This window comes from Paenibacillus sp. V4I3 (genome assembly GCF_030817215.1).
Taxonomy (GTDB): domain Bacteria; phylum Bacillota; class Bacilli; order Paenibacillales; family NBRC-103111; genus Paenibacillus_E.
Map to the genome: position 1 here is coordinate 2,326,124 of NZ_JAUSZA010000001.1, position 230,686 is coordinate 2,556,809.

Genomic DNA, 230,686 nt, shown 5'->3' on the forward strand with positions numbered 1-230,686 from the left:
TCATTGAAGAGAACGATCTTATTGTCATTTCCGATGAAATATATGCGGAGCTGACTTATGGTCAGAAGCACGTGAGCTTCGCTGCTATTCCAGGAATGAAAGACCGGACAATCTTAGTTAGCGGTTTCTCCAAAGCTTTTGCTATGACAGGCTGGCGGATGGGATATGCCTGCGGTCACCAGGAGCTGATTTCGGCGATGACCAAAATTCATCAATATACCGTGATGTGCGCACCAGTCATGGGTCAAGTTGCTGCTCACGAAGCGTTGACGAATGGTTTGGAAGAGAAAGATCGGATGATCGAGTCCTATAATCAGCGCAGACGTCTGATTGTAAAAGGGTTCCGAGATATTGGTCTTGAATGTCATGAGCCGCAAGGCGCTTTCTATGCATTTCCAAGTATTGTCGCTACAGGATTAACGTCAGAAGAGTTTGCGCAGCGACTATTATTTGAGTCAAAGGTTGCTGCCGTGCCTGGAGATGTGTTTGGTTTAGGTGGAGAAGGCTTTTTACGTTGTTCATATGCCTATAGTGTTTCTCAACTAAATGAAGCATTAGAGAGAATTGGAAATTTCATGAGAAAATTGTAATGTATAACGTAAATAAATATGTTCATTATTGATGAAAACTGGTATTCTTGTAGTAAGGAGGGATGAGCATGGCTTTTTTGGAATATCAACTATCAACCTATCAAAAACATTTTCAAATTCGTGAACAAGATTTCGGACAACGTTGGTTGACCAAGCGTGCGAAGAAGCAAAACTCCCTTACCTTACTAGAAGAAGAGATTCATTCTCTGCGACGCAGGTTAGAACAGATGGTTTTTGATGGGGAAGAAATGACATCTGATTCCGTCGTCGAATTAAGCACAATCCTAGACCAAAAAATAAATGAATATATGCATAATGGGAAAAAAAGTCGGTGAAAACCGACTTTTCTCGCGACTATCGATGGATTCAGATAACAAACGGAGGTACGCTCACAACATGAAAGTGAAATGGCTGTTGGTTATGATGGTGGGGCTTATGGTGATGCTTACGGGTTGCGGCGGGCCGAAGCCGGATGTATCTATATTTATAATGGGCTCTAATGGTTTTCCAAGTGAAGCGGGGGACAAGCTGGAGGCTTCTTTGAAATCCAAGGTGGGCGAGGTTCCTACAGTCAAAATCAATACATCACCTATATTCTCGATGGAAAAAATGATTGTAGAGCTGGCAGCAGGAGGCAACGGCATCTTCATTCTTGCCGAAGATCAATTCAAATCACTAAGTAATCAAGCGGGATTCGTTTCTTTGGATGATACCATCAAACCGGAAGACTATCCGGATGGCGTTATTCAAATAGCAGAAGAGGGCAAACCTGCTGAAAAGCATCTATATGGTATTCCTCTTACAGGAAACAAATGGATGAAAGAGCAAGGTTTTGAAGGAAAAGGCTTGGTGGCTTTTATTCCTCAAAATGCTCCGAAGTTGAATGAGTCGAAGCAAGTGCTCAAAGTAATTGCACAAAAGTAACAAGAAGTCTATAATCGACAAATAGATTGATAGTAAAATATGCAGCCATAGGTGCTGGTAAGCTCATTACGAAGAGATTGCCACTTAAAAGGGAAGCCGGTTAAAGTCCGGCGCGGTCCCGCCACTGTAATCCAGGCATGAGTTGCCAGGAGAGCCAGGATACCTGCCCATGGTGCCGTTTACGACATCCTTCGAGGAAAAGGATCGCGTTAAATCAGGAAGCAACCTTAGGGGTTGCTGAGCGCCGCGATTTATCGTCCCCTTTGTTCCTTCGAGAACAAAGGGGCTTTTTTGTTAGGGTCAATCGAAATAAATTGTTTAGAGAGAGGGTTTGCCAGATGAAAAGGAATTCAGTAAAAAAAGCATTTATTCTTACAGTAGCGCTAGTAACAGCATTTAGTCTCGCAGCTTGCGGCAAAAAGGAAACGGAAATTTCTAATCCGTCTAAGCTTGGCGGGGAGGGGACGAAAGCTCCTGCTGCAACGACGGCAGCACCATCAACAGCAGCCAAAAAGACGGTCTATCCATTGAAAATAAAGGATGCTACGGGCAAGGAGTTTACCTTTGATAAAGCGCCTGAGCGTATTGCATCTGTGTCTCCGGCGGAGACTGAAGCCCTTTTTGCAATTGGGCTGGAGGCTAATATTGTTGGCGTATCTGATTTTGATGATTATCCAGAAGCGGCGAAAACGAAGCCGAAGCTTGGCAGCATAACGAAACCTAACCAAGAAGCGGTGATCGCATCTAACGCAAATATTGTGTTTACTGGGGTTTCTATGAAATCCGATACGGTAGAAAAGCTGCGTGCTTTGAATATCAATGTGTTTAAAGTGGAGCCCAAAACGGTGGATGATGCCATTGCGAATATTCAAACATACGGAATTATTACGGATCATCAGGAGCAAGCGGAAAAAGTGGTTGCTAAGATGAAAGCGGACCGTCAAAAGGTTGTTAATGCAGTGAAAGACGTGAAGCAAGAGAACAAGAAAAAGGTATACATTGAATTTGCCCCGGGATGGACAGTTGGCAGCGGTGAATTTATGGATGAGCTTATCAAGCTATGTGGCGGGATTAACGTTGCAGGAGACGGAAAAGGCTGGTATCAAATCAGTGAAGAGAAAATTATTCAACAAAACCCAGGTGTGATTCTGTTCGCCAATGGCGTAGTTGATAGTAAGAGCAAGAAACCGCTAGAGGAAATTATCCGCACACGAAGCGGTTGGGATGCCATTGATGCCGTGAAAAATAAGCAGGTGATTGGCCTCGACCAGGACATGCTCAGTCGTCCGGGTCCAAGAATGACCGATGGGCTGCTTGAAATGGCGAAAGGCATTTATCCCGAACTGGTGAAATAAAATGAAAAGAAAATTAATGCTATGGGGAGGAGTAGGGGTCATACTCCTTCTTCTTTCTATTGTGGCGAGCTTGTCGCTGGGTACCGCTAATCTTCCGGTTCTGCAAATTGCCAGTATTCTCGCCAAGCATCTTCCTTGGCTGGGAGATCACATCGATGCCACCTGGCCGCAGTCGTCGGAACAAATTATCAATAAAGTGCGATTTCCCCGTGTATTACTCGGGATTCTTGTAGGGGCCTCACTTTCAATTGCAGGGGCAGCTTTTCAAGGTGTGCTGCGCAATCCACTTGCGGATCCTTATGCACTCGGTGTATCCTCGGGGGCTTCTGTAGGAGCCGCATTTTTAATCTATTTTGGGCTGCAAGTGGCGTGGTTTGGACAATGGTCGATTCCTATTGTTGCCTTCGTAACGGGACTTTTTTCTTTATTTCTGGTTCTTAAGCTTGCTCAGATCGAAGGGAAGCTGAAGATGGAGACGCTTATTTTATCAGGCGTGGTCATGCAGGCATTTCTAGGGGCAATCGTATCATTCATGGTGTCTATTTCCAATCAAGTCATTAATGAAATTATTTTCTGGCTAATGGGCAGCTTGGCAATGCGAGGTTGGTCGTATACATATATCATTTCACCCTATTTATTTATCGGTTTTGTCGTGCTGCTTAGCTATGCAAGGTCGTTAAATTTACTGGCTCTGGGTGAGCGGCAGGCGTCACATCTCGGTGTTAGTGTAGAGCGTACGAAGCTGATTGTACTTATTGTGGCTACATTCCTTACTGCCGCTGCGGTATCCGTTGCTGGTGTAATCGGCTTTGTCGGGCTCATCGTGCCACATTTAGTTCGATTATTGGTAGGGCCGGATTATCGCTTGATTATTCCATTGTCCGCAATTGGCGGCGGCATTTATGTCCTCTGGGCAGATACACTTGCCCGCACCCTGCTGAGTCCAACCGAAATTCCACTCGGAGTCATCACGGCATTTTTGGGCGCGCCATTTTTTGCTTATTTGCTCCATAAGGATAAGAAAACGTTAAGAGGTTGATCAAGATGATTAAAGTGGAGCACCTTTCCCAAAGCTTTAGGGAACAACAAGTGCTGGAGAACATCAGCTTTGAGATCAAGCAGGGTGAATTTTTTGGCATTATTGGGCCAAACGGCAGCGGTAAGTCGACGTTACTCCGTCTAATATCAGGGATTGATCCTGTTAAAAACGGAAGTGTTGAACTCGATGGCCGGTTAGTATCCGCTTATTCACGGAAAGAACTGGCTAGATGGCTTGCTGTCCTTCAGCAGGATGCGCTGCCTCCAGTAGGCTTTACGGTCCGTGAAGTGGTGGAGATGGGCCGATATCCTTTTCAGAATTGGCTCGGTGAGGAGTCGGCTGATGCGGAAGGTTTAATTGAGGGTATTGTCCGAAAGCTGCACTTGGAACCGCTGATTGATCGAACAATCGAGCGCCTCAGCGGCGGTGAACGGCAGCGTGTCGCGCTTGCTAAAGTGATGGCGCAGCAGCCACGGCTGCTTATGCTGGATGAACCAACAACGTTCCTGGATATCGGATATCAAGTACAGATGATGGACTACATCAAGGAATGGCAGTGCGAATCCGAGTTGACGGTTGTAGCTGTCCTGCATGACTTGAATTTGGCTGCACAGTACTGCACGCGATTAATGGTTGTACATAATGGCGAGCTAGCAGCGATAGGAACACCTGATGAAATCATTACCAGCGGATTAATCAGCGAAGTGTATGGAACTGAACCGATTGTCCTGCAGCACCCCGTTAACGATGCGCCGCAAATTTTATTACAGCCAGGAAAATAGTTCAGCTATAGGAGGACACAGTCATGGATAAGTTGCAAGCGATTATAGATAGCATTAAGCCTGTTCATCAAGATGTGGTGAACCAAGCGAATGAGCATTTGAATCAATTGACGAAACCGCAGGGAAGCCTAGGGAAACTGGAAGATATTGCGCGTCAGGTTGCCGGAATTACGGGCGAAGTGATGCCGGTTTTTGATAAAAAAGCGGTCATCGTAATGGCCGGGGATCACGGCGTATGTGAGGAAGGGATTAGTGCATATCCGGCGGAAGTAACGCCTCAAATGGTGCTTAATTTCCTATATGGCGGGGCTGCTGTCAACGTTCTTGCCAGACATGCCGGCGCTGAAGTTGTCTGTGTCGATATGGGGGTTAATGCTGACCTGGAGCATCCTAATCTCGTTTCTCGCAAAGTAAGAAAAGGGACACGTAATATGGCGCGTGAAGCGGCATTAACGTTGGATGAGACTGTGCAGGCAATACAAGCTGGTGTAGAAGTTGTAGATGAGTTGGTGGAAAAGGGCTATCGACTCTTTGCTATGGGAGAGATGGGGATTGGCAATACAACGGCCAGCGCAGCGATTCTGTGCGCATTGACGGGCTTGGATGCCTGCATTGCTGTTGGCCGGGGAACGGGCATTGATGATGACAAATGGCGGCATAAAGTGTCGGTTGTGAATAAGGCTTTGGCTGTTAATGGGCTTGTTGTGGGTGAGGTGAACAGATCAAGCGCTGAGTACGCGCTCGATGTGTTGATGAAGGTCGGCGGATTGGAGATCGCCGGACTTGTTGGCGTGATTCTCGGCGCAGCGAAGAATCGTTGTCCGGTGGTCGTCGACGGCTTCATCTCGTCGGCCGCTGCGCTTGTGGCGAGCCGATTAGCACCGCTAAGCGCGTCCTACATGCTCGCCTCGCACTTATCGCAGGAGCAGGGACATGCGAAGCTGCTCGAAGCGGTTGGCCTCGCAGCGATGCTGCAGATGGATATGCGCCTGGGCGAAGGAACGGGCGCGGTGCTTGCCTTTCACTTGATCGATGCCGCAGGCAAAATCATGAAGGAAATGGCGACATTCGAAAGCGCAGGCGTGTCGCGGGGTTAGCCGTTTAGGGGCATGCCGATAAAAGGCAAGCTTACGCAGTAAGCATCGATAAGGAGGCGAAGACGCCATGGCGGTTTTGGTTACGGGCGGCGCGCGCAGCGGCAAGAGTTCCTTCGCGGAGAAGCTCGCCATGCATGGCAGCGAACGAGGGATTTATATCGCGACTTCCCACATCTATGATGAGGAAATGAAGGAGCGGGTTGAGCTGCATCAGCAGATGAGGCTTGCCTCGGGGTATCCATGGGATACCCGGGAGGAGCCTTTCCAACTGCGGGAGCTATTGCTCTGCTTGCAGGAGAGCGGGGAGGAAGCTGTGGTCTTGGTCGACTGTTTGACACTTTGGCTGTCCAACTGGTTGCTCCATCATGAGGGAGATGTAGATGCGTTTGCTCGGGTAATGAAACGCATAGACGAGCTTGTAGAAGAAGTCTCCTCCTACCGTGGACACCTCATCTTGGTTACGAATGAAGTGGGTGACGGCATTGTGCCGGAATATCCGCTTGGCCGCAGTTTTCGTGATCTGGCAGGACGAATGAATCAACGCTTAGCTGAGGTATGTCAGCAGGTATTCCTTGTCACTGTAGGCATACCCATGGAGCTAAAAAGCAGAGCTTATCGACTGGAATAAATAAGGCTTTAGGCATGGAACGGTGATCAATATGTGGATATATTCTTGGCAGGAGATCGTTAGTATGACGGCAGCTGCCATTGCGCTGGACTGGCTGATTGGTGATCCGAAGTGGCCGACACATCCGGTTATTCTCATCGGACGCTTCATTCGCTGGGTAGAAGGCAAGTTACATAAAGGAAAAGAGACGTCAGTTAAATCGTCTGGATGGCTGAGAGCTAAGGGTATGCTGCTTACAGTCTCTACTGTAATGCTAAGCTTTTGCCTTATATTGGTGCTCATTCTTGCTGCTCGCTCGATACATGAGTGGCTTGGATACTTGGTCTCTACGTGGTTCATTTCCACAACGATAGCTATTAAAGGATTAAAAGATGCCGCTTATCTAGTTTACAATCCGCTGCGTATAGGGAATCTCGCAGATGCTCGCAAGTACACGGGCTACATCGTAGGCCGAGATACGGATGAGCTCGGTGAGGAAGAACTGACGCGTGCAGTCGTGGAGACCGTTGCGGAGAACATCGTCGACGCGGTCATCTCGCCTTTGTTCTATGCGCTGATCGGCGGAGCGCCGCTCGCGATGCTGTACCGGGCATCGAATACACTGGATTCGATGGTGGGCTACCGAAATGACAGATACCGTCATTTCGGCTGGGCGTCGGCCCGCTGGGACGACGTTATGAACTGGATCCCGGCTAGGCTGACCGGCCTCCTGTTGATCCTCGTCGCCCTGCTGCAGCCGGGCCTCTCGGCGAAGCGCTCAGCGGCAGCGATTCGCCGCTTCGCGCACCTGCACCCCAGCCCGAATAGCGGAATTCCGGAGTCGGCGGTAGCCGGGGCACTCGGAATTGAGCTGGGCGGGCTGAACGTCTATGGCGGCGCTGCGAGTGAGCGCGCCCGCCTGGGCTGGCCGCTGCGTCCACGGATGCAGCAGGATATTGTCTACGCCGTGAGGATGCTTTACGGCGTCAGCTTTGTAGTGATGGGAGGATTGCTGTGCATACTACTCGTACTGTTTTACTAGACTGGCTGCGTGCTTGCATAGCAGCCTTTCAGTTTTTAACCCGTTTGCCGATTCCTGTGCAAATTGACTATACAGACCGAGTATTCCGAAGAAGCGTGATATTCTATCCGCTAGCGGGATTCGTCATCGGTCTTCTTTTACTCCTAGCAGGCGAAGGGTTAAGCCTTGTCCTGCCTGCGATGCCCGCAGCCGTTCTGCTGCTTGGGTTCTGGGTCGTCTTAACAGGCGGCCTGCATCTAGATGGGCTAATGGATACCGCTGATGGTATTCTTAGCCACAGACCCCGTGAGCAAATGCTGGAAATCATGAAAGACAGTCGCGTAGGCGCCATGGGTGTCATCGTTTGTGTTCTCCACCTGCTCCTCAAATTTTCGCTTCTTTACACCTTGCTAGGTACTGGTGGAATGGGCAGTGTATGCTTCTTACTTGCCATCGTTCCCATCTGGAGTCGTTGGTTTATGGTTGCAGCTATTTATGGTTGGCCCTATGCCCGGCGAGACTCAGGTTTAGGGAGTTTTTTTCGAGGAGTTACCAAATGGCATGTGACTATGTCCGGAATAGTAGCCCTCTTTACTACTACGCTTTTTGTCACTATGTTTTCCACATGGCTTGATTCTAGCGTGATATCTTTCTCCTTATTCTATGGTTTAACTATTATTTTTAGCTTTGCTATAGGCACAATTCTAATAGGTTGGCTTTTAGCCACGTATATAAGCCGTAAATTAGGCGGTTTAACTGGAGATACATATGGTGCCTTGAATGAACTCCTCGAAACACTACTTTTGTTGGGCATTACCATTTTCGTAACAGCTTTGTGAGGGTAGACAACAGAGAAGGATTCATTTATTCAGTGTTCATCCTACATTCAATTTTCTCCAATGCAATACACTTTCTGTTTCGGGAAGTCACAATAGAAATTCCAATAGATCAGAGATAGTCGCAGCCTCAAATGTATATAACTCATACCAATGTGAAAGGAGTGAATTTCATGCTAGAACGCTATGGGCATGGAGGCGACCTTTGGACGGCGGAAGAAGCCTTTGGCCGTCCGAAGGAGCAATTCTTGGATTTCAGCTCGAATATGAATCCGTTAGGTCCTCCTTCGGTTGTGAAGCATATTCTCAGAGACGGGTGGCGCGATATGGTCAAATATCCCGACCCCGCCGTGCGTGAGCTGAGAAACAAGCTTTCATTGAAATATGATATCGGGGTGGAAAGCATTCTGGTTGGCAACGGGGCAGCGGAACTGATCGATCTGACTGCTCGAGTGTTAAAGTCCTCTGTTACCGGATTAGCGATGCCTTCTTTTAGTGAATATGAGGAAGCTGTTCATAAATCAGGAGGGAGTATTTACAACATTCCTCTAACGTCAAAACACTATTTTGAATTGCAGAAGCAAGATATTGAAGCCGCATATTCGGCAGTGGACTTGTTCTTTCTAGGTCATCCGAATAATCCAACAGGGAAGCTGGTTCCTCGTCAAGTGTTGGATATGCTTATGCAGAGCAACCGTAGATTGGTGCTCGATGAGGCCTTCATGGATTTTGTGCCAAATGAGCAGGAACACTCTTTACTCAAACTCGCTTCCACTAGTCAGCAGCTTGTCGTCATCCGCTCGATGACGAAATTTTATTCCATCCCGGGTATACGCTTAGGCTTTATGGTGGCTCACCCGGATATGATTCGGCAAATCCAACATCTTCAGGTGCAGTGGAGTGTCAATTATTTAGCACAGCGCATCGGTACAGCTGTTCTTGATGATGAGGAATTTGAGAAGTCCAGCTGGCAGTGGCTGAAGGAAGAGAAGCTATGGCTCACCTTGCAGCTTGAGCAATTGGGTCTTGAGGTCGTGCCTAGTGATGTGAATTTTTTGCTTTTTTCGTTTCCTGAGTGGATGGGCATCGATGTGAAGATGGCCCAGAAGCATTTGGGGCATCAAGGTATTTTAATCAGAGATGCTTCTTTGTTTGAAGGATTGGATAAACGCTACTGCCGGGTTGCGATACGTCTTCGCGAAGACAACGAACGGTTAATAGCTGGGTTACGTCACATGATGGCAGAATTCATGCAGAACCGGGGGCAAGCTGATGACGAATAAGACTATACAAGCTGCAACATTGATGGTCCAGGGCACAGCTTCCGACGTGGGTAAAAGCATTCTAACGGCCGCACTGTGCCGCATTTTAGTTCAAGACGGCTGGCAAACGGCGCCATTCAAGTCGCAAAATATGTCCCTTAATTCATATGTTACATTTGATGGCAAAGAGATTGGCCGAGCACAAGGGGTACAGGCGGATGCCTGTCGTATTTTAGCCACAACGGATATGAATCCGATCCTGCTTAAGCCGAAGCAAGACATGGTTGCTCAGGTCGTTGTTCATGGGAAGCCATACTCTGATCTTGATGCAAGGACGTATAGAGAGACCTATTTGCCGCAGGCTGAAGTGATTGTGAAGGAAGCTTTAATCCGGCTGCGCAGTCAATATGATGTAGTGGTGCTAGAGGGGGCGGGAAGCCCTGCTGAGGTTAATCTGAAGGACCGCGATATTGTAAATATGCGGCTGGCGGGTTGGGCAGACGCTCCTGTGCTTCTTGTTGCTGATATTGATCGTGGAGGCGTATTTGCATCAATCGTAGGCACTTTGGAGATCTTGACACCTGAGGAAAGAGACCGGGTTAAAGGCTTTATTATAAATAAGTTTCGTGGAGATGTTAGTCTGCTGAAACCGGGCTTGGATTGGCTAGAAGAGAAGACGGGGAAACCTGTTCTTGGGGTCATTCCTTATCTGCCGCAGTTAGGCATTGAGGATGAGGACTCAGCTTCACTAGATTCCAAGCGCATGCAGAGTAAACGGATTGAAAGCTCTCAAGGGAAACTGGCAGAACAGCTGGATATCGCGGTCATTCGCTTGCCACGTCTCTCTAATTTTACGGATTTCGATCCCCTGCAAGAGGAGAAAGATGTCCATTTCCGCTATATTACCCACCTATCCGAATGGGGTGAACCGGATGCCGTTTTGCTCCCAGGCAGCAAGAATACGATGGACGATTTAAGGTATTTGAATGAATCTGGTTTGGCAGAACGAGTGAAGGTTTTCGCGCAAACAGAGAATGGTTGGGTCGCCGGTATCTGTGCTGGCTATCAGATGTTGGGCGCCAAGCTGCTTGATCCAAACGGCTATGAATCAGATCATCCTGAGCTAGAAGGACTAGGGCTTTTACCAACGGAGACGGTATTTACTTCCGATAAACGGACCGTTCAAGTTCAGGGAAGCAGTACACTCTTTGCTGAAAATAGCTCTGAGATTGTCATTGATGGTTATGAAATCCACATGGGGCGGACGCGTTATTTGCAAGAAATGGTAACGCCTTTCCAGATTAAGGCTTTTACCAGCCTCGATGATGAAAGCTCTGACAATGTTCTGCACGGAGATGGGGCAGCTGCGGATCATGGGCGCGTTTGGGGGACGTATTTACACGGGATATTGCATAATGATGACTTCCGCAGAGCCTGGTTAAATCGTATTCGCAAGCATAAAGGATTATCCCTAATTGATGGTGGCCTTCGTTTTAAAGAACGTCGAGAGGCTGCCTTCGATAGATTGGCTGACCACGTTAGATGTCACTTGGATATGAATCGTGTTTATGAGATGATGGATATATCAAAGCCTTGGAAAAGGGAGGATGTTTGAAAATGAAAATTTATACTCGAACTGGAGATGCGGGGCAAACAGGCGTAATCGGTGGTCGTGTGGATAAAGACGATGATCGTGTTGAGGCTTATGGCACAACGGATGAACTGAATTGTTATGTGGGTCAGGCGATGAGCTTTATGGATCCTGAGAAGTATCCTGATTTACTCCCGGATCTGCTGCAGGTGCAGCATGAATTGTTTGATTGCGGTTCAGATCTTGCTCTCTTGAAGCAAGAGCTGCGTCCTTATAAAGTAACAGCGGAAATGGTCGATATGCTTGAGACTTGGATTGATAAATACGATGCTGAAACTCCGGATATTACACGATTCATTTTGCCGGGCGGCGGCACCGTTTCATCCACACTTCATGTTTGCCGTACCGTATGCCGTAGAGCAGAACGCCGGGTGGTAACGCTAGCGCGAACACAGGCAATTAATCCAGAAGTGCGCAGATACTTGAACCGACTGTCCGATTTATTCTTCACCATTGCCCGCACTGCGAATCACCGTGAAGGTATTACGGATGTGGAATATGTGCGAAGCGCTGAGGTGTTTAGACGTAAATCATGAGTTATTATGAACCGTTAGTATACATCGTACCGCCTGAGGAAGAGGGCTTTATACTCAAGACGGTGCTGCAAAAAAGATTGATGGTCTCTCGCAAATTGCTATCCCGCATTAAACTGACCGAGCAGGGAATAACGGTGAATGGGGTAAGGCAATACATCAACATTAAGGTGAAAGCTGGCGATCGTGTAGAGATTCGCATGGAAGAAGAGCAATCCGAGGATATCTTGCCGCAGGATCTTCCTCTGCACATTCTGCATGAAGATGAGCATCTGTTAATACTAGCCAAGGATGCAGGTATCATCGTACATCCGACGCATGGGCATTATTTGAACACGATCGCCAATAGCGTTGTGTATCACTGGCAGCAAGCGGGCATTACGTGCCGTTTCCGCCCCGTTCATAGGCTTGACCAAGATACATCAGGTGTATTGGCAATCGCAAAGACGCCCTATGTGCACCAGCAAATATCAGAGCAGATGATTCAGCATCAGGTGAAAAAAGAATACCTGGCCTTTGTATGGGGCGTCATCACAGCGAAAAGCGGAACGATCAATGAACCCATTGATCGCGATCCTGAACAGCCGCATGTTCGTATCGTTACCCCTGACGGATATTCGGCAGTAACTCATTATGAGGTTGTGGAACAATTCGCGCATGCCGCTTTAGTTCGAATATGGCTTGAAACCGGCCGGACACATCAAATTCGTGTGCATATGCGCCATTTGGGACATCCACTGCTTGGAGATAAGATGTACACACTTCCTGAGTTTGAGCAGAGTTTATCAGCATTAGAGGCCAGTGAACGGCTCAATCGCCAGGCTTTGCACGCGTATAAACTGGGCTTTGTGCATCCAGGAACAAGGGAATGGACGGAGTTTCATGCTCCTCTGCCAGCGGATTTAACTGTTTTACAATCATGGCTGCAGGAAAGTAACTAGATATTCAGAACCATCCCTTTTGTAGGATGGTTTTTCTTTGTTATAACTTGACTTTCCTTATCAATTAGATCAGAATTTTAAGTAGTTCGTTTCATATCAACTTAGACTTAAAGGAGCTTTAAACATCATGGGAGTAAAAGTATTTTGTTACGATAAATGCGGGACATGCCGTAGTGCCGTAAAGTGGTTGAAAGATCATCATGTAGATATTACAGAAAATGTCGCTGTATTCGATACGCCGCCCTCTGCCAAGGAATTGGCTAAGCTGCTTAGTGATAGCGGTCTGGAAATCAAAAAGTTTTTTAATACGTCCGGAGAAGTATATAAAGAGATGAGCCTGAAAGACAAACTACCCAGCATGTCGCAAGAGCAAATGCTCGAATTGCTCGCCTCGAACGGCAGGTTGATTAAGCGTCCGATCGTAACCGATGGCCATAAAGTAACAGTGGGCTTCAAGGAAGCTGAGTATGACGAAGTATGGGCGAAGGGGTGATCTTAGGTTGGAAGAGAAGAAGAAACCAGCAGGTAAAAAGTCACCACTAGCCATTGGCGGTTTCATAGCTGTTCTATTATCCCAAGGGAAACTGCTCTTAGGCTTACTAAAGCTTGGTAAAGCTGGCGGAGCCATCATCTCGATGTTCATTACTATTTGGGCTTATGCCTATCTCGCTCCATTACCCTTTGCGATTGGCATTGTTCTGATGATTCTTATCCATGAACTCGGTCATGTTTTCGCTGCCAAGATAAAGGGGCTTCCAGTGTCAGCGCCAGTATTTATCCCTTTTCTTGGAGCACTGATTACAATGAAAAAGAATCCTACCGATGCAGCAACAGAAGCGTTTATTGGCATAGGGGGGCCTATTCTTGGGACCATTGGTGGTGTTGCCGCTTTTGGTTTGGGCGTATATACCGATTCTCCTGTCATTGTTTCGGTTGCCTATGCCGCATTTTATTTAAATTTAATTAATTTACTCCCTATTCATCCTCTAGATGGCGGGCGAATTTCTACAGCAGTCACTCGTTGGTTATGGATACTAGGTTTAATCGGCGGTTTGGTATTTATTTTCTATATAAATAGCCGTGTAAGTCAACTTATTTTCTTCGCCATATGGGCCATGTTTGGTTGGGATTTGTATAAAAAATACGTGAAATACAGAAATCGAGAAGAGCTTCTTTCGGTTTCCACTCGGTTTGATTTTGCGGCTGATCATTTGCTCCAGCAGGGATATATCATTCCGGGGGAAAATCACACACGAGATCTAGAATATTTAACTTACTCGGATTTGCAGGGCCCTGCGGAAAGTAGACAAACCATTGTGATGTACTGGCAGGGGATCGGATTCGAGGGTCATGCTTTATTGCCTCAGCAATCCATTATTAAAAGAGTTCAATTAATCAAAGTGGAACGTATGCAGAAAGAGAATTGTTTTTATTTAGGGTTGCAAATAAAAGTGGATTATTCACCTCTAGGGATACAGGAGGTTTACTATGATGTCCCTGCGAAAACACGTTGGAAATTTGGAATCGCTTATCTTGCGCTCGTTTTGTTTTTGCTATATATGATAAGACTTGTTCATCAAGTGGGAATTATCGATTAACGCTTTACAGTTCTCGCCCTATTAATTAATGATATGAAGTGAATTCATCATAAAGAGGATATAAACCATGAAAATTACAGGATCAAAGAGACTTAGTCAACTAGGATCGGCTATTTTTTCAGAAGTAGCAGATTGGAAGAGAGAGGTTATGAACCAAGGGGTAGACGTCATAGATTTAGGTATAGGAAGTCCTGATCTACCTCCTTCTGATCGAATTATTGAAGCGATTACTGAAGCCGTTCGTAACCCTGCGCATTATGGTTATCCAAATTCCGAAGGAAGTTTAGCGTTTCGAGAAACGGTTGCCAGATGGTACAGCTATAGATTCGGTGTGGAGCTCAGTCCGGAAAGTGAAATTCTGACTCTGATGGGCTCACAAGATGGTCTTGCTCACTTAGCGCTTTCACTCTGTGATCCTGGGGACATTGCTATTGTCCCCGATCCAGGTTACCCCATATATTCGGCAAGTCTCGTGTTGGCGGGAGTCGAACCTTACCTGCTGCCGCTGCGCGCAGAACACAACTTTTTACCCCAATTAGAGGACATTCCAGTAGACGTGGCTGCTAAGGCGAAATTCATCCTGCTTAACTATCCAAGCAATCCATTGTCTGCTGTTGCAGATCGTGCTTTCTTTGAGCATTTGATTACCTATGCCAAGAAGCATGACTTGCTTGTCGTACACGATCTTGCCTACTCCGAAATGGCCTTTGACGGCTACCAGCCAATGAGTATTTTGGAGATAGAAGGCGCTAAGGAGGTTGCTGTCGAGTTTCATTCACTGTCAAAAAGTTTTAATATGGCAGGTTGCCGAATCGCTTTCCTAACTGGAAATGCAGGCGTAGTGAAGGCTCTTAAAACGCTGAAATCCAATATCGATTACGGTGTATTCAGTGCCATTCAAGCGGCTGGAATTGCAGCATTAGAGGAAGACATGGAGCATAATCACTCCGTTGCCCATGTGTATGAAAGAAGACGAAATGTGTTTATCTCGGCGCTAGCGGAAACGGGTTGGATTATACCACCACCAAAGGCAACCATGTTCATATGGGCTCCGATTCCAAAAGGATGGACATCTCGACAAATTTCCCGGGAAATGTTATATCATGCTGGTGTTGTCGTTATTCCTGGAGACGCTTTCGGGGCCGAGGGAGAAGGCTTTGTGCGAATCGCATTGGTACAAGAAGAGGGTCGATTACTTGAGGCGGCAAAGCGAATAGGAGATTGGCTTCGTAAATTAGAATGAAAATTAGAGATATTGGTAAAAATAGGAGAATGAGAGACATATAGATGTTTACGTAATGAAATAAAACTTATTTGTTGAAAGGGGTAAGCATATGGATGCCATTTCCTCATTATCTGAGCTTTTAGCTGAGCAGAAGCCTTCATCGTTCGTAGAAATTCCCGGAATTTTGGGGCAAACATTTGGGCAAGCGACAATTGCAGCTACACTGCCCATGAGCAAACTATTTTCAATCTATGAAGTTGATTTAGAAGTTCAACGTGCGATTATTCCGCGTAATCTTTCTAAGCTAATTGATTACGTTAATTTGTATTTAGAAGATCGCCAACCTATTTATTTCCCGGGAATCATTTTCTCGGCAAGAGGAGCAGGTCATTATGACGAAGATCAACAAGCGCTTCGTTTGCAGCCTATTGAGAAATTGTACGTTGTGGATGGTCAGCATCGTTTGGCTGCTTTCCAACGCATTATGGAGACGTTACAAAGTCAAATGGCTCGTGCCAAGGATCGCCGTGAGTACGACAAGATGGAAGAGATCACGGAGAAGCTGCGCCGTTTGTACGCTTTCCCTATCTCAACCATGACCTATCTGGACATTAATGCTCGTCAAGAGCGTCAGTTGTTCTCCGACATTAATAAGCTTCCGCGCAAGCTTGGCGGCAACCTGGCGGTACTTCGCGATCAGCGCAGATTCTATCACGTTGCTGCGACGGAGCTTGCAGCCAAAGCGCCAGCTATGCAGAAACTGACCGTAGATATGTTCTCTGAACGCGGTAAGTCACCTGAGTATTTGTTCTCCTATCACTTGCTGATTGAAATATTGATTGCTTTGTTTGAAGGCAGAATGAAATCAGCAGCGCGTAATAATGGCTATCAATATGAGGATAAAGAACTGCAGGATCTTGTATCCTTGGCGGGAACCTATTTCAATGGCTTGCTGAATTACTTGCCCGAACCAGCTAAGGGTGAAATCGTTTGGTCTGAGAATATCCAAATAGCACTAGCCATGTTTATGCACGAAGAAGCTACGAAACCAGGTAAATTTAATCGCTATGCACTTGAGCACGTATTGAAAATACTTCCGCATGTGAATTGGAACAACATTTATGCGGGAGAAGAGAAGGATCGGTTGCCGAGACGGACTCGCATTATGAAAGCCTACAACCATATCAAAAACTTTTATCAAGATCAGAATGCATTTCTAATCAGCGATGCTGATTCTTACAATTCCAAGGAGGACGTGAGCTAATGGAAGGATTACGCCTTAAGATGACCATTCATCCTTTTTGCGATAAGTTTGGACTTTCAACTGTTGCTTTACGCGTCCAGGATCTGCTGAATTATACGATGATTGACCCTATGGTGCAGCGTAAGCTGAGCAACATGCAAAGACGCAAAATCTCCACCTATTTACAGGAGCGGGAGCTCGATCATGTGTTCTTCGGACCTGTTACGCTGTCATTGCGTGAAGTGAATCAACTGTCCAAGGGCGAGAAGGAATTCCTTCTGAGGCATGGTTCCAAGCTGTCTATTTTGGACGGTCAGCATCGTATCCTAGCACTAGGCTATGTGAATGATCAGATGCAAAAGGAAGTTAGACGGTATGAGAAAAAATTAGTGGTGCTAAAGATTAAACAACGGAAGTTTCCAGAGGATGCTGAAATTAAGCAAGAGGTTGAGGAAACAGAAGGTACAATTAATCAGCTTGAGGGAAGACGTCTAGATTTGATGGAAACACAGCTTGCTGTGCAAATCTATATTGGCTTAACAGAGGAAGAAGAGCAGCAGTTGTTCGGCGATATTAACTCTAAAGTCCAGCTGGTGAGTAAGGAGCTTGGTCATTCCTTCGACTCCATTGACCCGTTAAATCTGGTTATTCAACAGGTTGTCGATCATAATGTCTATCTCAAAGCAGCCGGTGTTGAGCGTCGCAACAACTTGACTTCGTTCAATCGTAACTTTACTTGTTTCAGCTGGTTATATGCGACGGCGACGATGCTTTTTTCAGGCAGAATGCAGCCATCCTATGAGCTTCAGCGTAAAATTCGCCACGATCCATCGACGTATGTAGAAATATTGCACCAATTTTTTAATACGGTCCTGCCGATGATGCCAGAGCAACCAGGCTTGGCGCAGTATACATCTGCAAATCGTGTGATTCAAGAAAGTATTGCGCTGTATGCCAATCGTTTCTTATTCCCGAACGGAGAGTATAACGAGGAATGGACGAATTCTTTGCAGCTTCTGGAAGGCTTCGATTGGTCGCATGACAATGAGGAATTGATCTACGTATTTGGCGCGTTGGATAACGGTAAGATCAATCTTATCCACGAGAAATCGCTGAAAAAGCATGTGAAGCTTGTTCAATTCTTCCTTGAAGGCACGGAAAGCGGAAGTGCGGATGAAGAAGATGTGGCTTCGTCTGCATCATAAAACACGGGCAAAAAGACAAATGGGATATTGATCTCATTTGTCTTTTTGCTGTGTTTTATTCCTTCTATTTTTGACCATACTTCATAATGTAGCTACTTAACTAGCAGGAGGGTATCCCAGACCATGTTGGCCGTTCATCAACGTATGGCGGAGTTATGGACATTACGCAGAGCGCGAGAGTTAACACGAGCAGAGCAAGATGAATTACTGCTTTGTATGGAAGCGAACGCGACATATGTATGGAACCGTTTGAAGCTGGAAAATTTATCGCTCTGTGCCTCGCTCACCGGAGACTATGATTGGCTGCATGACATTTGCGAGCGCATCGAAAAGCTTGAACCCAAGCACTGACCTATCCGGTCGGTGCTTTTTTCCTTTTCTGCAAGAGAGTGGACGGGTATAATGGTAGTAGTCTAAATCTAAGGAGATGTGACATGGTAAGCTGGTTCAAGCAATTGTGGGGGGCTCCCCATAAATTCTTTCTTCTGGGTTTACTGCTATTAACCGCGTTATTACTAAGATTATATCTAGCTCCTCTCTGGGTGGGCTATGATACTGACGTACGAACGTTCCTAGCGTGGGCAGATCGCGCATATTCAGTAGGTTTATCCGGATTGTACACGAACGCCAAAGAATACTTTCTCGATTATCCTCCTGGGTATATGTATGTCTTGTATCTCGTTGGCTTACTGCACCACAAGCTGTCAATTCCCTGGGAGAGTGCAGGGTCACTGGTCATTCTGAAGCTTCCTGCCATTCTGGCTGACCTGGTCACGGTTTACCTCTTATTTCAGCTAGCGGTTAGTCGCCTTGGCGGGGCACGGACATGGATACAAGCCCTTCAAATTGCTGCTTTGTTTGCCTTCAATCCAGCGATTTGGTCGAACTCCGCGATATGGGGACAGGTTGACTCATTTTTTATGTTATTTATCCTTGCAACTTTGTTACTACAACAGCGGGGGAAACTTCCACAAGCCGCAGTTTTTATAGCACTAGCCCTACTTCTTAAGCCGCAGGCACTTCTTTTCGGTATTTTTCTACTTATCGACGTTTTACGAAAGCGCAGCATGATGGTATTGTTGTTGAGTGTTTTAAGCGGAGCTGCAACGATGGCCGTGATTTCACTCCCTTTTGCCGTTGGCAGAGGGTATGGCTGGTTGATCGCTCTATACTCTGGTACCTTAGCTTCATATCCGTATGCCTCCTTGAACGCTTTCAATCTTATGGCACTCTTAGGCGGCAATTTTATCGATTTGAATAGCAGTATCCTGCACATCTCTTATCAATTGATTGGGTGGGTGCTTATGGTGCTATCCATCGTCTATGTTTGCTATTTATATGTTCGCAGCAAAGGACGGCGTGGCGCCTTACTGTATGTGGCTTTCTTATTCATCACGGCCGTTTTCATATGTATGACCAAAATGCACGAGCGCTATTTGCACTATGGGTTATTGCTCGCGCTGACCAGCTTCATTTACATAAAGGATCGCCGGATTCTGTGGCTTTTTATTGGTTTTAGCATCACTCATTTTATAAATATTGCCGATGTGCTGTTACGCAGTTTTCATCAGGATTATCACATTCCGAGATATGATCCTTTGATGTTGGTCGTTTCGGCCATCAATGTTATGATGTTTGCCTATGCATGTTTATTGGGATGGAGGCTTTTCGTGGAATCACAACAAGAACAGAAGGTGGAGGAGCCAGTTCCGCTGCCAACAGAGCAAGAAATTCACACAGAGTCCGAACGGTGGAATGCGATTTTCAAACCAAGTAGGGATGGGGTCGAAAGAAGTACAAGGGGACGTTTTTTCACAAAAAAGGATGCGCTTTATCTTGGCGCATTAGTGTTAATTTACACGATAATTGCTTTGTTCCATCTAGGTGGGCATAAGGCTCCTACAACGTTCTGGAAGCCAACAAGCGCAGGAGAAACGGTCATTGCTGACCTTGGCCGCTCACACAACATTACGAGAATTAACACCTTTGCAGGTGTAGGTGAAGGGTCTTATTCATTCTGGTTTTCACAGGACGGTACGCAGTGGCAGGATCAAATATCGGTGAAATCCGACCACACCAAGGTATTCACTTGGAACACAGTCGAGCCTAAGAAAGATGCGCGTTACGTTAAAATGGTCATTGATGCGCAGGAAGCAGCGGCGATGCATCTTCATGAAATAGGTATTTTCGGAGATGGCAGCACGGCTATCTTGCCGATTGCTAAGGTTTCGGAACAAGATATAAACGCGGCTGATGAAGGTAAGACGGCTAATTTGTTTGATGAAACTACCACAGTACCGTACACACCTACATATATGAATGGCACGTACTTTGATGAGATCTATCATGCCAGAACCGCCTATGAGCATCTTCACCAAATAGAGCCTTATGAAAGCACGCATCCACCGCTTGGAAAAGTTCTAATGTCTATTGGCATTTATGTGTTTGGATTGAATCCGTTCGGCTGGAGAATAATTGGAACGCTATTCGGCGTCGGCATGATTCCAATCATGTATGTGTTCGCTAAGCGAATGTTCGGCCGTTCAGAATATGCTTTTATCGCTGCTTTCCTGCTTACTTTTGATTTCATGCACTTTGCGCAGACGCGAATCGCGACGATAGATGTTTACGGCGTATTCTTCATTATGCTGATGTTCTATTTCATGTATCGTTACACAACACTTAGCTTTTACAGGGAAAAGCTTTGGACTACGTTAATCCCCTTAGGGCTATCAGGTCTTTTCTTCGGAATTGGAGCTGCATCCAAGTGGATCGTAATCTATGGTGGTGCAGGACTTGCTGTGCTACTGCTCTTGTCTTTATTAGAGCGGTTCGGCGAATATCGATTTGCACGAAATTTGCTGCGCGAGGCAGATATTGAGCCACCACTTACAGAACCCGAGCGCAGCCGACTACAGCTTGTAGAGAAGCTTTTCATACGAAACACGCTGCTTACTTTACTGTGGTGCGTACTCACATTTGTCATTGTACCTCTAGGTGTTTATACGTTATCCTATATTCCGTTCATGATGGTTCCCGGACCGGGACACAATCTGAAGGATGTGGTCACCTACCAGGTTCACATGTACAAATATCATAAAGATTTGGTCGCAACGCATCCGTTCTCTTCCCCTTGGTGGGAGTGGCCGATGATGCTCCGTCCGATATGGTATTATCAAGCTAAGCTCATGCCGCAAGGCATGCTTTCGAGCATCGTTTCGTTCGGGAATCCGCTAGTATGGTGGCCGGGCTTCATTGCCGTCATTCTTTCGTTTTATGTAGCAGTTACACGTAAAGATAAGCTGCTGCGGATGCTGCTAATCGCTTATTGCTCGCAGTATTTACCATGGATCTTAGTGCCAAGGCTCACATTTATTTATCACTATTTTGCGATGGTGCCATTCCTTGTGCTGATCTTGACCTATTACATCAAAGAGTATTTAGAAGAAGGACCGCTTCATAAGAAAAGATGGGTCTACGGATATTTAATTGCCGTATTCGTTCTTTTCATTCTCTTCTATCCGATTCTTTCGGGGATGATCATTCCATCCAAATATTCCTTCTTCCTCCGGTGGCTGCCGGGTTGGAATTTCTTTTAAACAAAAAGTATTGACGTTCATAAATGGCAATGGTAATATAAACCCAAGTAAAATACTATGAATTAAAATGGTCAACCAAACACCAGGAGACTCCCACTTTGTACAGAGCAAAGGCAGCGGAGTCTTTTTTTCATCAGAACCCTAATGGAGAGTGAATCAAATGGCTAAAGTTGTTATTATTTCTGGAAGTCCAACACCTACGTCCCGTTTGCATGGCGTAATCGAAGTGGCAAAAAGTGAACTTTTGAAAGCGGGCTTGGAAGTGGAATGGATTAAGGTACGCGACATCCCGGCAGAGGATTTGTTATATGCCAAATTTGACAGCGAAGCTATTGTAAAAGCGAACGCGCATGTTGCTGAGGCAGATGCCGTATTCGTCGCTACGCCGGTATATAAAGCTTCTTATACAGGCGTGTTAAAAGCTTTCCTCGATCTACTCCCGCAAAAAGGCCTCGGGCACAAAGTCGTGCTTCCGTTAGCCGTTGGAGGGACGATATCTCACTTGCTCGCGATAGATTACGCGCTCAAGCCAGTACTCTCTGCATTAGGCGCGCAGAACATCCTGCAAGGTGTATATGTACTTGATAAGCAAGTGACGTGGGGCGATCAAGGACAAGCCATATTGGACGATGAAATTGCAGATCGACTGCAAGAATCCGTGACTGAATTTATTCAAGAAATTAAATGGCATACGAGCCGTTAAGTTATTTTGATGGATTGGTTATTAAGTTTATTTTAAGCAGGACCGACCAAGAAGTTAAGCGTAATCTAAGTAACAAATAATCGCGTATGGAACATACAAAAACGGAATTGTATCCTCAAGTAGGTCCTACTTAAGGATACAATTCCGTTAGTAATTTTATTTTATGCATTCATTTGCTGTTTATTCGCAGCTAAAACGTTATTTTCAACCGAAGTAAATGGAAGACTGCCATCGAGGGCGCTTTTCGCGCGATTATGGTCAAGCAAACCCTCCCAACGCGCAATGACGAAGGTGGCAACAGCGTAGCCGATAATATTCACTGTCGTACGATAATTCCCCATGAATCGGTCCGGTGCAAGCATTAGAGCAACGGCGGCCATAGAGATCGAACCTGTTGCCGCTGCAGTCGCTGACAGTGCCACAAATGCAGAACCCGGTATACCAGCCATTCCCTTGGACGTTAACAAAAGGACTCCCAGAATCATAAGCTGTTCGACAAGACTCAATTCGACGCCGGTCGCTTGGGCAAGAAATATCAGAGTGAGTGATAAATAGATTGACGCCCCGTCTAGGTTGAATGAATATCCGGTCGGAACAACCAGTCCGACAACAGCTCGGTTGCAGCCGGCATGTTCAAATTTATTCATGAGCTGCGGCATTGCCGCTTCCGTCGAACCTGTTGCAAACGCGAGAATGATCTCCTCTCGAATGTAGAGGGTTAACTTCCAAAGGCTGATGCCAACGAATATCCGTGTGATGATAGCTAACACAATGAGAAAAGCAAGACAAGCGATCGTCATGGCCACAAAGAGTTTACCGAACGACACGAGTGTGGTAATCCCATACTGACTAACAGCGAACGCCATCGCGCCGAATGTCGCTATAGCTGTAAGCTTCATGATATAGCCCATAATTTGAAACACGACTTTATTGAAATGCTCTAGAAGATCGACAACAACCTCCGCCGTTCGGCCGCCTACATGGATAAGCGCAAAACCGAAGAAGCAGGAAACGAGCAGTACCTGCAGCATTGTATTATTAGCAAACGCTGAGACAGCACTATCTGGGATGATATTCAGGAAAAATTGCGCTCCGCTTGGAAGTGTAGAACTCTTAGTAACTTTATTGACAGCTTCCGTTGTCAAGGTTCCAGGATCGATATGCATTCCCGCGCCGGGATTGAATAAGTTCGCCACTACCATGCCTATGATTAGGGCAAAGGTTGTAACGACTTCGAAGTAAAGGAGGGTTTTTCCGCCTATCCTACCAACTGATTTGATGTCGCCGACCTTCGCGATACCAACGACGACAACACCAAAAACAAGCGGTGAAATGATCATTTTGATAAGCTTGATGAAACCGTCGCCGACTGGCTTTAATGCGACACCAATTGTCGGCCAAAGATAACCGACTAAAATCCCCCCGATGATTGATACCATAATCTGAAAAAAAAGGCCTTGATAAAAAGGTTTCTTTACGGGTGCCGTTTTTGGATTCACTATGCATCCTCTTTTCTTCATTTTTTTGATATCAATAGTCCCTAATGTGAATATTTCTTTTCAACTCTGTTCATCATTCTAGGTTAACTTATGTTACATGAATAGTTTATTTTTATAACATTGTTTGAAAACACAAAAATAGAATCCCCCGTTGTTAACACTGCATAACTGTAATAACGGCTCGATAAGGTGGATATTGACGCCATGAACAAATGATGAATCAACATATTTTATACTTAGAACTTAAGTGGCATACATGCTGTTAACTATAGCGAAATGGGAAAACCGCTGCTGGTACCTTTTACTAGTAGTGGTTTTTTGTGTTCGGACAAACCCTTCCCATGCTATACTAGTCGTAGAACTTATACGTTATGATTTATAGAATAGGAGCGATTATTTTGTCCGAAACATCATCTGAATCTGTGCTTCTTGTCGATGGCATGGCTTTATTATTTCGTGGTTATTACGCCACTTCTTCCAGTGGTTACATTATGAGAACAAGTGCCGGCATGCCGGTAAACGGGGTTTATGGTTTTCTTAAATATTTGCTAGATGCGATCCAGACGTTCAAACCTACGCACGTTGTTTGCTGCTGGGACATGGGAAGTAAGACGTTTCGTACGGAGAAATTTGATAATTACAAAGCAAATCGCGGACCTGCTCCGGAAGAGCTGATCCCTCAGTTTGATTTAGTGAAGGAAGTAACGGCTAGCTTCAACATTCCAAACGTAGGTGTTATTGGATACGAGGCGGATGATTGCATAGGCACATTGGCAAGTACATATAGTCCATCTACGAAGGTACAGATTCTCACAGGCGATCACGATATGCTTCAGCTTGTAAATGAGAATACGGAAGTTATTATTATGAAAAAAGGTCAATCCAATTATATGGTATATACGCTGGAAACCTTGATGGAAGAGAAGAGTCTAACACCTGCTCAAATTATCGATCTGAAGGGTTTAACAGGAGATACGGCGGATAACTATCCAGGGGTAAAAGGAATTGGTGAGAAAACGGCGACCAAACTGCTGATGGAATATCAGGACATCGCCGGGATTTTGGAAAATTTAGCGGCTCTGCCGAAAGGTGTTCGCGCCAAAATTGAGGCGGAGATCGACATGCTGCATTTATCACGTGATTTGGCTACGATTCGTTTGGATGCGCCTGTCGCTTGTGCGCTTGAGGAATGCGGATGGTCGATGGAGCGGGAGAAAGTCATTAGCAAGTTCGAGGAATTGGAATTCAAAGGTTTGATGAGATTAATTGTTTAAATTCATAAGGAAGGGACAGGGCTATTAATGGCCCTGTCCCTTTTCATTTTTAACGTGCAGGCGCGAAATTGGCTACTTGTTTGAGGATGACTTCGATTTGTTCCAGTGTTTCGGTTCCAAGCTCAACATCAACGGCTTTCACATTCTCTTCAATCTGTTGAGGTCTGGTCGCACCGATGAGTGCAGAACTCACACCTGGTTGACGGAGAATCCAAGCGAGAGCCAATTGTGCCAAAGAGATATCCAATTGCTGAGCAACCTGTTCCAACTCATGAACAACCTGAAGCACCTGGTCATTCAAATAGCTGTTAATGACACCATTCACGGATTCGTTAGCGGCACGACTCTCTGTCGGAAGCGGCTGTCCCAGCTTGTATTTACCGGTTAAAATACCTTGAGCAAGCGGTGAGAACACAACTTGACCCAATCCTTTTTGCACAGACACAGGCAATACTTCTCGCTCGATATAGCGCTCAAACATATTGTAAATCGGCTGATTAGAGATCAGCGGTCTTAGGCGCAAACGTTCGGCAATGCCTGCTGCTTCGCTAATTTGGGCACCGCTCCACTCACTGACAGCGGCGTACATAATTTTGCCTTGGGCAACTAAGTCGTCCAAAGCGCGAAGCGTCTCTTCCAGCGGTGTATGGATGTCATAGCGATGGCAATAGTACAAATCGATGTATTCGACCCCTAATCGTTTTAAGCTCGCTTCACACTGTTCGAAGATGTGCTTACGGGATAAACCTCGGTCATTCGGACCTTCACCCATCGGGAAGTAGACCTTTGACGAGAGCACATAGCTTGACCTCTCATAAGGCTTTAGCGCTGCCCCCATCGCTTTCTCGCCTTCACCCCGATTGTAAGCATTAGCCGTATCGAAGAAATTAATACCACTTTCAAAAGCTTTCGCGATACAAGCATCTGCTGCCTTTTGTTCAGCTGCTGTACCGTAGGTAAGCCAGCTCCCCAAGCTAATTTCACTCACTTTTAACCCACTACGACCCACGTTTCTATACTTCATGAAATGTTTATCATCCTCTCATTATGCTGCTTTGAAGTCATTATAAGAGTAGAAAGGATAGCTTGGCAATGACGCACTATTTATTCACTTAGTTACTTTAACTTAAGTAACCGCCGATTGCCGATAGCGAAGAGGTGTCGTTTTGGTCATATGACGGAAGACGCGTCCGAACTGCACAAGTGACCCGAAGCCTACCTGCTCAGCGATCAAAATAACTTTAAGTTTCGTAGTTGTCAGTAATCGCTGGGCTTCTTGCACACGAACGAGATTCACATATTCAACAAGTGAAAATCCGGTAATTTCCTTGAACATCCGGCTTAAATAGGCAGGGCTGATTTCGAATCGCTCAGCCAGCTCTTCCAGACGGAGAGGTTCAGGATAATGAATATTGATAAATCTCACGATAGTTGAAATTTTTCGATGCAGAGGGGAAACGTGTTCGGGAGATGTAGACGGATGCACAAGGACGAAACGTGCTGTGAATAGCAGAAGCTCGGTCAAATATTGCCGCAGGGCGAAAGTTTGCCCAAGCTGGGGCTCCTTCGCTTCATGAATCAATTTACCCAAAATGTCTTCGACCAAGCGCCGAGTAGGCAGATCTAGTCGCAGAACAGGTATAGCATGCGTGAAGGCATCGAGAAGAAATGGAGCCTCCTCTTTGACATTCACTAAAAAGCTATCATCGAAATTAATCACTACACGCGCATGTCCTAAGTTGTCCGAGTCTGATGTCGCATGAAGCTCACGCCGATTTATGAGCACAAGGTCCCCGGGAAGAATGAGATACGAGCGATCACGAATGAAGTACATCCGTTCTCCTTCGTACAAGTAGTAAAGCTCGTACATGTCATGCATGTGTTGAGTCCTCTCGAAGGAACCAGAACGATGAATATGTTGGATATAAAATGGGCCTTCATCTTCATTGCCGAAAGTGACAGTTCGTGACATAGGTAAGACTCCTTTGGTTCTCTAATGATTATTTGAAGTATAGCATGATTTCAGTGAAAAATATGAATAGTTTCAACGGAAAATAAGAAAAGATGATGAGAAAATTTTCGTACCTTGCGATATGATTAAGCTATGAGAAATGAGTAAACGTTTGCAAAACAAGGGAGGATTTACACAATGAAACAGCTTATCGAAGCTATAAAATCAGGGAATATAACTACATTTACTTCACCAGATGTTAAAGTTTATGCACCATCTTTCACGCAAGTAGGTAATACTTCCCTTCTAATGGTGCGAACAGGTGCAGGAAAGAAACTTATTGCTGCAGGCGAGGGAGAACTATACGACCAACTCATTGGGGAAAGCGTGGACGGCGGCAAAGTGGCTTCTCTATCCCACGAAAATCGTCTGATACTTAACCAGTTTCTTCCATACACTGCTCCACAAGCATTTGGTACACAAGTAGCTACAATGGGTTTAGGTGATCGACTTGGGATTGCAAGCCCTGGACATATTCAAACGATTCGCGGCAAAGACATTCGCCCTGTCCTAGCACAGCAAAGTATTCGTGAACTCGCGCTAACAGGCCGAACCTATGAGGATGTTTTGGATGCGGCTGCTTATGCTGTATTCCAAGAGGGCTACAAAGATGGGTATGGCGCAGACGGCGACCATTTGAAGAAAGAAGAAGACATCGAGTATGCGCTGCGACTTGGTTTTACGATGTTGACACTGGATTGCTCGGAAAATATCGACAACACAATTGAATCCATGTCTGAAGCGGAAATCGCTGCAAAATACGAGCAGCTGCCAGCTAGTTTGCGCAATCATTATGAAAAGCGTTACCTAGAGACAGCAGCTAATGTTCCTGGGGCAACGCTTAACTATACTCGTCAAGCTCTACAGAAAGATGTCCTGATCTACGACGCAGCAATCAATTTCATGGAAGCAATCTTCCGTAAGTACATCGCGACGCTTGATCGTGCAGTTGATTTTGAAATTTCTATTGATGAAACGGCTACCCCGACATCTCCTGAAGCGCACTATTTGGTAGCTAACGAGCTTCGCGATCGCGGGGTTACAATTTTCAGTATGGCGCCGCGCTTCTGTGGGGAATTCCAGAAAGGAATTGACTATATCGGCGACATCGCTCAGTTTGAACGTGAATTAGCTAGCCATGCCGCGATTGCTGTACATTTCGAATACAAGCTTAGTATTCATTCCGGCAGCGATAAATTCAGCGTGTTCCCGCTCATCGGGCAGTACACGAACGGCCTGTTCCATATCAAAACAGCTGGAACGAACTGGCTCGAAGCGGTACGTGTCGTAGCGAAGGTTAATCCTTCCCTATACCGCCGCATGCATCAGTATGCGCTTGAGCATTTCAGTGATGCTACAGCTTACTATCATGTGACAACTGACATTAACGCTATCGTCCCATTGGGTGAAGTGAGCGATGCCGGTCTGCCGGATTACATGGAAGAAAACAATGCGCGCCAGCTACTGCACATAACGTACGGCTTGCTTCTGCAAGCGAAGAATGCCGATGGCAGCAAACAATTTGCGGACGAATTCTTCCAAACGTTGGCTGAACAAGAAGATGCCTTTGCTGAAGGTCTTCGCTATCATATTGGCAGACATTTAGAACTGCTAGGCAAATAATAGAGGGCACAGAAAACAAAAAATGAGAAGGCAAGGTTTATTCCTGCCTTCTCATTTTTTGTTTTCTGTTGATAGCAAGGGAAAGTCACCCGACCTATAGTTACCGTATCGACTTAATAGGAGAGTTGACGATAAGCAGTGGGAGACATATTCGTCCACCGTTTGAATTGTTTGCTGAACTGGGATAAGTCTCTATATCCGAGCTGCTCGGATATTTGCTCGATGGAGAGCGCAGGATTCATGAGCAGCAGCTTCGCTTTACGGAGCTTGATCATGCTGACATACTGCCGAGGTGAAATGCCGTAAGCTTTGTGAAATACACGATTGCAGTGTGTGGAGCTGTATCCCAGTTGTTCAGCAAGCTGCTCGATCCGCAGTGGTTCCTTATCGTCCGTGCCGTCCTCCTCATTGGACACTAGCGCCCATTCACGTTCAATGTGGGCCGCAATTTGCTCCGCCAGCTCTGTGGTCGGGTTTTGAGCAGAAAGCTGCTGCTTTACTTGAAGCAGGAGTTCGCTCAAAACCGCGAACAAACGGAATGAAGCTAGCAAGGTCAGCAGCTTCTGATGCGTGCCTTCACTTTCTTTGGTCGCTTGTGCAACATCCTTAATGATGGGGCGAAGCGCTTGTTCAAGTGGACTGCCGACCGGATATCGTACATCGGTCAGCTGGCTCAGCTGTTGACGTAACCAAGAGTCGTCCACTTCGAAATGGATACAGACATATTCCATCGTAGTTCCGTCCAAGACCCCTAGGCTGCTATGCCGTTGGTTCGGGGTCAGCCATAATATCTCTCCTTCGGTCTGTGTGTAATTTTTACCTTCCACACGCATATACTGACTGCCTTCGAGCACGACATTGATTTCATATTGGCTATGTTTATGCTCAGGAAAAGACCAATTGGCGTTCACTTTACGGCGATGTGCAGCAAACACACGAAACGAAATTTGCAGATCCGGCAGCATACTCCCGCTTACACTATGTTCAAGCCCAGAGGGCAAAGATGAATTAGAATGATTCAGCATTGGAGTCTCTCCTCCGAAAAAACCTATAATTGCTCCCTATTGTACCACAAGCTGCCTTCAAGCGATGTGTCTTTTGTACAAACGAAAGCAAGTTTTGCCCATGGGATAAAGGTTCGCTTGAACGTATGATTAGGGTATATGAATCCTGAAGGGAGCATTTATTTATGCCGAAAAATCAATTTTTTAATGCCCATCATTCTCCGATGGGAGCGTTTGCAAGTTTCACGCTTGGATTTCCAGGCAAAAAAGGAGGTTTCGATCTGGAACAGGGTCGTCCGCCCGAGCAAAACATTTATATTGGATTGGAATCCAATCAAGGCGGTACTTACGAGGCTTTGCCTTTTTTTGAAAATAAAGCCGACGCTGAGGCCGAAAGCCAACGCTATGACATTGAGAACCCTGATCCGAATCCGAATAAACCCCAAATCGTTTTTCCATTTGCGGATAGTGCGATTTCCAGACTGTTTGATGTCGGAACGGATACGTGGTCAGCTGGAGATCTAACTTTTCGACTATTATCCCAAGCACAGCCTGTACCGGATCCTGAAGCAGCTACGGATGAAGAGCTGCGTCTTGCCCTAGTACCTGCTGTATTGGCTGAAATTACCGTAGATAATTCGAAGGGAACCTCCTCGAGAAGAGTGTTCTTTGGCTATCAAGGCTCAGATCCTTACAGCTCGATGCGTAGGCTTGACGATACAATGGATCAGGTAGCTGGCGTTGGGCAAGGCCGGATTACCGCTATCGTTTCTAAGGATCCTGATGTGCGCTCAGCATTGCATTTTAGTATCGAGGACATTCTGACTGTTTATCCCATCGAAAATTTGACTTTCGGTCTGGGGGCCATAGGCGCACTTTTTGCGGACACACCTGCTGGCGAGAAGCGGACTTATCGCTTCGCGTTATGTTTCCACCGTTCCGGAATTGTGACAGCCGGTCATGATGCTTCGTATACGTATGCTCGTTTATTTAAGAACATTGAAGCGGTAGGTCGCTATGCGTTAGATCACTTCGATGAGCTAGCTGCACTAGCGGATCAAAGCAATGATCGCATCGGGGCATCCAAACTTTCGAACGACCAGAAGTTCATGCTATCCCATGCGATTCGCAGCTATTACGGCAGCACGCAGCTGCTGGATATGGATGGTGAGCCGTTCTGGGTCGTGAACGAAGGGGAATACCGCATGATGAACACCTTTGATCTTACGGTTGACCAATTGTTTTATGAACTTGAATTGAATCCGTGGACTGTGAAAAATGAACTCAATATGTTCGCTAAGCGCTACAGCTACGAAGATCGAGTACGCTTTCCTGGGGACGCAACAGAATATCCGGGTGGCCTTAGTTTTACACATGATATGGGTGTTGCCAATACCCTCTCAAGACCAAATTATTCTTCATATGAGCTGTACGGACTACATGGTTGTTTCTCCCATATGACGCATGAACAGCTTGTGAATTGGGTTTTATGCGCAGCTGTTTATGTAGAGCGAAGCGATGACCAACAATGGTTGGAGCAAAATATAGCTATCTTCGAACAATGCCTGCAAAGCATGTTGAACAGGGATAACCCTGATCCAAGTCTGCGTAACGGCATCATGGCGCTGGATAGCACCCGTACGATGGGCGGAGCGGAGATCACCACATATGACAGCTTAGATGTATCTTTGGGGCAAGCTCGTAACAACATTTATTTGGCTGGTAAGTGTTGGGCATCTTACTTGGCTATGGAGCGTATTTTCAACCGCAATGGCCGTGGAGATATCGCGCAAATTGCCGGAGATCAAGCGCTGAAGTGTGCAACCACGCTCGTTGGTTACGTGACCGTGGATGGATACATTCCGGCGGTTATTGGTGAAGGTAATGATTCTCGCATTATCCCGGCTATTGAAGGTCTTGTCTTCCCTTACTTCACTGGCTGCAAAGAAGCACTCGATGAAAATGGCCGCTATGGCTTTTACATTCAAGCGCTGAAGAAACACCTTACTACGGTGCTCGTCCCTGATGTGTGCTTATTCCTTGATGGTGGTTGGAAACTTTCATCCACAAGTAACAACTCATGGCTGAGTAAAATATATTTGTGCCAGTTTGTAGCACGCGAAATTCTGGGGCTTCCTTGGGAAGCGCAAGGAACGGCGGCTGATGCTGCGCATGTCACCTGGCTCACACATCCGCAGTTGTCGTTTTGGAGTTGGAGCGATCAGATCATTTCCGGGGAAATTCAAGGAAGTAAATATTACCCGCGCGGCGTAACTAGCATCCTCTGGCTGCTAGAGGATAAATATCAGGCTGTCTAGAAAACTGGGAAGCAGAAGGAAGTGCAGGAACAGAAGAGCGAAGTGCACAAGTGCACAAGAGCAGAAGACCCCAAGACCCCAAGACCCCAAGACGAAGAGATTAAACCACTTGGCCACTAGGAGTTTAGGAGTCTATAAGAACAAGAAGCTCCATTTGGATCAAAACTTCCCCTTCTTACAAGTAAATAGGTATGATTGTTGTAGTAAATACAACAATAACTCCCTTCAGAAGGTTAGAAGGTGAAAGATGTTGTACGCCATACAACAATTTCCATTAAATTGAGTAAAATAGCCCCTATTTAAGCAAATATGTTGCACTTTCTACAACATGGGATAGCTTTTAACGTAAAAGTGAAGAAAATTGTTGTATGTTTTGCAACTTGAAGGGTTTACTCACATCTAAAAAACAATAAACGAGCCAAACGTTTGTAGTATCAAACGTTTGGCTCGCTCAATTTATTCTTGATTCATCGGTTCGTTCCGATAATCGTCTTCACCGGGATAATCCCTTTTAATACCTTCATGCAGCTCGTGATTCTCGTAAGAAAATTGGTTAGGCGGACGTTGGTCCTCTCGCCAGGGTTTACTTTTTCCAAGTGATTCGGTGTTTAGGCTTGTGCCATAAGGACCCTCGGGAAATTCTTCGGGAATTAAGTCATTGCGCTGGGACTCGACTGTCTCCAAATCGGTGAAAGCGTCGCGGTACTCAGGAATAAAGCCTTTTGTATGACTATACTTGTCGTTAGGGAACTTATCACTCATGGATAAAGCCTCCTTATCAGGTTGCTATGCTTTTTCCAGTGTCCCCCGTCGCCTGCTTAAATATCCGTAAAATGAATGGAACCAATAATTTGCGACAAGAATTCATTGAGTTCTTGTGCTTGTTCTTCATTAATTTTAAAAACATGTTCCAAATATCCTTCTTCCGCCAGATCATCTGGGCCTATAACAGCACTGCGTCCGGATTGCAAATCAATCACAAGCTTTTTGCCGAAATATCGGGATGTAGACATAATAGCGAGGTCAAAACGGTGCAGCGCATTGCCAACAAAACAAACGAAACGTGTAGTTGTTTCTTCCTGATAGTCGTATAAAAAGTCATAATCAGACATGAGGGCCCTCCATTCTCTTTCTAGTATGTACCTCATTATAACCGAAAAAAGCTCGTCAACAAAACATATCTTGCGCCCATCTGACAAACATGGTATGATTTGGATATTAGAAAAAGGGAAGCACCTTTTCAGCTAACAAGCTGAGGAGGTGCTTTTTCGTTTTTCTGAACCTATTTTTAGCTACCGTTTGGAGGAGAAGGCATGAATATTGTATTTCTGAACACATTGGAGAAAGAAGCGGGGGATCATCGCGTTACATCGGCCCAAGTGTCGATTGGGGAAGAACAAGGCATTTGGAATGTCTTTTGGAATGAGCCTGATAGCGCTGGCAAAATTCAGCAAGATCAGTGGTATCAGGGGTTGAGCTGGGATGAGATGCTGAGTGCTTTCCGTCAGGGGCTGCGAGATAAAGTTCGTTCCGGTTTCCGTCCGCTTGTTAGTACGGATTTGGAATCAGCGCAAGGCCTGTCGGGCAAGGCTAGAATGACACAGATGTTGACCTACTACTGCGAAGAAAATCCAAGTGAGGAAGTGTACGAAACACTCCGCGCTTGGAGGCGCGAACAAGCTGCCCGCGAAGGGAAAGCACCGTATATTCTCGCCACGAACCGTGTGCTTCGCATGATCTCCGTTTTCCTGCCCCAGAGTAAGGAAGAGCTGCAGCAAATTCCTGGCTTCGGTGAGCAGAAGACGACCATGTACGCGGCAGATGTGCTCAATTTAACCGCTGAGTATACACGTTCGAATGGCTTCCCATTAGATTGGGTGGCTAAAAGCGTAGACACAGTGAAGTTTGAGGCTTGGCTCCACGCTCAGAAGGAGCAAAAGCTGCGTACAGAGCTTGACCGTGAGGTTAGTAAGCGCAAGCTTCTTGAGATCGTTGCAGGCGGAGGAAGCTTGGCTGATCTGCAAGCAGTGCTAACCATGCCGCGCAGGGAACTGCTGCTCTGGGTGGAGGATTTGGAGCGTGAGGGATACGATATGGATCCGCTTGTGGAAGCGGAGCTTGCTTCGATCCCGGAAGAAGAGCAAATCAAAGCCTGGAACGCCTTCGAATCGGAAGGTGACCGCTACCTGAAGCCGGTGCTGCAGCGCATCATCGGCACGGAGGAGCTCAAAGGCAAAGACCTTGACCGCGCCTATGAGTGGCTGCGATTGCTCCGTTTGCGCTTCCGCAGGGAGAAGGATAGGTTTACTTCTCAAGCTGCAAGCTAGCTAGTATTGACATTGATTAGGATTATATGATTAAATGATCAATAATCTAAATATCAATGAAAGCGATGACGAACATGGGCTATGCCCGAAGTAGGAGAAATGCCACTGCTGCAGAGAGTCGGTGTAAGGTGCAAACCGATGCAAGTATGGCTCCGAATTACAGTTCTGAGTTGGTTAAGGGAACATGCTCGTTAGGGCATCAGTAGCTTTTACCCGGCATTCATTTGTCGTTATGAATCTAAGTGAAAGAGAACTTTGCGAATGAGAGACCGCAAACCCTTCTCTTTAATTAGGGTGGTACCGCGAGACAACCTTCTCGTCCCTTTGTGGACGCGCAGGTTGTCTTTTTTGTATTTATTACGATGAGGAGGATTAATATTATGTTGATATGGGATCAGCTTACCGAAATACAGCAGCAGGAAGTGGAACGTCAATTACTTGTCATTGGGCGGGGCACTGCCGAAATCGTGCCTGAGGAAGCACTCAAGCAAAAGATCATGCACGCAGTGGTAACAGGTACGCCGCTAAAAGTGAAGCTCGGCTTAGATCCGTCTGCGCCCGATATACACATTGGCCACACCGTTGTTTTGCAGAAGCTGCGTCAATTTCAAGATTTGGGACATGAGGTTCAACTCATTATTGGAGATTTCACAGGACGCATCGGTGATCCAACCGGAAAGTCAGAGACACGCAAGCAGCTGTCAGAGGAAGATGTTAAGCTCAATGCGCAAACGTATCAGACGCAATTGTCCAAAATATTAGATTTGACCAAGACTACCTTTTACTACAACTCATCTTGGCTTGGAGCGCTTAGATTCGATGATGTGCTGAAGCTAGCTGGTAAAGTAACGGTTGCGCGCATGCTGGAGCGGGACGATTTTGCCAAAAGATACGCGGCTAATCAGCCGATTCATGTTCATGAGTTTTTCTACCCTTTAATGCAGGGCTATGACTCGGTTTCTCTTAAAAGTGACATTGAGCTAGGCGGAACCGATCAAACCTTCAACATTTTGATGGGCCGAACGCTCCAAAGTGCTTATGAGATAAAAGATGGGCAGGTAGCTATTCTGATGCCGCTGCTCGAAGGCTTGGACGGTGTTCAAAAAATGAGCAAAAGCTTGCGGAATTACATTGGCATCGACGAGCTTCCTAACGAAATTTTCGGCAAAACGATGTCGATTCCGGATTCGCTCATGACCAAATACTACGAGTTAACAACGTCCATCTCAAATGAATCCCTGAATGATCTCAAAAGTGAGCTAGAAGCAGGTGCCATCCATCCGAGAGATGCCAAGATGAAGCTGGCTAAGGAATATGTGCAAATGTATCATGGTGCGCAGGCGGCTGAAGATGCAGAACAGCATTTTATAACCGTTTTCCAAAAGAGAGCTTTGCCCGAAGACATCGAAGAAATGACTCTAAGCATTGGCCAGTTGGAAGAAGGCTCAATCTCCATCATTAAGCTTCTCGTTTTACTAGATCTGCAAGCTTCCAACGGGGAAGCAAGACGAAGTGTGGAGCAAGGGGCAGTGAAGATCAATGAACAGAAGGTCATGCAAATTCATGACCAAATAACCCCGAAGGATGGGGATATTATTCAGGTGGGGAAACGGAAGTTTGTTAAAATTAAGCTGATTTAAACAGGACAAAAAGGGCTCCTTGATAGCAGCGTTCTGCTCCAAGAAGCCCTCACTTTTTCCAAGTTCAAAAGGTATCTATAGCCATTCTTTTTTACGAAATAATACATACATGCCAATACCTAATGCACCCATGAACGCTAAGACAATTTCATCGCCATGAGCCACATGAAGCCCGAGGATGTTATCAAAATTCATTCCGAACACGCCGGTAATGAACGTCAAAGGCATGAAGATCGTCGAAGTTGCTGTGAAAACTCGCATGATCTCATTCGCACGGTTAGCGACGCTAGACTGATAGGCTTCTCGTAAGTTGCCCATGAGATCGCGCAGCGTATCGAACGTATCCACGATCTTTACGGCATTTTCATAAATATCTCCGAAATATTTTTGCAGCTGATGGTCAATTAGTCTAAGCTCTTTCTTACCAAGTGTTCCAATCACATCACGCTGAGGAACTAGCACTTTTTTGAGCCATAAAATCTCTGAACGAAGACCGATAATTTCATTCAAATGCGACTTCTTCGTTGCCATCAGAATGTCTTCTTCCAGCTTTTCAATCTTGGCCTCGATACGGTCACCGACCGCCACATAATTATCGACGACAAGATCGACCAGATGGTATAGGAAACGATCGGCGCTGTTTACTTCCTCTTCCCAGAGAAAAGGTTTCAAAGCTCGAAGTTCATTAATTTTTTGTCTAGTAACTGTAATAATGACATGTTTGCTAAGAAATAGATTAAGTGCTCGAAGGAAAATTTCTTCATCATCAAATCGAATACTATTAATAACGATAAAATAATGGGAATCGTAGAACTCAATTTTGGGACGTTGTTCCTCTTCGCTTAAGCAATCCTCCACGGCCAAATCATGAAGATGGAACATAGGTTGAAGGATCTCTAAGTCTTCTACCCCTGCATCAATCCAATAAAAGCCTCTTTCTGGAGGTGTTAGGGCGACAGTCACGTCATCAACCAACGTAAAAATGCCATTCTGAACCCACCGTGTTTTCATCTGATCCACCCCTTTGAATGGAATCAGTCGGTTAGTTCATCTTTTAGAGCAAGGCTCCGGATGAAGGAATAACCGACTGCATTCCTACACTATTAAATTGTTTAAGATCCTTGCAGGTTCTACTCCTCGGTTCTCCGTCCAAACGTATGCCCTCCTTTTTCGTCCGTGTCGAATACTTGTTTAGTATAACCCTTCATATATCACGTTTCAAGCCATAAAAGTTTGCAGAAACTGGGTAGATTGTTGTTTAGATAAAGTATGGAGATAACGCTCAGTCGGTGTCAAAAAAAAGCCGCCATGACTTACATGGCGGCATTAAAAATTTTATTTTTAATTTCTTTGTAAATCTCAATTAATTCAGGATCACCGCGCTGCAGCAATTCTTCTTCACTGTTAGCACCGTAGATACGGCATACCAGGGCCGCAGCATCCTCTGCTTGTTGAATCGTTGGTTTTGTGGTTTCGATTAGGGCGAAAAAGCGATTTAATGAAGCAAAAGCGGAGAAGCTATCGATCGTTTGGGTTGACATAAATGACCTCTTTTCATGAAGTATGGTTTATCAATAGAGTGTTGTTATATATATTAGTGTTTTAATATCATATAACCCGTATTTAAGAATGCTTAAACATATTTATTTGATACATTTTGTATCATTTGAATTATAAGGGGACAAACCGTTGAAAATTCTTTGCTCTAATTTCTCTTGACAAGTGTTTCATGCCTTGACTTTGGTTTAATTTATAGTATGATAATTTTAATCGCATACGTTACATTTTCTTATCAAGAGTAGGTGGAGGGACTAGCCCTATGACACCCGGCAACCGACAAACCTTTGCAAGCAAAGGGATGCACGGTGCTAATTCTTGCGGAAACGCTGTTTAAAGCGAATCTGGGAGATAAGAGAAGGACATTGACTTTGATTTTCCATGGCCTTTCTCTGATTCCAGAGAAGGTCATTTTTTCATTTATTTCCCAAATAAAACTTATGAAGAGGAGTGAACAGGATGCCGATTAAGATTCCTGACAACCTGCCTGCCAAAGAAATTTTAAACCAAGAGAACATCTTCACCATGGACGAATCTGTCGCGTACCACCAGGATATACGTCCACTTCGAATTGCTTTATTGAATCTGATGCCAACCAAAGAGACGACGGAGACGCAACTTCTGCGTTTAATCGGAAATACGCCATTGCAGGTGGAATTCGTGCTTCTGCATCCTAAAACTCATACTTCTAAGAACACTTCTGTCGAGCATTTGGAAATGTTTTATAAAACATTTGACGATATTAAAGATGAAAAGCTGGATGGCATGATTATCACGGGTGCTCCTGTCGAACAGATGGAGTTTGAAGATGTGAATTACTGGGAGGAATTGACGCAAATCCTGAATTGGAGTAAGCACAACGTCACTTCTACCTTGCATATTTGTTGGGCAGCTCAAGCGGGCTTGTATCATCATTTCGGTGTGCGAAAGTTTGCGCTCGATAATAAGATGTTCGGAGTATTTCCTCATACCGTTCAGGTACCGAATACAAAGTTGCTGCGCGGCTTTGATGAAGTCTTTCATGTACCGCAATCTCGTCATACGGATATTCGTCGTGAAGACATTGAACAATGTCCGGATTTGGAGATTTTATCGGAATCAGAGGAGTCCGGTGTTTATATCGCCGCAACGCGAGACGGGAAGCATATTTTCGTAACAGGACATTCGGAATATGATGCTTGTTCCTTGAAATGGGAGTACGATCGGGATGTGAGTAGAGGGCTTTCAATCGAGATCCCCAAAAATTATTACCCGAATAATGATCCGAGCAGACAGCCTTATAATACTTGGAGAGCGCATGCGAATCTTCTGTTCTCCAATTGGTTGAATTATTATGTCTATCAAGAAACACCATTTGAACTGAACGCTAACATCAACGAAAGTTTGGCAAGCTCACAATTGTAATTCGAACCCATATCCCTGAGGAGGAACTCCCTTTGTTGAAAATCGAAAGTCGTCTCGCCCAAATTGGCTCTATTCAAGAACCCGTTACTGGAGCTATCAGCTTCCCAGTCTACCAAGCAACTGCGTTCCGTCATCCGAAGCTTGGGCAAAGTACAGGATTCGACTATGCGCGTACTAAAAGCCCGACACGCAAGGTGCTCGAGGATGCTATTGCTCAGCTGGAGTCTGGAGATGCGGGCTTTGCTTGTTCCTCAGGAATGGCTGCGCTGCAAACCATTTTCGCTTATTTTAGCCAAGGAGATCATCTGATTGTTTCCTTGGATTTATATGGCGGTACGTACCGCCTGCTTGAGAAAATCATGTCGCGCTTTGGTGTGACCGCTACGTATGTAGACACGAATGATTTAGATGGGTTGGAAGCGGCGTACCAGCCGAATACCAAAGGTCTTGTCATTGAGACACCGACGAATCCGCTGATGATGATTACAGACCTTGAGCTTGTGTGTACATGGGCTCGTAAAAAGGGCATCGTATCGATTGTCGACAACACTTTGTTAACGCCATATCTTCAACGTCCAATTGAGCTTGGTGCTGATATCGTCATTCATAGCGCGACCAAGTACCTCGGCGGTCATAATGACGTGCTCGCTGGTCTCATCGTGACCAAGGGCAAAGAACTTTCAGAGCAGATGGCCTTCCTGCACAACTCCATTGGTGCTGTGCTTGGACCGCAAGACAGCTGGCTCCTTATGAGGGGAATGAAGACGCTTGCGCTTCGCATGGAGCGTCATGAGCAGAACGCAACGGCAATCGCGAAGTTCTTATTGGAACACCCGCTGATCGGTGAAGTTTACTACCCAGCGCTTGAAACGCACCCTGGTTATGCGATTCAGAATAAGCAGTCGAGTGGAAACACGGGCATTTTCTCCTTTAAAGTAAAGGATGCGAGACTGATTGAACCGATTCTTCGTCACATAGAGCTCATTGCTTTCGCGGAAAGCTTAGGCGGTGTCGAATCACTTATGACCTATCCGGCTGTACAAACACATGCGGATATTCCACTCGAAATTCGTCAGCAAATCGGTGTAGATGACCGTCTTTTACGCTTCTCTGTTGGCATCGAGCATATTGATGATCTGATTGCGGATCTTTCGAATGCTCTCAGCAAGGCGCAAGCCGAATTGGAAGGGGATTCGCTATCATGAGCCATCCACAAGAAGATAAACGTAAGCCGCATGGCAAATTCGCAACGAAGCTCATTCATTTCGGTGGAGAGATCGATGAAGCGACAGGGGCATCTAGTGTGCCTTTGTATCAAGCCTCAACCTTTCATCAAGCTGACTTAGAAGTCTCACCAGAGTATGACTATACCCGTTCCGGCAATCCAACCCGTCAAGCTCTGGAAGACTACATTGCATTACTCGAAGGCGGTACACGCGGATTTGCTTTCGCCTCGGGTATGGCGGCTATTTCGTCAGCCTTCATGCTTTTGTCGCAGGGTGATCATGTTATTTGTACCGAAGATGTTTATGGTGGTACTTATCGCCTGCTGACAACGATTATGAATCGTATGGGTGTGGAGTCGACATTCGTTGATATGACCGATATCGCACAAGTACGTGCAGCACTGCGATCTAACACAAGAGCCGTATTTATCGAGACACCTTCGAATCCGACACTCCGTATTACGGACATCGCCGAAGTCGCTGCTTTTGCTAAAGAGCACGATTTGCTTACGATGCTGGATAATACGTTCATGACACCTTACCATCAACGTCCAATCGAGCTGGGTATTGATATTGTGCTGCATAGTGCAACGAAGTTCCTTGGCGGACACAGTGACGTTCTGGCTGGGCTGGCTGTAGTTGCTAACGACAGTCTAGGTCGCCGAATGAAACAAATTCAGAATGGCATGGGGAACGTACTAGGCATTCAAGATTCTTGGCTGTTGATCCGTGGGATGAAAACCTTGCGAGCTCGTATGGAAATGTCCGAAACTAGTGCTCGTAGACTGGCAAATTGGCTATCAGAGCAGCCTGATATTGATGTTGTTTACTACCCAGGACTCCCGAACCACCCACGTAGAGACGTTCATGAAAAGCAGTCATTAGGCTATGGAGCGGTTGTTTCGTTTGATGTTGGTTCCGGCGAGAAAGCGAAAAAGTTATTAAGCAAAATACGTATTCCACTCGTTGCAGTAAGCTTGGGCGCAGTGGAGAGCATCTTGTCCTATCCGGCAATGATGTCACATGCCTCGATGCCGAAGGAAGTTCGCTTACTTCGCGGCATTACGGACGGTCTTGTGCGGTATTCGGTAGGTCTTGAAGATATCGAAGACATTATTGAAGATTTGGAACAAGCCCTCCGCGGTTAGACCTTCATGAATTCGAAAATTGGTCATATTTGAAATGGAATACGCCTTGGTAAAAGCAGCATATTGCTGCTTTTTTGGCATGAATATGGTACGATGAGTGGATACAAGCCTTCAGAAAGTAAAGGAGTGAGTAGCTTTGAAACCGATTGATCGCATTTTATATAAGGCACAGTCAGGCGGACGAATTGATGTAGAGGAATGTATTACGCTGTTCGAATCCGATCAAATAGAGAAGATTGGCGACACCGCCAATCAGATTATGAAGAAATGGCATCCCGATCCAATAACGACATTCGTCATTGGGCGGAATATTAACTATACGAATATTTGTGACGTTTATTGCAGATTTTGTGCGTTTTACCGTCCACCGGGTTCATCAGAAGGTTACGTATTGCCCGATGAAACCATTTTCCAGAAGATCCAAGAGACTCTGGATGTAGATGGGACCGAAATCCTCATGCAGGGCGGCACGAATCCGAATCTTCCATTCAGCTATTACACGAATATCCTTCGAGAAATTAAGAAACGTTTTGATATTACGATGCATTCTTTCTCACCAGCTGAAATTATGAAAATGAAAGATGTTTCGGATGGTTTATCTCTAGAGGAAGTCGTTCGTCAATTGCACGAAGCGGGACTCGATTCCTTGCCAGGTGGCGGTGCAGAAATTCTGGATGATCGCACTAGACGCAAAATTAGTAAGCTAAAAGGTTCATGGCGCGATTGGATGGACGTTATGCAAACCGCTCACAAAATTGGTATGCATACAACAGGTACCATGGTTATTGGTTTTGGTGAATCCATGGAAGAGCGAGCACTCCATATGCTGCGTATCCGTGATGCACAAGATGATGTTCTGTATCAGAAGCTCAATACACCAGGCTTCCTAGCTTTTATTCCGTGGACATTCCAACCGGATAATACGAATATGAAGGCAGAGAAAGTCACGCCTGAGGAGTATTTGAAGACGCTGGCGATTAGCCGGATTATGCTTGATAACATTCCTAACTTCCAATCGTCGTGGGTGACGATGGGACCTGAAGTGGGCAAGCAAACACTTAGCTATGGTTGTAATGACTTTGGAAGTACAATGATTGAGGAGAACGTGGTCTCCGCGGCGGGTACAACGCACAAGGTCAACGTTAACTCTACGCTGCGAATCATCCGCGAAGCAGGGAAAATTCCTGCTCAACGGAATACGAAATACCAAACATTGCGTGTATTTGATGACGAGTCGCTCGTTATTGATAAAGATTTCGTGATGCAAAACTAACTAATGTGATTTGGGGAGCAGCTGCGGCTGCTCTCTTTTTGTTTTAAATGCACATTGAATTTACTTAGACAAGTTATGAAAGAATTAATGTTATTTTCATCTTTCTTTTTGAAAAAGGAGTATAATTGGAGTAGTCGCAATTTAGACAAAAATGATAGGAGTGATTCTTGTGAAATTATTCAAAAATTTTCTTCAAGGATTTTTTTATGCTTTTGTCTCAATTGGTGCACTTCCATTCTTGCTTGTAAAAAGTATTTTTGAATCATACTTAGGATAAGGGCAGAAGATCGATAAGGATGTCGTGATGCAGACCTAGCTAATAACTAAAACGCTTATCTAAGTTAAATCTACTTGAGGGATTTAATTAGATAAGCGTTTATTTGTCGTTATGTCCCACAACCCAAAAAGCCTCCAACTTGGAGGCTTTTTCTTTACAATAGAAGCTTTAGTTTGCTTCCTTAAGCTGAGCGGTTTGAATGACCGTTTTGTTTTTACCTGTCATTTTGGCTGTATACAACGATTGATCAGCGCCTGAGAATAGGGTTTCTTTACTAGTACCCGGGCGATACTCATTGAGTCCGATTGAGATGGTCACAGATTGTCCGTTTAACTCCTCATACTTCGATTGAGATATTTGCCAGCGAATACGTTCCAATATTTCGAATACTTCCTCGGTAGCTTTCTCTGTGAAGATGATAGCAAACTCTTCGCCGCCATATCTAGCGACAAAATCGTTTAAGCCCACCCGGGTTTTCAGTGTGCTGCTAACATTCTTTAAGACAGCGTCACCGGCTCTATGGCCATAAGTATCATTGACTTTTTTGAAATTATCGATGTCCAGCACGGCGATATGGATGCAGAAGTTACCTGCACCGCTTTGCTGAATGAGCTCATCTAAATATTCATGGAATGTGATGTGGTTATATAGATCTGTTAAAGCATCCGTTTTGGACAGCTTGTCCATAATAATATTTTTGATCATCAACTCTTGTTTAAGTTCAGTAGTTGCTTTCAAATTGTTCAAAATTTCAACGCCGCGATTCATAATCCCTAACGCTATGATAGAGACTATACCTAGAATCGGAACGACGGATAGGAGATCGGATAACACATAGCCGGAAAATACACTCAACCTTGCAACATAAAGAACGCAAATAGATAGAAAGGATAATCCAACAGAATAAATAATTTTGGAACGTTGAAAGTAAAAGATAGAAACGAAAATAGGGAGAAAAAAGTAGAGTGGAGTTAATTTAACATCATGATTGAAATAAATAAGGGTAAACGATAAGAAGGCACCGCCGCTAATGATTTGGTAATCCAGCAGCTTTTTGAATAACTTGTTGGTGGTTTCGAGAGTTAACATGATGAGGATCATGATGAGTAGAGGGAGGATAAGGTGATTGGCTTGAGATGGATCTTCTTGCTTGGTTGTCAAAGAATAGAGAAATTCGAATGGTAATTGAATAGAAACAAGTAACCAGTAGGCATTAAGTAACTTCCGATTCCAGTCTTGTTTGTGCTGATCGAATGCGTCAATTTGCATAGATACCCACTCCAAAAGATATGCTACTTAAGCACTATTACAAGTATCATAACACGAATATCTGTGAGATTGGAATATATGCACGAAAGATTTGACAAAAAATTGATGAATGGAAATGGCAAATTGTTCGTTGTATATCTGATTCCTATCGACCATATACTCTTAGGAGGAGGACGTATTGATGAAAGGAGTTAGCCTATGGAACTGTTTGCCATTGTTATAATGAATGCTGATGAGGCCTATGTACGTTCGCTAAGCGCTCAGATAGAACGTGAGCTGCAGCTTTTACATATCGCTGAAAGTGGAGTAACCGCCCCATTTGATTTATATGAAACACATGCTTACATTCGAATTGAAGTGAGGATGAAGGAAAGAGAAATATCTTCATTTCAGAAGGAAGTAAGGGAAGGACTGGCTGGCGTGTTGGCTAATCATATCATCGTAGAGAAAGAGACGCTTATTTTACGTGATTTGATTGTTAAAGAATTTAAATATGAAGCCATAAACGATTTGGAAGCAATAGAAGGGTACTGCAAGCAATCCATGTGTGCGGAGACCGTAATTGAGGAATTGCCTATTTTGAATGGCAGCTCAGCAAGACTGCGCCGCAAACAAATGTTATCGGAGCAGCTCGTGCAATCTCTGGAGGAAACCCCTCGGCTAAGCTTGGATGGTTTTCTCAAATTTCGTTTACAGGATTATACCGAGGAGCTGCGAGAGATAGCTGAGTATGCCATTGATGAGTTTATGATGGATCGTCAGTATCAGGAATTTATTTCTCTATTGCAGTACTTTGTTTATATTCAGGAAGCCAAGATCCCCGTAGCTCATCTTATACATAAAGGCGGGCATGAGTTTGTTATCCTGAATGATCAGCTTGAACTCATAGACGCGAATGAATTCGATACAACCTTTAAGCTAGAAGTACTTGAAAAAGATATTAATTTCGAGGATATGATTGTTAGCACACTCATTACGGTATCTCCAGCAAATATCTACATCCATACGCGAGATCCCGAATTAACGATCATCAAGACGATTAGACAAATATTTGAGGATCGAACAACGGTTTGCTCCTATTGCCGAACTTGTGACATTTTCTTGGGTGAAGCCAAGAAACAGGATCAACTATCCCCTTGACCTTGAGCGATGAGGCAATTATAATAGTGATCGAAGGCGTTAAAATCAAAGACAAGAACTTTCTGCAAGAACTGCTCAGAGAGAGGAGACTAGGCTGCAATCTCCTTCAGCTATTCAGATCGTTTACCCCTTTGTAGCCGTATTGTGGAATTCGAACTGACTTGCAGGATCGTTAGTATACAATACCGGAATCATTCCCGTTACCGAATGCTGATGAGGATTCGCCATACCCCTGTGGTCATGCAGCGAATCGAACTAGGGTGGAACCACGAGCTGAGCGCACTCGTCCCTTTTGGGATGCAGTGTGCTTTTTTGCGTTCAAAAATGAACTAAAAGCGGAGACTTTGAGCTACACTCAAAGATCCCCAAAGCGGAGAGACTTTGAGCTACGCTCAAAGATCCCCAAAGCGGAGAGACTTTGAGCTACGCTCAAAGATCCCCAAAGCGGAGAGACTTTGAGCTACGCTCAAAGATCCCTATATTAGGAGGAACAGAAATGGTTGTACAAGTGAAATTACCAGATGGCGCGGTTAGAGAGTACGCAGTTGGAACGACCATTGAGCAAGTGGCGGAATCCATTTCATCCGGACTGAAGAAAAATGCGATTGGCGGCAAAGTTAACGGGAAATCCGTGGATCTGTCGTTCTCATTGGATAATGATGCAGACGTGGAAATTCTAACGCTCGATAGCGAAGCGGGATTAGAGATGTATCGTCACAGCACAGCGCATTTGATGGCTCAGGCGATTAAACGTATTTATGGTGAAAAAGCTGTTAAATTAGGGATTGGACCTGTTATTGAAGACGGATTTTACTATGATATCGATTTGGAAACACCGCTTAATCCTGAAGATTTGGTGAAAATCGAGAAGGAAATGGAGCGTATTTCCGGTGAGAACCTGGCGATTACTCGCCGCGTTGTTTCCCGTGAGGAAGCGATTCGCATTTTCACTGAAATGGAAGATCCATTTAAGCTGGAATTGATTCGTGATCTGCCGGAAGATTCGGTACTTACCATCTATGACCAAGGTGAATTCTTTGATTTATGCCGCGGACCGCATCTGCCATCAACTGGCCGAATCAAAGTGTTCAAGTTATTGAGCGTTGCTGGTGCTTACTGGCGCGGAGATGCGAAGAACAAAATGCTGCAGCGTATTTACGGCACTGCTTTCCCTAAGAAAGCGCAGCTGGATGAGCATTTGCATCTTTTGGAAGAAGCGAAGAAACGTGATCACCGTAAGCTGGGCAGAGAGCTTAAAATGTTTGCTTTTTCACGTGAGGTTGGGCAAGGATTACCGCTTTGGCTGCCAAACGGCGCTAAATTGAGACGTACAATGGAACGTTATATTGTTGACCTGGAAGAGCGTTTGGGTTACCAACACGTTTACACGCCAGTTCTCGCTAATGTTGAGCTGTACAAAACATCCGGCCACTGGGATCATTACAGCGAGGATATGTTCCCGAAAATGGTGATGGATAACGAGGAGCTTGTCCTACGTCCAATGAACTGTCCACATCACATGATGGTTTATAAAAGCGATATGCGCAGCTACCGCGATCTGCCGATCCGGATTGCTGAGCTTGGAACTATGCACCGTTATGAAATGTCAGGTGCTTTAACAGGTCTACACCGTGTTCGTGCCATGACACTGAATGACGCTCATATTTTCTGCCGTTTGGATCAAATTAAAGAAGAGTTCTCCCGCGTTGTGAACTTGATTCGTCAGGTTTATGCGGATTTCGGAATTACAGACTACCGTTTCCGTCTTTCCTATCGGGATCCTAAGGATACAGAAAAGTATTTCCAAGATGATCAAATGTGGGAAACTTCCCAACGCATGCTGCGTGAGGTTGTTGAAGAGCTAGGACTTGATTTCTACGAGGCTGAAGGTGAAGCTGCCTTCTATGGTCCTAAACTTGACGTTCAAATCAAAACAGCGCTCAAGAAAGAAGAAACTCTTTCAACAGCTCAAATTGATTTCTTGCTCCCAGAGCGTTTTCAGCTTGAATACACAGGTGAAGATGGTCAGAAACATCGCCCGGTCGTTATTCACAGAGGGATTATCAGTACTATGGAGCGTATGACGGCCTTCTTGCTTGAGAACTTCGCTGGTGCGCTGCCAACTTGGTTAATGCCTATCCAAGCCAAGGTCATTCCGGTATCTCCGGCATTCGAAGAATTCTCGAATCTCGTGACTGAGCGTCTAAGAGAAGCTGGTATTCGTGTTGAGGCAGATAATCGTAATGAGAAGCTGGGGTACAAGATTAGAGAAGCGCAGCTGGAGAAGATTCCTTATATGCTAGTCGTCGGTGAAAACGAAGTGAAGAGCGAAAGCTTATCGATTCGAAAACGTGGTCAAGGGGATCTAGGAACCCATCCGATTGAACAAGTAATTGGCATGATTAACGAGGAAATTAGTAAGAAACTTTAAGCACCAATCCTATAAATGAAGCAGAGAAGATAATCTTCTCTGCTTTTTTTGTTTTCAAATTCAGTTAATTGGGTATGTATAGGGGAGCGTGATTAGGACACCTTAAACAGTGAGTCTGCATCCGGATGTTTAAAGGTGGTAGGTATTGGACAACCTGCAATAGTAGGGGAGGTATTAAAAAATAGTAATGTCAACCAACTTTTTGACTCAGTCTAAATGGTTTAGTGCGTCGATCATCGTTGTTCTGATGGCACTTTTCGGACAAGAGACGACGGGCAAAAGCGACCAAAGCTACACGACGGCAAACTCCGTCACCCATATACAAGATCAGCAGCAAAAGGTTATTCCGGCCAAAACGGCATCCACTTCACTGCCGGTTGCGCAAGAAAACATGCAACAAATCAATTATCGTTATGTTCCGAAGTTAGACTCAGATTTGTCCAAGCTCAAGGCAGTCGAAGTGACAGCCACCGGTTATTTTGCAGGTAAGGAATCGACAGGGAAAAATCCGGATCATCCTGAGTATGGGATCACGTATTCTGGAATTAAAGTAAAGCGGGATGATAAAGCTTTATCAACGATCGCAGCAGACACGAACGTTTTTCCGCTTGGAACTGTCTTATTTATTCCCGGTTATGGCTATGGTGTTGTTGCAGATACAGGCAGCGCAATTAAAGGTAAGAAAATTGATCTGTATTTCGATACAAAGGATCAGGTTTACAAAGAATGGGGCAAGAAGACGGTTAAAGTATTTATCGTCAAAGAAGGGCATGGGAAAGTAACCGAACTCATCTGGAATCAACTAAAGGATGAGATCATCGCACCTACCAAAGCGCTATAAACGATAATGAGCTTTTCACCAAGCCGAACATTTCCATCATAAATTCTCCTGTTTGGGAAATCCTATGTTTACAGGAGGTGATTGAACATGGCTAAGAACAAGAATAACAAGAATAGAAATTTGAGCTCGAATGTAGCTCAAGACGTAGAATTTGCTGCGGAAACATCAGGAGCGAACAAACAGCAACAAACGAATACTCAAAACCAAAATAAATAATGAAATATCAATAAGCTTGAAGAACAGAGATCTGAAAAGGTCTCTGTTTTTTTATTTCTTTTCAACATCTTCTATATTCGATATAATGTAACAAAAACTAACATTTAGGTTCCTTTTGGGAGGAGTTCCAATTGCTTATGCGCGCAGAAATTAAACACAAAGCTGGGTTGTATGCTCTTATTCTCATTGGTATTTCGGTAAGTGTACTCGCGTTATTTATTTCCTCTCGATGGTTTACGGCTGCAAGTTTGGCTGTTTTTTTGTTTATAGGTTTTATTGCTTGGCTTAGTACCAGATCATCAAGGTCATCTATTAGCCATGATAATAAAGGCCAACAAGAGCAATTCCGAACGTTTATACAAGAATCTCAGGTTGTAGCGGACAGATTAGCAGCTGCTGTTGAGGAAGTCAATCGTTCGATCGGACATCTTCTGCACATTGCCGATGCTTCGATTCAAGGAGAAGAGGATCTGAAGATTCGAAGTAATCAAGCCGTTGGACAGCTGCAGGAAGCATTCGCTGCGATTCAGCAGGTAGCGGCTGCAGCAGACCAAATTCTAGATTCATCCTTACATATGCATCAACAGAGTGAGCAAACCAAAGATACGGTGGTTGATGTATGCCGGTCACTGAATGCCACGGATGAAGTCATGAATGATCTACATATTAATAACGATACCATGCAGAAGAAGATTCAGGATTTGACAGGGCATACGTCAAAGATTGAAGAAATCAATACATTTATTGCTGAAGTAGTTTCTCAAACCTCGCTGCTTGCGCTTAATGCATCCATTGAAGCCGCCAGAGCGGGTGAGCATGGACGAGGCTTCTCTGTGGTCGCACAGGAAATTAAGAAGCTGGCTACACAAAGTCATGAAGCGGTTACGAAATCTTCCGAACTATTGGCATCCATTGAGAGCGGTGTTTCCCAAGTTGTGACAGCGGTTGCTGAGGAGAAGGCATCTGTCGCTCATGGGATTGCTGAGATGAAAATAATAAAAGACAAGATCGATACGATCTTCGCGTTGATTCTAAATGTTAACAATCTTGTATCGAGTACAACAAGCTCTACCCAGATTCAGTCCTCGCTTGTCTCAGGTACAAGAACATCACTTGGCGAAGTTGTTGATTTGATGAATGAGACGATGTCTAGTGTGGAGATTACCTTGGATCAAATGAAAAAACAGCGTCATGAAGTATCGATGCTGCAGCATATCAACCAAAATCTAGATCGTTCCTCTAAGGAACTGATACAGGCGATACAAGCAGTAGGTATGCAAAATAAAGAAGGAACGATTCATGTAAATATCCAAGAAATGAAGCAAGTACTTAGCTCGCTTGTGCTAATACCTGACATAACTTCATTGCTTGATGGTAAGCATGCTTCCCATTTAGGCACTATTTTGCAGAAAACGGCCGGAATTGAAGCAATCTGGTCTAACCGCGCAGATGGAACCTTTATCTATTCGATGCCTGAGGCAGGTCTAGTTAATGCAAAGGGCAGAGAGTGGTGGAAGCGTGCAATGGGGGGAGAACTCTTCGTTTCTCCGGAATATGTGTCAGCTATTACCAAAAAACCATGTATCACAATGTCAAAAGCGATAATAGATGACACGGGAACCCCTGTTGGTGTTGTAGGAATCGATTTAATATTGAAATAAAGGTTCTCAAATCGTTTATTTTGGTGTAAAATAAGATTACTGTTATAAATCTTGACACGGGGAGATAGGTGAGTGATCATGCTGAATGCTTTGCGATTGGACGGAAAACCTCAAAGAACACCAAGGAAAGCTGCAGAGGTACTTCCTTTCTTGGAAGCTTACATTGTCCGCAAGGAACAGCAGGTCTTGGATATTGAGCAGGTAGTAGAGCGCTACGAAATCAAAAGAATGAAAGAAGAGCGCGCTTATCAGACGATGTCATCATTTCGCCGCATGTTTTCTGGTAAGAAACCTGACCATCATCTTGCTGTCGAGTATATCCACTATGTGAAGAAACCCATGGAGCAAGTTAGGAAGCTTCGAGCTGAAATTGCCCATGCGAGACAAATTATGAATGAATCCAAACCAGGCGATGTGATCTCAGTACCGGATGAGATTGAAGAGCTGCTTTCTTAATACAAATAAAAAACCTTCCATTTGGAAGGTTTTTTTGTTCTCATTGACCTTTTTTTAGTTGTTCTAAGTCCAGAAATCCATCTTCTTGACTGTAAGCAGGAACACCGTGGATACCGACGTCTAATCCGACTAATTCCTCATCTCTACTAACTCGCAGTGGAACGATAAGTTGAATTAGCTTCATACAACCCCAAGTAATAACGAATCCCCATATACAAACCGTAACAAGCCCTAATGCTTGAACACCTAGAAGGCTGAAGCCCCCGCCATAGAATAAACCGGCAGTGCCTTCCCGAATGGCATCAGGCTGCGCAAATAATCCTACAGCGAGTGTCCCGATGCTGCCGCTGATACCATGAACAGGAAAGGCGCCAACTGGATCATCAATTCGTCTAGCTTCTAGTATTTCTGTTGCATAAACCATGGCGATCCCGCATATGGCTCCGATCAGAATGGCCGCAGCATCACTAACGAAAGCGCAGCCTGCAGTAATCCCAACGAGCCCTGCAAGAGCGCCGTTGATAACCATAGGGGGATCGGCTTTGCGGTAACGCATCATGGTGAATAGAATGCACGTTGCGCTGCCCGCTGCAGCTGCCAGCATGGTGGTTACTGCAATGTGGCCGATGGAAGTATTGGTGGCACTTAGTGTGCTTCCTGAGTTAAACCCAAACCAACCGAACCAAAGGATAAATGCGCCTACTGAGGCTAGTGGCAGATTAGACGGTGGTACAATATTAGCCGTGCCGTCAGCGGAAAATTTGCCAATCCTTGGACCAATGATCATCGCTGCGGCAAGAGCGGAGAAGCCGCCAAGTGCGTGAATGACAGCTGAACCTGCAAAATCAACCATGCCTAATTTGCCGAGCCATCCATTAACGGCCCAAACCCAGTGGCCAGCAATGGGATAAATTAAACCTGTCATTGCAATGGTGTATAGAATGTAAGCACGGAAATTGATGCGTTCGGCAACAGCCCCAGATACAATCGATATCACAGCGATAACAAAGGCGCACTGGAATAGCCAATAAGTCTCATGTGAGATATTTAAAACGATATGTGTTAAATCTCCTCCCATGAAGAATCCGGTAGTTCCAAATAGTCCGGAAACATCTTTCCCGTACATAAGGGCGAAACCGAATAAGTAAAAAATAAGTGCTCCGAAAGAGATATCAACGAACACTTTCATAATGATACTTACTGCATTTTTTTGTCTGACGAAACCTGCCTCCAATAAAGCGAAGCCGCCTTCCATCAATAGAATCATGGCAGCTGTCAGAACCACCCATATGGTATCTAGGCCGCTAGAAAGCTGTTGGATTGCATCCATAATCTGATCTCTCCTTATGTTTGAGGAATTGTTTGCACCAATTATACGGTTCTGATGATAAGCATGTCAACGATATACGTAAGAATACATAACATCTCGTGGTTATTGTTCGTTTTTGTAATTCTGATGTCAGTTATTCATCGGATTCTGCGAAAACTCAGTCTCTAGACTGAGGAAGTCTTCAATCTCTCGTCTCTTTTCATTCAAGGCAGTATCTTATAAACTAGAGGTATCTTAACAACGTTGTACACAAATGGAGGAAGAAGTATGAATCCGCATATGTTTCAAAGAATAATTTGGGGGCTTGTCCTCGTAACGGCAGGAGTCCTTTATTTACTTAACCAATTAGGATTTATTGATATTGATCTTGCTTATATGTTTTCCACTTATTGGCCTGTCATTCTTATTTTCTACGGTCTCGTTGGTTTTGTTTGGCAGCGTAAGTATCATTGGGGAGGCTCAATTTGGAGTTTACTCGTTTGTTGTATGGGAACGATCTTTCTCCTGAAAAATTTAAAGCTGACCGATCGATCGCTTGGAGAGATGTTTCAGATTTTGGGACCTATTGCCTTAATTCTATTTGGATTGAATGTGATTTTTAAACCTAGCAAGAAAGAGTCACCGGATTGGCCTTCTATTAAAGAAGCGAAAGATCAAGTTAGACAGGCAAGACGTGAAGCTAGAAGATTGCAGCATGAAAAATATAGAAATCCATGGGATCAACCCAAGTGGAGTGATGGAGCACCATCGCCTACAAATGATAAGGAGCGCGATAGTAAATCTGCTTTTAATGAAGTAAAGCATGAGCTCAGTGACGAAGAGAAAGCCGTACTCAAGGATATTCACGGCGAGTTTCATGATAAACATATGTGGGATGTGCCAGACGCTCCGGGGGAACCAGACCCAGGTAGGCAAACTCAGCCACCGGGACAACCACAAACGCAAGCTTTTAACCAACATGGGCACAAGTACGATGATTTTGTACGTAATTTCAACTCTGGTGACGTACTTCATCGGCATGGTTTTATCGGAGATGTGCATCTGGGACAAGAAGCTTGGGAACTGAAGCCGATTCAGATCTCACATTTTATTGGTGATTCCGTCATTGATCTTACTCGCGCAGCCATTTCGTTGGGAGAAACAACGATTCATGTTTCAGCATTTATTGGTGATGTGAAAATATTCATTCCCAATGATATTGATGTTGAAGTTCGCGTAATGGCAAGTTCTTTTATCGGAGATATGAAAGTGCTTGATCGGCGTGAGAGTGGGTTTCTGCGCAGTGTGAGAACTCAAACATCGCACTATGAAGAGGCTGATCGGAAAATAATTGTAACCACGAGCATGTTTATTGGTGACATTACAATCAAAAAGATAGGTTAAGGATGGAGCATGTACAAATTGCGAATGTTCAATATGAAGTGGCAGCTGCTGAATTATTTTCTTATCTCGAGTTTACTCACGGTATCTAGCATCTATATTGTGCTTGAATATTATAAGGAGGAGCTCGTTTCATGGCAGTTTCGAATGTGGTTCGTCATAGCCATTCTCTTGGTCTGTCTAACGGTGGGTTATGTTGCGACCAAAAGATGGCAGCGCAAAGTTGATGAACTGCATGTCGCCATGCTCGAATTGTCCAAGGGGAATTTCTCCAGTCGGATAGAGATGGAACCTGTAGAACCATTCTTGTATTTGTATGATGCTTTTAATAACATGGCCTCTGCCGTTGAAGAGCGTATTCAGCTGTTGCAACAATTGGGTGAGGCCGAGGCGATTCGGGATCAGGAACTTACGGAAAATGCTGTACTTGAGGAAAGACGCCGACTGGCGAGGGATTTGCACGATACGGTTAGTCAAGAGCTGTTTGCCATTCATATGTCAGCCTCCTCTTTACCCAAAATTCTGGAGAGAAACCCGGATGCGGCGCCGGGCGTTATGAATCAGCTTATTCAAATGTCCCACCATGCCCAGAAGCAGCTGCGCGGACTCATTTCACAATTAAGACCCATCGAACTGGGAGATATGAGCTTACAAGAAGCCCTGGAGAAATGGTTTCCGGAATATTGCCGAAACCATGAGCTGCAGGGCCAGCTTGATGTATCTCTTCATGAAACGATATCTGAAGCGATTGAACATCAATTTTTCCTCATTATACAAGAAGGCCTTGCGAACGTAGTTAAGCATGCTTCTGCCAAACAAGTTCGCCTAGCTATATATGAAAGAGAGCACCAGTATGTGCTTCAGCTGCAGGATGACGGGCAAGGCTTTGAACGTAGAGACATCCCATCGGCTTCTCATGGTTTATCGACAATGAGAGAGCGAGCGCAAAAGCTTGGTGGTGAAGTGGAGATAGACAGCAAGTTAGGATCAGGAACACGAGTTAGAGTGCGCATTCCGCGGTTTACCGGACAGTCGAGCTTACTAATAAAGGATAGAGAGGGAGAAATTAATGAGCAGTAACATTAAAGTGATGATCGTAGATGATCACGACATGGTTCGGGTTGGGCTTCGAACCTACATCTCATTGGAACCCGGTTTAGAAGTAGTAGGGGAAGCAAGCAATGGCCAGGAAGCGTTCGATAAGTTAAATCAAGAGCTCACGGATCGTTTGCCGGATGTCATATTAATGGATCTGACCATGCCAGTTCTGGATGGTATAGGCGCAACCAAGTTGATTTGCAGTAAATTTCCTCAGGTTAAGGTTATTATGCTGACCAGCTTCTTGGAGGAAGCAAAGGTTCTCGAAGCTGTCGAATCGGGTGCCATCAGTTATATGCTGAAGACGGTTTCATCCGACCAATTGATTCATGCGATTCTGAGTGCTTACCGCGGTATGCCGGTGATGAACTCAGAAGTGTCCCTGGCGCTTACAAGAGGGATTAGGCAGCGTAATAGTATACCAGAGGAAGAAGGGTTGACTTCGCGAGAGAGAGAAGTATTGCTTTTGATTGCAGAGGGAAAGAGTAATAAAGACATTTCGGAAGAGCTTTTTATTAGTATCAAAACGGTCAAAACACACGTCAGCAATCTTCTAATGAAGTGTGAATTAGAGGATCGGACTCAGCTTGCTATCTTCGCTCACCGCAAAGGTTTGGTTTGATGATAAGGAACGTAACACACATAAAAACTAGATTTTGGCACACTCTATGCGTAAGTAAAATAATATGAGCGCTTAAGGAGTGTCTGAATGAAAACATTATCATCATCATTGGAGCAGGTTCAAGAATCTTTCGACAGTGTTCGTGAGCACCTGCATGAATTCGATTTTGCTCTGGGCGGCAATTGGGATTACGATCATGGCTATTTCGACCACTACTTAGATGAAGACCATCTGGTTTGGCTGCGAATTCCTTTTCAAGTTCTGACAGGAAGGATTGATGGCGACGCCGAATCAACGGATGCGATCGTCGAAGTGGGAACTCCTTTCGTGCTGAAGCATGTTTATAATGAAGGACTTGACCAGGAGGCGGAAGCGGAAACCTATGGCGCATTGATCGATCAATTCCAAACTCCGCTCGATCCCGATGCCAAAATCGAAGATAAATGGGTGAAAGAAGCAGCGGGTCTGCTCCATAAAGTGGAACAAGCTTGGAAACAATGAGTTAGCACCTTTTTTTACCTCCATTTTATTGTTTTTTAATATTCGTTTAAGGTTGTAGGTGCATGATAGAACTACAGAGAACAAGACATAACCCTTCAAGAAGCATGCACTTATAACTTTATTAATCAAATGGAGGTAAGAACTATGGAAGACAACAAGAAAGATTATAGCGACTTCTTTAAGCCGCAGAACGACAATAGCAGTAACAACGATGGCGTTAATCGAAATGATTCTAGTCATCAAGACCCGCAAGATCCACAAGATCCTAATAAAGCAAGACCTTCCTACTATTATTCGTATGGCCCTTACAAGTCAGCTTTTAACGAAGAAAACGAAGGGCATTCGCTTACAACTTCAGCGTCGGGAACTGAAGGAACCTCCAGTGTTGAAGTTACTCCACCTAAGAACTTGCGTCCTTTCAGTTTTGGATCGGAAGCAGGCGCTCCACAAGGTTCGGGTCCTTGGGATCCAAACGCAAGAAAGCGTTCATCTGTGAAAAGCATTTTCGCGGCTTTCATGGCAGGCGCCTTGGTCGTAGGTGCACTTATGTTCAGCGCTGATAAATTGAATTTGTTTACTGGCAATCAGCCTCTAGCTTCCGGCAGCTCTACAGCAGCTGCAACGAAGAGTGGGAGCAGTAATGGTGGCGAAGTGAAAAATGTTGGGCTGGATGTTGTTCGCCCGGGGAACATTTCGGCTATTGCACAGAACGCTGGGCCTGCAATTGTTAAGGTTGAATCTCTAGTGAAACCGAAGCAAACAAGCCGTGGCGGTAATTCGCTCTTTGATGATCCGTTCTTCCGTCAATTCTTTGGGGATAATGGCGGCGGTAATACAACGCCTAACAATAATCAGAATAACTCCGGCAGTGGCGAACTGCAGCCAGCAGGTATGGGAACAGGGTTTATTTTCGAAAAAACCGGATATATTTTAACCAATGAGCACGTTGTGGACGGCGCTGATGAAATTCAAATCACAGTAGAAGGTTATGATAAGCCATTTAAAGCTAAATTGTTAGGTAACAGCTACGATTTGGATTTGGCTGTACTTAAAATCGAAGGCGAGAAAGAGTTTCCAATTCTCCCGCTTGGTAAAGCTGAAGATGTGAATGTTGGGGATTGGGTTGTTGCTATCGGTAATCCATACGGCTTCGACCATACGGTTACGGTAGGTGTGCTTAGTGCGAAGGAACGTCCTATCAGCATTCCGGATGCCAAAGGAACACGCGAATATAAGCACTTACTGCAAACGGACGCATCTATTAATCCTGGTAACTCCGGCGGACCTTTACTGAACTTGAATGGTGAAGTTATTGGTATTAATACTGCCGTTAGTTCTCAAGCGCAAGGAATTGGTTTCGCCATTCCTACTAGCACCATTTCTTCCGTTCTTGAAAATCTTAAAAACAATGTTCAAATTCCTAAAGAACCAGTTCCTTACTTAGGTGTAGGTCTACAAGATATTGGTAAAGACTGGGTAAGTGAATTGAAGCTTTCGAACACAGATGGGGCATTGGTTGGCAGCGTTCAACGTAAAAGCCCTGCTTTCCAAGCTGGTCTGCGTCAATACGATGTCATTGTAGATATTAACGGAGCCAAGGTGAAAAATTCGCAGGAATTGATTACCAAAGTTCAGGCATTGAAAGTTGGCGACAAGGTCACGTTGGGACTTATTCGAGATGGCAAGCGAATGGAAGTACCTATTACTATTGGGGATAAAAACGCTCTAGCCGAGACACCTGCCCAATAATAAAAGAAAAATTAGAGAGATAATAAAGGTTAGTACGGAATAAAAGGAAGTGGAGTCCCGCGGCCGCAAGCTTGCAGGCTCTGCTTCTTTTTGCTTAAGGCGGAATTTGTTACAATGGTTGAAAGAAGGGTGGCCCAGTCGATGAGAGAGAACATAATGGTTATTGATGATGATGAGAAAATTACGTCTATGTTGAGACGAGGTTTGGCTTTTGAAGGATATTCGGTCGTCACAGCGACCAACGGTGCGGATGGCCTTAAGCAAATGTTAACATCAGAACCACATCTGCTGATCTTGGACGTCATGATGCCGCATATTGATGGCTGGGAGGTCGTTCGTCGAGTGCGTGAAAGCGGCAGCGAGGTACCGATTCTTATGCTTACAGCAAAAGATGAAATTAGCGATCGCGTGAAAGGCTTGGATCTCGGTGCAGACGATTATTTGGTCAAGCCGTTTGCGCTTGAAGAGCTGCTGGCTAGAGTGCGTGTACTTCTTAGGAGGAGAACGGAGCGTCCTGAGCAGCAGACGAATAGATTGAATTATGAGGATACAATCTTGGATTTGGATACACGCGAGGTTTTTCGCGGTGAGAAACTGATTGAGTTAACAACCAAGGAGTTTGATTTACTTCACTTGTTCATGCAGAATCCGAAGCGTGTCCTTTCACGGGATATTATTATGGAAAAAATATGGGGCTACGATTATAGCGGTGAATCCAATGTTCTGGAGGTTTATATCGCGCTGCTGCGTCAAAAGACTGAAGAATTTGGCCATAAACGATTGATTCAAACGGTTCGGGGGGCAGGTTACGTATTGAGAGGGGAATCTTAATATGTCTCTTCGCTTGCGGCTAACGCTTTGGTATTCAGGGATATTGGCACTAACCATGCTGCTCTTTGGCATTGTTCTTTATTTTTTCTTGAATTATTTCCTATACGATCAAATTCGCCAAGATGTGAAACGGGAGGCAGGCAATAGCTCCTTGCGTATTCAGAAGAGCATTGCTCTTTCACAGAAGGGACTCGTCGTTGATTTGGAACTGGAAAGCAGGGACTTCTACTCTACGAATACGTTTCTGCAATTATATAATGTTACACTCAAAAGCTTTAATCGCTCGGCTAACTTACAATACTATGATGTTACTTTGCCTTTAGCGAAGAATACGATTGATAAATTAAAGCAAGAGGATGGTTTTTTCGAAAAGACCAAGGTACTTGGGCAAGACTTCCTCATTTATAATCAAGCGATCAGGTCCGATGACCAGAACCAACTCATCGGGATTCTTCAAGCGGCTGTACCGATTGGCAGTTATGAAAAAACGTCCGTTACCCTTCGGTATACCCTGATGATTTGGGCATTGCTAACGATTATTGTGGCAGCTTCACTTGGTTGGTTCTTGGCGCGCAAAGCGCTCAAGCCGATCGAACGCGTCATTGACGCCGCGAATCAAATAGGAAGCAGCGATGATCTGGAAAAACGTATCCACTATGACGGTCCACTAGATGAGATTGGGCGCTTGACGGAGACGATCAACGGGATGCTCTCTCGTATTCAGATTACCTATCTGGAATTGGATGAAGCGTACCGCGCCCAGCGCAGGTTCGTATCGGACGCATCTCATGAGCTGAGAACACCGCTTACAACGATTCGAGGAAATGTCGACTTGTTGGAAAAGATGTGGAAGCAGACTTCGGGGAGTACAGAACTTGCTACACCTGATCAAATGCAGATGTCACTTGAGGCTATGCATGATATTGCAGGAGAAGCACAGCGAATGAGCAGACTAGTCAATGATCTTCTTGCTCTAGCGAGAGCAGATGCCGGCGTTCTTATGGAAAAGAAGCCAGTTGAGATCATGCCGCTCGTTCAAGAAGTGGTAAGGCGTGCTCAATTGCTCGAGCATACCGCTGATTGGCAAGTGGGTGATTTAGATGCATTAGAACTTGCGGTCGTGCAAGGGAATCGGGATTATTTGCAGCAATTGTTGTTTATTTTCATCGAAAATGCGTTCAAGTATACACCTGTTGGAACCGTAAAGTTCGAGGCGTCGCGAACGGATAGCTTTATTGGTATTCGGATTACCGATACGGGAATTGGTATGGATAAAGAGGATATTCCTCATATTTTCGACAGATTTTATCGTGCAGATTTATCAAGGGGACTGACGTCTGGAACTGGACTTGGTTTATCGATCGCCAAATGGATTATTGATGAACACGGTGGGTCTATTGAAGTGACAACGCGCAAAGACGAGGGAAGTACCTTTATGATTTGGCTTCCAGCAAACTTTCCTCTCTCTGTATAATCAGCTATAATGAAAGAAAATAATGTTTCTTAGGCAGGTGGAAGAAATGGAAGTTGTCCGAATATCACCCAGAGGCTATTGTTATGGCGTTGTAGATGCTATGGCACTTGCTATGCAAACTGCTAAAAACTTAAATCTTCCTAGACCTATTTATATATTAGGCATGATTGTTCATAATGCGCATGTTACTGATTTCTTCAAAGAAGAAGGTGTCATCACATTAGATGGTGAGAACCGGCTTGAAATATTAGAACAAATCGAAACAGGGACGGTCATTTTCACTGCTCACGGGGTTTCTCCTGAAGTAAGACGCAGAGCCCGAGACAAGGGCTTAACCGTTGTAGATGCAACCTGTCCAGATGTGACGAAGACACACGATTTAATTCGAGAAAAAGTAGCCGACGGCTATGAAGTTATCTATATCGGGAAGAAAGCTCATCCTGAGCCGGAAGGCGCAGTAGGTGTAGCTCCGGACAAAGTTCACCTCATCGAGAAGCTTGAAGAAGCAGATCAACTAGACATTAAACCCGATCGTATTATTATTACGAACCAAACAACAATGAGCCAATGGGACATTAAGCATATTATGAATCGTTTACTTGAACTATTCCCAAAAGCTGAGATTCATAATGAGATCTGTCTAGCCACGCAGGTTAGACAAGAAGCGGTTGCTGAACAAGCGAAGGAAGTCGATCTAGTTATCGTAGTTGGAGATCCGAAAAGTAATAATTCGAACCGCTTAGCGCAAGTTTCAGAGGAAATTGCAGGAGTTAGAGCGTATAGAATATCTGATATCACGGAGCTTAATCGCACGTGGTTAACCAATGTACGCAAGGTCGGTGTTACATCTGGCGCTTCAACTCCTACACCTATAACCAAAGAGGTAATTTCCTACTTGGAAGGCTATGATGCGAAAGATGAAACCAGTTGGGGAATTACACGTACTATTAATATGAAGAAGCTCATTCCGGCTGTTAAATCCAAAGCAGCTAGTAGTGAGTGATCCTTATTTATTCCACAGGGCGGGATTGAGATCAGCATGCAAAGCACTCAGAAGGTGAAAATGATGAAAGTGAAAGCTCGCTACGATTGGAAAAGCACGAAGCGCTGGTTTAGATATAAATATTTACTTCTCTTACGTGCCAAAGGCGGTCCTTCCAAAGTAGCACGCGGCTTTTCAATTGGATTGTTTGTAGAGATGTTTACTTTACCTACAGCCGGTTTTGCATTCGTTCTTATCTTTCCGTTGGTTTATTTATTAAGAGCTAATTTACCTGGAGCGTTAATTGGTTTTGTGTTTGGAAAAGTGATTTATATTCCATTCTCGATACTCAATAAGCAAGTGGGGGATTGGTTGGTACCGAAGCACTTTAAGATTTATCTGATACATCATTTACCGCACATGCTTTCTAATATTATTAGAGGTGGTTTGGATTTGATTGTAGGCGGTATGGTGGTTGGGTTGATACTTGGGGTTATTGCCTACTTCCCAGTGGTGCTCTTACTTAAATTCCATACGAATCGTCGCAAAGAAAAACGTAAAATCCGTAAAGATCAACTTGCCCCTTCGAATACAAATGAATAGCAAATAAATTAACGCTTGACGAAAACTCGTCAGGCGTTGTATATTTACTTTAGTGATTAAAAGCGTAGAAGCGAACAAGCGTTGAAGTATACAAGTGATCCAACCCATATAATAAGGAGCGTGTTTAAGATGATCGCCATTACATCCAACAAAACATCAGATGAGCGTATTCAGGAAATTGTACAATTCATAGAAAAGCAAGGTGTCCAAGCTCACGTCTCCAAAGGTGAGGATCGCACAGTCATCGGAATTATCGGTCAAGCAGATCCTAAATTAGCAGAACAGTTGCGTCAAATGTCAGGAGTTGAGCAAGTCGTGAAAATTTCGAAATCCTATAAATTAGCAAGCCGTGACTTTCATCCGGCTGATACGGTTATCAAAATTAAAGGTGTTGAAATCGGTGGCGAGCAGCTTGTTGTCATGGGCGGCCCGTGCGCTGTAGAAACGCCAGAACAGATTGATGAGATCGCACGTTTAGTGAAAGCAGCGGGAGGTCAAGTTCTCCGCGGTGGCGCATTTAAACCAAGAACAGGTCCTTACAGCTTCCAAGGTGTTGGCGTTGAAGGCTTGATCATGATGGCAGAAGCGGGTAAGAAGCATGGTCTTCTTACAATTACAGAAGTTATGACACCTGAGTATGTTGATGTATGTGCACAATACGCAGATATCCTTCAAGTAGGTACACGTAATATGCAAAACTTTGATTTGCTTCGCAAGCTCGGAACGATTCAAACGCCTGTACTGCTCAAACGTGGTTTCAGCTCCACTTACGATGAATTCTTGAATGCTGCTGAATACATTCTTGCTGGCGGTAACCCGAATGTTATGCTCTGTGAACGCGGAATCCGAACATTCGAAACGTACACACGGAATACACTGGATTTATCGGCTATCCCGGTTCTTAAACAATTGAGCCATCTTCCGGTAATCTCAGATCCGAGTCACGGTACTGGCCGTAGAGAGCTTGTTGTTCCTATGACAAAGGCATCCGTAGCCGCAGGAGCAGATGGTTTGATCATCGAAATGCACACAGATCCAGACAATTCAATGACTGGTGATGGCGTTCAATCCTTGTTCCCTGATCAATTCGCTAATTTGCTTGTTGATCTTGAGAAGCTTGCTCCGCTTCTTGGTAAAAAGTTTGATACACATAAAGAAGTTATCTTGGCGTAACGGTAATAGTTCTAAGATGACTGGTTTCCTCGAAAGAGGAGCCAGTTTTCCTATTTTTGGATATGGGACAAATCTGTGAAATTGTGTGAGCATAGCTTACACAAAAATAAAAAATACCTGACATAAGTATTGACTGTGTAAGCAAAATCGCTATATAATATGTGCAAGATAACAACCAAAAGTTGAACATTAATCATGTAAAGTACGTTGAATGTACGGAAATGGGAGGGTTTTTTAAATGTCAGTTCAAAACGTGTTGAACCTTATCAAGGAAAAAAATATTGAGTGGGTAGATTTTCGTTTCGTAGGTCTTACCGGTAAAGCACAGCATATTTCTTTGCCTGCTACTGAAGTAGATGAAGAAACTTTCGTAAACGGAGTAGCTTTTGACGGTTCATCCATCCCAGGATTCCGTGGTATTGAACAATCTGACATGGTCATGATGCCAGATACAGAAACTGCTTATGTAGATCCTTTCACAGCTCACCCGACTTTGATCATTATGAGCAACATCCACACACCTGAAGGCGAGCGTTATGATCGCGATCCACGCAGCATCGCTCAAAAAGCAGAAGAATATCTGCAAACAACTGGTGTAGGTACTACAGCATTCTTCGCACCAGAATCCGAGTTTTTCATTTTTGATGACGTTCGTTTTGAAAATGGTATGAACAAATCCTACTTCGAAGTTGATTCCGAAGAAGCAGGTTGGAACACTGGACGCAAAGAAGAAGGCGGTAACCTTGGTTACAAAGTTCCAGTAAAAGGCGGTTACGTTCCAGTAGCTCCAATCGATTCCCAACAAGATATTCGTTCCGAAATGTGTAATAAACTTGCTGATGCAGGTCTTCGTATCGAACGTCATCATCACGAAGTGGCTACAGCTGGTCAAGCTGAAATCAACTTCCGTTTTGACACATTGACTAAAACAGCAGATAACCTGCTCAAATACAAATATATCGTTGCTAACACAGCTAGAGAATACGGTAAAGTAGCAACTTTCATGCCTAAGCCACTGTTTGGTGATAATGGTAGCGGTATGCACGTTCACATGTCCATTTTCGATGGCAGCGAGCCTTTGTTCTATGAAAAAGGAGCATATGCAAACCTGAGCGAAATGGCAATCAACTATATCGGTGGTATTCTTTACCACGCACCAGCATTGATCGCATTGACAAACCCAAGTACAAACTCCTTCAAACGTCTGGTTCCTGGTTACGAAGCGCCGGTTAACCTTGTATTCTCCAAAGGTAACCGTTCCGCAGCAGTTCGTATTCCAATCGCAGCTGTGACACCTAAAGGTTGTCGTATCGAATTCCGTACACCGGATAGCACGGCTAACCCATACCTCGCTTTCGCAGCAATGCTGATGGCAGGTCTTGACGGTATCAAAAAGAAAATCGATCCGCGTGCTCTTGGATACGGTCCTTTCGATACAAACATCTATGAAATGTCCGATGCTGAGAAAGCTGAGATCCGCAGCGTTCCTGGTACATTAGATGAAGCTCTGGATGCTCTTGCAGCAGATTCCGACTTCTTGATTGAAGGCGGCGTATTCACACAAGATTTCATCGATAACTATATCGAATTGAAACGCGGCGAAGCGAAAGCTGTAGCAATCCGTATTCACCCACACGAGTACAACCTTTACTTCGATTGCTAATTCCTTAGCGCTTATACATGAATAACATACGAGCTGCTTCTTTCATAGTTTTCTATGGAGGAGGCAGCTTTTTCATTTATCGATAATGAAACTCTTTTGATAATGATTACAATTAGTGCTGTTATCAGATTGAAATTGAGGTATAATGAATGCATGAATCAGATCTGGAAGGAGATTATTATGAAAATTACCATGATAGCAGGAAGTAATCAGAGATCAGCGACAAGTACAAGACTTGCTGAATATATCAAGCATCTTGCGACCCAAGAGGGCCACGAGGTGACGTTGATTGACTTGTATCAAACACCGCTCCCTTTCTATACACCAGATGATGCAAACACGGGGCACGAAGCTCTAGAGAAATTAAAAGAAGCCATGCTTGAAGCAGAGGGGATCGTACTGGCAACACCGGAATATCATAGTGGAATTTCTGGTGTTTTGAAAAATGCGCTTGATCATCTAGGACAAGATCATTTCAATAATAAGGTTGTCTTATCTGTAAGTTCAGCAGGCGGGGCAATTGCTGTAAGCTCTCTGACGCAGTTGCAAACCATCGTACGCAATCTGCATGGCATTAACTGCCCAGATTGGCTATCTATTGGAGGCGATCAGCGGAAGAGCTTCCAAACGGGTGTAACACATCAAGATATCCATCCAGATGTCGATAAACGTGTTCGTCGTGTTGTTGGTTCATTCCTCAATTTATCCAAACAATTGGCTGTGAAAGCATAGTTGTACGAATAAAACAAACCAAGGATGTTGTCTTGGTTTGTTTTTATTTCCACACACTTTTGACACATTTATGTGGTACAGTTTGGAAAATAGGGCGAGGGGGGAGATCATGGGAGTACCATGGACTAACAAGGAAGTCGTTCATTTATTACATCGAGCCGGATTTGGTTCCACTGGGGAGGAAGTTACTGCTTGTATTGGACTTGGTCGTGAGGAAACGGTGCGACGTCTTATTGCCGGAGAGGCGTTGATCGATCAAGCGTCATCGCTAACCCCATTTGATCAATTAACCGCTGATGGTAAGAAATCATTAGATCCGCTGCAATTAGCCGATCAACAAATGTACTGGTTATATCGAATGGTATATTCCAGTGCTCCGCTCATTGAAAAGATGACGTTGTTCTGGCATGGACATTTTGCGACGGCGAATTACAAGGTTAACGATGTCACTTTAATGGTTCAACAAAATACATTGTTTCGCAAACATGCATTAGGAAGTTTCAAAGAACTCGTACTCGCCATTGGCAAAGATCCTGCAATGATGATCTGGCTTGATGTGAATCGGAATAAAAAAGGTAAACCAAATGAGAATTATGCCCGCGAAGCCATGGAGCTATTCACGCTAGGTATCGGTCACTATACAGAGACTGATGTGAAGGAAGCAGCGCGCGCTTTCACGGGTTGGACCTATGATAAGAAGGAAAATAAAGTAGGCTATAATCCAAAACAACACGACAATGACACGAAAACGCTGCTTGAAGAAACGGGAAAGCTGGATTCGGATGATGTGATTGAAATTATTTTCCATCAAAAAACGCTGCCAATCTTTCTTGCTACGAAGCTGCTCAAATATTTTGCTACGGACAGCCCATCCGAAAGTTGGATTCAAAAAGTTGCCGAACATATATCAGCTAAGGCTACTATGGGGGAAGTGCTTCAGGAGCTATTCCTATCTGACGAATTTTATGAGGAGAAATTGCGGTTATCTCTCATCAAAACACCGGCAGATTATGTTGCAGGTATTCTCAAATGCTGTAAGCTAACTGTTTCGAAGGGGCATGCACAAGCGATGAGGAGAATGGGACAGGAGCTATACTCCCCGCCGGATGTTGCAGGTTGGAGAGGAGGCGCCTCATGGCTGAATACAAACTCCTTATTATCAAGGTACCAGTTTGCCGAGTCCATCGCCAAGCAGCTAAACGGCAAGGTGCTCTTATCGGCAGAGTATACACCTGAACAACAGGAGCGTCCGGAAGAATGGGTAAAATTGTGGAGTCAGCGGATGGGAATCACTGATTTATCGGATAAGACTTTACAGGGTTTAACCGCTTACGCAGATGATACCATTGTACATACAAAGCAAAAGAATGCGGGTTTGAGAGGCTTGCTTCAATTAGTGCTGATTAGCCCGGAAGCTCAAATGAAATAGCGAGGGGTGAGAAAAGTGAAATTATCGAGAAGGGATTTTCTGCTTAAGGGTACAGCTATGTTTGCGACTTTAGGCCTAGGCGGAGCTTTATTTACGGATACGGGAAAATCGATTTTGGCTAGCGGTTTTGATGATGATGTTGATGTTGATGAACCTGTACTTATTGTTGTTCAGTTAAGTGGAGGGAATGATGGCATTAATACGCTAATTCCTTATGGACAAGGGATTTACTATGATGCGCGGCCGACTTTGGCTTACCAGCAGAAGGATGTGCTTGCATTAGATAATCAAGTAGGCTTGCATCCAAGTTTAGTTGGCCTCGCTGCACTTTATAAACTTGGGAAAATGGCTGTCGTACAGGGAGTTGGATATCCAGGACCCGATCACTCTCATTTCCGCTCTATGGAAATTTGGCAGACAGCCGAGCCAGCGAAGATGAGCCGCACCGGATGGCTTGCACGCTATGCAGAGTCTTCGTTGCGGGATAGCAGTAATCCGCTCAAAGCTATTCAGATTGGCGCAGGGGGTAAGGCTTTTGCTTCGGAGAAAATGAACTTTCCCGTTATCCAATCTTTAGAAACGTATCATATGATTGATCCGAAAACAGCGATGATGGACAAAAATCGGATCACCAAAGCATTCTTGGAGATGTATGGTGTACAGAATCAGACGGAACAGCTGCGTGTCGTATCAGGCCGTGGATATGAGGCCTTCAAAAGTGTTGAAGCGATTCAAGCTTTAACGGCTACCTATGCGAATAAAGTGGAGTACCCGAAAACTAATTTTGCAAGGGATCTCCAATTAGTATCCAAGCTGCTGGCTGGTAAATCGGGCACAAGAATATTCAATGTGCAGATCGGCGGTTTCGATGATCATGCCGATGAGAAGGTCCAGCATGCCAAAGTGCTGACTCAAGTCGACGAGGGTCTCACAGCTTTCTATAAAGACTTGGAGGTGCAAGGACTGCAGGACCGTGTTGTGGTGATGATGTTTTCGGAGTTTGGGCGGAGGGTGAAGGAGAACGGAAGCGGCGGAACAGACCATGGAACGGCAGCTCCGATGTTTGTGATTGGAGGCAAGGTGAATGGCGGTCTCTATGGCGCGTACCCGAGCCTGAGCAATTTGGACAATGGCGATTTGAAGTATGAGGTTGATTTCCGCTGCGTTTACAGCACGCTTATTGATAAATGGTTAAAAGGTGATACCACAGCTGTTTTAGGCAAATCATACGTGTCTTTAAAATTTATATAGCTGTAGAGCCGGGGCTGCTGCTTCGGCTTTTGGTTTTTAGTCGTTCATGGTAACCTATTGAAAAAGACAAAAAAATCGTCGTGCTGGTGGAGGTGCTTTGACGTTGAGCATAGAGCCTATTTCGGATCATCTGCAAGAGGATTTAAGGATACTTTTCGTGGGGTATAACCCTAGTATACGATCCGGAGAAACGGGTCATCATTATGCGAATCCGAACAATCGCTTTTATCGGATCCTTTTCCAAGCGGGATTAACACCTCGGCTATATAAACCTCAAGAGGATGGGGATTTGCTGAAGCTCGGGTATGGATTTACGAATATCGTGGCTCGCCCTTCGTTAACGGCTGCAGAAATTACACCTGAGGAATACCGTGAAGGTCGACTTATTTTAAAGCAAAAGATTCAGGCCTTTCGACCTTGTGTTGTCTGTTTTGTAGGAAAAGGGGTATTTGAACAGTATAGCGGCCGTAGGGGGATGAGTTGGGGGAGTCAACAGGATCCGGTGGTTGAAGGTGTGATCGACTATGTATGTCCCTCTTCTAGTGGGCTTGTTCGGATGAAGCTTGAGGAGATGGTTGCTATTTATAGTGGAATTAAGACATATATCGAAATGGAGTTGGGTTACTGATGAATAATCCATGGTTGGAATGGGCCAAAGAGATCCAGGCTATTAGTCAAGCTGGACTTACTTACGGTGAGAATGGCTATGACTTGGAGCGATATGAGGCGCTGCGCAAGATCAGCGTGGAGATGATGAGTTATTTCTCGGAGACACCGATCGATAAGGTGACTGCTTTGTTCGCCAGCGGCACGGGGTATCAGACGCCGAAAGTGGATATTCGGGCCGTCGTCTTGAGAGAGAACAAGCTGCTGCTTGTGAAGGAAAGAGCCGACGGTGCTTGGGCTTTGCCTGGAGGCTGGGCGGATATCGGCCTCACACCATCGGAGGTCGCCGTTAAGGAGACCCACGAGGAGGCCGGCTATGACGTCAAGCCGGTGCGATTGCTGGCGGTCTTCGATAAGAAGCGCCACGCACACCCACCCTCGGCAAACCACGTGTACAAGATGTTCATCTTGTGCGAGTTGGTGGGCGGGGAAGCACTTGAAGCCGGTCTGGAAACGACCGGTGCCCAGTTCTTCAGCGAGAGCGAGCTGCCGCCGCTCTCTGTGGAGCGAAATACCGCTGAGCAACTGAAGCGGATGTTCGAGCTTGCCACGTGAGCATACAGCGCAAACGCTGCTCGATTAGCCAAGAGCGACAAGCCTTTAACGCTTAAGTACGGGTTTCAATTGTGCGATGATTTCCTCCATTTGCTTCGAGCATTGTTCGTACATCTCTTTTGCAGCTTTATTTTTCGTAGTAAGCCCAAACAACATCAGATCGCCTTCGCACTTTTTTAATGTAGCAAATAGGGTTGCTTTTTCCTGTGGCACAGGTACCATAATCTTGTCGTCAAATAGATCTACATATAATTGGCCGTAAGAATCGACTTGACCTAGAAATACATTTTCAATCGTCACACCCAATTTATCTAGTTCAGTTTGCAGCCATCCCCGGCTAAAACCGATGGTAGCTAAGGCTTCATCCATGATTTCACCATCCATGATAATTGCTTGAGGCTCCTTCTCAGGTGAAACTTTGATGCCTAAATGGCTTGGAGTCAGGGGTTGGTTTTCACGAGTTAATAGAACATTAATTTCTCCGCTTGGTTCCATGATCGCAAATTCAACATCCGCCAATTTAAATGCGGATCTTTTTCGCAATTGCTCCATGAGTTCATCGGTAGTGAGTCGTTCTTTCTTTAAGTTATCTTCCAATACTTTACCATCTCTAATCAGCACGGTTCCTTTACTATCAATGAAATCCCGCATCTTTTTACTTTTTAGCTGCAAAAATTCAATGCCTAAAGAGCATGCAATCCAAACGCCTAAAGATATTAAACCTAGATACCAATTCGCCTCCAAATCCAACGATATGTATGCTGCAAGACTGCCAATCGTAATGCCGGTAATGTACTCGAAAAAGGAAAGTTGAGAAACTTGTCTTTTACCCAACATCTTTGTCATAAAGAAAAGTACGACAACCGCTAATAATGTGCGTAAAACAATTTCAAACCATTCGGGCATATCGGTTCCTCCTTTTTTATTAAATCTAATCCAATCGGTTCAATTGTTTGTAGAATTCTTGAAAGTTATACAAAAACAAGATATTAGTTCCAGTGTCGGTAATAATGTGAAGGGAATTAAGTAGACGGTTCCTTAAAAGGGAACACGCCTAGCGCTTCGTACGCCGGCTGGCGGCCCAAGTGGCTGCGGTAGAGGACGATGTCCTCTACCTGCCACACGGGCCAGCCGCCGGAAGGCGCTCCCACCGCCGATAGGGCGGAGCGCTTGAAAGGCCCCGCCGCTGTGCGGTAGCGGCGGGCTAGTGTGAGGTGCGGCCGGTAGGCGCGAGCCTCGGCCGGGAAGCCGTGGCGGGCGCAGACGCCCGCGACCTCGCGCTGCAGCGCAGCCAGCGCGTCGAGGTCGCCGGTGAGGCCCGCCCAGAGGATCGACGGCGCCGCCGGAGGTCCGAACACGCCGAGGCCCTCGGCGTGCAGGGTCAGCGGCAGCGCAGCTGCTGCAAGCTGGCGCAGGTCGGCCGCCAGCGCTTCGGCTGTCTCGACGGATGCGTCGCCGAGGAAGCTTAACGTGACGTGGACATCCTGCGGATGCGTCCACTTTTGGAAAGGCAGCACCTTTTGGATGCTGCCTTTCCAGGCGTCGAGCTCCCGCTGGACGTCTTGCGGGAGCTGAATGCCTACGAACAGCCGATACATCTCGGAGGCGTTTGTGGAACTTGAAGCGCTTGTGGAACTTAAAGCATTCGTGGAACTTGAGTTGCCTGAATTTGCAGAGTTTAAGCTGTTTGCGTTTGCTAAATTCGCAGCGTTTGTAGAACTTTCTCCTATCGTATCAACCAATGTCATAAGTAAATTAGGCTCCTTTTGTATCCAAATCTGTTCTCTTCTTCGTTCTTCTCCTAGCATTGCCAACTGAGGTTTTACTTGATGCATGAAGAGAATATTGCTATCATAGCGATAATACAAAAAAGCAAAGGTGTGGTCATTCATGGGAAATAGGGCCTATAACTTTAACGCAGGGCCTGCGGCATTACCGCTCGAAGTACTGCAGAAAGCACAAGAGGAGCTTGTCGAATTTAAAGGCATCGGCATGTCCATTATGGAAATTTCTCACCGCAGCGCGGAGTTCGAGCAAGTTCATAATGAAACGCAGCAATTGTTGAAACAAATTTTTAGCATCCCTGATGGGTACCAAGTGCAGTTTCTGCAAGGTGGTGCGAGCACACAATTCGCCATGATTCCGCTTAATTTTCTAAAGCCAGGTAAGGTAGGCAGCTATGTGCTTACAGGTGCATGGGCGGAGAAAGCTGTTCAGGAAGCAAGCTTGTTCGGAGAAGTTGCCATCGCAGCAAGCTCGAAAGAACAGAAATTCATGAAAATTCCGGACTTAAATGAAATCAATATTCATCCGGATTCCGCTTATCTGCATCTGACTTCGAACGAAACGATTGAAGGCGCTCAGTTCCAGAGCTTTCCGGATACAGGGAATGTGCCGTTAATTGGGGACATGTCCAGTGACATCTTGAGCCGTCCAGTAGATGTTTCGAAATTCGGCATGATCTATGCAGGAGCGCAAAAGAATCTAGGTCCTTCTGGTGTAACTGTGGTTATTGTTAAGGAAGATTTATTACAAGATCTGCCTAAAACGATTCCAACCATGCTTCGCTACGAAATCCATAGCAAAAACAATTCCCTGTACAATACACCACCAGTGTATTCAATCTACATGATGAACCTAGTATTGAAATGGATTCAGGAACAAGGTGGACTAGCTGTCATCCAGAAAAATAACCTTGAGAAATCAGGTCTAATTTATAGCGCAATCGACCAAAGCGGTGGTTTCTACCGTGGACCTGTTGATGCGGGCAGTCGTTCCGCGATGAACATCACGTTCCGGTTGCAGGATGAAGAGTTGGAGAAGAAGTTCATCAAGGAAACCGAGCAGAACGGATTTGTTGGGTTGAAGGGTCATCGCAGTGTAGGCGGTTTGAGAGCATCTTCGTATAATGCTGTTCCTTATGCATCATGCAAAGCGCTCGCTGAGTTCATGAGTGATTTCCAAAAACGCAACGGTTAAGAAATAAGGTTAAGCTATTCACGGCACCCTCGTGTGCGTGTGAATAGCTTTTTTTGTTTCTGAATAGGATTGTGGCATCTTCGCTATTAACGACCTTAGACGGACTCTGGGACGGCTTAATGAGCCTGTATTTGGAATGAGATGGATCTATATCTAGTGAGCTCAAAGCCCTAATCTAACTTTCGACAAATTCGAAAATTTCAAGTCAAAATTGAAAAAATATTTTCAAAGCCTTCCGAGCCACGTCCTGTCTAGGTTTACGTATTTTAATAGTCAAAATGAGCCATTTTACTCGTTGACAAACACAATATATTGATATAAATTTGAATCTATCAACTAGATATCGTAAAAAAAGCGATACACACAACTGCTAGAATTTGTGAAAAAATAGAATCAAATTCCGTGATAAACCGCGTGATTACCGCCTTTTTCCTAGGTTTCGTAGTCCTGAAATTCGCATATTTTGTCGAAAGAACAATGCGTATTCCATCTTAAAATGCACGGAATGATTCATTTGTTTACTACATATAGGGTTACTTACATAAGCGGTACTAGATAATGAATAAGAGAGTGTTAGGAGACGGAAGCCCATGCTTATTGCTTACGATTCGAAGACGGGAAATGTTCGCCGATTTATTGCTAAGCTCAAAATGCCAGCGATTCAAATTGAGGAAGCGATGAAGATGGACGAGCCCTTCGTACTCGTTACCTATACAACCGGTTTTGGTCAAGTTCCTCCGAAGGTAGCTTCTTTCCTAGAAAGCAATGCCTCTCGTCTTATCGGAGTAGCAGCAAGTGGTAACCGCAACTGGGGAGACGGATTTGCCAAAAGCGCGGATACGATCTCACAGCAGTACGATGTGCCTGTGTTAACCAAATTTGAGTTATCCGGCACCAAAAATGACGTAGAACGATTTGTTCAGGGGGTACATGCAATTGCGGCACATTGAGCTGAATAATTTATTGATGCAACGCGGAGCGGATGGCTTTTTCCAACTAGAGAAGGATAAAGAAGCTGTTGAAGTTTTTATGACGGAAGTCCACAGTAAAAGCCTCACTTTCCCCGATACTTCCTCTAAAGTTCGTTATATGATCGATCATAACTATTACGAGAACGTTTATGAGAAATATACGCAAGATGAAGTTAACGATGTTTATCAAGTGGCCCACGATAATCAATTCGAGTTCGCCTCCTACATGGCAGCTTCGAAATTTTATACGGATTACGCTTTACGCAGTGATGACAAGTCCTTATACCTGGAACATTTCCCAGATCGCGTTGCTATTGTTGCTTTGTATTTGGGTCGTGGGAACGTAGAAACTGCACGTGTTCTTGCTGTTTCGATGATGGAACAACGCTTGCAACCAGCGACACCGACGTTCCTTAATGCAGGTAAGAGCCGCCGAGGCGAAATGGTATCCTGCTTCCTGCTGGAGATGGACGATTCTCTTAATTCTATTAACTACGTGCTAGCTACCTGCATGCAGCTTTCCAAAATTGGCGGTGGCGTAGCCGTTAACTTGTCCAAGCTTCGTGGACGCGGTGAATCCATCAAAGGTGTGGAACGTGCCGCAAAAGGAATTATGCCGGTACTTAAGCTTATGGAGGATGCGTTCTCCTATGCAGATCAAATGGGTCAGCGCAAGGGTTCAGGAGCTGCGTACTACAACATTTTCGGCTGGGACGTTATGGAGTTCCTAGATAGTAAGAAAATTAATGCGGATGAGAAATCTCGTCTGAAGACACTTTCCATCGGTCTCATTGTACCGAACAAGTTTTACAAGTTGGCTGAAGAGAACAAGCCGCTGCATGTATTTGCTCCTTACACGGTACTGCAAGCCTATGGTAAGCATTTGGACGATATCGATCTTGATGAGATGTACGATGAACTGCTGGCCAATCCGAAAGTGAAGAAGAAGGTTGTCATGAGTGCGCGTGACATGCTAGTTAAAATTGCGACTACCCAACTGGAATCCGGTTATCCATATATGATGAACCGTACGAATGCCAACAAGGATCATGCCTTGAAAGGTATCGGTACGATTAAAATGTCTAATCTCTGTACAGAGATTTTCCAACTGCAAGAAACTTCGGAAATCAACGATTACGGCCAAGATGACCTTATTCTTAGAGATATCAGCTGTAACCTAGCTTCCATGAACATTGCAAACGTAATGGATCGTAAGAAACTGCGCGAAACCGTTCACGAGGGCATGATTGCATTGACTTCTGTTAGTGATATGACGACGATCAGCAATGCGCCGGGGGTTGCCAAAGCAAACCGTGAGCTGCACTCCGTTGGTCTTGGTGTTATGAATCTGCATGGCTACCTGTCTAAGAACAAAATTAGCTATGAGAGTGATGAAGCCAAAGATTTCGTCCGCACGTTCTTCATGGCTATGAACTATTATTCGATTGAGCAAAGTATGGAAATTGCCAAATCGTCGGGGCAAACCTTTGAAGGTTTTGAGCAATCCGAATATGCGAATGGTGCCTATTTCAACCGGTACACGGAGACTGATTATCGTCCGCTTACGGATAAAGTGAAGTCCTTGTTTGAGGGAATGCCGATTCCATCACCGAGCGACTGGGCCAAGTTAAAAGAAGATGTAAAAACCAATGGTCTTTATCATGCTTACCGATTGGCCGTTGCTCCAACACAAAGTATTTCTTATATTCAAAATGCAACTTCGAGTGTCATGCCGATTGTTGAACCGATCGAAACTCGAACTTACGCGAACTCAACAACGTACTATCCGATGCCTTTCATGGCACGCGATAATTTCTTTTACTATAAATCTGCTTATCAAATGGATCAGTTTAAGATTCTTGATCTTATTGCTGAAATTCAAACACATGTGGATCAAGGGATTTCAACCATTTTACATGTAAATAGTGATGTTTCGACGAGGCAACTTGCTAAACTATACCTCTATGCAGCACACAAAGGACTTAAATCGCTCTACTACACGCGAACGAATCAGCTATCTGTTGAGGAATGCGTCAGCTGCTCGGTGTAATTTGGAAGGGGATTGAATATAAATGAGTACGGCCACTACCCTAAATAATGCCAGGAAAGCTGTGAACTGGAATCGTCCCGATGATGATTTTACGATCACTTTCTGGAATCAAAATATTATGCAGTTCTGGACAGATGAGGAAATCCCATTATCTGATGATAAAATGTCATGGATCACGTTAAGCGGTGCAGAACGTGAGCTTTACATGAAAGTCCTCGGAGGCCTTACGCTGCTCGATACCATGCAAGGCGGCGTCGGCATGCCGAAGATTCTTGAGCATGTCGATGGGCTCCAGCGTAAAGCGGTTCTAAGCTTCATGGGTATGATGGAACAAATACATGCGAAGTCCTACAGCAGTATTTTCACTACGTTGTCTACAACGGAAGAAATCAATGAGCTGTTCCTTTGGGTGGAACGAAATCCTTACTTGCAGTTCAAGGCAAACAAGATTTCGCATTTCTACGAAAACATTGGAACGCCTAAAGAGCTGTATTTGGCTATGGCAGCATCTGTCTTGCTGGAGAGCTACTTGTTCTATAGCGGCTTCTATTATCCGCTTTACTTGGCCGGACAGGGTAAAATGACGAGCAGTGGCGAAATTATCGATTTGATTTTACGCGATGAGAGTATTCATGGTCTGTATATCGGTGTATTGGCACAAGAGGTTTATGCGGAGTTAAGCCCTGCTGAGCAGGATGAGGCATACGCAACATTGTGTGCCTTGCTGAAGGAGCTTCATGCCAATGAGGAAAGCTATACAGAAAGTCTCTATGGGACTTTGGGCTTGGCCGAAGAAGTGAAAGCTTTCTTACGCTACAATGCGAATAAAGCGTTCATGAACCTTGGCGTAGACCCCATTTTCGAAGAAGAGGATATTAATCCGATTGTTCTTAACGGTCTGAGCACGAAGACGAAGCAGCATGACTTTTTCTCGAAAAAAGGGAATGGTTATGTCCGCACGATTCACGTTGAAGCGTTGACGGATGATGATTTCCTTTTTGGGGATTGAACATAAAGAAGGACCTGACGGTTATCGTCAGGTCCTTTGTTGACTAGAAGGCATGTGATTATGGGTTAAGGGCTAAACGAAGCTTACCCCTTATTTAGCACTGGAGGGGTATGTTCATTGGGGTCAGGGTTTTTATTTATCTGTTTGAAAGGGGAGTTTATATGTATCCAATCATCGATCTTGTAGAGCATCAAACCATTACCACCGTACAAAAAGAAGAAGAACTAGAACTTGCTATAAAGAGTCAGGCCAATATTATTTTTCTGCTAATGGGCTCCATCTTCAATGAACTGGTGGATAAAATTTCTCCGCTATCAAAGTATGCTGCGGCTCTGCTTACACCCCTAAATTATAGCCCATCTCCATATCTCAAAAAAACCTTTATAAAAACAAAGAGGAAACGTGGCATTGATAGCGAATAATATTTATCGGTAATTAATAAATCTAATAGATTTATTAATTAAATACACGAATGGAGCTATTTCCTGTACTTCGAAATCATTGTGTAAATTGAAAACAAGGAGATGACTAACAAGTGAAAAAGAAACTGTTAACCCGCTGCTTCACCTACCTAATGGTCACACAGCTTGTCGCCGGCGCTCTGCTGCCTCTTAGCAGCCGTGCAGCTGCAGAAAGCGCAGCCGCCATCGAAGCGGCAGCCGGACTTCCCCGCATGCTTATTACTGAAATTGTCCCCGACTCGGGTGGAGACGATGCGCTGGGAGAGGATCCCTTCGAGTACCTAGAGGTTTATAACAACAGTGACCAGTCGATTGACTTCAAGGACTACTCTATTTTATACAGGTACCCGGGAGAGCCCGGCAATGATTTGTTTTGGCGGCCTTACACCGATGAACAGATTATCATCAAGCCTAAGCAGACAATGGTTTTCTGGGCAGTTACGCCATCAGGGGAGCCCAAGACGGTGGCTGACTTTAATCAGCATTTTCATACCTCGCTCGTTGAAAATAAAGACATAGTCCGGATTCCCGGGGGTCTTAACAATCTGAGGGAAAGAACCATCGTGGTGGCGACTAATACGGGAACAGACATTGTACGCGCCAGCTATAATCCGGGCGTGATCGATACGGCGGCGGATCTGAGTGTCGAGTACGGTGTTATGGACGACGGCAGTCTCGATATGAAGAAACTCAGCTCCAAGACGGTGCCGGCCTCCCCGGGAACCTTCAACTCGGCTAACGTACCCGCGGAGCCTATCCGCACTGTGAACGACCCTGTTCCGCCGTCGGTAAAAGATCTTACGGATCTCTCCGGCATTGACCTGATCAAGCCGATTGAGCTGATGGCCGAAGCGGCAGATGATCGTCTGCTTGCGTCCGTTAATCTATACTATAAATCCAACAAGACAACGAATTATAAAATGGTAACCTTGCCGCGCGGCGCCGACGGACGCTTCCGCTATTCATTGGAGATGATGGAATGGTTCGGGAGCCCGACGCTCGACTACTATTTCCAAGCGTCCGATACCTTCAACGAAACGTCTCCGGCTCCGAGAACGCTTAGCCTGGCAGGGAATGAGATAAGCCCTGCGCTGAACGTTCGTGAAAGCGATATTCTGTCAGGTGAGCGGGTTCTGATCGGTTCGTCTGCCACCGAAGGGTCCATGTCGCTGTCGATCGACGGCCAGCCGGTCAGTCCGACGGAACATGCTCTCGAGAAAACGGCTTATTTCGTATTTGAAGCGGATGACATAGACAAAGGGCAGAACGTGACCACCATGGGCACTGAGACGCTCCACTTGATTCCGTTCAGCACTCAGGACTACAAAACTATGGTAGTACCGGTAAGGCCCGATTTGTTCAAGTACGGTCAAGCGAATCCGATTGCCCTGCGTGCGGGTTCAGCAACCCGGCCTTATTATGAGAACCAGCCGGAGCCCGGCCTGGATGATTTCAATATCCGCAATGTCCGGCTTGTTTTGGCGGACGGTACGGTCATCCGCGACCCGAAATATGCGAATCCGGCAACCATACTCGACATGGGAGATAACGGACGCTTCCTTCCGGTAGTGTACTTCAATTTCACGATTCCCGCGCGCTATTGGGACGGGATCTCTTACCGATGGAATACCGCAGCAGCCGTTGACGGACCTCATCGGGTCGAAGTGTCGCTGCCTGACGGCAGCAAGGACACAGCGAGCGTGATGGTAGACAATCAGGGTCCGGTTGTAACTGCGAATATTACGGAAGGCAGTACTTACAAAGGGGCTTTTGATATACAAGCTTCCGCATCGGATGCGGCTTCCTCCGTCAAATCCTTCGAGGTGAAACTGGATGGCAAGCTCATTGAGGTTCCGTATTCCACCTCCTCTGCGGCTCTCACTCCGGGGGAGCATAATCTTGTACTTAAGGCTGTAGACGCCGGGGGTAAATCGACGGAGAAAACGATCAAGTTCATAACTCCTGCAGAGCTTCCGGGTAAGCCGCTCCTAGCGGCGCCGGCGGACGGTGCACAGGATACGGACACGAACGTGAGCCTGCAGGTATCGGTTTCCGATCCGACCGGCGACCCGCTGAACGTGAAGTTCTTTAAAGGGCAAACGATCACCGCCGCGGATGCGGGAGTGATTGCTTATAAGCATGCGGCTGATGTGGAGCCCCCTCTGACCTTGACGAGTCCGGGAGAAACGCAGCTGACCACCGAAGAACAAACAGCGGCCGGAGCCTCCGATGACCGTTACGTTACTACGGACTCGACTGAACAGTTTCCTTATCAGCGCTTTGAAGTAGAGGTGGGGGCGGAAACAGACGCCGGCGACCGTCTCGAGCTTAGCTGGGAAGGGCATTCGCTCAAGGGCCGTAAAATAAGTTTGTACGCGTGGAATCATATTACCGTGAAATGGGACTCTCTGGCGTCCACGGTGGCGGATTCGGAGGTAGATTTTACCCTCTCTGCGGTGGTGGACGGCGGCAATTATGCAAGAAGCGGTAAAGTCCAAGTCCTGATTCAGGACGAGATTCCGCGCCGTGAGCAGTACGATTTTACCATTGCCTCAATACCGGACACACAAATATACGCGGAAATTCAGCCGGAGTATTTTGAGTCCCAAGTCAATTTCCTGCGCGATGCCAAAGAATTGATGAATATTCAATATGCGATGCAAGTGGGGGACATTGTAAACTCCGCAGGTATCAAAGGACAGTGGGAACGTGTGGATAAGTTCATGAAGGTGGTGGAAGATGCGCAAATTCCTTGGGGCGTAGTCGCGGGCAACCATGACGTATTCGACGGAGGAGCGACGTCAGTACCGGATTACTCGGAATTCTCGAAGTATTTCGGAGAGAATCGCTTTAAGGATAAGCCTTACTACGGAGAGTCGTACAAAGATAACAAAGGTCACTATGATCTAATCTCGGCGAGTGGCAACGATTTTATTTTCGTCTATATGGGCTGGGGCTTTAATGATGAGGATATGGGATGGATGAACAACGTTCTGGAGCAGTATCCGGACCGTAAAGCGGTCATTGTGGTTCATGAATATTTGCAAAATAACGCAGCGAGATCCGCAACCGGCAACCAGATTTACCAGAAGGTGGTAGTGCCGAATCCTAACGTATGGATGGTCATGAGCGGTCATTTCACCGGAAGTGCGCTGCGTACCGACCAGCTTGACGATAACAAGGACGGACAGCCGGATCGCAAAGTGTACCAGATTCTTAACGATTACCAGGGCATTCCGAACGGTGGAAGTGGATATTTGAAGCTTCTGCATTTTGATACGGAGACGGATACCGTCTATGTTAATACGTATTCGCCGTATTTGGACGATTACAATTATTACGATCCGACCAAGGACGAATTTAAGCTTTCGCTGGACCTGAAGCCAATGCTAAAAAGAGTAGCAACCGACGCGATGACGGTAAAAGTGTACGCTGACGACGCGATCGGATCGGCGCAAGCGGCCAGCGGTTCCACAGCCATGGTCAACTGGAACGGCCTGAAAGGCAGCACGAATTACGAATGGTACGCACTGGCGGAGGACAGCTTCGGCGGAAGGACTTACTCGGATATTTGGTCTTTCCGCACCCGCCTTACCGTTGAAGCCCCGCAAGGTGTGAAGGCGGCAAACGTGACTGCGGGTTCGGCGCAGTTGAGCTGGTCCCCGATAACAGCATCCGACGGAAGCAGCGTGACCTACCAGGTGTACGACAGTCATGGGGCCGTATCTACGGTAACCGGTACGGTGTACAATTTGACGGGACTGGAGCCGGACACGGCGTATACGTTCCAGGTAAAGGCCGTACACTCTTCGGGTGCGGAATCTATGCTCAGCGATCCGGTAAATTTTAAGACAACGATCGACTTGCCTGCTCTGCAGAACGGCTTGCAGCGCTTTATTGCCTCCGGCAAGGTTACCCATCCGCTGGCCAAACAGCTGGAAAATGCGCTAAGCCAGGCTGACAAACATATGCAGATGGGACAGCGGGATCAGGTAGCCACGAAGATCGAGGACTTTATGAAGCACCTCTCTAATAAAGCACATCAAGAATTGGCGGCAGCGGACGTCCGGCAGTGGCTGAATGATAAAGCTGAGGCCCTGCTTCGCGTCTGGGTCAGATAACCTGCCTGCAAGGCGCAAAGTAACAAAGAAACCCCTGGAAGATTGCTTCCAGGGGTTTCTTTGTTACTTTCTTCAAGTGGTGGAGCAACCGCGAGAAAAGCCTCTTTTCGGTCTTATGTGAGCGCTCCATTCAGCACAGTGTAATCTGGGGACCCGCGCAGGTGCTGTGCCAGATAAACGCCCAGCCCGCCAGGCAGTCCATTTCGGCCCAATGGCCGCTGGTTTACAGCGACAAGCTGTCGAGTGGGATCTTGAACACGCTCTGCAGGACAAGCCCGACGGCAAGCGCAGTCTCGTCTTCCACGTCGGTGAGATGGAGGAATTCCACGTTCCGGCACGTTTGAGGCACTTGGGCCATCACTCGCGCTTTAAGCTCGTCGACGAACGAGTCCCCCCACACCGGCAGCATGAACCCGGTGAGCAAAACCCGGTCCGGGTTGAGCAGGGTGACGATATTGGCAACGGCGTAAACAATCGCCGACCTGACCATCTCGCAAAGCTGAACGGTTTCGGGGTCTCCGGCGCGGATAGCTTCGCTGAACTGCTCCACACTCCTGCCGAGCGTCCGCAGCAAGCCCCTTGAGGATGCCAGAGTGGTTAGACATCCTCTGCCGCCGCAGTAGCACTCATAATCGTAGGGCGGCATAAACGCCTTATAGTGGCCTACCTCGCCTGCTACGAAGGAGGAGCCGGTGACCAGCAGCTTCTCTACGACGATGGCGCCCCCGATGCCTCTGGCTAATTTAAGCGTCACATTGCTTTTGGAGGAGATTAGACTTCCGCCCATATTTTCGTTGAGCGCAAGTAGATTGGTGTCATTCTCCAGAAAGACGGGCAGCCCGTACTCGTCCTCGAGCAGCTTCGCTAGCGGTATCCGCTTCCAGCCGAGCCCCGGCGAACGAAGCAGAATGCCTTCGGAAGAGTCAACGAGTCCATGGACGCTGAAGCCGATTCCCTTCAGGGAGGTAGGGTCAGGGGTCTGGCCCATGAGTTTGTCGATCACGCTGCGGATCACCCGGAGCAAGTCCTCTTCGGTCTCGTAACGGTCTGCCTTCACTTCAGCTTCCGCCAAGCGGACGTGCTGAAAATTATATACCGCTCCCCGTGCCGATGTGCCTGACAATTCAATGCCGATTGCACTAAATCGAGAACCGTTAAGCAGCAGGGGAACACGCTTACGGCCGCTGCCGCTCTCAAGTGATTGCGGTTCGCCTTCGACGATCACTTGATCCTCGAGAAGCCGATTGACGATGTTGGTGACGGTTTGCTGACTAAGTCCGGTTTTTCCAGCTAGCTCTACACGGGAGATCGGATATTCCGAATAGATCAGATGCAGCACCTTCTGCTGATTTATGGATTTAAGCAGCGTGTGGCTTGCATGTTTCAATGTGGACATAAGTCGACCTCTTCCTTGAACTGAACACGTTTATTCTCTTAGTAGAAATTAGTTTACCACGCAGGTCATTACTGGGTAAAGGCAGGGATTTTTGTCGAAAGATTTATATTGTATCTAAAAGAAAAAACAGGTAGGATAATAATAAATAAAATTGATTTATTAATTGAGTGTAATTTGTAAACGTGTTCATACCACGTGAATCAGCGATTTTTAACAGATCTCTTACATAACGATAATCATCGCCAAACAATTATCCTCTATCCTTAAACTTAATAAATCAATTTTTTTTATAAATTAGAAGGGGGTTTCCGTATGAAAATCAAATTTGGAAAGCTTACGGCTTTTAGCCTGGCTGTTGCCATGTCGGCTTCGCTGCTTGCAGGGTGTACGGGAAAAACGGAACAACCTTCCGCAAGTCAGCCTCAGAATCAGACTAAAGAGGAAGTCTACGAAAATGGGCTGCCGAAGACAGAAAAAGTGACGCTGAAGGTTGGTTTCTTCATGGGAGCGCTACGGAAGGGAATGGTTCGATTATGCCGTGAAGTCCTTCCAGGCTAAATACCCGAACGTATCCTTCGACGTTACCGGATCGGCGGACATGAAGAACATGATTCAAACAAAAATTTCCGCAAGCAACGACAATGACATGTTCGACATTTTCAACACAACGCCGCCGTCCGGAGCACAGGGTATCATTTCCCTTGCTGAAGCCGGTAAGCTCGAGCCTTTCAATGATATGTTCGACAAAAAGCTTCCGGACGTACCAGGCAAAGCAATAAAGGAGCTCATGATGCCGGGCCTCGCCGAATCGTTCACCAAGGTGAACGGAAAGGTATACGAGTTTGCGACCTCGAGCTCCTACGGCGGATTATTCTACAATAAGAGCCTGTTCGAGCAGAAGGGCTGGAACCAGAATCCGAAGACATGGGCCGAGTTTAACGACCTGCTTGCCAAAATTAAGGCGGACGGCTTGGCTCCAATTACTTTCCCTGGAATTTACCCTAGTTACTATGACTGGGCCTTCGGACCGGCGAAGCTGTTTGAGCTGGCCGATATCAAAGGAAAAGCCGATAAGGTGATCGAAAATTATAAAACGTACAACGGTCCTCAATTTACGAGCGAGGAAAGCTTGGAACATTGGAACCGACTGTATGAGCTGGGCAAGAAGGGGTACTTCCCGGAAGGACTGCCGGCCTTAACGCATACCCAGTCCCAGATGCAGGTGATTCAAGGCCAAGCCGCAATGGTTTCCACAGGAAGCCACGTGGAGAACGAAATGAAGAAGACCACGCCGGAAGACTTCAAGTGGGGCTTTATGGCGGTGCCGTTCAGGGATAAGGCGGAGCAGAAGCTTTGGATCCGAAGCGGAATCACTAACTTCCAATACATGTGGGCGGGCAAGCCGGATCTAAACAAGAAGTGGTCCAAGGAATTCATTCTTTGGCTGATGACGCTGGATAACCAACAGTTTGCCGCAGAAAAGGCGGGCGCTCTCCCGATGAGAAAAGATTTGATTGACGATGCGAGTAAAGTCGTTAAGCTGTCCACCTCTGCGCAGGCGATTCTAAAGTATATTAAGGATAACGATGCCCGTTCGTATAAGCCGCACAGAACCGTCAGCATCTCCGATCCGAACCTGGCCAAAGCCAATAAGATGGTGGAAGAAGCCACGGTGAAGATCGTATTAGGCAAGCAGGATCCGAAGCCGATTCTCGAAGAAGCGGACGCTTTGCTCAAGAAAGCGGTAGAATCTCAGAAGAAATAAGTTCATAGGCGGGGAGGGATTCTCTCCCCTTTTCCATTTCCCTTTATAGGAGTTGACTTCCTTTGTCCGAACCCACTGTACTGAAAGTTAAACCCGCTTCCTCCGGCAGCATGGGACTGGATAAAGCGCGGACGCAGAAGTGGATTTTTCTAATCCTGGCCGTCGTGCCGCCGTTTGGTGGCTATATGCTGTTTACGCTGCTTCCGAATGTTTTATCCGTTTACTATGCGTTATTGGATTGGGACGGGCTAACGGATTCCAAGTTTGTAGGGCTCAGCAACTTTGTTACCGCGATTCAGGACGAGTATGTATGGCGGGCACTTAAGCACAACCTTATTTTTATGGCAACGGTACCGGCGCTTGTCGTACTCATTTCCTTAGTGCTCGCGTATCTGGTCACATACAAGACTTATGTGGAAAATGAGTTCCTGAAAATCTTGTTTTTTTTTCCGAACGTCTTATCCATTGTTGTCGTTGCTTTATTATGGGCATTCATATATGACGGCACGTACGGCCTACTTAACAGCGGTTTGAAGCTGATTGGGATCGACATGAACCATTTTTATTGGCTGGGCAGCGATGGTACGGCATTGTGGGCGCTGATTCCTCCGTGGGTTTGGGGTGGCGTAGGGCTCTATGTCATCATTTTCGTAAATGCGATGTCGGCAATTCCCAAGTCGCTGTATGAATCGGCTATTATCGAAGGCGCAGGACATATGACGCGGTTATTCAAGATTACGCTGCCGCTCATTCTGCCCGTCGTCCGGGTCAGTGCGCTGTTCCTCGTGATCAGCACGCTCAAGACGTTCGAGCTTATTCTGATTATGACTAACGGCGGCCCGTCCGGCTCCACGGATGTAATCGGTCTCTATATGTTCAACCTTGCTTTCGGTAAAGAGTACATCAACTACGGTTACGCTTCCGCTGTCGGAATGATTCTCTTCGTCATCTTGATCACGGCCAAACTGCTGATGGATAAGTTTCTGCCAAACCGAAGCGTAGAGTATTAGAGCCTACTTTTTTATGCGGGGAGAAGATGAAATTGAAGGAAAAAATGACGTTTATGGATGTCTTGTGGCGTCTGGTGCTGTATGTTTGGGCTTTGTCGATACTGTTTCCGCTGGCGTGGGTGTTCTATGAGTCTCTGAAATCCAATCCGGAATTTTTCAAGGATATCTGGAGCCTTCCGAAAAAGATGCAGTGGTCCAATTTCACTACCGCCTGGACGGAGTACGGCTTCGGCCGTTCGCTCCTAAATACGCTTTATTATGTTGGCGGAAGCCTTGTACTCAGCTTGTTCTTTACTACGCTTAACGCTTATGCGTTGACCCGGGTGGAATTTAAGGGACGGCAGTTGATCTGGGGCCTCATCATGCTTTCCTTGTTCCTGCCGGGGATTAACGCCCTAGTGCCGCAATACGTGATCATGAGGGAGCTTCATTTGACGAACAGCTTAACGGGGTTAGTCTTATTGTCCTCCCTGGGAGAAAGTGTGTTCTATTTGATGCTACTCGGAGGCTTTATGAAGTCGCTTCCCAAGGATTTGGAGGAAAGTGCGTATATGGACGGCGCTTCGATCTTCCAGGTGTTCTGGCGGGTGATCGTTCCCCTGTCCACTCCGGGGATTGTTACGGTTGCGATTTTTAAATTCCTGGGCTTCTATAACAATTTTATGGGGCCGTTCATCTATTTGAGCGATCCCAAGAAATATACGATTGCGGTGCAGATGTACCAAGCCAACAAAATGATGGAGTTTACAGCGGACTGGGTTACGTTGTTTGCAGGGGTGACAATTGCGATGGTGCCTTCGGTCATTATGTTCATGCTGTTCCAGCGGATGATTATGCAGGGCGCCACTTTAGGTGCGGTTAAGGGTTAATCTAGAATCATGAACCGGTGCATCCACGTTCTGCCGGTACATGTATTTGTGATTCAACAGGTTAAAAGCTGTTTTGCAAAAAGGAGAATGCTGCATGAAGATTGCTGTAATCGGCTGCGGTACTATGGGCCGTACCCATGGGGCCGAATGGATTAGAATGCCCGGTATTGAGCTTGTCGGTGTGTGTGATATGCAGGAAGAAGCCGCCCTTGCTCTTGCTGGGAATTTGGAGACAAAGGCTTATTTCAATTTCGATCAAATGGTATCGGAGGCGGGGCCGGATGTTGTAGACGTCTGCCTGCCTACTCATATGCATAAGGAATTTGTTCTCAGGACTGCCCGTCACGGGAAGCATATCATTTGCGAGAAGCCCATCGGATTGTCGCCCGAGGAAGCGGATGAAATGGCCGCTGTCAGCGATCAGCACGGAGTACGGCTGTTTATCGGGCATGTGGTACGCTTCTTCCCAAGCTATACCGATATTCGCCGCAAAGCTGCGGAAGGAGTCGTCGGGAAGCCAGGAGTGCTGCATACAAGACGAATGGGCGGCAATCCGGGTATTGCCAAGACTTGGTACGCCAATAGTGACATCAGCGGGGGTGTGATCCTCGACCTAATGATTCACGATATTGATTTTGCACAAAGCATCTTCGGGAAGGCTGTATCCGTGTATGCAATGAACCGCAGGCACGAGGATCTCGACTATGCTCTGGCTACCCTGCGTTTCGAAAATGGCGGGATTGCGCATCTCGAGGGCTATTGGGGATTTCCGGGCCCTTTTACGACGAGTGTGGAATTGGCGGGCAGCGGAGGTGTCATCCGCTTTAACAGTGAGGATGCCGTTTCACTCAAGAAGTTCAAGGCAAATAGGGATTTATCGGATACCCCGGATGTTGCGATTCCCAAAAGCCCTTTTATGCATAATCCGTATTACCTGGAGCTGGCTCATTTCGTGGAATGCCTACGGACCGGCGCCGAGCCGGACATAACGATCGCTGACGCCAGGAGTGCGCTGCAGACGGGCCTTGCCGCGATTGAATCTGCCGCATCAGGACGTCCGGTACGTATACAGTGATGGAGAGGAAGGGGAGAGAAGCAGTGTCTGAGTTAACGAATGTTGTAAGGATAGGAATGATCAGCTTCGCCCATGGCCATGCTGCCGGCTTCTATCGCCAGCTCCGGAGACTACCGGGAGTGAAGGTAACGGGCATAGCGGATGAGAACCGTGCCCGGGTGGAGCCGTATTTGCAGGAGGATGCCGAAATCCGTTATTTTGCGGATTACCGTGAGCTGCTGAGCAGCGGCTGTGATGCGGTGGTCATCTGCTCGGAGAACGTTCATCATGCCGAGCTCACGATTTCCGCAGCGGAGGCGGGAAAGCATGTGCTGTGCGAGAAGCCGCTCGGCTTGAACGTGGAGGAAATGAAACAGATGGTAGCTGCCTGCGAGAAGAACGGAGTCCGGCTAATGACGGCGTTTCCCTGCCGCTTCCTCCCTGCAATTGTGCAGGCTAAGGCAGCGATCGACAGGGGCGAGATCGGTGAGGTCGTTGCAGTGAAAGGCACGAACCGGGGCACCATGCCGGGAGGCTGGTTCATTGATCCTGCGCTATCTGGCGGAGGCGCCCTACTGGACCATTCCGTACATGTCATGGATCTGCTCAACTGGATGCTGGGCAGTCCTGTAACGGAGGTGTACGCTGAAGTTGCGACCCTGTTTCATGAGATTCCGGTGGATGACGCCGGAATACTGCACGTGAAGTTCGCGAACGGAGCTTTTGCTTCGATCGATACCAGCTGGTCGCGCACGAAGTCTTTCCCTTACTGGGGCGATGTTACGATGGAGATTGTAGGAACGAACGGTCTGCTTTCCGTCAATGCCTTCGGCCAGAAGAGCGAGGTCTACAGCGACGAGAGTATGAAAGCCCAGTGGAGCCACTGGGGAGACGATATGAACCGAAGTCTGGTGCAGGCTTTCATCGATGCGATAAGAAGCAACCGGGAAGTACCGATTACCGGCATGGACGGCCTTCGGTCGGCTGCTGTCGCTGCAGCGGCTTACGAATCGGTTCGCCGGGGCGAGCCGGTTAATTTGGATGAAAGCGGACGCGTGAAGGCTTAGCGGGAAGTAAGCTGGCACAGGAATCATTTTAGCGGAAATTATTGGATTTAGTGGGTAAGCGGGTTAAGTAGGCTAGGCGGTTGAGCGATAAATGGATAAGAATGTTGATTCATTTTGCATGGAGGTGGGCGGTTTATGGCCGAGAATAATCAACCGACAGGGAATGCCCTTCAGTTGGATAAGCATATGAAAGTGGAGACTGGCGGAGTTGTCGGGAAAGAGTGGCACAGTCCCCTAGAGAGTCCGTTCCGCGTTTCCGGCCTTGCCTGGTGGGACTTGGAGTACCAGTACCGCCGCCTTCCGGTGAATCCGAACGAGGAGATCCCGTCCGCAGTGGATGACCTGGCTAACTGCACTGCGGGCGGACAGATCCGCTTTCAGACGGACTCGCCGTCGGTGGCGGTTCGGATGCGATTGAAAGCCAAGACCGGCATGTATCATATGCCGGCTACGGGTGAAGGCGGAGTCGATGCTTACATAGGCGAAGCCGGTGCCCTGCTGTATGCCGGGACGGCCAGGTTTCTGCCGTCGCAGCAGGAGTACGAGAGCGAACTGTTTGCAGGAGAGAGCGGCGGTCTGCGCCAGTTCACCCTGAATCTCCCCTTGTATCAAGGGGTAGAGGCAGTCTGGATCGGTTTGGAGCCGGGTGCGCGGATTCTTCCCCCTAAGGCTTATGAATCGGAGAAGCGGATTGTCCTGTACGGCACCTCGATCGGGCAGGGAGGCTGCGCTTCCCGCCCGGGAATGGCGTACACGAATATTCTTAGCCGAAGGATCAATTACGAGTTTATTAATCTCGGCTTCTCCGGCAACGGCAAGGGCGAGCCTGAGCTGGCCCGCCTCATTTCTCAGATCGAAGACCCAGCGCTGCTCGTCCTTGATTATGAAGGCAACTGTGGCAGCACCGAGAGCTACCGGCAGACGCTGCCGGAGTTTATCCGCATTCTGCGGGAAGCTCACCCGGCGGCACCGGTGCTCGTCATATCGCGGATCCCGTACGGGCTGGAGCCGCTGAAGCCCGAGCTGCTGCGCAGTCGGCTGGAACGACTGACGTTCCAGCGGGAGCATGTTCAGCAGCTGCAGGAACAGGGAGACCGCCGTCTGTTCTTCTTCGACGGCTCAACACTGCTCGGCGCAGATCCGGCTGAAGCGACCGTGGACGGTGTCCACCCGACGGACATGGGCTTCCTGCGTATGGCCGACGGTCTGGAGCCGGTGCTGCGGGGAATCCTGGCGGATTCATAGAAGAGTTGCACCATCGATACAAAGTCAGGTGCTCCATGCGGTAATGCCCCGGGCGGAGTGGGCGAAAGATCGTTAGGACGTAAAATCCGGCGTAGCGACCAAGTAAAACGCTGCATGTGGGCTCCATTATCGAGTAACATGGCAGCCCGAAATCACGAAGCTTCTTCGCCAAGAGGTTTATACGTTCGCCATTCGTACGGCAGGTATCTAGCTGCAGGAGCTGGCGCTTTATTCGTGCGTATCATGGTTAGCCTCTTAAATTGTGTATACACCCCGGAACGCCAAAAGGAGTGGTGAAAAAGCGAATGACTAGAGTAACCAGCCAGCAACTGCTCAAATCGATTAATCAGCAAAAGGTGCTGCACCTGGTCTTTGCCGAAGGACCGATATCGCGCGTGGAGTTGGCAGACAAAACGGGGCTGACCCAGCAAACCGTGACGAATATCGTCAACCGGCTGTTGCTGGAGGATATCGTCATCGAGGGAACACCCGGCGCAAGCAGCGGAGGCCGCAAGCCGGTTCCGCTGACGATCAATGTCGCCAACATGTTCGCCATCGGCATCGAACTCGCGGGGAAATATGTCCAGGGGGCTTTGCACAATTTTCGCTACGATCTGGTCGGCGAAGCCAGGCGCCCGGTTAACCGGTATGTGAATGAAGACCATATTCTCGCCACCGTGTGCGAGGTTATCGATGAGCTCCTGCAGCTAGCGCCGGAACGGAGCCGGATCAAGGGGATCGGCCTGAGCATTCAGGGGCTGGTGGATTCCAAACACGGAATCGCACTGCGGCTGCCTGGTTTTGGGTGGGGCCGGTTTCCTTTGCAGGATCGGCTAGAGAATAAGTACGATATGCCCTTCTACCTGGAAAACGACGTTAATTTATTGGCGATCAATGAAAACATGCACGGCAGCTTTAGAGGCTCGTCGAACAATATAACGCTGAAATTCGATTACGGCATAGGCGGAGCGATCGTAGCCGATCATCAGTTGGTGACTGGATCCACGTTCGTAGCCGGGGAATTCGGGCATTACAAGGCATTCACGGGCGCGAACGTTTACCGCTGCCACTGCGGGGGAACCGGCTGCCTGACTACGCTTGCATCTACAAGCGGACTGGCAATGAATGCCGGATTGACGCTGGATGAGTTCGCCGAAGGCGTTCGCACCGGCGAGCCGCGGATGGAAGAACTATACGAAACCGTTGTGACGGCGCTCTGCTTGGCCGTAAGCAACGTGGTGACGTTCCTTAATCCCGATCAGGTGCTGATGACGGGCAAGCTGCTGGAGACGTTAGGTGATTTGCTGATCCCGGCCATGGACGAGCGGATTATGGCGAACGTGCCGGAAACGTGCCGTGGGGTGCGGCTGAATTACATGCGGCAGACACCGGACGAATCGGCTTTGGCCGCGGGCTTGGTGTTGAAGCGCGTATTTGAGGTGCCTGTCGACAGCCTGTCGCTATAATCGGAAGGAGTACACGGAGGAGAACGAGGAATGACGGATTATAAATTGCTTGCTTTGGATGTGGACGGCACGCTGCTTACCGACGATAAGCAGGTGACGGAAGAAACGAAGAAGTGGCTGCGAAAGGCAGTGGACCATGGGGTAACCGTAATGTTCTCCACGGGCCGGGGTGTGCAGACCGCCAGCCATTTTTGGGAGGAGCTGGAGCTCGATTCCCCGATGGTCTTGTTGAACGGTGCGGAAATCTGGGAAGGGCCGGGCCGATTGATGGCCCGCACCCATTTGCCCCGCGCAACGGTTCGCCGGTTACATGAGCTGGCTCTCCGCGAGGATGCGCATTTCTGGGGCTATTCCGTGGAGAGCTTGTCCAGCCGACGCAATTGGAGCGAAGAGCTGTTTGAAACCGACTGGATGAAGTTCGGCATGAAGCATGACGATTTGGCGGTAGTCGCGCGCATCCGTGAGGAGCTGCTCGGTTGGGGCGGGCTGGAGATTACTGCTTCCGCACCGGTCAATGTGGAGATCTCCGTCCAGGGGATCACCAAGGAAAGCGGCGTACGGGAGGTTTGTCGGCTGCTCGGCATCGACATGACGCAGGTTTTAGCAGTCGGAGACAGCGAGAACGACGTGCAGATGCTGCAGGCTGCGGGGCTCGGCGTAGCAATGGGCAACGCCGAAGAGCATGTCAAGGCGATTGCTGATGCCGTCACCGCCTCCAACAACGAGGATGGTGTCGCCATGGCGGTGCAAAAATTTATTTTCGGCCTGGACGTAGCCGAGTGCCGGTCGATTGTATAAAGATCGGCACATTCAGCTAAAACCAGCAAACCCTTGAGGAGGCCGCTGAAGAACTCTCATGTTTTTCAGAATTTCAAAATTTACTAAACAAAAAGACGACTCATTTCCATTTTTTGAATGGATGGAGCCGTCTTTTTTAAAAGAATAAGAAAGTATAAGTTCCATGCGAAATTTATTTTTCATGGATTCATCTATCTTGTAGACAGCTTTCCGAAGTTTCTTGGTGCGGTCCATCAGGATTTCTTTCTGAGCCTTCTGATTGTAACGAGCTTTGGTATGCGTGGCATCCTTTTCGACGGATTTATGGATCATCAGATCTAATAGGTTAAGGTCCTTTAATATATAAGTACTTATCGAGTGTTGAAATAACTTCAATCCTCCCATATTTTCTGTATAATGGTGGTGAAAGCAGTTACAACATGGCGATGAGGGGTAATCCAATGAGTCTTGCTCGAATCCGGTTCAACAAACGCAGTGTTATCGTTACGTGGCTCATTTCTTATATCTCTGTACTTCTTATCCCGATAATGATTAGTGGGATTCTATACGCAGCTGCCTGGCATGTCGTGGAATCGGAAGTCAACCGTGCGAACAATTCAGCCCTGGAGCAGATGGAGCAAGCGATCGATAACAGCCTTCGCGGTATTGAACGGTTAAGCTTGGAAATCGCTTTGAGTAAATTGGTAACCGGTTTCATGAATACGGTGAAGCCATTGACGGATAGCGACTATTACGATTTGGTCAGCATTGCCAACGATCTGCGGGTGTATCAGACAGCGAATGATTTTATTGAACAAATCTACATCTACTACCGGAATAGCGACACGGTTATATCCACACGTGATCACACGAACAGCCGTATGTTGTTCGAAAAGATCCGCGAGAAAGACGGGATGAGCTACGAGGAATGGGCGAAGTTTTTTGATAAGCCTTATATCCAGGAGTATGCACCCATTACGTTTCGGGAAGATGGCTATTCAGTCAAAGCCGTGATGTATGCCAAATCCGTCATACTCGCCAATCCGGATCATCCAGGCGCGGTCATTTTATTTGTCATTAAGGATTCCAAATTGCTTGATAATATCCCATCCACTTCGGATAAAACCTCCATAGCAGTGCTGGATAAGGAAAACCGTCTAGTTGCCTCGACCGGTTTTGAATCTAGATCAGACTTTCTCGATTACGACAAGCTTTCCGGGAAAAATGGGATGTTTATCGGCGCGGATTCCGGTAAAAAGGCAGCTGTTTCCTATATCACCTCTGGCAGCACAGGGTGGAAATACATATCAACGATTCCCGCCGAATTATTTGACGACAAGATGAAATACATGAAGAAGCTGATTTACGCCAGTGTGATTTTGAGCCTTATCATGGGCGGACTTGTCACTTATCTCTTTTTGAGAAAAAATTACAACCCAATCAACTTACTGATTCGGAGCTTTTCCGTGAAATCAGGCATATCCTTTCATGAAGGCTCGAACGAGTACGGATTTTTACAGGATGCGTTGAATAATACGTTCGCAGAAAAAGAACAGATTGATAGGCGGCTGCATCAGCATCGAGATGCCATTCGTTCGCATTTTCTCCAGGGGCTGCTGAAAGGCCGTTTGGAACAAAATGTCCCGATACACGAATCGCTTGCAGCCCACGATATTCGTCTGGAATCGCCGTATTTTGCTGTTCTGTTATTCCACATCGAGCATTTCGGCAAGTTTGAGATCGATGAGTATGCCGCTCCCGAGAAGGTGAGGATGCTGCACTTCATTATTATGAACGTCGCTGAAGAAGTGATCGGTCATTACAATCGGGCCTTCATTACAGAAGTAGACAATATGCAAGCGTGCATAGTGAATTTTGGGACAGATCCGGATTCGGAAGAGTTGAAGCGTATTGCCGAGCAGGTGAAGTCATTCTTGCTGGACCATTTCCATGTCAATTTGACTGTGGCGATCAGCGGCATCCACCAGGAGCTGTATGGGATCTCTACAGCTTACCAGCAAACCTTGGCAGCTTTGGAGTACCGGCTCGTTATGGGGAGCGGGGAAATTATTGGGTACGATGATTTACCGAGTTCAGAAACGGTTAGGCCATCCAGAAATTATTACTATCCATTGCCTGTAGAGCATCAGCTGATCAATTTTGTGAAATCGGGCAATTTCGAGAAATCGAGTGCAATCATAGGTGAAATCATCGAGATTAACGTATCGGATGCGTCCTTGTCCGTACCGTTCGCCAAGTGCCTCATGTTCGATTTGATAAGTACGCTGCTGAAAACGATGGATGAAATTGGTACGAGCAGCAATCATCGGGCGTTAATCGTAAAAACGGATCAAATCGACCGATTAATGAGCAGTTCAACCATCAAAGAAATGAAGGTACAGATTCGAGAAGTGCTGAGTCAGGTGTGCCAATTCATTCAAGAAGACCGTCAACAGGAGCACAACCAACTTAGCCAGCAGGTCACCCGGTATGTTAAAAGCAATTACGCCGAGGAGAATCTGAACATCTCGATGGTGGGCGATAAGTTCGGGTTAACGCCTTCCTATTTATCCAAACAGTTCAAAGCACAGACGGGCGAAGCCTTGCTTGATTTTATCAGCAGAACCCGATTAGAAGAAGCAAAACGGCTGCTTTCTCTTCAAGTCTTATCTGTCACAGATATTGCGAAAAAAGTCGGATACTCCGACATGAATACGTTCAATCGGATTTTCAAGAAATTCGAGGGTATCACACCGGGCAAATTTAAAGATATCCAATGACATAATTGGAGCCGTTCAAGCATGCTTGCGCGGCTTTTCCGTTTTTACATAGCGATTGCGTAAATTGAAGGTTGATTTTTATCGATTTTGATGATGCAGTTTCGGTTTTAACGATATCCGGTACATGGTTTTCGTTACATAATGAAACCACGGTGCACCGAAGTGCATAGAAGCAATTCATACGAGGGGGATTTACATGGGGAAATATGTGAACAAGAAGTCTATTAGTATGGTATTAAGTGTTGTAGTGGCATCTAGTGTGTTTGTTGGTTGTTCCAAACAAGGGGTTGTTGAAAGCACGACTTCACCAAAAGGTTCTGCTGCACCAACAGCGGCGGGAGCTAAGTATCCAATTAGCACCCAAGAAACGTTAACGTCTTGGGAGCAGATCGACACGAACTTGGCATCTTTTGTACCTAATCTGGCCGAATCTCCTTTTGGGATGCAGCTTGAAAAAGAAACCGGTGTGAAAGTGAAGTATACACATCCGGCTGACGGGCAATCGAAGGAGCAGTTCAATCTGATGATTGCATCCAATAAATTACCGGATGTTATTGAATACAACTGGGGCGGAGGCGGGACTGCCGCTTATCCAGGCGGACCTGAGAAAGCGATTGCGGATAAAGTCATTCTTCCACTCAACGATTTGATTGACAAGAATGCACCAAACTTAAAGAAATTACTTCAACAAGACAAAGAATTAGATAAGATGATCAAAACAGATAGCGGTAAATATTACGCATTTCCGATGATTCGTCCCGACAATGGGTTAGTGTTCCGAGGACCGATGATCCGTAAAGACTGGCTGGATGAATTGAATCTTCAGGTTCCAAAGACGATCGATGAATGGTATACGGTGTTAAAAGCCTTCAAAGAAAAGAAAGGCGCTTCCGCACCATTTACCGCCCAATATAGTAGTGAGCTTAACATTCAGGACGCATTCATTGGCGCCTTCAAAACGGCCAATAAATTCTATATCGATGATCAAGGCAAAGTCAGATACGGTCCAATCGATCCGCAGTTTAAAGATGCTTTGACCTTGCTACGTAAATGGTATGCGGAAGGGCTGCTTGATAAAGACTTTGCCCTTAACACGGATTCCAAAGCGTTGGACAACAAATTAATGAGTGACAGTTCTGGGGCAACGGTAGGTCTATTGAGCGGAGGTATGGGCAGATGGATGGATACCGGGAAGAAGAAAAACCCGAAATTCCAACTGGTTGCAGCTCCATATCCGACATTGAAGCAAGGGGAACGCGCTTTTATCGGACAGCGTGACTTCAAGTACAATCCGGTTGCCAGCAAAGCGGTAACAGGCGATTCGAAGAATGTAGAGCTTGCAGTTAAATGGTTGGATTATGCTTATGGTGAAAAAGGCAGCCTGTTGTTCAACTTCGGTATTGAAGGAGACAGCTACAAGATGGAAAACAATGTCCCTAAGTTTAGCGAAAAAATTACTAAAAATGAAAAGTTTAATCTGCAACAAATGGTATCTCAATATACGAAACCGAATGGCCCTTTTCTAGGTGACGTTCGAAAAAGCTTCAACACTTTCAAGGAGCAGGATGAAGCGATTAAAATTTGGGGCGAAACGGACGCGGTTAAGCATGTAATGCCACTTTTCATAACTCCGACGATAGAGGAAAGTAAAGAATTGGCCAAATTGAATACGGCGATTACCAGCTATAAAGAAGAAATGTTCGTGAAATTCATCATGGGCAAGGAACCCGTCGAGAAGTTCGATGAGTATGTAAAACGCATTAATGAAATGGGTATCGATAAGGTCACGAAAATTTATCAGGATGCGCTTGACCGCTACAACAAAAGATAAAAAACTTAATGGTGTCTTGCAGGTGAATACGGAATACTAGGTCTCTTTACTAAGCGGCTTGTATTCACCTGCAAGGAATTAGCCCAAGGATAGAGAGGGAGCAGAGAAATGAATACAATCAGTCCTGAAACGGCCATTCCCTTCATACCGAAAAAGAGATCCCGACTAGGGATATTGATCGATATCCGTAAAAATAAACTGCTTTATGTGATGCTCTTTCCGGTGCTGCTTTATTATGTGATCTTCCATTATGGACCGATGTATGGTGCTATTATCGCCTTTAAGGATTTTTCTCCACGCCTTGGCATTTGGGGGAGCGATTGGGTAGGCTTTGAGCATTTTCAAGCCTTCTTTACCGGACCTTATTTCTGGAGGACAATAAAAAACACAGTACTTATCAGCTTCTATCAGCTATTGTTCGGATTCCCGGCACCGATCGTGCTAGCACTTCTTCTCAATGAAGTGAGACATGCCTTATTTAAACGCACGGTGCAGACCATTACGTATATGCCTCATTTCATTTCACTAGTTGTCATCTGCGGCATCATCAAAGATTTCACCGTCAGCGACGGCGTAATGAATGACGTGATTGTCTTTTTCGGAGGGGAACGTACGACATTTTTACTTGAACCGAGCTTTTTCCGTTCCGTCTATGTATCCTCGGGTGTGTGGCAGCATATCGGTTGGGGAACGATCATCTTTTTGGCGGCTTTGACCGGCATTGATCAGGAGCAATATGAAGCGGCTAAAATAGACGGCGCAGGCAGGTGGAAGCAGATGACGAATGTGACACTTCCCGGCTTAATGCCGACGATCATCATTCTGCTCATTTTAGAGATCGGAAAAATGATGAACGTCGGGTTCGAAAAGATCATTTTGCTTTATAATCCAGGCACTTATGAAACGGCGGATGTGGTATCTTCTTACGTGTACCGGGTTGGTTTACAAGATTTCAATTATAGCTTCAGCTCGGCGGTTGGCTTGTTTAATTCTATGATCAATTTTATTCTGCTCATTTGTTCCAACTGGTTAAGCCGTAAATTAAATGATACTAGCTTGTGGTAGAAAGGAGGCATAGTCATGCTGAACCGGGTAACATTTTCAGAAAAAAGCTTCGATTCCATCAATTTGATTTTCTTGACTTTCCTGATGATCATTACGATATATCCTATTGTTTATGTGGCATTTGGCTCCATTAGTGACGCTGGAGCTTTGATGGGGCACAAAGGCATTTTGTGGCGGCCGCTCGGATTTTCACTGGATGCTTACACAAATGTGTTTCGAAACCCCATGATCCTGAAAGGATACGGGAATACGTTTTTTGTTGTGCTGGTGGGTCTGTTTTTCAATATCGTGCTTACAGCATTCGGGGCCTATGCGTTATCAAGGAAAAGCTTGGCCTACCGTAAACCGCTTCTGCTGTTTATCGTGTTTACCATGTTTTTCAGCGGTGGATTGATTCCTCTCTATTTGACGATTAAAGGAGTTGGATTGGTCGATTCGTTGTGGGCGCTCATTATTCCTCAAGCGATTAACACCTTTAATCTCATTCTGATGAAAACCGCGTTCGAAGCGATTCCTGATGCGTTGGAGGAGTCGGCTAAAATAGATGGCGCGAATGACTTTGTCATTTTGTTCCGGATCATTTTACCGCTTTCCATGCCGGTTATTGCCGTTATGTTATTGTATTATGGCGTCAGTCATTGGAATTCATGGTTCAATGCTATGATTTTCTTGCAGGACCGATCGCTCTATCCGCTGCAGCTCGTGCTGCGCGAAGTTTTGCTCCAAGGGGAAGCAAGCTCAAACTTAGGGGCTTCGGATGGCGCCTCGGCCATGCTCTCAGTTACATTGAAATACGCGACCATTATTGTGGCAACGGTACCGATTTTGCTTGTATATCCGTTTCTCCAAAAATATTTCGTCAAAGGCGCTCTGATTGGAGCGATTAAAGGATAGAGGAGGCTGCTTCAATGAATGACATAGAATGGGAACATTTTATGGCCGACAATGATATGGAATGGGTTGTGAAGCCTGTCAGTTGGGATGAAGGGGCCTTTATTGGTAATGGTTCGATCGGCGCGATGGTATATGGGGAGGAAAATGCGACAAAACGGCATGTACTCCGTTTTGTCACGGGACGCACAGATGTAACGGCAAACCGGACCGACAAACCGGGCTTCCCTCCACGCGTACCTATTGGTGAGCTTGATCTAGAGATGGAAGGCATGATTTATCATCCGACGAGCATGCGGGTGGACTTATGGAACGCGGAGCTTCGTGCTAATTTGACGACGACCCGTGGCGAGGTAAAGCTTCGTTCCATTGTCCATAGCGAGGAACCGGTTATGGCTGTCGAGATCGAGACATCAGAAGGGGAGAGCGCTACACAGTTTGCGTGGTACGCCTACCTGGAAGTTGATCACGTGCTGAAAAATGCGGATGGCTTCAATTTAAATCAATATATACCTGCGATTGATGTGGAAAAAACGGCAAGAGATGGCGTGAACCTTTGCATTCAGCGATATTCAAGCGAAGATGGGTGCGTGACTGCCTGGAAGGATATCCAAGTGTCGCCGAATCGCCGAATTTGCTTCATATCCGTTATTAAAGGGCATAACGAAGCTGCAATTGGTAAAGCAGTGGATGCGGTTGTTCAAGCCTCTATCGTTGATTTCGATACATGGGTGGGCGTTCACCGTCAGTGGTGGCACAACTATTATCGGCAAAGCTTCATCTCGGTTCCGGATGGGCGGCTCCAAAGCTTCTATTGGATACAAATGTATAAGTTGGCTTCAGCCACACGTGCGGATCAGCCCTTGATCGATAATCAAGGTCCGTGGCTTACTTCAACGCCATGGCCGGGTGTTTGGTTCAATATGAATGTGCAAATGAGTTATTCACCGGTGTATACCGCGAATCGATTGGACATCGGGATGTCGCTGGTTCGCGCTTTAGATGAAAACAGAGAAAATCTAATAAACAACGTTCCGGAGTCCTGCAGGCATGATTCCTCAGGACTTGGTCGCAGCTGCAGCTATGATTTGCTGGCTAAGGTAGATGATGAAGTAGGGAATTTAAACTGGATTTGCCATAATGTGTGGCGGCAGTATCGATACAGCATGGATGATGAGATGCTGAACACCATCTTATTTCCTCTTTTACGTAGAAGTGTGAATTATTATCTTCACATTCTTGAAGAAGGCGATGACGGTAGTTTGCATCTTCCGCCTACCATTTCACCTGAATATGGCTCGTTTATGAAAACGAAGGTACGCGATTCTCATTACGATCTTGCTTTATTACGCTGGGGCTGCCAAACCCTTTTGGAAATATGTCAGCGGCTGACTGTGGAAGATCCGCTTACCGGGAAATGGAAGGAAGTTCTGGAAAGGCTGACTCCGTTACCTGTAGATGAGACGGGATTTATGATTGGACAAGACACGCCTCTAGCATACGGTCACCGACATTTCAGCCATCTGCTTGCGATTTTTCCACTCCATTTGATTGGCTGCGACAATGAAGAGGATCGGAAGCTGATCACAACCTCGCTTCGTCATTGGATCGGGAAGGAAGGCGACTTACGCGGCTTCAGCCTTACTGGGGCGGCTTCAATAGCTGCTATTCTCGGTTGGGGAGATGAGGCCTTGCGTTATTTGCAATCGTTGATGTTGATTATTAAACCGAATACAATGTATAAAGAAGCAGGACCTGTTATCGAAACGCCATTTGCCGGTGCAGAAGCGATACACGACATGCTGCTTCAAAGCTGGGGAGGCAAGATACGGGTATTCCCAGCTGTGCCGGGCGAGTGGCAAGATGTGTCTTTCGAAAATTTGCGAACCGAAGGAGCATTTTTAATCAGCGCTGTACGTCGTGACGGTGAAACCCAAATGATTCGAGTGAAGAGTTTGGCCGGGGAGCCGTGTAGCATCAAGACAGGCTGGAACGGAGTAATTCGCTGGACGATATCCGGGACTAAAGTTTCTGAGCATACCGGATATGTAAAAGCGGGTGAAGATGAAATCGTTTTGGATTTGAGCAAGGGGGATGAAGCGATCCTTTCCCGAGGTGCTGAGACGCCTGACGGGCGAATCTTTCCCGTGGAATCACCGCGGAAGGTTGCCCGCTATTTCGGTGGACATAAGCCTTGGCGTCTTTACGGATTTTAATGATTAAATTCAGAGTAGGAGGATGTGCAAATGGGAGTGCCATTCAAGCAAGGCGATATCGTATTATTTCAAGGTGACAGTATTACGGATGCCGGAAGGATTAGAGATAATCCGTCCGATTTGGGCAAAGGGTATGCCTTGATGACGGCAGCCCAGTTCGGTTCTTCTTTTCCGGAAAAACAGGTCACATTCCTGAACCGGGGGATTAGTGGGAATCGAGTGAAGGAACTGCGTTCTCGTTGGGAACAGGATTGTATCGAACTGGGGCCGAGCTGGGTATCGATCTATATCGGTATTAACGACTGCTGGAGACGATATGACAGGAACGATCCTACATCTGCGGAACAATTCGAAGAAGGTTACCGGGAACTGCTTGTCCGTACGAAAGAGGAGCTCAGGGCTAACCTTATTATGATCGAGCCATTCGTACTGCCAGTGCCGGAAGACCGGAAGTTGTGGCGTGAGGATCTCGATCCCAAAATAACTGTCGTCCGGGAGTTAGCACGGGAATTTGGTGCCCTTTTGGTTCCTCTTGACGGTATATTCGCACAGGCCTCGATGCTCGCACCCTCCAGCTACTGGGCGCCAGACGGCGTACACCCGTCACCGGCAGGGCATGCGCTAATAGCCAAAGCTTGGCTTAAGGCAGTCGGGGCGGCACAATAAGTGATTAGCCCTTATATTTGCGTTCATTGTAAATGAAGAAAAGCCCCTGAGTTGTCAGGGGCTTTTCCGTATTGATGCTCCGCCGAATGCGGAAGGGGAAAGGCGAAGAGGCCATTAAGCCAGCGATTCCTTCACAACAGGCTCAGTTAGCTTATAGCCAACGTTCCTGATGGTCATAATATATTCCGGATTGCGTGCGTTGTTCTCAATTTTATCTCTCAAATGAGAGATATGCACATCGACGATTCGGGTATCTCCGAGGAAGTGATAGTCCCAAACCCCATGGAGAAGCTGCTGCCTGCTAAGGACTTTGCCGCGATGCTTACACAGGAAGAGCAGCAGCTCGAATTCCTTAGGTGTAAGTTCAATAGGAGAGCCATTCACCATGACTTCACGTTGATCGGCTTTAATAGCGATTTGACCAATCGTGATGGGCGCATTTTCTGTCGAGGACGGTAAGGTTTGGATTCGCCGATGGATGGCCTGTATACGAGAAATGAGCTCCTGCGGTGAAAAAGGTTTGGTCATATAATCGTCAGCACCGTTATCCAAGCCGGCAATTTTATCCGTGAGATCCTGCATAGCTGTAAGCATAATAATGGGTACGAGGTTATTCTGGTTTCTAAGCTTGCGGCACACTTGGAACCCGTCCATCTTCGGCAGCATTAAGTCGAGAACGATGAGATCGGGGCGAAACGTTTGGATGGCATCGAAGACAGCTTCGCCATCGAATACACAATGGACTTCAAAGCCTACAAGCTTCAAGTTGAATTCTATAAGCATGGAAATGGAAGGTTCGTCATCAACAACTAGGATTTTCTTTTTCATCGATGGGTGGACTCCTTTTATCGAGGATAATTCTATTATGACAGCGCTCTATCATCGAGATATTAAGATAAAGTTAACCCTGTGTAAAATTGCATTCCGTATTCGCTTATAATAGGATAGAGAATGAGGTGAATTTGACAGAGATGGCATTTCATATTGTATTAGTAGAACCCGAGATTCCTGCAAACACAGGTAACATTTCCAGAACCTGCGCAGCGACAGGCACGTATCTCCACTTGGTTAGACCACTAGGCTTTCAGACGGATGACAAGACGCTAAAACGCGCTGGATTGGACTATTGGCACTCGGTTAAGCTCGAGTATCATGACTCATTTGATGAGGTGCTGGAGGCATACAAAGAGCATCGTTTTTTCTTTGCGTCAACGAAGGCAACCAAACGTTACACAGATTTTACATTTCAGGATGGAGATTTTTTTGTATTTGGCAAAGAAACCAAAGGACTTCCTGAGGAACTGTTAGCTCAGCATCCCGAAACATTACTGCGGTTGCCAATGTCAGATGCGGTCAGATCGCTTAATTTATCGAATTCGGCAGCGATTATGCTGTATGAGGGCTTGCGGCAGACGGGCTTCGTTGGCCTTGATTAGAGCTTAAGACCTATCAATAGTAGGACTGAGCCGACATATTTGACAGGAAAAGAAAGTTTCAGCATGTTATTAGCAGGAGTTTCTTAAATAACGGCGAATAGTATTCCGTATCAGTCCGTATAGATATGCTAGATGAAGTAGAGAGCATGGAAAACGTGAGCGGAAGAGAGGTGAAGTCCTATGATGAAGCCAGCCGGAGTCGTTCGTAAAGTCGATCAATTGGGACGCATTGTACTGCCTAAGTCGTTAAGAAAGCGATATCAAATGAATGAAGGAGATCCTGTCGAAATTTTGGTGCAGGGTGACCATATCATACTGGAGAGATATCGTCCCAAATGTGTGTTTTGCGGAAGTATGGAAAGTGTCAGTGAATTCAAAGAGCGTTATATTTGCGGCGTATGTGTAACTGAAATGAACTTGCTAAAGGTTAGAGCATAAGAGTAATAAAAGAAAAAGCATCGTTTCTCCTAACGGAGAAGATGCTTTTTTTCTTGTATTTCAATGTTTACAGACCTTTTGTTTTGTCCTCGTTATAGGAAGCCGTCATCATAGCGACGATGAATAATACAAAAACGGTGTTAACGAGCCAAAATGTTGTTGATAAACCAAACATTGCTGCACCTCCATATATAGGGATCTTTTAGCCTGGTAAAAGTCTCTCTGCTTTGGGATCTTTGAGCATAGTTAAGGCTTATTATACCCAACCATTCTAAAAAAAGAAACGAATAAAGTGTGAATAATTTCGGTTATTTAAAAAATAGAAAGTTGGTGGCTAGCGGTCTAAGCTTCCCATCAGATGGCCGATTGATGACGCTGCCCCCCATGACTAAAGTGGTAGAGCCGCCCCCATCCAAGTTATACGCATCCACAATGCCTAATTGCTGCATTTTGTCCTGCAGCTCAGCAAGTGTTGCTCCCGAATTACCGCTTTCGTCATAGCCGTCGGTCACAATAAACAACAGCTGGTCGTGCTTGTAGTTGGCCATGATGGTCCGCGCGGCTCTTGCTGGTGAACTTTGCCACTGATAGGGAATCGACATCTTGTTACCATTCTTCAGGAGAACCGGAACGAAGGTAGATCCCATGAGTGGGTTCAACTTGTCGAGCTCAGACTGAGAACTAAACTTACCGCCAATGAGCTTGCGGTCTTTATTCAGGCCAATGAAGGTCGTATCGTTGTTGGTAGGAAAGAAACCATTCACATACTTCCCATTCATCATTGTTGTGTCCAGCGGATATCGTTTGCCTTTATTGTCATCGGCGAAGCCCCCTGCATTCACACCCGCGATAGCCCCATAACGCGTGACTGCATCTAGCGTTGTCTCACTGGAGCCAATTTTATCCTTGCCGAGCACAAGTTTAATGGCCTTATCGCTCTTAAGGTTTACTTTAAGCGCATAACCTTTATAGTTGCTTTCATTCAAAGCGAAAAGTTTCAAGTCGATATTCCCGGAAGAAGCTTGTCGAATTGGGCTGCCGAGCTTGGCCGTTATCCGTGCATCATAGATAATGCCGGGTTTGGCAGCTTGTTCTGCAGCATTCTGGAGCATAGCCGCTACTTCTGTGGCGCTTTTCTCATAAAGCTCGAAATATTGCTGAATGATGGATTTGGTTTGAACTGCGTCGCTATTCGCTTTGGTCAGCAAGTTATTAAGCGTAAACGTTTCTTGTTGAAAAGTGATTGGCGTAGACGCCTTATGTACCAATGGGTTGATAGGAACATTCGCCGTAACGAAAAGCAGCCAAATTAGCATCCCCAGAAACGGGGCGCTTGCAAGTAGAAGGACGCGGTTGATTTGTTGAATGCTATTTACGTTCATTACTTTAGCACATCCAGATTTTTTTGCAGTTCTTCCAACTTCTTCTTTACGTCGGCAAGCTGTGTATAAAGCTGGTTGCTGTTATCGGTTTTGCTGTTAGCGCTGTCCTTCGTGAAAGCCAGTAATTCATTCAGTGAGTCTACTTTTGTCTGTAAAGCTTTCATATCTGTCGTAACACTATCTTTCAATTGGGTCACTTGCTTCTGATAGTCTTGTTGAACCACTTGCAGTTGTTGCTGGGTTTGCTGTGCGATATCGGTTGCAATTTTTTGCCTCAAATGCTCTGTGTACATCATAGCTGCGGCTACTCCGATTGCGATCAGCATGACCCAACCCACAAACAAGTATACGTACGTTTTCTTTCTTACCTTCGTAGCCTTCGAAGCAGCGCGAGGGAAAGAATTCGCAGTCGTAGTCTCGATGGGCATGTTCATGAAAATCACCTCTGATTACTAGTATAACATATTCCATATTTTTTACAGAATTTTAGATAGAATTCGCCGTTTTTCGATATTCATTTGGGGTGAGTCCCTCTAGTTTTTTGAAAACTTTGCTGAAATATTTCTCGTCCTGATAACCGACCATCTCCGCTACTTGTGAAATCCGAAGATATGGATTGCGCAGCAGGACCTTTGCTTTACTCATGCGAATTTGACCTAAGTAGTCAGAAAGATTTACCTCGAACTCTTGTTTGAATTTCCGTGAGATGTACTCGCGGCTGAGGTAGAATCGATTCGCGATATCCTGAAGCGAGACATCTTCGTGATAGTGCTTCTCAAGGAACTCTGCGATTTCAAAAATAACGCTTTTGTCCTTCTGCTGACTCTCAAGAAGCAGCTTCGACAAGTGAACAATACTCCGAGTGAGTTCCTGCTGCCACAGTGATAGAGATAGGATCCCATGCTCATCAAGCGGAACGATCAAACTGGATGGCTCATCAAGGAGCAGCTGTTTAACCTGATCTTCACTAATGTTATAGAAAAATTGCTGCACCCAACGACGCTTCATCACCCTGTATTCCCGCCACCAATGGTCGAGCTGTTCGAGTGTAATGGCTTCGCTCAGTTTGACGGCGTCCATCCATTCTTGAACCGTTTCTTGAATTTGGTCAATGCTGCCACTGCGAATAGCGAGTTGAATCCGTTCCTCATATTGGCTGAAAGTAAGCGCAGGCTGAACGGTTTTGGCTGTTTTTAATGTACTGTGAATCCATGTTTCCTTGGATTTGAGATTTCGCTGTCTGAGGGCATCACGGGCTTCCTGATAGGATAAAGTCAAATCCGTTGGAAAGGAGTGAGAGCTTCCAATACCGAAGTCCACGCGAGTATGAAGCGCTGTGCGTATACCTTCATTAATTTTTGCGAGAAATGCCTCAGAGCCAGATTGATCCTTCCATAGAAGCAATACAATTTCGTTATCGCTGTTCCAATGGCGGAAAGCATAACCGCGCTGATCGTTAACGAGGAATTCATTACATATGTTAATAAGCGAGAAGAGCAGGAGGTCCAGATTATGACTGAACTTGTTCTTCACACTGCGTTCCATCGTATCTAAGGATAAAATAGCAACACGGCATTCTCGAATAGTCCGAGATAAATGAAGCTCTTTCTCGAGCTGCTCGGCCGCTTGATCATAAGCGGAGGGTTCGGCAATTAAGTTCGATAGCAGCTTGTCCCAGTACATGGGCTTAATTTGGTTCATTTCGATATTCAGTTCTCGATTGGTATGACGAAGCTCCTCATCCTTATTCCAAGCGTGGATGGCTTTATCTAGCGCTTCATTTAACTGCTCGGGATCAATAGGCTTCAATATATAGTCCGTTCCGCCATACTTTAACGTATGGCGAAGTAGAGAGAAGTCGTCATGACCGCTAATAACGATCGTCTTCGAGTCAGGAGCATGCGTATGCAGCCACTCGAGCAATTTTACGCCATTCATAATTGGCATCATCATATCGGTCATAATAATCGCAGGATGATCACGACTTACGATCTCTATGGCCGATTCACCATCTTGGGCTTCTAATATAGTTTCTATGCCGTACTGCTTCCAGTCCACAAGCAGGCGGATGGCATCGCGCACATGTTTCTCATCATCAACAAGTAATACTTTCATTCAAGTGCTCCCTTTTTCATAGGAATATGGATCACAATCCGTAGACCTTGGGGCTGTACATGCTGGGCATCAAGAAATGCATCATCAGTGAAGTACAATTGTACTCTGGTCAGTACATTACTAAGCCCAATACAAGCCTCATCGGTTATCGATGGGGTATTCAGTCTGTTTCTTACTTCGTGGAGCCGGTGCTCGGTTATACCTATTCCGTTATCCTCAACGATGAGTTTCAAGTATTCATCCTCATGAACGATAAGCTTCATTGCTTGAATACGTAATAAGCCCGTAGCTGCACTCGGTTTAAAGCCATGTTTGAAATAGTTTTCGACAAGCGGTTGAAGGATCATCTTGGGTACAGAGATTGCTTTCGTGCTTTCTTCGATCTCGTAAATAACTTCGAATTGGTGCTCGAAGCGCTGCTTTTGCAGTTCGAGATAGGCTTTAATATGATCGATTTCTTTGTGTAAAGGAACGACGGATTCATTCGTGTTCATGCTGTAATGCATCATTTTGGCAAGTGACGAAATCAAAGCATAGACCTTTGGTGCATCATGCTGCAAAGCTAGTGTTCCGATCGATTGGAGCGCGTTATTCAAAAAGTGCGGATTGATCTGAGCTTGAAGTGCCATAAGCTGATTCGATTTGTTTGCAAGCTCAAGACGATATTCACGCATCACCATTTGATTTAAATCCTGCATAAGGCCATGGAATCGATTGGCGAGAATGCCCATTTCATCCGTACGAGTGAGCTCGATATCGGTATTCAATTGGCCTAACTGAACTTGTCCAGCCTGTATGCGTGTGATATAACGAATTAATTGTTTGATAGGCTCTGTAAATTTAATGCTGATATAAATGGTTCCGGCAATGACAATCAACATAAACAGAGTAAGGATCAAAGAATTAATTAAAGTTAACTGTCTGGCATTTTTCGTTAATTGCTCATAGGGAAGCCGCTTCACGATCGTCCAGTTAACATAGTCAGTTTTCATTTTTTCATAAATATTTATCCCCGCATAAGCGCCGTTTTTCCATTCATAGGAACCTTTTTGGAGATCGCTATAAATCGCCTCATTCCCCCAACTTGCTTCAAGAGGTTGTCCCCATTTAGACACATCAGGACCGAACACGATGAACCCCTTATCATCCAGGATATACAGTTCTTCTTGGTCATGGGTGAATAAGCTTTGAGATATTTCAGAGACTAGATTCAGCTGAAGATCAATTATCAGCTCACCAATTGAGATGTTACTTGGGGAGTACATAACTTTACGATGCATAGATAGGACAGGGGTTGGAGCAGAATACACATTAAGTGCAATATTGTAATTATGGCTTGCATGAGTGGTTTCAAAATAAACGGTTTTGTTCTCGGGGAACTGCCGAAGAGATTCATATTTACCGATCGTGCTTCCTTGAATGTCGCTGCTCGCTAAATAAGAACGGTCGCTAACGGAGGCGTAAAGATAAATTTGTTTGATCTCTTTAACCGAATGGGACATGACCTGCAGCCCGCTTTTGATAACCTTATCACTCATGTAGTCGATTTCTCGCTCGGTTTGCAGAATATCGTAAAGATAACCAACAGATGAATACTGACCTGTATAAATCGTAGTAGATGCCTGGACAACACCATTTAAGTAATTCAACAAATTCATTTTTGCTTGAGATATCAGGGCCGAATTATTCGTAATTGTGTCTTCTGTGACTTTGTCCTTGGTGAATATATAAGAAACAACAATGGATGTAGTGAATGGAACTAAGGTCGCAATGAGCAGAAAAAGGATTAATTTATTGCGTATACTATGACGAAACAAGGTGCATCAACTCGGTTTCTTTTTAGACTTTTCACCCTATATTGTAGCAGTAGAGGTCAACAAATTCCACCTAATGCATCACGATAATCTGTGTTTCACGAAGACAAAGGGATTTATACTATAGCTTATAGTTAGATAATCGTAAGGGGGAAATTCCCATGAAAACCAACAAAGGGTTAGCAGGACTTCTACAACAATGGGTGTTTGTCGGACCCGCGCTGATCTTTTTCGCACTCATTGTTGTTACTCCTTTTCTCATGAGTATTTATTATTCATTTACCGAGTGGAATGGTGTGACAACAACCGTGAAGTTCAACGGCCTAGACAATTTCAAACACCTTCTTTTTCATGACACAGACTATCGCAACGCATTCTGGTTTACAACAAGAATCACCGTGACGGATGTCATTCTCACGAATCTTGTCGGGTTTCTTTTGGCGCTCTTGCTCACTCAGGCACTGAAAACCAGAAATGTACTGCGTACTATTTTCTTCATGCCGAATGTTATTGGTGGACTTCTTCTTGGTTTCATTTGGCAGTTTATTTTCGTCAAAGGGTTCGGGACGTTAGGAGAATTGACCAATATTAGTTTTTTCCAACTTCCTTGGTTGGGTGATGCACCTACAGCCTTCTGGGCAATCGCCATCGTTAGTATATGGCAAGGTTCGGGCTACTTAATGATCATTTATATTGCGGCGCTTTCGAATGTGCCCAAAGATATGGTTGAAGCGGCTTATATCGATGGTGCTACGCGATTACAAGTGCTTAAGAACATTATCATTCCACTCATTATGCCGGCTGTTACCGTATGTTTGTTCCTGACAATTTCATGGAACTTCAAGATGTTTGACCTGAACTTTGCCTTGACCAAAGGTGGACCGTTCAACTCAACAGAATCCGTTTCCATCAATATTTATCAGGAAGCGTTCCGGAATAACAACTATGGTTTAGGAACAGCAAAAGCATTAGTATTCTTCGTTGTAGTGGCCATTATTTCGACCATCCAAGTCATGTATACGAAACGCAAGGAGGTTGAAGTTTAATGGAATCGGTCAAAAAATACTCAGGACGATTATTTACACTCGAGGTGCTCGGCATCTTAATAGGACTTTTATTTTTAGTTCCTTTCTACTTCGTCATCGTTAACTCACTTAAAACATTCCCGGAGCTGGCAGCCAGCACTGCGAAGCTTCCGTCAAGCTTATATCTTGACAACTATACGAAGGTATGGACAATCATGAAGTTCCCAAGTGCATTTCTGAACTCTTTCATTATTACTGTGTTCAGTAATGTAGGGCTTGTGTTGATTAGTTCCATGGCCGCTTATCGAATGGTGCGCAAATCAAGTAAATTCAACAACCTTGTATTTATAGCTTTCGTTGCTGCAATGGTTATTCCGTTTCAATCTATCATGATCCCGCTTGTGCGTGTAGCTAATGAAGTTGGACTAATGGATAGCAAGTTCGGCTTGATTATTTGTTATTTCGGATTCGGTGTTTCACTGAACGTCTTCTTGTTCCATGGTTTTATTAAATCCATTCCACTTGAAATTGAAGAGTCAGCCACTGTGGATGGATGCTCGCCGTATGGGGTATTTTGGCGAATTGTTTTCCCTCTGTTAAAGCCGATGTCCACGACAGTCATTATCTTAAACAGTTTATGGATATGGAATGATTATCTGCTGCCTTCACTCGTGTTAAATAGCCCAGAACTGAGAACAATACCTTTAGCAACGTTTTCTTTCTTTGGTCAATATACGAAGCAATGGGATTTGGCCTTGGCTGGTCTAACACTTGGCGTTTTGCCGATCGTTATTTTCTTCTTAGCGATGCAGAAACATATTGTTGAAGGCATAACGGCAGGATCGGTAAAAGGTTAACAGTTTTGCAAATATGTTCAAAATCTTCCACCTTTATGTTCAATATTCTCTGTGTTAAGGGTTTAAGTAAGTGTTTACAATAAACCATGTAAGCTGATGACGAGCTAACGAAACGTTATCAGGGTAAGCTGATTGAAACTAAAAGGGAGGCTTTACCTAAATGAAAAAATTAACAATGATCAGTATGGCGGCTGTACTTTCACTATCTTTAGTTGCCGTTGGCTGCGCGAAGAAAGAAACAGCGCCAACTCCAACAGCAACAACGGGTGGAGCGGCAACAGCAACACCTGCTGCAGGCGGTAAACCAGTTACAATTAAAATGTTCCAATTCAAAGTAGAAATCGCCGATCAACTTGGCAAATTAATTCAAGAATATCAAAAGCAAAATCCTAATGTTAAAATTCAAGTTGATACAGTAGGCGGCGGTGCTGACTACGGGGCAGCATTGCTTGCGAAGTTCAACTCAGGTGACAAACCGGACATTTTCAACAACGGTGGTTTCTCGGATATGGATAAATGGATCGAAAACTTGGAAGATCTTTCCGATCAACCATGGGTTAAGGATCTTGTAGACGTGGCTAAAGAGCCAATGACGAAAAACGGTAAACTATATGGACAACCGCTGAACCTTGAAGGTTATGGTTTCCAATACAATAAAGACTTGTTTACACAAGCTGGCATTACCGAATTACCAAAAACACTTACACAATTAGAAGATGCGGCTAAAAAGCTTCAAGCAAAAGGAATTACACCTTTTGAAACCGGCTATGGCGAGTGGTGGGTACTGGGTAACCACTTCGTAAACCTTCCGTTTGCTTACCAAAAGGATCCGAATGCCTTCATTGATGGCTTGAACAAAGGAACAGCAAAAATTCCGGGTAACGAAGTATTTAACCAATGGACAAAACTGTTTGATCTACAGTTGAAATACGGTAACAAAAATCCGCTTCAAACAGATTACAATACACAAGTAACTGACTTTGCTACAGGTAAAGCAGCAATGACGCAGCAAGGTAACTGGACACAAGTTCAAATCACAAAAACAAACCCGAACATCAAAATTGGCTTCTTGCCAATGCCGATCAACGATGACGCTGCAGCGAACGATAAATTGTTCGTTGGTGTACCAAACAACTGGGTTATCAACAAAAACTCTGCTGTGAAAGACGAAGCGAAGAAATTCTTGAACTGGATGGTAAGTTCCGATATCGGTAAGAAATACATTACGGAAGAATTCAAATTCATTCCTGCATTCAAATCCATTCCTGCTGACGAGAAAGTTTTAGGACCTTTGGCAGCTGACATTATCGCTTACAGCAAAGCTGGTAAAACACTTAGCTGGAACTGGTTCAAATTCCCAGGCGGCGAAGCTTCTAGTAAAAAATTCGGCGATATTATGCAAGGTTATGTAGCGAAGAAGTATACGAAGGATCAAATGCTGGAGGAATTCCAGAAAACTTGGGATAGCCTTAAGAAGTAACTCAATAATGGGTGGTAATAAAGCCTCAGCGCCAATGCTGAGGCTTTTTGCTGTTTAACAGAAAAGGAATAGGCTGTTACAATAAAGAAGACTGGAGGTCTATGATGATAATAAGAATCAGGTCTTGGCTGCATAGCAGAGGAAATTCACTTCCGCGTGAGAAGCAATTGTCGCGTGAGGCCGTAATTTCATTAATTATTCATTCTATTTTTCAGTTTGGAGCTTCCATGTCGGGCGTGTTCTTAAACTTATACTTATGGCGGTTAACGCACAGTGTCGTAGTGAATGGTACATACAGCATGATCGTTTTCATCTTAACACCGATTGGCTTTGCGCTTGGTGGTCTCATGATTAAGAAGAAAGACCGAATGGTATCGTATCGTCTAGGTATCATGCTCATAGGTCTTTTCTATTTGAGCGTCATTCTAGCACAAGAGAAACTGGTCGAGTATTATATCCTATTTGCTATTTTTAATGGTCTTGCAGGTGCTTTTTACTGGGTAGGTTATTTAACCCTGATGTATGATGTCTCTAACGAACAGAACCGGATTCGGTATCTTGCATTTAATATGATTTTTTTCACAGCAGCAACCTTAGCGGGACCGGCGCTTGCCGGTTTCATTATCCGATTAAAAGAAGGACTTAGCGGTTACACCATCGTCTTCTCAATCGCATTCTGTATGTTCTTGCTAGCGGCGCTGATTTCATTGAAAATTAAAGCTTCAAGCGGGCATCATAGAGTTTATTACTTGAAGATGACTGGTCTTATAATGAAGAAAGAACGTGACTGGTTGAAAGCGTTGTTTGGATTTTTGGGAATGGGTTTGCTCCAAGGGACGATGCTTTTCTTACCGAATATTCTACTGTTCAAAGTGATGCCGCGTGAAGATATTGTGGGCTATCTCGGTGTATTATACTCAAGTCTATCGATCGTAATGGGCATTTTTATATCTAAATATGCAAACGCTAGTAAAGCTCGTCTTTATTTAGCCATATCAACACTCGGCTACCTCATTGGTGTATCTTTTTTACTAGGAAATGTTAATGTGTGGACGGTTGTAAGTTTTATGATTTTGCATTCTATCTTCGCGCCGCTGCAAGGGAATACAATGACTGGCTATTATTATGGCCTCATTGCGAAGCTGCCGCTTAAAGGCCAATTGAAAGTAGAAAGTGTGGTTGTTCGGGAGTTTTTCTTGAATGTTGGACGTGTGATTTCAATTACCTGTTTAATCTCGTTTGGCAGTGATTTGGATGGGGGCTGGATTCCATGGATTTTAATGATGGCAGCGATGTCACAAATGGCCCTTGTATGGTCGATTAAGAATCAGTGAGCTGAGCATGAAAGCGCGTTAACTCGGATATCCTAGGAAGTAGATGACAGGAGAAGAGGACGTGCGGTTATGGAACAGTATGACAGCATGATTGTTGGCGGAGGTATTGCCGGACTTCAAGCGGCAATTCAATTAGGAAGATATGAGTATCGCGTACTTGTCATTGATGCGGGCTATGGCCGGTCTACACTATGTAAAAGTTATCATAACCTTTTGGGGTGGCCAGATGGTGTATCGGGTGAAGAACTACGTCGATTAGGGAGGCTTCAAGCGGAGAAGCTGGGTGTTGCTTTCGCTAAGGATGAAGTTGTACAAGCTGTAAACAAAGGTAAACCTGGGGATGGATTTGAGTTATGGGGGAAGTCGGGTAAAGGATATGAAGCCCCGACTTTACTACTGGCGACAGGACTTCTGGATCGCATTCCTGAGCTGCCCAAACTGAAAGACTGTCTTGGGCTTACTGTTTACGTCTGTCCAGATTGCGATGGCTATGAGATTAAGAACAAACAGACCATTGTGATGGGTTCTGGTGATTCCGGAGCGGGAATGGCTCTGACGCTGAGTGCGCGTACGGACAAGCTGACCTATGTGAATCATGAGCAGAAAGCTGTGAAGAGCGAGCTGCTAGTAAAGCTGAAGGAAAAGAGAATCACCTATGTCGCGGAAGATATTGGGGAGGTGATGGCTGAAACGAATGGCTTATTTCGCGGTGTTGTTTTGGCAAATGGGGAACGAATCGGTGCGGAGCGCGGGTTTATAGCCTTCGGCGGGAATGAAGTGAAGTCGGATTTGGCCCGGCAGTTAGGCGCGGAGCGAATGGAGAATCGCCACATTGTAACGGATCCTCGCAGTAAAATGACAAGTGTGCCATTCGTCTGGGCAGCAGGGGACGTGGGTGTTCATGCCGAGCAAGTGACCATTGCCATGGGCGAAGGAGCGCAGGCAGCTATTTGGATGAACAAAGCGCTGTTGATGTTGAAAGAAGAAGCGAACATACATCGAGTTGTTGTTCGCTCTTAAGGGTTTAAAGTAGATAGGATAGTAGACGAGTCTGACGTCTCCGATGATGGAAAAGCAGTTACAACATGGGCATATTCCGCTAACGCTTGCTCCCCAAGTGGGGTGATATGATAAATGCCGCGGCTTTGGCGTACGAACCAGCGGTAGTAGTTTTTTTGAAGCAGGGAGCTCACGGCTTTATTGCTCGTGAAATCGCGAAGCTTACGAGGACTGAGTGGTCCATGCTGTCGCATTAGGTAGGCGCAATGAAGCGATTTTTCGCGGTAGGCAGTCATGAGTTTCTGCTGAGAGCTGCCTCCGACATTGTAGTCCCCACTGCGTTCATGAAATTCATTTACGACTTTCAATGCAGCCCGCTTATTCGGGCGTAATAGATAGGGAGTAGGCTCGCAGACGAGATCCACTGCGGGCTGTTTGCGTTTGAAGAATTGAACGGTCAGGACACCTAAGCCGAGCATGCGGCATAAACGTCGAATCTCTTCCCATTGCAGTCGATGCGGCGCTCGTCCTTTATTGGGAAGCTCGAAAGCGACATAGACTTGATCCGTCAGCCGCAAACGATCGATGCCTTGCACGAGGAGCGGAATATTGAAGCTTTTTTTCAATTCGACAATGATTGGCGGCTCATCACCGCGAATAGCGACTAAGTCGCAATGCTTAACCTCGGCGCGAACGGTGTAACCTCGCTGCTCGAAATATTGTTTAATTGGAGCGTAAAGCTCCGTTTCTGTTTGGATAGGCATGAGGTTAGTGATCTCCTCTCTAGTTACAATAATTGCAGCCAGAATGTGTTCAATTATAGCATAGCTTTTGCTGGAATAGGGGAAGAATCACTTGTACGTACATGTTGGAACGGAACGGTAGAGCCAGGAGACAGAGGAGGATGCGTGTGATGAGTGAGATATTGGATGTCTGGATAGGAAAGAGTATTGATTGCGCTTGCGGGTTGCGGCACGAAGTGCCGATTCGGCGCATCATTATTGAACGGGATGCGCTGGCGCAGGTGAAGGTAAGCCTCAGCGTGATTCGCGAGAACGCGATGGGGGAAGTGGCGGCCGATGAAGAAGCGATTGTCCAGGTGATGCTGGACACGCCGCTTTCATCGAAGATTTTGCTGGCCGTGGGTGCGGGCACCGTCCACGACATCGTGCGCTTCGTGGCGCATCGTACGAAGCGTCCGTTCTTGTCTGAGCCGACGGCGCCGTCGGTGGACGGATTCGCGTCAGTGGGCGCTCCGCTCATCGTCCGCGGCTTCAAGCAGACGATCCCGGCCTGCGCGCCGGAGGCGATCTTCGCCGACCTCGCGGTGCTGGCGAAGGCGCCGCAGGCGATGATCGCGGCCGGCCTCGGCGATATGCTCGGCAAGCACACTTCGCTGGCCGACTGGTCGCTTGGCCGTGTGCTGCTCGGCGAGCACTATTGCGAGCTCAGCGCTCGGTTGACTTTGGAGGCCGTAGAGCTCTGCACGGCTCAGTTGGCCGAGATCGCGCAGCGCACCGATCTCGGCTTGCTCCGGTTGATGGAAGGCCTGATCCTATCGGGCCTTTCCATGCTCTTGGTCGGCCACTCGCGGCCGGCCTCTGGGGCTGAGCACCATCTCTCCCATTACTGGGAGATGGTGCTTCTGCAGCAGCGCCGCCGAGCGCTGCTGCACGGCGCGAAGGTCGGCGTCGCGACCGTGCTCATGGCGCAGCGCTATCAGGCGCTGCAGGGGCTCACGGCCGACGAGGCCGCTGCGCGCCTAGCGCAAGGCCATGTCCCCAGTGAACTTACGGATGCGGAGCGCATCCGGCAGGTCTATGGGGACATGGCCGAGATGGTCATCGCCGAGAATTTCCCGGCGAATGGCACGGCTGTTGATGCGCAGGCGCTGAAGGCGCGCATCGCGGAGAAGTGGGGCGATGTGCAAGCCATCGCCCGAGCGGTCCCTGCACCGGCGCAGCTCATCGCTTGGCTCGAGGCCGTGCAGGGACCGGTAACGCCGGAGCAGCTCGGTGTGGAGCCGGAGCTGGTGGAGGCGTCCCTGCAGGATGCGCTTTTCGTGCGCAACCGATTCACGAACCTACGTTTACAGCGTCTGCTGTAGACGCTTTATCTTTATAAAAGGCTGCCCTCAAGTAGATAGATCTACCTACTTGAGGGGCAGTCTTTTTTTTGGACCTTCAGGTACATCCGAATTGGGTTTCAGAACGAAAATTGCAAATCCATTGGAATAAATCCAATGAAATGGTCTCTCAGGCTGTGAAAATCGTAATTCCATTGGATTTATCCAACCAAATGGCTGGTTTATCGTCTGGAGACGGACTTCTATTGGATTTAATCCAATGAAATGGACTCTCGGGTTGCAAATTGCATGTTTAGCTATCGTAATTTACTACAATAGCCCAATAATTTAGCACATCCAATTACAGGACTATAGGTAGTAAAATTTGGATACTATCCTGCCGAACTATAGTCTTTCCGGTTATGTTCATCCTTCGTGTGAAAAAGTGTAAAAAATCACAACCTGACTTAATTTTTGCCATCCCGCAATGTGGAATTGTTCTCTATACTGGTAGCGTATGCAAGACGGTTCCAAGACAAGAAGGAGGGCAATATGAAATTTGCTAATGAGAAAGTCAGCGATATCCAAATCGCATATATTGGTGGAGGCTCGATGTATTGGGCGAAAAATCTGATTGCCGATCTGGCGCTTGATGGTCAATTGTCAGGTACTATTCGTTTGTACGATCTTGATTACGGCAAGGCCAAAAATAATGAAAAGCTGGGTAATTCGGTTTCCGATTATACAGAGACGAAATCCAAATGGACTTACAAGGCGTATCCGACGCTCCAAGAGGCGCTTAGCGGATGCGATTTTGTGTTTATCTCGATCCTTCCAGGATCATTCCGGGAAATGGAATCCGATGTTCATGAACCGGAAAAATACGGCATTTATCAAGCCGTTGGCGATACGACTGGACCTGGGGGTCTTATCAGAGCACTTCGCACCATTCCCATGTATGTGGAAATAGCACAAGCGATTGAGCGCTTTTCACCGGATGCCTGGGTGTTCAATTACACGAATCCAATGACACTCTGTACACGGACACTTTTTGAAGTGTTTCCAAAAATTAAAGCACTTGGCTGCTGCCATGAGATTTTCGGTGTGCAAGGACTTTTGATACGTATGCTGCGCGATATGGAAGGTATTGAAGGTGTGCATAGGGATCAAGTGAAAGTGAATGTGCTGGGCATCAATCATTTTACTTGGATCGATCAAGCGACGTATCAAAATATGGACTTACTTCCGATGTATCGAAAGTTTGTTGATACATATTTTGAATCCGGATTTGAGCACAACAAAGATGCTTGGGTCACGAACACGTATACGGCCGCTAACCGCGTGAAGTTCGATTTGTTTCGGCGCTTTGGCGTTATTGCAGCGGCAGGTGATCGCCACTTGGCGGAATTTATGCCTCCTTGGTATTTGAAAGATCCGGAGACGGTTCGTTCATGGAGGTTCGGCTTAACGACGGTACAAAGCCGAGTCGAAAAGCATGCAGCAACGGAGCTTTTTTACGGTAAGCTGCTTAGTGGCGAGGAGAAGCTGCCTCTTAAGGCATCAGGAGAAGAAGAGGTCAGACAGTTAAAAGGTCTAATCGGACTTGAACAATTCGTAACTAATATTAACGTTCCCAACGTTGGACAAATGAAGGGAATTCCTCTGGGCGCGGTTGTAGAAACGAATGCTGTGTTCTCAGCGAACAGTTTGCGTCCGGTCTACGCGGGCGAGCTTCCGATGGAAGTGGGTAATCTGGTCTTGCAACATACGATGAATCAGGAGCTTATTTTGAAAGCTGCTCTTCAAAAGGACAAAGACTTAGCATTCAAGGCGTTTATGAACGATCCGCTTGTGAATATCGATATCCACGATGCCGAGGTATTGTTCGATAAGATGCTGCAAAATACGAAAGCTTATTTGCCAGGATGGAACATCTGATGGCGGGCCGGCCATGAGTGCAGGATTAAAGTTATTCAGCGAATCCGCCTCCATTGATCCGCAGGATGAGAAGGCCGTTCGCCGGATGATTTTCAAATTGGCAGGTCCATCTTTGACGGAAATGCTGCTCATGAATATGACCCAAATGGTGATGATGATCCTGGTTGGACACCTCGGGGCCATTGCTTTGGCGGCTGTGGGCTTAACAAGCCAACCTTATTTATTATTGACTGTCCTTTTTGCAGCGCTTAATACAGGTACAACCGTCATCGTCGCCCGTTCGACAGGAGCGGGGAAAATGGGGGACGCGAATCTGGCCGCAGGGCAATCGCTTCTGCTCGGTACCATTCTGTCTGTTCTTGTTGTTGCACTTGGAGTCACCTTTGCCCAGAGCATGCTCCATTTGATGGGAGCCAGCGCTGAGGTCGTTCAATATGGAATGCCATATGCGAAATTAATGTTTTTCTCCATTGGCTTCTCTTCTATCTCGTCTGCTTTATCCGCTATTCTACGAGGGGCGGGAGACACACGGACTCCGATGAAAATCAACGTGCTGTCAGGATGCGTCAATGTTATCCTCGGGATCGTGTTGATTTACGGTCACCTCGATTTTCCGCAAATGGGTATTACGGGGGCTGCAATTGCCACCTTAGTGGTTCAGACCGGGGCCATGATTTGTTTTATAGCCGTCATGTTCAGCGGAAGATTTGCAGTTCGCATTGGCTGGTCGGATATAAGCCGTTTGGATAAGGCTATGATCAGCCGCATGTTGAAGATAGGGATACCCAGCAGTCTTGAGCAGCTTATTATGCGTTTAGGGATTATGACGTTTGTGAAAATTTGTGCTGGACTCGGGACCGTTGCAGTTGCGGCATCACAAATTGTAACGAGCATTATCGGGATCTCGTTTATGCCGGGGGCTGCTTTTGCCATCGCAGCTTCTACGTTAGTTGGACAAACCCTTGGCGTAAGTAAACCGGACCTCGCTGAGCGATATGTGTGGCAAGTCAGAAAGTACAGCATGTTCGTGGCCGGTTTTATGGGAACGCTTTTCATCTTACTTGCACCCCATATCCTCATGCTGTATACGAATGACGAGACGATTAATCGCGAAGGGGCAGGGGCACTTCGGATCGTAGGTTTTTTTCAGGTATCTCAGATATCGCAGTTTGTTCTTGGAGGAGCGTTAAGAGGAGCAGGAGATACCCGTTACCCCTTATATTCGACATTCATTGGCGTGTGGGGAATACGGGTTGTACTTAGTTATTTATTTGTTTACGTCTTTCATTGGGGCATGGTCGGATTATGGGGTGCTGTTGCTTGTGATCAATTTCTCAGATCTAATTTGATTTATTTTAGGTTTAAACGCGGGGCATGGAAGCAACTAAAGGTTTAATACACAAAAGGAGAAGCGGAATTATGGGAATTGTGTACGATTCGAATTCGCAAACTTTCCATCTTCATGGGAAGTCATCGAGTTACATCATGCAGCTAATCAAATCCAAATATTTGGCTCACGTTCATTGGGGACGCCAAGTACGGGGAACGAATCTAGGAAGCTTGCTCGCTATAAGACGCCGCTGCTCCTTCTCACCGTCTACGGATCCGAATGATCTAACGCTGTCTTTGGACACATTGCCGCAGGAATTTCCGGCATACGGAGGCAGTGATTTTCGCGTTCCGGCCTATCAGGTTCAATTGGAAGACGGAACGACGGTCAGCGAATTCGTTTATGAGTCCCACCGGATTTACGCGGGTAAAACACCCCTAGAGGGACTGCCGTCCACCTATACGGAGGATGACAGCGAAGCGGAGAGTATCGATATCGTGCTGGTCGACGCGATGATTGGTTTGAAAGCCATTCTCACGTATACCGTATTTCGCGATTTGGATGCGATAACCCGGTCAGTTCGATTCATGAATGTGGGTAATCAGTCGATTAAGCTGCTTCGAGCATTGAGCTTCGGTATCGATATATCTCACTGCGATTTCGTTATGCTTCATTTGTCAGGCACATGGGCGCGTGAGCGTCATATCGAAAGACGCCCTATTCTAACAGGCGGGTCTGTCATTGAGAGCCGACGAGGGTCTAGCAGCCATTCGCTCAACCCATTCATGGCCCTGCTTTCCAAGCAAGCGGATGAAGACCAAGGAGAAGCCTATGGATTTAGTCTTGTCTACAGCGGCAGCTTTGTTGCTCAAGCGGAAGTAGATCCTTACGGAACGACTCGCGTAGTGATGGGCATCAACTCGTTTGATTTTTCGTGGCTCTTGGAGCCGGGGCAAACCTTCCAGACGCCGGAGGCAGTTCTCGTCTATTCCGCGGAAGGAATCGGCGGGATGTCGCGCACGTATCACAAGCTGTATCGCACACGGTTATGCCGTGGACAATTCCGCGATCGTCACAGGCCGATTCTCATCAACAACTGGGAAGCCACCTATTTTAATTTCAACGCGGATAAAATTGAAGAGCTTGCGCGAGTTGGCAAGGAACTCGGATTAGAGCTTCTAGTGCTGGACGACGGTTGGTTTGGTAAGCGTGACAACGATAAAAGCTCACTCGGAGATTGGTTCGTTGATCGTAACAAGCTGCCACAAGGCATGCCGGATTTGGTAAGCCGTGTGAAGCAGCAAGAGCTGGAGTTCGGTCTATGGTTCGAGCCTGAAATGGTGTCCCCGGATAGCGACCTGTATCGCTCCCATCCCGACTGGTGCCTGCACGTGCCAGGTCGGCGAAGAACAGAAGCGAGGCATCAGCTGATTCTCGATTATTCGCGCCAAGACGTAAGAGACTACATCGTTACGGTCATCTCCGATATTCTTGCGAGCAGCCCAATCACCTATGTGAAATGGGATATGAACCGCAATATGACGGAAGTCGGTTCCGCCCAGCTCCCGCCGGAGCGGCAGCGTGAAACGGCTCATCGTTATATGCTCGGGCTTTATGAAGTGATGGAACGGATAACCTCCGCATTCCCGAGTGTGTTGTTCGAAAGCTGCTCCGGAGGTGGCGGGCGGTTCGATCCTGGGATGCTCTACTATATGCCGCAGACGTGGACGAGCGATAATACGGATGCGGTAGCACGGCTGAAAATTCAATATGGCACGAGTATCCTTTATCCAATTAGCACGATGGGCGCTCATGTTTCCGCAGTCCCTAACCATCAGGTGCATCGTACGACACCGCTCGATATGCGGGGGGATGTGGCGATGTCGGGTAACTTCGGCTATGAGCTGGATTTGACCGCATTTACGGAAGCTGAAAAGGAGGCCGTGAAGAAGCAAGTTGTGCTTTATAAACAATTGCGGCCGCTGATCCAATTCGGCGAATTTTACCGTTTGATCAGCCCTTTTGAACACGTTAGCGCTGCATGGATGTTTGTTTCCGAGGATAAGAAGGAAGCGTTGGTTGCTTTTTTTCAAGTACTGTCTGAGCCGAATGCACCGCTAAGGAAGCTGCGATTAAAGGGGTTAGCGGCAGAGAGTAATTACTTACTCTATGATTCGGAAGATCAGGACGAAGTTATGGAAATCTTTGGTGGTGATGAGCTCATGCATGTGGGGCTTAATTTACCGATCTGGAAAGGCGATTTCCGAAGCCGCCTTTACCGCTTGAAAATGGAGGAATGACAATGAAAAAGCTGCGTTTGAGCGATTTGCAGGATAAGAGGGACGGCCACATTTTGCAGGATGTATTACCAGGTGAGGATCATCACCTCAATTCGAGTGAGGTCGATCCGATTGTCACCGTGTGGTGCCATGCAGGCTTGAACCGTCATAAGAATCAACAGCAGGAGGACGCAGTATGAACAAAATCATAAACACGGATACACATACATTTACTTTATCGGGAGAGGACCATCGGTTTACCGTCTCTCTATTTGCGGAAAAATTGCAGGAAGGCCTCGATCTCATTACGCTGCAATTGAAAGCGGAGGAGGCGCTGACGCCTCCCGTTTTTACGCTTGGTTGGTCGCATCCTGCTTGTGATATTCAGGGCAGTTGGCATCCAGCCCAGGACCGGAATAAGAGTTTCAAGGCCGACTGGATGCGCACATTACGTTCCAACGCGGCTGCGTCGGCTCCGATTTATGCCTTATTTAATAGCGTAGGTCGCAATAGACTGACATTTGCTTATTCGGATGCACTTAACACGGTGCACTACTCGGGAGGCATCAGCGAGGAAACGGCCGATTTCCATTGCCGCGTCCAATTGTTTACAGAAACGACGGTGCCTTTCACTTCTTATGAGGCGAAGCTTCTCGTAGATACGAGAGATATTCCTTATTATGAAAGCCTTCAGGGCGTTCAAGAGTGGTGGAGCGCCATGCCGGAATATCGCCCGGCGTTCGTTCCTGCGGCTGCCAAGGAACCCATGTATTCGACCTGGTACAGTATGCATCAAAATGTAACAGACGCACATATCGAAGAGCAATGCCGTATCGCCAAGAAGTTGGGGATGGAAGCCGTCATTGTGGATGATGGCTGGCAGACGGAAGATAACCGCCGGGGTTATGCGTACTGCGGTGATTGGGAGACTTATGAGGGTAAATTCCCTGATATGAAGCGGCATGTTGATGCGGTTCATGAGTTAGGCATGAAATTTATCCTCTGGTACTCAGTACCATTTATCGGTAAATACAGTAAGGTGTGGGATCGATTCAAAGATAAGATTCTGCGATTTAATGAAAATCATGGGGCAGCCGTGCTCGATCCGAGATACCCTGATGTCCGAGAGTATATCATAAATAAATATGAAGAAGCGGTGAAAGAATGGGGCTTGGACGGCTTCAAGCTTGATTTCATTGATACGTTCTATTCGCCTGAGCTTCAGCTTCCCTCAACAGTCCCCGGCAAGGATTATGAGTCTATACCTGAAGCCGTTGACCGTCTATTGACAGACTCTATCGGCAGATTGAGAGAATTGAATCCCGATATCATGATCGAATTCCGCCAGATGTATATCGGTCCTGCCATGCGCAAATACGGCAATATGTTCCGTGCAGCCGATTGTCCGAACGACAGCATCCAGAACCGAGTGCGTACGTTGGACATCAGGCTGATCTGCGGAGATACGGCATCTCATGCCGATATGATCATGTGGCACCCGGAGGAACCCGTGGAAAGCGCCGCCTTACAGTTGATTAACTGTTTATTTTCGGTGCCTCAGGTATCGGTCCTCTTGGATAGGCTGCCTTCCAACCATTTGAAGATGCTCGAATACTGGCTTTCCTTCTGGAAGGAGAACCGTGATCTGTTGTTAGACGGCCCGATTGAGCCAATGAATCCGGAGCTGATGTATCCGCTAGTCCGAGCTGTAAAAGAGGATAGAGGGATTATTGTCGCTTATCATGAGCGAATTGTGCCTATAGATGCATCGACACCGGTGTCCCAGTGGATCGTGGTAAATGGCAGAAGACAGGATGGACTCTATTTGGAGGCGTCTGGTGTAGTTGGAGCGGTTAAGGTGGTTATTAAAAACTGCTGTGGGGAAATCGTAGAGGAGCTGTCTGCCATGCTGACGTCAGGCATTCATAAGCTTGCGATTCCGGCTTCGGGGCTCGCGACCATTTCTATTTTATAGAACCAAAAATCAAGGCACGTACACTAGGGGGATCATCGATGAACTACTTAGCTAATGAAGGAAGATATGCTGAAATGCCTTATCATCGGAGCGGAAAGAGCGGTCTTAAGCTGCCTCTGATCTCTTTTGGATTATGGCATAATTTTGGAAGCGTCGATCTATTCGAGAACAGTAGGGCTCTGGCGCGCCATGCGTTTGATTTGGGGATTACCCATTTCGATCTTGCGAATAACTATGGTCCATCGGCAGGCTCGGCAGAGGAAACGTTCGGACAAATTCTGAAGAAGGATTTGCACCCGTACCGTGATGAGCTGATCATTGCAACCAAAGCAGGCTATCGCATGTGGGACGGTCCTTATGGGGAGCGGGGCTCCCGCAAAAGTATGCTCGCCAGCCTCGACCAGAGCTTAAAGCGACTTGGCATGGATTATGTTGATATTTATTATTCGCACCGTTTTGACGCTGAAACGCCTTTGGAAGAAACAATGGGCGCCTTGGATCAGGCTGTTCGTCAGGGAAAAGCGCTGTATGTGGGTGTGTCCAACTATAATGCAGAGCAAACGGAGCAAGCAGCAGCAATATTGAAAGGTCTCGGCACTCCGTTCATCATCCATCAAGTACACTATTCGATGTTCGAAAGACGGTTGGAGCAGGGCCTGCAAGACATTTTGGCAAGAGAAGGCGTGGGGTCAATCGCTTATAGCCCTCTAGCCAGAGGACTGCTGACGGATCGTTATTTGCAAAACATTCCGGCGGATTCCCGTGCAGCAGGTGGCAGTATGTTCCTAAGGCCTCAGGATATTACCGAGGAAAAGATCGCTAAGTCTCGTCTTTTGAATATATTAGCTCAGGAGCGAGGGCAAAGCCTTGCACAGATGGCTTTAGCTTGGGTTCTTCGCAAGGGATATGTTACCTCCGCATTAATTGGGGCAAGTAAAGTGAGTCAGCTAGACGATAATGTGGCAGCCTTGAAGCAGCCTACTTTCACTCAGGAAGAATTGGATCTTATCGATCAAATTCTTGGGGGTTGAAGTTTGGCAGGATTTGCTCTATTGGGAACCGAAGTATACGGAGCGATGGGAAAGCCTCATCATTAAATACAGAAGAGGGTTGAGTATGCTAATCCGATTGAATAAAGTACTCGAAAAAGCGATGCCTTTTGTAACGCCATCTGCTGTTATTGTTGGGTTAATTAGCTCAGCTTGGCTGCATCATCTTAGCTTTCTAGTCCCGTGGATATTTGCTGCAATGACGTTTGCTGGAAGCATTGGATCTAATTTTAAGGATTTACAAAAGGTGATGATGCATCCGCTGCCGATTATAGCTAACTTTATCATTCTGCATCTGGCAATGCCGATACTGGGATGGGCGGCCGGTTCAATATTTTTCCCTGGAGATGATTTGACACAGACTGGATTTGTTCTCCTGTTCGTTATTCCTACCGGAGTTGTCAGCTTGGTGTGGGTTACCATATATGGGGGAAATATAGCGCTCACTTTGGCGCTCATCTTACTGGACACGCTTTTATCTCCATTGATTGTGCCGCTAAGCCTCTCTCTCATCGTTGGAGCTAAGGTACATATGGACCAATGGGATATTATGAGGGGGCTATTCTTAATGGTTGTGATCCCTTCATTGATTGGTATGGTGCTTAATCAATGGACAAAAGGCAGAATTAAAATCACCTGGGGGCCGCGATTGGCGCCTTTTTCAAAAATAGGACTTTTTGTGGTGGTTGCGATTAATTCTTCGGTCATAGCTCCCTATCTGAAAAACATGAATGGTCAGTTGGTAAAAATTATTGCTGTTTCTTTCGCATGTGCAACCATTGGATATTTGGCAGGATGGCTAGTATCCCGGATGATGAGATGGGACCGCGAAGTCACCATTGCCCTCACCTTCAATTCAGGGATGCGAAACTTGAGTGCGGGTGCAGTGCTCGCTATCAGCTTTTTTCCGCCGCCTGTGGCGCTTCCGGTTGTCGCAGGTATGCTGTTTCAACAAATCCTGGCGGCTTTATATGGGCAGCGTCTGGCTAAAAAGTACGGCATAAATGGTCATACAGCCAAGGCAGCCTAAAAATGAGGATTCACTTGGAGAGAATGAAGTTAAATGGGAAAATAGCTAGTATTATCCCAATGTTCTTCACAACGAATGATCAAGACCCTTCCGAGGTTATATTTTTCGTTCCGTAATTTCTTTTTTTCACAAGCGAAAGCTTCAAAACAAACCCAAAAGAATTCCAGACACAGCCCCGAAAATCCCCCATATAATAGGGCCCCATTTCAATATATAACCATAAATGGATCCAAGGAGCATGAGACACGTTCCAAATGTCTCTATAACGTACGATTTTGTCACCGTTCCTTAAATGGGCATTTCAAAATTAGTTTTTTTGTTATTTTCCACGGCTGAAACGTAAGCATCATAAAAAATAAAAGCTGGCCCTGGTTCGTCGAAATGGAGGGATTTGATTCAATACCATATTTAATCAACAAAGAAAGGAGCATTGCCGTAATGGCAGGCTCTGTTTTGTTTTATATAGTGTATGAACATTCTCTGTTTGTTTGAAATTATGTAAATGTGTTCCATAATTTAATATATTGACACTTAGTTAGTAAATTTGTTACATTTCTCATTATTACTATTTATTTTTAAAGGGAGATGCAGCATGAGACAGAGAAAAGTAATGATTACAATGCTTTCCGCGGTTTTGAGCGTATCGCTGTTGGCAGGCTGTGGAGCTCAACCTGAGGCAAAAGACAACGAGGCGGGAGCAGCAGCCGGTAAAGGCGAGCAAGTAGCTAAAATCGGTTATATCGGATTTATTTCCGGAAGCGGGGCGGCTTATGGGGAAGCCCAGAAACAAGGTTTAGAGCTTGCCAAAACCGAGTTAAACGAAATAAATAAAGGTAATCTTAAAATTGAACTGCTTATCGAAGACTCGGCCGGCAAGAAAGAGAGCGCTATCAACGCGGCTAATAAATTGATTAACCAAGATAAAGTGGTTGGGATCATCGGTCCGACCCTGTCCGGCGAAATGTTTGCTGTTGGACCGGTCGCAACTGAAGCGGAAACGCCAATTCTCGGAATTTCCAATACGGCTGAAGGCATTAATGATATTGGCGAATACGTATTCCGTAATTCTTTGCCTGAATCGGTAGCAATTCCTGCTGCCATGGATGCGGCTGTTAAGAAGTATGGCATTAAAAAAGCAGCGTTCATTTACTCGAAAAATGACGATTTCTCCGTGTCCGGATTTAAAACGATGAAGGCAACGGCTGAAAAAGTGGGATTGCAAAATTTGGGTGAAGAAACGTTCTCTAATGGGGATGTGGATTTCGCTGCACAGTTGACCAAGATCAAAGCAACCAATCCGGATGCGTTATTCGTATCGGCTTTATATAAGGAAGGTTCCTTGGTCGTGAAAAAAGCGCGTGAAATTGGTTTGAATGTACCGATTATCGGCGGCAACGGCTTCAATAACCCGCAAGTGTTGGAGATTGCCGGTAAAACGGCGGAAGGGCTTGTCGTAGCAACCCCGTTCAGCACGGATAAAAAAGATGACAATGTACAGAAGTTCGTGAAAAACTATGAAGCGAAATACGGCAAAAAGCCGGATCAGTTTGCTGCTCAGGCTTATGACGGCTTGTACATTATCGCTCAATCGCTGCTGAAAACGAAAAAAGCTGCCGATCGCCATGCTTTGCGTGACGAATTGGCCAAGCTGAAGGATTTCAATGGCGTATCCGGAAAGCTTTCTTTTGATGAAAAACGGAATCCGATCGGCGTGCCGGTTGTCGTTACGATTAAAGACGGTAAGTTTGTTCCTTTCGAATAGGAACACTTTCAAAATAATAGCGATACCAAGTTACCCGGGCGCTGCCCGGGTAACTGTTTTGCTAATCACATTTTGAACATAGGAGGAGAAATCATGATTTGGCAGCAGCTATTCAACGGATTAACCGTCGGAAGTACATATTCGTTGATCGCAATCGGCTATACGCTCATATTTGGTGTGCTGCGTATTATTAATATGGCACATGGTCAGATCTTTATTTTTGGATCGCTTGTTGGTTTAAGCCTTGCTGTTAATTCCGGATTGCCGATTGGTTTTGCATTTCCAGTGGCCGTAATCGTATCCGGAATCCTGGGTCTTGGACTTGAATTCACAGCGCTGCGGCCTCTGAGGAAAAAGAACGTGCCGCATTTGGCTTCTTTAATTAGTACCATCGGCTTCGCTATTCTTATGGAAGAATTAACTCATGTGTTCTTCGGTGCAGATTCTCGTTCGGTGCCAGCGGTCGGCACGACAATTCTGCATATGGGTCCGGTGCAGTTGCGTATTGCAGATCTTATTATCATCGGTGTCTCGCTGTTTTTAATGATTGTTTTACATTATTGGATTCAAAAGACCAAAATGGGCAAAGCGCTTAGAGCAACTGCGGAGAATGTCGAAACGGCTGGTATTCTAGGCATCAATACGAATGCTATCATCATTATGACTGTCATGATTGCTTCGGGACTAGGCGGCATTGCCGGTATGCTGATCGGGATCACATATTCCGCGCTGATACCCACTATGGGTCTCACATTGGGATTCAAGGGATTGGCTGCACTTATCCTTGGCGGAGTTGGCAGTATACCCGGTGCCATGGTGTGCGGCATTATTATCGGTTTGTCTGAAGTTTTGGCCGTCGCCTATGGTGATTCCTCGTACAGGGATGCCGTTGCCTTCGGCATGATTATTATCATCCTGCTCATCAGGCCGCAGGGCTTGTTTGGGAAAAAAGCGTAAGGGGGACAGAAGAGAAGATGGACTTGCTAAATCCTTATACGCTGCAGGTAATTACATTTATGGTTTTAAATTTAATTTTGGCCATTAGCATTTATATCACGTTATCTACGGGGCAGCTTTCGCTCGGACATGCAGGTTTTATGAGCATTGGCGCATATACCACTGCAATTGCCACCAAATCGGCGGATTTGTCGCTTATAGTTGCACTGATTGTAGCCGTTATCCTTACTGGAGTCGTTGCCTTACTTGTCGGTTATCCGACATTAAGGCTGCACGGGTTATATCTGGCTATTGCCACCCTTGGTTTCGGGGAAGTCGTCCGGGTTATTATGCTCAACCTAGAAGTGACCAATGGAGCGCTGGGGTTGACCGGTTTGAAATCGATCGGAACACGGTTATATGATTTGGAAAAATTAATAGGAATCAGCGCATCGGATTGGGGCATTTCTGTTTCGCAAATGAAAGCATTATCGACCTTAATCGCAATGATTCTGTTGTTCATCGTCATTTTGCTGTGCCAAATCCGTTTGAACCGCTCCCGGGTTGGCCGTGCGTTCAGTGCCATCCGCGCAGACGAGACGGCGGCACGCGCAATGGGTATCAATATCACGTATTACAAGATGCTTGCTTATTTGATCGGTTCCATGATGGCTGGTCTGGGAGGCGGAATCTATGCCCATCTGACGACGACCATCACGCCTGACGATTTCAATTACCACCGGGTTGTGGAAATATTATCATTCGCCGTTATCGGCGGCTCGGAAGTCCTTATCGGTCCGCTCTTTGGGGCGACGCTGTTGACGGGACTACCGGAGTTTTTACGTGTCTTGTCCGAATACAAAATGATTTTCTACGGCAGTTTGTTAATTCTGGTCATGGCTTTCCGCCCGCATGGGTTGATAACTGCCAGTACGTTCTCCAAATGGAAAAAACGCAAAAACAAAACTTCCGGCAAAGGGGGCCAATAGCATGCTGCTCGAATTAAAACAAATAGGTAAAACATTCGGCGGTATTAAGGCGCTGTCGGACGTTAATTTTGCTATAGATCCAGGCCAGATTCTCGGCTTGATCGGACCTAATGGGGCTGGTAAAACAACGATTTTCAACATGATCACGGGCATTTTCTCGCCAACCACAGGAAGCATTACGTTTGAAGGAACGAATTTGGTGAATATGCCTCCCCATCAAATAACAGGACTTGGCATCGCGCGGACCTTTCAAAATATCCGTCTGTTCGGCCATATGAGCGCTTTAGAAAACATCAAAGTCGGGATGCATTCGGTAACGAGATCCGGCTTCTGGGCCTCTTTATTGCATCTGCCCCTCCAAAAGAAAGAGGAGGCTCATGTATGGGAACGGTCCATGGAGCTGCTCGAATTCGTTGGCTTGAAAGACGTCGCCGACATCCGATCCGATACGCTTGCGTATGGGCAGCAGCGCAAACTTGAAATCGCTCGTGCGCTTGCGACGAATCCGAAACTGCTTTTGCTTGATGAACCGGCAGCGGGAATGATCGAAAGCGAGACGCTCCAGCTGATGGAGCTCATCCGCAAAATTCGTGACAACGGTACGACGGTGTTGCTTGTAGAGCATGATATGCCTCTAGTAATGAACCTATGCGATAAAGTGGTTTGCATCAATTTCGGGGTGAAAATTGCTGAAGGCCCGCCAGAAGTAATCCAAAACCATCCCGATGTCATCGAAGCTTACCTCGGGAAGGAGGATGAGTAATGCTTACGATCCAGAATCTAGAAACGTATTATGGCAACATTCGCGCTTTAAAGGGAATCTCGCTCGAAGTGCCCGCAGGGAAAATCGTCTCCCTGATTGGAGCTAATGGGGCAGGGAAGTCTACGACGATGAAGACGGTCGCTGGGGTACTTACGCCGCGGAACGGTTCGATTACCCTTAACGGCAAACAAGTACAGGGAATGAGGCCGCACCAACTGGTGAAAGAAGGACTGGCTCTAGTGCCGGAAGGCCGACAGGTGCTTGCTCCGATGACCGTGTTCGAAAACCTTGAGTTAGGCGCTTATCAGCGCAGTGATCGTCAAGTTATTCAGCAGGACATCGAGAAGATGTTCGCGTGGTTCCCGATTCTGAAAGAACGGGTGAACCAGCTTGCCGGAACCATGTCCGGCGGACAGCAGCAAATGCTTGCCATCGCACGGGCGCTGATGTCTAGGCCAAAGCTCTTGCTGCTAGATGAGCCTTCCATGGGCCTTGCTCCGATTGTTGTGGCGGATATTTTTAAGGTTATTCAGCAAATTAATCAAGAAGGAACAACCGTGTTGATCGTGGAACAGAACGTTCGACAGGTGCTTAAGATTGCTCATTACGGGTATGTTCTCGAATCCGGACAAATTGTACTAAGCGGTGAGGCGCAAGATTTGCTGCACAATGATCGGGTAAAAGAAGCGTATCTCGGCGGAAAGAAACACGCATGAATGTTTACGAATAATAGAAGGTTAACGTTGGCGGCGGCGAATTGTGGATTTGATACACCACGGCTCGTCTCCATGTTGTAAATCCGCAAAAACGAAAAGCAAAAGGAGCTCAGCCAGTTGAACTTGGCTAGGCTCCTTTTTGCTATTCAGGGTAATGCGATTAATCGTTAAGTAAGTAACTTACGCAAAGATAAGCCATTCCCGCCAATCCGCATGCAATAAAGGTCAAATAAAATATAGGCATTTAGATCAGTAACAAGAGCGGAGCTAAGTTCATATGTTGTCATTGGGTACACGAATGAATTGGCGAATCTCACAGGGAAGTTGTATATGCTGTCGGCACAACTATCTATCAAACGGAGGTTGGAATGATGAATGATTTCAAAAAGGATTTAATGAAGTTGAATGTTTCCGAGTTCAAGGCAAGCGAGGCGACACCTTGGAACGCTCAAGGCCAACAAGATGCTCGATTATGCTTCACTTGTTTCAGTTGTATTAACTTAAATTGCTTCAATTGTTTCACTTGTCACCAATGCCATAACTGCCACAACTGTCACAATTGTCATAACTGCCACAATTGCCATAACTGTCATAACTGTCATCATAACTGCCACAACTGCCATCATAACTGTCACCATGGAGGCCGTTGAGATTGTTTTTGCCGATAAGGTAACGTTTATACCCGTAATTGCTTGCTTCCAGGCGGAAGACAATGACTACTTAATGAGAAGCGAAGCCCCTGCAGCGACAGCGACCCAGGGGTTTTTCCCATGTCTAAGTAAGGGTGCACTTCACTGAATTGGCTGCAGGAAGAGCTCATAAAGAATGAGACATGAGGGACAAATAGCTGTACATAAGATTACTTGTGATGAGTTAGGGCATGAGAACAGCTCACGGAGGAGGAAAAGAATGACAAATTTGAACCCTTCGATGCGACTGAAGGTGAATAGGGATACGTTTTTTCTCCCTGATCCAAACGGTAGTGTGTATTTTCGTAACAATGTAAGCTCGTTCCGCATGGAAGGCGAGTTGATCGATCAGTGGATTGAAAAACTGATACCGATATTCAACGGGGAGTATAGGTTGGAGGATTTGACAGACGGATTGCCGGACCAACACCGGAACCAGGTATATGGAATTGCAGAAATGTTGTATCGTAATGGCTTTGTTCGGGATGTGAGCCAAGACACTCCACATCAATTGCCGGATGAGGTTCTCCAGAAATATGCTTCTCAGATTGAATTTTTGGACAATTTCGGTGATTCGGGTGCTTACCGGTTTCAGTCCTATCGTCAGGCTAAAGTATTGCTGGTCGGCTCAGGTCCATTGTTGATCTCAGCGGTTTCTGCGCTGTTAGAATCCGGATTGCCCAAGTTTCACGTACTGGTCTCGGGTTCAGAGCCGACCCATCGGCAACGGATGCTAGAACTGGCCGCACATGCCCGTAAAACAGACACGAAAGTAGCCATAGAGGAGGTTACCCTTCAGAAGAAGGGGGTTAGTAATTGGCGGGAGGTTGTGAGGCCGTTTGATTCGATTTTATTTGTATCAGGGGAGGGTGATATCGAGGAACTGCGGGTTCTTCATGCGGTTTGCAGAAAGGAGAAGAAGGTGTTTCTTCCCGCTGTACGTGTGCAACAGGTGGGTCTGGCAGGTCCGCTAGTGCATCCGGACTTTGAAGGGTGCTGGGAGTCAGCGTGGCGCAGCATACACGAATCCGCGATTTGTAAAGACCCTCAGCTGCACACCATTTCTTCCACAGCGGGAGCGATGTTAACGAATGTGATTGTCTTTGAATTATTAAAAAGGATGACGGGAGCGAACGATTCGGACCAAAGTAATCAATTCTACCTGCTTAATCTGGAGACTTTGGAAGGAAAATGGCATTCGTTCAAGCCACATCCGCTTATAACCGGACGTACCGCAGCTGGAAGGATTCACGATTTCGATCAACAGCTCGAACGGAGATTAGGCAAAAGTGAGAACGGATTGCTTCCTTACTTCAGCCAGTTAACATCGGCGGAATCAGGGATTTTCCATATTTGGGAGGAGGGTGACTTAAAACAGCTGCCACTCTCTCAGTGTCGCGTTCAAGCAGTCGATCCGCTATCGGAAGGACCGGCTGGGCTGCTGCCTGACATTGTTTGTAACGATTTGACGCATGAGGGAGCGCGACGGGAAGCAGGGCTGACCGGGATTGAAGCGTATGTGTCGCGAATGGCCGGCCTGCTCGTTTCTACATCATCTTCCCATGCGGAAGATGAGCGCAGCAGGATAGAACCTCATGAATTTATCGGCGTTGGAGCAGGAGAAACGGTTGCGGAAGGCATTGGCCGAGGGTTGCAAAGGTGTTTGGCCGAGGTACTGGGCAAGCAGCAGGCATGTCAGTTACCTTCTGTCTTTCGAGTACATTTGTCTGCGATAGAAGATAAACACTGCCAATTTTATTTGCAGGCTTTGACGACGATGAAGGGAGCACCGATGATTGGCTTGGGAGAGGAAGTATCCGGATTTCCTGTAGTGTGGGTCGGTACGAACGATTGCTGGTATGGCCATGTAGACTTGAATGTGACCCTGGCGTTGCGGAAGGCTTTACGACAGGCTCATCTGGAGGCACAAAACCCACCGGATTACCTCCAAACACAAGCATTGGGAGTTTCGTCTGTGCGTCTGGAAGAACAGGCACCGCTAAGCCTCGAGATCCCCTCAAGTGAAAAGTCAGCAAAATCGGAAGTTCTGCAGTCCGCCTTGCAGGTCTTGAAACGGAACGGTAAGCGGCTATTAGTCTTTGATCTTGCAGTAGAACCGTTTTTGAAAGAGGAAGTGGCTGGGGTATTTGGCGTGGTGCTGCGTGAGGAGGGATCCCAGTGAGCGCTGTCGTTGTGATTGTTGGAGAAGGGGTTTTGGCGGATTGTGTGTACGGTGAACTGTCAGCCCAATTCGAGGTCGTACGTCAGAGTGATTTCGAGGCTGGAGTACCGGAAGCGGTAGGCTTGGCTCTGGTGCTGCACGATGCTTGGCATCCTTACATTCATCAAAAGGCGGAAGAGCTGCTGCAACCAGCCGGCATCCCTTGGTTGCGCGGCTTCGTTTCATTTGGGGAGGGTGTAATCGGGCCTTTGGTTCGTCCGGGTACAAGCGGGTGCTCCCAGTGTGTAGACACGCGGCGCCTCATGGCGGGACGCGAGCGCAAGGAGATGCGGAAGCTGCAGATGAGGCTGGTAACACACGGGGGAATGACGCGTGATGCATGGGCGTCGCGTACAGGACTTCTGCAGGTGGCTCACCTGCTGGTGGCGGAGGCAAGAAGGATGCTGCAAGGAAACCCGGTTCAAACGGCAGGGAAGGTGTTTTTGATCAACCTGAAGACGCTGGAAAGTTCACTTCACTTCTTTCTCCCAGACCCGCTGTGTCCGGTTTGTAGCCGAGTGCCTGACGATTCATCGACAGCAGCTCATATTTCACTCCAACCAAGTCCGAAGATCAGCTCGGACAGTTACCGCTCCCGCCCGATGGATGATCTGAATAAAGTTCTGATCAAAGACTATCTGGATTACCGGACTGGCTTTTTGAATGGGAAAATGATTGACCTTGAGTCGCCATTTGCCGATATGAGTGTGAATCTGCCGTTGCTCACAGAGGACGTAGGAACGGCAGGTCGGACTCATTCCTATGCGGTGAGCGAGTTGACCGCCATTTTGGAGGGACTGGAGAGGTATTGCGGTCTAGCCCCCCGAGGCAAACGGACGGTAGTCCATGGCAGCTTCAGTAATCTGAAGGATCAAGCGATCGACCCCGTCAAGGTAGGGGTGCACACGAAGGAACAGTATGCTCAGCCGGGGTTTCCGTTCACAGCATTCAATCCTGATGACCCCATCAATTGGGTATGGGGTTATTCGTTTTTGCAAGAGCGTCCGATTCTGGTTCCGGAGCAGCTCGCCTATTACAGCATGGGCTGCGGGCATGGTTTTGTGTTCGAGTCTTCCAACGGATGCGCATTAGGAGGAAGTTTGGAGGAGGCTATTTTTTACGGCATATTGGAAGTAGTGGAGCGAGATTCGTTTCTGATGACTTGGTATGCGCAGCTGCCTCTCCCACGCCTTGACCCTTATTCTGCTAACGACCGAGAATTGCAGTTGATGATCGATCGATTACGGGCAGTTGCGGGGTTTGATGTGTATTTCTTTAACTCGACGATGGAGCACGGGATTCCAAGCGTTTGGGGGGTGGCGAAAAACAGGAAACAAACAGGAGTGAATCTGATCTGTGCGGCCGGGGCTCATCCTGATCCAGTACGGGCAATGAAAGGCGCGGTTCACGAGTTGGCCGGCATGGTACTGAATCTTGATAAGAAATTTGAGGCGAACCGGGAATCGTATGTTCGTATGTTTCACGATTCCTCCCTGGTGCGGCAGATGGAGGATCATTCACTAATGTACGGTTTGCCGCAAGCACAGGAGCGCTTGCAATTTCTGCTGGATGAAAATCGCCCGTTGCGAACGTTTGAAGAGGAATTCAAGCGAGAGGCAAGGCATGCCGATTTAACGGATGATCTGAAGGATATTCTTAAGACATTCCGCCGAATGAATCTCGATGTGATCGTGGTGGATCTGACAGCGCCGGAAATCAAACGGAATGGACTGCATTGCGTGAAAGTGCTGATCCCGGGGATGCTGCCGATGACATTCGGACATCACTTTACCCGCGTGGAAGGGTTGGAGCGGGTGTTGAGAGTACCGGTGGAACTCGGGTATGCGAAGCAGCCGCTGAAGTTAGAACATCTCAATCCATATCCGCATCCGTTTCCATAGGGTTTTAGTCCACGCAAATCAGACTACCAACCGTCGGTATCAAATATAGAAACGTGGCGTGGTTGACACCCTCGTTCCTATCAGGAGGGAGAAGGATGAGTCTGAGTCTGAGTCTGGAGGCATTTCTGCACAATCTGCATTATGACATTGACAAGACCAAACCGCCGGACTTGGTGGTGGACTGGGAAGACAAACCGCTTGCGTATAAGCTCTACCGCGGTTTGTCTGCGGTTCCGTTATCTCCGGAAGTACCCCTGACGCTTGAAGGCGGCGAAGCGCCGGTAAAACCCGACCTTCGTCGAATCGGCCATTTTCTCTGGTACATATTCGGGCTCACGCAATTGTCCCAGTCAATTCCTGCCTCGAATTCCATGGTACAAAACATGGGTCTGCTGCAGTTGTACCGGCGGTTTGTTCCCTCAGGGGGAGCCTTATATCCGAATGAATTATATGTGTATCTGAAGCTAGATGATTTGCCAGCAGGGGTATATCATTATGATGTGGCGCACCACCGTCTGGTGTTGCTGCGCGAAGGCAATTTCGATTCATACTTAGCCCGGTCTCTTGGCAAACGCTGTGATGTGTCTGGCTGCTTTGGTGCTGTTTTTGTGTCGACCCTGTTTTGGAAAAACTTCTTTAAATACAATAACTTTTCCTACCGCCTGCAAGGACTGGATGCGGGTGCGCTGATTGGGCAGCTATTGGAAGTAGCCAAACGGTTTGGCTTTGCATCTGGGGTGTATTTCCAGTTCCTTGATCGGGCCGTGAATCATCTACTCGGGGTATCGGAACGAGAGGAGAGTGTGTATGCGGTAATTCCGCTTTCGGTGGAACCTTCGATCTCTTGGTTTGCTAATAGGAAGGAGGGAGAGGGAGTTATCTCCGCCACCGAATTATGCCGGGAGATGCCAATGGTTCAGCATGATCACTACGTCCGTTCCCGACGGGTCAAGGAGTTTCCGATGCTAATCAAGATGAACGAAGCATCCCTATTGGAATCGCTTCGGCCTTTACGGCGAATTGGGGAAGATAAGATCGTTCACTGCGAAGATAACCCGGTGCCTCTGCCCCGCGTAGAGCGGCTCTTGTACGATCTGGCGTCAGTAAGTCGAAAGCGGTTTTCACCCGACGGTGATTTTGTAATGGGCAAGGTAAGCCAAGAACAGTTGGCCTTGCTGCTGCAGGAGGCTACGGCTTCCTTCAGGTATCGGAATGATTTGGATGGAGCACAGGAGAACCCCGTTTCACGCGTCTCACTGTACGGCTGTTTGTATAACATTGACGGCATTCCGGACGGCGCTTACCATTATGACAGTGCTGCTCATACGTTACGGCGGGTACGTCATGGAGATCATCGGCTCAGGCTGCAGCAGGGAATGCCTTCCGATAACGTGAACCTGTTTCAAGTTCCGCTATGCTTTCATGTGGCAGGAGACAAAGAGCATCTCGTAAGTGCTCTGGGGTATAGGGGATACCGCATCCAACAGATGGAAGCGGGGATGCTCGTGCAGCGTTTATTGTTGGCGGCAACCGCTATCGGAATAGGGGGACATCCGCTTCTCGGATTTGATGCCAGATTGTGTGATGAGATCTATAAGATGGCTTCGCGAGGATTAACCAGCCTGATCCAAGTCCCGGTTGGACCTTATCGTCATTGCCCCCGATTGGTAGGAGGTTTGTACGGCTAGAAGAGGCTTAATTGAGAGCTTTATGTGAGTATTAGGGTCGTTTAGAGGCAAAGAGATGACGTTGGAAAAATAAACCACAACACAAAGGGAGCTCACAAATTCGGTGAACTCCCTTTGTGCTATCTCTAAAGTAAGAATCTTATCAGTAATTCTAAAATACCGTAATCAAAAATTGGATATAAGTTTCTAATGATTCAGCAGGGATTTGGGTATGTAATTGGATCAAATTCACGACGAAGCAGGCTCCGTCGAGTCCCCAACCGATATAGCTCGATACTGCCACAGAACATCATGGATTGCAGCAGACTTTGTTTCACAGCATTGTAGGATAACGGCAATCTCCGGAACGGGCCTTCGAGGTGAACATGCTATTGCCCGTTCGCCTTTGAGCATCCTGGCCAAGCGAACCGCCCCAAATCCAATGGCAAAGCCTACAACCGCGGAAATCAGCCCCCATGCAATCGGACCCCAATGTAATATAAAGCCTACGCTTGTCCCAATAACACAAGAAGCCGTTGCGACAGCCATACCGACCTCGAACGCCCTGGCTTGAATGTCCACAGCTCGAAGTGCAAGTTTTTTTGGATCCTTGTGATATTGATCCATGGGTACAACCAAGATGCTATCGCGATCAATACCGGTTTTCTCCAACACCGCCAACGATTGTCTCCATCCAGTTTTTCAACAGCAGATATTATAATCTCGGTTGGTTCGAAAATCGCTCTCATGATACAACCGCTTTTTTGTCACTATCTTTGATGCTTACCAGTATTTTCTTCGTGTGGGTGTTGAAGTTAAAGTGGAAATATAGTTGGCCCAAGTACATACTGTCTGTAGCTGTCGTATTTGGCGTTAATATGATTCTTGAAATATTCGGAGTGCTGTACACTCTCGTATGGTGGGATTTCTTATATTGTGCTGGAGTGAATTTTATCATACTCTTAGTAGCTGAGATCATAAGTAAACGCTTATGGAACGGTCCTAACGATTTGCTTCAATGAATGTGGATTTGCCAAGCCATGACTCGCCTCCATAAATAGGAAAGAGCACTGACTAATAGGTCAGTGCTCTTTCCTATTTATGGAGCAAAAAGGGCTATGCAATCCTAAAGTGAAGGTTTGTTTTTACTGAATCATTGTAAAAGAAAAATGTTGATCAAGCGCATAATTGATTGCACCGAGTGCTCCGCCGATTTCGGGCAATACGGCGGTGTCTACCGCTATTCCGGCAGAGAGGGCCATCATGGACCGCTGCTTCATTACTTTAGTGGCGGTTTGTACATATGTGCAGCACATGCTCGGAATGGATCCCCCAAGAATGATAGCTTCGGGATTCAGCAAATTGACCAGATTAGCCAAAGCAATACCTAGATAAGTGGCGGCATGGTTAACGACGCGTATCGCTAATTCATCGCCCTGATCTGCGGCCAAGCAAACGTCCCTTGCCTGAAGAAGTTGGAGATCGTTTCCTGGTACTATGCCGTTAAGCAAACTTTCCTCTTGTCTGGAGCGAAGCTGTCTGCGGGCTTCCTGTTCGATCGCTGAAGCCGTAGCGTACAAGTGCAAACATCCGTTATTTCCACAAGGACATACAGGTCCGTCTGGTTCAACCGTAATATGCCCGAGCTCACCTGCCCCGCCGAATGAACCGGACACCAACTGCCGATCATTAAAGATTCCGGCAGCTATGCCGGAGCCGACCCCGACATAAATCATATGCTTGTAGCCGCTTCCCGAACCGAATCGGCATTCGGCAAGCCCGCGGGCGCGATGCCTGTTTATGGCCACGGTGGGCCAACCAAGCTTTTTGCTTACCATTTCCTCGATGTCCACGTTAGACCAGCCCAAATCTGATGCGCTCCTAATAATACCTCGTCTCGTATCGACAAGACCGGGTACCCCCAGACCGAACAATTTGATGACCTCTATGTCCAATTCCTTAACAAACTTTGAGGTTTGATCAGTCAACTCCTGGATCGCTGTCTCGGGTTGGGACGAGCTGACTGGTATTTTCGTCATATGCAGGACATTGCCAAGTAAGTCAAACACGCCTAGCGTCCATACTTGATTGTCCAAATCGGCACCCATAATGCCATGGGATCCTGGCACAAGCTCTAGAGAAATAGCTGGACGCCCACCCGTGGATGGGGCTTTTTCCGTTTCTTTGACAAGATTCCAATCCATTAGCTCGGAAATCGTTGAAGAGATGGTAGCCCTGCTCAGTTCCGTAACTTTGGTCAATTTAATCCGAGGCATGGATCCATGCATGCGCAAGGCTTGAATGATACTGGTTTTGCTGCCCTTTTGATCACTTTTGTTAGGAATTATCATGAACTTCACCGTCGCTATATCATTATGTCATTAAATCGATTATACCTGAACCTATAGTTATAAGGGTAGTATACTCACTTTAATAAAAAACAGAACAAAGTTCAATATATTTTTACCTAAAAGGGTCATGTTTCATTATTAATCTCTTTAAAAAATAAAACTTAATTTGAATATTGACATAAGTATCGCGATTGAATTATGATATCCTCATACTAATGTAAGCGCTATTACGGAGGGGATAGGATGAAAACAATGATTGTCTTAGGCGGTAATATGTATGATGATTCTACAATCGAGCATTTTTTGAAAGATGCGGCTGCTATTGGCTATGAGGGTGTGGAGATTCGTGGTGTTGGTGAGTTGAAAGACGGTCATATTCCGCAAGAACGGGCGGAGCAAATTAAAGATTTGCTTGAAGGCTATCGTCTAACGCCTATTAATCTGTCATTGTTTGTAGGAAATTTTGCCTGTAATACGGAGGAGGAAAATAATGCCGAGTTTCTGAAATGGGAGCGCTATCTCAATTTTGCATCAACGATCGGATGCGGCATGATGAGATTGAATCCAGGATTCCAGCATTCCGATGAGGTATCCAAGGATGATTTTGCGAAAGCTGTGAAGTGGTTTCAACTCTGTGCCGATGCCGCAAGCAAACGCAATATCCGAGCGGTTATTGAAATGCACCATGGAACACTATGTGATACTGCGGATTCGTCAATCGCCTTTGTTGAAGCGGTAGGGCGAAGTAATGTAGGGCTGATCATGGATCCGGTCAACTTGTATCAGGTACCGACAGATTATGGTATAGAAACCATTAAACGCTTAAAACCATACCTCTTCAATGTTCATATCAAAGACATCGTGGAATTGAAAGGAAACCAGTATCCTTGGGCTTTCGAATATAGTGACTATGTGCCGCATATCGGCCGATACCACCGGGTCGTGCCTAAACAGGGCAAACATGAAGCACAATATTTTTGTCACCGGCTTATTAATCAAGGCGGCATCGACTGGTACGAAGTTTTCCGCGGGCTGGAGCAAATCGGGTACAGCGGCTACCTCACTGTTGAAAGTGTTAGCAAGCCTGGCTCCGATCTTCCTGTACATACCGTGTTAGCGCAGCAATGTTATAAGGATGTGCAGCAATTGCTAAGTATCACAAAATCTAATGTCAACGTATAAAAAGTTCGACTGAGGGAGTGTAGCGCTGCTGTGGAAAATTCAGAAAAGCCATTTTCTTTTTCACTCTTTGTCAAACATTGGAAAGATAAACCGGCTCCCGAGCTGGCCCGCTTTGTAAGCGGTATCGGCTTTGACGGCATCGAGCTTCCTGTGCGTGCCGGGTTTCAGGTTGAGCCTGAAACCGCCCAGAAAACGCTGCCGGAATTCGCTAAGCAGCTCGGTGAACAAGGGGTCAACATATACAGCGTTGCCGCTTCAACCGATGAATCGATTTTCGCCGCATGTGCGGAGGCTGGAGTGCCGCTTATCCGGATCATGGCCAACATAGATCAGGACGGCTATAAGGCGACGGAAGAAAGGACCAAGCGGATGTTGGAAGAGCTTGTCCCGCTTTGCGTGAAGTACGGCGTGAAGGTCGGCGTCCAGCAGCATTACGGAAACTTTATCATCGATTCCAATGGAATTATGAGGTTGATGGATAACCTCAGCCCGGGCCATATCGGTGTAGTCTGGGATGCTGCGCACGACGCATTCGCGGGACAGCAGCCTGAATATGGATTAGACATCGTTTGGTCCCACCTTGCGATGGTGAATCTGAAAAACGGTTTCTTTATTCGAAGCAACGGACCTGAAGCCGAAACAGCCGAGTGGAAGCGTCATTTTACGACCGGACGGCATGGAATGGCCCACTGGCCAAGGATTGCTGCTTATGTGAAAGAACGAAACTATGCCGGCGTTGTCTGTTTGACTGCGGAATACACGGATCTTGCCAATAAAGACCGCTACATCGCCGAAGATCTTGCTTACGCGAAGTCGCTTTTTAAGTAATGAAGGAGGTGCAGTACCATGGCAGCTCAGAGTGAATTGTATTTAAGCAGTCTCGCAAAAACCGCACCGCAAAGCAGATGGAAGCATGTGATGCACGGACTTAGACGAGACAAATTTCTTTATTTGTTGATTGCTCCTGGCGTGTTGTTTTTTCTGATATTCAAATATGTTCCTATGTGGGGAGTCGTCATCGCTTTCCAAGATTACTCGCCATACCTAGGTGTAACCGGAAGTCAGTGGGTTGGCTTTGACCATTTTATCCGCTTTTTTTCAAACCACGACTTCTACCTTTTATTTCGAAATACGATGGCTATCAGCTTGCTGAGCCTGGTGTTCTTTTTTCCGCTGCCGATCATACTTTCACTTTTATTGAACGAACTGCGCAATGCAATCTACAAAAAGTGGATCCAATCGATCGTGTATATGCCACACTTTCTTTCGTGGGTTATTATCGCAGGGATTACCTTCTTGTTGTTGTCGCAGTCGTCGGGCATTGTCAATAAGATGCTAGTCAGTTTAGGGGCTGCCAAATATGACTTTTTAACGAATGAAAATAATTTCTGGGTACTGCTTACCGTACAGAACGTCTGGAAAGAAGCCGGATGGGGAACGATCATTTTCCTAGCCGCTATTGCGGGCGTGGATCCTCAGCAGTATGAAGCGGCTAAAATGGACGGAGCCAACCGTATCCGGCAAGCCTGGCACGTAACGCTGCCCGCAATCCGCAGTGTCATTGTCGTTTTGTTCATTTTAAAGCTCGGTCATATTATGGACGTAGGTTTCGAGCAAGTATTTTTGATGATGAACGGCGCAGTGTCCAATGTCGCGGATGTATTTGAAACTTACGTTTATCGTCTCGGTATTCAGCAGGGACAATTCAGCTTCAGTACCGCTGTCGGTTTGTTCAAATCGGTGGTTGGATTGATTCTGGTTATTGCAGCCAATAAGCTGGCAAAACGTTTTGGCGAAGAAGGCGTTTATTAATCACCGCTAACTATCAGAAACGGGGTGAGAATAATGAAACGAAGCATAGGCGACCGCATTTTTGATACGGCGAATATCATTGTGCTTGGCATTATAGCGATCATTACGCTTTTTCCGCTTTATTATGTATTTGTCGTTTCTTTTACGGATCCGGCGGAGTATATCCAGAAGCAAGGCTATATCTTATTTCCAGAAAAATGGACATTGGATTCTTACAAATATTTGTTATCTACGTCGGCTTTTCAAAGCGCAACTATGATCAGTGGTTTTCTAGCTACTGTCGGAACCGCACTCAGCCTGGTGATAACAGCTGCACTCGCATATGGTTTATCCCGTAAGCGGTTGCAGGGTAGAAGACTGATCATGCTATTGATTCTTATCACACTTTTGTTCAGTCCGGGATTGATCCCGCCTTACTTGCTGGTTCGCGATTTGGGCTTGATTAACAGCATCTGGTCATTGATTTTACCGGTGCTGACCAGCGGATGGTACGTCATCCTGATGAAAAGCTTCTTCGACAGCATTCCGGTTGAGTTGGAGGAATCCGCTATCATTGACGGATCAACCGATATCGGCGTTTTCTTCCGGATCGTTCTTCCACTGTCACTTCCCGCACTTGCCGCATTCGGATTATTTTACGCAGTGGCTTACTGGAACACATTCTTTAGTGCGGTATTATACATCAATGATCATGCCAAATGGCCGCTTCAGCTCGTGCTGCGCAATATGTTGATCGACTCATCGACTCAAGCGGGGGGATCGGCAGCAGCGGAGATGATGGCAGAACAAAGTATCCCTACCGAAACTTTAAAAATGGCTGCAGTCGTTATAGCGACGCTTCCAATCCTGTGTGTTTATCCGTTCCTACAAAAGCATTTTGCCAAAGGCGTCATGCTGGGTTCGGTGAAAGGATAATCTTTTTAAAATGAATGAGGAGGGTTAATATGAAAGAAATAGGAAGGGTCATCACTTCTAAAGCGGCGCCTGCATCTCTAGCATTCATCATGGTAGCATCGGTCCTATCGGCTTGTTCCGGCGGTGCAACGCCAGTTTCAACAACAGGAACATCCGCTACGGCTGACAGTGGTACACCAACGGAAATCAGCATTTTCACGGAGTTTAGCACACCGGAACCTCCAGCAGCTGATAATCCAGTTACGAAGGAATTTGAGAAGCGCACGAATACCAAGCTGAATATTACTTGGGCATCTCCAAATGCATGGGAAGAGAAGCAAAACGTTATGCTGGCATCGGGCGACATGCCTGATTTGATGAAGATCAAGGACATGAAACAAACGCAGGCGATTAACATGATTAAGCAAGGCGCGTTTTGGGATTTGACGCCTTATCTGAAGGATTATAAAAATTTGTCGGCTTATCCGAAAGAAATTATGGACAGTGTCAAAGTGAATGGCAAACAATACATCCTGCCGTCGGTACGTCCGCTCCATGGAAGCAGCTTCTTCAATATTCGCCAAGATTGGTTGGATAACGTAGGGCTGAAGATGCCGCATACGATGGATGAGTTTTACACGGCATTAAAAGCATTTGTTGATAAAGACCCCGACAAAAACGGCAAGGCTGATACGTATGGTTATAACGGCAAGAACTGGGAAAAAGTGATCGATATTTTCAACAAAAGTAACGGTAAGTGGAAAGAAGCGGGCGGCAAGCTGGTTGACACCGATCTGGAACAGGGAACAAGAGACGGACTTATTTATTTAAATAAGATGTACAAGGATAAAATATTGCCTGAAGATTTCATTGCTATGAAAACCACCGACTTTGAAAACATGGCGAAAGCGGGCAAAGTCGGTGTCCAAATGGATACCACGGAAGGTGTTTTCCGTTCTACGGAAGGTGCACAAAAGCTTGATCCGAAAGCCGATTTTGTCGCTATGAATTATCTTGAAAGCCCAGCCGGGAAAATGGTTCATACGGGTTCCGGATTTGCCGGGCTATACGTGATCCCGAAAAAAGTTCCTGAAGCCAAAATGAAGAAAATCCTGGCTTTGATGGATTACGGCGCATCGGAGGAAGGCTTTGAATTGGCCTGCTACGGCCTTAAGGATATCCACTTCAAGGTGGTAGACGGCTTCAAAACAGCTACAGAGCAAGCTGTCAAAGACAGTGTATCGCAAAGCTCGTTCGGTAAAATCTTCGAAAGATTCGATCCATACCTGTGGGCCTACCGCGTAGGTATGCCAAAAGCAACCTTCGAGCGTAACAAGAAAATTGTTGACGATCGAGCAAATTATGGGGTAGCAGATGTATCGATCGGTCTGTTGTCCGAAGTCGATTTGAAAATGGGACCGGACTATAAGAAGAAGATGGACGATATGAAAGTTAAAGTGATCATGGGTAAAGAACCGATCGAATCATGGGATGCTATGGTTAAAACGTTCAAAACGGACGCCAATTATATGAAGATGATCGAGGAGTTCAACAAGGCCTATCAGGATAGAAAAAACGGTAAGTAAACAGAGAAAAGGAGTCGAGAGTCCATGCTGCAAAAATTGCGATTGGCTGTTGTTGGATTAGGACGCGTATCGAAGTCCCATCTTCCGGCAGTACGGGAGCTGACTGATAAAATTGAGCTGGTTGCGCTGGTAACCCGCGATGAAGGTAAACTGCAGTCGGAAGCAGAAAAGTGGGAAGGGGTGAAAACCTATACTTCCTATGATGACGCGGTCAATGATCCGAATATCGACGCTTTCCTGCTGCTTCTGCCGCATGATATTCACGCGGAATATTCGATTAAGGCGCTTCGTGCCGGCAAGCATGTGCTGGTTGAAAAGCCTATGGCGATGAATGTGCAGGAAGCAGAGGAGATGGCAGAGGCTGCGGAAGCAAATAACGTTACCTTAATGATCGGGCAAAGCCGCCGTTTTTATAAACCGGTGATGGAATCGATCCGTCAGGTGAGAGAGAAGGCTATCGGCGATTTGATCAATATCAACGCGATGCTTCTGGCGCATATGGATAAGCCGGCAGCAGATTGGTGGAAGGACGAATCGAAAATTGGCGGATTTATTATTCCGCTTTGGGGAAGCCATATTCTTGACTATATGCTATGGGCTTACGGCAGAGCCCCCCAGTCGGTCTATGCGCAAGGACATTCCAACAACCCGAATTGGATGGGGGAAGATGAAGTCGCCATTTCCATGAATTTTGGCGAAGGCCGGATGGCGAATGTGTGGATGTCGTTCAACGCGGGCTGCCGCCCGACGGATGAAGATGGTCTTACAGGAAAGCGTATATGGTCTACGCAGAACAGCATTTACGACCGGTATTTAATCGGGTCGAACGGCTTGCTGCATCTGAAAGACGAATATGAGCTTAGTTTGAATGGAGAGAAGCTGGAAACTTGTGAAACCACCTTTTCTAATTTCACATGGCAGCTTGAGGAATTTACCGACGCCATACGAGAGGGACGTCAACCTCTGGCTTCAGGCCGGGAAATCATCCAGGTAATGAAGGTCATCGATGGTTGTTTTGAATCGATGCGGACTGGTCAGGTTGTGCAGCTCTAATCCTTGATGGGAAAACGAAGGAGGACTTTTGCAATGAAGTTAAAAACCTTGGTGCTTTCACCGCAATCTCGTTTGGATGAAGTATGTTCAGAGGCGTGCCGTGCGAGAATATATGACTATTTCGAACCGGTCTGGAATGAGACGGGACGCGACTATACACAAGAAGAGTTATCAGCGCTGGTTGCGGATGCTGAAGTGATTATTTCCAGTTGGGGATCCCCCAGCCTGACAGAAGAAATGCTAGAGAAGGCCGTCAAGCTTAGAGCTATTGGCCATGCGGCCGGAACTGTGAAGAACCTTGTTCCGAAGCAGATTTTCTCTCGAGGAGTCAAAGTATTCTCTGCAGCTCCGAGGATCGCGTTAAGTGTAGGAGAATATTGCTTGGCGGCGCTGCTAACATCTCTGCGGTATTTGCCTGCTTTCGATTCCACGATGCGGGAAGGGAAATGGAAGATTCCCGGTTTGAAGGGAAGAGAGCTTACCTGCAGCACGGTCGGCATCATTTCGGCTAGCTCTACGGCTCGCGCTTTTATCAAGCTGCTTGCGCCGTTTCAAGTCAATGTTCTCATTTACGATCCCTATTTGACGGAAGATGCGGCAGCACGGTTGAATGCTAAGCGGGCTACATTAGAGGAAGTAATGGGCTGCCCCATTATTTCGGTGCACGCGCCGAAGCTTCCCGCTACGGAAAGAATGCTAACCCGTGAATTGTTGGCACTTATTCCGGATGGTGCGGTCTTCATTAACTCTTCCAGAGGTCCTGTGGTGGATGAGCAGGCATTTATGGAAGGACTTCAAAGCGGACGATTCTTTGCAGCACTTGATGTATTTGAGAAGGAGCCTCTTGCTGTGGATCATCCTATCCGGTCGCTGCCGAATGTGCTTCTATCTCCCCATATTGCCGGAGCTTCTGTACAAGGCCATCTTGCGTTGATGGAAGAAGTGGTTGAAGACATCATCAGAAGCCAGCGAGAAGAAAAGACGACATATGAAGTGAACGAGAAAATGTGGGAAGTCATGGCCTAACAGGTCGCAGAGTCCTTTTATATCGGAAGGAGAAATACTCAGATGGTTAGAAAAATGTCCGTTCCTCCTATGGAATTGGTTGATTATGATGGCCCCGGAACGCAGATGTGTGCGGTTATGGATGCAATCGGAGAGATTAGTGTCAGACGGGCTTTAATTCCGGAACCCAAGGAAGGCGAAGTACGCGTCAAGGTCAAGTGGGTCGGTATCTGTGGAAGTGACGTTGAGGTATTCCGTGGTGCGCGCGAGCCTGAATTTATTTCGTACCCTACCAGGCTGGGACATGAAGTTGCAGGGGTTATTGATAAGGTCGGTCCTAATGTGATTGGTGTCAAGGAAGGCGATCATGTAGCTTTACGGTACGTTTGGGGTGCTTTTGCCGAATATGTATGCTGCACCCCTTTTTCCCTTAAGGTTTTGCCCAAAGACCTGCCGTTAATCGAAGGGTCACTGATTGAAGTGCTTCCGGGCATCATCCATGCAGCAGAGCTCGGGGACATTTCTCCTAATAAGAACGTGCTGATCACTGGGCAAGGCGTCAGCGGTTTAGTGATGACTCAAGTCATAAATATGTTTAGCCCGAGAAATTTGGTCGTAACGGATTTGTTTGACGAAAAACTGGCGCTAGCACGCAAATATGGCGCCACGCATACTTATAAAATCCCTCATGAACATGCGGATACCATGGATATCGTGGGAGCAGACTTCCCGGATGGCTTTGACGTGGTCATTCCTTGTCTTCTGGAAGGAGCAGGTATGGTAGACGCTATTAATGCAGCAGCGCAGAACGGACGTATTGTAATGTACGGCTGCATCGGCACCTGTCACAAACCGGTTGATTTCTTCAAGGTTCATAAAAAACGGTTGGATATCCTTTCTACGGAGCCTAAGCGGGACATCGATAACCGACGCTACTTCGATGAAGGGCTGAGGCTGGTCCTTGACGGGTTAGTTAACACCGAGGAAATGATTACTCACGTCGTTCCCCTCGCGGAAGTCGCCAGGGCATTCCAATTGAGGAATGAACATAAAGGAGATACCATTCACGTCATGATTGACTGTGAGGTCAAATAGCATGAAGACAAACCGCCTTAAGGAAACCTCCTTAAGGCGGTTTATTTTTTTGAAATGGATGTAGCCAATTCATATTCATATTGTTGCAAAGGTGCAACAACACACATGCAGTACACAAAGCTGTAAAGATATTTTTCATCGTTGCAAATGCAAGGGGATGTGAAATCGTGTCTGTAACAATGTATTTCATCTTTACAGACGAGAAGATGGCGGCTTGGTATCTATCCGAGCGAGTGATAGCAAAGAGAAGTTAGTTCCCCATCCTCGAGCGTACGGCATTAGACAAGAACCTGGCCATCGGCCAGGTTTTTTTATCTCGTGATCGGAAGCCATCATAAAAAATCACAACCCAGCGGAAGTTACCCCATGGAACAGATGGGGTAACCATTGTACCATCAGGACATAGTTGTTATAGAGGAGGATAAGGAATGAATATGGAGATGAAACACGGTAAGGAAGCTTTTGAGGAACGTATCATGCAGCTGCCTGTTTTGGATACTCACACCCACCTTGTGGGGGATCGTCTCTGTGCTAGCGACTTCTGGGAGATTGCGCATTATTTCTGGCTGTTTCGCGAGCTGCAGGCTGCCGGCTATCCGGCGAATGCCATGGAGCTCCCGGAGGATATAAGAATAGCTGCCTTTTTGGAAGCTTATCATGGATCAAGAAACACGATGATGAATGTGGTGTTGACCCAAATTTTCAAAAATCTATATGGCATTGTGATCAGCGACGCTGCCTCAGTACTGAAAGCAGACGCCGCAGTCAAACAGACTGCGCAAAGCGCCACGTGGGCACAAGAGGTCGCAGACCGGATGAACGTCAGCAGATTCGTCGTGAATATACCCGAGCATGCGGAGTTCCAAGGCATGCGAGAGAACGCCATACTGATCCCGCGAATTGACGGTAAATTGGGCGGGTGGGTCAAAGAAGTTGAGTTGTCGCATAACCCGGCTGAGGCATTCGCTCAAGCGCGTGAGAAACTGACTCAGCTATTGGACACATACAAGGAAGTCGGTTATGCGGGCATCATGACGACATTGCCGAGCTATGAAGCCAGGGCGAACCGCAAGGTTGTGATCGGGCAAGGCAGCACCAAGGATGAGATATTAATGATGCTTCTGCACGAATTAGGTGCTGCAGCTGAGCAGAGGGGACTTCTCATTCAGTTGTTTCTCGGCGTGGAACGTTCCTGGTGTGGAACAGCCACTCCGGTCAATGACCCGGCCCGTATCTTGAAGCTATCTGCTTTGTTTGAAGCCTATGCCTGTACATTCGAGCTTGTGGTGGCCTCAGAGCTCAACAATCTGGATATTGTGCAAGCGGCATGGAATTTTCCAAATGTTCATGTGGGCGGACATTGGTGGTTTAACTTTCGGGCAAGTACATACCGAGATAGTATGCAGTACCGGTTAGAAGCGCTTCCGGCAATCAAAAGCTCGCTCATTGTATCCGATGCCCGCTGTATGGAGTGGAGCTATGGCAAGATATTACTTGTCAAACGGATTGTGAGCGATTTCCTGTGGGGGCAAGTAGAAGCTGGCTGGATTGATTATGACACGGCCTTATTTGTAGCTGAGAATTGGCTGTATGGAAGTGCAGCAAAGCGCTATGGCATCGCTCATTGATTCTATTTTACCAATCGTAAAAAAACACAAAGCGCTATAAGTTTCACCATCGCTACCTCCGGACAACCCAAGTAAGATGAAGAAGACAAATTGAAGCAGCATACAAGAAGGGGAGGAAACTATGGCCAGTAAAATACAGCCATCCGATCGAACGGTTTACGATTTCTCATCGCAGAGTCAGAAATGGGCTTTTGTGCGAAAGCATTGGCCAATTTATGTGATCTCATTACCGGGAATTATTTATTTCTTACTTTTTAAATATATCCCGTTATTCGGTTCCGTCATCGCGTTTCAAAACTACAACATTTTCAAAGGAATTAAAGGAAGCAAATGGGTAGGTTTAGAAAACTTCCAACGAATGTTCGAGTATACAGATTTCCTTCAGATATTGAAAAATACGATATTAATCGGTATTTACGATATGTTCTTCGCTTTTCCGATTCCGATCCTATTGGCTCTTCTCATCAATGAAGTGAGAATGATGATGTATAAGCGGATTGTTCAGACCGTGGTCTATATGCCGCATTTCCTGTCATGGGTCATCGTAGGCGGAGTTGTTGTAGGGGTATTATCGCCATCCACCGGAATCGTTAATCATTTGCTGTCCTTATTTGGCGTCGAGCCCATTTATTTCTTAGGGGAAAATACCTATATTCGGACCATTCTAATCAGTTCTGGGGTGTGGAAGGATAGCGGTTGGGGCACCATCATCTATTTGGCCGCAATTGCTGGCATCAATCCCGATCTGTATGAAGCTGCACAAATTGATGGAGCCAGCCGGATTCGTCAAGTGTTTTCCATCACGATTCCGAGTATTCTACCAACGATTGTTATTCTATTCCTGCTTCAAATTGGCAACTTTCTCGATTTCGGTTTCGAACGCGTCTTTGTATTTCTTAACCCGCTTAACAATGAGAATGGGGAGATTATCGATACGTTTGTGTACCGGGCAGGTCTTGTTGATCGGCAATATAGCTACACGACCGCCATTGGGCTGTTCAAGTCGGTTGTGGGTCTTATGTTGATCATGATCAGTAATACATTTAGTAAAAAGATGACCGGGGAAGGTTTGTACTGATACGGAAGGAGACCGGAGGTGAATCGCTATGATTATGACAAGAGGTCATAAAATTTTTAATTTATTCAATATCATTTTGTTAGGTATCATCGGATTGAGCATGGTGCTTCCCCTTATTCACATTATTGCACAGTCATTAAGTAATAACACTGCTATTAATGCGGGTAAAGTATCGTTGTGGCCAGTTGGCTTTACACTGGGGAGTTATAAACTTATTTTACAGGACCCGACCATATGGCTTGGGTTTCGAAATAGTGTCATTATTACGGTTTTTGGAACCTTGATCAACCTGTTTATGACAACAACGCTTGCTTATCCGTTATCTAGACCTGAATATTTGTTCCGTAAATCCATTCTGGTGATGGTGCTGTTTACCCTTATTTTCAGCGCACCGTTAATTCCGAACTATTTGTTGGTGAAACAGTTAGGGCTTCTTAATACACTTTGGGCTTTAATGCTTCCTATGGCGATAAGTGCTTTTAATTTATTCGTGATGCGTTCATTCTTCCAGAACCTGCCGACGGAGCTGCTGGATTCGGCAAGAATTGACGGATGCGGAGAGTTTCGGATATTGTGGAATATTGTACTGCCTCTTTCTAAACCCGCTATGGCTACGATGGGCATCATGTATGCAGTGGGTCATTGGAACCGTTATGCCGAGGCCGTGTTTTATATCGATCATCGCAATTGGATTCCGCTGCAAGTGCGGCTAAGAGAAATTGTATTTACAGATCAAATGGGGCAATCGGACGTTTCTTCGGAATTAATGCTATTACTATCACCGGAAGGGATTAAGATGGCGGTCATTGTCGTGGCTACGATCCCCATCCTATGTGTATATCCGTTCCTGCAAAAGCACTTTATCCAAGGGATGATGGTGGGTTCAGTGAAATCCTGATATTTTCAATAGGAAAGAAGGGGTTCTTTTGAAAAAAGCTACATGTGTCGCGCTCGTCGCTGTATTGTCTGTCGGTACTTTAGCGGGCTGTTCAACGGGAAAGACCGATCAGCAACAAGCAACGCCCACAGCCACAACAGCGGCAAAAAAGGCAGCGACCAAGTTTTCTATTTCATATCCAACCACGACTAACACTGGCTACCACACTCGTGTTGACATTAACAATGACAAATGGGTGAAGAAATTGGAGGAGCTGACGAATACCGATCTTACGCTTAGAGTAACGGAAGTAAACAAGATGGGCATCTTGTTCGCGAGCAGTGACATTCCTGATGTGGTTGGGAGCTTGGGCACAGCGACAGATAAAGCGATGTCTGGTTCTGTAGAAGCAGGGATGTTCTTGCCACTGGATGACTTGCTGAAACAGAATGCCCCTAATTTAATGAAAACAGTACCAAAGGAAGCGTGGGACGCCGTATCCTATAATGGGAAGATTTATGGTATCCCCAACTGGTTAGAGAATCCTTCCAGACGTGCAACGTTTATTCGTACCGATCTGCTTGAAAAGGCAGGTTTACAGCCACCTAAAACAATCGATGAATTCCTGAACGTACTCCGAAAGTTTAAGGCAATAGGTGTTAAATATCCGTATGGTGCTCGTGAGAACTTGAAATATGCCGACACTGTTCTTGGAGCATTCGATGTGCTGCCTTATAAAGAACAATTCGAAGTTGTAAACGGTCAAGTTGTTCCTAAGTTTTTTGATGTGGAAAATATGACAAAAGCGCTTAACGTGATCAAGACCATGTTTGATGAAGGCTTGATGGCCAAAGAGTTCGCGACGACAACTTCGACCGATTGGTTGAAAAATATCCGCTCCGGTGATGTTGGTATCTGGTCCTCTAACTTAGTCAGCTTGAATGATTTCCGGACGAACATTCCGAACGCGGTGAAAGATGCCAAGATTGATGTTATCACTTCGCCGAAGGGACCGGATGGCAAAGGCGGTTATCTAATGTACCAGCCAGTGATTGGTGCTCATTACATCAACAAAAACGTGAAGCCTGATACGGCTGCAGACATCGTTAAATATTTCGACTGGATGACGTCAGAGGAAGCATTCAAGTTCTTTACTTTCGGTATCGAAGGCGATACGTATACGGTTGTTGACGGTAAAGTGAAGTATAAGGAACCGACCAACAAAGAAGAACAAGAGGAACAGGACCATCGCGGTACGCTGCACTCCTCCCATGAAAGTACGGTTAACCGTCTGAAAATGCAAACGGATCCTAATGGACCTTACATTTTGAATGCATTTGACAATATTTTAGCGAAGGAAGGGTTATCAGGTATTGGCTTTTCGCCTAATCTGGAGGCCGATGCCAAGTACCCTGATGCTGCTTCACCAGGCTCGGATGCTGCGCCGAAGATTATTATGGATCATATGATTAAAATGATTTACGGCAAGGAACTGATTTCCGACTGGCCGAAGGTCATTGAAGAGTATAAAACCAAAGGCGGAAACGAGATCATTAAAGAAGCGACGGATCGTTACAATAATAAAGAAGGTGTGCTTTTTTTGGGTAAGAAACAGTAAAGGTAAGTCGATAAAAACTGCCCCATGAGCGGGCAGTTTTTTGTTTTTTTGGTGGAGTTTTGCTGATGAGCCAAGAGGTGTAAAAACCGGTGAAACGCCAAAATAGCGCCCCCACGTTCCGCGTACCGGCCTCGCATCAGCATGATCACCGAAATAGCGGCTCCTTGTTCCTCTCGATCCTCAGATTAGCAGCTTATATGTCAGAAATTACTCCACAGTGTCACCATATACTTAGCGGAACATAGATACCGTTGTGTTCTGACTTCGTTCATACTAACGTTCAGGTGTTCAGAAACGGCTGTGTTTAATCGTATAAAATGACATAGCGTCTTAAATTTATACATACAGGAAATGACAACTTTTCGTTATGATACATACAGAGTCGTGAAACCGCTTGCACTTTGAAATGGAAAGAAGGGGTGTTAAATGAAAAAAACAATCAGTCTTACCCTGGCTGTCATGCTGACAGCTTCTGCTTTAACCGCATGTTCTACTGATGGTAAGGTAGCCGGAAATGCTTCACCACAGCCATCGGGTAACGTGAAGAAAGCACCAGTTAAGTTCTCGATGCTTTATCCAACGACAGTCAGTACGGGTTACCATACCCGAGTACCTGATTTGAACAAGGATAAATGGATATTGAAGCTTGAGGAGTTAACGAATACGGATTTGGACGTCAAGGTTGTGGAGGATGCCAAATTCGGCGTTATGTTCGCAAGTAACGATATTCCCGACGTTGTTGGCAGTATCGGCGGTCCTGGCAGTAAGTCGATGTCCGGTTCTGTAGAGAACGGTGTTTTCATGCCGTTGGACGAGCTTTTGAAGCAGAATGGACCGAATTTGTTAAAAGTGGTACCCAAAGCAGCTTGGGATAGTGTTTCGTATGAAGGGAAGATTTATGGTGTTCCTGAATTTTTGAGCAATCCATCCCGTCGTTCCACGTACATCCGTACGGATTTGCTGGAGAAGGCCGGGCTTCAAGCACCTAAAACCGTAGATGAATTTTTGAATGTGCTGCGGGCATTTAAGAAGATGGGTGTAGAGAATCCATATCAAATGAGGGAAAACTTCAAGTATGCGGATGTTATCTTAGGAGCTTTCGATGTTTTGCCTTATAAGGATCAATTTGAGCTGGTAAATGGTCAAGTTATCCCGAAATTTTTCGATGTAGAAAATGTTCAGAAGGCACTCACCACATATAAAATGATGTATGACGAAGGTTTGATTCCAAAGGAATTCGCAACCATCACTTCTACCGATTTTACGAAAAGCATTGAGTCGGGCAAAGCGGGAATCTGGTCGCAAAATGCTTCTGGATTACCAGGCTACCGTACGAAGGCCCAACAAGCTGTTCCAGGGGCAAAAATTGATATTATTCCCTCACCTAAAGGGCCGGAAGGAAAAGGCGGATATTTCTATTATGCACCTGTCATTCGTTCCTTCTTCGTTAATAAAAATGTGAAGCAAGAAACAGCTGCGGGAATTATTAAAATGTTTGATTGGATGGTTACTCCGGAAGCTGAAACTTTCTTTACCTTCGGAATTGAAGGCGATACTTACAACAAGGACAGCAGCGGCAAAATTACTTATAAATTCCCGACGACGAAGGAAGAAACAGATGAAGAAGGGTTCCGCAGCGGAACGATGTGGGCGGTACATGACTCCACTTACAATAAACCAAGACTGCTGCTGAACGAAGATGGAAAAGCGACCTTGAAAGCATTCGATGAGGTTCTATCGAAGGAAGGGTTGGCCGGCATCGGATTTTATCCTGATTTGAGCAGCTTCGCTAAGTTTCCGGATCTTGCAGCTCCCCAGCCTGACGTAGGTCCGAAAATCATTATCGATCACATGATCAAAATGATTTACGGCAAAGAACCAATCACCGATTGGCCGAAGGTGATCGAAGAGTATAAAGCCAAAGGCGGCAACGAAATTATTAAAGAAGCGACTGAGCGCTGGAACAAGAAACAAGGCGCGATTATGATCGATACGAAATAAGCTACCATTTGAAAGGGACATCCTTCACGCAGAGTATCCTGCGGTGGGATGTCTTTCCCTATGATAAATCGTAAAAAAATACATACTTATCTTAATTTTATCCTTACTGCTGGAGCGAATTAATTTCTATAATGAAGGCAACAAATCAATGGAGAGGTGAGTGTCTGAATGGAAAGTATCGCAGAACGTATGCTGCCCGCGCCTCGCGAAGGCGGATTTCGGATGGAAGGTTATTGGGTATGGTGCGGTTCGGTTATTCGGGGAGAGGATGAACGCTATCATATGTTTGCTTCTCGTTGGCCCAAATCGCTGCCCATACATCCTGGTTGGTTGGTTGCTTCAGAAATTGTGCGGGCGGTTTCGGATACCCCGGAGGGGCCTTATGCCTTTCAAGAGGTCGTTCTGCCGGCTAGAGGAGCCCAGTATTGGGACGGGGCGCAGCACGCATAATCCACATATCACCAAATTCGGAGATAAATATCTTCTTTACTATATGGGTTCTACGCACCCGCTGCCAGATGTGGTCCCCGGTGATGGATTTGGGTTGGAAGACCCCCGTTGCATCGTAGCACGTTCGAATAAACGAGTGGGTCTCGCTGTGTCGAGCAGTGTTTTCGGGCCTTGGGAAAGAAGCGATAACCCGATACTCCCTGTGCGCCCAAACCGGTTCGATAGCTATTTGACCTCCAATCCGGCACCTTGCTTACAGGAAGACGGTTCCGTGCTGCTTGTCTACAAAGCGTCAATATGAAGGTAATCTTCATGGGAAAATGACGATCGGGGCAGCCGCAGCAGATAGCTATCAAGGACCTTATCGCGTATTAACAGAGGAGCCTATTTTTCCGCCGGATCAATTTCATATCGAGGATCCTTTCATTTGGAAGACGACGGAAGGGTATGAGCTCTTGGCCAAGGATATGGAAGGAACTCTTTGTGGGGAAAGGCATGGAGGCATTCACGCTGTTTCTCCGGACGGGCTGAAATGGCAATTGTCTGAGACGCCAAAGGCTTATTCACGTACGGTTCTGTGGGATGATGGAACGGAGCAGACGATGGGCAATCTGGAACGGCCTTTTCTGTTATTTCATGACGGAAAACCGACGCACCTGTTCGCAGCAGTTGCCGATGGACCTAGGGGATTTCGCAACGCAGCGAATACTTGGAATATGGTTATTCCATTGAGGCCTTAGGGAGGTAGTTTAAATATGAAAGCTATACTGGTTGGTTTGGGTTCTGCTGGGTTCAGTTGGTATAAACGTTTAAGAGATAAAGGATTATTAGCAGCCGTTGTTGAGGTTGATATGGCTATGAAAGAGAAGATGAAGGATGATCCGTTCCCTTTCTACACGTCATTAGAAGAAGCTTTGCAAAACGAGCAGGCGGATTTTCTTGTTAATGTGACTTCGCCGATGATGCACACGGCTGTGAACCATGCGGCATTTGACCGTAAGCTGGCTGTTTTGTGTGAAAAACCGATTTCCTTTGATTATGAGGAATCCATTGAGGTCGTGGCTCGAGCTGCTCGAGAACACATCCCTTTTATGATCGCAGAAAATTACCGCAGGATGCCTTATATTCGTAAAATGAAACAGCTATTGGACGAGGGTGCAATCGGTACTCTTTCCTCGCTGGATATACAGTTCTACAGGTACCACCATGTGCAGCGGAGATATACCGTTAGTATCCTGGATGACATTGGTGTGCATCACTTGGATATGCTCCGTTATTTAACTGGAAGAGAAGGGAAATCGGTCCAGGCCAAGCTGTACAATCCAATTGGCGCTTGGGAAGAGGAAGGGGCTGTTATCAATGCTTATGCCTTCCTTGAAATGGACAATGGTATCACAGCTGCCTACAACGCATCCATCGCTGCAAGAGGGACAGAGACACCGTGGAGCGGCAATTGGAGAATTGAAGGAACGAAAGGGGCTATGGAAGTAATCGATAAGGAAATCCGCCTAATTCGGGACGGAGAAGTTTTGCTTGTCGATGATATTAGCGGAGTGGATGAAACGGATACACTGGCTGAATTTTTGGCGTCACTTCAGGAGGGGCGCGAAGCGGAAACGAGCGGCAGGGACTATTTGAAAACCCAAGCGCTTGTTCATTACACGAAGCTGGCAAGTGAATCCGGTCAGACGAAGGCCATTGAGGTTCCAACTCTATAGATGAATGGGGAAACTAGCATGGAAATAACGAATTGGCAACAATCGGCGCCTGGTGTATGGCGCCTTACGATCGGAGAACCGCAAGGAATTACACCGCTCTCATTGATGGGCGTTTCGCCGAAAGCCGAGGCTCTGCAGCAAATGCCACAGGTACAGCCGCCTTTTGCCTGGGAAAGTATTCAACTTGAGGAAGCAAGTGGCTGTCTCATTCTGTCTATTCCGCTTGATCGAACTGAAAAGCTATACGGGACAGGCCTTCAGTTATTAAGAATGAATCAACGGGGAAGAAACCGTTATTTACGTGTGAATAGCGATCCCAAGCAGGATACGGGTGAGACGCATGCTCCTGTGCCTTTTTACGTAAGTGATCTCGGGTATGGCGTATGGGTGGATACTTCACGGATCGTTACTCTGTACTGCGGGTCAACCTTGAGGCAAGAGGAAACGCAAAGCGAGGATATTCGTGATCGCAACACCGATAAGGGATGGAAGGCAACCCTAATCGCATCGCGGGTGGAGATTCGGATTCCCGTCGAAGGTGCAGACGTGTATTTAATTGGCGGACCAACCCTTTCGGATGTGGTGGCTAGATATAATTTATTCTGCGGTGGCGGCACACTGCCCCCGAAGTGGGGACTTGGCTTCTGGCACCGTGTTCCGACGCTGTATACAGATCAGCAAGTGCTTGAAGAAGCGGAGCAGTTCCGCCTGCACGATATTCCCTGTGATGTGATCGGGCTCGAACCTGGTTGGCACAGCCAAAGCTACCCAGTCAGTTACGAATGGGAGAAAAGCCGATTCCCTGAGCCCGATAAATTCGTGAAGGCTTTGGATCAAAGCGGCTTTCGGGTGAACCTATGGGAGCATCCCTTCGTTTCACCAAAGAGTGAGCTGTACGAGGAACTGAAGCCGCTTTCGGGGAGTCATTCGGTATGGGGCGGGCTTGCGCCGGACTATTCGCTGCCAGCAGCTGTGGAGCTTTATAAGAAGCAGCATGAAGAGCAGCATGTCAATATCGGAGTATCCGGTTACAAGCTGGATGAATGTGATGGCAGTGACTTGACCAACAATTCCTGGATGTTTCCAGGACATGCGCAGTTTCCATCCGGTCTGGACGGCGAGCAGATGAGACAAATGTACGGGTTGATGTTCCAAAAAATGACGGCTGAATTGTTTCGCAGCAAAAATCGGAGAACGTACGGACTTGTTAGGGCTTCGAATGCCGCAGCCTCCACGATGCCTTATGTCCTATATTCGGATCTTTATGATCATAAGCAATTTATTCGCGGTCTATGCAACGCTTCCTTCAGCGGGCTGCTCTGGACACCGGAGGTTCGCAGAGCCCGAAATGCCGAAGATTGGGTACGGCGAATGCAAACGGTATGTTTCTCGCCACTCGCGATGCTGAATGCATGGGGAGATGGAACCAAGCCTTGGTCTTTCCCGGAAGTGGAAGGAACTGTCCGCCATTATATCAAGCTGCGGATGAGATTGCTACCTTATTTGTATACGGCTTTCGCAACCTACCGTGAGCAAGGTATTCCTCCTTTCCGCGCAATGCCTTTCGTTATGTCAGCATCAGAAATCGCGGAAGCCGAGGCGATGTATACCGAAGCAGCTGAACAAACCTTGAATACGACAGATGCTGCTTACGGCAAGAAAAAAGTAAGAGAATGGGATGACCAATACATGTTCGGCGATGCATTGTTAGTAGCTCCACTGGTTGAAGGAGAGTCTGAGCGGGAGGTCCTGCTACCATCCGGAATCTGGTATGGATTAGAGACAGGGGAACGCTATACCGGTGGATGCATCATTCGCGTTCAAGCAGGCTTGGAGCGTATTCCGGTATTTGTTAGAAACGGGTCCGTCATTCCGATGATGCCTGCGCTAGCGCATGTCCCACCCCTAGGTACGCGTGTTCCGCTTGAAATCATTCATTTCGGTGATGGAATGGGTGAAGGAAATCTGTACGATGATGACGGAGAATCGTTCGATTATGAACAAGGTAAGTTCGGCTGGTGGAAGGCGGTAGTCACGCAAAATGCAGCTGGCGTCTACTCCGGGGAACTCATAGGGATTGACGGGGAACCGACATCCTTCAGTTCCGTCACGTGGCGTTTCGCACACAAGGGATTCCTTCCGTTGTAGAACCAATTTCCGTGAGTTATCATAATTGGATAGCGATTCTGAGAAACATAAGGGAGGTCTGGACATGCATGTACTGATTGTAGACGATGAACCTGTCATTCGCAGAGGAATGGTAAAGATGGCGGAAATGTACGCACCTGCTTTCTCGAAAATACAGACGGCTGAGAACGGCGTGGCTGCTTTAGAGCGGATTCGCGCCTGCGAACCTGATCTTGTGTTGACGGATGTTCGCATGCCCAAAATGGACGGATTGGAGCTCTGCAGAATCATTCAAGAGGAATTTCCTCAAATTAAGACCGTTGTAATATCCGGTTATAGTGACTTTGAATATGCCCAAAAAGGCATGAATTATGGTGTTCGACACTATATGCTGAAACCGGTTACCAAATCGGATGTGCATGGCATGTTGGATCAATTGATCAAAAAGCCATCACGCGGCTATATGCCGCCTTCCCGTTATATCGAGTGGATCGATCAAATGGAACAGCAAATTTGGGCTTTGCAAATGGAGGAACTAAGCAGCTTAATCAGCCGCTGGCGTGAATATTGCCTATCTGCCAATTTATCGTTGGCCCAGCTTAAGGAGCTATTGGATGATTGTAATGCGCTTCTTGTCAAGCGCTTTCAAGGCCGCAATTATTCCCCTTCCCCCGTGCAAGCTCACTTGCAGGCGGATAGTGTGAAGGAAGCCCTTGAAGCGTTTGAGAAGGGTTTGTTTCAAATGGCGAAAGGACTTCAAGACGTTCGAAGCGGCAGCTTCAAAGATCCAATGGAAGAGGCCAAAGGCTTTATCGACAGCAGGTTGTCAGAGGACATTTCGCTGGATCAAGTCGCTGCGATGGTCGGATTGACACCTACCTATTTCAGCTCGCTTTTTAAAAAAGTAACGCATGAGACCTTTGTTCAGTACCGGATCAAAAAAAGGATGGCGAAGGCGAAGGAAATGCTGGCTGTCCCTTATGTCCGAATCGTGGATGTAGCCTCCGATGTCGGGTATGACGATTACCCCCATTTTACGAAAACCTTCAAAAAAATTGTTGGCGTTTCACCTTCTGAATATCGCGCAGGGCTCGGGATCAAATGAAAATTAGAGGTTTAACTAAAAAGCTATTCGTCTATTTTCTGATTGTCATTATTCTTTCTCTTAGCAGTGTCGGAATTTTCTCTTATATGACTTCTTCCGATGAGTTAGCGGAAATGGTTGAGAACCAAATGAATCAAATCGTCGGAAACGCGGTTCATCATACGGATTTATATTTGAAAGACTATGAGCGCTCCATTGTCTCTATTTTGACGAACAGACAGGTTATGGAGTTTATTGATCTGAAGGCCAATCGGGAGGAATATGACTTTTTTACCTATCGGAAAATGATTCTCGAAACGAGTGTTGATCCGTTATTTATTCGCAACCCTAAATTAGCTTCTGTTTATTTGCTCAGCGATAAGCTGAATGCGGTCTATTACTATAATGGTGTGAACGAGCAATCCTTCAATGCGGAGGATAAACGGAAGCAGCGGGAATATTTTCGCGCTAATACAACGGCTGACGGAAAATTAAGTATTTTAAACCACACCATTATTGAAGGTCAAGAGAATCAAATGCTCACGCTAGTCCGTCGAATTCGAGGCTTCACCTCGCCTGAATTGAATGGCTTGCTTGCTATTGAGATGAGATCCGCTGATTTGTCTGCTCTATGGAAAGGGATTGATTTAGGTAAATACGGGTACCTGTTTATCATGGATGAAAAAGGTCGTTATATCTATCATCCAGATGGAAAAAAAGTCGGTTCAGATGTTCCGAAAGCGTTCGTGGAGAAGCTGAAAGAGGCTGGGACTTCTTCCTTCATCGACAGCAGTGAGGGGGATCAGCGCATGTATCTAAGCCGCAAATCCGATTATTCGGGTTGGCAGCTTGTTGTCTCCATGCCGCTTCACGAACTGCGTAAACCGGTGGCTAACATCCGTTCGACAACGCTTGTAGTCGGGTTATTTACACTGGTATTAGCGATCTTACTTGCTTATAGATTCGGTAAGTCGATTACCAAGCCGATTCAAGTACTTAAATCAGGGATGCGAGAGACAGAAAAAGGAAATTGGGCGACCATTCCGCTCCCCTCTCACAGGGACGAAATTGTCGAACTCATGGTACGTTATAACCTGATGGTCAATCGGCTATCTGAAGCGGTTGATCGTGTGGTTCAGGTCGAATTAAGCAATTCAGAAATTCGGATGGAGCGGCAGAAGGCTGAGTTTCAATCTCTTCAGCTGCAAATCAATCCTCATTTTATGTATAACACACTGGAGACGATTATCTGCTATGCCACGATCCAGGATTCAGAGGAGATATCCGAAATCGTTAAGGCGCTGGCTTATATGCTGCGATACTCGGTCCAAACCAATCTGGAGGAAATTACGGTTGCGAACGAGTTGAAGCACGTTCTGTATTATCTGGTCGTACTGAGGCATAGAATTGGCCGGGAGTTCGAGATTGATGTTGCGATTAAGCCCGAATATTTGCTTCATGTCATGGTTCGGCTGACCCTTCAGCCTCTGGTCGAAAATGTGTTCCAGCATGCATTTCCGGAAGGATTGGAAGATTATCATTTCATCCGAATCGACGGGAGGGGTAGAGGACGGAATCTTCTGGATCAGTGTAGTGGATAATGGTTCAGGGATGTCGGAGACACAACTTACGCAGCTCCAAGAGAAGTTGAGCACAAACAGACTGGCAGATGCTGAAATAGATGAAGCGGGTAAAAAAGGCGGTATTGGCGTGCTGAACGTCCATCGCCGAATTCAAATGGTTTATGGGGAGAATTATGGACTAAGGATTGAAAGTGTGGCTGAGCAGGGAACTAAAGTGATCATGGTGATGCCAGCATCGCCTAAACGTTATGAAAAACTAAATCCTGTATAGGGGGCATAAACTTGAACAATCGTGAGAAACTGTGGTACCTTCAGCCTGCTAAGATATGGGTAGAAGCGCTTCCGATCGGTAACGGTCGACTAGGTGGGATGATTTTCGGTCATGCCCAAGAGGAAAGGATTCAGTTAAATGAAGATTCTATCTGGTACGGAGGTTCCAAAGATGGAATCAACCCCGATGGTTCTCGATATTTAGAAGAAATCCGGGAGCTGCTTTTTGCCGGAAACGTTACGGAGACCACGCGATTAACGCGAATGGCGCTCTTTTCCACACCTAAATATTACAACCCTTATCAGCCTTTGGGAGACCTAAGGCTTTATTTTCATGACCAGAAAGGCGAAGTTGAAGCGTATCGGCGAGAATTGGATTTGAAGCAAGCCATCGCTCGTACAACCTATAGGATTAACGGAGTTACCTACCGTCGTACGATGTTTGCCAGCTGCCTTGATCAAGTGATGATGATTCGATTGGAGTGCGATCAGCCAGGCAAGCTTAATTTCTCTGCGAATCTGAATCGCAGACCATTTGAGGGGGAAACCGGCGCATTGTCGGAGGATAGTATTTGGATGGGCGGAGAATGCGGGAAGCATGGTGTTGAATATGCCTGTGTGTTGAAAGCGAAATCCCAAGATGGTCATGTGTCCGTGATTGGCGACTTCCTGTCTGTGGAAGGGGCTAGCTCTGTGACATTAGTACTTGCTGCAGCCAGCACATTTCGAGAGGCTGATCCATTAGCAGCATGCAAGCTTCAAATTGATGGCGCCGATCGGTTCAACGCTGACGAAATAGAACGCCGCCATATTCAAGATTATCAGGAATTGTACAATCGGGTGAGTTTACGTTTGACGGTAAACGATCCGTTCAATGATTTGCCAACGGAAGAGCGGTTGAAGTTTCTACAAGAGGGTCATTCGAGTATGGATAGCGGTTTGGCGGAGCTTTACTTTCATTACGGCCGTTATTTGTTGATCGCCAGCTCCCGACCGGGATGTCTGCCTGCGAATCTTCAAGGTATTTGGAATGACAGCTTTACGCCTCCGTGGGAGTCTAAATATACGATTAATATCAATACACAAATGAATTATTGGCCGGCTGAGGTTTGCGGATTATCGGAATGCCATGAACCGCTGTTCGACCATATCGAACGGATGCAGGTCAGCGGTCGGCAAACGGCGCGCGAGCTGTATGGCTGCTCGGGCTTTGTCGCTCATCACAACACGAACATATGGGGAGAGACACGGCCTGAAGGGTTGTTTCCGACATGTGTGATTTGGCCGATGGGTGCTGCATGGCTAAGCTTGCATGTATGGGAGCATTTTGTGTTTACTGAAGATATGGATTTTTTACAGCATAGAGCCTACCCGATCTTGAAGGATGCTGTGGCATTTTTCGTTGATTATTTGGTGGAATCGCCAGATGGACAGCTTGTGACGGGACCCTCAGTGTCCCCAGAAAACGTGTATGTATTGGCGGATGGAACCAGAGGGGCATTGACCATGGGGCCTTCTATGGATACGCAGATAATCCGTGAGTTGTTCGCGGCATGTAAACGGAGCAGCCTCCTGCTGCAGGTCGATAGTGAGCTTCGTGAGCGGCTCTCCGCGCTGCTGGAGCGGCTGCCTCAGCCACAGATTGGCAAACACGGACAAATCATGGAGTGGTTGAACGACTATGAGGAGGATGATCCAGGTCATCGGCATATTTCACAGTTGTTTGCATTGCATCCGGGAACCCAAATCAACCCGCATCGCACACCGGAATTAGCCAAGGCAGCTGCAGCCACACTGCAGCGCAGGTTGGAAAACGGAGGAGGGCATACGGGTTGGAGCAGTGCGTGGATCGTCAATATGTTTGCAAGACTCGAAGATGGCGAACAATCGTATGCGCATTTGAGTCACATGCTGCGCAAATCAACGTATCCCAATCTCTTTGATGCGCATCCTCCTTTTCAAATTGACGGGAATTTCGGTGCTACGGCTGGTATTGTTGAGATGCTGCTGCAATCCCATGCCGATGAGCTGAACTTACTTCCTGCGTTGCCGTCGGCGTGGTCAGAGGGAGAAGTGAGAGGACTTAGGGGGCGCGGCGGATACGTCGTCGACTTGAAGTGGATCGATGGGAAACTCTCGGAAGCGATCATAAGCGCAGCGAAGGATGGCTTATGCAGAGTCCGTACACGTCATGCGGTTCTGGTCCGCTGCGGGGGAGAAGACATCGCGCTAAGTGAGGATCAATCGGTTGTAGAGTTTCGTGTTGAAGCGGGTAAAACTTATGAGCTATATAGAAAATAATCATTGAGACTTGTAGGGACGGGCATCTAATTCCAGTTATTGTCATTCATTGGATGATTGGATTCGCAACTGCTAATCCATTACGTTAACAAAAATAGTAAAGCGAGAAATCCGTTTCAGTTAAAAAATTTCGGGCAAGTTATCCTCCATGAGTGCATAGGATTGTAGTACACAATTCACCATCACGAGCTGACCTAGATAAGAAAGGCAGCAGTGAAAGGAGGTACCCATGGACATATTCAAAAGAATTTCGGAGCATCGTACGGAGAAGGATTCATTGAGCTGGACCGGTACGTTCGCGGAGTACATAGAATTGCTTCGCAAAAATCCTGGACTCGCGAGAACAGCGCATTCAAGGGTCTATGATATGATTGCTTCGCAAGGAATCAATGACCAAGTCGGGCACAAATCCTACAAATTCTTCAACAAAGAGATTTTCGGCCTGGATCGAGCCATTGAGAAGCTGGTGGAAGAATATTTCCATTCCGCTGCCCGTCGATTGGATGTTCGTAAGCGGATATTACTGCTGATGGGTCCTGTAAGCGGTGGTAAATCAACCATTGTGACCATGCTTAAAAGAGGGCTGGAGCAATTTGCTAGAACTGACTTAGGGGCTGTCTATGCGATTAAAGGGTGTCCGATGCACGAGGAACCACTTCATTTGATCCCTATGGAGCTGCGTCCTGAGATCGAGCGAGAGCTGGGAGTAAAGATTGAAGGCAGTTTATGTCCTTCTTGCCAAATGCGTTTAAAGACAGAGTACAACGGCTGTATTGAAGATGTTCATGTTGAGCGTGTGTTCGTTTCAGAAGAAGCGCGTGTAGGTATCGGTACATTCAGTCCATCAGATCCGAAATCACAGGATATTGCCGATTTGACGGGAAGTATAGACTTCTCTACCATCACGGAGTTTGGTTCCGAATCCGATCCGCGTGCCTATCGGTTCGATGGGGAGCTGAATAAGGCAAATCGGGGTATCATGGAGTTCCAGGAAATGTTGAAATGCGACGAGAAATTCCTTTGGAACTTACTATCTCTCACACAAGAGGGTAACTTTAAGGCAGGCCGGTTCGCCCTCATTAGTGCCGATGAGCTGATCATTGCACATACGAATGAAACCGAGTATAAATCTTTTATTGCGAATAAGAAAAATGAGGCTTTGCAATCGCGTATGATTGTTATGCCAATTCCGTATAACCTTCGGGTTTCGGATGAAGAAAAAATTTACTACAAGCTCATCGGACAGAGTGATATGTCTCACATCCATATCGCTCCGCACGCGCTCAGGGTTGCTGCGATTTTCTCCATTCTTACCCGCTTGAAGGAAACGAAGAAGCAAGGGATGGATTTAGTCAAGAAAATGCGCATGTATGATGGTGAAGTTGTGGAAGGTTACAAAGATGCGGACCTCAAAGAAATGCAAAATGAATATCAAGAAGAAGGTATGAGCGGCATCGATCCGCGTTATGTCATTAACCGAATTTCAAGTGCATTGATTAGGCAAGATCTTCAGTGCATTAACGCGCTAGATGTCCTGCGTGCCCTGAAAGATGGTTTGGATCAGCATCCGTCGATTACGAAGGATGAGCGTGAACGGTTCCTCAATTTCATTTCCGTGGCGCGCAAGGAATATGACGATATTGCCAAGAAAGAAGTGCAGAAAGCGTTCGTTTACTCCTTCGAAGAATCAGCCAGAACCATTTTCGATAACTATCTCGATAATATTGAGGCTTATTGTAATTGGGGGAAAATCAAGGATCCGCTTACCGGTGAAGAAATGGATCCGGATGAGCGCCTGATGCGCTCGATTGAAGAGCAAATCGGCATTTCTGAAAATGCTAAGAAAGCATTCCGAGAAGAAATACTTATCCGCATTTCATCCTATTCCCGTAAAGGTCGGAGATTTGATTACAGCAGTCACGAGCGGCTGCGTGAAGCGATTGAGAAGAAGCTCTTCGCCGATCTGAAAGATATCGTGAAAATAACGACTTCCACGAAGACACCGGATGAGAAGCAGTTGAAGAAAATTAATGATGTGACAAAGCAATTGATTGATGAGCACGGATATTGCCCTGTATGTGCCAATGAGCTGCTGCGTTATGTAGGGAGCTTGCTGAACAGATAAAACTTCATATTGGTAGTAAAACGGACTTGAGGCGGTGACGATCCCTCAGGTCCTTTTTCATTTGTAATAGACACCCTCTTCTGTCTATCACCGAATCTAGCAATCTCTCATATACTATAAGATCTTACGATAAGGGAGGTGCAAGAGATTATGATAGGCAACTCAATGAAAAAGACAGGTGCACTTCTTTTACTAGTAGTGAGTTTTTTAGCTTTCGTGATGACTTGGGAGGTGGGGTTACTATCTCCTTTGGGGGGAATATGTATAGCGGGATTTAGCTTCGGCGGAGCCATTCTGATGTGGCTGGATGTCCATGAATCGAGGCAAGGTGCTGGCAAGAAAGATGCAAAACGAGCAAAAGCCGATCTCTGATCAAAAAGAGGACAATTCCCCCCAGAAAAAATTCAGCGAGCCCGGAAGATGGTCAGACGTCTTTGGATTCGGTAAAATGTTGGACAAACTACCACTTCATAAGCTTTCAGCTCGCATGGCCTACTGTATGTTTTTTGATATAGTACTGCTCTTATTTGTTCTTGTTCTCCGTGCTTCGGGTACTAAGGTGAATGATTTTCCGAACGCATGGGATATTCGGTTTATTGTGATCACGACAATTGTTGTTTTTTTCGTCGGACTCTGCGATATCTGGAATGATCGGAAGTAATAAGAATGTTACAAAGCATAAGAAAGTAACCGCCCATTTTTTGGAGAAGTGGTCACCAACTAGGCAATTGCACACATACAGTATTGTAGGCAATTAACTATACAAGAATGTGAGTGATCTAGAAGATGACGAAACCAGAAGAACAAGAATTTCGTCCACCAGTAGGTGGGCCTCATGGAGGCGGTCCTGGCCATGGTGGGCCCGGACATGGCGGACCTGGTCATGGTGGCCATGGTTATGGCGGCCACGGTTACGGTGGACACGGCCATGGTTATCATCCGCACTATGGATATGGCGGACTGACCAATTTGCTGCCCTGGGTAGTGGCCCCATACTTATATGCGAATCAGCCTTACTATCCATATCCATATCCATACCCACCGACACCTTATCCCTACCCCTACTACCCGCCTTATCAACCCGGTTATCCAGGGATATAAAAAGAAATAGTTTTGCTTGCACTTAAACAAAGCAGAGAAACTTTCTTGTCCAGAGAGTTTCTCTTTATTTTGCTATTTTCTGCTAAAAATGGGCACTTAGTGCTACAAATCTTTATCAAATCTTAATAATCATATAGGCATTGTATAATTTTCATGCTACAATTCTATATATACAGCGTTTACATTTGTTACCCTCTCGTTTACTAATCCTCTCGCTCCCCTTTTCAAAATCATTTATATTCCAAGTCATTGTATTCATCGATACGATGAAAAAACCATCTTGGCTTTTGCTTATGAGGACTTCACTTGTGCAAATCTAAGGGGGAAAGTGTGTTGAGCAATCAACCCGTTCGGATATTACATCATATTAGTGATATGAATCGTGGAGAAGCGCAAAGCTTCATTATGAATGTGTATCGGCAAATGGATCGATCAAAGATTCAATTCGATTTCGTTGTCCACACACATAATCCTTCTGATTATGATGAAGAAATAAGAGCGTTCGGTGGAAGGATATTCATCCTGCAGAAGCCTAGAGCGGGCTGGATGGGTTACATATATGAGTTAAAGTCGACGATTCAACATCATGGTCCCTTCCATGCTTTGCATAGTCATACCTATGAGGCTAGTGCCTTAACTTTGTTAACATCAAGGCTGTTTGGCATTGATATTCGTATTGCGCATTGTCACAGCATAAGTGATTATACATACTCTTCCTCAACTACTAAGGTATCTCGATGGTTGAAGAGAAACATGATACGGCGGTTTGCCACGAATTGGGTAAGCAGCTCAATCACGGCAAGTCAGGTGCTATTCGGGTATCAATGGTCTCAAGATAAACGCGGCAGAATGGTGCGTAATGGGATAGATGTCGGTCGCTTTACAAGTGAATTACAAAAACACAGTACGCTCCGTGAGCAGCTGCATATTCCACCCGATGAGCCCCTTATTGGGCATATTGGACGGTTTAGCGCGGTTAAGAATCATAGGTTTCTTATTGAGATTTTTGAAGAGCTGCTGTATCGTGTGCCGAATGCGAGGCTTATTTTGGTGGGGGATGGTGCATTGCGGCCTCAGATTCTAGCACTGATCGAGCAAAAAGGGATCCAAAACCGCGTTCATCTATTAGGACTGCGAGACGATATTTCTGAGCTCCTTCAGGAATTTGATGTCATGGTCCTTCCTTCATTCAAAGATGGTTTACCCATGGTTTTGATTGAAGCGCAAGCCGCAGGAGTTCCTTGCGTGGTATCCGATGTTTTACCAGAAGAAGCGAATCTGAGAGCAGGTTTTTTCGCATTCGTGTGTTTGAAACAAGATATTGCTGTATGGGTGCAATGGTTAATGAAAGCGATTCGCAGCGTTCCTGTCCCGGTTGATGAGCGAATCCGAGCGATTCGACTAGCCGGCTATGATATTAAAGAGGTAGCTCTAGAATTAGAACACGTCTACGCAGCCCAATAGGAAATAGTGAGAGCCCTTATGTTGATGACATGAGGGTTCTTTCCTTATTTATAATTATTATTAAAAAGGATTGACTTTTGTTATTATTTATTTATAATAATTATTATCTGATATGGATTCTCATTGGGCAAGCAGTCAATATGGGCTGAAAGGAGTGCACAGCGATGTATGATGTCATTATTATTGGAGCTGGACCGGCGGGAGCCTCAGCTGCTATCTATACAGCAAGAGGAAATCTGAAGACACTCGTTATTGACAAGGCACCGAATACAGGAGCTTTGGCCATCACTCACAAAATTGCGAATTACCCGGGTGTAATTGGAGAGCTATCAGGTAAAGATTTGCTCGATACGATGCGGGAGCAAGCCAAAGGTTTTGGGGCGGAGTTCATCCAAACAACGATTACAGCTGTAGATGTGGAAGGCGATACGAAGTATGTATTTACGGCTGACGGTATCTATGAAGGCAAGTCGATCGTAATCGCGACGGGTTCCAAAGGACGCAACCGTATGCTGCCTGGGGAAGAAAGCTTGTTAGGGCGTGGCGTTAGTACATGTGCAACGTGTGATGGAGCCTTTTTCGATGGCAAAACGGTCGCTGTCATTGGTGATTCAGAGGAAGCCTTGGAAGAAGCACAAGCGTTAAGTAAATTTACGGATAAAATATACTTCATTGTTCCACGTCCTGAACTGCAGGGTGTTCACCACGTTCCAGAGCTGCCGGGTACAGACTTTCTTTACAAAGCCAAACCGCTTGAAGTGCTTGGAGACAAGCATGTAGAGGGACTTCGAATACGCACGAGTTCTGGTGCAGAGGAAGTACTCCATGTGGATGGTGTGTTTGTCTTCCTATCCGGCAGTAAGCCTGGCACAGATTTCCTTCAGGATCAGGTTCCGCTGGACGCGGATGGTTTTATGGTTCTGGATAGCTCGATGCAATCACCTATTGCAGGTGTATTCGGAGCTGGAGAAGTTAGACGCACACCGGTGAAGCAAGCGGTAGTTGCAGCTGCTGATGGAGCCATCGCTGCCATGGCGGTCGATAAATTTATTAATAAACGGGCTCAGCTGATCCCGCAATACAAATAATCTTATACCCCACAAGGAGATGAATTCCGATGTCTAATGTCATTGTTTATTCAAGTACAAATTGCCCTTATTGCCAACAGTTGAAAAAATATTTAACGGAACAAAATGTATCCTACGAAGAAAGAAACATTGATCTGAATGATCAATTCGGACAAGAGCTTCACGATTTAGGCTTGATGTCTTTGCCTGTAACGGTTATTGGCGAGCACAAAATTTTGGGTCTCAACGTTACCAAACTCAAAAAAGCTTTGGCTGAAATCGCAAGCTAATATCAGACAATATAAATAGATAGAGGAGAGCTAACCATGACACAATTAACCGTACAACCCTCACATTCTTTTGCTAAAATAGGGCTTCCTGCGCCTTCATTTTCATTGCTTTCGACGAAGAATATGGAAACCTTAGAAGAGAAAATAACGCTTGAAGAATATAGAGGAAAATGGCTTGTTTTCTTCTTCTGGCCATTCGACTTTACGTTCGTGTGTCCAACTGAAATTACAGCTTTCAGTGACAATTATGAGCAGTTCCTTGAACTGGATTGTGAAATTGTTGGGGCTTCTGTCGACAGTGTGTATACACATAGAGCTTGGACTCAAACGCCGCGCGACCAAAGCGGCATCGGACCTGTGAAGTTCCCGTTGGTCAGTGATTTCTCCAAAGAAACAGCACGCGCATATGGCGTGTTAGACGATGAAAGCGGCGCCGCGCATCGCGGATTGTTCATCATCGATCCAGAAGGCGTGCTGCGATACCAAGTGGTGACAGATATGAATGTTGGGCGCTCTGTAGATGAGACGCTGCGTGTGCTTCAAGCGCTTCAGGCTGGTGGACTTTGTCCAGCGAACTGGAAACCAGGCGATAAAACTCTATAAGCTGCGAAAGTAAACAAGCCTCAATCGACTCTCACTCGATTGGGGCTTTTGTGTGTATTCAAAGTCTGTTTTGAAGTATAATAGAAGAACTATATAGGTGAAGACAGAGGAGTTAGATGCATGATGCAGTCCTTATCGGACAAACTGTTTATGGGTTCTTTGATTTTACTCATGATTTCCATTGTTGTTAGCGGAATTGGATTTCAATTCGTGAATTGGCGCACACAAGTGACAGATGAGTTAGATGGGGAGACGCAAGAAAGCGGCTCTCGAAAGAAAGCCGTTATGGATCGGCAAGATAAGAGCTTGGGGCGTGTGCTGCGTTCCTACTTATTTTGGATCGCGATAGCAGGCATTCTAATATCCATTGGACTTTCTTGGTTTAGCTCTAAATAAAAATATAAGGCATATAGCCCTCGGGATGAGTGTTATACGCCTTTTTTGTATCCTATTTTAACCGGAATCATGATCTAAACAATTTCTTCTACGCAGGAGCTGCAGACCAGCTTGCCTTTGAAATAGGTCATATTCTCGAAATTACCGCAGAATACACAGGCTGGCATATACTTCTTAAGTGTAATGCGCTCCGGATCGACATAAACCTCGATCGCGTCACCGATATCGATATGAAGTGTTCGTCGCAGTTCAATCGGCAAAACAATCCGGCCTAACTCGTCTACTTTTCTCACTATTCCCGTCGATTTCATCTGAAAGCCTCCTATTTATTTGGTTAGACTTCGATCATGTATGTTGTATATTCAATTCCACATATAAACTTGAATTCCTTTTATTTACTTCAAACATTTTGGGGAATTTTCTGATAAATGCATGGAAGTGGACGACAAATAGAGGGCTTACACGTGTTTCAATGAACATGTGTAAGCCCTCTATATTTATTTTTTTTAACAGAGGGATCTAGTTGTTGTTCTCCTGTTGTTGATCTTTGGAGATTTGTTCTTTAAGCGCAGCATTCTTAATAACCAGCTGTTTGGATAATTCTACTTGCAAAAGGTTGATTTTATTAATTTCATCTTTTAATTTACTGAGTCGAGACATCTTGCTGCTTAAATCGCTGGGTGAAGAACTTATTTTTATATCCCTTTGTAATTGATTTATTTTTGAAAGTGCTTTTTCCTTTTTTTTCTGTTCGTCGATACTTCTTTGTTGAGTTTCAGTAATTTCTTTTTTTAATCGATTTATGATAGATAAAGTGAAACTTATAGCCATTCAAACACCTCTTAGCAGTTTAGTGTAGCTTCGACACCATTCTACACTAAATACATGGTTCATGCCAAAAGGGGATTAAAAAGAGGGGGAGTGAAGCGTGGCAGCAACGCTGAATCGTACGTGGAAGGAACTACTCAATCAGCTTTACATCAACAATGACTTCCAAATCTTGCTGACCGGCACCGCGATAGACGCCTTTGACGGGAACGATATCATTGTAGTCGCGGCCGTGTCCGAGCTTAATATAGCGCCAATTGACCTCACAGTTGTTCGTAGGGTCGTATCCGAACCAACCAGTTCCCGGGATCAGGCACTCAACCCATGCGTGTGAGGCTTGGGTGAATTCCGTGCTGCCTCCTTGTAGATCGCCAACAAAGTGATAACCGCTAACGTACCTAGCAGGAATCCCTTTATCCCGGCAAATGGCAATCATAAAATGAGAGTAGTCCTGGCAAACACCACGCTTAAATTGAAGCATTTCTCCAACGGTAGTCTGTACGGAAGTGGCTGAAGAATCATAGGTGAAGTCGCGATGAATTGTTGTATAGATCGTACGCAGTAATTCGTATAAACTTCTATCTTGATCTGAAATGGCATCTGAGTAAGCTTTGAGTTCAGGGGTCAAACCCGTATAACTGGTAGGCAGTAAGTACTCAGCGTGTTGATTCTGGAAGTCATCGCTAAGTCTCATCACTTTCTCCTCTAAGGGAGAAACGACGCCTGATGGGATGTTATCGTTGTCGTTCGTGACGACGGTGGACACCATTTTAATAGTTAGCTCGCGATGAAGTTTATTGACTGTAAAAGCATGTACGCGATTATGAAAGAAATCCGAGTACGTAAAGAAAGCTGAAGCAGGCTCCGTGGTGATGGCGTGGTGATAACAGGCTTGACGATTGTCAGTGAGAGGCGTTAAACGAACTTCATTGACACTGTCCTGCGCTGTATCGGTGTAGGAATAGCGTGTGATATGCGTAATCTCCAGCTTTTTCATGCGATGACCTCTTCCCGGGAGGGAAAAAAGACTTTTGACATCCTTAACCCCATCACGTTGCAGGATTCCCTCAGTGCACTTAAAGTCATTTCCAATTTGCCGGATAAAATATCATCTTCGTCCATGCAAGCAAGGTTAGCCTTTACTTTTCCCGCTAGCTTAGCGAGCCGGTGTACAGCAAGGCTTAAATCGGGGTCCTCCATTTGAATGCCCTGTAAGGAACGCTCCAGGGATTGGAAAGAGAAGCTAACCGAGCGTGGAAACGTTTCATGAAGCATCAGAAATTTAATAATGCTGCTTAGATTAACTATGTCTGCATGTTCTCTGCGATACGACTCATAACCGCTTACCGACTTCAATACGGACAGCATAAGCGGGTAAGAAGAGAACTCTTCCCTAGCGTAATCATGACATAACGATTGGAGTAAGCGCAGCAAGTTCTCAGCACGCTCCAAATATCTTCCGGCTTCCACGAAGTGCCATTCATTTTGACGCGGCATAACGGATATGGACGCCCCTTGAAACATAGACAAGGTGTCCCGAATGAAACGATAGAACAAATGAGGTGAATCGTTTGTGATATCACGTACTTCTTTTTCTTTTAGCCACAGATACAGGCCATTCATGATATCCCACAGCTCTGCGGGCATTTTCTCACGAATATTACGAAGGTTGGAGCGAGCATGGTTGGTGCAAGCGAGCAAAGAATTCGAATTATTTTTATCGAGTGTAATATACTGGAGGACATGCTGCTCGGTGAAGCTCCCGTACTGCTCAGTAAACGCGGCACGATCGCCAATCGTATCAATTAATCGGCTCCACGATTGATCACTGCTAGTCTCCTTCTCCTCGCGAATATGATAATACACGTCGATTAGTCTTGCGTGATTCTCCGTTCTTTCCGTATACCTGCCGATCCAGAATAAAGCTTCCGCTGTACGTCCCATCATCACCATGAACGCTTGCCTCCAATCAATATTTGTTTCTCTATGAATTAGTGACCCAAGTGTCCTTACATCCCCCGCCTTGCGAGGAGTTCACCACAAGTGAACCTTCTTTAAGCGCTACCCGAGTGAGTCCGCCAGGTATAACCTGAATGCTCTCGCCAGCGATGACGAAGGCCCGAAGATCGATATGCCGCGCAGTCATTTGGCCGTCCATCATGACAGGAGCTCTGGAAAGCTGGATCGTTGGTTGAGCGATATAACGATCAGGATTCGCTATAATTTTAAGCCGAAAATCAGCCAACTCACTCTCAGAGGCCGAAGGCCCAATGAGCATACCGTAACCACCGGAGAGCGATGTCTCTTTGACGACCATTTCATCTAGATGCTGCAGTACGTGATCAAGTTCTTCAGGTCTAGAAAGGATATAAGTAGGCACATTATTCAGGATAGGTTCTTCGTTCAAATAGTATCGAATCATGTCTGGAACATAGGCATAAATAGCTTTGTCGTCGGCCACGCCTGTTCCAGGGGCATTCACGATGTTAATATTACCCGCGCGATAGGCATTCATGATCCCCGCGACACCTAACATCGAGTTCGGATCAAAAGCGAGCGGATCCAAGAAATCGTCGTCGATTCTTCGATATAAGACATCGATTTGGCGGAGCCCCTTGATCCCGCGAATATATACCTTATGATCAATGACGACGAGATCGTGTCCTTCCACAAGCTGTATGCCCATTTGCTGCGCGAGGAACGTATGTTCGAAGTAGGCCGAATTGTAGCAACCTGGGGTCAGTAAGCCAATGACAGGATCGGATTTGCCCGAAGGGCTTAGCCTGCGCAATGCGGATAGAAACACATTTAAGCTGTGCTCAATATCTTGGATCGAATGGCTAAAAACGAGCTCAGGGAATAAGTGCGTCATGATGGAACGGCTTTTGTACAAATAGGAGAAGCCTGAAGGTGATCGCAGATTATCCTCCAGAACGAAATATTCGCCATGCTCATCGCGAATTAAATCAATACCTGATACCGTTACGTACACATCATTCGGGATGGATAATCGCATCATTTCAGGTCGGAAATAGCAGTTGGAAAGGACCATTTTCCTAGGGATAATACCTTCCTTTAAAATGCATTGGTCATGATAAATATCCTTGAGAAATAGATTAAGCGCCTTAACACGCTGCTGAAGCCCTCGTTCTAGCTTAAGCCATTCATCCCGTGGAATGATTCGTGGGATCGGATCGAAAGGGATGGTTCTTTCCAATGCTTCTGCTTGATCAGGGCTGTAGAGTGTAAACGTAATTCCTTCTTCCATCATGCGTTTCATGGTGGCCGTTTGGCGCTTGCTCAAATTTCCTGCCTTCATGGACATGAACTGAAGGAAAACATTTTGATAATGTGATCTTACCGAATACGAATTCACAAACATCTCATCAAAAAAAGGACGGGGATCATAGGGGGTGGTGACCAGATTCTCAGGTTTGGACATCGCAGCTCCTGGTTTCTTAGCTATGCATTCGGAAGCTACGTTAGGATATGGGTCCGAAGCAGAAACCAGGCCTCCTTTCTGATCTAAGTTCTTATTTTGCGTTAGGTAATATGACACGGATTAATGGAAAAATAATGATTTTTATTATATTGTAAATTTATCAGAAAATTATGTCAATATACATGACATATAAATTAACTGACAAGAAATGCACAAATAGATCAATTGTTTGAAAGTTTCAAGAATTTTCTGTTTTTATCTTGATTTACGTCGGAATCAGCTATAGAATGTCGAATAAGTACATGTTATATAAAGTCACACGCAAATTGTGAATATAGGGGGTTGGGGTATGTTTGATTGGCTTGGGTTTCGAAAAGGTCTGCCTTTGTGGTGGTCGTATCGTCTGAATCGTCACCTCAAGGAAGATGTGGAACATATCTTCGAAGGGATTGCGCATACGAGAATTGAAATTTTACGGAGCTGGGTAGAGTCCTATTGGTCCAATTTGGATCGACTGCACGAGCAGCTCTCTGATTCTGAGCCTGGACATACAGGTTTGATACAGGATAGTTCGATGGTACAACGGTTGCTGACAGCTGCATCAAAGAGCGGGGCTGATTTATCGGAGATCTTTATAGTGAATGAAAAAGCAGAAGTGATATACTCCACGTCCCCCACTCATGTTGGGAAATCATATGATTCAGGAAGTGATCTTACAAAAGGGCTAGAGGAAGCACGTAAAGGCAAGAAATGCTTATTCGGACCTTATTCCGATCCCCTTACATTAAAGCTAGGGCCAAGCACTTCACCGTTTCACGATGCTATGACACTTGCATTTATTACTCCTATAATGGTTAACGGAATATGGAAAGGGGCCATTTGCGGACGTGTCCCGAACGATGTGCTCGGCGATCTGATCCAGCGTGAATCAGGACATGTGTATCCGGACTCCGGAGATAATTATTTATTTATGGCGAAGCCTGTGTTAAATAAACAGATTGCCCCAGGTACAGCGTTATCTCGAAGCCGTTTTGAGGATCTTGCCTTTACCCATGGTGACAATTTAAAAGACGGCGTCCGCACAGATTACGGCATTGTCGGTGTAAAGGAGCATACGGAGCTTGAGCTCATTTTTACGGATCCGGCAACGGGACAGCTTCATCCGGGGGTTGCTGGGACGATTGCAAAGGGACATAATCTATTCGTAGAGTTTCCTGGTTATTCCGATTACCGGCATATTTCTGTTATTGGCAAAGGTGTTACCTTCCAGCTTCCGCACTGCCCGGATGTTTGGGGGATGATGTGTGAAGGCGATCTAGAGGAAGTATACCGGATTCGCAGTATCGACTGGAAATTGCTTAAGCTGCAGCTGCGGTTCATTGTAGGATATATACTACTCTCAGCAGGGGGCTTTTGGCTGCTGAATGGACAAGTTTCCAGTGCATGGGGATCAGTAATTATGGCTGCTGTAAGTCTTGTGTATGGAGGAATAGGCGCAAGCATAATAAGGCAAAAAGGCAGCAGGCCGATTGTAAGGCAGCTCGCGCAAATGAATAAGTTTATCCGTATTAATGCAGAGGGTAGCGGAGATTTGACACAGCGCCTGCAAGTACAGGAGTTCGCTGGTGATGAGACGCGGGAATTAGCGAAATGGATTAATAATATGATCGATTCCCTTGAGGGTATTATGCTGCAGGTGAAACAAGCCGCGGCTGAAGTTCAGCTCAGCCAGGAACGTATGAATGAATCGACGGGTTCAACGGAGCAATCGACTGGACGAATGAGCACCAAGATTCATGATATGATTCGTTCGCTGCGTGGTCAGCTCAAGGACCTCGATGTCGCGAAGGATGTAACGCAGGATATGAGCGGGACACTGCGCGAATTGGAAGAAAAGGCTTCGGGTCAAATTGCTGTGGCACAGGATGAAGTGGATCGTATTGGCGAAAAGATGAATCATATTTCGGCGAAAGTAGCTGAAACGAATCGTACCATTCAAACTTTTTTGCAAACGACGCAAGAAATTCCCAAGCTGCTTAAGGTCATCGAGGAGATTTCCGCTCAAACCAATCTGCTTTCCCTGAATGCTTCCATTGAAGCCGCGAGGGTAGGTGAACACGGGAAGGGATTTGCTGTCGTGGCCGGAGAGATTCGCAAGCTGGCTGAGTTGACCAAGAAGTCGACAATGGAAATCAATGACACCATTGAGCATATTGAACGTCATGCGAATGAAGCCTTCGTTTCGATGGAAGAAGGCACCAAGGTTGTTCTGGAGGGGACGCAAATTGTGGCGGCGGCGTCTGAAATTCTCAGCAGCGCGAACGCGCACGACACCATGAAGACACAGGTGGTGGATGAAGTGGTGGCGCTGATGGAGAAGGTAGCAGCAGTAAGCATGGAGAATCGCCAAATCTCGGCGGAGGTTGAGCGTACGGTGCAAGAGCTTCTGCAGGATATGCTTCACGTGCGCCAAACGACGGGAGATGTTGGCGCGATTACGGAATCGCTGCTCCTGCTTGTAAATCAATTTCATTTAACGGAGAGCCGCATTCGATAACGGTTTGTTTCTAAGACATTTCCTGCGCATGTTAGCTAACCCATCCTGCATACAATGATAATGCGGAATGGGTTAGCCTTTTTATGCTTACGAAGTAAGTTTTCTAACGAAAACTCGAAGGAGGATGTCTAATGAATGACCGTTTGAGCATTCGAACGAATAGGGAGTACATGATGGATCCCGGCTATTTTCCAATGCTCGTAGAGCGTCTGAAGGAGGAGCATGTGCAGATGCGCGAGCAGCTCTCCGAGATCCGAACGATGGCTGCTTCCTTGTACTCCCTCGAGGATTGCTCAATAGGAATGTGTAAGCTGATTGAACTCCAAGATCTGATACTTTCTCTTGTTGAAGAGCTGGAACAGCATTCGGAATGGGAAGAAAAAGAACTATTTCCTCTTCTGCAATCTTATTTACAACCAACAACAGCGCTGTCTGTCTCTCGTTCCATGACTGTTTTAGAGCAGGATCATGACTTGGCGAAAAGAGTTGTGCAGGCTTTCGTTGATGGTGTGAATGCGATGAAAGTACCGATAGATGAGGAGTTTTTACATTTGATGGCATCGGAACTAATGACAGCTTGCTTAATACTGCTCAAACATTTCACCTTAGAAGAGGAGCTTGTGTATCCGCTCACCGATCGTATTGTGGAACAATTAGCTTAAGTACATAAAAAAGGGTCTTCTCAAGTCATTTGACTTGTGGAGGACCCTTTTTTTGAAAGATAAAGTGGTGCGAGACGTTGATGGCCTCCTCAAGCTGCAAAACCCGCTAACTCGCCTTCTCTCAGTAGCTGAGCGGTCCTTTTCAGACGTCTCGCGCCACTTTCGCTGCATTCGGGCATCCGAGACAGCTTTTTCTACCTTCTCAGGACGCAAACCCGCTAACTCGCCTTCTCTCAGTAGCTGAGCGGTCCTTTTCTGTTCCTTAGTTTGTGTCTACTGTTTAGTCTAACTTCAATTTGTACAATTTAACGAATCGTCGTTCCTTTTATACTCGAATTCGGGCGTTTTCGGTAAAATGCGGACTCACGTTCCGCGAAAGTATCACCTTGCCTTGTAAAGCTGGCTACCGTAGTATTTGGTCAACAGTTGATAGAACAGAAATAGGGATGAGTAAGTTGTTGGGAAGTGCTATTGAAACGCTTAGCAACTAATACAAATAACCTAAGGCAGCGCCTTAGGTTATTTGTATTAGTTGGCATAAAGCTTATGCTTCAAGTGTACTCATCGTTTTCTCTTCGCATTCCTTCGAGCAGAAGCTATTATGCTTCTCTTCACAGGCTTCACAGCAGATGTGCTTCAAGTGGCAAGCATCGTTCGCACAGTTGATGTAGCGATCTTCTGCTGTTCCACAGTGGTAGCATTTGCCTACGACAATATCTTCGTCTGTCCTATTGATTGGGACTGAAATCCGCTCGTCGAAGACGTAGCATTTACCATCGAATAAGCGACCTTGAACATCTTCATCTTTCCCGTAGCTCACAATACCGCCATCCAGCTGATAAACCTCTTTGAAGCCTTCCTGTAAAAGGAAACCTGATAACTTCTCACAGCGAATACCGCCGGTACAATACGTGAGAATGGGTTTGTCCTTAAATTCCTGGAGGTTATTGCGAATCCATTCCGGGAATTCCTTCGTAGTCTCAACCTCTGGACGAATGGCGCCTCGGAAATGTCCGATATCGTACTCGTAATGGTTGCGTCCATCAAGGACAATGACATCTTCATGCTGGAGCTTCTCGTAGAATTCCTTTGGCTTCAGATGTGTGCCGGTTAGTTCGTTCGGATTCACGTCTTCTTCAAGTCGGAAAGTGACGAGTTCCTTTTTAGGACGAACAAATAACTTTTTGAAAGCATGCTGTTCACTTTCATCTATCTTGTAGATCATGTCTTTGAACAGTGGCATTTGACGCATCATCGCCATGTAAGCTTCGGTTTGCTGGGCCGTTCCTGAAAGCGTTCCGTTAATGCCTTCGGGAGCGATAAGGATACGGCCTTTAATTCCGAGCTTTTTGCAATAAGCCAAATGTTCCTGAGCTAAAGCTTCGTGATCTATGACGGTAACGAATTTATAATACAACAAAATGCGATATGGAGCGCCTTCTACTGTCATGATTAACTTAACCACCTATACGTATAAATTGCATGCTCAAACAGAAAAAAGCATAAACATATAGTGACATAAATCAGCGTATTTTTCAATCTAACAGCAATTTTTGGATGGAATGAAAAACTTCCTCCAGAGCAATGGCAACCGATAGAAGTTGGTTCTGTACCATGCTGGTAATTGTTACATCGAGCCCAGCGTTATGTTCTAACATTTCTTCAAGGGTAGTTGCCGCGGCGAATACCCGATTGGCTGACAGGTTGCTAGAAGAGCCGCGCAGCACATGGAGCAGACTTATGGCTTCGGCATAGTCCCCTTTATGAATCGCAATGGTTAATTGTGTAATAATAGGAGCGGATTGACTATAAAATTTTCGCAGCATTTCGTGATAGATCTCAGTTTTTCCGCCAAGCCGTCCGAGTGCTTCTTCCATATCCAGTCCAGGGACAGCCATCCTATTCTTATCGCTAAGAACAGCATCGACGGCTGCAAACAATCGGCTAGGAATGATAGGCTTAGAGATCACATCGTTCATACCAGCGCGAATACAATCTAAACGCTTCTCCAAAGTAGAGTCCGCGGTTAAAGCAATAATAGGAATGTGCATCCATTTAGGCTCAAGACGAATTCGTCTGGTAGTCTCAATGCCGTTTAGAACGGGCATATGGATATCCATTAATATCAAGTCATAACCATTATTCTCTAAGTCATTTAATGCTTCGAAGCCGTTGGAAGCCAATTGAACGTCACAATTCATACTGCTTTCCAGCAGCGATCGAGCGACCGTTTGATTAATTTCATTATCTTCGACTAGCAGAATGCGATGAAAGGATGTCATTGTTTCTGCTGTATGCAGGAATTCTGTCGTAGATAAGAGTTTCTCATCGGCATGGATGCCTGTTAGTGTTTGCAGCGTCTGGTACAGTACGATCCGTGAGATAGGTTTGACCAAAATTGCATGCGGAGCAGAGTGTGCGGGCAACTGCTCCAAGGCATCCCTGCCCGATAAAGTGGTGTAAATAATCGTTAAAATGTTCATTCGGGTGCATGCTTCAAGCATGCCTAGCCATACTTCCTCTCCGTACATATCGACAGCTTCCATATCAAGCAGGATCACATCTACGGGAATATCATCAATGGCATTCCTTGCTTCTTTCCAAGAATAAACACCGGCAGCTTCTGTACACATGGATTGAAGGGTACGAACAAGCACTTGGTTTAGACCAGGGTGATCTTCCACAATTAATGTGCGCAGCGGGAGGATTGACTGAGTCTTTATAGGTTGCAAGGACAACGAGAAAGGCAAGCTAATCCGGAATTCACTGCCGAGCTCTGGTTGACTTGACACCTCGATGGTGCCGCCCATATTCTCAATAATATTCTTAGAGATAACAAGACCGAGACCCGTTCCACCGAATTTTCGATTCGTTACTTCATCTGCTTGAACAAACGGCTGGAACAGCTTGGATAGGTGTTCTTCTTCCATCCCGATACCTGTATCGCTGACGGTAAAGCCAATTCTAACTTCTTCATCTTGGAGTTGTTCCACGTAAACACGCAGTGTGACTGTACCTTGCTCCGTAAATTTTATCGCGTTGCTAGTTAGATTTAGTAGAACTTGATACATGCGTAGTGAATCCCCAATGAGTCCTAGCGGCACATTGTCTCGGATATCACAAATAAAATCAACCGGCTTGTGGCCAAGCAGTACGCTAAGGGTTTCACAAACACGGTCAATGGTCTCATCCAACTGGAACGCATGATGTTCAATAGCTAGCTTGTCCACCTCGAGCTTCGAAAAGTCCAGAATGTCATTAATAATATTGGATAGAGACATCGAGGATCTCGCTATCTTACTTATATAATCCCTTTGAAGCGGAGACATGATTGTTCGCTCCATCAAGTAGGATAGTCCGACGATGCCATTAAGCGGTGTCCGAATTTCATGACTCATACGAGCCAGAAAAATCCCTTTAGCTAGATTAGCTTCGTCCGCTTCTTGTTTCGCTCGAATGAGCTCCTCTTTGGAATGTACTTGGTCCGTAATATCTCGCGTAATGGCTGAGAAATATCGCTCTCCCTTGTCTGCTGGACAATGGGGTACGATGATAACGGAAATGAATATTTGCCTTTGATCCTTCGTTAGGACCTCAGCTTCAAATTCCCAGAATCCTTCCCGAATGGCAATGTCCAGACCCTCTTCAATATTGATGTCATTCTGGATATCTACGTATTCACTAAAATGGTTGCCGACAGATTGCTGTTTATCTAATCCAATTGTGCTCTTGCCAGCTTGATTCATATAAAAAATATAGCCTTTCTCATCAAAGGAGAGAATGGAATCACGTGCGCTTTCTACAATCGTTAACAGCCTCTCCCTAGACTCATTGCTCTCCTTAATATCGCTAATGTCTCGAGCGATGAATACGAACCCTTTCAGCTCGCCATTCGGATGTGTAATGCTGCTGACGCTAACCTGAACGAAGAAACGAGTGCCATCTTTGTGATGCCAAGTCCATTCAGAATCCTCTTTTAGGTGATGTAATGTTCGGATCACTAGGGCTGTACAATCAGCTGGAACATATTCCCCAAGCTCTGACGAGTATTGCGCGGCTCTTTCAATCAGTTGTTCTTGATCCAACCACAGGAGGGGCGTTGCTTTCTTATGAACTTCTGCTAAAGAATAGCCAAGAAGCTGTACAGCTCTACTGTTGAGATGATTAACAGTAAAGGAAGGATCAGTCACGATCATGGCATATTGATTGTGATGAATAAAGGCTTCGAACGGCTCGAATAGCTCACGTAAGTTTTCTATCATTCCATTCACAGAATGGGCAAGAGCACCCAGCTCATCTTTGCTTTTGAAAATAAGCGGTTTTATGTAGAAATCACCCGCAGCGACTGATTCTGTGACATGGAGAATTTGCTTGATGCGTTTAATAATCAGTGTATTAGCAGTCAAGTAAATAAGGAAAAAGATGACCACGGCCGTCATCACAATTAATCCGATAGTCGACCAAAGCAAGGGGCTCGTGGGAGCTTCGAATGCTGAAACGGGCACGGAGTAAGCGAGGTACCAATCTAATTGAGGTACACGCGCATAAAACCACCGAGCTTTTTGTCCACCGTTATAAGATTCGTCCAGAAATCCTTCATTCGACTGTAACGCTTTTTGAAAGGCTGGCATAAGTGAAGGGTATTCTGTGAAAATATTAAGATTCAAAATTTGAGGTGGATCGGTATGATACAGAATGAGTCCCTCTTGGTTCACGATAAGTATTTCGCCCTTCTCCAAAGGGGTATGAAGATGCTCGAAAAAGGTTTGTTCCGCATCAAGAGAGATGTTTATGATACTCGTCACTTCGTTTTTCTCATTGAAGACAGGTGCGGTAATGGAAATGATGTAGGTACCGGTTAATTTACCGATTTCAGGATCAGAGATGAATGTTTTCCCTTTTAGAGCCTCTTGGAATTTTCGTTCCCCTGTTGCGTAAAGTGTTTGTCCAGTAGTGAGAGTCATATAGCCATTGAGATCTATAATTCCCATGGAATGATAGCGATTAGCGCCTGTTTTTAATTCTTGGGCCAAAAATTGGAGCTGCGCCTCAAGCGTCCCATGCTTCATAACATCTACCCGGCTTAATAGTTCCACTTCGGCCAAACGAATGGATAAGAAATCATAAAAATTTTGAGCGGAATTGGAAACGGAAGTTATCGATTGCTCTTTCATTTGGTGAATCAGTTTATCTCTCGAGAGCCGATAGTTTGTAATCCCTACGACTGTTAGCGAAATGCAAGTGATAAGAACAAGCAATGAGACAAGTTTGAAACGTAAAGATGATGACATGAGTAACCTCCGTGAAATTTCCAACTGTTAGCAAATCTAACAGTTTTATAATGTATGTAAGGTAAGATATTTAATGAATAAAGATTATGATGATTGCTTTGAGTATACATCATAGTTGGATCATTCATTCATTATTTGGGGGGAATTGGCACCTAGCTGCCTATTTATTTGGGTGAGCTGGAGGCTTTTCCATTTCACCATACTGAAAGCGTTTGCGTATACTATTGCATCTCGTAAAATAGGAGGTGGCAGCAGACGATGTATTTGAAAAACGTATTGTCCGCTTGTATGGGCCTTTGGTTTCTGGTGAGTCCCTGGGTGTTCGGCTTTGAAGCTCATACGAATGCACTTTACACGTGCGCGCTGCTTGGCAGCTTGCAGTTCGTAGGATCTCTGATGGCCCTTGGGAAAACCGGTAAAAAAGTTTGGCAAAATTGGCTTTGTTTTATTATTGGTGCTGTTTTCATTGTCGTTCCCAACGTGTATCATTTGGATTTACTGGCCTTTTTTTCATTTGTCGTGTTTGGCTTTATGACCATACTTGTCAATTATGCCAATCTATATGCCGATCATCAATGAAGTAGTCGAATGCGCAAACGTGAGATTGCCATGAGGTTGGTTTATACTAGTCATATAGTGATAGGTAGGAATGGGAGGATATATACCGGCATGTTAAGTTCATTAGAATTAATAAAAAGGTATCGGGCAGGGGACACCAATGCCGCAGATCAACCTAAATGGTTAACCTATATCGTTTCGGCGGAGGAGCGCATCGTTAACTTCGAGCGGATTCAGTCGATCCAGGAGCTGGCACAGGCGAACCCTGTGCTTGATTATGTTGAGCGGACATTACATATTTTGGACGGGCTAGCGTTGTCCTTTTGGAAGAAAGATTTACTAGAAGAGGTGTTGATCTGGTCTGAAGTAGCGAAGGGTGGGACTTCAAAAGACCGTTTCATGTGGCAAGACGCCGGTATTCATCTTTATGCCCATAACCTGGGTTCCGCGCAGCTGTATAAGCTTGATATAGGAAATCCAAGCGCTCAGTCAACTGTCATACATACGTTAATCTACACGCATGGGCTAATTGGTCAAACAATCCGTGGCGAAGTTCCGCTTAGAGAACATGCACCGTTAATTCGTTTGATGAAGGATAACTTGCTTTCAGCTGATGAATTAAGAGGCTTGCTCTTGCCGCTGAATCAATGCATTATTGCAGGTGTGTCAGAAGAACTCTGGCAATCCGTTCGTGCTCAAGTAGAATCATTAATAGAGCAGATCGTATCCGATTCTCTGGAAAAAGAGCCTGCTATAAAGGATCGCCTTGCCAGACTACGGGGAAACACGATTCAAAAGGGAGAAAACTTTGATGCCGAATATGGGAAGCTGCTGGATGAAGTTCCATTAGATGCATTGACATTATTTATGGATGGTAGAACTCTGTGGTTTGTAGAAGCGGCCCTGCAAGAATTCTCTTTGGAGCAGTTGGTGAAAGTATTCCTGATTATCCAGTTTTCAAGTGGACAAGCGGATTCCATTCAACACATTAGCTTCGAACCTTTGATGAATACGATGTATTACGATTACAAGGGCAGCAAAAAGGTAAACGTGTATAAGAAGAGGATGATTGAGAAATATTTGAGTGAGCTTGCTTGGGATGATTTGGTGAAGGATCCGTTGGAATTATCTCCAAAGTTCAAACCGGATGATAAGTGGAGCAATGCCCATCTGAAGCACCTCATTGATCGAAAGCTGCAGCTCCCGGACACGATATTCTTTACCTTCCAATTTTCTCCTGCAGCTGAGAAGCTGATTGAGTTTTGTGTGGAAGCAGAGAAATCTCCCCTCTATGAAAAGGCCGTTCTGCTTCTGTTCGATCTGTTCGAATTGCGCAGAGATGCCTATGACCGTTTTCATAACGAGGAAGAATACTTAGCCACGATGAACCAAACGGCTGACTATAAGAAGATGATGCTGGATTACGTTGTTGGGAAGCGGGTTGTTGATATAGGACCTGGCGGCGGGGTTATGCTGGATCTCATTGAGCAGTATTTGCCGGACAAGCATCCGATTGGGATTGACATTTCGTCGAATGTGATTGAAGCGCTGGAACGCAAAAAGCAGCTGGAGGGGCATCGGTGGGACGTTATGAAGGGGGATGCACTTGATCTCAAGCAGTATGTAGAGCCGGGCTCAATCGACACTGTTATTTTCTCATCGATCCTGCACGAATTATATTCTTACATCCCTTTTGCGGGAAAGAAATTCAACCATGCTACGGTTGCTGCTGCGCTGCGAAGCGCTTTCGATGTTCTCGCACCTGGAGGCCGAATCGTTATCCGCGATGGTATTATGACGGAACCTGCTGAGCAGAAACGGACCATTCAATTTCTGCAAGAAGGGGCGATGGCTTTGCTGCAGCGGTATGCGAAGGATTTCGCTGGGCGAACGATTCAGTATGAGGTCGTAGCTAAGGATAAGGTCATTATGCCTGTGAATGATGCGATGGAATTCCTTTATACATATACGTGGGGTGAAGAAGCTTATGTGCATGAAGTACAGGAGCAATTCGGTTACTTTACCCCAAGCGAGTTTACTGCGTTCATCCTGGATACATTAGGTAATGAGGCCGAAATCGTGGAGAGCAAACACTTCCTCCAGGAAGGGTATACGGACGCGTTGGCGGATAAAGTAAGGATCATGGATCAAGATGGAAACGTGGTTCCGCTGCCGGATAGCACGTGTTTGATTGTGATAGAGAAGTAAGCAGCTAACCCACCGTCAAATTCCTATTGCAAAAGAATTTTAAGTATGTCATAATGAAATTATCAAATTGACAATATAGAGAGAATTGTAATTAAGCAGGTGATCTAATGAACATGCCAATAGAGAATGAAAGCAACTACCAAGCAAGTAAATACCGCACACCTGACGGCGCGCCTACGGATATCGTCATCTTTACGATTACCTCAGAAGGAAAAGGATCCGTGAAGAAGTCACTTCCTACTCGGGAGCTGCAAGTGTTATTGATTCAAAGAAAGCAATGGCCGTTCGAAGGCCAGTGGGCACTCCCGGGTGGGTTCTCGATGGAAACCGAAACGATTCAAGAGAGCGCCCGGCGCGAGCTAACGGAGGAGACGGGGGTTTCGGACGTACACATTGAATATTTCAATGTGTATAGTACTCCGCAGCGCGATCCTCGGGGGTGGATGATCTCCCACGCGTTCTTCGCGCTCGTGCACGAACGCCATCTTGAGAAGCGTCAAGCCGCTGATGATGCAGCTGATGTTCGCCTTTTCCCTATTGATGAGGCGCTGGCGATGGATCTCGCTTTTGATCATGAAATCATTATTAAAGATGCTCTTGCTCAAATTCAGCAGAAGATGCTGACGACGACGATTGCCAGAGAGTTCCTGTCCGAAGAATTCACGATGAGTGAGCTGTATCAAGTCATTCAAACGGTCGTTCCGACGTTCATGGAACGGAATTTCATTCGTAAAATTACATCGACCCAAAGTCGCAAAGGGATTATCGAGGAAGTACTGGATCATAACGGACAGGGCAAAATGTCTAACCGTTACTCCCAGCGAGCTGCTCAGTTGTACCGATTTACCGATTATGTGCCTCAGCTGTCTATTTACAGCTAGGCCTCTCTTTTCTGTTTTGATATTGTCTTAATAATACTATCAATTATACTGAATGAAGGAGTGTTTAGAATGAGAGCTCTTATAATCATTGATTATACGGTGGATTTTGTTGTTGGGAAGCTTCCTTGTGGGGAACCAGGTGTTGCTATTGAAGCGCGAATATGTGAAATTACAGAGCAATTTTTGGCCCAGCAGGACTTTGTGGTCATGGCGGTAGATCTCCACGATGAACAAGACCCTTTCCATCCAGAGACGAAGTTGTTTCCTCCGCATAATATTCGAGGCACAGCGGGGCGCGATTTATATGGCCAGTTGAAAATCGTACATGAGCATAATAAGAACGAGATTTATTGGATGGACAAAACAAGATACAGCGCCTTCTGCGGCACCGAGCTGGAGCTTAATTTAAGGGCAAGAGGAATTCATGAGCTGCATTTGGTTGGTGTTTGCACGGATATTTGTGTCCTTCATACAGCGGTGGATGCTTACAACAAAAGCTTCGAAATTGTTGTTCATGAGGATGCAGTTGCTAGTTTTAATCAAACGGGCCATGAATGGGCCTTGCAGCATTTTCAAGGTACACTTGGGGCGAAAGTTGTTCGTGGTTAAAACAGTAGCTGCGATGGCAGATGAGGTATGAATCGGACAGAAATCACGGAGAATGAGGAGATGGTGAAAATGCGGAATCTTAAGCAAGAAGCGATTCAAGCTTCATTATTTGTGCAGGGGAACATCGACGTGACTTACGAAATCGATCGCCGATTAAAATTCCTCAAGGCGTATCTGGTTCATACAGGAGCCATAGGCTACGTGCTTGGGCTTTCTGGAGGTCAAGACTCCACATTAACAGGTAAGCTGGCCCAAATAGCTATCCATGAGCTGAATACAGAAAGCGGCGCTGAAACCTATCAATTCATAGCTATAAGGTTGCCTTACGGTATCCAGAAAGATGAAGATGATGCACAGGCTGCAATTCGTTTTATTGGGCCTAGCCGTGTCGTAACGGTTAACATACAATCGGCAGTGGATGCGTCCGTACGGCAATTTGCCGAAGCTACGGGTGAGGTCCTGAGTGATTTTCACAAAGGAAATGTGAAGGCTCGTGAGCGTATGAAGGTGCAGTATGATTTGGCCGCGCACTATCAATTGCTTGTTTTGGGGACGGATCATGCGGCTGAGGCGATTACCGGATTTTTCACGAAACATGGGGATGGTGCATGCGATGTCGCTCCGATCTATGGTCTTAATAAGCGGCAAGGCAAGCTGCTGCTCGAGCAGTTGGGTTGCCCTGAACATTTGTATTTGAAAAAGCCTACGGCAGATTTGGAAGATTTAAAACCAGGTCATCCGGATGAAGAAGCACTCGGACTCACTTACGATCAGTTGGATGACTACTTGGAAGGAAGCCCCCTGCTCGCTTCTGCTGCGCAGAAGATTGAGGAGCGCTACGCTGTTACCGAACATAAACGCAGGGGTCCAGTAACGTGCTATGACAATTGGTGGAAAGGATGAATCCTATGAAATACGACAACTTGACGCTGCACACAGACAAATACCAAATTAATATGATGTACGCGCATTGGCTGCAGGGTACTTATCAGCAGAAAGCTGTTTTCGAAGTATACTTCCGTAAGCTGCCTTTCGGGAGCGGATATGCGGTCTTCGCTGGTTTAGAGCGGGTGATTCATTACATTCAGAATCTGCATTTTGGCGATGAGGAGATCGCCTACTTGCGGACACAGGAAGAGAATTATCGGGAAGATTTCCTAGAGGCGCTGCGCGCATTTAAATTCGGTGGAGACTTGCAGGCTGTCCCGGAAGGTACACTTGTCTTCCCGAATGAGCCGCTCGTACGCGTAGTGGCAAGCATATTCGAGGCGCAGCTGGTTGAGACGGCGATCCTCAACTTCGTGAACTATCAAACGCTTGTCGCGACAAAAGCATCGCGGATCAAACAAGTTGCCCCGCGCGATGTGCTGCTGGAGTTCGGCACAAGACGCGCCCAAGAGGCTGACGCCGCCATCTGGGGCGCAAGAGCGGCCTATGTCGCAGGGTTTCATGCGACATCCAACCTCCGAGCCGGGATGCTGTTCGGTATCCCGACCAAAGGCACGCATGCTCACGCATGGGTGCAGGCCCACGACACGGAAGAGGAAGCCTTCCGTGCTTATGCTGAGGCGCTGCCGGAGCAAGTGACGCTGCTCGTTGATACGTACGATACGCTGCGCAGCGGCGTACCGAACGCGATCAAGACGGCGCGTCTGCTGCAGAGCCACGGAAAGAGCATGAACGCCATTCGCCTGGATAGCGGCGATTTGGCGTATTTATCCCAGCAGGCTAGGCGTATGCTGGATGAAGCGGGCTTTCCCGAGGTGAGGATCGTCGCATCGAATGATCTGGATGAGAACATCATCGAGGGGCTGAAAGCCCAAGATGCGAAGATCGACGTCTGGGGCGTCGGCACCCAGCTCATTACTGCAGCCGATCAACCTGCGCTGGGCGGGGTTTACAAGCTGGTGGCTCGCGAGAAGAACGGCGAATTCGTGCCGGTTATTAAGATCTCGGGCAATCCCGAGAAAGTAACCAATCCGGGCTTCAAGGAAGCTTACCGGATCATAAACAAGAAGACAGGCAAAGCGGAAGCTGACTATTTGGCACTTCAGCATGAAGTCGATATCAAGAAGGGTGAACGAATCAAGCTGTTCGACCCCATCCACCCTTATATCTACAAATTTATTGATGACTATGAAGCAATTCCACTGCTCCACCCTATCTTTCTCCAAGGGAAGCTTGTCTATGAGGAGCCCACATTGGATGAAATTCGAGATTATCATGCGCAGCAGCTGCAGTCATTTTGGCCGCAGTATTTGCGTAAGCTTAATCCGGAAGTTTATCGTGTGAATTTAAGCGCGGCACTGTGGAAGCTGAAAATGGATTTAATTCATGAGCATCAAGATTAGATTGCACATGGTTGTGGTCCGCCCTTTTCGTTCAATTCAACAACGCAATCATCTGATACACCTCGCGATGATCGCCGGGGAGCAAGTAATTGGCGACTTTGAGCTGGGAGGAACCATCGCCATCAAGGAACAGCCCATCTACAAGCTGTCCATTTCCAACCTGCTCTTGAACAGCTGTGCGGAACTGCTCTCCGGTGCATGGCGTTGGAGCCACGACTAGATAAACGTTGTTATTCCTGTCGTAGACGATACCTGATCGCATGCGCTTCTCATTAATGAGAGGCATCTCTTCCGCTATCGCTTGGTCCACCCATCCGTCTGGATTCGTAAGTCCCATGCTCACGCCTCCCTGCGCCCAATAATGAGCGCGATCCATTACCTTCAGCTCGTCCGCATGTTCAACGACTTGAATGGTGAAGGTTTGAGCCTTCTCATCCCATACGAGCGTTCCCCGCTTGCGGTCAATATTGAACCAGCCAGAGCCGTAATCGCCAGGTTCTCCTTTGACGGGACGATCATTAATGACAGCGATGCTAAGGAGATTGCCCTGCCAGAAAAACCCGCCGTTAATCCCATTTTCCGGCCTTTCTGTCACATTGCCTGTAATTGCCTTCAGCCCAATGTTCCGTGGTGGAGTCCGAATACTATGAAGCGTAACACCGTTACTAGCTTGGTTGATGCTATATTCGGAAACAGGGAGGTTTGGCGGTGGCTTCACCTTTACATGAGTTCCCCAGATGATGGTCCATATCAAACTAGTTATCATAATAAGGAGATAGATGAGTAGGTGGGCTGCATTCATTTTTACAAGTCGTAACATGTACATGGGGCAACTCCTATTCTCTTAAATCAGATCCTTTCTATGAGTCTATGGAATTAAATTTCGAATTATGCTTGTAAATAAAAAAACAGTTGAGCGGGAGGATCAGATCCCGTTCAACTGTTTTTTTATTTAAAATCGCCTAGTAAATAATTGTAGAAGGGTTCGTCCACCCAGAACTTGTAGGAGTCGACGTTCATGCTGGCGTTGATTTTCTTTAAACCAGTAACGACATCGTCAGATTTATCGCTGAGGGAGAAGGACTGGGCATAATAATGGCCTTTACTGACTTTATTATTAGCAATTACTTTGTAGTCTTTCACATCGGTTAATGAATAGTAGAGTGGCTGCCACCAGGAAGAATAAATGAGTCCTGTCTCGTCTTTACTGTTCTTTTTAGCATATTGGAAAATGACCTGCTGGAACTTGTTCTTTTGCTCGGCGTTCTCGAATTCGAACTCAATGTCGTATTCCTTGGCGTACGCTATGAAATTGCCGTTCTCGATTTGGACGACTTGATAATCGTCGGATTGTGTCGGCTCGCCCCATTCCTTCAGATAGATGAAGGCAGACGTTTTGGGCTCCAGCTGTACTTTCGCCTGGATGTTCTCGCTGCGCAGCAGTCCGATTAACTGAATCGCATGCGTAATGTCAGAATGTCCATAGGTGAGAGAGAGCTTTGGATCAAAGTTCGCATCGAAACGAGAATCTTTCAAGTTGTAGCCGGTAACTAGATTCTTTTTCAAGGCTTCATCGAAGACAGCACGCAATTCAGTTGATGAAATAAGATCCTCCGTACGCCAGGTATCATTAATTTTGCGGAAAATATCATCATCGGAAGTCGTTCCAATATAGTGCTTGTATTGTCCTTGGAAAGTAAGAATCTTACCAAGCAGTTCGTTCGCAAAGCTTTCGCCAGCCGGAGCATCCGCTTCGAAATCGGAGGAGACGAGGCCAGTATCAATAGCGGCGGCCAGTTCCTGGGCGGCTTGAAGCGTAAGTTGATTGTTTTGATCGTAGTCAATATGTACTTTAGCCAGAGCGGCTTTGATTTTATCCTTGGGGTAGGTATATGCGAGTTCTTTCAAGCCGGAGGCTTTTAATGCTATGAAAGTCGCCTGCAGCTGGGTAAGCGGCTGATCCCCTAGCAGCTTGCCTTCTGATAGAATGCCTTTTTCGTGCAAAGCAAGCGCTGCTTTGTAATAAGGACTGTCCTTTTGCAGGTCTGTAAATACATTGGTCTGATCTTTCGCTTCCGCTTTCAAGATGTGGTCAACTGCGATAATGAAATCGCCCTTTGACAAGGAATCTGACAAGCTGATGGTATACTGGTTTTTCAAAAACTGTTTGTATGCGAGTGCGGAATCACTCGCTTCAGCGGCCGTGCTTAATGTGCTCACAGAGGTGAAGAGGACGGCTGTTAATACGGCTATTTGCAAGGACTTGCGGGATTTCAATGGTTTCATAAGAATAAAACACCTCCGAATTTTTTAATTCACATAGGAATAGTATGGTTTATTGAAATATATCAGTTACGCCTATAGGTGTCAATAAATAATGGTTGCCGTTTTTATTCTTGACATGACTTATGGAATCCACTACTATCAGTCTTAGTTGAAAAGTCGCACTTTGTCGAATAGGATAAGAAAATTTTTGATAAAAACAGATCAAAAGGGGAGAGCCACACATGAAAAAAACGTTATTGTCCATTTTCGCCGTTACATTAATGCTGACTGGCTGCGGCACCGCTAAAAATGATACAGCAGCTCCGGCCGCTACGAAAGCTGCAGAAGCAACAAAAGCGCCTGAAACCAAATCACCCAAAAAAATCATTCTAATAACACCAGAAAAAATTGGTGTGAACCCTTTCTTTGCTCAAGAGGATGAGGGTGTTAAAAAAGCAGGTAAAGAATTTGGCGTTGATGTGAAAACGGTAGAATCTACGGATGCCAGTGCAATTGAACAAAACCTGCGTGCTGCTGTTGCTGATAATTATGATCTTATTATCACCAGCTCCTTTGAATCCGAGGATGCTCTGAAAAAGGTTGCTGCTGAAAATCCGAAGAAATCTTTTGCTATTATTGATACAGTTGTTGATTTGCCGAACGTTAGAAGCGTAGTATTCCGTGAGCACGAGGCAGCATACTTGCTTGGTGCGGCTGCGGGTCTTGCAACTAAGAAAAATGTTGTCGGTATGGTGGCAGCACTTGATATCCCTTTGATCAAAAAATACACAGTCGGTTTCCAAGAAGGTTTGAAATCAACGAATCCGAATGCTAAATTCATCGTCAACTATGTAGGAAGCTTCACAGATCCAGCAAAAGCGAAAGAACTGGCGTTGACGCAATTTGCTCAAGGAGCAGACTTCATCGCAGCAGCATCAGCTGTAGGCGATTTGGGCGTGTTCGAAGCAGCTAAGGAAAAAGGCTTCTACACATCCGGTCAAGATATCGACCGTACGGTGACGGATCCTGAACACATCGTTCTCTCTCAATTGAAAGGTACAGACAGCGTAGCTTACCAAACCGTGAAAGATTTCGTAAATGGAACCTTTAAATTTGGCGCTATGGATTACGGCTTGAAAGAAGACGGAGTAGGTCTTACTTTTGTAACAAAAGAAAGCAAATCCAAACTAAGTCCATTTATTGGACAAGACGTTGTGACTAAAGTTAAAGCCATCAAAGACGATATCGTAGCTGGCAAAGTTACGGTTCCGAATCCTCTGAAATAGTAGTAAGTCCTTAAAACATAATATAACCCCGGAAACTGTTTACGGCGACGTAGGCAGTTTCCGCATTTCTAGGAAAGGAGTGCGAAACCCGCTATGCTGCTTCAAATGAACCAAATTACCAAAACCTATGGAAGCCTGACAGCTAACTCCAACGTAGATTTTTCGCTGCGCGAAGGTGAAATCCATGCGTTAGTCGGCGAGAATGGGGCAGGTAAAACAACCCTGATGCGCATCCTTTACGGAATGGAACAGCCAACGTCGGGAACGATTATTTTACGAGGAAGAAAAATTCAGTTCGTGAATCCTACGGATGCGATTCGACATGGCATCGGTATGGTGCATCAGCATTTCATGCTGTTTCCTTCTTTTACTGTGGCTGAAAATATTGTCATCGGCAATGAACCGCAAGTCGGCGTGAAGTTCGACCGAAAGAAAGCTGCCCTGCAAGTGAAGGCATTGTGTGACATGTACCGACTACCCATTGATCCACCCAGGAAAGTCGCTGACCTTCCGCTAGGATTACAACAGCGTGTTGAGATTTTGAAGGTGCTTTATCAAGGTGCGGATATCATTATTTTGGACGAGCCTACTGGCGTTTTGACACCGCTTGAAGCTAAGGAACTTCTTGTCATTATGAAGAGCTTAGCGAGCCAAGGTAAAAGCTTCATTGTCATCACGCACAAATTACATGAGGTCATGGAAGTTGCGGACCGAGTTACGGTGCTCCGAGACGGTAAAATCAGAGGGACTGTAGATACTTCGGCAACTAACGCAGAAGAACTTTCTAGATTAATGGTAGGAAGAGAACTGGTGCAAACGAGCAAAAGTGCCGCGAATTTTGGTGAAACTGTTCTCGAAGTGAAGGAGATTACCATACAAGGCAAGAAAGGAAAGCCAGTGCTTAATCGTGTCAGTCTTGAGGTGAAGGCTGGTGAGATCTTAGGCGTCGCTGGTATTTCTGGTAACGGACAGTCTGAATTGATCCAAAGCATTACAGGACTCCAACCGATTGATCAAGGTCACATTCGTTTGATGGGCAAAGACATTACAGGCCGTTTGGTTCGTGAGATCAGAGAAAGCGGGCTTTCGCATATTCCTGAGGATCGTTACCAATGGGGGGCTGCCAAGGAAGGCAGCGTACTTGAAAACGGTACAATGGGGCATCACAGAACGCATCGGCGTAACGGACTTTTGCAAGGCAAATCGCTGCGCAATATGGTTGACGGATTCATCCAGCAATTCCAGATAAAAACGGGTTCCCAGGATACGAAAGTCAAATTTCTGTCTGGAGGCAATCTTCAGAAACTGATTGTAGCCAGAGAGATTGCCCAAAAACAACCGTTCCTTATCGCTGCTGAACCCACGCGTGGCGTTGATGTTGGAGCGATGGAAGTGATCCACGATGAACTGTTGAAAAAACGTGATGAGCAGGGAGCGATTCTATTGGTATCTTCGGAATTGACGGAGATTCTTAAGCTTTCTGATCGCATTATCGTGATGTATGAAGGGCGAATTGCGGGAGAGCTGTCAGCGCAGCATGCGACTGAGGAGCAAATCAGTCTGTTGATGGCAGGAGGTGATTCCCATGCTTAATTGGAAAGGAAACATTGGTGCGCTGCTTCAACCGCTTATTGCGGTATGTATCGGTTTACTAGGCGGAGCCATTGCCATTGTTTTGATTGGCGGCTCTATTTCGGACACGTACGCACAAATGTGGAAAGGCGCTTTCGGCAATTTTTACTTTTTTACAAATACATTGACGCGAGCGACACCTCTTATTTTAGTTGGCTTAGGCGTTTCAATAGCCTTCCGCGCCGGATTTTTCAACATGGGTTCTGAAGGTCAAATGATCCTTGGTGCTTTAACCAGCGCGATGATTGCGCTCTATTTTCCTGGACCTGCACTATTTAAATTATTCGCCGCGCTGCTAGGCGGTATTGCAGTTGGCGGTATATGGTCAGCCTTTGCAGGTTGGCTTGATGCGCGATTTAAAATGAATTTGATTGTCACCACACTCTTGCTCAATTATATTGCAGCTTTGTTTGCAGGCTATTTGGTTGCCTATCCGCTCAAGGATAAAACAGGATCAGCTGCACTAGCACAAACAATGATGGTTGATAAAAGCATATGGCTGCCCAAGCTTTTCCAAGGGATGAGTATGCATGCGGGCTTCATCATAGCCATTGTTTTTGCGGTTCTCTTATTTTTGTTTATTAAATACAGTGCTGCCGGCTACGAAATCCGCATGCTTGGCTACAATCCGTTGTTTGCCGCTTATGGAGGCGTAAACCGAGGTAAATTAATGCTCGCCAGCATGTTCGCGAGTGGTGGCTTTGCTGGTCTGGCAGGCGCAGTCGAAGTGCTCGGTATGCAGTATCGCTATACGGATGGCATGATAACGAATCCGGGCTTCGCTTGGTCTGGCATTATGGCTACGCTGCTTTCTGGCGCACATCCGCTCGGTACGACTGTTGCGGCCGTGCTTCTGGCTGCACTGCAGACAGGCGGTATGGGTGTTGAACGAAACACAAGCATACCCCTCGAAATATCAAGTGTCATTCAGTCGCTCTTGATCTTGTTCGTCACGGCCAAGTTCAGTTATACCCTATGGAAACGCAGGAAAGGAGGGGGAAGCGGTGCAGCATCTTCTTGATGTATCTTTATTTAATTCCATGATTCGGATGGTTGCTCCGATTCTCCTCGCTGCGTTGGGCGGTGCGATATGCTCAAGAGTGGGTCTGTTCAATGTTGGTTTGGAAGGCTTCGTGCTTGTAGGTGCGTTCTCTGCTATTGTAGGCAATCATTATTCCGGCAATGTGTATGTGGCTGTCTTGATTGCGATTGCGGTGACGATGTTATTTTCACTCGCATTTGCATATATTAGCATCCATTTGCAAGCGAACGTGATCGTCGTCGGTATTTCGTTTAATTTTCTGGCGCTTGGCTTAACAGCGTTCTGCCTAAAAGCCATTTTCCATGTGAAAGGCGCGTTCTACGATAAAAATATGGTTGGGTTGCCGAAGTGGAATATTCCCATTGTTCAAGATATACCTGTGATTGGCGGTATTATTTCGGGCCATTCCCCGCTTATTTATTTGGCTTTTGCATTGGTGCTTGGCCTGCAGTACTTTTTGTTTAAATCAGTCCTTGGTTTCCGCTTGCTGGCCGTGGGTGAGAACCCAGTTGCAGCGAAAAGCATAGGCATTAAAGTAGTCCGCATGCAGTATCTGGCTGTGTTAATTTGCGGCGTACTTTGCGGGTTGGCAGGCGCTCAGCTTTCCCTCGGTCAAGTCACGATGTTTACCGAAGGCATGACGGCGGGCAGAGGCTTTATCGCTCTGGTCGCAACGATGTTAGGACAAGCCAATCCGCTTGGCGTCATGGCATCAAGCCTCCTATTCGGACTGATGGATGCATTCAGCATCAGGCTGCAGGGCTTCTCGCTGCCGACTCATTTTACACAAATGCTTCCTTATATTGTGACACTGTTGGCGATGCTCTTTTTTAGAAAGAGCAGTTACATGGCAGATGCTCAGAAAGCTAACGGAAGCTCGCGCTAGGTTGCTAAAAGGAGATAATGACAGATGGCAAAAGACACCAAAGCTGATCGGATCAGAAAAATGAAGGTTCCTTCCGTAGGTACCTCAATGTCAGACCGAGTCCCACCGGGGCAGGTCTTGACAGACAGGTTTCCTATTTTGCATGAAGGAGAAGTACCGGAATATGACATGACGGAGTGGACATTGCGAGTGTTTGGCGAGGTCGAAGAGGACAAAGTAGTCACCTATGAACAATTGTTGGCGATGCCTCAAACACAAGTCCTCTGTGATATTCACTGCGTAACCCGTTGGTCTAAGCTTGACACGGCTTGGGAAGGGATTCTATTTCGCGATTTTCTTCGCCTGCTGGATATTAAGCCGCAAGGCAAGTTCGTCATGCTGCATGCTGACAACGATTATGAAACGAACGTCCCGCTCGAGGATCTGTTGGGCGATCACGTTTTGTTGGCTTTGAAATATGATGGGAGGCCGCTGACTCCTAAACATGGTTGGCCTCTACGGCTGATTGTACCTCACCTGTATTTTTGGAAAAGTCCTAAATGGATTCGAGGTGTCGAATTTATGACAGCTGACCGCGAAGGCTTCTGGGAACAAAACGGCTTCCATAATGTGGCCGATCCATTCCAAGAGCAGCGTTTCTCGGGGGAAGCGATTCCTATTCCAGAAGATGAATGGGAAAAGAAGGAGTTTGATTGACATGCTATTGCCAATTTTACAGGTTCATTCAGAAGATTTATCCCCTTATGCGATCGTATGCGGTGACCCCTTTCGCGCGGAAGTCATAGCCAGCAAGCTTGATCATAGCAAAGAACTCGCCTTCAGCCGTGAATATCGCACGTTTGTCGGTGAATTCCAAGGAGTTCCGATTACGGTTGCAAGTCATGGCGTAGGCTCGCCCGGTGCAGCCGTTTGCTTCGAGGAACTGATCAAAGGCGGCGTAAAGACACTGATTCGCGTTGGCACAGCGGGCTCCTATTCAGCAGATGTTCCGCCAGGCAGCTTAGTCGTCAGTACGGCAGCCGTGAGGGAAGAGGGCTTAACCCGCCAACTCGTTCCGCATGGCTTCCCGGCAGTTGCTGACTTGGATGTCGTACAGGCGTTGTACGAAGCAGCATCAGAGACGGAAGGTCTTGTGCGCAGAGGAATTACCGTTACCCTGGATGCCTTCTTCCAGGGTGTCGAGGAATTTCCACACCGCAAGTACAAGCAAGCTGGCGCTCTTGCCGTTGAGATGGAAATCGCAGCGCTCTATGTAATTGCTTTATTGCGTGGCGTTCGTGCGGGTGCGATTGTTGCGCTGGACGGTTATGCCGATGCTGATTTGAGAGAAGTCTATAACCCTCATACCGATGTTGTCGCTCATGCGGTTGAACGTGAAATTATGACGGCGATTCGTGCCGTTATCAAACTGCACGCTAAGGCGTAGACACATTGGGATGGTCGGTGCCGCTGCGCTTGCTAAGTTAGAAGGGGCTGCTCCAAATAGGCTTTTTTGGATGTTAAGGCTCTCTATTTTTTGCTGTACTGTACTTTACTATGGTAACCAAAATTTGCCGAGGGAACGACGATCCGCTATTTGGACGAAAACACCCGAAATCATGAGGAAGAGGAACGAGGATGCGTAATTTCGCGTTTTTTTGTCTCCGGATCGCTCCTATTAATCAAATAGCGCACTCACGTTCCTCTTATTCGATTTTATGTGTAGATTTCCCGAGATAACACATCGACGTTCCGCTAACTAGAGGTCGGGGTGACTTTCCATTGCAATGGAAAGAAAACAAAAAAAATGAGAGGCAAGAATTAGCTTGCCACCTCATTTTTTTTGTTTTCTGTGCCCCTAAGTTATTTACTTTTGGGTCAGATCTTTATGCGTATGTAACGATTATGTAATTAAAAAATAGGGATTCTTGCTTTATTCCCATCTTTGGCATATAAAATGGCTTCTGAACTAAATAAATCAACGTGCTCTAACGGTTGAGCAAGGTTCATCGTTGTAAATTTGTTATAACGAAGAGCGTTGATCAGAGAGGGAATTAATTTGTGGTCCGTTCCAACGAAATTGACAGAAATCGGTGTTTTGTTAAATAGAATATTCATTCTCACTTCAACTCATCTCCTATAAAAAAATAAATATGAATAACTGAGAGTTAAGAATATCATCTATTAAATAATAAGTCCGTCGATTACCGTTGTCGGAATAACACTAGTTCTGTCGAGGTTCGGGAAAATAAAACAGGAGTAAATAGAGGCCGCTTGAACCAATGCGTTCAAGTGGCCTCTTCGTATTACAAAAACCGCCTATGATGCTTCTTCCCGTCAAAAGTGAACAAAACCGGCTTATCTTCGACGATGGTATGCATATGAATAGATTTGCCCCAGAGCTTGTAAATGTAGGGGAGTGTTCGCTCGACATACTTGAGATCAAGTTCGACCCCTTCGAAAGCATGCTTCAAATATAATTCGCCGCTGCGCTGGTAGTCCCCATCTTCCACGACGATGTATGGGAAACCACCATTCACTCTGGAATAAATAAGCTGGTCTCGCGTGTTTTCCCAAGTTTTATCCGTAATTTTCCATTCTGGCCCTTTCTTTTCAAACACGTACAGATCCAATTCTTCCACCAGAGGTTTATTCAAATAATTCCGGATAAAAGAGGTATCCGATTCGTATTCGCGGACTTCGAAGATTTTGGCACGACCATTCCCGGGTTTGCGCCCATGCCTTCTTATTTCTTCCTCCGTCGGATTGTCCCAGTGCTTCTCGATATCTTCATAAATTTTGAGCCCGAGATAATAAGGATTTAAGGTATGACGGGACGGAACTACGACCGAGGAGTTGAGCTTGGAGTACTCAATCGTCTCCTCTTCAGTCAAATCCAGCTCGCGCAGTATGCGTTGGTGCCAGTAGGAAGCCCAGCCTTCGTTCATGATCTTCGTTTCTAGCTGCGGCCAGAAATAGAGCATTTCATCACGCAGCATCGTCAGAATATCCCGCTGCCACTCTTCCATATAGGGGGCATTCTCCTCGATGAAGAGCAAAATATCTTTTTCAGGTTGAGGTGGAAAGCGTTTGTTTTCCTCTTTTTCAGGTGCTGAGGGGTTGTTCTTAACATCAAGATCCCATATATCCTCATATCCATAGGTTGCTACAGATCGGGCGGCTGGTGTGGAGGGTTTATGGGTTTCCTGACGCTTACGCGTCTGTCGGTAGGATAGGGTCAGCACAGGATCAATGTGCTCCTGAATAGCTAGCACGGCGTCAATGAATTGCTCGACTTCGTCAATGCCGTGTTCGATTTCATATTGCCGAATTCTTTCGGCGGTAGCGGACATGCTTTCTACCATATTGCGATTCGTGTTTGCGAAACGGGCGTTATTTTTAAAAAAATCACAATGGGCAAGAACGTGTGCGACGATCAGCTTATTTTGAATAAGTGAATTTCCGTCTAACAAGAAGGCATAGCAGGGGTCAGAGTTAATGACCAGTTCGTAAATTTTGCTCAAGCCAAAATCATACTGTGTTTTCATACGGTGAAAATTTTTACCGAAACTCCAGTGACTGTAACGCGTCGGCATTCCATAAGCACCGAAGGTATATATAATTTCGGCGGGACAGATTTCATACCTCATCGGGAAGAAATCAAGTCCAAAACCTTTAGCAATTTCCGTTATTTCATCAATGGCGTATTCGAGCTTTTGGATTTCAGTTTTACTCACTGAACAGCCACTCCTTCCTGCTTTGTAAAAAAGGTTTTCAGTGCTTTGTACACTTCGCCTTTCTCACGAATGACATAATGAAGAAATTTAGGATCATGAATATGGCGGAAAGCGGACATGAGTGTGCTGCTGCGATTATACTGGTTGACTTCTCCGTAACCGAACATGTTGGAGCGCTCCATTAACTGCGTAATGAGTTTCACACAGCGTTCATTATCTGACGTCAAGTTATCTCCATCGGAGAAATGAAACGGATAAATATTAAATTGTGACGGTGGATACCGTTTGTCGATAATATCAATCGCTGCTTGGTAAGCAGAAGAACAAATTGTACCTCCGCTTTCACCTTTGGTGAAAAACTCTTCCTCTGTGACCTCTTTGGCTTCGGTATGGTGAGCAATAAATACAATCTCAACATTCTCATACTTCGTGCGCAGGAAGCGTGTCATCCAGAAGAAGAAGCTGCGCGCTATGTACTTTTCGAAGGACCCCATACTTCCTGACGTATCCATCATCGCAATAATAAGCGCATTCGAGTGAGGCTTCTCTATCTCTTCCCACGTTTTGAAACGAAGGTCATCGGGGCTGATATGATGGATCCCAGGGGAGCTCGAGCGCGAATTACGGCGCATGTTCTCCAAAATCGTCCGCTTCTTATCGATGTTGGACATAATCCCTTTTTTGCGGATATCGTTGAAAATCACTTCTGTCGTGGTCATATTGCGCTTATCTTTTTTCTGCAAATTGGGAAGCTCCAGCTCAGAGAACAACATGGCTTGCAGTTCTTCCATGCTCACTTCCGCTTCATAGTAATCTTCGCCAGCTTGATCTCCTGCACCTTCACCCTTCCCAGGGCCTTGCGCAGGCTGTGGATCTGTCCCTAATACATCGCCAACTTGAGAGTCACCATCACCCTGCCCGACATGCTTTCCTTTACTGAAGTTATAGCGGAATCGGTATTCGTCCAGACTCTTAATAGGTACCTTTACGACCTGTTTCCCATTGGACATGACAATACTTTCGTCGGTAACCAGATCGGGAAGATTTTGTTTAATGGCTTCTTTGACCTTCTCTTGGTGCCTGGTCTGATCCTGATATCCTTTGCGATGCAAGGACCAATCCTCTTTGGAAACGATAAAAAGGGGCTCTGTCATGGGGACACCTCCTTGGAGTTTTGCTTTAGCGAAATTTACGTCGTAAGCTTTTGCTGAATATTATGGCAAGCATAATGCTGAACGGGCTGAGGTGAAAAAAGCTTGTTATTAAATATATTCAAATATGGGTGGGATATGTGATGCTTTGTAAGTTTGACTGACTGAAGAGTTGACAGGTAGAAAAGAATTGACATTATATGTCGAATATTCAGATTATTTAGTTCATTTTCCTCATTTTCACATCGATAGAAGGTGATATTGTCCTTAGCTAGAATTATGTTCAGAACATATCAGTGAAGTGTAACGCATGGAAGTGAGGTGAACCGTGATACGACAACGATCTATTCCTATCTTCATCCAATTGCTGGCCGGTATGTTTCTCATTGCGGCTCTGGCTATTGCGCTTACCAATCTGTTCAACTATCGCTTAACTTCACAGCTAGCGCTGAATCGTACGGCTGGATATACGCAGGAGTCTGTCGATCAATTGTCGGCTAAAATTGATGTGCTGCTGCGTCAATATGATCAAGCCTCCCAGATGATTGCATTCGATGAAAAGGTGCAGACCGCTTTGAACAAGCCGATTACGAAGCAAGGAGGGCAAGAGCAGCTTGCGCTGAACCGCTACCTTGCGGAGAAAACGCGCTATATCGCAGGTGAAATGCTCATTCACCTTTTCGACCGGGAAGGCAATGCTTACTCGTCTAATGAGTCGCTCCAGTTGTTTTGGCGGAAAGCCGATGACGCTGTGAGCGCTGTCACTTGGTACAGGAAAATGGAGGAGCTCGATGGTCATATGCTGTGGGTGTATGGTCCGGCTTGGCGAGACGGTGAGATTCCTGCCATTATTGGTGCCCGAAAGCTGAAGGACTCTCGAAACCTCACCGTACTGGGAGATCAATTCGTGGTGTTTCCTGTGGAGAAAATGAATCGGATGATTGGTGAAACGGGCCAGCGCATCGAGCGAAAGGTGCAGGTGATGGATTCCATAGGGAATATCGTGTATTCGACGGAGCCTCGTGAGATTGGAACGGCGGCAGATCAAGGGCTGTTTGCTAAGTTCGGCGGGAATGCGCAGCCTTTCTTCGAATGGACGACGAGGGAGGATCGCAAGCGGATGCTTGTGGCCTACGCCAAGTCCAATTACAGCGATTGGACAACCATCGCTTATTTCAAACCCGAAGCGGTGTACAGTGACGCTTCGCAAATGTGGGCGAACGCGCTGCTGACCATGGCTGCAGGTATCGGGATTGCCCTCGCGCTGGTTGCGTACTTCACATGGACGCTAACGAAGCCAATCCGTCATTTGGCCGATGGGATGAACAAGCTGAGCAAGGAAGGCATCAAGCCGATCGACCGGCCTTTTGCGAGCCGGGAGATTACGCAGCTGTATTCGAACTACAATGCCATGGTGCGTCAGCTGGAGGAAGTCGTTCAACGACTCTCCGAGCAGCAGATCAGTGCCCAGAGAGCGGAGCTTGTCGCATTGAAAGCCCAGTTCCGCCCGCATTTCTTATACAATTCACTGAATTTGATTTACTGGACGATTGAGGACGAGAGGCCGGAAAAGGCACAGGAAATGACACTCGCACTCGGAGAACTGCTTCGCTACAGCGTCCATCCGTCGACCGATTTCGTGACGCTCGGGGAGGATCTGGCGCAGCTGGACCGGTATTTATTGCTCCAGCGGGCGCGCTTCGGTGAGAAATTCAACGTTAGTATCGATGTAGAGGAAGGATTGCAGCAGCAAAGCGTGATCCGGCTCGTCCTGCAGCCGCTCGTCGAGAATGCCTTCCACCATGGCTTAGAGCATAAAGACGAGGGGGACTGGCTAATTCGGGTCCGGATCTACCGGCAGGGCGGCAAGATCCTGTGTTCTGTGGAAGACAATGGCGTAGGCATGCCGCTTACGGCCCTGCAGTCGCTTGAAGACTCGATTCATCGGGAGCAAGGCTTTGAGAAGAAGGCGGGTGGCATCGGGTTAAGCAATCTGCATAAGCAACTGCAGGCTTTCTTTGGTTCAGGCTACGGAATTCGCCTGATGCCAAGTCTATTGGGAGGACTGCAGGTGGTATTATCGCTTCCTTTGCTGAACCCGCCATCTCAGTTTGATAGGGAGCAAGAATTGTCAATGCTGGGTAAGAGAGGGGATGATGGCGCTGCCTAAATTATTTCTTCGAATTTCGCTAGTACTGGCAATGATCAGCCTGCTGTGCTCCTGCTCCCCCGAAATGGGCATGCCGAGTGTGAAAAGCTCTCCGAAGCCAAGTACGCTGCGTATCTGGCTGTGGCCGGGAAGTGGGCTAGAGCCGCTGATTAAGAAGTATGAAGCTGAAAATCCTCAGATGGATGTCGAAATGGTTACTTTTCAATACGACGATGTGGTGCCGAGTCTCATGACTTCACTGGCCACGAAGGCTGATTCCCCTGATCTTGTTCTGTTGGAGGCTTCGCAGTTGAATCAATTAAAGCGCTTCCAGAATCAGTTCTATAACCTCTATGATTATGGCGACGAGCGGGTTCATTATCTGGACTGGAAATGGCGGCAAGCGGAAAGCAAGAATGGTGGCTTCTTGTATGCCATGCCTGTAGATATCGGGCCAGTGGCGCTTGCGTACCGCCATGATTTATTTCAGGAGGCCGGTTTACCAACGGAACGGGAGGAGGTGGCGGCCTATCTGTCCGATTGGGACGCGCTGGAGCAGGCAGGAGTCCTACTAAAGCAGCGGACGGGGGCTGTATTATTCGATAATATAACGAATATCTTCCTTAGCTATCTCAACCAGTTTGACGGACAATATGTGCTGCCTGTGGAGCACGAATTAAGTCCTCATGTTAAGGAAGCTTGGGATCGGGCGGTGTATTTCCAGAAGCGTGGCCTCAGCGCCGGATTGCCGTCGCAAACCTCATCTTGGGCCGAAGGAGCGGTCAATCGAAAATTCGCCCTCGTATTGGCTCCCTCTTGGCTTCACGGCATGATGAAGAAGAATGCTCCAGCTACAGCGGGCAAGTGGGATCTGACCCGGGCACCTGGTCTGCCATCCAATTTAACGGGGACATACTTGGCGGTACCGAAGACAAGCTCATCTCCCCATGCGGCGTATAAGCTAGCCAGCTGGTTAACGGCTCCGCAGCAGCAGTTGGCGAATTTTATCGGCAGCGGGAATTTTCCTTCCACACCGGAATCGTACTCCTCTTCTAATTTCCTGGAGGTTCACGATTCCTTTTTCAACGATGCGCCTGTCGGTCAAATTTATTCTTACACGGCGCTTCGCTACAAATCCGGCTACGATGATTACGATTATACGACGATTGAAAGATGGATTCGCGACGGTCTTCGGCGGGTTGAATCCGACGGTGCAGATCCAGATTTAACGTGGAAAGGGATTATGCAGCAGTTTGAGACACTAAACCACGTAGAAGAAGGAGGGTAACCGTATGTTTACTGTTCTGATTGTAGACGATGAAGCGAATGTACGTCTTCCAATGTGCAGAACATTGTCCCGATTCGAAGGCGTGGGTGAAGTACTGGATGCCTCTAGCGGGTTGGAGGCGATTACAATACTGAAGCAGAGGACGGTGCAGCTCGTTATTACCGATATCCGCATGCCGGCGGGGGACGGCTTGCAGCTTGCCGAATATATACGGCAGCATTCACGGCAAACCGATGTGTATGTGCTGACGGGGCACGCGGAATTCGATTATGCAATGAAAGCGATGCAGCATCAAGTGGCAGCTTACCTGCTTAAGCCTCTTTCCAAGGAGAAGCTGCTAGAAGTGTACAACGAAGCTTATGGGAAGTACCGAAGGCGGATGGAGTCCGAGCAGGTGAATGTGATCCGCAGCCGGGCGTTGCTGGAGAAACGAATGCACGACCTGCTCCACGGGGTGCCGGTGCCAACCTTCGATGAAGGGCTGATTCCGCGATATGCGACCATCCGGCTCGTCTCCTTTTCGACCAAGGATTTACGGTCTCTGGGGGAGACCTCGGTACGTTACTTTATCCGGGAATGTGCTCATGAATCGTTCAGCGGACTAGGGACGGCGGCAGTATGCGAAGAGGACCGGCTCATCACCGTGGTTCTGTTCACCGAGTACGATGATAAAGGGGCCTGGGAGCAGCGGGTGCAGGAAATTTCGAAGTGGATGGAAGCAAAGCTCCGCATCGAAGTGAAGACAGGTCATGGCGGCTGCACAAGGGAGATAAGTGATCTTGGGCTGATGTATATGCGCAGCATGATGAGCTTGGGCTTCAACGAAATTACAAGGAAGGAAAGAGGGGACTCATTTCCGCCGATTATTAAGGCGCTCTTGAAATACGTACATAACGAATATGCCAACGAAGCGGCGAATTTGTCCGATTTTGCCCAGCAATTCCAAGTGAATGCCAATTATTTAAGTAATTTGTTTCATCAGGAGATGGGGCTCACCTATACGCAGTACTTGACGCAGATCAGGCTAACGGAGGCCAAGCGGTGGCTGCGCGAGACGAACCTGAAGGTATATGAGGTATGCATTCGGGTAGGGTACAAGGACCCGGCCTATTTCAGCCGCATCTTCAAAACCTTTGTCGGCATGGCCCCCGGGGATTATCGGACGGTGGAACATTTCTGAGAAGAGTCCAAGAAATCGAAGATTCGTTACCTATACGAGCTGTAAAGTCCTGCCTATACTAAATGTAAGGGCTTACTAATTTGGAAGTCCAGTTGAAAATGGTGAAGGGAGCGTTTATCAAATGAATTGGATGTCTAAACGCAAGTCCATGTTTCTGCTCTTGGTTTCACTTCTAGTTCTTCTTAGTGCATGCAGCAGCAGCGGAGGAACGCAAAGCGCAGTAAAAAATGAAGCAGGTGGAAACAGCGGGAAAAAGGTTCAACTGCAAATGTGGTTTTGGCAGGGGGCATCATTTGAAAAGATTATACCAGAGTTTAACCGCACCCATCCGAACATCGAGATTATTCCACAGATTTATAAGTGGGAGGACGCCCATAAGAAGGTTTTAACGGCTATGTCGGCAGGTTCGGGGGCTCCGGACATTGCGATGATCGATATTTCACAGATGGACCAATTCTTGAAGTATCCTGATAAATTTTACGACCTGAACGAGTATGGAGCTAAGGATCTGTCCAAGGATTATCTGGATTGGAAATGGAAGCAAGGCAGCGTTGGCAGCAAGCAGCTTGGATTTCCTACGGACATCGGTCCGATGGTGCTTTACTACCGCCAAGATCTGTTCCAACAAGCCGGACTCCCTTCAGAGCCTAACGATGTTGCGGCCAAGATTAAGAATTGGGACGACTTCCTCGCTGCTGGCAAAACATTGAAGGAGAAAACAGGCGCCAGTATTTTATCCAACCCTTATGAATTATATGGCGCGATTCGCGACCAGGGCAATGAACTGTACTTTGATAAAGACGAGAATTTGACAATGGATTCCAACCCGCAAATCAAGAAAGCGTTGGATTATTATAAGAAAGCCCGTGAAATGGGCATCGCTGGAGCTTATGACCAGAAAAATGCGCTGCAGGAGTACTCTGCCGCTCTGAATTCGGGCAAAATCGCTACGTACATCTCTGCCGCTTGGGGCAAAGGCCACGTCGAAACCCGCGCACCGGATACGAAGGGCAAATGGCGAGCAGCCAAAATTCCAGAGGGCACCGGCAACATGGGCGGTTCGTTCTTACTTATTCCGAAGGAAACGAAGAACGCCAAGGAAGCTTACACAGCTATTAGTTGGATGCTTTCACCCCAGCAGCAGTTAGAAGTATTCAAGATTTCAGGCAATTTCCCTTCGACTCCGTCGGTCTATGGCGATAAAGCGTTCACAGAAGCGGGGTATGAATTCTGGGGCAACCAGAAGCTCGGCATCTTGTTCTCCGAGGTAGCCAAGGATGTGAAGGTGCAGCGTAAAGGACCTTTTTATCAAACCGTGGAAGATATTATTAGCGATGGCATGCAGGCCGTTACGGTCGATAAGACCAAGGATCCTGACAAAGAATTCGCGGCCCTCATTGAGAAGGCCAAGACTAAATTGAAAAACAAATAGGGATGTGGCTGCGATGAGAGGGTTGAAGACGTATCTGGCGCCCTACCTGATGATATCTCCATTTTATATCTTGTTTATCGTATTCGGCTTGTTTCCGATCCTGTTCTCGCTGTACCTTGCTTTCCACTCGTGGGATGGGCTCGGGCCAATGGAGTTCGTGGGACTTCGCAATTTCCGTAATTTGCTGACCGATGATCCAGACTTCTGGAAATCGGTCGGCAACACCTTCGTCATCTGGTTTTTTTCGACCTTACCGCAACTGTTTCTGGCACTGGTCGTTGCATTTCTGCTCAACGCCGCTTTCGTGCGGTTCAAGGACTTTTACCGAGCGGTCTATTTTCTGCCGAATATTACGTCGATTGTGGCTGTAGCCATTATCTTCGGGTCGTTTTTCGGCAGCCAATTCGGGCTGATTAATGGGCTGCTCCAGGTCGTTGGGCTGCCCCGGATTGAATGGATCAACGATCCGTTCTGGGTGAAGGTCGCCGTGTCGCTCATGGTCATTTGGCGGTGGACGGGCTACAATGCCATCATTTACTTGGCCGGGCTGCAGAGTATCCCGCATGACTTGTATGAAGCAGCTACGATTGACGGGGCTAGCCGGAAGCAGCAGTTTTTCAGCATTACGTTGCCGCTGTTGAAGCCAATCATTCTGTTCACTGTGATTCTTTCGACGATCGGCGGCATGCAGTTGTTTACCGAGCCCTTAATCCTCGTCGGCAATACCGGAGGGGCAACCAAAGGCGGGCTGACGCTGGTGCTGTATCTGTATAACCAAGCATTCGGCAATCAGCTTTTCGGCTATGCTTCCGCTATCGCTTGGATGTTGTTTCTGATCATCGGTATTTTCTCCTTCTTGAATTGGAAATTCGTTTCGAGAGGGGAGGGTATCTGATGAGCACGGAATCTTCCAAAGTAACGGTCAGTCGTCGAAGCAGAGACATTGTCGTAATCACGAAGACCCCAGCGAAGTCCTCATGGGCTTCAGGAACGATCCTTATTCACATCGGGATGCTGGCCGGATCTCTATTGTCGCTATTTCCATTTTATTGGCTGTTCGTGATGTCTACCGCAACGACTTCGGATATGTTCCGGTTTCCCCCGAGGTTTCTGCCTAGCGATCAGCTATTGGTTAATATCGGAAAGGTTATCGATCATGTCGGGTTTTTCCGGTCGTTTGGCAACAGCTTAATCGTGGCAGGTGTACACACGCTGCTGGTTTTGTTTTTTTGCTCGATGGCGGGCTTCGCCTTTGCCAAATTCCAATTTCCGGGCAAGCCGTTCCTGTTCTTCTTCCTGCTGATGACCATGATGGTGCCGCAGCAGCTGGGGCTAATCCCCCAGTTCATCATTATACAAAAGCTGGGCTGGATCAATGACCTGAAAGCCTTGATCATCCCAGGTGCGGCGAGTGCGTTTGGCATCTTCTGGATGCGGCAGTATGCGGCCTCCGTGCTGCATGATGAGCTTATCAATGCAGGGCGCATTGACGGCTGTAACTCTTTCGATCTGTACTATCGCGTTGCGCTTCCAGTGCTTCGCCCCGCGCTAGCGACGCTCGGCATCATTACGTTCCTGAATGCCTGGAATGATTATTTGTGGCCGCTCGTTGTCATCTCGGTACAGAACAAATTCACGATCCAGATGCTGATTGCCTCGATGAATGGAGTATATAGCACGGACTATTCTATGGTCATGGCCGCAACGCTGATGGCTACGGTACCTCTTATTATAGTGTTCTCAATCTTCAGTCGGCAGTTTATTGCCGGGCTTATGCAGGGGTCGGTGAAGGATTGACAATCCGGTGAGCTTGGAAGCGAAAAGAAGGCAAGATAGAGCTGCTATTGCAGGAAGGAGCTGTCCTAAAAGCCATGAAAATGGCTGAGGGATAGCCTTTTTTTTGCGATTAATGCGTACAAACATTCGCCCATGGTGCTATACTAAAAAGTGACGAAAAAGATCGGTTGGAAATCGAAGTGGAAACATCATTATGATAAAGTCTGCTTGGGCTTAATCGCTCAAACAGACTTTTTTTATTGGATGGAACTACTTCCCAATGGCCTATCAATCCTTCAACCTTTGAAATTTTGATATAATAGGCATATATTCTCAAACTGGAGCAACCATACATGGATCCTATTTCCCAAATACGCACATATTTACAATCCTACAAGAAAAGCAAAGTTTCACTCTCAGACCTAGAGGACATATTTCAAGTACAGCCAACCGAAGAACAATTTGCTGATGCCATATTGGAGCTTGAGGCTGCGGGAATTCTTCAGATGGTTCAGAGTTCAGGCAGAACGAGGAAACAACTGTCTCTTGCCTATCAATATAACGTGCAGAAGAATCGTTTAATACAAGATACGCATAAGGAAATCCATCGAGCCAGACTGCAACTGTATCCTTTAATAAACCTTGATGCCTACTATTCATTGAAATCTAGTATTTGGGAGGAAGATAAGCCTTATATTGAACAAATCGATGCTTATTTGAAAAAGAATATGCTACCAAGCACTCCCGCACCGGAACCGGAGAGAAGCTTTGAACTTGTTGCTGATGAGAAATGGATAACGGAGAAGCATGGGAAAGAGCTGCTGATCCGAATCGGCTTATGGGATAAGCTGCTTATTCTCCCAGTGGATGATCCCTTGATGTTTGCGGTTAATCCATATGGCTTAACCAATGCAGTTCACAAGCATCTCATCGTTGAAAATAAAACGACCTATCAAGCGCTGCTGCAAGTTTTGCCGGATGCCCCGTTCGCAACGTTAATTTTTGGCGGCGGTTATCGAGTAACGAAAAGCATCGAACTGCTGCCGTTGCAGCTTCCGCTCAGAGACGCTTCGCATGAGTTCTATTATTTTGGTGATATAGATAAAGAAGGGATTTCCATATGGCATCTGTTCAATGAGCGGGTTCTCGACCTTTTCGGCAGTCCGGCGCAACCGGCGCTTCCCTTTTACAGAGCATGTCTGAGTAGGGATTTTACATACGGCAAAGAAAACCAGCGAGACAATGAGCAAGCTTTGCAAGCATTCATGTCTCATTTTACCGAGGATGAACAAATGAAAATCAACCGCTGCTTAAAAGCCGGCGGTTACTTCCCGCAAGAAATATTACCTACATACGAGCTTTGTACGATTTGGAGGCACACAGCATGGATTACATAGAAATTGGTCAGGTTGTTTCCGGGTTCCGGGAACGTATGACCAAGCTGGCACTTTTTGATCCTCTCTATGAGCTTCAGAGAAAGCGCCAAACAGATCAGCAAAATAAACCGATAGATTTCATGGAGCTTGGGCTGCTGACGCTGCTTTACTTTTTTGAACAGAAGTTGATGCGAAACAATAAAGCGGGTGTCAAAGACTTAGCCGAGTTTCTTTTGAAAGTGACGGGGATCTTCATCGATTTAGACGATGTCGGATTTGAGGATCTGGCCAGGCAGATCACTCAAGTGTTTCGCCCGACGACAGGGAAGAAACGGGATTTTACGTTTATGAATTGGGAATCCGGTCAGAAGGAGCATATTTATATATCGATTCTGAAAGCGAATGCCTTCGACTTAAAAACGAATACGCAGTACTACACGCTCGACGAAGATGGGTTGGAGCTTATTTTTGCGACCAAGGAATTTTATACCGAATTTCAATTATCGATTCATCAGTTGGTGCTGCGCAAGCAATTGGAAAAGGGTGAGTTCGAAGGAGCATTACGGCAAATTAATGAAATGCGGATTGATGTGGAAGCTTTGCAGGAGCGGATGGTCAAGCTGGAGCATGAATTGAAAAGAAACATTGTGTCGGAGGAAACGTTCGGACGTTATAAAGGTTTGTTGGAAGATATTTATTTGCGATTGCAAATGGAGAATGAAGAGTTCGAAGAACTACGGCAATTCGTCAAGGAGACCAAGGATCGCGTTCAGGCACAGACCGTTAGACAAGCAGATCAACGGCCTTATGAGTTAATTTTACGCATATCCAATGAGCTGGAGAAGGTGCATGGCGAGCATTCGGATCTATTTCATCAGAGTATGGTGTTGAAATCACATGCATTGGGCGCAGCGCAAGAATCCTTATATTATACTGGTTTGGACTCTTTTAATTTTGATCAGGATATTGCTTCCCTTATTTTTAGTACGCCATTGCCTTTGGAAACGATGAAAGGTGTGCTTGCCCCGTTCTTACCGGTTCAAGAGACGAAGATGTGGTCGCTTTTGACGGTGTGGGCTGAACAAAATATGCTGGAAGACGGAAGCGGGCAAGAGCGGGATGACAAGTTTCTGGAACTTGGCGGAGAAAGCGACGAATACCGGTACCAGACGATGCAGAAAAAGCTCTACAAGCTTCTGATGGAACAGCTGCTGCAAAGGATGGAAGAGCAGGGCCAAGTTGAATTGAAACCGTTTATTCAGCTGTTCGAAGAGAGCGACTATGCAAGACTGCTGGGCGAGAGAGCTTTCTATGATTTTTGGATTTATCTGCATCAAAGAAGTCCCCTTCGGGCGGATGATAGAGATAAACAGCAGAATGAAGAGCAGGGGACGTTGCTGGAAGACATGTATATGCTTCTGGGAAGCCGCTGCTTGGTCATCATTGAGCAAAAGGAAATTATTAAGGTAAACGACAGGTTTAGCATACAGAATATGTTGATTTCGTGGGGAGAACAGGATGACAATTGGACTTGAAAACGGGACAGTAATGAGGGCTTTTCGCATCTATACCTTGCTCGCTCGCGATAACGCGGTTGGCAAAGAATGGCTCCAAGAATACATGGCGGACGATGTGGTGCGTGGGCTTGTGGATCAATTCGCGCGTGAAGTCGATTGCGTGACGATCATTGCCGGCGAACAGTTGTATATGATACCAGAGACACGGCTATCGCCTTTTCATATGAACAACGAAGTGATTAAACGTACCTATCTGCGGGCGAATGCCGTGAATGCGGATCTTTATCTGATGTATGTCAGCATTATTGTGTTGATTGGGGCTTTTTATGACAGCTACCAAACCATGGAACCGACGAGAAGTTTTATCGGGATTGAAGAGTGGACGGCGCTTGTGAATGAGCGAATTGCGTTATTGAAGACGCATCCTGAAGCTGAATTAAGAGAGATGGAGCAGGAGTTTTCCTATAACTGGACGGCTTTGATTGAAAAATGGAGTGCGATGGACGATATCAAGGAAACAGCTGCGAGGCAAAGCGGAAATACGATTAGCCGGGTTAGCTTCATGGATTCTGTCCGCAAGTTTCTGGTGGCGCAAGAGTTAGTGATCGATATTGGCAACCAGGAAATTACGCTAACCGAAAAGGCCAAAGTGGTTGTACAGCGTTATTTTATGGAACTGGAATATAACCGCGGCATTCTGGAGTTTTTATACCAAAGCGATTCGAATGAGGGGGAGGGAAGCGAAGATGCCAGCCATCTCTAAAATACGGTTTACGAATGTGGTCTATGAGGATGGAAATAAGCGCTACAACGACGAATTGTTTCATTTCGATGGGCATAATGGTGCGATTCTGTTGGAAAATGGAGGGGGCAAGACGGTTTTTATCCAGTCTGCCATTCAAGCCATTCTTCCGCATGCGGAACTTGCCGGACGTAAAATGAAGGATACGTTAAGTCTCGAAAACGGTCCTGCACATATCGCGATCGAGTGGATTCTGAGTGAACGGCCACGGAGATATGTGGTCACTTGCGTTAGTTTGTTTTTGACAGCAACAGGGATAGATTCTTATCGGTATGTCTATGATTATCCGGAGCTTGATGCCGATGCCATTGATCGGATTCCTTTCGTGAAGGAAAGTGCAGGCAGCCTTAGAGCAGCCGATAAAGGCGAAATCCATGATTATTACCACCAGATGACGTCGAAAAGAATGAACGCGAAGCTGCCTCCCTCGATTAAAGAATACAAGAAAGTATTGGAAAACGATTACCACATTATCGCATCAGAGTGGGATCGTATTGCGAAGATCAACAGCTCAGAGGGTGGTGTAGAGAGCTTTTTTGATGAATGTAAAACGACGAGCCAATTGTTCGATCGCTTGTTGATCCCAACGGTAGAAGATGCGATGGCCGGATATGAACAAGGCGAGTTCGCGAATAATTTTGAAATGCACAGGGACAGCTTCAAAAAATATAAAGAATTAAAAGAAAAAATCGAAGAAAATAAGAAAATCCTCGTTGAGCTGGATGGCTATGTGCTTCATTTTGCCAAAATGGATGCCAAACAAATGGCCTATACAGCCGCTCAGTCTGAAACGAAGGCCTATTGGTTATTAGTGAATGAGCAGAAAAATGAGGAAACCTCTAAGCTTTCACAATGGCACCGTCAAATGGCAGAATGCGACCAGCAGTTGCTGTTATTGGCTCGGAAGAAAGAATCCCTTCAGATTGCAAAGCAAAAACAAGAGCAATCCGCTTTGGAAACAAAGCTAAGATTGGTCGAGGAAGACGTTGAGCGAAAAGAGGCGCAAGTACGAAGTGCTAAGCAGCACTACTATTCTCTGCGTCTGGCAGATTACAAGCAGCAGTGGACCTCTGCAGAAGAGCGCATGAATTATTTGCAGCGCGAACTTGATCAATTCGGAAATACCGAGGAAGAGGATGTTCTACGGGAAGCTTGGATCAATAATGGCGGGCAAATTCGCAGTATTTACAGCAAGATGGAGCAAGAGTGGCAGGTGGAAGAAGAGAAACTCAGGCAGGAATTAGATGCTTATCAGAATAGGACGGCCTTAGAGGAAACGATTTTGAGAGATCTATCGAGCGAACTTGAGAAATTGAACAAGCAGCTCATTGAACATAGATCCATTGTGCAGGCTCGCGAGAAAGATAGGGACGTGCTTAGGATCAATGTTTTGGCAAATCCAGCAGTCGAGAGCATGGAAGGCAGTATGACGGATTGGATTCAGCGTTATCAGAAATTGGATGACAGCAATGTGCTGCTTGTGCAGAAGAACAAGGAATTGGCATTCGGTAAAGAGGAAAGCGGAAGAAAGCTGGACCGAGTTAGTGAAAACCTCAAGATCGCCTATGTGGAACGCGCCAGCTCAGAGCAAAATCTCGAAGCATTTAAAAAAGAACATCAATCCATACTTGCTGAAATTGCTGCGTACAGGTCTTCATGGGGAAGACTCTCATCCATTTATGAGAAGCAGAGTTCGATTGAAGAGCGGCTTAGGGAGGATTTGGAAAAGCTTCACTTGCAGAAGGAGGCTTACTTGCTGAAAGAGCGTCTGGCTTTCCGCTATATCGATGATTACAGCTACCAGCATACATTTTTTGCAGATACCTATGTGGCAGGCTTGGTGGATAAGTGGAGAAATCAGTTCGCGTTATTGGAGACAGGCATTGAATACTTGCAGGGCTTGGAGCTAACGGAGCGGGCCATGACCCATCCTCTTTGGTCTGTCACTTTGATTACGACCGAAGATGAAGTTGAGTTAGTAGCGAGTAAGCTGCGGCAGTATGCGGAGGATATGCAGTTCCCGATACAAGTCATCTCATCGCAGGAAGCATCGCGTCTTGCCAATATGGATAAACCAGTAGATGTGGATGATGTCGCTTGGGTTGAACCGCAGCATTGGCGCGATAATGCGGATGAAGCAGAATTTGTAAGCTGGAAGCAAACAATTTCCCGAAAAGGCGAAGAGGTCCTGACAGCACGTAAAGTAAAGGAAGGCGAATTGCAGCTTACTTCTGATCTACAAGCTTCTTTCAGTCGATTCATTGCTACATACCCGCTTGAGGTCGTACAAGAAATGGAAAGGCAAGTTGGACTTAAGCGCGAACAAGTGCGTGAATTAGAGAGCCAAGAGGATTCAATCAGGATATCGGTGCGACAGGCTGAGCAAACGATTCAGCAGCACAATACCATCATTGACGAGCAAAAAGGTGAAATGGTTCAGCTTCAGCAATGGATTGAAAAAGGACGGACATATGTCGAGCTGGGGAAAGAAATCGACGTCTTAAACGGGGTCATCGATCAGCTTATTGAACAGGCAGAAGATCAGCAAAGCAAGTGGGATAGCATGCAGCGCTCTATGGAGCAAGTGAAGCAACTGATCGAATCGGCGAAGAATAGAATGAACTATTTGAGAACCGAGAAAGCGAGTCTTCAAAGTCAAGATCTGTATATAGAGATTGTGGATATACACCCGATTGAGGCGAATCATAGCTTAGATTGGTTAAAAACAGAAAGGAAGGATTTGCATCTCAAGTTAAATCGCATATCCCAAGGGCGTCAGCAGCTTGAAGCGGAGTGGAATCATGCCAAGACCAGTAGAACAACGCTGGAGAAGGAGATGAGCAAGCTTCGACTGGAACAAGCGGACTTGGATTTGAATGAGGATCTTGCTTTCTCTGTGACCGGTGAGGAACAGATGTCGCAGCTGTTATCGGAGCTCAAGGAATACGAATTACGGTTGTCTCGTGATAAAGAAGAATTCGTTCGGGTCGAGAAACAATTTGATGCGTTGGCGACAAGGATTAAACTATTAATTGAGCAGTATAGCGCTGCGCATTCGGGTGGGCTGCCTGTAACCTTTACGGAGTCGCTGAGTGCGGTGGATGAGCAAGCCCAAAGCGAAGATGCACGCCTGCAACAGCAGAAGACTGGATTACAGCAGCAGCATACACAAATTCAGGCTCAGTTAGCTAAAATAGAAGAAGTTATCCAATACTTAAATCAATATAAAATCATGCATGGTTTTGAAAATCCACTCATTCAGGCGTCATTTATCACGCAAGAGCTGAAAGCCGAGTTTCCATATGACAGGATGAAAATGGTTCGAAAATCCGTGACTATGCTATCCGCCGTTATGAAGGAATTGGAAGCAGAAGAGACATCGGTGAAAAAGGCGAGAGTTCATTTTATCGATTTTTGCCGGAAGCAAATCAAAGATATCAAAATGCGAGATATGGCCGAGCAAGGTGTCGAGAAAAAAGACAACTATCAGGAGCTAACGCAATTTCAACAGAAAATGCATAGCAGGATAGAACGTGTCAATCACGTCGCAGAAGAAACAATGCGTACACATAATCAGCAGCTGGAACAGTATATTATTCATGTGCATAGCCATATCAAGCTGATTGCTTCTGAGCTTCGGGATATTCCTAACAAAACGAGAGTCAAGGTCGAGGATCAGTGGAAGCACATTTACTCGTTTCAAATTCCCGAATGGGATGAGCTGGAGGCCAAGGACCATTTGCGTAAGCATCTGGAATGGATTTTGGTCGAACTGGAAAAAGGTCATTACCGTGATGACAACGGTCAAGAAGTGAAATCGACGGTTCGTAAAGAGATTGAAAAATGGTTGGATACCAAGCAGCTTCTGCACATTGTCTTGCAAGAAAGGCCGATGAAAGTGTCCTGCCGCAAAGTAACCAATGAGAATAATGTAACGAAGGCTTCCTTCTCTTGGGAACAGTCTAATAATTGGTCCGGCGGGGAAAAATGGAGCAAGAATATGACCTTATTCTTGGGGTTACTCAACTATGTCGCCGAAAAACGTCAACATATTCAAGCGAATATGAAAAGACATCGTACCGTGATCCTGGATAATCCATTCGGGAAAGCATCGAGCGACCATGTATTGAGTCCTGTATTTTTTATTGCCGAGCAGCTCGGCTTTCAAATTATCGCGCTAACCGCGCATGCGGAAGGCAAATTTCTTAAAGACTATTTCCCTGTCGTCTTTAGCTGCAGACTTAGACAAGCGGCGAATGGAAGCAAACTAGTCATGACCAAAGAAAAGGAAATTAATCAGGCTTATTTCCGTGATTACGCACCGATTTCACTAGAGCGATTAGGGGATGTCAAGCAGATGGAGTTATTCATCTAGCGTCTTGATCATCATCATTGTTGCTGTTTTATTTAAGAAAGTCTGCCCAACCTCTCGCGGCTACGCTGGAGATCAGGCAGACTTTTTAGGTATTTCTGAAACACTCAGGGAACTGGAGGTATCCATCATCGCTATAACCAATGCATTCGAATGAGGCTTCTCTATCTCTTCCGGCAAAAAAGTCTTATTCCGATCAAAAAAGTTTTATCGCAAAATGCCTCGTTTCAAAAATGTATCATTGTTTGTAACATGGTTGGGCGTTATGGTTGTTATCAAAAGGGAGAGTGAGTTAGGAATGGAAGCATCACTGTATGGAGAACAGCTTAATAAAGTATTTCAGCGGCTCATTTCCGCAAACCGGGACAATTCTAATGATCACATGGATTTCGATACATGGGAATGGCCGCTGGGAGTAGCCTTGTACGGGCTTTACAAATATTACGTGCATACGGGCAAAGATGAATATTTGCATTTCATGAAGGACTGGTATAACAAACATTTGGCCGATGGATTACCGGAAAAAAATGTGAATACGGTGGCCCCTTTGTTGGCTTTGATTCATTTGTATGAAATCACGAAAGAGGAAACTTATCTGGACGTATGTACAGAATGGGCCGATTGGGTTGTACACGAGATGCCGAGAACAGAAGAAGGCGGGCTCCAGCATATTACGATTGTGGCTGCGAACGAGGAACAGTTATGGGATGATACGCTGTTTATGACGGTGCTGTTTCTTGCCAAAATGGGAGCAACCACGGGGAAGAAAGTCTATATGGAAGAAGCGGTTTACCAGTTTTTACTCCATATCAAATATTTGCAAGATGCACAAACCGGACTATGGTTTCACGGGTGGAGCTTTATCGGCAGACATCATTTCGGGAAAACCTTATGGGCGAGAGGGAATTGCTGGTTTACCGCTGGCGTTGTGGAGTTTATGGAAATCAGCGGCATCCAGGGGGCTGTAAAACGTTTCTTATTGGAGGCTTTGGAAGTGCAAGTAAAAGCTTTGGTAGAGCTCCAACGTGAGGATGGGATGTGGCATACATTGCTGAACGATCCTTCTTCGTATGCGGAGACCTCCGCTACTGCAGGTTTTGGTTATGGCATTCTGAAGGGCATTCGAGCAGGTTATTTGCCAGAAACTTATCTCACAGCGGGACTAAAGGCGATCGAAGCGGTTCATTCTCGAATCGATGAGGATGGTACTGTGCTTGAGGTATCTTATGGAACCGCCATTGGTTGGAATGATGAGCATTATAGGAATATTCCTCTATGCCCGACCGCTTATGGACAATCGCTGGCTCTATTGCTGTTGACTGAGGCGATGGAATTACCATCCTCTATAGGATCGATTGATTGAAAAAACGGACAGGTGGTGTGAATGGGAATGAGTAAACATATGGCAGTACAGCTGCGTTGGCTAGCTAAGAGGACTGAACTTCAAAAGGGAGTGACCTGGGGAGTTCCATGGAAGGAAGGCGCTCTGCAGCGGAGTGAGAATCTTATTCTGCTGGATGACCGGGCTAAGCAGGTAGCTGTTCAAAGCTGGCCAACGGCTTATTGGGCGGACGGCAGTGTAAAGTGGACGGCTCACGCGGCCGCTATGACAAAAGGAGAAACCGACTTGTCCTATACATTGATAAAGGGCGAGTCCAGCTTAGAGAATAGTGTACTCAGCGTAGAGGAAACGGAAGGCTATATCGAAGTCCATACAGGCTCTATGTTTTGCCGTCTTCATCGTAAAGGCTCTTCTTTGATTCAAGAGATCAATCATGGAGGAAGTCGGCTTTGCTCGGATGGTAAGCTTGTAGGCATCCGTGAAGCGCGTTTAACTATTGATGGCTACAAGAGCTTTAAAGAGGAACCTTTTCACAGCATCGTGGATAGCGCGGAAGTTGAACAGCGGGGACATGTGCGCGTGGTGGTAAAATTTACGGGTAAACATCTAATGGAGTCGGACGGTCGTAAATGGCTGCCGTTCACCCTGCGTCTTTATTTCTATGCAAACCAGGATAGTATTAAAGTTGTACATACCTTTCTATATGACGGTGATCCGCATCAAGATTTCATCAAAGGGTTGGGGATTTCCTTTAAGGTGCCGATGAAGGGCGAGTTATATAACCGTCATGTGCGGATAGCCGGAGATGCGGGCTTCTTCAGTGAATCTCCCAAAGGGCTGGAAACATTCCGTACCACGGGGAAGTATAAGGAGCTGTATCAAGAACAAACCGAGGGACGAAAGATCGCTTTTGACCCTGAGCAAGATGCCAAATTTGTTGACATGGTGGATGACCTCGCTGTTTGGGACAGCTTCAAACTAATTCATTATACGGCAGATTCTTACAGCATTTCTAAGCAAACAAAGGAGGAATGCTGCTGGGTCAAAGCGGCGGTAGGGAATCGAGCAGGCGGACTGATGTATGTGGGATCAGATCACGGTGGTCTTGCTATAGGGGTAAGGAACTTTTGGCAGAAAGCGCCCTCCGCTTTGCAAGCAAGCCATCTTTCATTAGATGAAGCGGACCTTACCGTTTGGTTTTGGTCTCCCGACGTACAGGCTATGGACTTACGGCATTATGATACGGTTACTCATCTAAAGTCTTCCTATGAAGGGTTTGATGAGATGCGGAGTACACCTTACGGGATCGGTAACACAAACGAACTCCATCTTTGGTGCTTGGAAGCGACGCCCACTTTGCAGAGTCTAAAAGAGATGCTTGAGGAGAAGGAAGATCCCGCGCTGCTTGTATGCAGTCCGGAATATTACTATAGCACTGGGGCAATGGGAGTTTGGAGCTTGCCAGACCGAAGCACACCGCTCAAAGAGACCTTAGAAGATGGACTAGACCGTTTATTTGAATTTTATCAGAACGAGATTGAGCAGCGAAGGTGGTATGGGTTCTGGGATTACGGAGATGTCATGCACAGTTATGATCCAGTACGCCACACTTGGCGTTATGATATTGGAGGCTGCGCATGGCAAAATACAGAGCTCGTTCCCAACCTGTGGCTCTGGTATATGTTCCTAAGGTCAGGCAGGAAAGATGTATTCCGGATGGCTGAAGCGATGGCAAGGCATACCAGTGAGGTTGATGTGTACCACATGGGTGAATATGCAGGCTTAGGTTCAAGACACAACGTGCTACATTGGGGTTGTGGCTGCAAGGAAGCGCGGATAGGAATGTCTGGTCTGCACAAAATCTATTATTATTTGACGGCAGATGAACGGATCGGAGATATTATAGATGAAGTGAAAGACTCCGATTATACAACCGTACATCTCGATCCGATGCGCGCCTATTTTCCGAAGGACGAGTTTCCTACGCATGCACGCAGCGGACCGGATTGGGCAGCCTTCAGTTCAAACTGGCTTACACGTTGGGAGCGGTATGAAGATACATATTATCGGGATAAAATTTTGACTGGGATTCAAAGCTTGAAGAACATGCCGTTCCGCCTTCTTACAGGGCCCACCTTCGGTTACGATCCGGGAACAGGTGTCCTTCATTATATGGATGCTGAGACGAATGGCCATCACTTGATCATTTGTATGGGAGCTCCGCAGGTATGGATGGAGCTAGCTGCGATGATTAAGGATCCTGAATGGGAGGACATGTTGGCGGAGTTCGGAGAATTCTATAACCTGCCTGCAGAAGAGAAAATGCGAAGAACCTCAGGCGCGATTACTGGCAAGGATTGGGCCATTCCCATGCTGTCTACCACGATGATGGCGATAGCTGCTGCCAGAAATAACGATAAGGCTCTTGCAGAGCAAGCTTGGTCTTACCTTCTAAAGGATCAGGCGCATTGGCAGATTAACCTGCCTGTAGAAACAACAGATGTACAGCCACTAGCGTATATAAGAGAAATTAAAGAACTGCAGGGTATCTCCACGAATACCGCTTCTCAGTGGTCACTGAATGTCATGATATGTTTGGAATTAATCGGCCGTTGGCTGCCGGAGAACAGTTACGGCATTATTCGCGATTAAACAATAGGAGGGCATTTCATGACCAATCGAACTTTACAAAAGCTCCCCCATCTATTAGGTAAAGTGAATATCCAGGCGGCGGGAGTTCACAGTAAGATGCTCCTAGGAGACTTGAACGGAGACGGAAGGATGGAAATGGTATTGGTTCAGCCTGACAATCGGCAGGATGTCAGGTATATCCCTCACCAGGTACAATGCTTAACTGCGTTCGATTTGGAAGGAAACCTTCTATGGCAGACGGGCACTCCTTCTCCAGATGCAGGTAAACCAGGATCTGATTACCCAGCTCAGCTGTATGATATTGATGGGGATGGATGTTTGGAAGTGTTGTGCGTTATGAATGACAGTTTCCAAATTATCGATGGAGCAACGGGAATCGTTAAAAAGGTCTACGCGCTGCCCGATCCAGAGGCTCACGATTGCATCATTATTGCTAATCTCACTGGTGGAGATAGACCTAGCGATATTATTTTAAAAAACCGCTATTCGCAATTGTGGGCGATGGATCAGGAATTTAATTTGCTATGGACCTTTAAAGGAAATCCCGGCCATTTTCCATGGGTGTACGACTTGAACGGGGATGGGCACGATGAGGTGATGGCAGGTTATGATCTGTTGGATCATAAAGGCAAGATTGTGTGGTCATGCAAGGATTTAAAGGATCATGCAGACTGCATTTGGATCGGCGATGTCAACGGCGACGGACAACCCGAGCTGGTCATTGGAGGAAGTGTAACGGTCATGTACAATCGGGAGGGTACAGAGCTTTGGCGATACGATGGCTCAATAGAGTCTCAGCATGTGGCTTTAGGCAAATTTCGCCGCGATTTACCCGGTCTTCAAATTGCCGGGCTGGATCGGATCGTTCGCGGAGATCAAGGCTCTGATAAAGGCAAGGATGGATTGTTCCTGCTCGATTCTCAAGGGGAAGAGCTTTGGAAGGAAAATCGGAAGACCGATGGCTGGTTGACTATTATTGAGACGCTGCGCGGTTGGGATAATGAGCCAATGGATTATATTTTGGCTTACCGCAGAGGTGGAGGCGTTCATCCAAGCCTTTATGACGGACATATGAACCTAGTGACTGAATTTCCCGTTGACGGTTATGTGGTACATGCCGACTTGTTTAGCTCTGGAAATGAACAGGTTATTATATACGACGATGAAACGGCCCATATCTATTCAAACCAAGCTGGGGATATAACCGTGAAGCGAGCAGGAAAAGCTTTGTCGCAACCAAAGCGCCTGTACAGCTCGACGCTGTACCCGGGCGGAGAAGTGGAATGAATGCTTGAGAAAAAGTCACTGATTTTTGAACAAAATAAATGATATTTTAAAGGCGAGGAGTGCCGGACTTCATATATAATGTTCAATAATCAAATGGGCGGTGGTGAGGATGAGGTGATAAGAAGGCTAGGAGCGCGATTAAAAGCCGGTTTTCCATTAATGAACGGAAGCCGTAGAATGCATTATAGAAAAATATGGGCTATTATTTTACTTATCACAGGCATTCCGGGTTTAATAACGGGTTTGCTCATTTATTGGTTTGTAGGTGGAAGAATCGAAAATGAAATGGTGTCGCTTCATAAAAACCAAATTGTCCGCCGTGCGGAAAGCATCAATAGTCAGTTTGATAATTTGGAACTATTTTTGTCCCATTGGGCTTTTGATCCAAAGTTTGATTTCGCATTAAAGGAAGTTGATTTCTACCGTAATTTTCAAGTGACCAATGATATATCTAAAACGCTTGTCATTATGCAAGGCTCATTGCCATTAATAGATAATATAGAGTTTTATGTAAACGGTTCCATTCCTGTTCTGTTTCGCCCGAATTTTAACCGCATGGATCCGGATTCAATAGATTGGTTGAACACGATGGAGCTGATGAGAAAAGGTTCCTCCGTTTATTGGACCTTAATGCCTTCCCTGACGAGCTCGGGGAACCCCGATTTAACCATTGTGCATAAAATGCCCGGTGGAGCTTCAGAGCCATTTGCCCTGCTGCGTGCCCATATAAACCATGATCAAGTGCTTAATTTGTTGAAAACGCTAACCCCCTATGAGGGGGGGGAAGCTTTTCTCATGCAGGAGGATGGAACCGTATTGGCATCGACCGGCAGTGGCGAAACTACCCCTCTAATGGAAGTGCTGAAGAAGTATGTAAAAACTTCTAAGGGCAAAAACCAGACCTCCTTTCTAATGGAATGGGATCATATAACCTATTCGGTGTCCTTTGGGGGATTGGACCGAATTGGAGCGCAGTGGATTTATGTATCAGCCGCCCCCATCAATGCGATTACAAAGCCGGTTGTTTTTCTGTCTAAGTTGATTATCATGATAAGCTGTACGGGACTGCTTCTCGCGCTCTTACTCGCAAGTATCGCCTCACGGAAAATTTATTCTCCGCTGGATCGGCTGGTAAGGCTGCTGACCAGTGGAACGCCATCGAATGGGAGGGAAGATGAGTTTACTTTGATTGAAAGGGAGTGGCAGCATTTAACCCGAGAGAGACTCGCCCTTCAAAGAAAGCTCCAAAACCAGCTCCCCCAGGTACAGCAAGGCTTTCTTTATCAATTAACGCAAGGCTATTTGTCTTCCTACTCCGAGGAAGAGCTTCGTGAGAGAATGAGACAGTATGGGTGGATGGTTGATGAGCGAAGCTATCGGGTGCTTTTTATTCAGCTTACTGGAATGGCCCATGCCGGAAGGACGGGCAGATATTCCCTGGGTGACGAAGGGCTTGTTACGTTCGCAGCGGCGAATGTAGTAGAGGAAATGGCACGAGAGCAATTCGAAGAATGCCATGTCATCAACTTTCACGATTTAACGATGGGGCTGTTGCTCAGCATTCCGAGTGGAGAAGATATTTATTCCGACATCGATGAGTTGGGCAATACGTTGATCCAAGCAATTAATCGGATTCTGAAAATGAAAGTAACGCTATCCGTCGGAAGAATAAGTGAGCAGGTAAAGCAGATTCCTCTGTTGTTTGAAGAAACCAAGCTTGCGCTTAGTTTCCGGAGCATTTACGACGAGAATCAAATCATTGACCTTGAAGCGTTGAAGAGCAATGTTCAAGATCCAGGGTTTCAATATCCTTTTACATTGGAAAGAGAGATCATTCAAGCCATGCGAACAGGCAAGCTCGATGAGGCCGAGCAGCAGGTTCAAGCATTTCTTGAGGTTCTGGTACTGGAACGAGCCAAGGAACTTGATGTGCAGACCTGTGTTTTGAATTTATTAGGAAGTCTGGAGCATACCATTATGCAGGCCGGACTGAATCCCAATCAGCTATTTAAGTCGGTCAATCGCTTCGAGCAGCTATCGGTGATTCGGGAGCCAGAGCAGATCAAGCGTTGGTTTGTGGATAAAATCATTCATCCGTTCATGGCAGAAATGGAGCATCGTTCTGATTACAAGCTGAAAAAAGTAATCGAGCAAGCAATGACTTTTATTAACGCTAATTACATGAGGGATATTTCCTTGGATGATTGTGCAGAGCATTGCACAACCAATGTCTTCGTACTGAGTAGAACCTTCAAACAAGTATCAGGGAAAAATTTTATTGATTATCTAACTGAACTGCGGATGAGCAAAGCAAAAGATCTCCTTCGTGAGTCTGAACAGAGAATCAATGATATCGCGGAGCAGGTAGGCTATCAGCACAGTTATTTTAATCGGTTATTTAAGAAATATGAGGGCGTGACACCTAGCCAGTATCGTGAAACCAGCCGTAATGCGTAAGTCATCTATTTTCTAGGAGGTATGCAGCAATGCCCAAAATCGTAATGACTTTCCCTGAAGGAAAGCATAAAGTTCTAACCATGAGTTATGATGACGGTAAATCAGCAGATACTAGGCTTGTTGAGCTTTTTAACAAACATTTTGTAAAAGGCACCTTTCATATTAATTCAGGCTTGATTGGCTTGGAGGACCGGTTATCTCAAGAGGAAGTCGCAGAACGATACCAAGGTCATGAGGTCTCCGCTCATACGGTAACCCATCCAACGCTAGCAAGGTGCCCCAAAGAACAAATAGTGGATGAGATATTTCAAGACAGGATAAATTTAGAGCGAATTGTAGGCTATACAGTAAGAGGAATGTCTTATCCGAACGGTTCTTTTAATCAACAAATCAAAGAGATGCTCCCTATTCTAGGCATAGAATACGCAAGAGTAGTTGAAAGCACCGGTAATTTCTCTATGCCAGATAATTTATATGAGTGGAAACCCACCTGCCACCACAAAGCAAATCTAATGAAACTTGCAGAGGATTTCGTTAATTTGCAAAAGAAACAATATCTTTACATGATGTACGTATGGGGACATAGTTATGAGTTTGATTTAGATGGAAATTGGGGAGTAATGGAGGAATTTTGTAAGTATATCGGCAAGAGGGAAGATATATGGTATGCAACCAATATCGAGATTGTTGATTATTTGAAAGCCTTTCATAACCTGAAATTTTCCGCATCAGGTCATCTAGTATTCAACCCTAATGCGTCTTCCGTCTGGCTTCGTGTCGATAATGACATCCGCGAAGTGAAAGGCGGAAGTCAACTTTTATTCTGATAGAATCAGGGTTTCTCTGACAAACGAATTGAGCTGCTGCAGCAGCTCAATTTTTCAGTTAGATCACATAAATCGGATTATGCGATATTCATATTTCCCAATTTCTAATTTCCCTGGCTTTATTCCGGTTTGCGCCAATAGATCATACCCCTCCTGAGGAATAGTGACGCTGCCACCTTTACCATCCATATTAATGATGACCCATAGGTGATAACCATCACCTTGCCTTGGAGCGACAATAGTGCCTACAGTGACATCTGTTCTAAGCCTTACATGGGCATCAACGGCATAGTGGTCGATGAGTTTCTTTACCATCAGATCCCCCTCTTCACCCATTGGCATCGAACCGAGCATAACGATTTTTCCTTTACCGAGTTGATGCTCCGTAATAAAGGTTTTTCCTGGCGTTAACCCTTCCTCAAGGATCCCTATAGCTATGGCTTCCTTAGGTTCAAATACAGCACTCCACATCCCCAAAGGGGCGCTAACGCCAAATGCTTGTCCGATTGTACCTGTACCTTCCATTGGATACGTAAATAAGGTTTCGATACCTGCAAGATGCTCTAACTCGCCTAAAGCTGCATTTGTATGAATGGTATGGTTCTCTGTTCTGCCACCTGTAAGTGGACCAACCACCCAGATCCCGCCATTTTGGACGAAGGCTTGTGCCCGTTCTATATAATCGGATGATAAGTAATGAGTAAATGGCGTAAATAACAGTTTATACCCGTCAAGTTCCGCACCTTCTGGTATGACATCTCGATGAATGCCCATGGATAAAATCCGCTCATAAAAGGCGCTTACCAGACCCCGATGATTTAATTTTCGATGAGGCTCTGTTTGCAAAAATGCTTTCGATCGGTCCGAATAAGTCATCGCTACTTCAGCTTGAGAAGGTCTCGATGAAAGGATGATGGATTCAATTTCCTTTCTCGCTTGTTCAACTTCGAGTACATTCTGGAATCCTACGGTCGGTTTCCCCCATGCACTAATCACCGATCCATGAGGTTGTTCACATCCAGTTCGCTGCTGTCTCCACAGCCAATAGCAAAAAGCCTCTGCTCCTAATGCATATGCCGCCACAGCCTCGGCCTTTAAATATCCATTGGGGTGAGGCATGGCATAGCTTTCAAGTGATGCACTAAACGACGGACTTGTTTCCATAATCCAAAAATCTTTGCCTTTTTTAAAATTTCTCCACAAATCACAGTTGATTAAATAAGCGGGCGTATTATCGTAATTCGCATAAGTATCGAATGAAGCAAAGTCCAGGTTTTTAAACAATCGCTCATTATCTACATGAAAGGCAACACTGCTGTTATGGGTTATCGGTGCATCGGAATGCTGGCGGATGATATGAGCCTGTTCATCGGAAAACTCTGCAATTTTCTCCATGGAAAATAATTGGTACAGGGTACTTAATGAGGAATTATGCAAAAATGGCGCTGGTCCTGGCTGTGGGACTTGTTCAAACTCCAGGTAATATTCACTCCAGATTTGCGTTCCCCATGCTTCATTTAATCGATCAATGGACCCATAACGATTTTGTAACCATTGGTGCCATAAGCTTTTACATGTCTCACACATACACGCTGCTACATGTGCTTTAAATTCATTATCAATCTGCCAGCCAATAACACCTGACAAACTTCCAACCGCTTTTGCGATATGTTCTGTGATAATGGCTGCTCTTACTCGAAAGAACGCGTTATTCGTACAGACGTGCTGTCTGGAGCCATGACCCATTACTTTACCATTTCCGTCCACAAACATACGCTCTGGATGGCCATGTGATAACCAAATCGGAGGTGTGGGAGTAGGGGTGCACATGACGGTTTCAATACCGTTCTCATATAGCTTATTGATTGTGTCTACAAAAAAACGGATATCGATGTTTCCTTGTTCCTGTTCTAACGTTGACCAAGCAAATTCTCCCATCCGAACGACATTTATTCCTGCTTCTTTCATTAAACGGATATCTTGTTCAATAACTTGTTCATCATTCCAAAGCTCAGGATAATAAGCGGTTCCGTGGTATAATTTTTTGTCCATTTGACTCTCTCCATCCTTGTTGTTTTGATATTGACTATAATGAATCTTCCGTTTATAAACAATTGCATTTTTTTATTCGGATTGCACTTTTTTGCGGGGATCACCCTAATCTGTGTTGTTTGAGAAAATGAAGAGTTACAAAAATGTCTAATTGAAGTAAAACGCCGCAGGAGACACAATCAGGATACGAAGCGAAACGAATGAGGAGTGTAACTATGGAGCATACGAACGTAAGCAAAACAGTCCCTATTAAGAACGCGACATCTTATGGCAGATTGATCAGGCGCCTTCAAAGGGACAAATGGATGTACTTGCTTCTTTTGCCTGGAGTGTTGTATTTTCTCATTTTTAAGTACGTTCCTATGTGGGGAGTAGTTCTTGCTTTCAAGAACTATCAGCCTTTCTTGGGTTTTATGAAGAGCGAATGGGTGGGCTTGGAACACTTCCGAAATTTCTTCCAAAATCCTGATTTTGTGAAATTGTTGCGCAATACATTACTCCTTTCCTTATATAATTTGATATTCTTCTTTCCGGCTCCGATTATTCTAGCTCTGATGCTAAATGAAATACGAATTGCACTTTATAAGAAAGCAATTCAAACGTTGATCTACATACCTCACTTCATTTCTATGGTCATAGTAGCAAGTATCTCTTATGTTTTCTTGACAACAGAAGGTGGCGTTGTAAACGGGCTGCTGCAGCAGTATACAGGCCATAAAATCAATTTTTTGGCGGATCCCGAGTGGTTTAGGCCTATCATTATTCTTCAAACGATTTGGAAAGAGTGTGGATTTGGAACGATCATTTTCTTAGCCGCACTGGCTGGGGTTGATGCGGAGCAATATGAAGCTGCGATTGTGGATGGTGCTAACCGCTGGCGCCAGCTTTGGCACATTACGTTGCCTGCTATTAAAAGCACAATCATCATACTGTTGATTCTTAGAATGGGTGATGTGCTGGAAAACGGCTTCGAACAAATTTATTTGATGACAAACGCATTGAACCGCGATGTCGCAGATGTATTCGATACTTATGTGTACTTAATGGGTATTACCCAAGGAGCATTCAGCTACAGTACAGCAGTTGGTTTGTTTAAATCTTTGGTGGGAGTCTTCCTGGTATTTACGAGTAACTATTTGGCCAGAAGATTTGGCCAATCCGGCATTTATTGAGAAGAAGGGGGTTTGAATCTATTGGTAAGACATAAAAAAAGCATCTCTGGCTTCCTATTCGACGGTTTTAATTATGCATTCTTAGGGATATTTGCATTATGTACGATATTGCCTTTCATTTACGTTATTGCGGGTTCGTTTGCATCTGATGCAGAAC

At 46.1% G+C, this 230,686-nt stretch carries 196 protein-coding genes, 1 pseudogene, 2 riboswitches and 1 other annotated feature (2 of these 200 cut by a window edge); of the genes and pseudogenes, 161 read left to right on the plus strand and 36 right to left on the minus strand.

Going from position 1 to position 230,686, the window contains the following annotated elements; all coding sequences use genetic code 11:
* The 22 genes from QFZ77_RS10805 to ssuE all read left to right on the plus strand — a co-directional run.
* Nucleotides 1-590, plus strand: the final stretch of a protein-coding gene (locus QFZ77_RS10805; protein WP_307439282.1) for an aminotransferase class I/II-fold pyridoxal phosphate-dependent enzyme. The gene continues 616 nt to the left of window position 1, outside the view; 590 of the gene's 1,206 nt are visible here — the last part of the coding sequence; its start codon lies beyond the left edge, outside the window; it ends in the stop codon at nucleotides 588-590.
* A 68-nt stretch (nucleotides 591-658) separates the two neighbouring features.
* Nucleotides 659-925, plus strand: coding sequence for an aspartyl-phosphate phosphatase Spo0E family protein (locus tag QFZ77_RS10810; RefSeq protein ID WP_307439284.1), 267 nt, complete (start codon nucleotides 659-661; stop codon nucleotides 923-925).
* A 61-nt stretch (nucleotides 926-986) separates the two neighbouring features.
* Nucleotides 987-1,514 (plus strand): type 2 periplasmic-binding domain-containing protein, encoded by a 528-nt coding sequence (locus tag QFZ77_RS10815; protein WP_307439286.1) that lies wholly within the window; start codon nucleotides 987-989, stop codon nucleotides 1,512-1,514.
* 32 nt (nucleotides 1,515-1,546) lie between these two features.
* Nucleotides 1,547-1,699, plus strand: a riboswitch (cobalamin riboswitch).
* A gap of 153 nt (nucleotides 1,700-1,852) precedes the next feature.
* On the plus strand, nucleotides 1,853-2,869 hold the full coding sequence (locus QFZ77_RS10820; protein WP_307439287.1) for an ABC transporter substrate-binding protein: 1,017 nt from the start codon (nucleotides 1,853-1,855) through the stop codon (nucleotides 2,867-2,869).
* A gap of 1 nt (nucleotide 2,870) precedes the next feature.
* Nucleotides 2,871-3,908: a FecCD family ABC transporter permease gene (locus QFZ77_RS10825; RefSeq protein ID WP_307439289.1), complete on the plus strand. Its 1,038-nt coding sequence runs from the start codon at nucleotides 2,871-2,873 to the stop codon at nucleotides 3,906-3,908.
* Nucleotides 3,909-3,913: 5 nt separating this feature from the next.
* Complete coding sequence (locus tag QFZ77_RS10830; RefSeq protein WP_307439290.1) at nucleotides 3,914-4,690, plus strand: ABC transporter ATP-binding protein; 777 nt, start codon at nucleotides 3,914-3,916, stop codon at nucleotides 4,688-4,690.
* Nucleotides 4,691-4,713: 23 nt separating this feature from the next.
* On the plus strand, nucleotides 4,714-5,787 hold the full coding sequence (gene cobT, locus QFZ77_RS10835) for a nicotinate-nucleotide--dimethylbenzimidazole phosphoribosyltransferase (protein ID WP_307439291.1): 1,074 nt from the start codon (nucleotides 4,714-4,716) through the stop codon (nucleotides 5,785-5,787).
* 67 nt (nucleotides 5,788-5,854) lie between these two features.
* Entirely contained in the window at nucleotides 5,855-6,415 is a 561-nt protein-coding gene (gene cobU / locus QFZ77_RS10840) for a bifunctional adenosylcobinamide kinase/adenosylcobinamide-phosphate guanylyltransferase (RefSeq protein WP_307439293.1), read from the plus strand.
* 31 nt (nucleotides 6,416-6,446) lie between these two features.
* Entirely contained in the window at nucleotides 6,447-7,436 is a 990-nt protein-coding gene (cbiB, locus tag QFZ77_RS10845; protein ID WP_307439295.1) for an adenosylcobinamide-phosphate synthase CbiB, read from the plus strand.
* Nucleotides 7,409-8,254, plus strand: a complete 846-nt coding sequence (cobS, locus tag QFZ77_RS10850; RefSeq protein ID WP_307439296.1) for an adenosylcobinamide-GDP ribazoletransferase — start codon at nucleotides 7,409-7,411, stop codon at nucleotides 8,252-8,254. The genes cbiB and cobS overlap by 28 nt, the downstream gene beginning before the upstream one ends.
* Nucleotides 8,255-8,424: 170 nt before the next feature.
* Nucleotides 8,425-9,534, plus strand: coding sequence for a threonine-phosphate decarboxylase CobD (cobD, locus tag QFZ77_RS10855; RefSeq protein WP_307439298.1), 1,110 nt, complete (start codon nucleotides 8,425-8,427; stop codon nucleotides 9,532-9,534).
* Nucleotides 9,524-11,128, plus strand: a complete 1,605-nt coding sequence (locus QFZ77_RS10860) for a cobyric acid synthase (RefSeq protein WP_307439300.1) — start codon at nucleotides 9,524-9,526, stop codon at nucleotides 11,126-11,128. The genes cobD and QFZ77_RS10860 overlap by 11 nt, the downstream gene beginning before the upstream one ends.
* Before the next feature lie 2 nt (nucleotides 11,129-11,130).
* Nucleotides 11,131-11,700 carry a cob(I)yrinic acid a,c-diamide adenosyltransferase gene (locus QFZ77_RS10865; protein ID WP_057304810.1) on the plus strand — a complete coding sequence of 190 codons (570 nt, stop codon included), beginning with the start codon at nucleotides 11,131-11,133 and terminating at the stop codon, nucleotides 11,698-11,700.
* The gene (locus tag QFZ77_RS10870; RefSeq protein ID WP_307439304.1) at nucleotides 11,697-12,638 is read left to right on the plus strand and encodes an RluA family pseudouridine synthase; all 942 of its coding nucleotides are present in this window, start codon (nucleotides 11,697-11,699) and stop codon (nucleotides 12,636-12,638) included. Before QFZ77_RS10865 ends, QFZ77_RS10870 begins: the two co-directional genes overlap by 4 nt.
* Before the next feature lie 124 nt (nucleotides 12,639-12,762).
* Nucleotides 12,763-13,131 (plus strand): arsenate reductase family protein, encoded by a 369-nt coding sequence (locus tag QFZ77_RS10875; RefSeq protein WP_307449410.1) that lies wholly within the window; start codon nucleotides 12,763-12,765, stop codon nucleotides 13,129-13,131.
* Nucleotides 13,132-13,138: 7 nt separating this feature from the next.
* Nucleotides 13,139-14,236: a site-2 protease family protein gene (locus QFZ77_RS10880; RefSeq protein WP_307439306.1), complete on the plus strand. Its 1,098-nt coding sequence runs from the start codon at nucleotides 13,139-13,141 to the stop codon at nucleotides 14,234-14,236.
* Nucleotides 14,237-14,303: 67 nt separating this feature from the next.
* Entirely contained in the window at nucleotides 14,304-15,479 is a 1,176-nt protein-coding gene (locus QFZ77_RS10885; RefSeq protein WP_307439308.1) for an aminotransferase class I/II-fold pyridoxal phosphate-dependent enzyme, read from the plus strand.
* A 91-nt stretch (nucleotides 15,480-15,570) separates the two neighbouring features.
* Nucleotides 15,571-16,725, plus strand: coding sequence for a DNA sulfur modification protein DndB (locus tag QFZ77_RS10890; protein ID WP_307439310.1), 1,155 nt, complete (start codon nucleotides 15,571-15,573; stop codon nucleotides 16,723-16,725).
* Complete coding sequence (locus tag QFZ77_RS10895) at nucleotides 16,725-17,909, plus strand: DNA sulfur modification protein DndB (protein WP_307439312.1); 1,185 nt, start codon at nucleotides 16,725-16,727, stop codon at nucleotides 17,907-17,909. The genes QFZ77_RS10890 and QFZ77_RS10895 overlap by 1 nt, the downstream gene beginning before the upstream one ends.
* A 123-nt stretch (nucleotides 17,910-18,032) precedes the next feature.
* Complete coding sequence (locus QFZ77_RS10900; RefSeq protein ID WP_307439314.1) at nucleotides 18,033-18,260, plus strand: DUF7667 family protein; 228 nt, start codon at nucleotides 18,033-18,035, stop codon at nucleotides 18,258-18,260.
* 83 nt (nucleotides 18,261-18,343) lie between these two features.
* Nucleotides 18,344-21,508 carry a glycosyltransferase family 39 protein gene (locus QFZ77_RS10905; RefSeq protein WP_307439316.1) on the plus strand — a complete coding sequence of 1,055 codons (3,165 nt, stop codon included), beginning with the start codon at nucleotides 18,344-18,346 and terminating at the stop codon, nucleotides 21,506-21,508.
* A 160-nt stretch (nucleotides 21,509-21,668) separates the two neighbouring features.
* Nucleotides 21,669-22,211, plus strand: a complete 543-nt coding sequence (gene ssuE / locus QFZ77_RS10910) for an NADPH-dependent FMN reductase (RefSeq protein ID WP_307439318.1) — start codon at nucleotides 21,669-21,671, stop codon at nucleotides 22,209-22,211.
* 161 nt (nucleotides 22,212-22,372) lie between these two features.
* Here the strand turns inward: ssuE and QFZ77_RS10915 are convergent, their stop codons facing one another.
* Complete coding sequence (locus tag QFZ77_RS10915) at nucleotides 22,373-23,710, minus strand: cation:dicarboxylate symporter family transporter (RefSeq protein ID WP_307439321.1); 1,338 nt, start codon at nucleotides 23,708-23,710, stop codon at nucleotides 22,373-22,375.
* A 440-nt stretch (nucleotides 23,711-24,150) separates the two neighbouring features.
* Between QFZ77_RS10915 and QFZ77_RS10920 the strand changes: the two genes are divergently transcribed.
* Nucleotides 24,151-24,984 carry a 5'-3' exonuclease gene (locus QFZ77_RS10920; protein WP_373462732.1) on the plus strand — a complete coding sequence of 278 codons (834 nt, stop codon included), beginning with the start codon at nucleotides 24,151-24,153 and terminating at the stop codon, nucleotides 24,982-24,984.
* A gap of 49 nt (nucleotides 24,985-25,033) precedes the next feature.
* On the opposite strand, the gene QFZ77_RS10925 is transcribed toward QFZ77_RS10920, so the two are convergent.
* Together QFZ77_RS10925 and QFZ77_RS10930 are read right to left on the minus strand one after the other, a co-directional pair.
* Nucleotides 25,034-26,008 (minus strand): aldo/keto reductase family protein, encoded by a 975-nt coding sequence (locus QFZ77_RS10925; RefSeq protein WP_307439323.1) that lies wholly within the window; start codon nucleotides 26,006-26,008, stop codon nucleotides 25,034-25,036.
* A 102-nt stretch (nucleotides 26,009-26,110) separates the two neighbouring features.
* The gene (locus tag QFZ77_RS10930; RefSeq protein WP_307439325.1) at nucleotides 26,111-26,956 is read right to left on the minus strand and encodes a helix-turn-helix domain-containing protein; all 846 of its coding nucleotides are present in this window, start codon (nucleotides 26,954-26,956) and stop codon (nucleotides 26,111-26,113) included.
* Between the two features lie 177 nt (nucleotides 26,957-27,133).
* On the opposite strand from QFZ77_RS10930, the gene QFZ77_RS10935 reads away from it, so the two are divergent.
* Nucleotides 27,134-28,618 (plus strand): tagaturonate epimerase family protein, encoded by a 1,485-nt coding sequence (locus tag QFZ77_RS10935; RefSeq protein WP_307439327.1) that lies wholly within the window; start codon nucleotides 27,134-27,136, stop codon nucleotides 28,616-28,618.
* A 113-nt stretch (nucleotides 28,619-28,731) separates the two neighbouring features.
* On the opposite strand, the gene QFZ77_RS10940 is transcribed toward QFZ77_RS10935, so the two are convergent.
* On the minus strand, nucleotides 28,732-29,643 hold the full coding sequence (locus QFZ77_RS10940; RefSeq protein WP_307439329.1) for an AraC family transcriptional regulator: 912 nt from the start codon (nucleotides 29,641-29,643) through the stop codon (nucleotides 28,732-28,734).
* Nucleotides 29,644-29,807: 164 nt separating this feature from the next.
* On the opposite strand from QFZ77_RS10940, the gene QFZ77_RS10945 reads away from it, so the two are divergent.
* Complete coding sequence (locus QFZ77_RS10945) at nucleotides 29,808-31,940, plus strand: glycoside hydrolase family 52 protein (RefSeq protein ID WP_307439332.1); 2,133 nt, start codon at nucleotides 29,808-29,810, stop codon at nucleotides 31,938-31,940.
* A 456-nt stretch (nucleotides 31,941-32,396) separates the two neighbouring features.
* Here the strand turns inward: QFZ77_RS10945 and QFZ77_RS10950 are convergent, their stop codons facing one another.
* On the minus strand, nucleotides 32,397-32,702 hold the full coding sequence (locus QFZ77_RS10950; protein ID WP_307439334.1) for a hypothetical protein: 306 nt from the start codon (nucleotides 32,700-32,702) through the stop codon (nucleotides 32,397-32,399).
* Between the two features lie 56 nt (nucleotides 32,703-32,758).
* Entirely contained in the window at nucleotides 32,759-33,052 is a 294-nt protein-coding gene (locus tag QFZ77_RS10955; protein WP_307439336.1) for a DUF3055 domain-containing protein, read from the minus strand.
* 201 nt (nucleotides 33,053-33,253) lie between these two features.
* On the opposite strand from QFZ77_RS10955, the gene QFZ77_RS10960 reads away from it, so the two are divergent.
* Nucleotides 33,254-34,267, plus strand: a complete 1,014-nt coding sequence (locus QFZ77_RS10960) for an HRDC domain-containing protein (RefSeq protein WP_307439338.1) — start codon at nucleotides 33,254-33,256, stop codon at nucleotides 34,265-34,267.
* Nucleotides 34,268-34,323: 56 nt separating this feature from the next.
* Nucleotides 34,324-34,594: a binding site (T-box leader), on the plus strand.
* A 56-nt stretch (nucleotides 34,595-34,650) separates the two neighbouring features.
* Entirely contained in the window at nucleotides 34,651-35,907 is a 1,257-nt protein-coding gene (gene tyrS, locus QFZ77_RS10965) for a tyrosine--tRNA ligase (RefSeq protein WP_307449413.1), read from the plus strand.
* A gap of 75 nt (nucleotides 35,908-35,982) precedes the next feature.
* On the opposite strand, the gene corA is transcribed toward tyrS, so the two are convergent.
* Nucleotides 35,983-36,918: a magnesium/cobalt transporter CorA gene (gene corA / locus QFZ77_RS10970; RefSeq protein ID WP_307439339.1), complete on the minus strand. Its 936-nt coding sequence runs from the start codon at nucleotides 36,916-36,918 to the stop codon at nucleotides 35,983-35,985.
* 302 nt (nucleotides 36,919-37,220) lie between these two features.
* Nucleotides 37,221-37,448 (minus strand): hypothetical protein, encoded by a 228-nt coding sequence (locus QFZ77_RS10975; RefSeq protein ID WP_307439340.1) that lies wholly within the window; start codon nucleotides 37,446-37,448, stop codon nucleotides 37,221-37,223.
* A 245-nt stretch (nucleotides 37,449-37,693) separates the two neighbouring features.
* Nucleotides 37,694-37,822, plus strand: a riboswitch (SAM riboswitch).
* Nucleotides 37,823-37,923: 101 nt separating this feature from the next.
* Between QFZ77_RS10975 and metA the strand changes: the two genes are divergently transcribed.
* The 4 genes from metA (at nucleotide 37,924) to mqnC (ending at nucleotide 42,515) form a co-directional block, all read left to right on the plus strand.
* On the plus strand, nucleotides 37,924-38,868 hold the full coding sequence (gene metA / locus QFZ77_RS10980) for a homoserine O-acetyltransferase MetA (protein WP_307439343.1): 945 nt from the start codon (nucleotides 37,924-37,926) through the stop codon (nucleotides 38,866-38,868).
* A 35-nt stretch (nucleotides 38,869-38,903) separates the two neighbouring features.
* Nucleotides 38,904-40,073, plus strand: a complete 1,170-nt coding sequence (locus tag QFZ77_RS10985; protein WP_307449416.1) for an aminotransferase class I/II-fold pyridoxal phosphate-dependent enzyme — start codon at nucleotides 38,904-38,906, stop codon at nucleotides 40,071-40,073.
* The gene (locus QFZ77_RS10990) at nucleotides 40,070-41,242 is read left to right on the plus strand and encodes a trans-sulfuration enzyme family protein (protein WP_307439345.1); all 1,173 of its coding nucleotides are present in this window, start codon (nucleotides 40,070-40,072) and stop codon (nucleotides 41,240-41,242) included. The genes QFZ77_RS10985 and QFZ77_RS10990 overlap by 4 nt, the downstream gene beginning before the upstream one ends.
* Nucleotides 41,243-41,378: 136 nt before the next feature.
* Nucleotides 41,379-42,515 (plus strand): cyclic dehypoxanthinyl futalosine synthase, encoded by a 1,137-nt coding sequence (mqnC, locus tag QFZ77_RS10995; RefSeq protein WP_307439347.1) that lies wholly within the window; start codon nucleotides 41,379-41,381, stop codon nucleotides 42,513-42,515.
* Nucleotides 42,516-42,960: 445 nt separating this feature from the next.
* Here mqnC and QFZ77_RS11000 read toward each other — a convergent pair whose 3' ends face one another.
* Nucleotides 42,961-44,061, minus strand: coding sequence for a GGDEF domain-containing protein (locus QFZ77_RS11000; RefSeq protein WP_307439349.1), 1,101 nt, complete (start codon nucleotides 44,059-44,061; stop codon nucleotides 42,961-42,963).
* 198 nt (nucleotides 44,062-44,259) lie between these two features.
* On the opposite strand from QFZ77_RS11000, the gene ytxC reads away from it, so the two are divergent.
* The 6 genes from ytxC to QFZ77_RS11030 all read left to right on the plus strand — a co-directional run bounded on the left by ytxC (nucleotide 44,260) and on the right by QFZ77_RS11030 (nucleotide 50,806).
* A complete protein-coding gene (ytxC, locus tag QFZ77_RS11005) occupies nucleotides 44,260-45,201 on the plus strand; it encodes a putative sporulation protein YtxC (protein WP_307439351.1) in 942 nt (313 codons plus the stop codon).
* Between the two features lie 496 nt (nucleotides 45,202-45,697).
* Nucleotides 45,698-47,632 (plus strand): threonine--tRNA ligase, encoded by a 1,935-nt coding sequence (gene thrS / locus QFZ77_RS11010; protein WP_307439354.1) that lies wholly within the window; start codon nucleotides 45,698-45,700, stop codon nucleotides 47,630-47,632.
* A gap of 187 nt (nucleotides 47,633-47,819) precedes the next feature.
* Nucleotides 47,820-48,473 carry a 3D domain-containing protein gene (locus tag QFZ77_RS11015; RefSeq protein ID WP_307439356.1) on the plus strand — a complete coding sequence of 218 codons (654 nt, stop codon included), beginning with the start codon at nucleotides 47,820-47,822 and terminating at the stop codon, nucleotides 48,471-48,473.
* An 87-nt stretch (nucleotides 48,474-48,560) separates the two neighbouring features.
* Entirely contained in the window at nucleotides 48,561-48,689 is a 129-nt protein-coding gene (locus tag QFZ77_RS11020) for a hypothetical protein (protein WP_307439357.1), read from the plus strand.
* 137 nt (nucleotides 48,690-48,826) lie between these two features.
* Nucleotides 48,827-50,350 (plus strand): methyl-accepting chemotaxis protein, encoded by a 1,524-nt coding sequence (locus QFZ77_RS11025; RefSeq protein WP_307449420.1) that lies wholly within the window; start codon nucleotides 48,827-48,829, stop codon nucleotides 50,348-50,350.
* A gap of 78 nt (nucleotides 50,351-50,428) precedes the next feature.
* The gene (locus QFZ77_RS11030; RefSeq protein ID WP_307439359.1) at nucleotides 50,429-50,806 is read left to right on the plus strand and encodes a hypothetical protein; all 378 of its coding nucleotides are present in this window, start codon (nucleotides 50,429-50,431) and stop codon (nucleotides 50,804-50,806) included.
* Nucleotides 50,807-50,846: 40 nt separating this feature from the next.
* Here QFZ77_RS11030 and QFZ77_RS11035 read toward each other — a convergent pair whose 3' ends face one another.
* Nucleotides 50,847-52,136: an ammonium transporter gene (locus QFZ77_RS11035; protein ID WP_307439361.1), complete on the minus strand. Its 1,290-nt coding sequence runs from the start codon at nucleotides 52,134-52,136 to the stop codon at nucleotides 50,847-50,849.
* A 267-nt stretch (nucleotides 52,137-52,403) separates the two neighbouring features.
* On the opposite strand from QFZ77_RS11035, the gene liaF reads away from it, so the two are divergent.
* The 16 genes from liaF (at nucleotide 52,404) to QFZ77_RS11115 (ending at nucleotide 68,845) form a co-directional block, all read left to right on the plus strand.
* On the plus strand, nucleotides 52,404-53,519 hold the full coding sequence (gene liaF, locus QFZ77_RS11040; RefSeq protein WP_307439363.1) for a cell wall-active antibiotics response protein LiaF: 1,116 nt from the start codon (nucleotides 52,404-52,406) through the stop codon (nucleotides 53,517-53,519).
* A 9-nt stretch (nucleotides 53,520-53,528) separates the two neighbouring features.
* Nucleotides 53,529-54,596 carry a HAMP domain-containing sensor histidine kinase gene (locus QFZ77_RS11045; RefSeq protein WP_307439366.1) on the plus strand — a complete coding sequence of 356 codons (1,068 nt, stop codon included), beginning with the start codon at nucleotides 53,529-53,531 and terminating at the stop codon, nucleotides 54,594-54,596.
* Nucleotides 54,586-55,236 carry a response regulator transcription factor gene (locus QFZ77_RS11050; protein WP_307439367.1) on the plus strand — a complete coding sequence of 217 codons (651 nt, stop codon included), beginning with the start codon at nucleotides 54,586-54,588 and terminating at the stop codon, nucleotides 55,234-55,236. The genes QFZ77_RS11045 and QFZ77_RS11050 overlap by 11 nt, the downstream gene beginning before the upstream one ends.
* 87 nt (nucleotides 55,237-55,323) lie before the next feature.
* A complete protein-coding gene (locus QFZ77_RS11055) occupies nucleotides 55,324-55,737 on the plus strand; it encodes a YugN family protein (protein WP_307439369.1) in 414 nt (137 codons plus the stop codon).
* Nucleotides 55,738-55,881: 144 nt separating this feature from the next.
* Nucleotides 55,882-57,486 (plus strand): S1C family serine protease, encoded by a 1,605-nt coding sequence (locus QFZ77_RS11060; RefSeq protein ID WP_307439372.1) that lies wholly within the window; start codon nucleotides 55,882-55,884, stop codon nucleotides 57,484-57,486.
* 141 nt (nucleotides 57,487-57,627) lie between these two features.
* Complete coding sequence (locus tag QFZ77_RS11065) at nucleotides 57,628-58,317, plus strand: response regulator transcription factor (protein WP_307439373.1); 690 nt, start codon at nucleotides 57,628-57,630, stop codon at nucleotides 58,315-58,317.
* Between the two features lies 1 nt (nucleotide 58,318).
* Nucleotides 58,319-59,791, plus strand: a complete 1,473-nt coding sequence (locus tag QFZ77_RS11070) for a sensor histidine kinase (protein ID WP_307439374.1) — start codon at nucleotides 58,319-58,321, stop codon at nucleotides 59,789-59,791.
* Nucleotides 59,792-59,837: 46 nt separating this feature from the next.
* Nucleotides 59,838-60,794, plus strand: a complete 957-nt coding sequence (locus QFZ77_RS11075) for a 4-hydroxy-3-methylbut-2-enyl diphosphate reductase (protein ID WP_307439376.1) — start codon at nucleotides 59,838-59,840, stop codon at nucleotides 60,792-60,794.
* A 60-nt stretch (nucleotides 60,795-60,854) separates the two neighbouring features.
* Nucleotides 60,855-61,376, plus strand: a complete 522-nt coding sequence (locus QFZ77_RS11080) for a DUF2062 domain-containing protein (protein ID WP_307439377.1) — start codon at nucleotides 60,855-60,857, stop codon at nucleotides 61,374-61,376.
* Between the two features lie 129 nt (nucleotides 61,377-61,505).
* Nucleotides 61,506-62,549: a 3-deoxy-7-phosphoheptulonate synthase gene (gene aroF / locus QFZ77_RS11085; RefSeq protein WP_057304848.1), complete on the plus strand. Its 1,044-nt coding sequence runs from the start codon at nucleotides 61,506-61,508 to the stop codon at nucleotides 62,547-62,549.
* Nucleotides 62,550-62,787: 238 nt separating this feature from the next.
* A complete protein-coding gene (glnA, locus tag QFZ77_RS11090) occupies nucleotides 62,788-64,212 on the plus strand; it encodes a type I glutamate--ammonia ligase (protein ID WP_047677332.1) in 1,425 nt (474 codons plus the stop codon).
* A 180-nt stretch (nucleotides 64,213-64,392) separates the two neighbouring features.
* Complete coding sequence (locus QFZ77_RS11095) at nucleotides 64,393-64,944, plus strand: NADPH-dependent FMN reductase (protein WP_307439382.1); 552 nt, start codon at nucleotides 64,393-64,395, stop codon at nucleotides 64,942-64,944.
* A gap of 109 nt (nucleotides 64,945-65,053) precedes the next feature.
* On the plus strand, nucleotides 65,054-66,373 hold the full coding sequence (locus tag QFZ77_RS11100; RefSeq protein ID WP_307439385.1) for a DUF1800 domain-containing protein: 1,320 nt from the start codon (nucleotides 65,054-65,056) through the stop codon (nucleotides 66,371-66,373).
* A gap of 15 nt (nucleotides 66,374-66,388) precedes the next feature.
* Nucleotides 66,389-67,624, plus strand: a complete 1,236-nt coding sequence (locus QFZ77_RS11105; protein ID WP_307439388.1) for a DUF1501 domain-containing protein — start codon at nucleotides 66,389-66,391, stop codon at nucleotides 67,622-67,624.
* A gap of 109 nt (nucleotides 67,625-67,733) precedes the next feature.
* Complete coding sequence (locus QFZ77_RS11110; protein WP_307449423.1) at nucleotides 67,734-68,252, plus strand: mismatch-specific DNA-glycosylase; 519 nt, start codon at nucleotides 67,734-67,736, stop codon at nucleotides 68,250-68,252.
* On the plus strand, nucleotides 68,252-68,845 hold the full coding sequence (locus QFZ77_RS11115; protein ID WP_307439390.1) for an NUDIX hydrolase: 594 nt from the start codon (nucleotides 68,252-68,254) through the stop codon (nucleotides 68,843-68,845). The genes QFZ77_RS11110 and QFZ77_RS11115 overlap by 1 nt, the downstream gene beginning before the upstream one ends.
* A 45-nt stretch (nucleotides 68,846-68,890) precedes the next feature.
* Here QFZ77_RS11115 and QFZ77_RS11120 read toward each other — a convergent pair whose 3' ends face one another.
* Nucleotides 68,891-69,751: a DUF421 domain-containing protein gene (locus tag QFZ77_RS11120; RefSeq protein ID WP_307439392.1), complete on the minus strand. Its 861-nt coding sequence runs from the start codon at nucleotides 69,749-69,751 to the stop codon at nucleotides 68,891-68,893.
* A 116-nt stretch (nucleotides 69,752-69,867) separates the two neighbouring features.
* Entirely contained in the window at nucleotides 69,868-70,443 is a 576-nt protein-coding gene (gene thpR, locus QFZ77_RS11125) for an RNA 2',3'-cyclic phosphodiesterase (protein WP_307439394.1), read from the minus strand.
* Between the two features lie 13 nt (nucleotides 70,444-70,456).
* On the opposite strand from thpR, the gene QFZ77_RS11130 reads away from it, so the two are divergent.
* The 7 genes from QFZ77_RS11130 to QFZ77_RS11160 all read left to right on the plus strand — a co-directional run bounded on the left by QFZ77_RS11130 (nucleotide 70,457) and on the right by QFZ77_RS11160 (nucleotide 80,436).
* Nucleotides 70,457-70,663 (plus strand): hypothetical protein, encoded by a 207-nt coding sequence (locus QFZ77_RS11130; protein WP_307439395.1) that lies wholly within the window; start codon nucleotides 70,457-70,459, stop codon nucleotides 70,661-70,663.
* Between the two features lie 72 nt (nucleotides 70,664-70,735).
* Nucleotides 70,736-71,824 carry a 3-phosphoserine/phosphohydroxythreonine transaminase gene (serC, locus tag QFZ77_RS11135; protein ID WP_307439397.1) on the plus strand — a complete coding sequence of 363 codons (1,089 nt, stop codon included), beginning with the start codon at nucleotides 70,736-70,738 and terminating at the stop codon, nucleotides 71,822-71,824.
* A gap of 590 nt (nucleotides 71,825-72,414) precedes the next feature.
* Nucleotides 72,415-72,774, plus strand: coding sequence for a class Ib ribonucleoside-diphosphate reductase assembly flavoprotein NrdI (gene nrdI, locus QFZ77_RS11140; protein ID WP_047677314.1), 360 nt, complete (start codon nucleotides 72,415-72,417; stop codon nucleotides 72,772-72,774).
* Nucleotides 72,761-74,845 carry a class 1b ribonucleoside-diphosphate reductase subunit alpha gene (nrdE, locus tag QFZ77_RS11145; RefSeq protein WP_307439400.1) on the plus strand — a complete coding sequence of 695 codons (2,085 nt, stop codon included), beginning with the start codon at nucleotides 72,761-72,763 and terminating at the stop codon, nucleotides 74,843-74,845. Before nrdI ends, nrdE begins: the two co-directional genes overlap by 14 nt.
* A gap of 22 nt (nucleotides 74,846-74,867) precedes the next feature.
* Nucleotides 74,868-75,854, plus strand: a complete 987-nt coding sequence (gene nrdF / locus QFZ77_RS11150) for a class 1b ribonucleoside-diphosphate reductase subunit beta (protein ID WP_307439403.1) — start codon at nucleotides 74,868-74,870, stop codon at nucleotides 75,852-75,854.
* A gap of 161 nt (nucleotides 75,855-76,015) precedes the next feature.
* The gene (locus tag QFZ77_RS11155) at nucleotides 76,016-76,276 is read left to right on the plus strand and encodes a hypothetical protein (RefSeq protein WP_307439405.1); all 261 of its coding nucleotides are present in this window, start codon (nucleotides 76,016-76,018) and stop codon (nucleotides 76,274-76,276) included.
* A gap of 113 nt (nucleotides 76,277-76,389) precedes the next feature.
* Nucleotides 76,390-80,436: an FIMAH domain-containing protein gene (locus QFZ77_RS11160; protein WP_307439407.1), complete on the plus strand. Its 4,047-nt coding sequence runs from the start codon at nucleotides 76,390-76,392 to the stop codon at nucleotides 80,434-80,436.
* Between the two features lie 223 nt (nucleotides 80,437-80,659).
* Here the strand turns inward: QFZ77_RS11160 and QFZ77_RS11165 are convergent, their stop codons facing one another.
* Nucleotides 80,660-81,832, minus strand: coding sequence for an ROK family transcriptional regulator (locus tag QFZ77_RS11165; RefSeq protein WP_307439409.1), 1,173 nt, complete (start codon nucleotides 81,830-81,832; stop codon nucleotides 80,660-80,662).
* A 312-nt stretch (nucleotides 81,833-82,144) separates the two neighbouring features.
* Between QFZ77_RS11165 and QFZ77_RS11170 the strand changes: the two genes are divergently transcribed.
* From QFZ77_RS11170 to QFZ77_RS11210, 9 genes are all read left to right on the plus strand, one after another.
* Complete coding sequence (locus QFZ77_RS11170; RefSeq protein ID WP_307439411.1) at nucleotides 82,145-82,390, plus strand: hypothetical protein; 246 nt, start codon at nucleotides 82,145-82,147, stop codon at nucleotides 82,388-82,390.
* Nucleotides 82,371-83,597 carry an ABC transporter substrate-binding protein gene (locus QFZ77_RS11175; RefSeq protein WP_307449426.1) on the plus strand — a complete coding sequence of 409 codons (1,227 nt, stop codon included), beginning with the start codon at nucleotides 82,371-82,373 and terminating at the stop codon, nucleotides 83,595-83,597. Before QFZ77_RS11170 ends, QFZ77_RS11175 begins: the two co-directional genes overlap by 20 nt.
* A 62-nt stretch (nucleotides 83,598-83,659) precedes the next feature.
* Nucleotides 83,660-84,607 (plus strand): carbohydrate ABC transporter permease, encoded by a 948-nt coding sequence (locus tag QFZ77_RS11180; protein ID WP_307439413.1) that lies wholly within the window; start codon nucleotides 83,660-83,662, stop codon nucleotides 84,605-84,607.
* A 26-nt stretch (nucleotides 84,608-84,633) separates the two neighbouring features.
* The gene (locus QFZ77_RS11185; protein ID WP_307439415.1) at nucleotides 84,634-85,476 is read left to right on the plus strand and encodes a carbohydrate ABC transporter permease; all 843 of its coding nucleotides are present in this window, start codon (nucleotides 84,634-84,636) and stop codon (nucleotides 85,474-85,476) included.
* 94 nt (nucleotides 85,477-85,570) lie between these two features.
* Nucleotides 85,571-86,551 carry a Gfo/Idh/MocA family protein gene (locus QFZ77_RS11190; protein WP_307439417.1) on the plus strand — a complete coding sequence of 327 codons (981 nt, stop codon included), beginning with the start codon at nucleotides 85,571-85,573 and terminating at the stop codon, nucleotides 86,549-86,551.
* Nucleotides 86,551-87,597 (plus strand): Gfo/Idh/MocA family protein, encoded by a 1,047-nt coding sequence (locus QFZ77_RS11195; protein WP_307449430.1) that lies wholly within the window; start codon nucleotides 86,551-86,553, stop codon nucleotides 87,595-87,597. The genes QFZ77_RS11190 and QFZ77_RS11195 overlap by 1 nt, the downstream gene beginning before the upstream one ends.
* Nucleotides 87,598-87,732: 135 nt before the next feature.
* Nucleotides 87,733-88,842 carry an SGNH/GDSL hydrolase family protein gene (locus tag QFZ77_RS11200; protein ID WP_307439419.1) on the plus strand — a complete coding sequence of 370 codons (1,110 nt, stop codon included), beginning with the start codon at nucleotides 87,733-87,735 and terminating at the stop codon, nucleotides 88,840-88,842.
* A gap of 305 nt (nucleotides 88,843-89,147) precedes the next feature.
* Complete coding sequence (locus tag QFZ77_RS11205; RefSeq protein ID WP_307439421.1) at nucleotides 89,148-90,308, plus strand: ROK family transcriptional regulator; 1,161 nt, start codon at nucleotides 89,148-89,150, stop codon at nucleotides 90,306-90,308.
* Nucleotides 90,309-90,338: 30 nt separating this feature from the next.
* The gene (locus QFZ77_RS11210; RefSeq protein WP_307439423.1) at nucleotides 90,339-91,106 is read left to right on the plus strand and encodes a Cof-type HAD-IIB family hydrolase; all 768 of its coding nucleotides are present in this window, start codon (nucleotides 90,339-90,341) and stop codon (nucleotides 91,104-91,106) included.
* Between the two features lie 168 nt (nucleotides 91,107-91,274).
* On the opposite strand, the pseudogene QFZ77_RS11215 reads toward QFZ77_RS11210, so the two are convergent.
* Nucleotides 91,275-91,445 (minus strand): annotated as a pseudogene (locus tag QFZ77_RS11215) (IS5/IS1182 family transposase); the annotation flags it as partial.
* A gap of 101 nt (nucleotides 91,446-91,546) precedes the next feature.
* Between QFZ77_RS11215 and QFZ77_RS11220 the strand changes: the two are divergent.
* From QFZ77_RS11220 to QFZ77_RS11245, 6 genes are all read left to right on the plus strand, one after another.
* Entirely contained in the window at nucleotides 91,547-93,865 is a 2,319-nt protein-coding gene (locus QFZ77_RS11220) for a helix-turn-helix domain-containing protein (RefSeq protein ID WP_307439426.1), read from the plus strand.
* Between the two features lie 196 nt (nucleotides 93,866-94,061).
* Entirely contained in the window at nucleotides 94,062-95,696 is a 1,635-nt protein-coding gene (locus QFZ77_RS11225; RefSeq protein ID WP_307439428.1) for an extracellular solute-binding protein, read from the plus strand.
* Between the two features lie 108 nt (nucleotides 95,697-95,804).
* Nucleotides 95,805-96,761, plus strand: a complete 957-nt coding sequence (locus QFZ77_RS11230; RefSeq protein WP_307439430.1) for an ABC transporter permease — start codon at nucleotides 95,805-95,807, stop codon at nucleotides 96,759-96,761.
* A gap of 15 nt (nucleotides 96,762-96,776) precedes the next feature.
* Nucleotides 96,777-97,655: a carbohydrate ABC transporter permease gene (locus QFZ77_RS11235; protein WP_307439433.1), complete on the plus strand. Its 879-nt coding sequence runs from the start codon at nucleotides 96,777-96,779 to the stop codon at nucleotides 97,653-97,655.
* 14 nt (nucleotides 97,656-97,669) lie between these two features.
* Nucleotides 97,670-99,868 carry a glycosyl hydrolase family 95 catalytic domain-containing protein gene (locus tag QFZ77_RS11240; protein WP_307439434.1) on the plus strand — a complete coding sequence of 733 codons (2,199 nt, stop codon included), beginning with the start codon at nucleotides 97,670-97,672 and terminating at the stop codon, nucleotides 99,866-99,868.
* 30 nt (nucleotides 99,869-99,898) lie between these two features.
* Complete coding sequence (locus QFZ77_RS11245) at nucleotides 99,899-100,534, plus strand: SGNH/GDSL hydrolase family protein (RefSeq protein ID WP_307439436.1); 636 nt, start codon at nucleotides 99,899-99,901, stop codon at nucleotides 100,532-100,534.
* A gap of 114 nt (nucleotides 100,535-100,648) precedes the next feature.
* Here QFZ77_RS11245 and QFZ77_RS11250 read toward each other — a convergent pair whose 3' ends face one another.
* Nucleotides 100,649-101,362, minus strand: coding sequence for a response regulator transcription factor (locus tag QFZ77_RS11250; RefSeq protein WP_047677301.1), 714 nt, complete (start codon nucleotides 101,360-101,362; stop codon nucleotides 100,649-100,651).
* A 143-nt stretch (nucleotides 101,363-101,505) separates the two neighbouring features.
* Between QFZ77_RS11250 and trmL the strand changes: the two genes are divergently transcribed.
* Nucleotides 101,506-101,970, plus strand: coding sequence for a tRNA (uridine(34)/cytosine(34)/5-carboxymethylaminomethyluridine(34)-2'-O)-methyltransferase TrmL (trmL, locus tag QFZ77_RS11255; RefSeq protein WP_171691913.1), 465 nt, complete (start codon nucleotides 101,506-101,508; stop codon nucleotides 101,968-101,970).
* A 183-nt stretch (nucleotides 101,971-102,153) separates the two neighbouring features.
* Nucleotides 102,154-102,408 (plus strand): AbrB/MazE/SpoVT family DNA-binding domain-containing protein, encoded by a 255-nt coding sequence (locus tag QFZ77_RS11260; protein WP_047677456.1) that lies wholly within the window; start codon nucleotides 102,154-102,156, stop codon nucleotides 102,406-102,408.
* Between the two features lie 308 nt (nucleotides 102,409-102,716).
* On the opposite strand, the gene QFZ77_RS11265 is transcribed toward QFZ77_RS11260, so the two are convergent.
* From QFZ77_RS11265 to QFZ77_RS11280, 4 genes are read right to left on the minus strand one after another with little or no spacing between them, the layout of a single operon-like run.
* Nucleotides 102,717-103,790, minus strand: a complete 1,074-nt coding sequence (locus tag QFZ77_RS11265; RefSeq protein WP_307439441.1) for a phosphodiester glycosidase family protein — start codon at nucleotides 103,788-103,790, stop codon at nucleotides 102,717-102,719.
* Entirely contained in the window at nucleotides 103,790-104,224 is a 435-nt protein-coding gene (locus tag QFZ77_RS11270) for a hypothetical protein (RefSeq protein ID WP_047677233.1), read from the minus strand. Before QFZ77_RS11270 ends, QFZ77_RS11265 begins: the two co-directional genes overlap by 1 nt.
* Before the next feature lie 52 nt (nucleotides 104,225-104,276).
* The gene (locus QFZ77_RS11275; RefSeq protein ID WP_307439444.1) at nucleotides 104,277-105,905 is read right to left on the minus strand and encodes a response regulator; all 1,629 of its coding nucleotides are present in this window, start codon (nucleotides 105,903-105,905) and stop codon (nucleotides 104,277-104,279) included.
* Complete coding sequence (locus tag QFZ77_RS11280) at nucleotides 105,902-107,722, minus strand: sensor histidine kinase (RefSeq protein ID WP_307439446.1); 1,821 nt, start codon at nucleotides 107,720-107,722, stop codon at nucleotides 105,902-105,904. Before QFZ77_RS11280 ends, QFZ77_RS11275 begins: the two co-directional genes overlap by 4 nt.
* Nucleotides 107,723-107,880: 158 nt before the next feature.
* Between QFZ77_RS11280 and QFZ77_RS11285 the strand changes: the two genes are divergently transcribed.
* The 5 genes from QFZ77_RS11285 to QFZ77_RS11305 all read left to right on the plus strand — a co-directional run bounded on the left by QFZ77_RS11285 (nucleotide 107,881) and on the right by QFZ77_RS11305 (nucleotide 113,435).
* Complete coding sequence (locus QFZ77_RS11285; RefSeq protein WP_307439448.1) at nucleotides 107,881-108,765, plus strand: carbohydrate ABC transporter permease; 885 nt, start codon at nucleotides 107,881-107,883, stop codon at nucleotides 108,763-108,765.
* The gene (locus QFZ77_RS11290) at nucleotides 108,765-109,601 is read left to right on the plus strand and encodes a carbohydrate ABC transporter permease (protein ID WP_307439450.1); all 837 of its coding nucleotides are present in this window, start codon (nucleotides 108,765-108,767) and stop codon (nucleotides 109,599-109,601) included. The genes QFZ77_RS11285 and QFZ77_RS11290 overlap by 1 nt, the downstream gene beginning before the upstream one ends.
* Nucleotides 109,602-109,761: 160 nt before the next feature.
* Nucleotides 109,762-111,081 carry an ABC transporter substrate-binding protein gene (locus QFZ77_RS11295; protein WP_307439452.1) on the plus strand — a complete coding sequence of 440 codons (1,320 nt, stop codon included), beginning with the start codon at nucleotides 109,762-109,764 and terminating at the stop codon, nucleotides 111,079-111,081.
* Between the two features lie 101 nt (nucleotides 111,082-111,182).
* Nucleotides 111,183-112,415, plus strand: a complete 1,233-nt coding sequence (locus QFZ77_RS11300) for an MFS transporter (RefSeq protein ID WP_307439453.1) — start codon at nucleotides 111,183-111,185, stop codon at nucleotides 112,413-112,415.
* Between the two features lie 69 nt (nucleotides 112,416-112,484).
* Nucleotides 112,485-113,435 (plus strand): NAD(P)/FAD-dependent oxidoreductase, encoded by a 951-nt coding sequence (locus tag QFZ77_RS11305; RefSeq protein WP_307439455.1) that lies wholly within the window; start codon nucleotides 112,485-112,487, stop codon nucleotides 113,433-113,435.
* Here the strand turns inward: QFZ77_RS11305 and QFZ77_RS11310 are convergent.
* Nucleotides 113,432-114,178, minus strand: a complete 747-nt coding sequence (locus tag QFZ77_RS11310) for a DUF2161 domain-containing phosphodiesterase (protein ID WP_307439456.1) — start codon at nucleotides 114,176-114,178, stop codon at nucleotides 113,432-113,434. The two genes, QFZ77_RS11305 and QFZ77_RS11310, sit on opposite strands and share 4 nt — an antisense overlap.
* A gap of 149 nt (nucleotides 114,179-114,327) precedes the next feature.
* On the opposite strand from QFZ77_RS11310, the gene QFZ77_RS11315 reads away from it, so the two are divergent.
* From QFZ77_RS11315 to QFZ77_RS11380, 14 genes are all read left to right on the plus strand, one after another.
* Nucleotides 114,328-115,521, plus strand: coding sequence for a sn-glycerol-1-phosphate dehydrogenase (locus QFZ77_RS11315; RefSeq protein WP_307439458.1), 1,194 nt, complete (start codon nucleotides 114,328-114,330; stop codon nucleotides 115,519-115,521).
* A 68-nt stretch (nucleotides 115,522-115,589) separates the two neighbouring features.
* Nucleotides 115,590-115,763, plus strand: a complete 174-nt coding sequence (locus QFZ77_RS11320) for a hypothetical protein (RefSeq protein WP_307439461.1) — start codon at nucleotides 115,590-115,592, stop codon at nucleotides 115,761-115,763.
* A gap of 268 nt (nucleotides 115,764-116,031) precedes the next feature.
* Nucleotides 116,032-117,417 (plus strand): family 4 glycosyl hydrolase, encoded by a 1,386-nt coding sequence (locus QFZ77_RS11325; RefSeq protein ID WP_307439463.1) that lies wholly within the window; start codon nucleotides 116,032-116,034, stop codon nucleotides 117,415-117,417.
* Between the two features lie 13 nt (nucleotides 117,418-117,430).
* A complete protein-coding gene (locus QFZ77_RS11330) occupies nucleotides 117,431-118,813 on the plus strand; it encodes an MATE family efflux transporter (protein ID WP_307439464.1) in 1,383 nt (460 codons plus the stop codon).
* 23 nt (nucleotides 118,814-118,836) lie between these two features.
* The gene (locus QFZ77_RS11335) at nucleotides 118,837-121,047 is read left to right on the plus strand and encodes an alpha-galactosidase (protein ID WP_307439467.1); all 2,211 of its coding nucleotides are present in this window, start codon (nucleotides 118,837-118,839) and stop codon (nucleotides 121,045-121,047) included.
* 2 nt (nucleotides 121,048-121,049) lie between these two features.
* Complete coding sequence (locus QFZ77_RS11340) at nucleotides 121,050-121,226, plus strand: hypothetical protein (protein ID WP_307439469.1); 177 nt, start codon at nucleotides 121,050-121,052, stop codon at nucleotides 121,224-121,226.
* Nucleotides 121,223-123,001, plus strand: coding sequence for a glycoside hydrolase family 36 protein (locus QFZ77_RS11345; protein ID WP_307439471.1), 1,779 nt, complete (start codon nucleotides 121,223-121,225; stop codon nucleotides 122,999-123,001). The genes QFZ77_RS11340 and QFZ77_RS11345 overlap by 4 nt, the downstream gene beginning before the upstream one ends.
* A gap of 38 nt (nucleotides 123,002-123,039) precedes the next feature.
* Nucleotides 123,040-124,032: an aldo/keto reductase gene (locus QFZ77_RS11350; protein WP_307439472.1), complete on the plus strand. Its 993-nt coding sequence runs from the start codon at nucleotides 123,040-123,042 to the stop codon at nucleotides 124,030-124,032.
* Nucleotides 124,033-124,117: 85 nt separating this feature from the next.
* Nucleotides 124,118-125,080 (plus strand): bile acid:sodium symporter family protein, encoded by a 963-nt coding sequence (locus tag QFZ77_RS11355; RefSeq protein ID WP_307439474.1) that lies wholly within the window; start codon nucleotides 124,118-124,120, stop codon nucleotides 125,078-125,080.
* Nucleotides 125,081-125,672: 592 nt separating this feature from the next.
* A complete protein-coding gene (locus QFZ77_RS11360) occupies nucleotides 125,673-126,842 on the plus strand; it encodes an ABC transporter substrate-binding protein (RefSeq protein ID WP_307439476.1) in 1,170 nt (389 codons plus the stop codon).
* A gap of 93 nt (nucleotides 126,843-126,935) precedes the next feature.
* Entirely contained in the window at nucleotides 126,936-127,799 is an 864-nt protein-coding gene (locus QFZ77_RS11365; protein WP_307439478.1) for a branched-chain amino acid ABC transporter permease, read from the plus strand.
* 17 nt (nucleotides 127,800-127,816) lie between these two features.
* Nucleotides 127,817-128,767, plus strand: a complete 951-nt coding sequence (locus QFZ77_RS11370) for a branched-chain amino acid ABC transporter permease (RefSeq protein ID WP_307439481.1) — start codon at nucleotides 127,817-127,819, stop codon at nucleotides 128,765-128,767.
* Between the two features lies 1 nt (nucleotide 128,768).
* Complete coding sequence (locus QFZ77_RS11375; RefSeq protein ID WP_307439483.1) at nucleotides 128,769-129,530, plus strand: ABC transporter ATP-binding protein; 762 nt, start codon at nucleotides 128,769-128,771, stop codon at nucleotides 129,528-129,530.
* Nucleotides 129,530-130,246 (plus strand): ABC transporter ATP-binding protein, encoded by a 717-nt coding sequence (locus tag QFZ77_RS11380; RefSeq protein WP_307439486.1) that lies wholly within the window; start codon nucleotides 129,530-129,532, stop codon nucleotides 130,244-130,246. The genes QFZ77_RS11375 and QFZ77_RS11380 overlap by 1 nt, the downstream gene beginning before the upstream one ends.
* Nucleotides 130,247-130,746: 500 nt before the next feature.
* On the opposite strand, the gene QFZ77_RS11385 is transcribed toward QFZ77_RS11380, so the two are convergent.
* Nucleotides 130,747-130,872, minus strand: coding sequence for a hypothetical protein (locus QFZ77_RS11385; protein WP_307439488.1), 126 nt, complete (start codon nucleotides 130,870-130,872; stop codon nucleotides 130,747-130,749).
* Nucleotides 130,873-131,155: 283 nt separating this feature from the next.
* On the opposite strand from QFZ77_RS11385, the gene QFZ77_RS11390 reads away from it, so the two are divergent.
* The 3 genes from QFZ77_RS11390 (at nucleotide 131,156) to QFZ77_RS11400 (ending at nucleotide 136,745) form a co-directional block, all read left to right on the plus strand.
* Nucleotides 131,156-133,117 carry a putative thiazole-containing bacteriocin maturation protein gene (locus QFZ77_RS11390; protein ID WP_307439490.1) on the plus strand — a complete coding sequence of 654 codons (1,962 nt, stop codon included), beginning with the start codon at nucleotides 131,156-131,158 and terminating at the stop codon, nucleotides 133,115-133,117.
* Nucleotides 133,114-135,057 carry a TOMM precursor leader peptide-binding protein gene (locus QFZ77_RS11395; RefSeq protein WP_307439492.1) on the plus strand — a complete coding sequence of 648 codons (1,944 nt, stop codon included), beginning with the start codon at nucleotides 133,114-133,116 and terminating at the stop codon, nucleotides 135,055-135,057. The genes QFZ77_RS11390 and QFZ77_RS11395 overlap by 4 nt, the downstream gene beginning before the upstream one ends.
* Before the next feature lie 107 nt (nucleotides 135,058-135,164).
* Complete coding sequence (locus tag QFZ77_RS11400; RefSeq protein WP_307449444.1) at nucleotides 135,165-136,745, plus strand: SagB family peptide dehydrogenase; 1,581 nt, start codon at nucleotides 135,165-135,167, stop codon at nucleotides 136,743-136,745.
* A 228-nt stretch (nucleotides 136,746-136,973) separates the two neighbouring features.
* Here the strand turns inward: QFZ77_RS11400 and QFZ77_RS11405 are convergent, their stop codons facing one another.
* Together QFZ77_RS11405 and QFZ77_RS11410 are read right to left on the minus strand one after the other, a co-directional pair.
* Complete coding sequence (locus tag QFZ77_RS11405) at nucleotides 136,974-137,405, minus strand: hypothetical protein (RefSeq protein WP_307439494.1); 432 nt, start codon at nucleotides 137,403-137,405, stop codon at nucleotides 136,974-136,976.
* A gap of 464 nt (nucleotides 137,406-137,869) precedes the next feature.
* Nucleotides 137,870-139,075, minus strand: a complete 1,206-nt coding sequence (locus QFZ77_RS11410) for an ROK family protein (RefSeq protein ID WP_307439497.1) — start codon at nucleotides 139,073-139,075, stop codon at nucleotides 137,870-137,872.
* Between the two features lie 243 nt (nucleotides 139,076-139,318).
* Here QFZ77_RS11410 and QFZ77_RS11415 point away from each other — a divergent pair, with 243 nt between their 5' ends.
* The 31 genes from QFZ77_RS11415 (at nucleotide 139,319) to QFZ77_RS11565 (ending at nucleotide 171,483) form a co-directional block, all read left to right on the plus strand.
* Nucleotides 139,319-140,257 carry a sugar phosphate isomerase/epimerase family protein gene (locus QFZ77_RS11415; RefSeq protein ID WP_307439499.1) on the plus strand — a complete coding sequence of 313 codons (939 nt, stop codon included), beginning with the start codon at nucleotides 139,319-139,321 and terminating at the stop codon, nucleotides 140,255-140,257.
* A 30-nt stretch (nucleotides 140,258-140,287) separates the two neighbouring features.
* Nucleotides 140,288-141,085: a sugar phosphate isomerase/epimerase family protein gene (locus QFZ77_RS11420; RefSeq protein WP_307439502.1), complete on the plus strand. Its 798-nt coding sequence runs from the start codon at nucleotides 140,288-140,290 to the stop codon at nucleotides 141,083-141,085.
* An 18-nt stretch (nucleotides 141,086-141,103) separates the two neighbouring features.
* Complete coding sequence (locus QFZ77_RS11425) at nucleotides 141,104-142,069, plus strand: ABC transporter permease (RefSeq protein ID WP_307439504.1); 966 nt, start codon at nucleotides 141,104-141,106, stop codon at nucleotides 142,067-142,069.
* A gap of 33 nt (nucleotides 142,070-142,102) precedes the next feature.
* Entirely contained in the window at nucleotides 142,103-142,984 is an 882-nt protein-coding gene (locus QFZ77_RS11430; protein WP_307439506.1) for a carbohydrate ABC transporter permease, read from the plus strand.
* A gap of 29 nt (nucleotides 142,985-143,013) precedes the next feature.
* Nucleotides 143,014-144,549, plus strand: a complete 1,536-nt coding sequence (locus QFZ77_RS11435) for a type 2 periplasmic-binding domain-containing protein (RefSeq protein WP_307439508.1) — start codon at nucleotides 143,014-143,016, stop codon at nucleotides 144,547-144,549.
* A 24-nt stretch (nucleotides 144,550-144,573) separates the two neighbouring features.
* Nucleotides 144,574-145,602 (plus strand): Gfo/Idh/MocA family protein, encoded by a 1,029-nt coding sequence (locus QFZ77_RS11440; protein WP_307439510.1) that lies wholly within the window; start codon nucleotides 144,574-144,576, stop codon nucleotides 145,600-145,602.
* 33 nt (nucleotides 145,603-145,635) lie between these two features.
* A complete protein-coding gene (locus tag QFZ77_RS11445; protein ID WP_307439513.1) occupies nucleotides 145,636-146,628 on the plus strand; it encodes a hydroxyacid dehydrogenase in 993 nt (330 codons plus the stop codon).
* A 42-nt stretch (nucleotides 146,629-146,670) separates the two neighbouring features.
* Nucleotides 146,671-147,702, plus strand: a complete 1,032-nt coding sequence (locus tag QFZ77_RS11450; RefSeq protein ID WP_307439516.1) for a zinc-dependent alcohol dehydrogenase — start codon at nucleotides 146,671-146,673, stop codon at nucleotides 147,700-147,702.
* Nucleotides 147,703-148,130: 428 nt separating this feature from the next.
* Entirely contained in the window at nucleotides 148,131-149,330 is a 1,200-nt protein-coding gene (locus tag QFZ77_RS11455) for a glucuronate isomerase (protein WP_307439517.1), read from the plus strand.
* Between the two features lie 121 nt (nucleotides 149,331-149,451).
* Nucleotides 149,452-150,408: an ABC transporter permease gene (locus QFZ77_RS11460; protein WP_307439519.1), complete on the plus strand. Its 957-nt coding sequence runs from the start codon at nucleotides 149,452-149,454 to the stop codon at nucleotides 150,406-150,408.
* A 28-nt stretch (nucleotides 150,409-150,436) separates the two neighbouring features.
* A complete protein-coding gene (locus QFZ77_RS11465; protein WP_307439521.1) occupies nucleotides 150,437-151,306 on the plus strand; it encodes a carbohydrate ABC transporter permease in 870 nt (289 codons plus the stop codon).
* Nucleotides 151,307-151,334: 28 nt separating this feature from the next.
* Nucleotides 151,335-152,903 (plus strand): extracellular solute-binding protein, encoded by a 1,569-nt coding sequence (locus QFZ77_RS11470; RefSeq protein ID WP_307439523.1) that lies wholly within the window; start codon nucleotides 151,335-151,337, stop codon nucleotides 152,901-152,903.
* 426 nt (nucleotides 152,904-153,329) lie between these two features.
* A complete protein-coding gene (locus tag QFZ77_RS11475) occupies nucleotides 153,330-154,904 on the plus strand; it encodes a type 2 periplasmic-binding domain-containing protein (protein WP_307439524.1) in 1,575 nt (524 codons plus the stop codon).
* Nucleotides 154,905-155,072: 168 nt separating this feature from the next.
* Complete coding sequence (locus QFZ77_RS11480) at nucleotides 155,073-155,354, plus strand: glycoside hydrolase family protein (RefSeq protein ID WP_307439526.1); 282 nt, start codon at nucleotides 155,073-155,075, stop codon at nucleotides 155,352-155,354.
* On the plus strand, nucleotides 155,287-155,655 hold the full coding sequence (locus QFZ77_RS11485; RefSeq protein ID WP_307439527.1) for a glycoside hydrolase family protein: 369 nt from the start codon (nucleotides 155,287-155,289) through the stop codon (nucleotides 155,653-155,655). Before QFZ77_RS11480 ends, QFZ77_RS11485 begins: the two co-directional genes overlap by 68 nt.
* A complete protein-coding gene (locus QFZ77_RS11490; protein ID WP_307439529.1) occupies nucleotides 155,633-156,094 on the plus strand; it encodes a glycoside hydrolase family protein in 462 nt (153 codons plus the stop codon). Before QFZ77_RS11485 ends, QFZ77_RS11490 begins: the two co-directional genes overlap by 23 nt.
* A gap of 15 nt (nucleotides 156,095-156,109) precedes the next feature.
* Nucleotides 156,110-157,072 (plus strand): Gfo/Idh/MocA family protein, encoded by a 963-nt coding sequence (locus QFZ77_RS11495; protein ID WP_307439530.1) that lies wholly within the window; start codon nucleotides 156,110-156,112, stop codon nucleotides 157,070-157,072.
* Between the two features lie 18 nt (nucleotides 157,073-157,090).
* Nucleotides 157,091-159,220 carry a TIM-barrel domain-containing protein gene (locus tag QFZ77_RS11500; protein WP_307439532.1) on the plus strand — a complete coding sequence of 710 codons (2,130 nt, stop codon included), beginning with the start codon at nucleotides 157,091-157,093 and terminating at the stop codon, nucleotides 159,218-159,220.
* A gap of 64 nt (nucleotides 159,221-159,284) precedes the next feature.
* Nucleotides 159,285-160,304 carry a response regulator transcription factor gene (locus QFZ77_RS11505; RefSeq protein ID WP_307439534.1) on the plus strand — a complete coding sequence of 340 codons (1,020 nt, stop codon included), beginning with the start codon at nucleotides 159,285-159,287 and terminating at the stop codon, nucleotides 160,302-160,304.
* The gene (locus tag QFZ77_RS11510) at nucleotides 160,301-161,884 is read left to right on the plus strand and encodes a cache domain-containing sensor histidine kinase (protein WP_307439536.1); all 1,584 of its coding nucleotides are present in this window, start codon (nucleotides 160,301-160,303) and stop codon (nucleotides 161,882-161,884) included. Before QFZ77_RS11505 ends, QFZ77_RS11510 begins: the two co-directional genes overlap by 4 nt.
* On the plus strand, nucleotides 161,793-162,137 hold the full coding sequence (locus QFZ77_RS11515; RefSeq protein ID WP_307439537.1) for a sensor histidine kinase: 345 nt from the start codon (nucleotides 161,793-161,795) through the stop codon (nucleotides 162,135-162,137). The genes QFZ77_RS11510 and QFZ77_RS11515 overlap by 92 nt, the downstream gene beginning before the upstream one ends.
* 11 nt (nucleotides 162,138-162,148) lie before the next feature.
* A complete protein-coding gene (locus QFZ77_RS11520) occupies nucleotides 162,149-164,437 on the plus strand; it encodes a glycoside hydrolase family 95 protein (RefSeq protein ID WP_307439538.1) in 2,289 nt (762 codons plus the stop codon).
* A gap of 229 nt (nucleotides 164,438-164,666) precedes the next feature.
* On the plus strand, nucleotides 164,667-166,562 hold the full coding sequence (locus QFZ77_RS11525) for a PrkA family serine protein kinase (RefSeq protein ID WP_307439539.1): 1,896 nt from the start codon (nucleotides 164,667-164,669) through the stop codon (nucleotides 166,560-166,562).
* 150 nt (nucleotides 166,563-166,712) lie between these two features.
* The gene (locus tag QFZ77_RS11530; RefSeq protein ID WP_307439542.1) at nucleotides 166,713-166,934 is read left to right on the plus strand and encodes a hypothetical protein; all 222 of its coding nucleotides are present in this window, start codon (nucleotides 166,713-166,715) and stop codon (nucleotides 166,932-166,934) included.
* Nucleotides 166,906-167,223, plus strand: coding sequence for a hypothetical protein (locus QFZ77_RS11535; protein ID WP_307439543.1), 318 nt, complete (start codon nucleotides 166,906-166,908; stop codon nucleotides 167,221-167,223). Before QFZ77_RS11530 ends, QFZ77_RS11535 begins: the two co-directional genes overlap by 29 nt.
* Before the next feature lie 125 nt (nucleotides 167,224-167,348).
* Complete coding sequence (locus tag QFZ77_RS11540; RefSeq protein ID WP_307439544.1) at nucleotides 167,349-167,663, plus strand: hypothetical protein; 315 nt, start codon at nucleotides 167,349-167,351, stop codon at nucleotides 167,661-167,663.
* A gap of 333 nt (nucleotides 167,664-167,996) precedes the next feature.
* On the plus strand, nucleotides 167,997-169,127 hold the full coding sequence (locus tag QFZ77_RS11545; protein ID WP_307439546.1) for a glycosyltransferase: 1,131 nt from the start codon (nucleotides 167,997-167,999) through the stop codon (nucleotides 169,125-169,127).
* A gap of 164 nt (nucleotides 169,128-169,291) precedes the next feature.
* Nucleotides 169,292-170,215, plus strand: a complete 924-nt coding sequence (locus tag QFZ77_RS11550; protein WP_307439548.1) for an NAD(P)/FAD-dependent oxidoreductase — start codon at nucleotides 169,292-169,294, stop codon at nucleotides 170,213-170,215.
* Nucleotides 170,216-170,244: 29 nt separating this feature from the next.
* Complete coding sequence (locus tag QFZ77_RS11555) at nucleotides 170,245-170,484, plus strand: glutaredoxin family protein (RefSeq protein WP_029196850.1); 240 nt, start codon at nucleotides 170,245-170,247, stop codon at nucleotides 170,482-170,484.
* 36 nt (nucleotides 170,485-170,520) lie between these two features.
* A complete protein-coding gene (locus QFZ77_RS11560) occupies nucleotides 170,521-171,087 on the plus strand; it encodes a peroxiredoxin (protein WP_307439550.1) in 567 nt (188 codons plus the stop codon).
* A 120-nt stretch (nucleotides 171,088-171,207) separates the two neighbouring features.
* Complete coding sequence (locus tag QFZ77_RS11565; RefSeq protein ID WP_307439553.1) at nucleotides 171,208-171,483, plus strand: hypothetical protein; 276 nt, start codon at nucleotides 171,208-171,210, stop codon at nucleotides 171,481-171,483.
* A gap of 74 nt (nucleotides 171,484-171,557) precedes the next feature.
* On the opposite strand, the gene QFZ77_RS11570 is transcribed toward QFZ77_RS11565, so the two are convergent.
* The 5 genes from QFZ77_RS11570 to QFZ77_RS11590 form a co-directional block, all read right to left on the minus strand.
* Nucleotides 171,558-171,794, minus strand: a complete 237-nt coding sequence (locus QFZ77_RS11570; protein ID WP_047677188.1) for an AbrB/MazE/SpoVT family DNA-binding domain-containing protein — start codon at nucleotides 171,792-171,794, stop codon at nucleotides 171,558-171,560.
* Nucleotides 171,795-172,002: 208 nt separating this feature from the next.
* Complete coding sequence (locus QFZ77_RS11575; RefSeq protein WP_307439555.1) at nucleotides 172,003-172,314, minus strand: hypothetical protein; 312 nt, start codon at nucleotides 172,312-172,314, stop codon at nucleotides 172,003-172,005.
* A 130-nt stretch (nucleotides 172,315-172,444) separates the two neighbouring features.
* Entirely contained in the window at nucleotides 172,445-173,308 is an 864-nt protein-coding gene (locus QFZ77_RS11580; protein WP_307439557.1) for a transglutaminase family protein, read from the minus strand.
* Entirely contained in the window at nucleotides 173,305-174,264 is a 960-nt protein-coding gene (locus tag QFZ77_RS11585; protein ID WP_307439559.1) for an alpha-E domain-containing protein, read from the minus strand. Before QFZ77_RS11585 ends, QFZ77_RS11580 begins: the two co-directional genes overlap by 4 nt.
* A 31-nt stretch (nucleotides 174,265-174,295) precedes the next feature.
* Nucleotides 174,296-175,753 carry a circularly permuted type 2 ATP-grasp protein gene (locus QFZ77_RS11590; RefSeq protein WP_307439561.1) on the minus strand — a complete coding sequence of 486 codons (1,458 nt, stop codon included), beginning with the start codon at nucleotides 175,751-175,753 and terminating at the stop codon, nucleotides 174,296-174,298.
* Between the two features lie 349 nt (nucleotides 175,754-176,102).
* Here QFZ77_RS11590 and QFZ77_RS11595 point away from each other — a divergent pair, with 349 nt between their 5' ends.
* Both QFZ77_RS11595 and QFZ77_RS11600 read left to right on the plus strand, forming a co-directional pair.
* The gene (locus QFZ77_RS11595; protein ID WP_307439563.1) at nucleotides 176,103-178,310 is read left to right on the plus strand and encodes a methyl-accepting chemotaxis protein; all 2,208 of its coding nucleotides are present in this window, start codon (nucleotides 176,103-176,105) and stop codon (nucleotides 178,308-178,310) included.
* Nucleotides 178,311-178,441: 131 nt separating this feature from the next.
* Nucleotides 178,442-178,972, plus strand: a complete 531-nt coding sequence (locus QFZ77_RS11600) for a hemerythrin domain-containing protein (protein WP_057307139.1) — start codon at nucleotides 178,442-178,444, stop codon at nucleotides 178,970-178,972.
* A gap of 544 nt (nucleotides 178,973-179,516) precedes the next feature.
* Here the strand turns inward: QFZ77_RS11600 and trhO are convergent.
* Entirely contained in the window at nucleotides 179,517-180,422 is a 906-nt protein-coding gene (trhO, locus tag QFZ77_RS11605) for an oxygen-dependent tRNA uridine(34) hydroxylase TrhO (protein WP_307439568.1), read from the minus strand.
* 85 nt (nucleotides 180,423-180,507) lie between these two features.
* Nucleotides 180,508-184,263 (minus strand): response regulator, encoded by a 3,756-nt coding sequence (locus QFZ77_RS11610; RefSeq protein ID WP_307439570.1) that lies wholly within the window; start codon nucleotides 184,261-184,263, stop codon nucleotides 180,508-180,510.
* Between the two features lie 258 nt (nucleotides 184,264-184,521).
* Between QFZ77_RS11610 and QFZ77_RS11615 the strand changes: the two genes are divergently transcribed.
* From QFZ77_RS11615 to QFZ77_RS11640, 6 genes are all read left to right on the plus strand, one after another.
* Nucleotides 184,522-184,842 (plus strand): SPW repeat domain-containing protein, encoded by a 321-nt coding sequence (locus QFZ77_RS11615; RefSeq protein WP_307439572.1) that lies wholly within the window; start codon nucleotides 184,522-184,524, stop codon nucleotides 184,840-184,842.
* Nucleotides 184,843-184,932: 90 nt separating this feature from the next.
* Nucleotides 184,933-187,029: a class I SAM-dependent methyltransferase gene (locus QFZ77_RS11620; RefSeq protein WP_307439574.1), complete on the plus strand. Its 2,097-nt coding sequence runs from the start codon at nucleotides 184,933-184,935 to the stop codon at nucleotides 187,027-187,029.
* 113 nt (nucleotides 187,030-187,142) lie between these two features.
* Nucleotides 187,143-187,910, plus strand: a complete 768-nt coding sequence (locus QFZ77_RS11625) for an NUDIX domain-containing protein (RefSeq protein ID WP_373462733.1) — start codon at nucleotides 187,143-187,145, stop codon at nucleotides 187,908-187,910.
* A 69-nt stretch (nucleotides 187,911-187,979) separates the two neighbouring features.
* Nucleotides 187,980-188,519, plus strand: a complete 540-nt coding sequence (locus QFZ77_RS11630) for a cysteine hydrolase family protein (protein ID WP_307439577.1) — start codon at nucleotides 187,980-187,982, stop codon at nucleotides 188,517-188,519.
* Nucleotides 188,520-188,588: 69 nt separating this feature from the next.
* A complete protein-coding gene (nadE, locus tag QFZ77_RS11635; protein ID WP_307439579.1) occupies nucleotides 188,589-189,422 on the plus strand; it encodes an ammonia-dependent NAD(+) synthetase in 834 nt (277 codons plus the stop codon).
* A 5-nt stretch (nucleotides 189,423-189,427) separates the two neighbouring features.
* Nucleotides 189,428-190,870: a nicotinate phosphoribosyltransferase gene (locus QFZ77_RS11640; RefSeq protein ID WP_307439582.1), complete on the plus strand. Its 1,443-nt coding sequence runs from the start codon at nucleotides 189,428-189,430 to the stop codon at nucleotides 190,868-190,870.
* A gap of 31 nt (nucleotides 190,871-190,901) precedes the next feature.
* Here the strand turns inward: QFZ77_RS11640 and QFZ77_RS11645 are convergent, their stop codons facing one another.
* Nucleotides 190,902-191,696 carry a hypothetical protein gene (locus QFZ77_RS11645; RefSeq protein ID WP_307439583.1) on the minus strand — a complete coding sequence of 265 codons (795 nt, stop codon included), beginning with the start codon at nucleotides 191,694-191,696 and terminating at the stop codon, nucleotides 190,902-190,904.
* A gap of 122 nt (nucleotides 191,697-191,818) precedes the next feature.
* Nucleotides 191,819-193,156, minus strand: a complete 1,338-nt coding sequence (locus QFZ77_RS11650; RefSeq protein WP_307439586.1) for a hypothetical protein — start codon at nucleotides 193,154-193,156, stop codon at nucleotides 191,819-191,821.
* Between the two features lie 221 nt (nucleotides 193,157-193,377).
* Here QFZ77_RS11650 and QFZ77_RS11655 point away from each other — a divergent pair, with 221 nt between their 5' ends.
* From QFZ77_RS11655 to QFZ77_RS11680, 6 genes are all read left to right on the plus strand, one after another.
* A complete protein-coding gene (locus QFZ77_RS11655; RefSeq protein ID WP_307439587.1) occupies nucleotides 193,378-194,421 on the plus strand; it encodes a BMP family lipoprotein in 1,044 nt (347 codons plus the stop codon).
* A 93-nt stretch (nucleotides 194,422-194,514) separates the two neighbouring features.
* Nucleotides 194,515-196,014: an ABC transporter ATP-binding protein gene (locus QFZ77_RS11660; protein ID WP_307439589.1), complete on the plus strand. Its 1,500-nt coding sequence runs from the start codon at nucleotides 194,515-194,517 to the stop codon at nucleotides 196,012-196,014.
* Nucleotides 196,007-197,074: an ABC transporter permease gene (locus QFZ77_RS11665; RefSeq protein WP_307439591.1), complete on the plus strand. Its 1,068-nt coding sequence runs from the start codon at nucleotides 196,007-196,009 to the stop codon at nucleotides 197,072-197,074. Before QFZ77_RS11660 ends, QFZ77_RS11665 begins: the two co-directional genes overlap by 8 nt.
* Before the next feature lie 28 nt (nucleotides 197,075-197,102).
* Nucleotides 197,103-197,981 (plus strand): ABC transporter permease, encoded by an 879-nt coding sequence (locus tag QFZ77_RS11670; RefSeq protein ID WP_373462734.1) that lies wholly within the window; start codon nucleotides 197,103-197,105, stop codon nucleotides 197,979-197,981.
* A gap of 24 nt (nucleotides 197,982-198,005) precedes the next feature.
* The gene (locus QFZ77_RS11675) at nucleotides 198,006-198,677 is read left to right on the plus strand and encodes a sulfite oxidase-like oxidoreductase (protein WP_307439595.1); all 672 of its coding nucleotides are present in this window, start codon (nucleotides 198,006-198,008) and stop codon (nucleotides 198,675-198,677) included.
* A gap of 1 nt (nucleotide 198,678) precedes the next feature.
* Nucleotides 198,679-199,407 (plus strand): nucleoside phosphorylase, encoded by a 729-nt coding sequence (locus QFZ77_RS11680; RefSeq protein WP_307439596.1) that lies wholly within the window; start codon nucleotides 198,679-198,681, stop codon nucleotides 199,405-199,407.
* A 464-nt stretch (nucleotides 199,408-199,871) separates the two neighbouring features.
* Here the strand turns inward: QFZ77_RS11680 and QFZ77_RS11685 are convergent, their stop codons facing one another.
* From QFZ77_RS11685 to yhbH, 3 genes are all read right to left on the minus strand, one after another.
* The gene (locus QFZ77_RS11685) at nucleotides 199,872-200,084 is read right to left on the minus strand and encodes a hypothetical protein (protein ID WP_029197871.1); all 213 of its coding nucleotides are present in this window, start codon (nucleotides 200,082-200,084) and stop codon (nucleotides 199,872-199,874) included.
* Nucleotides 200,085-200,266: 182 nt separating this feature from the next.
* Entirely contained in the window at nucleotides 200,267-201,697 is a 1,431-nt protein-coding gene (locus QFZ77_RS11690; protein WP_307439597.1) for a SpoVR family protein, read from the minus strand.
* Nucleotides 201,694-202,851 (minus strand): sporulation protein YhbH, encoded by a 1,158-nt coding sequence (yhbH, locus tag QFZ77_RS11695; RefSeq protein ID WP_171688954.1) that lies wholly within the window; start codon nucleotides 202,849-202,851, stop codon nucleotides 201,694-201,696. The genes QFZ77_RS11690 and yhbH overlap by 4 nt, the downstream gene beginning before the upstream one ends.
* A 325-nt stretch (nucleotides 202,852-203,176) precedes the next feature.
* Between yhbH and QFZ77_RS11700 the strand changes: the two genes are divergently transcribed.
* The 15 genes from QFZ77_RS11700 to QFZ77_RS11770 all read left to right on the plus strand — a co-directional run bounded on the left by QFZ77_RS11700 (nucleotide 203,177) and on the right by QFZ77_RS11770 (nucleotide 227,305).
* The gene (locus tag QFZ77_RS11700) at nucleotides 203,177-205,018 is read left to right on the plus strand and encodes a cache domain-containing sensor histidine kinase (RefSeq protein WP_307439601.1); all 1,842 of its coding nucleotides are present in this window, start codon (nucleotides 203,177-203,179) and stop codon (nucleotides 205,016-205,018) included.
* Nucleotides 205,002-206,285 carry an ABC transporter substrate-binding protein gene (locus tag QFZ77_RS11705; RefSeq protein WP_307439603.1) on the plus strand — a complete coding sequence of 428 codons (1,284 nt, stop codon included), beginning with the start codon at nucleotides 205,002-205,004 and terminating at the stop codon, nucleotides 206,283-206,285. The genes QFZ77_RS11700 and QFZ77_RS11705 overlap by 17 nt, the downstream gene beginning before the upstream one ends.
* A gap of 4 nt (nucleotides 206,286-206,289) precedes the next feature.
* Nucleotides 206,290-207,465 (plus strand): response regulator transcription factor, encoded by a 1,176-nt coding sequence (locus QFZ77_RS11710; protein ID WP_307439605.1) that lies wholly within the window; start codon nucleotides 206,290-206,292, stop codon nucleotides 207,463-207,465.
* Nucleotides 207,466-207,586: 121 nt separating this feature from the next.
* On the plus strand, nucleotides 207,587-208,897 hold the full coding sequence (locus QFZ77_RS11715) for an ABC transporter substrate-binding protein (protein ID WP_307439607.1): 1,311 nt from the start codon (nucleotides 207,587-207,589) through the stop codon (nucleotides 208,895-208,897).
* A 13-nt stretch (nucleotides 208,898-208,910) separates the two neighbouring features.
* On the plus strand, nucleotides 208,911-209,792 hold the full coding sequence (locus QFZ77_RS11720) for a carbohydrate ABC transporter permease (protein ID WP_060646971.1): 882 nt from the start codon (nucleotides 208,911-208,913) through the stop codon (nucleotides 209,790-209,792).
* A 116-nt stretch (nucleotides 209,793-209,908) separates the two neighbouring features.
* Entirely contained in the window at nucleotides 209,909-210,694 is a 786-nt protein-coding gene (locus QFZ77_RS11725; protein WP_373462735.1) for a carbohydrate ABC transporter permease, read from the plus strand.
* 332 nt (nucleotides 210,695-211,026) lie between these two features.
* On the plus strand, nucleotides 211,027-212,070 hold the full coding sequence (locus tag QFZ77_RS11730; RefSeq protein ID WP_307439615.1) for a Wadjet anti-phage system protein JetD domain-containing protein: 1,044 nt from the start codon (nucleotides 211,027-211,029) through the stop codon (nucleotides 212,068-212,070).
* Nucleotides 212,058-213,584, plus strand: coding sequence for a replicative DNA helicase (locus tag QFZ77_RS11735; RefSeq protein WP_307439617.1), 1,527 nt, complete (start codon nucleotides 212,058-212,060; stop codon nucleotides 213,582-213,584). The genes QFZ77_RS11730 and QFZ77_RS11735 overlap by 13 nt, the downstream gene beginning before the upstream one ends.
* Nucleotides 213,568-214,329, plus strand: a complete 762-nt coding sequence (locus QFZ77_RS11740) for a DUF6063 family protein (RefSeq protein WP_307439619.1) — start codon at nucleotides 213,568-213,570, stop codon at nucleotides 214,327-214,329. The genes QFZ77_RS11735 and QFZ77_RS11740 overlap by 17 nt, the downstream gene beginning before the upstream one ends.
* Nucleotides 214,313-218,743, plus strand: a complete 4,431-nt coding sequence (locus QFZ77_RS11745) for a coiled-coil domain-containing protein (RefSeq protein ID WP_307439621.1) — start codon at nucleotides 214,313-214,315, stop codon at nucleotides 218,741-218,743. Before QFZ77_RS11740 ends, QFZ77_RS11745 begins: the two co-directional genes overlap by 17 nt.
* 295 nt (nucleotides 218,744-219,038) lie before the next feature.
* Nucleotides 219,039-220,103 (plus strand): beta-galactosidase BglB, encoded by a 1,065-nt coding sequence (gene bglB, locus QFZ77_RS11750; protein WP_307439623.1) that lies wholly within the window; start codon nucleotides 219,039-219,041, stop codon nucleotides 220,101-220,103.
* A gap of 27 nt (nucleotides 220,104-220,130) precedes the next feature.
* Nucleotides 220,131-222,734, plus strand: a complete 2,604-nt coding sequence (locus QFZ77_RS11755; RefSeq protein WP_307439625.1) for an exo-rhamnogalacturonan lyase family protein — start codon at nucleotides 220,131-220,133, stop codon at nucleotides 222,732-222,734.
* 18 nt (nucleotides 222,735-222,752) lie between these two features.
* Nucleotides 222,753-224,021: an FG-GAP-like repeat-containing protein gene (locus tag QFZ77_RS11760; RefSeq protein WP_307439627.1), complete on the plus strand. Its 1,269-nt coding sequence runs from the start codon at nucleotides 222,753-222,755 to the stop codon at nucleotides 224,019-224,021.
* Nucleotides 224,022-224,198: 177 nt separating this feature from the next.
* Complete coding sequence (locus tag QFZ77_RS11765) at nucleotides 224,199-226,478, plus strand: helix-turn-helix domain-containing protein (protein ID WP_307439629.1); 2,280 nt, start codon at nucleotides 224,199-224,201, stop codon at nucleotides 226,476-226,478.
* 29 nt (nucleotides 226,479-226,507) lie between these two features.
* On the plus strand, nucleotides 226,508-227,305 hold the full coding sequence (locus QFZ77_RS11770) for a polysaccharide deacetylase family protein (protein WP_307439631.1): 798 nt from the start codon (nucleotides 226,508-226,510) through the stop codon (nucleotides 227,303-227,305).
* Nucleotides 227,306-227,368: 63 nt separating this feature from the next.
* Here the strand turns inward: QFZ77_RS11770 and QFZ77_RS11775 are convergent, their stop codons facing one another.
* Nucleotides 227,369-229,357 (minus strand): beta-galactosidase, encoded by a 1,989-nt coding sequence (locus tag QFZ77_RS11775; protein ID WP_307439633.1) that lies wholly within the window; start codon nucleotides 229,355-229,357, stop codon nucleotides 227,369-227,371.
* A gap of 215 nt (nucleotides 229,358-229,572) precedes the next feature.
* On the opposite strand from QFZ77_RS11775, the gene QFZ77_RS11780 reads away from it, so the two are divergent.
* Both QFZ77_RS11780 and QFZ77_RS11785 read left to right on the plus strand, forming a co-directional pair.
* The gene (locus tag QFZ77_RS11780) at nucleotides 229,573-230,529 is read left to right on the plus strand and encodes an ABC transporter permease (RefSeq protein ID WP_307439635.1); all 957 of its coding nucleotides are present in this window, start codon (nucleotides 229,573-229,575) and stop codon (nucleotides 230,527-230,529) included.
* Between the two features lie 21 nt (nucleotides 230,530-230,550).
* Nucleotides 230,551-230,686 carry the 5' end (the start) of a carbohydrate ABC transporter permease gene (locus tag QFZ77_RS11785; RefSeq protein WP_307439637.1) on the plus strand. The gene runs 749 nt beyond the window's last position, so the window shows 136 of its 885 coding nt (coding positions 1-136); the start codon lies at nucleotides 230,551-230,553; its stop codon lies beyond the right edge, outside the window.

Excerpts from the sequence above, each read along its gene's own strand:
- QFZ77_RS10810 (WP_307439284.1), top strand. The coding sequence starts at position 659 with ATGGCTTTTTTGGAATATCAACTATCAACCTATCAAAAACATTTTCAA.
- QFZ77_RS10815 (WP_307439286.1), top strand. The coding sequence starts at position 987 with ATGAAAGTGAAATGGCTGTTGGTTATGATGGTGGGGCTTATGGTGATG.
- QFZ77_RS10820 (WP_307439287.1), top strand. The coding sequence starts at position 1,853 with ATGAAAAGGAATTCAGTAAAAAAAGCATTTATTCTTACAGTAGCGCTA.
- QFZ77_RS10825 (WP_307439289.1), top strand. The coding sequence starts at position 2,871 with ATGAAAAGAAAATTAATGCTATGGGGAGGAGTAGGGGTCATACTCCTT.
- QFZ77_RS10830 (WP_307439290.1), top strand. The coding sequence starts at position 3,914 with ATGATTAAAGTGGAGCACCTTTCCCAAAGCTTTAGGGAACAACAAGTG.
- cobT (WP_307439291.1), top strand. The coding sequence starts at position 4,714 with ATGGATAAGTTGCAAGCGATTATAGATAGCATTAAGCCTGTTCATCAA.
- cobU (WP_307439293.1), top strand. The coding sequence starts at position 5,855 with ATGGCGGTTTTGGTTACGGGCGGCGCGCGCAGCGGCAAGAGTTCCTTC.
- cbiB (WP_307439295.1), top strand. The coding sequence starts at position 6,447 with ATGTGGATATATTCTTGGCAGGAGATCGTTAGTATGACGGCAGCTGCC.
- cobD (WP_307439298.1), top strand. The coding sequence starts at position 8,425 with ATGCTAGAACGCTATGGGCATGGAGGCGACCTTTGGACGGCGGAAGAA.
- QFZ77_RS10860 (WP_307439300.1), top strand. The coding sequence starts at position 9,524 with ATGACGAATAAGACTATACAAGCTGCAACATTGATGGTCCAGGGCACA.
- QFZ77_RS10865 (WP_057304810.1), top strand. The coding sequence starts at position 11,131 with ATGAAAATTTATACTCGAACTGGAGATGCGGGGCAAACAGGCGTAATC.
- QFZ77_RS10870 (WP_307439304.1), top strand. The coding sequence starts at position 11,697 with ATGAGTTATTATGAACCGTTAGTATACATCGTACCGCCTGAGGAAGAG.
- QFZ77_RS10885 (WP_307439308.1), top strand. The coding sequence starts at position 14,304 with ATGAAAATTACAGGATCAAAGAGACTTAGTCAACTAGGATCGGCTATT.
- QFZ77_RS10890 (WP_307439310.1), top strand. The coding sequence starts at position 15,571 with ATGGATGCCATTTCCTCATTATCTGAGCTTTTAGCTGAGCAGAAGCCT.
- QFZ77_RS10895 (WP_307439312.1), top strand. The coding sequence starts at position 16,725 with ATGGAAGGATTACGCCTTAAGATGACCATTCATCCTTTTTGCGATAAG.
- QFZ77_RS10900 (WP_307439314.1), top strand. The coding sequence starts at position 18,033 with ATGTTGGCCGTTCATCAACGTATGGCGGAGTTATGGACATTACGCAGA.
- QFZ77_RS10905 (WP_307439316.1), top strand. The coding sequence starts at position 18,344 with ATGGTAAGCTGGTTCAAGCAATTGTGGGGGGCTCCCCATAAATTCTTT.
- ssuE (WP_307439318.1), top strand. The coding sequence starts at position 21,669 with ATGGCTAAAGTTGTTATTATTTCTGGAAGTCCAACACCTACGTCCCGT.
- QFZ77_RS10920 (WP_373462732.1), top strand. The coding sequence starts at position 24,151 with ATGGCTTTATTATTTCGTGGTTATTACGCCACTTCTTCCAGTGGTTAC.
- QFZ77_RS10925 (WP_307439323.1), bottom strand. The coding sequence starts at position 26,008 with ATGAAGTATAGAAACGTGGGTCGTAGTGGGTTAAAAGTGAGTGAAATT.
- QFZ77_RS10930 (WP_307439325.1), bottom strand. The coding sequence starts at position 26,956 with ATGTCACGAACTGTCACTTTCGGCAATGAAGATGAAGGCCCATTTTAT.
- QFZ77_RS10935 (WP_307439327.1), top strand. The coding sequence starts at position 27,134 with ATGAAACAGCTTATCGAAGCTATAAAATCAGGGAATATAACTACATTT.
- QFZ77_RS10940 (WP_307439329.1), bottom strand. The coding sequence starts at position 29,643 with ATGCTGAATCATTCTAATTCATCTTTGCCCTCTGGGCTTGAACATAGT.
- QFZ77_RS10945 (WP_307439332.1), top strand. The coding sequence starts at position 29,808 with ATGCCGAAAAATCAATTTTTTAATGCCCATCATTCTCCGATGGGAGCG.
- QFZ77_RS10950 (WP_307439334.1), bottom strand. The coding sequence starts at position 32,702 with ATGAGTGATAAGTTCCCTAACGACAAGTATAGTCATACAAAAGGCTTT.
- QFZ77_RS10955 (WP_307439336.1), bottom strand. The coding sequence starts at position 33,052 with ATGTCTGATTATGACTTTTTATACGACTATCAGGAAGAAACAACTACA.
- QFZ77_RS10960 (WP_307439338.1), top strand. The coding sequence starts at position 33,254 with ATGAATATTGTATTTCTGAACACATTGGAGAAAGAAGCGGGGGATCAT.
- corA (WP_307439339.1), bottom strand. The coding sequence starts at position 36,918 with ATGAAAACACGGTGGGTTCAGAATGGCATTTTTACGTTGGTTGATGAC.
- QFZ77_RS10975 (WP_307439340.1), bottom strand. The coding sequence starts at position 37,448 with ATGTCAACCCAAACGATCGATAGCTTCTCCGCTTTTGCTTCATTAAAT.
- metA (WP_307439343.1), top strand. The coding sequence starts at position 37,924 with ATGCCGATTAAGATTCCTGACAACCTGCCTGCCAAAGAAATTTTAAAC.
- QFZ77_RS10990 (WP_307439345.1), top strand. The coding sequence starts at position 40,070 with ATGAGCCATCCACAAGAAGATAAACGTAAGCCGCATGGCAAATTCGCA.
- QFZ77_RS11000 (WP_307439349.1), bottom strand. The coding sequence starts at position 44,061 with ATGCAAATTGACGCATTCGATCAGCACAAACAAGACTGGAATCGGAAG.
- ytxC (WP_307439351.1), top strand. The coding sequence starts at position 44,260 with ATGGAACTGTTTGCCATTGTTATAATGAATGCTGATGAGGCCTATGTA.
- thrS (WP_307439354.1), top strand. The coding sequence starts at position 45,698 with ATGGTTGTACAAGTGAAATTACCAGATGGCGCGGTTAGAGAGTACGCA.
- QFZ77_RS11015 (WP_307439356.1), top strand. The coding sequence starts at position 47,820 with ATGTCAACCAACTTTTTGACTCAGTCTAAATGGTTTAGTGCGTCGATC.
- QFZ77_RS11020 (WP_307439357.1), top strand. The coding sequence starts at position 48,561 with ATGGCTAAGAACAAGAATAACAAGAATAGAAATTTGAGCTCGAATGTA.
- QFZ77_RS11025 (WP_307449420.1), top strand. The coding sequence starts at position 48,827 with ATGCGCGCAGAAATTAAACACAAAGCTGGGTTGTATGCTCTTATTCTC.
- QFZ77_RS11030 (WP_307439359.1), top strand. The coding sequence starts at position 50,429 with ATGCTGAATGCTTTGCGATTGGACGGAAAACCTCAAAGAACACCAAGG.
- QFZ77_RS11035 (WP_307439361.1), bottom strand. The coding sequence starts at position 52,136 with ATGGATGCAATCCAACAGCTTTCTAGCGGCCTAGATACCATATGGGTG.
- liaF (WP_307439363.1), top strand. The coding sequence starts at position 52,404 with ATGAATCCGCATATGTTTCAAAGAATAATTTGGGGGCTTGTCCTCGTA.
- QFZ77_RS11045 (WP_307439366.1), top strand. The coding sequence starts at position 53,529 with ATGTACAAATTGCGAATGTTCAATATGAAGTGGCAGCTGCTGAATTAT.
- QFZ77_RS11050 (WP_307439367.1), top strand. The coding sequence starts at position 54,586 with ATGAGCAGTAACATTAAAGTGATGATCGTAGATGATCACGACATGGTT.
- QFZ77_RS11055 (WP_307439369.1), top strand. The coding sequence starts at position 55,324 with ATGAAAACATTATCATCATCATTGGAGCAGGTTCAAGAATCTTTCGAC.
- QFZ77_RS11060 (WP_307439372.1), top strand. The coding sequence starts at position 55,882 with ATGGAAGACAACAAGAAAGATTATAGCGACTTCTTTAAGCCGCAGAAC.
- QFZ77_RS11065 (WP_307439373.1), top strand. The coding sequence starts at position 57,628 with ATGAGAGAGAACATAATGGTTATTGATGATGATGAGAAAATTACGTCT.
- QFZ77_RS11070 (WP_307439374.1), top strand. The coding sequence starts at position 58,319 with ATGTCTCTTCGCTTGCGGCTAACGCTTTGGTATTCAGGGATATTGGCA.
- QFZ77_RS11075 (WP_307439376.1), top strand. The coding sequence starts at position 59,838 with ATGGAAGTTGTCCGAATATCACCCAGAGGCTATTGTTATGGCGTTGTA.
- QFZ77_RS11080 (WP_307439377.1), top strand. The coding sequence starts at position 60,855 with ATGATGAAAGTGAAAGCTCGCTACGATTGGAAAAGCACGAAGCGCTGG.
- aroF (WP_057304848.1), top strand. The coding sequence starts at position 61,506 with ATGATCGCCATTACATCCAACAAAACATCAGATGAGCGTATTCAGGAA.
- glnA (WP_047677332.1), top strand. The coding sequence starts at position 62,788 with ATGTCAGTTCAAAACGTGTTGAACCTTATCAAGGAAAAAAATATTGAG.
- QFZ77_RS11095 (WP_307439382.1), top strand. The coding sequence starts at position 64,393 with ATGAAAATTACCATGATAGCAGGAAGTAATCAGAGATCAGCGACAAGT.
- QFZ77_RS11100 (WP_307439385.1), top strand. The coding sequence starts at position 65,054 with ATGGGAGTACCATGGACTAACAAGGAAGTCGTTCATTTATTACATCGA.
- QFZ77_RS11115 (WP_307439390.1), top strand. The coding sequence starts at position 68,252 with ATGAATAATCCATGGTTGGAATGGGCCAAAGAGATCCAGGCTATTAGT.
- QFZ77_RS11120 (WP_307439392.1), bottom strand. The coding sequence starts at position 69,751 with ATGCCCGAATGGTTTGAAATTGTTTTACGCACATTATTAGCGGTTGTC.
- thpR (WP_307439394.1), bottom strand. The coding sequence starts at position 70,443 with ATGTATCGGCTGTTCGTAGGCATTCAGCTCCCGCAAGACGTCCAGCGG.
- serC (WP_307439397.1), top strand. The coding sequence starts at position 70,736 with ATGGGAAATAGGGCCTATAACTTTAACGCAGGGCCTGCGGCATTACCG.
- nrdI (WP_047677314.1), top strand. The coding sequence starts at position 72,415 with ATGCTTATTGCTTACGATTCGAAGACGGGAAATGTTCGCCGATTTATT.
- nrdF (WP_307439403.1), top strand. The coding sequence starts at position 74,868 with ATGAGTACGGCCACTACCCTAAATAATGCCAGGAAAGCTGTGAACTGG.
- QFZ77_RS11155 (WP_307439405.1), top strand. The coding sequence starts at position 76,016 with ATGTATCCAATCATCGATCTTGTAGAGCATCAAACCATTACCACCGTA.
- QFZ77_RS11165 (WP_307439409.1), bottom strand. The coding sequence starts at position 81,832 with ATGTCCACATTGAAACATGCAAGCCACACGCTGCTTAAATCCATAAAT.
- QFZ77_RS11170 (WP_307439411.1), top strand. The coding sequence starts at position 82,145 with ATGAAAATCAAATTTGGAAAGCTTACGGCTTTTAGCCTGGCTGTTGCC.
- QFZ77_RS11185 (WP_307439415.1), top strand. The coding sequence starts at position 84,634 with ATGAAATTGAAGGAAAAAATGACGTTTATGGATGTCTTGTGGCGTCTG.
- QFZ77_RS11190 (WP_307439417.1), top strand. The coding sequence starts at position 85,571 with ATGAAGATTGCTGTAATCGGCTGCGGTACTATGGGCCGTACCCATGGG.
- QFZ77_RS11195 (WP_307449430.1), top strand. The coding sequence starts at position 86,551 with ATGGAGAGGAAGGGGAGAGAAGCAGTGTCTGAGTTAACGAATGTTGTA.
- QFZ77_RS11200 (WP_307439419.1), top strand. The coding sequence starts at position 87,733 with ATGGCCGAGAATAATCAACCGACAGGGAATGCCCTTCAGTTGGATAAG.
- QFZ77_RS11205 (WP_307439421.1), top strand. The coding sequence starts at position 89,148 with ATGACTAGAGTAACCAGCCAGCAACTGCTCAAATCGATTAATCAGCAA.
- QFZ77_RS11210 (WP_307439423.1), top strand. The coding sequence starts at position 90,339 with ATGACGGATTATAAATTGCTTGCTTTGGATGTGGACGGCACGCTGCTT.
- QFZ77_RS11220 (WP_307439426.1), top strand. The coding sequence starts at position 91,547 with ATGAGTCTTGCTCGAATCCGGTTCAACAAACGCAGTGTTATCGTTACG.
- QFZ77_RS11225 (WP_307439428.1), top strand. The coding sequence starts at position 94,062 with ATGGGGAAATATGTGAACAAGAAGTCTATTAGTATGGTATTAAGTGTT.
- QFZ77_RS11230 (WP_307439430.1), top strand. The coding sequence starts at position 95,805 with ATGAATACAATCAGTCCTGAAACGGCCATTCCCTTCATACCGAAAAAG.
- QFZ77_RS11235 (WP_307439433.1), top strand. The coding sequence starts at position 96,777 with ATGCTGAACCGGGTAACATTTTCAGAAAAAAGCTTCGATTCCATCAAT.
- QFZ77_RS11240 (WP_307439434.1), top strand. The coding sequence starts at position 97,670 with ATGAATGACATAGAATGGGAACATTTTATGGCCGACAATGATATGGAA.
- QFZ77_RS11245 (WP_307439436.1), top strand. The coding sequence starts at position 99,899 with ATGGGAGTGCCATTCAAGCAAGGCGATATCGTATTATTTCAAGGTGAC.
- QFZ77_RS11250 (WP_047677301.1), bottom strand. The coding sequence starts at position 101,362 with ATGAAAAAGAAAATCCTAGTTGTTGATGACGAACCTTCCATTTCCATG.
- trmL (WP_171691913.1), top strand. The coding sequence starts at position 101,506 with ATGGCATTTCATATTGTATTAGTAGAACCCGAGATTCCTGCAAACACA.
- QFZ77_RS11260 (WP_047677456.1), top strand. The coding sequence starts at position 102,154 with ATGAAGCCAGCCGGAGTCGTTCGTAAAGTCGATCAATTGGGACGCATT.
- QFZ77_RS11265 (WP_307439441.1), bottom strand. The coding sequence starts at position 103,790 with ATGAACGTAAATAGCATTCAACAAATCAACCGCGTCCTTCTACTTGCA.
- QFZ77_RS11270 (WP_047677233.1), bottom strand. The coding sequence starts at position 104,224 with ATGAACATGCCCATCGAGACTACGACTGCGAATTCTTTCCCTCGCGCT.
- QFZ77_RS11275 (WP_307439444.1), bottom strand. The coding sequence starts at position 105,905 with ATGAAAGTATTACTTGTTGATGATGAGAAACATGTGCGCGATGCCATC.
- QFZ77_RS11285 (WP_307439448.1), top strand. The coding sequence starts at position 107,881 with ATGAAAACCAACAAAGGGTTAGCAGGACTTCTACAACAATGGGTGTTT.
- QFZ77_RS11290 (WP_307439450.1), top strand. The coding sequence starts at position 108,765 with ATGGAATCGGTCAAAAAATACTCAGGACGATTATTTACACTCGAGGTG.
- QFZ77_RS11295 (WP_307439452.1), top strand. The coding sequence starts at position 109,762 with ATGAAAAAATTAACAATGATCAGTATGGCGGCTGTACTTTCACTATCT.
- QFZ77_RS11300 (WP_307439453.1), top strand. The coding sequence starts at position 111,183 with ATGATGATAATAAGAATCAGGTCTTGGCTGCATAGCAGAGGAAATTCA.
- QFZ77_RS11305 (WP_307439455.1), top strand. The coding sequence starts at position 112,485 with ATGGAACAGTATGACAGCATGATTGTTGGCGGAGGTATTGCCGGACTT.
- QFZ77_RS11310 (WP_307439456.1), bottom strand. The coding sequence starts at position 114,178 with ATGCCTATCCAAACAGAAACGGAGCTTTACGCTCCAATTAAACAATAT.
- QFZ77_RS11315 (WP_307439458.1), top strand. The coding sequence starts at position 114,328 with ATGAGTGAGATATTGGATGTCTGGATAGGAAAGAGTATTGATTGCGCT.
- QFZ77_RS11325 (WP_307439463.1), top strand. The coding sequence starts at position 116,032 with ATGAAATTTGCTAATGAGAAAGTCAGCGATATCCAAATCGCATATATT.
- QFZ77_RS11330 (WP_307439464.1), top strand. The coding sequence starts at position 117,431 with ATGAGTGCAGGATTAAAGTTATTCAGCGAATCCGCCTCCATTGATCCG.
- QFZ77_RS11335 (WP_307439467.1), top strand. The coding sequence starts at position 118,837 with ATGGGAATTGTGTACGATTCGAATTCGCAAACTTTCCATCTTCATGGG.
- QFZ77_RS11340 (WP_307439469.1), top strand. The coding sequence starts at position 121,050 with ATGAAAAAGCTGCGTTTGAGCGATTTGCAGGATAAGAGGGACGGCCAC.
- QFZ77_RS11345 (WP_307439471.1), top strand. The coding sequence starts at position 121,223 with ATGAACAAAATCATAAACACGGATACACATACATTTACTTTATCGGGA.
- QFZ77_RS11350 (WP_307439472.1), top strand. The coding sequence starts at position 123,040 with ATGAACTACTTAGCTAATGAAGGAAGATATGCTGAAATGCCTTATCAT.
- QFZ77_RS11355 (WP_307439474.1), top strand. The coding sequence starts at position 124,118 with ATGCTAATCCGATTGAATAAAGTACTCGAAAAAGCGATGCCTTTTGTA.
- QFZ77_RS11360 (WP_307439476.1), top strand. The coding sequence starts at position 125,673 with ATGAGACAGAGAAAAGTAATGATTACAATGCTTTCCGCGGTTTTGAGC.
- QFZ77_RS11365 (WP_307439478.1), top strand. The coding sequence starts at position 126,936 with ATGATTTGGCAGCAGCTATTCAACGGATTAACCGTCGGAAGTACATAT.
- QFZ77_RS11370 (WP_307439481.1), top strand. The coding sequence starts at position 127,817 with ATGGACTTGCTAAATCCTTATACGCTGCAGGTAATTACATTTATGGTT.
- QFZ77_RS11375 (WP_307439483.1), top strand. The coding sequence starts at position 128,769 with ATGCTGCTCGAATTAAAACAAATAGGTAAAACATTCGGCGGTATTAAG.
- QFZ77_RS11380 (WP_307439486.1), top strand. The coding sequence starts at position 129,530 with ATGCTTACGATCCAGAATCTAGAAACGTATTATGGCAACATTCGCGCT.
- QFZ77_RS11385 (WP_307439488.1), bottom strand. The coding sequence starts at position 130,872 with ATGATGGCAGTTGTGGCAGTTATGATGACAGTTATGACAGTTATGGCA.
- QFZ77_RS11390 (WP_307439490.1), top strand. The coding sequence starts at position 131,156 with ATGACAAATTTGAACCCTTCGATGCGACTGAAGGTGAATAGGGATACG.
- QFZ77_RS11410 (WP_307439497.1), bottom strand. The coding sequence starts at position 139,075 with ATGATAATTCCTAACAAAAGTGATCAAAAGGGCAGCAAAACCAGTATC.
- QFZ77_RS11415 (WP_307439499.1), top strand. The coding sequence starts at position 139,319 with ATGAAAACAATGATTGTCTTAGGCGGTAATATGTATGATGATTCTACA.
- QFZ77_RS11425 (WP_307439504.1), top strand. The coding sequence starts at position 141,104 with ATGGCAGCTCAGAGTGAATTGTATTTAAGCAGTCTCGCAAAAACCGCA.
- QFZ77_RS11430 (WP_307439506.1), top strand. The coding sequence starts at position 142,103 with ATGAAACGAAGCATAGGCGACCGCATTTTTGATACGGCGAATATCATT.
- QFZ77_RS11435 (WP_307439508.1), top strand. The coding sequence starts at position 143,014 with ATGAAAGAAATAGGAAGGGTCATCACTTCTAAAGCGGCGCCTGCATCT.
- QFZ77_RS11440 (WP_307439510.1), top strand. The coding sequence starts at position 144,574 with ATGCTGCAAAAATTGCGATTGGCTGTTGTTGGATTAGGACGCGTATCG.
- QFZ77_RS11445 (WP_307439513.1), top strand. The coding sequence starts at position 145,636 with ATGAAGTTAAAAACCTTGGTGCTTTCACCGCAATCTCGTTTGGATGAA.
- QFZ77_RS11450 (WP_307439516.1), top strand. The coding sequence starts at position 146,671 with ATGGTTAGAAAAATGTCCGTTCCTCCTATGGAATTGGTTGATTATGAT.
- QFZ77_RS11455 (WP_307439517.1), top strand. The coding sequence starts at position 148,131 with ATGAATATGGAGATGAAACACGGTAAGGAAGCTTTTGAGGAACGTATC.
- QFZ77_RS11460 (WP_307439519.1), top strand. The coding sequence starts at position 149,452 with ATGGCCAGTAAAATACAGCCATCCGATCGAACGGTTTACGATTTCTCA.
- QFZ77_RS11465 (WP_307439521.1), top strand. The coding sequence starts at position 150,437 with ATGATTATGACAAGAGGTCATAAAATTTTTAATTTATTCAATATCATT.
- QFZ77_RS11475 (WP_307439524.1), top strand. The coding sequence starts at position 153,330 with ATGAAAAAAACAATCAGTCTTACCCTGGCTGTCATGCTGACAGCTTCT.
- QFZ77_RS11480 (WP_307439526.1), top strand. The coding sequence starts at position 155,073 with ATGGAAAGTATCGCAGAACGTATGCTGCCCGCGCCTCGCGAAGGCGGA.
- QFZ77_RS11485 (WP_307439527.1), top strand. The coding sequence starts at position 155,287 with ATGCCTTTCAAGAGGTCGTTCTGCCGGCTAGAGGAGCCCAGTATTGGG.
- QFZ77_RS11495 (WP_307439530.1), top strand. The coding sequence starts at position 156,110 with ATGAAAGCTATACTGGTTGGTTTGGGTTCTGCTGGGTTCAGTTGGTAT.
- QFZ77_RS11500 (WP_307439532.1), top strand. The coding sequence starts at position 157,091 with ATGGAAATAACGAATTGGCAACAATCGGCGCCTGGTGTATGGCGCCTT.
- QFZ77_RS11505 (WP_307439534.1), top strand. The coding sequence starts at position 159,285 with ATGCATGTACTGATTGTAGACGATGAACCTGTCATTCGCAGAGGAATG.
- QFZ77_RS11510 (WP_307439536.1), top strand. The coding sequence starts at position 160,301 with ATGAAAATTAGAGGTTTAACTAAAAAGCTATTCGTCTATTTTCTGATT.
- QFZ77_RS11515 (WP_307439537.1), top strand. The coding sequence starts at position 161,793 with ATGCATTTCCGGAAGGATTGGAAGATTATCATTTCATCCGAATCGACG.
- QFZ77_RS11525 (WP_307439539.1), top strand. The coding sequence starts at position 164,667 with ATGGACATATTCAAAAGAATTTCGGAGCATCGTACGGAGAAGGATTCA.
- QFZ77_RS11530 (WP_307439542.1), top strand. The coding sequence starts at position 166,713 with ATGATAGGCAACTCAATGAAAAAGACAGGTGCACTTCTTTTACTAGTA.
- QFZ77_RS11535 (WP_307439543.1), top strand. The coding sequence starts at position 166,906 with ATGCAAAACGAGCAAAAGCCGATCTCTGATCAAAAAGAGGACAATTCC.
- QFZ77_RS11540 (WP_307439544.1), top strand. The coding sequence starts at position 167,349 with ATGACGAAACCAGAAGAACAAGAATTTCGTCCACCAGTAGGTGGGCCT.
- QFZ77_RS11550 (WP_307439548.1), top strand. The coding sequence starts at position 169,292 with ATGTATGATGTCATTATTATTGGAGCTGGACCGGCGGGAGCCTCAGCT.
- QFZ77_RS11555 (WP_029196850.1), top strand. The coding sequence starts at position 170,245 with ATGTCTAATGTCATTGTTTATTCAAGTACAAATTGCCCTTATTGCCAA.
- QFZ77_RS11560 (WP_307439550.1), top strand. The coding sequence starts at position 170,521 with ATGACACAATTAACCGTACAACCCTCACATTCTTTTGCTAAAATAGGG.
- QFZ77_RS11565 (WP_307439553.1), top strand. The coding sequence starts at position 171,208 with ATGATGCAGTCCTTATCGGACAAACTGTTTATGGGTTCTTTGATTTTA.
- QFZ77_RS11570 (WP_047677188.1), bottom strand. The coding sequence starts at position 171,794 with ATGAAATCGACGGGAATAGTGAGAAAAGTAGACGAGTTAGGCCGGATT.
- QFZ77_RS11575 (WP_307439555.1), bottom strand. The coding sequence starts at position 172,314 with ATGGCTATAAGTTTCACTTTATCTATCATAAATCGATTAAAAAAAGAA.
- QFZ77_RS11580 (WP_307439557.1), bottom strand. The coding sequence starts at position 173,308 with ATGAAAAAGCTGGAGATTACGCATATCACACGCTATTCCTACACCGAT.
- QFZ77_RS11585 (WP_307439559.1), bottom strand. The coding sequence starts at position 174,264 with ATGGTGATGATGGGACGTACAGCGGAAGCTTTATTCTGGATCGGCAGG.
- QFZ77_RS11590 (WP_307439561.1), bottom strand. The coding sequence starts at position 175,753 with ATGTCCAAACCTGAGAATCTGGTCACCACCCCCTATGATCCCCGTCCT.
- QFZ77_RS11595 (WP_307439563.1), top strand. The coding sequence starts at position 176,103 with ATGTTTGATTGGCTTGGGTTTCGAAAAGGTCTGCCTTTGTGGTGGTCG.
- QFZ77_RS11600 (WP_057307139.1), top strand. The coding sequence starts at position 178,442 with ATGAATGACCGTTTGAGCATTCGAACGAATAGGGAGTACATGATGGAT.
- trhO (WP_307439568.1), bottom strand. The coding sequence starts at position 180,422 with ATGACAGTAGAAGGCGCTCCATATCGCATTTTGTTGTATTATAAATTC.
- QFZ77_RS11610 (WP_307439570.1), bottom strand. The coding sequence starts at position 184,263 with ATGTCATCATCTTTACGTTTCAAACTTGTCTCATTGCTTGTTCTTATC.
- QFZ77_RS11615 (WP_307439572.1), top strand. The coding sequence starts at position 184,522 with ATGTATTTGAAAAACGTATTGTCCGCTTGTATGGGCCTTTGGTTTCTG.
- QFZ77_RS11620 (WP_307439574.1), top strand. The coding sequence starts at position 184,933 with ATGTTAAGTTCATTAGAATTAATAAAAAGGTATCGGGCAGGGGACACC.
- QFZ77_RS11625 (WP_373462733.1), top strand. The coding sequence starts at position 187,143 with ATGCCAATAGAGAATGAAAGCAACTACCAAGCAAGTAAATACCGCACA.
- QFZ77_RS11630 (WP_307439577.1), top strand. The coding sequence starts at position 187,980 with ATGAGAGCTCTTATAATCATTGATTATACGGTGGATTTTGTTGTTGGG.
- nadE (WP_307439579.1), top strand. The coding sequence starts at position 188,589 with ATGCGGAATCTTAAGCAAGAAGCGATTCAAGCTTCATTATTTGTGCAG.
- QFZ77_RS11640 (WP_307439582.1), top strand. The coding sequence starts at position 189,428 with ATGAAATACGACAACTTGACGCTGCACACAGACAAATACCAAATTAAT.
- QFZ77_RS11645 (WP_307439583.1), bottom strand. The coding sequence starts at position 191,696 with ATGTACATGTTACGACTTGTAAAAATGAATGCAGCCCACCTACTCATC.
- QFZ77_RS11650 (WP_307439586.1), bottom strand. The coding sequence starts at position 193,156 with ATGAAACCATTGAAATCCCGCAAGTCCTTGCAAATAGCCGTATTAACA.
- QFZ77_RS11655 (WP_307439587.1), top strand. The coding sequence starts at position 193,378 with ATGAAAAAAACGTTATTGTCCATTTTCGCCGTTACATTAATGCTGACT.
- QFZ77_RS11660 (WP_307439589.1), top strand. The coding sequence starts at position 194,515 with ATGCTGCTTCAAATGAACCAAATTACCAAAACCTATGGAAGCCTGACA.
- QFZ77_RS11665 (WP_307439591.1), top strand. The coding sequence starts at position 196,007 with ATGCTTAATTGGAAAGGAAACATTGGTGCGCTGCTTCAACCGCTTATT.
- QFZ77_RS11670 (WP_373462734.1), top strand. The coding sequence starts at position 197,103 with ATGGTTGCTCCGATTCTCCTCGCTGCGTTGGGCGGTGCGATATGCTCA.
- QFZ77_RS11675 (WP_307439595.1), top strand. The coding sequence starts at position 198,006 with ATGGCAAAAGACACCAAAGCTGATCGGATCAGAAAAATGAAGGTTCCT.
- QFZ77_RS11680 (WP_307439596.1), top strand. The coding sequence starts at position 198,679 with ATGCTATTGCCAATTTTACAGGTTCATTCAGAAGATTTATCCCCTTAT.
- yhbH (WP_171688954.1), bottom strand. The coding sequence starts at position 202,851 with ATGACAGAGCCCCTTTTTATCGTTTCCAAAGAGGATTGGTCCTTGCAT.
- QFZ77_RS11705 (WP_307439603.1), top strand. The coding sequence starts at position 205,002 with ATGATGGCGCTGCCTAAATTATTTCTTCGAATTTCGCTAGTACTGGCA.
- QFZ77_RS11710 (WP_307439605.1), top strand. The coding sequence starts at position 206,290 with ATGTTTACTGTTCTGATTGTAGACGATGAAGCGAATGTACGTCTTCCA.
- QFZ77_RS11715 (WP_307439607.1), top strand. The coding sequence starts at position 207,587 with ATGAATTGGATGTCTAAACGCAAGTCCATGTTTCTGCTCTTGGTTTCA.
- QFZ77_RS11720 (WP_060646971.1), top strand. The coding sequence starts at position 208,911 with ATGAGAGGGTTGAAGACGTATCTGGCGCCCTACCTGATGATATCTCCA.
- QFZ77_RS11725 (WP_373462735.1), top strand. The coding sequence starts at position 209,909 with ATGCTGGCCGGATCTCTATTGTCGCTATTTCCATTTTATTGGCTGTTC.
- QFZ77_RS11730 (WP_307439615.1), top strand. The coding sequence starts at position 211,027 with ATGGATCCTATTTCCCAAATACGCACATATTTACAATCCTACAAGAAA.
- QFZ77_RS11735 (WP_307439617.1), top strand. The coding sequence starts at position 212,058 with ATGGATTACATAGAAATTGGTCAGGTTGTTTCCGGGTTCCGGGAACGT.
- QFZ77_RS11740 (WP_307439619.1), top strand. The coding sequence starts at position 213,568 with ATGACAATTGGACTTGAAAACGGGACAGTAATGAGGGCTTTTCGCATC.
- QFZ77_RS11745 (WP_307439621.1), top strand. The coding sequence starts at position 214,313 with ATGCCAGCCATCTCTAAAATACGGTTTACGAATGTGGTCTATGAGGAT.
- bglB (WP_307439623.1), top strand. The coding sequence starts at position 219,039 with ATGGAAGCATCACTGTATGGAGAACAGCTTAATAAAGTATTTCAGCGG.
- QFZ77_RS11755 (WP_307439625.1), top strand. The coding sequence starts at position 220,131 with ATGAGTAAACATATGGCAGTACAGCTGCGTTGGCTAGCTAAGAGGACT.
- QFZ77_RS11760 (WP_307439627.1), top strand. The coding sequence starts at position 222,753 with ATGACCAATCGAACTTTACAAAAGCTCCCCCATCTATTAGGTAAAGTG.
- QFZ77_RS11765 (WP_307439629.1), top strand. The coding sequence starts at position 224,199 with ATGCATTATAGAAAAATATGGGCTATTATTTTACTTATCACAGGCATT.
- QFZ77_RS11770 (WP_307439631.1), top strand. The coding sequence starts at position 226,508 with ATGCCCAAAATCGTAATGACTTTCCCTGAAGGAAAGCATAAAGTTCTA.
- QFZ77_RS11775 (WP_307439633.1), bottom strand. The coding sequence starts at position 229,357 with ATGGACAAAAAATTATACCACGGAACCGCTTATTATCCTGAGCTTTGG.
- QFZ77_RS11780 (WP_307439635.1), top strand. The coding sequence starts at position 229,573 with ATGGAGCATACGAACGTAAGCAAAACAGTCCCTATTAAGAACGCGACA.